This is a genomic window from Bacillus sp. FSL K6-2819 (assembly GCF_038008305.1).
GTDB lineage: Bacteria > Bacillota > Bacilli > Bacillales > Bacillaceae > Bacillus > Bacillus amyloliquefaciens.
On sequence record NZ_JBBOYV010000001.1, the window covers coordinates 1020174 to 1248203 of the forward strand.

A 228030-nucleotide genomic window follows, 5' to 3' on the forward strand; every position below is an offset into this window, starting at 1 on the left:
AAGACGGAGAAACGATATCCGGGCCTAAAAACGGCAAAACGCGCGTCTTCAGCGGACAGACCGCATGGAATATGACGAGAATGCTTCAGCAGGTCGTAAAAGAAGGAACCGCTTCACAAGGAAGCTATCAAGGCGACATGGCGGGGAAAACCGGCACGACGTCATTTACCGGCGTCCCCGGTGCCACGAAGGACGCCTGGTTTGCGGGATACACTCCCGGACTGACGGGAGCCATTTGGATGGGCTATGACAAAACGGATAAAACCCATTACCTGAAAGGCGGAAGCCAGTACCCGGTCCGGCTCTTTAAAGATATCGTCACAAAAGCGGAAGAAAGCGGCAAAACATTCAAAAAGCCTGAAAATGTGAAAGAACTGGGCAGTCCGATTGAGCTTAAGGCGGTGAAGTCCCTGTCGGCCCGTTATACATTTAAGGCGATGGGATTGATTACGATTCAATTAAAATGGGATGCTCAAAAGGATGATCGGGTTGTTTACCGAATATATGAAAAGAAAGACGGAAAAGACAAGCTTCTGGATTCGGTGAAAGGAAAAGGCAGCTTTGACATTCCGTACGCCAATCTGTTCTCAGGGGCTTCATACAAGGTCGTTCCATATAATACACAGACGAATCAAGAAGGAGAGGGAACGGAATACGTTCAGCCGAAGCTTTTTTCTTCTTAAATAATGAATTCGGCGATTTTTTGAACATTAAGCCTCAATTCTATACCATTTTGAAAAAACAAGGTATAGTGTAATGGGCGAAGAACACGAACGTATGGTTGCAGGAGGAAAGGTGGAAATTCAGATGAGTAAACGAGAAGCGTTTAATGATACGTTTTTAAAAGCGGCACGGGGAGAAAAAGCGGGTCACGTCCCTGTCTGGTACATGAGACAGGCGGGGAGGTCGCAGCCGGAATACCGCAAGCTGAAGGAAAAGTACGGCCTGGTTGAAATTACGCATCAGCCCGAGCTGTGCGCGTATGTGACAAGACTCCCGGTCGAGCAGTACGGAGTGGACGCTGCCATTTTATATAAAGATATTATGACGCCGCTTCCTTATATCGGAGTGGATGTTGAAATTAAAAACGGAATCGGGCCGGTGATCGATCAGCCGGTGCGCTCTGCTGCGGATATTGACAAGCTCGGCGAACTGAATCCCGAACAGGATGTTCCTTACGTGCTGGAAACGATCCGATTACTCGTAAACGAACAGCTGAATGTCCCGCTCATCGGTTTTTCGGGAGCGCCTTTTACGCTGGCCAGTTATATGATTGAAGGCGGGCCTTCTAAAAATTACAACAAAACAAAAGCGTTTATGCACAGTATGCCGCAAGCGTGGCAGATGCTGATGGACAAGCTCGCGGACATGATTATCGTTTATGCGAAAGCGCAGATTAACGCCGGCGCGAAAGCCATTCAGATTTTTGATTCATGGGTCGGCGCGCTGAACCGCGAAGATTACCGGATGTATATCAAACCGGTGATGGACAGAATTTTCCGGGAGCTTTCAGCAGAACAAGTTCCGCTGATCATGTTCGGCGTAGGCGCAAGCCATCTGGCCGGAGATTGGCATGACCTTCCTCTTGACGTTGTCGGTCTTGATTGGAGACTCAGCATAGATGACGCCAGAAAACAAGGCATCACAAAAACGGTTCAGGGCAACCTTGATCCGTCGCTTCTTCTTGCGCCTTGGGAAGTCATCGAGGAAAAAGCGAAAGCGATACTTGATCAGGGCATGAAAACGGACCGGTTTATTTTCAATTTAGGACACGGCGTATTCCCTGATGTAAATCCGGATACGCTGAAAAAGCTGACGGCGTTTGTGCATGAATACTCCGCAGCCAAAAAAACGGAACGATCTTCCTGAGCAGATCGTTGGTTATAAGGAGATTTTCCTGTCAAAATCAAGATAGACAGACCATCAAAAGAGGTGTTTAACAAAATGAGCAGCAAAAAGAAAATGGGACTTCTTGTCATGGCTTACGGAACGCCTTACAAAGAAGAGGACATAGAGCGTTATTATACACATATCAGACGCGGAAGAAAGCCGGAGCCGCATATGCTTCAAGACTTAAAAGACAGATATGAGGCGATCGGAGGCATTTCGCCACTCGCAAAAATTACGCAGGAGCAGGCGGAGAAGCTCGGACAGCGTTTAAATGAAATTCAGGATGATGTAACATTCAAAGTGTACATCGGATTAAAACATATTGAACCGTTTATTGAAGATGCGGTGGCGGAGATGCATAAAGACGGCATTACAGAAGCTGTCAGCCTTGTGCTCGCCCCTCATTTTTCAACATTCAGCGTCAAGTCTTACAACAAACGCGCGAAAGAAGAAGCGGACAAGCTCGGCGGCTTGACCATCAAGTCGGTTGAGAGCTGGTATGATGAACCGAAATTCGTTGATTATTGGGTCACCCAAGTGAAGAAAACGTATGACTCCATGCCGAAAGAAGAACGGGATGATGCGATGCTGATCGTCTCAGCGCACAGCCTTCCTGAAAAAATTAAAGAATACGGCGATCCGTATCCTGACCAGCTGGAGGAATCCGCAAAACTGATAGCCGAAGGCGCCGGAATTACCGATTACGCAGTCGGCTGGCAGAGCGAAGGGAACACCCCTGATCCGTGGCTCGGGCCGGATGTGCAGGATCTCACGCGCGAGCTGTATCAAAAGCATCCTTATAAAGCATTTGTATATGTGCCCGCAGGCTTCGTTGCCGATCATTTAGAGGTGCTTTACGATAATGATTACGAATGCAAAGCTGTGACCGATGAAGTCGGCGCAAGCTACTATCGTCCGGCTATGCCGAACGCACAGCCTGAATTTATCGACGCGCTTGCAGCGGTCGTGCTGAAAGAGCTGGACAAGTAGAATTAAACGGTAAAGAAGGCGATAAAAATGAGTGGCGATAAAAAACATCTGGTCATCATCGGCGGCGGCATAACGGGATTAGCCGCCGCCTTCTACATGGAAAAAGAAATCAAGGAAAAACAGCTGCCGCTTGAGATTACTTTGATCGAAGCAGGCCCGCGAGCGGGCGGGAAAATTCAGACGGCCCATAAAGACGGCTACATCATCGAGCGGGGGCCGGATTCTTTTTTGGAAAGGAAAAAAAGCGCTCCGCAGCTCGTGAAGGATCTGGGGCTTGAGCATCTGCTCGTCAACAATGCGACCGGCCAGTCTTACGTGCTTGTCAACGAGACGCTTCATCCGATGCCGAAGGGCGCGGTGATGGGCATCCCGACAAAAATCGCTCCGTTCATCTCCACCGGCTTATTTTCTGTTCCCGGAAAAGCGCGGGCGGCGCTGGATTTTGTCCTGCCTGCGAGCAAACCGAAGGAAGATCAGTCTCTGGGTGAGTTTTTCCGCAGACGCGTCGGTGACGAAGTTGTTGAGAATTTAATAGAACCGCTGTTGTCTGGGATTTATGCCGGAGATATTGATAAGCTGAGCCTTATGTCCACGTTTCCGCAATTCTATCAGACTGAGCAAAAGCACAGAAGTCTGATTCTCGGCATGAAAAAATCGCGTCCGCAGCCTTCGGGACAGCAGCTGACGGCCAAAAAGCAGGGCCAGTTTTTAACACTGACGACAGGCCTTCAAACTTTGGTGGAGGAGCTGGAAAAGCAGCTTACACTGACAAAGGTGATGAAAGGCACGAAAGTTACCCATATCGGCCGCGAGGAGAAGGGATATTCCGTGACGCTTGATAACGGCAGTGTGCTGCATGCGGAAGGATGCATTGTGACAGCGCCGCATAAAGCCGCGGCGAAAATGCTTTCTGATTTGCCGGCGGTGTCATGTCTCAAAGACATGCATTCTACGTCCGTTGCCAACGTCGCCTTAGGTTTTCCGGAGGGAGCCGTCAAGATGGAGCATGAAGGTACGGGATTCGTTATCTCAAGAAACAGCGATTTCTCCATCACGGCCTGCACATGGACGAATAAAAAATGGCCGCACGCGGCGCCGGAGGGCAAAACGCTTCTCAGGGCGTACGTTGGAAAGGCCGGAGATGAATCCATCGTAGATCTTTCAGATAACGAGATCATTAAAATCGTAATGGAAGATTTGAAAAAAGTAATGAAAATCAATGGCGAACCGGAAATGACCTGTGTCACCCGCTGGAACGAAAGCATGCCGCAGTACCATGTCGGCCATAAAGAGCGCATCAAAGAGTTCAGAGATGAGCTGAAAGCTTCCTATCCGGGTGTATACGCGACGGGCGCATCTTTTGAAGGGGTGGGCATCCCCGACTGTATCGACCAGGGAAAAGCCGCAGTATATGATTCACTGGCTTATTTATTTGAAACGTACCAGCCTCCGTTATCTTAAAACGGGGGTTTTTTTTTGCATGTTCCCGTTCTGTAAAGGGAACACCATTATAGAGAAAAAACATTTGAATCTTCTTCGCGACTGTGATAAGTTATCTTATGTACAAAATGACTAAAACGTTCAAACGGTCAATTTAACGAGGTGGGAAACATGTCCGTCGATCGGAAAAAGCTCATTCTGGAAGCGGCAACGAAATCTTTTACGCAATTCGGCTACAAAGCAACGACAATGGATCTGGTGGCAAAGCTTGCAAACGTGGGGAAGGGAACCATCTACACGTTCTTCAAAAACAAAGAAGAGCTGTTTGATGATATTTTCACCACTATTTTAAGAGAAATGAAGGAACACGCTGACGAAGCGATGAAACCGGAGCTTTCATTTCATGAAAATGTCCATCGGGCGCTGGTCGCGATTTTGGAATTCAGAAAAACACACCAGCTGACTATTAAAATTTTTCAGGAGAACGCCGAGATTGGTACAATTGCCGTTCAGGATGTCATTGCGAAAATGGAGCGGGCCATTCTGTCATACATTAAAGAAAAGATAGAATGTGCCATTGAAAACGGGAGCATTAAACCGTGCGATCCGGAGCTCACCGCTTTTGTGATGCTCAAACTCTACATCGCGCTGATATTTGACTGGGAAAAAAACCATCCGCCTCTTGAAAAAGAGACGATCGCCGAATTGCTGGAAATCTATGTCGGTCAAGGATTATCTAAATAGATGATCCTTCACTTTTTAGGTGCCGTGACCGTTTTGTCAAATGAGTCAGTTTGCGGAAGGAGGCAACAGGGTTGAATACAATAAAAAGCCAGTGGAAAGACATTGTAACGAGCAAGAAACTGTTAATCCCCATCATTGCCATATTATTCGTTCCGCTGATCTACAGCGGAGTGTTTTTGAAGGCGTACTGGGATCCGTACGGCACGGTGGATCAGCTGCCGGTTGTCGTTGTCAACCAGGATAAAGGGGCAGACTACGAAGGGAAACATCTTCAGATCGGTGACGATCTTGTAAAAGAGTTAAAGAAAAATGATAATTTTGATTGGCATTTTTCAAGCGATCTTGATCAATCGCTAAAGGACTTATTAAATGCTAAATATTATTTATTGGTCGAGATTCCTGAAGATTTTTCTAAAAACGCCAGCACGGTAATGGATAAAAATCCGAAGAAGCTGGATCTGAAGTATCATACGAATGCCGGTTCCAACTATGTCGGCGCGACAATCGGTGAAAAGGCGATCGATAAATTGAAAGCCTCAGTGTCGAAAGAAGTGACGGAGCAATACGCAAAAGTCATTTTTGACAACTTTAAAGATATTGCCAAAGGACTCGGCAAAGCCAGCAGCGGCGCCAAGAAAATAGACGATGGCACAAAAAGCGCGAAAGACGGCAGCGCCAAGCTGAAGGAAAATTTAGCGAAACTCACTGAAAGCACCGCAACCATCAGCGATAAAACGCAGCAGCTTACAGACGGCGCAGCAAAAGTGACAAGCGGAATTCAAACGCTTGACAGCTCTATCGCAAAACTCCAGAGCGCAAGCGCCGAAATTCAAGACAAATCAGGACAGATTGCTTCAGGCGGAGGCCAAGTGGCCAGCGGGCTGAAAACGAGCCTTGACGGGCATAAGCAGCTCCAGCAAAAGCTTCCGGATTTAACGAATGGTTTAAGCGTGTTAAACAGCAAGGCGCAGGAAGTATCGCAAAAAGCGGCGGCATTTGAAGATGCCATCAATTCCGTCAACCTGTCAGATATAGAAAAAGCCGTTGGGCAGCTCGAACAGACTGAAAAGGAATTGCAGCAGTTTAAGAAGAAGCTTTCTGATCTGAAAAACAGCCTCGATGCCCGGGATAACGCGGTCAAAAAGGTGATTCAGGACAGTGATTTCTTAACGGATGAGCAAAAAGCAAAACTTGTTCAGCTTCTGAATGAGAAGCTTCCGAAAGCTGACCTTCCGGATTTAGACAATATCGTCAGCCAGCTTCCGTCCGGCGGAGATATTCAGCTTCCGGATATGTCAGTCATTAAAAGCGCGCTCCAAGATGTAAAAGCGAAGGCTGATCAGCTGAAAGCACTGCCTCAGTCCACTTCGAAACTGTATAACGGTGCAGCGGCGGTACAAGACGCGATTAACCAGCTGACAGCGGGAACTGATAAATTGTACAGCGGAGCACAGACAGTTTTTGAAAGCCAAAACAAACTGACGGCCGGTATCGGCGAATACAACAGCAAGTTCGGCCAGCTCAAATCAGGATCTGAAGCGCTAGTGTCAGGGAGCGGCCAAGTGTCAGGCGGCTTAACGAAGCTGCTGGATGCGCAAAACAAAATCCATGACGGCTCATCCAAAATTGAGCAGGGTCAAGCGTCTCTCGGCACCGGTTTAAGCAAGCTTTTAGACGGTACCGGACAATTGTCCAGCCAGCTGAAAGATGCGGCCGATCAAACCGGAGACATTAAGACAGATGACAAAACGTACAGCATGATCGCCGATCCGGTAAAAACGGACGATAACGCGATTCATTCCGTGCCTAACTACGGTACCGGACTGACGCCATATATTCTCTCTATGGGCTTATATGTCGGCGGATTGATGCTGACGGTCGTATTCCCTCTGAGTGAAGCTTCAGGGCGTCCGAGAAACGGTTTTGAATGGTTCCTCAGCAAATTCAGCGTCATTCTGCTTGTCGGACTGATTCAATCCGTTATTGTCGCAACGGTTCTGTTAAAAGGAATCGGGCTTGATGTGGAAAGCACTTGGAGATTCTATCTCTTTACGATGATTACCAGCATCGCGTTCTTGTCCATGATTCAATTATTGGCGACAACGATGGGAAATCCGGGACGCTTTATCGCTGTCATCATTCTGGTGCTCCAGCTCGGGGCAAGCGGAGGAACCTTCCCGCTCGAACTCCTGCCGGGATTCTATCAAGTGATTCACGGCGCACTGCCGATGACTTACAGCATCAACGGATTCCGTGCCGTCATTTCAAATGGCGATTACGGCTACATGTGGCAGCAGGCATCGGTTCTATTGGGCATCGCCGTTGTCATGATCACACTGACCATCGTGTACTTTACGGTAAAAAGCAAAAAAGAACACAAAGCGGAAGAAGAAATAACAGCATAAGAAATAGAGGCTCTGAGCAAATGCTCAGAGCCTCTTTTATTCAAAAGAGAAGATACAGAGGTTCAGGCTTCCGAAAGGGCTTTTTACGGTTAAACACGTTAAAGAGGAATGTCCCGAACAGATGAACCCCGTTACAGCGCCTGTCAGCATAGGAGCGGGCAGCATGACATTTACACGTAAACGATGCCCTGGTTTCACTTGCCGGACTTGCGGGTTTTTTATTGATCAATCTGAAAAAAGCATCATTCTCATTATAGAGAGTGATGCTTTTGTTTATTAAAATCCCCATCTTACCAACAGTCCGGTATACGTCAATCCGCCGCCGAACCCGAATAATACCAGGGTCTGGCCTTCCGACAGCTTTTTCGCTTTCACGGCTTCATCCAAAGCGAGAATAATAGAAACAGATGAGGTGTTGCCGTAATATTCAACACTTGTCAGTGTCCGTTCAGCCGGGAAGGGAAGTTTTTCACAGATTGATTCTATCATCCGCATGTTGGCGCTGTGAGGAACGAACCAATCCAGATCGTCTTTTGAAAAGCCGGCTTTTTCTAAAAGGACGTTGAATTCCTCTGGTACAGTTCTGACCGCCCATTTATATACTTCTCGGCCGTTTTGCACCATGTTTCCTCCGCCCTTAAGCGGCTGGCCGTTTAATTCAGCGCTCAGTCCCGTCCGATACAGCACGTCCGCGCCGCTTCCGACCGTTCCTTGCACGGCTGCCAAAAAGCCCGGAGCTGCTTCATCACGTTCCACCAATAGGGCGCCAGCAGCGTCTCCGAACAGGACACAGGTCGACCTGTCAGTATAATCCGTTACTTTTGATAATGTTTCACCGGCAATCACGATCACTTTTTGATGAGTTCCGGCGGTAATTAATGCGTCTGCGAGCTGAAGGCCGTAAGTGAGCCCGGCGCATGTGGCGTTTATATCAAGCGCCCCCGTGTGCGGCCAGCCGAAGTAAGCCTGCACGCGTGCCGCTGTGCTTGGAAACGCATAGTCCGCCGTCGTTGTAGCCACAAGGATCATATCGACATCATTAAGGGTTCCGCTGTATCGTTCTGCAAGGTTTTTCACCGCTTCAATACATAAATCCGATGTGAATTCATGTTCGCCGGCAATGCGTCTTTCCTTCATGCCGGTGCGCTGGACGATCCATTCATCAGATGTATCGACGATGCGCTCCAAATCCGCGTTTGTTAATCGGCGTGCCGGAGCATATGTACCGATTGCTGTAATTTTAGATTTTGACATTATGATTCACTCCTTTATAATCAGATTATAACACCAGATATTATTACTTGGTACTAATTTTAATAAAAAAACCCAAGCAGCATCCGCTGGTTGGGGAGCATGAGACATCTATTTGTGAAACGGGTTTGTGTGAAACATTACCAATGACGGCAGCAGTGACGGCAGTGATGGCGGCATGAATGATGATGCTTTCTTTCTTTTTTCTTTTTACAATGTTCCTCTTCTTTTTTCTTTTTACATGGTTCTTCTTCTTTTTTACAGCACCAGAAGGAGTCTTCATCAAACCAATCATCTTCAAACCAATCCTTAAACCAATCATTACGACACCTTTTCCGCTTGTGCGGTTTACGGCTGATCATACATTTCCCTCCTATTCCCATGCTCCCTTCATCTTATGAAAAAAGAGAAGGAAAAGATTGGACGGGTTGTGGATCAAAAGAGTATATTTTAAGAAGAATAAAATTGATAGGAGGAATGACCTGTGGAAAATATGAAACATACGATGGAACTGATTAAGAAACTGGTGTCGATTCCGAGTCCGACGGGCAATACATACGAGGTTATCGCATATACAGAAAGTCTTTTAAAAGACTGGGGCGTCTCATCTTACAGAAACCGCAAAGGCGGTCTTTTTGTCACAATTCCCGGCCGTGATGACAAGAAACACAGACTGCTGACGGCGCATGTCGATACGCTCGGCGCAATGGTAAAGGAAATAAAGGCGGACGGCAGGCTGAAGATCGACTTGATCGGGGGTTTTAGATACAACTCGATTGAAGGAGAATATTGCGAGATTCAAACTTCTTCCGGCAAAACCTATACAGGCACCATCTTAATGCATCAGACTTCAGTGCACGTCTACAAGGATGCCGGCAAGGCAGAGCGGAATCAGGAGAATATGGAAGTCCGTCTTGATGAGCATGTACGGACGAAAGAAGAGACGTCCGATCTCGGCATCAGAGTCGGCGATTTCATCTCATTTGACCCGCGCGTGCAGATCACGCCGAGCGGTTTTATTAAGTCCCGTCATCTTGATGACAAAGCGAGTGTGGCTCTGCTCCTGGATTTAATCCGCCGCATCACTGAAGAGAAGATCGACCTTCCATATACAACGCATTTTCTGATCTCTAATAATGAAGAAATCGGCTACGGCGGCAATTCCAACATTCCCCCTGAAACTGTCGAATACTTGGCTGTTGATATGGGAGCAATCGGCGACGGCCAGTCTACGGATGAATATACCGTCTCCATTTGCGTGAAGGATGCGAGCGGCCCGTACCATTATCAGCTCAGAAAACATCTGGCCGGGCTTGCGGAGCGCTATGGCATTGACTATCAGCTTGATATTTATCCGTATTACGGCTCTGACGCCTCAGCAGCCATCCGTTCGGGCCATGACATTGTCCACGGACTGATCGGCCCGGGAATTGACGCTTCACACGCCTTTGAACGCACGCACGAATTATCGCTTCTGAATACGGCGAAGCTTTTGCACCGGTATGTTCTGTCTCCGATGGCATAAAAAAACCTGCGCGGAATAATTTCCGTGCAGGTTTTTCGTTTAACCTGAAATGGTGGTGTTTTGTTCTGTTTTGGCGAGGCTCATGACCTTCGCGCCTTTAACGGGATCATACTGGCCTTCCCATTTTGACATTACAACGGATGCCAGCGCGTTTCCGGTCAGATTGACGACCGTACGGGCCATGTCCATAATCCGGTCAACACCGGCGATGAATGCAAGACCTTCTGCAGGAACGCCGATTGTGCCGAGTGTCGCAAGCAGGACGACGAAAGAAGTCCCGGGCACGGCAGCCATTCCTTTGGAAGTGACCATCAAGACGAGCACAAGGGTAAGCTGCTGCCAAATGGACAAGTCAATGTGGTATACCTGAGCGAGGAATAAAGCGGCGATAGATTGGTACAGCACAGAACCGTCTAAGTTAAAGGTATATCCGATCGGCACAACAAAGGAAACAATACCTTTCGGACAGCCGATTTTCTCCATTTTCTCCATAACGCGGGGAAGTACAGTTTCGGAGCTTGACGTACTGAACGCCAATAAAATTTCATCCTTCATATAGGCAAGGAATTTGAAAATGTTAACCCCAGCAAGCTTTCCGACGATTCCGAATACAACAATGAGAAAGAAAGCCAGAGCTACATATACTAAACCGACCAGTTTACCGAGTGAAAGCAGGGAACTGAGTCCAAATTTAGAAACGGTAACACCAATCAATGCAAAAACGCCAAACGGAGCAACTTTCATGACCAGGTTCACAACGTGGAACATTGCATTAGAAACACCTTCAAAGAAGGCCAGTACAGGCTTTCCTTTTTCTCCGATTGCCGAGATGCCGAGTGCAAAAAGCACGGTAAAGCAGATGATGGCAAGCAGATCTCCTTCAGCCAATGACTGGAAGAAGTTTGTCGGTACAATATGCAGGAATGTGTCCGCTACGGATTTACCGCTTTGTTCTTTTTCTGTTTCAACATATTGACTGATATCTGTTTTTTGAGCTTCATGTATATTAACGCCAGCCCCCGGTTGAAAAAGATTCGCCAGAGCGAGTCCGAGAATAATGGCAAAAGTAGTAATGATCTCAAAATACAAAATCGTTCTGAAGCCTAATTTTCCGACCTGTTTTCCGCTTCCCGCGCCGGCAACGCCGATGATTAAGCTGGAGACGACAATTGGAATCACTATCATTTTGATTAAGCGTAAAAACAAATCGCCAATAGGCTGTAAAAAAGTTGGAACAGCGGGATTGCCATACCAGATGACACCGACTACAACCCCTAGTATGAGTCCGACGAAAATTTGCGTCGCTAATCCAAAACGTAATTTTTTCATAGATTACCTCCCGAAGAAAAAAGTGCAATAAGTATCTAAAAAGATAGCTATTAGAACAAATTATAATAGAAAAGAAAACAATCCGTCTATAGAAAAATATAGATTGAAAATACTGAATTGTTCAAAACATACAGATTATTGCTAATAATGGTGAATAACGCCCTATTCAGAAAGTATGATACCGGCCGTAAAAAAAGGCGCCGCACATCTTCGAATGTGCAGCGCCCTTTTGTTACATATCCTTTATTTTCAAGCAATTGTCACAAACATTTCCATAGCATTCATGCTGTTCAGCTATTTCTTTGCCGCATTCCGCACACTTTTTACCGGGTAGATTTCTAAAAAATTCTGTTATTTTATCCAACATACCCATCCCTCTTTCATTGTTTTGTCTTTACATTGTATTATAACAGTTTGTGAAAATCAACGGCTGTTTTGACACAATGTTTAAAACATGCAATTTGTACGAAAAATAGGTATATTGAAGGAAAGAGTCTTTTTATCCTAAACATTCGGAGGACGATATGAAAGTTACAGTTATTGGATGCTGCGGCGGGTTTCCGGCCGCAAATGAAGCAACTTCAGGCTACCTGTTTCAGTCCGGCGGTTATTCTCTTCTGGTCGATTGCGGAAGCGCCGTATTATCAAAGCTGTTTGCCTATGTTCCGGCAGAAGAGCTTGATGCCGTCATTTTGTCTCATTATCATCATGATCACATCGCTGATATCGGGCCGCTTCAATTTGCCAAGCAGGTCGGCTCTTTTCTCGGAAAAGGAACGGATGCGCTGCCGATTTACGGGCATGATGCTGATATAGAACAGTTTGAGCGTCTTACATATAAAACGCATACAAAAGGAGTGGCTTATCAGCCGGACCGCCCGCTTTCTGCCGGGCCGTTCACCATTACCTTTCTGAAAACGGTGCATCCGGTCACTTGTTATGCGATGCGTATTACCGACGGTACAGCAACCGTTGTGTATACGGCTGATTCAAGCTATCAGGACGCGTTCATTCCGTTTGCGGAAAATGCCGATCTGCTGATTTGCGAGTGCAATTTTTACGCGCACCAAGACGGCGCGCCGGCAGGCCATATGAACAGCACGGAAGCCGGACGTATCGCGCGGGAGGCCGGAGCGGGAGAACTGATTCTCACGCATCTGCCGCATTTCGGCGAGCACCTAAAGCTGAAAGAAGAAGCGGAATCCGTATTCGGGGGAAAAGTGACGATCGCGGCTTCCGGATTGAAGTGGGAGAAATAAAGGAGGAGCACCATGTTATTTATTGACAACCAAAACATAACCGACCCGAGGATCAACCTCGCAATCGAAGAATATTGCGTGAAGCATCTCGACCCTGAACAGACATACCTGCTGTTTTATGTCAATCAGCCGTCGATTATCATCGGGAAGAATCAAAATACAATAGAAGAAATTAATACGAAATACGTAGAGGATAACGGAATCATCGTCGTCCGCAGACTGTCAGGAGGCGGCGCGGTTTATCACGATCTCGGGAATCTGAATTTCAGTTTTATCACAAAAGATGACGGAGACAGCTTTCACAATTTTAAAAAATTCACCGAACCCGTCATTCAGGCGCTGCGCCAGCTCGGGGTCGAAGCTGAATTAAGCGGCCGAAACGATATCGTCGCCGATGGCAGAAAAATTTCCGGCAACGCTCAATTTTCGACGAAAGGGCGTATTTTCAGCCACGGAACATTAATGCTGGATTCCGCCATTGACCATGTTGTATCAGCGCTGAAAGTGAAAAAAGACAAAATCGAATCAAAGGGCATTAAATCAATCAGAAGCCGTGTCGCCAACATCAGCGAGTTTCTTGATGACAAAATGACGGCTGATGAATTCAAAAAACACCTGCTTCACCATATTTTTAATACAAATGATCTTTCCGAAGTGCCGGAATATAAGCTGACCGATGAAGACTGGAAAGTGATCCGGAAGATTTCTGAAGAGCGCTATCAAAACTGGGACTGGAATTTCGGCAGGTCGCCGGCATTTAATCTTCAGCATTCCAAACGTTATCCGGTCGGGTCGATTGATCTGCGCCTTGAAGTGAAAAAAGGAATCATTCAAGACTGCAAAATTTTCGGGGACTTCTTCGGTGCGAAAGATGTAAGTGAAATCGAACAGGCGCTGACCGGAAAACAATATGACAGAACCGCTATCAGAGAGGCGCTGGCCGGGATTGATCTGAAACAGTATTTCGGCAAAATAGAGCTGGAAGATTTCCTCGAATTGATTTATTAGAACATTTGCCGATCGCATGATTTGAAAGGGCGGCCGCTCTTGTGAAATGATAGAACCATAATAAATAAGGAGGGATCATGATGAAAGTATTTCTCATCGGAGCGAACGGACAGATCGGACAGCGGCTGACCGGGCTGTTTCAAAAAGACGGTACGCATACCTTGCGGGCAATGGTCCGGAAAGAAGAGCAGAAAGAAGCGCTTCAAGCGGCGGGAACAGAAGCCGTTCTTGCCGATCTGGAAGGAAGTGCGGAAGACATCGCGAAAGCCGCCGAGGGCTGTGACGCGATTGTATTTACCGCCGGATCAGGAGGAAGCACCGGACACGATAAGACGCTTTTGATTGATCTTGACGGAGCGGCGAAAGCGGTAGAAGCTGCAAAGAAAGCCGGCATCAAGCGGTTTATTATGGTGAGCGCCCTTCAGGCTCATAACCGCGCCAATTGGAATGAAGCACTGAAGCCGTATTATGTTGCAAAGCATTATGCGGACAAAATTCTTGAAGCGAGCGGTTTGACGTATACGATTATCCGTCCCGGCGGGTTATTAAATGATCCGGGCACGGGCAATATTAAAGCCGCCGCTGATTTAGAAAGAGGGTCCATTTCAAGAGACGATGTCGCCAATACGGTTATCGCATCCCTTGATGAACCGAATACGTATGAAAAAGCGTTCGATCTGACGGCGGGCAGCACGCCGGTCAGAGAAGCGCTGAAACAATTATAATTTCCGGTTTTACGGCACTCGGGGCTTTTTGCCCTTGAGTGTTTTTCTATATTTTTCTATAATGAAAGTGAACATTTATTCCGGAGAAATGAATGACTATTCATTCATTACATTTTTAAAGGGGTGGGAAAATGAATCTGGTTTCCAAATTGGAAGAAACGGCATCGCAGAAACCGGAAAAACCAGCTTGTCTGTTTCAAGATCAGTACATGACGTATCAGGAGCTGGCAGGTAAAATCGAAGCATTTGCAAACGGATTGGAGGACAGGGGACTGAAAAAAGGGGATCATCTCGCGCTGCTTCTCGGAAATACGCCTGATTTTGTCATTGCGTTTTTCGGTGCGTTGAAAGCGGGAGTCGTCGTCATTCCTGTTAATCCGGCATACACACCTTCAGAAATCGCGTATATGCTGAAAAACGGCGATGTCAAAGCGATCGCCGGCATTGATCTTTTAATTCCCGTATTTGAAAGCCTGCACGGCTCGCTGCCGCTGCTGGAGCATATCATCATCAGTCAGACCGCAGAGAACGCTCCATCGACAGAAGACCCTCAATTGCGCTTAAAAATGACAACGTTTACAAAAATGCTCCGTCCGGCGGAGCGCAGCAGAACCTATCCGGTATTGTCCAAAGATGATACGGCCGTCATTTTATACACCTCAGGGACGACGGGAAAACCGAAAGGCGCCATGCTCACCCATCAGAATCTTTTTTCCAACGCAAATGATGTCGCCGGATACTTAGGAATGAATGAGAAAGATAAAATTGTGGCCGCACTGCCGATGTTTCACGTTTTTTGTTTAACCGTTTGTATGAATGCGCCTCTGATGAGCGGAGCGTGTGTATTAATTGAACCGCAGTTCAGCCCGGCATCTGTCTTTAAACTGATTAAACGCCGGCAGGCAACCATTTTTGCAGGCGTACCGACGATGTATAACTATCTGTATCAATATGAGCACGGCAAGGCGGAGGATTTTGCGTCCGTCAGACTGTGCATTTCAGGCGGCGCTTCCATGCCGGTCGCTCTGTTGCAGACATTTGAACAAACCTTTGACGTCACCATTCTGGAGGGGTACGGACTTTCTGAAGCGTCTCCGGTTACTTGTTTCAATCCGTTTGACCGGGGGAGAAAGCCCGGCTCGATCGGGACGAATATTTTGCATGTCGAAAATAAAGTCGTCGATACGCTCGGTCGCGAACTGCCTGACCATCAAGTGGGGGAATTGATCGTGAAAGGGCCGAATGTGATGAAGGGCTATTACAAGATGCCCGAGGAGACGGAGCACGCGCTGAAGGACGGCTGGCTGTACACGGGTGATTTGGCGAAACGCGATGAAGACGGTTATTTTTATATTGTCGACAGAAAAAAAGATATGATTCTTGTCGGCGGTTACAACGTCTATCCCCGCGAAGTAGAAGAAGTGCTCTACAGCCATGAGGGCATTAAAGAAGCCGTGGTCATCGGCGTTCCCGACGCCAAAACGGGTGAAGCGGTGCATGCTTATATTGTGCCTGCGGACGGTGAACTGACAGAACAGGCCGTTTTTGATTACTGTGAGCAGCATTTGGCAAAATATAAGCGTCCGGCGGAAGTGATTTTTCTTGATGAGATTCCGAAGAATGCGACCGGGAAGCTGCTGAGACGGGCGGTACGGGACATGCTTCCGAAATGACAGACGAAAAGCGAAGCCGGGGGCTTCGCTTTTACATGAACTGATCCGGTCAGCTCTGCGATTCTTCCTTAATGATGCTTTGCACAAGCTTCGTATCATGCCGGGTCAGTTTGTAATACGTGTTTTTATACTTGTACAACATATAATTGCCGCTTTCGAGCCACATGCTGAATGAATCAAAACGGTCTTCATGGTATTTGACCGTTCCGTCGTAATCAGGAGACACGCTTTTGGTCAGTTTGACTTGTTTTCCTTGATTCAAGATATCGAGCATATCTTTTACATTCTGCCTGTCTTTAATTTTAATTTCTTTTTTTCCGTGCTCAGACAGAATAATCAGATCTGCGTTGCTTGATGTAAATACATCGCCGGTCCGGCTGTATACATAGAAGAAAGCAATAACCAAAAGGGCGATAACTACGATAAACGCGATTATTTTTTTCATATTCATCACTCCGTCTTTTAGTCTTTCCCGCTTCCTGTTGTTCCATTCTTTTCTGTTGTGAAAAGATTAACATCTGTTTTGGAGGCTTGGTTCTATTTATTTGCATTTATGCTTACAATAGGAGTAAGTCATAAGGGTAAGGAGGGAGACTTCCATGCGCAAATGGATAGCGGCAGCGGGACTTGCCTATGTGCTGTACGGCCTTTTTTTCTATTGGTATTTCTTTATGACAGGAGACTCCGCCGTCCCGGAGGCCGTAAAGGGAACGAAAGCTGATCCGTCCTCGTTTATGGACCCGGGCCGCCTGGCAGCCGCTGAAAATTATTCAAATGTAAAGGATTTTTTATTTTTTATCGGGGCGCCGTTAGATTGGTTTTTATTTTTTCTGCTGCTGATTACGGGGCTTGCCAAAAAAATAAAGCAATGGCTGGAAGCAGCGGTGCGCTTTCGGGTGCTGCAAATCGTAAGCTTCGTATTTGTGATTTCACTCATCGTTACGGCGGCTTCGCTTCCGCTTGAGTGGATCGGATACCGGGTTTCGCTTGCGTATCATATTTCGACGCAGACAACAGCCAGCTGGATCAGAGATCATGTCATTGATTTCTGGATCAGTTTTCCGCTGTTCGCCGTGTGTGTGCTTGTGTTTTACTGGCTGATCACAAAGCATACAAAAAAATGGTGGTTTTACGCTTGGTGTCTTACGGTGCCGTTTACCCTGTTTTTGTTTTTCCTGCAGCCTGTCGTGATTGATCCTTTATACAATGATTTCTATCCGTTGAAAGACAAGGAGCTTGAAAGCAAAATTTTGTCGCTTGCCGACAAGGCCGATATTCCGGCTAGCCATGTTTATGAAGTAAATATGTCGGAGAAAACGAATGCGCTGAATGCGTATGTGACGGGCATCGGCTCGAATAAGCGCATCGTTTTGTGGGATACGACGCTTAACAAACTGAAGGATCAGGAAATTTTGTTCATTATGGGGCATGAGATGGGGCACTATGTCATGAAGCACGTGTACATCGGACTGGCCGGGTATCTGCTGCTGTCATTGGTTGGGTTCTATATCATTGACAAGCTTTACAGGCGGATGTCCAAATCCTTTGGCCGAATGCTTCATATAAAGGGGCCTGAAGATCTGGCCGCTCTCCCGCTGTTATTGCTGCTTATATCCGTGCTCAGTTTTGCTTCTGATCCGATTACGAATGCCGTCTCCCGGTATCAGGAAAACGCCGCCGACCGTTACGGCATTGAGCTGACCGGAAACCGGGAAGCGGCGATTGAGACGTTTCAGGACTTGGCCGTTACGGGACTGAGCCGGGTCAACCCGCCGTTTCTCGTTAAAATTTTCAGAGGGAGCCATCCGTCGATTATGGAGCGGATTGAACATGCGGAGGAAGAAAAATAATAAAAAACCGGCGGGGCCAAGGCCGACGCCGGTTTTTTATGTTTTACTGAGCTGCCGCCTGTACGTTGATCAGCCCTTTTCCATAGTAGAAAGAATCACCAAGTTTTGTAGTGGTGTTTTCTAAACTGCTGCGGACTTGAGTGTTTGTCCAGTTCGGGTGCTTAGAAAGAATCAAAGCAGCCGCTCCGGCAACGTGCGGAGATGCCATTGACGTACCGTTGTACGCCCCGTATTTGTTTCCAGGAAGCGTGCTTTGGATAGATACGCCAGGTGCCATGACATCAAGCTCAGGTCCTACGCTTGAGAAAGATGCTCTTTGGTTGCTGCTGTCAACAGCGCCTACTGCAATGACAGAAGGGTATTTACCAGGGTAGCCCACTGTGCTTGAGCTGCCGGAAGTGCCTTCGTTACCGGCTGCCGCAACGACTACGACGCCGGATGCAACGGCTTTATCAACTGCCGCTTTTAAAGCAGCAGAACCAGAAGGTCCGCCGAGGCTCATGTTAATAACGTCCATATTGTTTGCGATCGCCCACTCGATTCCGTTAATGATCCAGCTGTATTGGCCGGAACCGTCAGCACCGAGAACTTTTACAGCGTAAAGTGATGCGCTTGGCGCAACGCCTAATACACCGATTGAGTTATTAAGAGCCGCAACTGTGCCGGCAACGTGAGTTCCGTGAGAGTTGTTGTCTTGGAAAGGATTTGTTTCAGAAGGAACCATGCTGGCTCCGCCTGCTACCTTTAAATCAGGATGAGAAGAATCGATACCGCTGTCGATAACCGCTACTTTAACATTTGATCCAGTGTAGCCTTGAGAGTGCAGAGCAGGGGCTTTAATTTGTGATACGCCGTAAGGCACGGACTGCGCGTACGCATGTGCTACGTGATCTTCTTCAACGTAAGCGACGCTCGGGTCTTTTTTCAATTCTTTTACAGCTTTTTCGTTTAATGTAGCTGAAGCTGCGTCTACATATTTGAATTGCTTTTGCACTTTCCCGCCTTTTTCAGAAATGACATCTTTCTTCTTAGCGGCGCTCATCGTGCTCATTGTCTGTTTAAACCCGACAATATATTTCTTTTCCCCGTTTGATTTCCCTGCCGCCTGGGCAGAGGATGTGCTGCCGAACGCCATCGTAAAGATTAACGCTAAAGCAAACAGCAAACTGATCCATACTTTTTTGCCTCTCACTCTTTATCCTCTCCTTTTTTTCATTTGCAGAATAACCAATAGACAGATTATTCTGTGGATTAATTGTATAGTATGGAATAATATTTTAGTAGACCCAATTTTTTTCAGATTGTTTTATTTCTATTTAGGTATATCATCTCTCTTTCGTTTCGTAGGAACTCGAAATATTTAAATTTTAATGGAAAAAACCGATGGATGGACATGAGTAAATGTACACAGGAGCAATCACTCGCTTGTTTCCTGGGTCGAACGGTTTGTTTCCATTTTTGGGGGTTGTTCCAAAAACAGGATAAATGTCATCTTTTGTTGAATACAGAAGACTGATGGAAACGTAAGCGAAATCAGTCTTTGGCTTTCTTGACCGAGAAAAGCTGTGAAACCATTTTATAAAAATAATGATAATGAATATCATTGATGTTGATATTGTCAATGATATAATTGCGGAAAAACGAAAGAGGGGGAACTGATGAAACCGATTTTCAGTATGCTGCTGATCTTATCCGTCCTCTTCATACCGGCATGTTCAGAACCGGAACATGAGACCGCCATCAGACATGATCTCGGGACCGCGCATGTGGCAGCGCACCCGCAGCGCGTCGCCGTATTGAATCCGGGCTTTATTGATACCCTCCATGATCTCGGCATAAAGCCGGCGGCTGCGGCCGATGACCCGTCAAAGTCTGTCGGCACCCGATCACATCCCGACCTGAAAAAGATCGCTTCTTTAAAACCCGATCTCATCATTGCAGATTCTAGCCTGCACAGAGGGATATACAATAAGCTGACGAAGATCGCTCCGACAATCGCTTTGAAAAATGAAGATGCGGATTATCAGGATGCGGTTGACGCTGCCTTGACCATTGAAAAAGCGGTCGGTAAAAAGGACATCATCGAGAAACAATTATCGGCTCAGGAAGAAAACCTGAATGAAATCAAAAGAAAGCTGGATGCAGAAGGCGGCTCGATTTTATTAATCGACGCTGCAAATGGCGGCATTTCCGTAAAGAATGATCAGTTTTTCACGTCCCGGCTTTTGGCGCTCACGGGGTTTACATATGCAATCCAGACAGCTTCCGGGAAGAAAAACGATCATATTAAAATGACGCCCGGGCAGCTTTTGCGTATCGATCCTGATTACATCGTGCTGTTGGGCGGAGAGAAAGAACTCGAAAAACATCTGCTCTGGAAACAGCTGACAGCCGTGAAAAATGGACGCGTCTACCGCGCGGACAGGGCGGTTTGGACGGAGCGGCGGAGTATTGACGGTGCGGACGCCATATTACATGATCTTCAGAAAAAAATGCTCGCCAAAAAGGCCCGACACTGAGTGCGGGCCTTTTTATTATGATTCCGAAAGGTGGCTGCTTACATTGTAATCTTTGACGCGCCACTTATTTTCAATCCGTTCGATATTGCTCAGGCATGCATTGACAAGCTTTGCATTTTGTATGTCGGTGTCACCGTCAGAAATGGCAGACAAGAGGGCGTGGATGGCTGCGCCGTGAGCGACGATCAGTACCTTTTGGTCAGGAAACCGTTCCTGAACTTTTACTAAACCGGCCAGCATTCTGTCTGTCAGTTCCTCTGCGGTCTCCATGTTCGGGTAGTTTTTATCCGGGTAGCACTCTGACCGTTCCGGTAAAGACATTCCTTCCGCATCACCGTAGCTCCGTTCTCTGAAATCTTCCATGACGACAACGGGAAGATTCAAAAATCCGTTAATAATGTCAGCTGTTTTTCTGGCCCGTTTCATCGGGCTTGAGACGATGACATCCCATTCGAAAACCTTTAAGTATTCTCCTGTTTCTTTCGCCTGACGCTCTCCCGTCGCATTTAACGGAATATCCGTTTTGCCTTGAAGCTTTTTTTGGGCGTTCCAATCAGTCTCTCCATGTCTTACTAAACAAACGGCAGTCATAATGTGTTCACTCCGATCATTTTTTATCAATATCATCTATTATACTGCCGTTACGTTAACACTTCAAAGAGAAGCGCCAGTCCGACTCCGCCCCCGCTGCCGATCGCTGCTGCTGCGTAGCGGGCATCCGGCCGTCTTTTTGCTTCATAAAAAAGCCGGGAGACAAGCGCCGCCCCGGAAGCCCCGTACGGATGCCCGACGGCTAGAGCGCCGCCCCGGACATTTATTTTAGAATATGGCACTTGAAGCTGTTGTGAAAAGACGCATATTTTGACGGCAAACGCCTCGTTGATTTCGTATATATCAATATCATCCGGTGACAGGTTCTGCTCCTTCAAAAGCTTTTTGACGGCATAAACCGGAGCTGCTGACGGATAATGCGGATGGACGCCGCTTACCGTGCTTCCGATAAAACGCAATTTCGGTTTTAAACCGAGGGACCGCGCTTTTTGTTCTTCCATTACACAAACCGCCGCCGCCCCGTCAGAAATGCCGCAGCTGTTGGCGGCGGTGACAGAGCCGCCGGACTGAAAGACGGGTTTGGCGCGGGCGATAAGAGGTTCCATGTTCCGCTTTTTCAGCATGTTTTCGTCAGCGGCGAATCCGTGACACGGGAGGATTTCCTGTCGGTACAGGCCGTCTTCGTGCGCTTTGAAGCTCCGTTCATAGCTGAGGAGGGCATATTCGTCCTGCATTTTTCTCGTGACTGCGTAAGCCTGTGCCGTATACTCGGCTGCTATGCCCATATCAGGATCGCCGATATGTTCAGGTGAAAAACGCGCGCGGGAAGAAAAAGGGGAGCGGCTGCTGCTCTCCGCTCCTCCCGCGATGTACGTGCTCCCCGCGCCGGCTTTTACAAAATGGCACGCGATTCTCATGGCGTCCAGCCCGGAACCGCACTGTCTGTCGATGGTCGTCCCAGGCACGCTCAAAGGAAGCCCGGCCGTCAAGGCTGATAGCCGGGCGAGGTTCCCGCCGCGGCCTGTCGCATTTCCGATCAGAACTTCATCAATGTCTTCTGCCATGTTCCGGCTCAAATAGCGGATCAGCGGAGCTGCTAAATTTTCAGGAAGACAATCTTTTAACAGGCCGTTTTCCCGGGCGAAAATCGTTCGTTTCGCATCCGTAATTACAGCTTCCATTCCATCATGTCCTTTGCCTGCTTTTGTATGGCGGCACGGGCGATCTTTCCGCCGGCTGTTTCCGGTATATCTGAAAACAGCCATTTTTTCGGGATTTTATATGCCGCCAGCTGTTTGCGGCACCGTTTCTTCAGGTCCTTTACATTTGCATGCCCATCGATCACCGCAACGGCGATACTGCCCCAATAATCATCGGGAACCCCGGTTACGGCCGCTTTTCTGACACCCGGACAGCCGTTGAGCACACGTTCAATCTCTTCAGGGAACACATTCAGGCCGCCGGATACGATCATCCCGTTTTCACGGCCTTCGATATAAAGATAGCCTTCACTATCGACATACCCCATGTCATCAACCGTCATCCACCCGGAATCATCAGGCTTTGCGCCGTTGATATATCCGGAAAATTTCATCGGGCTGTTCACAAAAATCTTCCCCGTTTCGCCCGGCAGGCAGCGTTCTCCTCCTGGACGGCGGATTTCGATTTTAACATTATCAAACGGCCGGCCCGCCGCGTCAGGCTTTCTCACGCTGTCTTCAGGCGATAAGAATGCCACGAAACTCAGCTCGGACGTTCCGTAAAAATCGTATAATAGCAAATGAGGATAGCGATCTGACAGCGCTTGTTTAGACCAAGCGGGCCAGTCCGCGCCGGAAGAAATTACCTTGAGCGGTTTATCAGGAAACGCCTCGGCCGAGAGCAGGGCGTCCGTCATTGTCGGGACGGTATATAAAACATCAGCTTGTCTCAGCCAGTCTTTTATTCCGGCCGGATTGAATTTTCTTTGAAGGATGACGGTTCCCCCGATAAATAAAGTGCTGACGGCACCGTACAAAAAGTGTGATGAGCGCATCGTGCCCGGTACGAGCACTTTGTCTTTAGGGGAAATACCGAATTCGCGTTTCGTACAAGCAAAGCTCTCCAGCCACGAACGGTGGGAGCGGGTGAAGGCTTTCGGCTTTCCGGTCGATCCCGAGGTGAACCCGGTATAAAAGGGCAGGCCGGCGTTTTTTATAAATGCGCCTTCCGCTTTCTCCGCCTCGATTAAAGGTTTGCATTCATCCCACAGGATAACAGGCGTTTTGACGCCGTCCAGCCTGCCGCTCAGCCGGCGGTCAGCGATGACGACATCGGTGTTGCTGATGTGCAGCTGATCTGCGAATTCCGCCGCTGTCGAGCGGGGGTCTAACGGAATTGCCGTGCAGCCGGCATGCGCCGCGCCTGCGAATAGCTGTAAAAAAGGCATTCCGTTCGGCAGTAAAATCGCAATGTTTTCCGGCTTAACTGAAAGGCTGCCAAGCCAGTTTGCGGTCTGGTTTATAAGTCTATTCCAAGTTTGATAGGTTATCTGTTCTGTTTCTGTCTGAATTGCGATTTTGTCCGGCGTTTGTCCGGCTATATCTGAATATGTTGATGTAATCATGATGTCTCATCAGCTTCCTTTCGTAGGCAAAAGCCGGCTTGCTTGCAGTGTTTTTCTGATTCTTACGGCTGCGAATGAGGCTGCGGCCGCTTTAAGCAGATCTCCGGGCACATAGATGAGGCTGAGCTTTACGGCAGTCATGATGTCAATGTGCATCATAACAGCCTGAACGGGAATGCCGATAGCATACAACAGGAGCACGCCGAACAAAAACTGTCTGATAAACAAATGGGGGACGCTGGCTGAGCGAAGGCCCCGAATACTGAGGCTCAGCAGTAATGCCGCCAGCGGATATGCCACGAGATATCCGGCGCTCGGCCCGAAAAAAACCCCGAACCCGCCTCTTCCCCCTGAAAGGAGAGGCGCTCCGCATGCCACGATCAGCAAAAACAGCAATTGGCTTAAAAACGCCGCTTTCGGTTTTAATATGCTTCCTGATAAAAGCACACCGATCGTCTGGAGCGTAATCGGAACCGGCGTAAAGGATAAGAAAAGTGGCGGAAGCAGCCCCAAAAGTCCCATAATGGCAGCAAACACGGCAATATGCATCATTTCTATTAATTTCATTATGTATTCCTCCAGCTTATCAAAATATGTTTATACAATAAAGCGAGTCTTTATATATGTCAACTTTATTATATTTTAAGTTAACATAAAAAAGACCGGCCCTTTATGAAAAAGGCCGGTCGGTCTAACTTTATTCTTCTGTGAGGATAACAAGTGAATCAACGGATGATGCAACGTGGGAAACGGCGCGGCTGACTTCTTGCAGGCCGCCGAGAAAGGCTTGTAAATCAACGTCGATTTTACCTGTCTGGTCTTTGCTCGTTTTCATGCTTTGGACGATGTCATCAAACAGACGGTTGATCTGCGTCATTTTTTCTTTCGTTTCACCTACGAGTCCGTTTACATCTTTAATATGTTTAGAGACGATGTTGATTTGCGTATTGGTATTGTTCACAAGCTCTGATACGGTGGAAACGGTTTTTTTCGTATCCTCTGAAAGCTTTCTTACCTCTGTCGCGACAACGGCGAAGCCTTTGCCGTGCTCTCCGGCTCTCGCGGATTCTATTGAGGCGTTTAATGACAGGAGATTCGTTTGCTCGGCGATCCCCGTCACGATGCCGAAGATTTTTTCGATCTGCTGGGCAATGTCATTCAGCTTATCCATTTCTTCTTCAATCTGCAGAAGGCTGGCGTCGATTTTATTCATTTGCTTTTGCTGGCTTTCAAGCTCTTTTTTTCCGCCGATTGATTTTTCTTCCACATGGACGGAAGTGACGGTGCCGGCTTTTGACGCCTCGGAAATGTCCTCGGATTTATCGACGAGCTCCTGTACGGCTCTGCTCGTTTCTGAAAACAGATCAGCGAGCGATCCGGATGTTTCCTGAATTTTTTGATGAAGACGGGCTTTCTTTTCCTCTTGTTCGTCACGCTGGCAGTTATATTCGGTCTGGAACGCTTCAAGGACGAGCTGCTGTTCAAGATTCAGTATTTTCGTCGTGGCTTTGATCGCTTTTAACAGCTCATGCAAATCCGGGATTGATGCTTCATATATGTTCATCATCGACAGAAGCAGATCCTGAAACGCTCCCATATACCATTTCGGTTCAAGGCCGATCCGCAAGTGGATGGATGCGATGCGCTGTCTTTTCTCAATGAATTCATCATCAATCGTACCGGCGAACATCTCGTGGATATGGCGCCGTAATGTTTTTTTCAAGCGCTCGACTGTGCTGTGGTCGTTAATAATCGTCATTAACGATTTTTCGTGATCCAGATTTCGGTAAAAGGAATCGACGATTGTGGAGATATGTTCTTTGATTAGAGGCTGCAGCTCTTCAAGCACATGAAGTTCTTCGTTTCCCAGCCTGACCATTTTCAGCTGCTTTTTGACATCTGCATATTGATTTGAAAGCTCGATGCGTTTTTTGCCATCGGCTTCTGAAAAATAAGCTGTTTCTTTTTTGCGGTCTTTTTTAAATAACAATATAAGTTCCCCCAGATATTCTCTTTTTCTTTTTATCGGTTTGGAAGGAACTTGAATGAAGGAATCTGATGAAAATATTTTAATGCGAAAAAAAATAAAACCATTCGTTCAGAATGGTTTCGTCAATCTTGGGTGATGCGTTTCAGCGGCTTGATGGCGGGGCCTTCGGCAACCTTGCCGTTAGGTGTGAACCGGGAACCGTGACAAGGGCAGTCCCACGTCCGTTCACCATCATTCCATTAAACCTCACAGCCTAAATGGGTGCATGTCGTATCAACAAGATGCAGACAGCCTTTTTCGTCTTTGTAGGCGCCGGCCCGTTTGCCGTTGACCGTTACGATTTTTCCTTCTCCGGGCTGAAGAGCCTCAGGCGAAGCGTCCGGCCTCTCAAGTTTGCCCGAGATAAGGTGTTTGGCTACGTCGGCATTATAGGAAATCAGCTTTTTCAGTCCGGGATCTGCGTGGAAGCGGGACGGAATAAACAGGCCGGAAAACGGGTTCTTTTTGTTTTGGATGTGATCAGCCAAAAGCTTCGCCGCGAGCGCTGAGCTTGTCATGCCCCATTTTTTAAAACCGGTCGCCGCCAAAATATGTTCTTCACCGCCTGAGATCGGGCCGATGAACGGAATTTTGTCAATGGTGACGAGGTCTTGTGCAGACCAATGATATGGGATGCTTTCGACTCCGATTGTATCTTCCGCAAATTGTTTCAGCGCTTCATAATGTTCAGACATTTCGTTTCCTTGGCCTGTTTTGTGGCTTTCGCCGCCGACGAGCACCAGTTCTTCACCGTTCAGCTCTGTATAGCGCAGTGATCTGGACGGCTCGTCTATGCTGAGAAACATACCGCCGGGATACGCTTGTTTCGGTTTTACCGCCAGGGCATAGGATCTGCTGGCATACATTCTCGTGGCATAAAGCCCGCCGCCGTCATAAAAAGGAAAGTGGGAGGAGCACACAATGTAGCTGCACTTGATGCCGTGTCTGTTTTTCGTGACCACTTCCGGCCGCGGTTCTTTTTTAATGTCAATTGCCGCCGTCTGTTCAAAAATCTGCGCCCCGTTTTTGACCATCTCTTTCACGAGCGCCGCGCCATATAAAAGCGGATGGAATTGCGCCTGATTCTTCATGGCGAGGCCGAGCCTGCAATCAACGGGGACGGGAAGTTCTTTTACAAGCTCGTGTTCAATGCCGAGCTTAGTGTAAGCTTCCTGCTCGCTGCGGATTTTTTTGACGCCTGATTCCGTATTGGTGTATATATAGGCGTCTTGTTCAGTCAGTCTGCATTCAATTGAAAGATCCTTGATGATCTGCTTCATATCTTCCATAGCGCGAAGATGGGCTTCGAAATACAGCCTTGCGCTGGTCAGTCCGATCTGCTGAATAAGATCGGCATAGATAAAATCATGCTGGGCAGTGATTTTAGCGGTCGTCCCTGCGGTCGTCCCGTTTAATATCCGGTCCGCTTCTATGACAGCGACACGGAACCCCCTTTTCGTCAGTTCGTATGCCGTTGTCAGGCCCGTAATTCCTCCGCCGATAACCGCAACGTCGCATTCCGTATCTTCAGTCAGGGCGGGAAAGGAAGGAATATCAGCTGTTGCTCTCCAATAGGAAGCAGGTTCCTCGTTTGAAAAAGAAGTCAATTCAGATTACCTCCTCTGTTGTATATTCTTAATTTTTCCAATAAGTCTATATTCATACATGAAACTCGTATAAGATGCTCAAATTACTCATAATATAGTAATTAATGTAAAGGAGTGATCAAATTGGCTAATCAGAAGAAGAAAACCTTGCCGCCGCAGCATCAAAACCGGCAGCCGGGCTTTGAATATGTGATGGACCCGCGCCCTGTGTTTGACAAACCGAAAGCGGCGAAAAAACTTGAAGGAAAAACTGCGATTATTACGGGCGGGGACAGCGGAATCGGACGCGCCGTATCCGTTTTGTTCGCGAAGGAAGGCGCAAATGTGGTCATCGTTTACTTTGATGAGCATCAGGATGCCGAAGAGACGAAGCAATATGTAGAAAAAGAGGGAGCAAAGTGTCTGCTGATCGCAGGTGATGTCGGCGACGAAGCCTTTTGCAACGATGTCATCCGCCAGGCGGGCCAAGCCTTTCCTTCCATTGACATCTTAGTCAACAATGCGGGTGAGCAGCACGTACAGCCGGGGATTGAGAAAATCACGAGCCACCAGCTCATCAGAACGTTTCAGACGAATATTTTTTCAATGTTTTACTTAACGAAAGCCGCGCTCCCCCATCTGAAAAAAGGAAGTTCAATCATCAATACGGCCTCCATTACCGCCTACAAGGGCCATAAAACATTGATTGACTACTCAGCGACAAAAGGGGCGATCGTCACGTTTACAAGGTCTCTTTCCCAATCTCTTGTCACTCAGGGCATCCGGGTAAACGCAGTGGCGCCGGGGCCGATATGGACGCCGCTGATTCCGGCGAGCTTCTCGGCAAAGGAAGTGGAAGTCTTTGGCTCAGACGTGCCGATGCAGCGCCCGGGCCAGCCTGTTGAAGTGGCACCGAGCTATTTATACTTAGCAAGCGATGATTCCTCATATGTCACGGGCCAGACGATACATGTGAACGGCGGCACCATCGTAAACGGATAATATAAAAAAGCCAATCCATATGGATTGGCTTATTCACTCTGTTTGAGTGCGGCATATTCTTTGGACAGCGTAAGGAACGCTTCTTTATTTTTATCATCAAGCGCTTTGTTAATCTGCTCTGTCAGCATGGCGATCCGGCGTTTATACAAGGATTCATCAAGCACCATTTGAATGTAAATATCGGCCATTGTCACATCGAATTCATTTGCTTTTTGCGTGTTGCGGGACTTCATGAGCTCAGTGTACGATTTTTTCTCTTTCATAAAGAATCCCCCCAATGCCTTTTTTATAGTATATGGATAACCGCCGGAAAAATCAATTAATTTTTATAATTTTTAGACAACTAATACTTGGAAATATATCGACATATCCTGCAAATTGACGAAAAAACGAAAAATAACCATGTATAAATGATGTGAAATGAAAGAGAAAAATAATATTTAAGTAGTAATTTAAGACTAATTTATAACTTTAAAAGGTGATTTTTAGCTATATTCAAAAAAAACCTGTCGTTTTCCAATGACAGATGATAGATTATTAGTATAAATTTTCAAGAAAAGGATTGGAGGCTGCACATTATGTGCCAGAAAACACACGCACCCTTAGAAAGCTACGAAGTAAATCGTTCAACCATCGCTGTTTTGCCTGAGGAAATAGACGGTAAAATGGGGTCGAAGGTCATTGAAAAAGACTGCATTCTGTATGTCAGCATGAAGCCGATTCACATCATTGACAGAAGCTGCCGCTACTTTGGCTCAAGCTATGCCGGGAGAAAAGCGGGAACGTATGAAGCGATTAAAATTTCTCACAAGCCGCCGATTATGGTGGACCCTTCAAATCACATCTTTTTATTCCCTACACTTTCTTCAGCACGGCCTCAATGCGGCTGGATATCTCACGTGCACGTTAAAGATTTTCAGCCGACCGCATTTGATGACACGGCGGTCACGTTCTCAAACGGCAAAACGATGGAGCTGGAAGTATCCTACCATTCTTTTGAAAACCAAGTCTACAGAACCGCCTATCTCAGAACCACTTTTCAGGACAGGATGGGCAGCCATATCCCGAAGCGGCAGGAATTCATGCTGTACCCGAAAGAAGAGCGGACGAAAATGATCTACGACTTTATTTTGCGGGAGCTGGGGGAGAGATATTAGAGAAAGCTGTGATGTGAAGGGACGGGCCCTTTCCTTTTTGGGAAGGGCTTTTTACGATTGACATGCCCGGGCAGAGTTGTATCGTGTCCGTCTGTTGGCTATGATGATGTAAAGAGTAATTGCATTTTATTTTAGGAGAGATTGCCATGGATGTGTTTGCAAAATATGTATCAGGAATCGACAACCCCGATCATCGCCTGCGAATGGAGGAAATCTTGTCGTGGACGGCTGGTCAATTTCCGATTTTAAAACCGCAGATCAAGTGGAATACGCCGATGTTTACTGATCACGGCACGTTTATTATCGGCTTTGCAGCAGCGAAGCATCATGTAAGTGTTTCCCCCGAAGAAGCGGGTATTGCGCATTTTGCCGACGACATCGCCCGTGCCGGCTACAGCGCCACTTCCCGTTTGTTCAGAATTCAATGGACTGATCCGGTGCAATATGATCTGCTTGAAAGCATGATTCAGTATAATATTAAGGAAAAGGCAGACTGTTCAGGGTTTTGGCGGAAATAAACAAAAAAACAACCCTGATCAGGGCTGTTTTTTTTATTAAAAGTAATCCGAGAAATAAGGGGTTTGCGTCTCCAGCAGATCCTCAATGAATTCCAATGTGTCCGGCGCGCATTCGATCCGGCCTGTGCGGTGAAGGTATTCCGGTTTCCGGTATGCGAATAATAATGCCGTCATCGTCTGAATATCCAGCTTTGCGGCATCCGCATCACCGCCCCGGCTTAAAACGGCTTTTCCTTCAGGCGAAATCTCCGCGGTAAAGACTCCCTGATTCCATTCAAGCAGCGGATCTTCCAGTGTAAAAGACCATGTCCGTTTCTCTTTTTGCGGTTTAAAGGGATACTGATTGATAAATTGTTCAATATCGACAATCCGGGCCATAAAATAAGGAGAAATCGTCTCCTTAATTTCGGCATCTTCTAACAGAAAGGCGATCGGCTCATTAGAATAATTGTCGCCGACGACTTTTGTCACCATGGAGAAATGCGCCGAGATAAAGTTCCACAGGCCTCTGCGCGCTTCTTCATTTACATATACCATTTCTTTAATATGAAAAACTTCATCTGCAATCCAGTAAAGAACATAACCGTTTGCCTGTCTGGATTGATCATAATACACGGCAGCCGTAAGATCTTCTAAATCCCAGCGCCAATATTCATCCCATGCTAGTTCATTTCTGATCATGGCCGCATGGCTTTTATGAGCGAATCGGCTGTATACTTCTTTAATGACCTCATGTTCCGGATCGACGCGTTCCACTTCGCCCAAAACGGTTCTCATTTTCGGGAGCTGAAAGTCTTTTACCTCAAACGTCATTTTGTCACTGATAATTTCCCAGCCTTTTCTTCTGTAGTAAGGGATAGAGTAGGGGAACAGATAGGATACGGACTGACCGCGCTCACGCATGTCAACTAATGCTTTGTATAACAGTTTCGCCATTAATCCCATATTGGCGTATTCGGGATATGTTCCGACCCCCGTCACGCCGCCCATTTCAAATGTTTTATTAAAAATCCGGACTTGGAAAGGGTAAACAGCTGCCTGTGAAACGAGTTTGTCATTGTCAAACCAGCCCAATACATGCGCTTGTTCCAATACGGGGAGTTTCGCGGAAGCGATTTCGGGTTCCTTCCATCCCACTTCATGCAGATTGCTGTTCGTTACTTGGAAAACATATCGGAGCAGCTGATTAAATTGCTGCAAATGTTTCGGTTCGACTTTCTTTAATTCAAGCCTTTTTTCTCTGTTCATAAATGTCACTCCTGTATGAATAATGACTGAACGTCAATCATTTTTATGATTTACATAAAGTGTACATGAAAACCCGCCGTGTTTCCAATTTTTCACCCGCGGCAATATTGACATAACGAAACGCACGATGCAGGAATCGTGCGTTCGGGTTCTTTATTTGACGACAGACATGCTGACGCTGCTGCCTGACACCGTCAATTTGGCAAAATCCTGTGTATCAATCACAGGCGTGACTGCTTTATTGTCGATCGTGATGTTTGTAAAAGCTGTTGAGAAGTTTGATTTGATGTAAGGGCGCTGATCCTCTGATGTGACCGCGACAGTGGCGAGCGCTTTCCATTTTGTGATAGATCCTACATTTGTCTGGGCGAGTTCTGAAATGATGCGGCCGGTGTATCCGTCATTATTCGTGCCCCAATATGTGGCGCGGGTATTGCCGTTCATATTTTTGTAAATGGTCAGCTGTACGGTGCTGCCGGGACGGAAACCTTTCGTATAGGTGAATTGGCTTTCTCCTTCCAGATACCGGACCTGGCTTTGTCCCTTTGAACCGACTTTCATGATCGGTTTCCATACATGATAAGTTTCACTGTACTGAAGCCCGATATCGGCCTCTGTGCCTCCGGTGAATCCTGAGTAAATATAGGCTGTCCCGTTTGACACCTGAATCGAGCTTGGAAGCTGAATTTTCGTGACGAGCACAGAACCCGTACTGTTCAGGTAGGCTCTTCCGCCGATTCCTTTGCTGAGCTGGGACGCCGCTTCCGCCGTATTGGGGCTGATTACCCCGGGAATATCCGCCGCACAAGCCCCGAATAGAACGGCTGAGGTGAGGACACCCGCAAGAATCCCTTTTTTCATCATCATTTCTCCTCCTATCATCATAGTCAGATAGCGCTATCAATTCATATTATAAAAGGTTTTGGAATAAATTCCATAAAAGTAATGTGTCAGGGTGTAAATTAAAACTTTTTTCCTATTTATCTTGAAAATGGAGATTATTTGAACTATGATATGTTCAGCAATACCGCATGACTCAAGAGAGGGGATTGATAGAGAATGAAAAAGACGGCAGCTGTGCTTTTGTCTTTCGGTCTGGTATTCGGATGTTCATACGGAGCTGGGCAGACGGCAGAAGCGAAAACAAAGGTGAAAACCTATCAAAACTGCAAGGCGCTGAATAAGGTGTATAAGGGCGGCGTGGCCCGGTCGTCGAAAGTGAAAAACAAGGGCGGCAGAACGAAGTACAAGCCGTATGTATCAAAAGCGCTTTACGATGCAAATAAAAGACTCGACCGTGATAAAGACTATATTGCCTGTGAAAAATAAAAAAACAAGCCGCTTAAAAGGGCTTGTTTTTTTAAATGGATTCGGCGGTGACGGCGGTTCCGTATCCGATTAATTCGGATGTGTTCTGTCCGGCGGTCAGTTCGAACCGCAGGCCGACGATGGCGTTGGCTCCGAGCTGTTCCGCTTCTCTGATCAGCCGCTCTTTTACCGCTTTTTTGGAGTCTTCCAGCATCTCGGTATAGCTTTTCAATTCGCCGCCGACGACAGATTTTAAGCCTGCGAGCAAGTCTTTTCCGATGTGACGGGACTGGACGATGCTGCTTGTCACTAAGCCTTTTACCTCAGTAATCTGTTTTCCGGCGACGGTTTCAGTCGTTGTCATAATCATACGGCTTTCCCCTTTCATGTGTCTTACCGCTATCTTACCATTTAAGCCGCTTTTTCGGCTGCACTGATTTGTTTTTTTCTGACCGCGGCGCTGACTGCAAACATGACGGCAGTGTTTAAAACGAGCGCGATGATGCCTGTATTCATATCTTTAACGGTCTGCGGAAGAAACGGAAAGAGGGTTCCGATGGTTGAGTCAGTCAGCGTGATGAAGGCCACCGTTCCGACTCCCGCCGTTATGCCGGCAAAAGCGCCGTGGCTTGTGATAAACCGCCGCTTCGGCAGGCTGAATAAAAGCGCGGGGAAAAGCTGGGTGACAAGGCTGTAGCCCATTAAAAGCAGAGTGACGATGGTATTTCCGCCTTTCAGCGTAAAATATACGGAAATCAGAGCGATGACGGGTACGGCGTATTTTGCGAGCCGCGAGACTTTTTCGTCAGGCGTGCCCGGCAGAATGGCTTTGTACACATTTTTGGCGAACAGCGTGCTTGAGGCCATTAATATCATTGAGCCGGGTACGAGCGCCGTCAGAATGCCCGCCGATCCGATCAGTCCGACAAACCATGGATCAAAGGTTTTCACAGACAGCTTTAATAGGGCAAGATCCGTGTCTGCCCCTTTTAAACCGGGCACCTGCAGAATCGCCGCAAATCCGGTAAAGATGACAAACAGCAGGACGAGCTGATAAAGAGGCATGATGATCGCGTTTTTCCGAAACACCCGCGGATGCTCCGCCGAATAAGACGCGGCAAAGGTGTGGGGCCACATATAAAAGCCGAGGGCAGTCAGCAGGACGGTTGAGCTGAACCACGAAACGCTCTGCCCGGTATCAGAAAGCGTGAGGAATCCGGGTTTTGCGGCGTCGATTTGTTTGAACATCTCCGTAAACCCGCCGTAGTAATGAATGGGCAAATAAATGCCTAAATACAGGACGATGCCTAAAATCATAATATCTTTGACGACTGATATCCACGCTGAACCGTGAATGCCTGAAATCATTACATAAATCGTGATGGAGACAGCGCCGATCCAGACTGCGGCTGCTGACGGAATCTGTCCGTATGACGTTGCTGAAACAATTAAACCGAGCCCTTTCAGCTGAAGGACGAGATAGGGGATGAGAGACGCGATGCCGACGAGCGATACGAGAATGCCGAGGAGCGGGCTGTTGTATTTTGAAATAAAAAAATCAGATTGTGACATCAGTTTGTGTTTTTTTGCGTATGTCCATACGGCAGGCAGAAGCCAATATGACAAAATGTAGGCAAGGCAGCCGTAGGCGATAATGTAAAAGGCGGGTCCTCCTTTTCCGTAAGCCCATCCGCTTCCGCCGAGGAATGTGAAGGTCGTGTATATTTCTCCCGCCATTAATAAAAAGACAAACATCGTGCCGAAGCCGCGTCCGCCCACCGTCCATTGTTCTAGGTCCATCTTTTTTCCTTTTCGGGCGCGGATTCCGAGATATACACAAAACAGGAGCACGGCGGCCATTACGGGAAATGCTGCGTTCATTCCGTCTCACCCGCCTTGTTTTCTTTGTCCAATTTGTAAACCGCAGCCATCAGAACCGATGTCAGCACCGCCCAGATGACGACGTATGCAAGAATGAAAGGCATTCCGAAAACATAAGGCGTCACCCGGTTGGCAAATGGAATACCGGCGAGAATTCCGAAAAAGGGCAGGGCAGCGAGAACATGAATCAGTTTCATAACATTCCTCCTTTTCATTGAAAACAGCGTGTCCCGATTATAAAGAAAATAATGTCGAATGTATAGTGTGAATAGTCTGAATTTTACCGGTTGAAAAGGAAAAGCAGTCCCGGCTGCTTTTTTAAATGGTCGCGGCTGACAGGTAATATTCCAATAAAGCGGTTACCTGTTCCCGTATTCTCGGGTTGAAATAACGGTGTTTTTCTTCATAGCCGTCAATGGTGCATATATAAAGTGTAAATGCTTCATCTCTTTCCGCTTCGTAAATTTTGATTTTACGCTTTCTTAACTCTTTTCGAACATCACTCAAATCCTTTTGTGCTAATTTTAAAGAGCAGCTGATAAGCTGTTTATAGGGTTGTTTTAATTTGAACGGGCACGAATCAAGCGCTTCGAGGTCCCGGTTCAGGATGGCAGCCGTCATGGGCAGAAACAGGCCTTTTTCGATGAGATCGCGGGTGTTGTTCCGGATGTCAGGCATAAATACTCCTTCTTTCTTAGGTGCGAACGTTTGTTCTTATTTTATACTCGTTTACACGATATTTCAAGTCGGAAAATCTCGTAAACATTTTCGTTTTTTGGAGATAATGTGTAGAATAAGGATAGACAAACTCGTTAAGGAGTATAAACGTTGGAGGAATTTATATCATATTTGACTGAGGAGCGGCTGACGGAGTGGTTCCAAAGCTATAGAGCTTTCGGACCGGCGGCTGCGGTTTTACTGCCTTTTATTGAAGCGTTTCTTCCGTTTTTGCCGCTTGTTGTATTTGTGGTGGCGAATACGAATGCATTTGGGCTGTGGGAAGGCTTTTTCCTGTCGTGGCTCGGATCTGCGGCGGGATCAATGCTGATGTTTTACGCCGTCCGCCATTTCGGACAGAAAAGAGCTTTCGGTTTCATCCGCAGGCATCAAACCATAAGGCGGTTGATGCTCTGGGTTGAGCGGCACGGTTTCGGTCCGCTGTTTATTTTACTTTGCTTCCCCTTTACGCCGTCCGCTGCGGTTCATGTCGTTGCCGGCCTGTCACGGGTGGGGGCGCTGCAGTTTATATCAGCGGCCGCTATGGGGAAAATGGTCATGATCTTTATGATCAGCTTTATCGGGTATGATCTTCACGCACTCATTACACAGCCTTTCCGGATGGCGGGCGCCCTAACGGTGATCGCGGTGCTGTGGTATGCCGGAAAGCATATCGAACGGCGTTTACAGACGAGAATCAGTCAGCATGAGAAAGACGGAGGGGGACAGGAATCTTGAAAAAACGATTTTGGTTTATAGCCGGCGTGCTTATCGTTGTTTTGGCCATACAATTAAAAAATGCCATTTTTATTGATTATAAAGTCGAAGGAATCAGCATGAATCCGACCTTTAAACAAGGAAATGAGCTGATGGTCAACAAGTTTTCCCATCGTTACAAAACGATCCGCCGTTTCGATATTGTCCTGTTTAAAGGCCCGCACCACAAAGTGCTGATCAAACGTGTCATCGGGCTCCCGGGCGAGTCCATCACTTACAGGGAGGACCAGCTGTTTGTGAATGGAAAACGGGTGGCGGAACCGTTTTTAAAACCGTTAAAGTCATCATTGTCCGCCGGAAGCCATGTGACCGGTGATTATACGTTGAAGGAAACGACCGGTCGCAAGAGGATACCGAAGGGACAATATTTCGTGATTGGCGACAACCGCATATACAGCCTCGACAGCCGTCATTTCGGACCGATTAAGGATAAAGACATTGTCGGTGTTATCAGTGAATCAGACGCCAAGTGAACGGCGTCTTTTTTAGAAATGATTGTCAAAAAGCAAAGGAAAGATTATAATAGAATTGTTACGCACGAAACAAAAATCACGCGTTTTATTTTTAGTTATTTTGTTACGTGTGCAACAAAAAATGCGAAAGAGGGCTGATAAGATGGAAACACAGGCTGCCATTATCGGGGGAGGTCCGGTCGGGCTCATGCTTGCATCAGAGCTTGCGCTTGCCGGAGTGAAAACGACTGTCATTGAACGATTGAAGAAGACGGTGCCATATTCTAAAGCGCTTATTATGCATCCGCGCACACTTGAACTTTTTGCAATGAGAGGCATCTTGGGACGCTTTTTGGATAAAGGAACGAAGGTGTCTTCCGGCCATTTTTCGATGCTGGATACACGGCTGGATTTTTCTCGGCTGGATTCTAAGCAGAATTATTCGTTAATGCTGCCTCAGGCAGAAACGGAGCGGCTTTTGGAGGAGTATGCATCAAGTTTAGGCGCAGATATCATCCGCGGGGCAGAAGCAGTGGCTCTTACCCAGACGGATGACGGGGTGGAGACGGTGTTCCGGGACGAAAGCGGTATCCGCACCCTGCGCAGCTTATATGCCGCGGGTACAGACGGAGCGGGGAGCCTTGTCCGGAAACAGGCGGGCATCGCTTTTTTGGGGACTGATGCCGACTTAATAGGAACCCTTTGTGATGCCGTTTTGAAAAATCCGCCTGAATCCGCCTTTTTTTCAGTGTGCCGTCTGCAGGGATCGGTTGTCATTGTCCCTCTTTCGAACGGACTTTTCCGTGTCCTTATCGTTTCTCCGCACGCTCCGCAAAAGCGGAAAGAAGAGCCGGTTACAGAAAATGAGCTGAAAGAAGATCTGCGGGAAATATGCGGCACTGATTTCGGATTGAGTGATCCGGTGTGGATGTCACGGTTCGGCAATGCCGAACGTCAGGCTGAACAGTACCGCTCCGGCCGGGTTTTTGTGGCCGGGGATGCGGCGCACATTCATTTTCCTGCCGGCGGCCAAGGGCTGAACACGGGGCTTCAGGATGCCTTCAATCTCGGGTGGAAGCTGGCGGCGCAAATAAAGGGAAAAGCGGCGCCTCATCTTCTGGACAGCTACCATCAGGAAAGGCACAGCACGGGAAAAGAAGTGTTGCACAATATAAAAACCCAGATAAAGCTCATGGATTTTACCGAGTCAGGGATGGCGTTAAGAGATACGATGACCGCTTTGCTGGATTTTCAGGAGTCGAACCGTTTATTGGCGGGAAAAGTATCCGCGCTTGATTTGCATTATGAACCGGACCCGGAGCTGCCCCCTCATAGGCTGAACGGAAAACGGCTGCCCGATATAGAGCTGACTCTTCATGACGGCCGGCCGGCCCGGCTGTATGATTTTCTTCACAAAGGAGCCTTTGTGCTGCTGTCATTAAGAGGAAGCATTCCCGCCGGCATTGGCACGGACAGCGTGGAGTTTGTCAGGGCGGAGCTTTCTGAAACACGTGCCGATTGGGATGACGTCCACTCCGTTTTGATTCGGCCGGACGGCCATGCGGCATGGGCAGCCGGCGGCTCAGGACGTGAAGCGGAAGAAACCGTTCTGGCCGGTATGGAGAGATGGGGATTCATCTGATACCCTTTTTTCGCTTGTATGATTGTTTCTTGCGTAACAAAACGTTATAGTAAAAGAAACAATCAATACGGAAGGGTGACCCGCAGTTGGACAGAAGACAGCCAGACCATGCAAAACACATGATTCTTGAAGGATTGACAGATATTTTCCACGAGCAGGAGAGGTGTCAGGAGGACATCAGGGCGTCGTTAGCAGGACGGATGGACGAACTCCGTGAAGAAAACGGGAAAAAACTTCAGCTGACCTTGACGGAAATTCACATTTTATCTTGTATCGGGGATCATGAACCGATCAATGTCACATCAATAGCGGAAAAAATGAAAACGACAAAACCGACCGTATCGAGAAGCTGCGCGAAGTTTTTGGAAGCCGGTTTCCTGCGCAGAACCCGGCTGAGCGACAATAAAAAAGAAGTCTACTTCCGGCTGACCCCTGCCGGGAAAGAGCTGCATTGCCTTCATCACAAATATCATGAGATGATAAAAAAGCGGCTCTTGGCGTTTTTGGATCGCTATACAGACGAAGAACTGTTATTTGCTGAACGGCTGTTCCGCGATCTTTCAGCAAACTGGCGGTCTGTAAATGGCGGCGGAGAGCAGCTGTTAAAATAAAAAAACACGCATATGGATGCGTGTTTTTTTATTCAGCTCAGGTTCCTCTTTCTGCCCGGGCTCTCTCGCCGTGTGCCCGTTTCAGCTGAGAAAGGTGATGCAGCAGGCGATAGAAAGGCGGGAGCATGGCGATCACGAGAACGATCCGGATGACCTGAACCGCAACGACAAAAGTCGAGTCCTCATGCAGAGTGATCGAAGTTGCCGCCATTTCGGCGATCCCGCCGGGAGAGAAGGCGAGAACCGATGTAATCATGGAGATGCCTGTTAATTTAGAAACGGCAACCGCGCTCAGGATCATTGCGGCGATTAACCCGACGGAAGAAATAAACCCGACGGTCAGCACTCTAGTAACACCGCTGAACATGCTTTTATACATTTTTGAACCGATTGTGGCGCCGAGAAAAATTTGTGACAGTTGGTTCGCTTGTGGCGGCCACCAAGCCAGCATGTCTTTCCCCGCCAAGGCGGATATGCCGATTTCCGCACAAGCAACGCCGATCATGCTGCCGAGCAGCCAAGGAGCGGGAAATTTCAGCCGTTTTGCGGCTTTACTTGCAAGCCAGGCAGCCAAAATAAATCCGGCCGTTAACAAGACGGGAATAAGGCCCGGATGTGAGGCTCCTGCTGAAACGGCTCCGGCTGATGTCTGAGCCGTACCGTTTTGTTTGGTAAATAAGAAAATGACGAGAAACGGTATCGTCATAACGACCAAAAGGACGCGCGTCAGCTGAATGAGACTTACAATCGCGGTATTGGCGCCGACTTCCTGGGCGATACCGGGCATGGCGGATAAACCGCCTGGCGCCGTGCCTACAAAGCTTGTCATCATGTCCGTCCGGCTGAACCGAAAGAGCACGTATCCGGAAACAAGCGCCATCACGATAGAGAAAATCAGCATAAAGCCTACCGGCAGCCAATGTTCCCGTAAAACTGAAAGCACGGACAGGTTCAGTTTCTGGCCGAGTTCGATGCCGAGGATCATTTGCCCAGCCGCAAGCCATCTGCGGTTAATGCCTCTTCTGTCAGCCGCCATGAACAGCCAGCGGGGCCGCGTCATGGAGAGGATGCAGCCGGCGGCAAGCGTTCCGAGCATCCAGGCGATCGACATCCCTGTAAGCGAAAGAAGAAACCCCCCTGCCGCACTGATAAGAATAAACCAGATATCCGTAAGGAGATGTTTGTCTTTCTTCAATGAAAACCCTTCTTCCTGAAACATTCATATTAAATTGTTAAGCTCGTTAACCTTACTATTACTATAGTATAGATTTTGAGATAAATAAATAATGATTTATTTCTCGTAATCCATTCATTTTTCTTATCATAAACAAAAAAAGCTCCGGAGAAGAGTGAGTACACTCTACTCCGAAACCTCACTAACCTTTCCTTTCCATACAAGGGTCAGCCCCAGTCCGAGAAATAAGACCACACCTGCGAACAGAAACGGGAAGTGAATATTCATATCAAATAAAATACCGCCCAGAGCCGGGCCGAAAATGGTGCCTAAACTCGTGTATGTTGAGTTCATTCCGGCAACAAATCCCTGCTGATTTCCTGCGATTTTGGATAGAAAAGTAGTCAGTGCGGGGCGCAGTAAATCAAACGCAAGGAATATGATGCAAGTGACAGCAAGCACGGGCAAAAATCCTGACATCACCGTAGATACGAAAGCCAGAACAGCGCCGACGATCAGACAAAGCTGGATGACTTTTTTCTCCCCGAGGGAGTTGACAAGCTTGCCGAATGCGAGCACTTGAATGATGACCGCAACAATGGAGCTGAACGTAATGATAATGGCAATATCTTTTGGCGTAAAGCCGAATTTATGGTTTGTAAATAAACTGAATACCGTTTCGTACGCCGACAGCCCGAATGCCAGCACAAAGACGATGATAAAGGCGATTAGATAGCTTGGATGAATCGACTTTTTCAAATCTTTTAAGAAGGTTGACTCTTTGACGCTTTCCATCTGCTGTGCGCGTTCTTCTTTTGTCAATGGCTCTTTCAGCATAAAGACTGAGGAAATCACTGCGATAAAAGCAATGCCTGCGGCAAAGAAAAACGGCATGCGAACGCCGTGATCGGCAATAAACCCTCCTATGCCGGGCCCGATGATAAACCCTGTGCTGATGGCCGCGGATACATAGCCCATCGCCTTCGATCTTTCCTGCACCGTCGTAATATCTGCGACATACGCTGTAACAGCGGGCATGATAAAAGCGGCGCTGATGCCGCCCAGCACCCTTGCGAAATACAAAATGGAGACATGGGTGCCCAATCCGAAGGTCAGCTCGGATAATGCGAACAGAAACAGCCCGGCGAGAATCATGATTTTTCTGCCGAAGCGGTCAACCCATCTCCCCGCAATGGGGGATGCAATTAATTGAGCGACGGCAAAGGCAGCGACAAGGTACCCCATTGTGCTGCCCGTCAAGTGCATCACGTTCATAAATAGCGGCATAACGGGAATGATCAATCCAATGCCTAAAAACACGATAAATATGTTGCTTAATAAGATGATGAGTACAGCTTTTTGTTCTCGAATCGGTTTTTGCATGTTGTTTCTCCTTTGTCAGCTGTCATTCTGTTTATCAGCGTTGATCGACCCGTGAATAAACACGGAGATGGCTTCCTTCTGCAATTCTTTTCTTTGCTGAATGGAATCGTTTTTATATAACACATCTAAACCGTAAAAGACGGATAGCAGGATTTTTACTTTTGATTCGACATGATGAATGGACCAGCTGCCGTCTTGATTTCCCTCTTCTAAGATCTCTCTCATCACATCGTCATATTCAATATCAATTTTATTGAGCCGCTTGACGACCTCCGCTGACGTGAACGCACTCGCATAAAACTCTTCACTTGCCCTCATCAGCGGATAATTGATGCTCATCCGGCTGAGGAGCTCTGCAAAGCCCGTCAGCTTTTCGGCAGCATCTTTCAGATCAGCTTCCATTTCCCTCCACGTCTCGATCATCACGCGATGATCCTCTTCCATGATATGAAGAAACAGAAACTCTTTTCCTTTAAAATGATGATAAAGGTTGCCTTTACTGATCTCGGCCGCCTCTAAAATGTCTCGAATCGTTGTTTCTGAATAACCTTTTTTTGCAAATAAGTCACGCGAAGCGGATACGAGCCTATTCTTTGTCTTTTCGCTCTTTCCGGCACCGCCTTTTGTATTTGTCACTTCACACAAATCCTTTCCGCCGTATTCATGTTATTGTCCCGGCAAGCAGGGCTCATTTTCTTAAAAACCGACCAGTTGGTTTATTTTATTATAAAGTGTTTTTGCTGATTATACAATGAAGAAGTTATCTGTTTTTAGAGCGGATGAGCATACAACATCAGCCCGAAAAGTAAACCCCATTCTCTCATGTTGAAAGAACGGGGTTTGTCTGCGGTCTGAAGACTTCCGGCGGGAGAGCGTTTATCTATCCGGACCATTATTTACTGTTTTTACCTCAGTATAGCCTTTGTTCGGTGCGTTTGATACCGTTCCCCCTGTGTGGTGGTGGGAAGGGGAATGGATCATATGGTATAAAAACCAGACGGCATGACGCTGCTCGTCAAATGCCGTGCGGGCAAATAATCGCTTCGCTTCCGGGTTTACCGCTCTGTCGGATGCATGCAAATAAAAATCATTCGTTTTCTGTTCATCAAGAAAGGCCGCATTCAGTCCTTCTCTGTATGTGTGCGGACAATGTTCCGTCTGTTTCGGAGTCAACTGTCGTCCGGTAATTGAAGTATACAGTGAAGAGAAAGCGTGCAGGTGGCGCACTTCTTCCTCTCTGATATGTTCGATCCGTCTTCTGATTTCTGCGGTCGGCGCTTTTTCGGCCAATATTGAGTAGCAGATCACGGCGCTGTATTCGCCGTTAATGGATTTTATCAGATCTTTTATAAGAACAGAGTCGTCGCCGCAGACCGCTGTATAATGAAAAAAATGCTCGTGCATTGGACTCACCCCCGGATGTTTATAGGGTATTATACGGCGGCAGCCCGTGACATGTGCGGATGTTATGTTTATTCTTTATCAAGCGGCGATGTAATATGGTCATCATATGTATCGACAAACAGCCGGCCGTTGCTTCCGCGCACCGCATATACGACGTCTTCCGTTTTGAGGTTTCTCCTGTCCAATTCTTTTCTCAGCCATTTTTCCGATACGTGGTTTTCTTCCAGGTTCTTCGCCACCAGCTGGCCGTCCATAATCAGCTCAACGGCGAAGTTCTTTTTATGCCCGGCAAAAATGCCGAGATCCTGTCTTGTAACGGGCGCAAATTCCGGCTTGACCTCCACTGACATGCTGCCGTTTGTTTCAATGATGGCGGTCTGAACCTGAGAAATGTCAAATACGTCATTAACACGCAGCTGCTGGTTCAAATAGTCAATGGTATAACGCATCGTTTTCATATTATGCTCAAGTATTTTGCCGTTTTGAATGATAATGGTCGGCTTGCCCGCAAAGAAACCCCTGGCGGACCTGTTTTTCATCGAAAGATATGCGACCAGGTAAATGATTGCCACGAAAATAATGTAGGCAATGACAGTATAATGAATCGGCAGCTTTGTATTAAACGACAGATTTGCCGTGATGGCGCCGAGCGAGCTGGCCGCAATGAAATCAAAAAGCGTCATCTGTGAAATGGTTTGTTTTCCGAGTATCCGGGCGCCGATAAACAGAATGCTGAACGACAGAATGGTTCGTACAATCACTTCGGGATATTCTGACATCATATTTAGTCCTTTTTTCTTTATTTTGGTCAGAAACGATACTTTTTAAAACAGTCATCCCGTTTTTACCAGCAGATGAGATTGGTCATTTTCGTCAACTTTCGATAAAATGTAGAAAGATAAAAAGAGAGGGGTCTTCTAATTTGGGTGTTGAGTTTTTAGTAGGCAGATCGGGGAGTGGGAAAACGAGGCTGATTATCGACAGCATTCAAGAAGAACTGCGCCGGGAGCCGTTCGGGAAACCGATCATTTTTCTAGTCCCGGATCAAATGACGTTTTTAATGGAATATGAGCTTGCTAAAACGCCGGATATCGGCGGCATGATACGCGCTCAAGTGTTCAGCTTTTCGCGTTTGGCGTGGCGCGTGCTTCAGCACACGGGGGGCATGAACCGTCCGTTTGTGACGACGACGGGTGTGCAGATGCTTTTAAGGAAACTGATTGAAGAACATAAGCACGATTTTAAAGTCTATCAAAAAGCGAGTGACAAAACCGGATTCACTGAGCAGGTGGAACGGATGCTGACAGAGTTTAAGCGGTACTGTATTGAACCTGAAGACGTCCGCCGCATGGCAGAAAGCGGAACGGCGTCAGAATACCGCGGAGAGCGGATGCTGTCTGAAAAACTTCATGACTTAGGCATTTTATATCAGCAGATGGAAAGAAGCCTCGCCGGCCACTATTTGCATTCAGAGGATTATTTGACGCTGCTCGCTCAGCAGATTCCTTTGGCGGATGTTATAAAAGGCGCCCGTGTTTATGTTGACGGCTTCTATCAATTTACGCCGCAGGAATTAAGGGTGCTGGAGCAGCTGATCATGCATGCTGAACATGTCACATTCTCTCTGACGGCGGACAGCCCTTCGGCGGAACAGGCTCCGGATGAGCTCGATCTGTTCAGAATGACCGGCAGCACATACTATAAGCTTTATCAGACGGCAAAGGAGTTGAATGCCGATATTTCCTGCAAGGAATTGCATGGAACGAAGCGGCATCAGCATGTGCCGGAGCTTGCCTGTATAGAATCGCAGTACGATGTGCGTCCCGCGGCTGTGTATACGGGCGGACAGGAAGCTTTTACCGTCATACAGGCACAGAACAGAAGAGCTGAACTCGAGGGTATTGCCCGGGAAATTCAATCACTTGTCCGGGACAGAGGATACCGGTACAGAGATATGGCGATTCTCATCCGTCAGCCGGAAGATTATAAAGACTTGCTGAAGGAAGTGTTTGCAGATTACGGGCTTCCTTATTTTATAGACGGAAAAGCTTCTATGCAGCATCACCCGCTTATTGAATTCATCCGCTCAAGCTTGGATGTCGTGAAGGGCAATTGGAGATATGAAGCGGTGTTCCGCTGTGCGAAAACCGAACTGTTATTCCCCCTTGATCAGCCGGAGCAGAAAATAAGAGAGCAGGTTGATCAGCTTGAAAACTACTGTATCGCCTACGGAATCAAAGGCGAGCGCTGGACGAACGGGGAGCGGTTTGTATACAGGCGGTTCGTATCGCTCGATGAGGATTTCGCGCAGACGGATCAGGAAATAGAGATGGAACACATGCTGAATGAGACGAGAGAGTGGATGGCCGAGCCGCTCATCCGGCTTCAAAACCGGCTGAAAAAAGCGAAAACGGTTCAAAGCATGGCAGAAGCTCTTTATCTCTTTTTGGAAGATACCGATGTTCCCCTGAAGCTGGACCGGAAAAGACAGCAGGCCGAAGAGGCCGGAAACATGATTGAAGCGCAGCAGCACGGCCAGGCGTGGGATGCCGTTATCCAGCTTCTCGAAGAGTTTACGGGCATGATGGGTGAAGATGAAATGTCTTTGGCGCTGTTCCAGCAAATGCTTGAAACGGGAACCGAATCGCTTCATTTTTCTTTAATTCCTCCTGCGCTTGACCAAGTATTTGTAGGGAATATGGATCTGTCCAGAATGTACGGCACATCCTGCACATTTGTCATCGGAGCCAATGACGGCGTTCTTCCGGCGCGCCCGGATGAAAACGGCGTGCTGTCTGATGATGACCGGGAGTGGCTGAAAGCGGTCGGAGTGGAGCTTTCTTCCGCGGGGCGTGAGCGGCTGCTTGATGAGCATTTTCTCATCTATATGGCGCTGTCAAGTCCGTCTGACCGTCTGTATGTGACATATCCGATTGCCGATGCGGAAGGAAAAACGCTCCTGCCGTCAATCGTTGTAAACAGGCTCGGCGAGCTGTTTCCCGATCACCAGGAAAAGCTGTCAGCGGCTGATCCCGAGCAGGTAAGCGAAGAAGAACAGCTTCAGTATCTCGTCAATAAACAGGTGGCACAGACGTATACGGCAAGCCAGCTCAGGCTGTGGACAAGAGAGTACGAGATCAGTGACGTGTGGTGGAGCGCATACAATGTGCTGATGAAAGAGCCTGATCACGAGCGTGCGAAAAAGCTGTTTTCAAGCCTGTTTTTCCGAAATGAGGCAAAGCGTCTTGACCGGCCTGTTTCGCGCCAGCTTTACGGCGAGCACATTAAAGGAAGCGTCTCTCGTATGGAGGCGTTTAATGCCTGCCAGTTTTCTCATTTTGCATCTCACGGGCTGCAATTAAAAGAGCGGCAGTTTTTCAAGCTGGAAGCGCCGGATATCGGACAGCTGTTTCACTCCAGCCTGAAGCTGATTTCAGACCGGCTTCGTGAGCAGAAGCTGGAATGGCGCGATCTGACGAAAGATCAGTGCCGGAATTTTTCCTATGATGCGGTGGAACGGCTTGCGCCAAGGCTGCAAAAAGAGATTCTGCTCAGCTCAAACAGGCACTTTTATGTGAAGGAAAAACTGCAGAAGATCGTCACGCGTGTCTCAGGCATATTAAGCGAGCATGCGAAGGCGAGCGGTTTTGTCCCGATCGGCCTTGAACTCGGTTTCGGCGGAAGCGGACCGCTGCCTCCGCTCACTTTCACGCTGAAAAACGGCTGTACGATGGAACTCGTCGGCCGGATCGACCGCGTGGATAAAGCGGAAAGCTCAAAAGGCCTGCTGCTGAGAATCGTTGATTATAAATCAAGCGACAAGGGGCTTGATCTCGCTGAGGTATATTACGGGCTCGCTCTGCAAATGCTCACATACCTTGACTTATCAATTACACACTCAGCGGATTGGCTCGGCATGAAAGCGACACCGGCAGGCGTTTTGTATTTCCATATTCATGATCCGATGATTCAGGCCAGTCTGCCGATGGACCTTGATGAAATCGAGCAGGAAATTTTTAAGAAATTTAAAATGAAAGGCCTTCTCCTCGGTGACCGGGAGGCGATCAGCCTGATGGACACGACTTTGGAGGAAGGGCGTTCAAATATTATCAATGCCGGTTTGAAAAAGGACGGATCTTTACGGTCCGATTCAGCGGCGGTCAGCGAACGGGATTTTCATCTGCTGACAGACCATGTGAGGCGGACATTTGAGCAGGCGGGCGAAGCGATAACGGACGGGCTTGTGTCCATTACCCCGTATAAGCTGAAAGATAAGACGCCTTGTACGTACTGTGCGTTTAAATCGGTGTGCCAGTTTGATGAGTCGCTTAAAGAAAATGAATACCGCAGCCTGAAAGCGGAAAAAGACGGCACTATACTGGATTGGCTGAAAAAGGAGGCGAATGATGATGCAAATTCCTAAACCGAAAGACAGCATATGGACGGATGACCAATGGAGCGCCATCGTTTCTTCCGGCCGCGATATTCTGGTCGCTGCCGCAGCCGGATCAGGTAAAACGGCCGTGCTTGTAGAGCGGATGATCAGAAAGATAACCGCGGAAGAAGAGCCGGTTGATGTTGACAGGCTCCTTGTGGTGACATTTACAAACGCCTCAGCAGCGGAAATGAAGCATCGGATCGCTGAAGCATTAGAAAAAGAACTCGCCAAAAATCCGGGGTCTTTGCATATCAGACGGCAGCTGTCTCTATTAAATCGGGCGAGCATTTCGACGCTGCACTCTTTCTGTCTGCAGGTGCTTAAAAAATATTATTATATGATTGATCTTGACCCGGGTTTTCGGATGGCTGACCAAACGGAAGGCGAATTGCTCGGAGACGAAGTGCTTGATGAGCTGTTTGAGGATGAATACGCAAAAGGGAATCAGGCGTTTTATGAGCTTGTGGACAGATATACGACGGACAGGCATGATCTGGATCTTCAAGACCTCGTCAAGCGGGTGTATGAGTATTCCCGGTCGCATCCTGACCCTGAAGCGTGGCTGAAAAGCTTTGTCCGCCTATATGATGTGACAGAAGAAAGCAAAATGGAAGAGCTGCCGTTTTACGAGTATGTGAGAGAAGATGCTGAAATGGCGCTCTTCGGGGCAAAACAAAAGCTAGAGAAGGCGCTTGAACTGACAAAAGCGCCCGGCGGGCCGGCGCCGCGTGCTGATAATATTTTGGATGACCTTCAGCAGATAGAAGAGCTGATCAGCTGCCGGCATGACTTTAAGGCGCTGTATGAACGGGTTCCTGCGGTCACATTTAAACGGGCCAAGGCGGTAAAGGGTGATGAATTTGACAAGGTGCTTTTGGACGAAGCGACTGATTTGCGAAACGGCGCGAAGAAACTGATCGAAAAGTTAAAAACCGATTACTTTACAAGAAGCCCGCAAGATCATTTAAAGAGTTTAAAAGACATGAAGCCTGTTATTGAAACCCTCGTTCAGCTCGTAATATCGTACGGAAAACGATTTGAAGCGGCGAAACAGGAAAAATCAATCATTGATTTCTCAGATTTGGAACATTACTGTCTGGCGATTTTAACTGCAAGGGATGAAGAAGGCCGGCGTGTGCCGAGTGAAGCGGCCGTTTATTATCAAGATCAGTTCCATGAAGTTCTGGTTGATGAATATCAAGATACCAATCTTGTGCAGGAATCCATTTTGCAGCTTGTTAAAAGCGGGAATGAAGAGTCGGGAAATCTGTTTATGGTGGGGGACGTCAAGCAATCAATCTACCGTTTCAGACTTGCCGAGCCGCTGCTTTTTCTCGGGAAATACAAAAGGTTTACGGAAGATGGGGAAGGCGCCGGGCAGAAAATCGACCTGAACCAAAACTTCCGAAGCCGCTCCGATATTTTGGACAGTACGAATTTCTTGTTTAAGCAGCTGATGGGCGGCAAAATCGGCGAAGTGGACTACGATGAACAGGCGGCATTAAAGCTTGGCGCATCGTATCCGCCAAATGACGCGGCGAAAACGGAACTGCTGCTGATTGACAGCGCTGATGACGCAGACAGCCCCGAGGATGCTGAAGACTTTGAAACCGTGCATTGGGAAGCGAAAGCGATAGCCGCGGAGATCCGGAAGCTTGTCTCATCTCCGTTTAAGGTATATGACGGCAAAACAAAAACACACCGGAATATCCAGTACCGGGATATCGTGATTTTGCTGCGTTCCATGCCATGGGCTCCGCAATTAATGGAAGAGCTGAAAAACCAGGGCATTCCGGTTTACGCCAATTTGACATCAGGTTACTTTGAAGCCGTTGAGGTGGCTGCGGCGCTTTCAGTCTTAAAGGTGATTGATAATCCGTATCAGGATATTCCGCTTGCTTCCGTGCTGCGCTCGCCTATCGTCGGTTGTGACGAAAATGAACTCGCCCTCATACGCCTTGAAAAGAAAAAAGCGCCGTTTTATGAAGCGCTGAAAGCGTATATAGCGAACGGGGACAGACATGACGACCTGTATCAAAAACTGAGAATATTTTATGACAGTCTGCAAAAGTGGCGGTCATTCTCGACGAATCATTCAGTGTCTGAGCTGATTTGGGAAGTATACCGCGACACCGGATATTTTGATTATGCAGGCGGCATGCCTGGCGGAAAGCAGCGTCAGGCCAATCTGCGCGTCTTGTATGACCGGGCGCGTTCGTATGAAGCGACGGCATTCCGCGGGTTATTCCGCTTTTTGCGGTTCATTGAACGGATGCAGGAGCGCGGCGATGATTTGGGGACGGCGCGGGCGCTCAGCGAGCAGGAGGATGTCGTTCGGCTGATGACGATCCACAGCAGCAAAGGACTTGAATTCCCCGTCGTTTTCACCGCCGGACTCGGCAGAAGTTTTAATATGATGGATCTCAACAAATCATACCTGCTTGATAAAGAACTCGGTTTCGGCACGAAGTATATTCATCCGGAACTTAGAATCAGCTATCCGACTCTGCCGCTTGTGGCAATGAAGAAAAAAATGCGCAGAGAGCTTTTATCAGAAGAATTGCGCGTATTGTATGTGGCGCTGACAAGGGCGAAGGAAAAGCTGTTTCTCGTCGGTTCCTGCAAAAACCGGGAAAAACAGCTGGCCAAATGGCAGGCGCAAGCAGACCGGGCTGATTGGCTCCTTTCTGAATTCGACCGCTATCAGGCGTCATCTTATTTGGACTTTATCGGTCCAGCGCTCATCCGTCACAGTGACATGGAGGCGCACAGGGCGCCGGGGCTTTTGGCGCCGGAGGATATCGCGCACGACCCGGCGCGTTTTCACATCAGGATGCTGCAGCAAAGTGAATTGCTGGAAGATAGTCCTGAAGAACGTGCTGAAGAAAAGAGCAAACGTTTAAAAGCGATACAGCATGGCGAGCCGATTCCTGATTCGTTTTCATTTGATGATCAGGCGCGCCGTCTTCTTGAATGGGAATATCCGTATCGGAAGCTGACCGCCATCAGAACGAAGCAGTCTGTTTCTGAGCTGAAGAGAAAGCAAGAATACGAGGATGAGTACAGCGGACGCTCTCTCATCAAACCGTCAGGGGACACTCTTTTATACAAGCGTCCCGGCTTTATGATGAAAAAAGGGCTGACAGCCGCCGAAAAAGGGACGGCGATGCATACGGTGATGCAGCACATACCGCTGACGCATGTTCCGACTGCCGAAGAAGCGGAGCGGACGGTCAGGATGCTTTACGAAAAAGAGCTGCTGACAGAAGAACAGCAGGACGCAATTGATATTGATGAAGTGATTCAGTTTTTCGGCACTGAAATCGGAAAAGACCTTGTTGGGGCGCTGCGGATTGATCGGGAGGTGCCGTTCAGTATGGCGCTTCCGGCCAGCGAGGTGTACAAGGATGCCGAAACGGCCGGTGAACCGCTGCTCGTCCAGGGAATTATTGACTGCCTCTATGAAACTGCGGACGGACTCTATTTGCTGGACTATAAAACGGATCGAATTGAGGGGAAATTCCGGAACGGATTTGAAGGCGCGGCTCCGATCCTGCAAAAAAGGTATGAAACACAAATCGAATTGTATACAAAAGCGGTTGAACAAATTACAAAAACGAATGTGAAAAGGCGTGCGCTCTATTTCTTCGATGGAGGTCACGTTCTTACACTGTAATAAGATCCGAAGCTCCTTTTTTGGAGCGGATCTTTTTTTCTATCAGAAAAGTGAGGTGAATGCGGTATGCGCATTTTACATACAGCTGACTGGCACCTCGGCAAAACGCTTGAAGGCAGAAGCCGGCTGAGTGAACAGGCCGAGGTATTGGAAGAGCTGAATACCATTGTCAAAGAAGAAAACATTGATGCGGTCATTATGGCAGGGGATGTATTTGATACGGTCAATCCGCCTGCGCTCGCTGAACAGCTGTATTACGAAAGTCTTTCCGCGCTTTCTGACGGCGGAAAACGCCCGGTTGTCGTCATTGCTGGGAACCATGACAATCCTGACAGGCTGGCGGCTGCTTCTCCGTTAACAAATGAGCGCGGCATTCATTTAATCGGCTATCCGCGGACAGAACCCGTCCATATTGAGGTGCCGTCGGCGGACGAGCTGTTAGCCGTTGCCGCGCTGGCCTATCCGTCAGAAGCGAGATTAAACGAGGTGCTGTCTGATACGTTTGAGGAAAAGCTTCTTCGCGATCATTACGATGTGAAAATCAGAGAGGCGTTTGCCCGCATATGCGGTCTGTGCCGGGACGATGCCGTGAAAGTCGCGGCGAGCCACATTTATGTCGCGGGAGGAAATCAGACCGATTCAGAGCGTCCGATTGAAGTCGGGGGCGCTTACACGGTCGCCGCTGAAAGCCTGCCGGCTGATGCGGCTTACGTGGCCCTCGGCCATCTCCACCGTCCGCAAACGATCAAGCGTGCCAAAACGGCTGCCCGCTATTCCGGCTCTCCGCTGGCATACAGCTTTTCAGAAGCCGGTTATGCCAAATCGGTGACGGTGGTAGAAGCGAAGCCGGGCGGAGAAGCGAAGTGGGAAGAGATTTTCCTGTCTTCCGGAAAACCGCTTGTCAAATGGAAAGCGCAGGGGCTGAGCGAGGTTCACGGCTGGCTCGATGAAGGGCGTGACCGGAATGCCTGGATCGATCTTGATATCCATTTGACGGATCAGCTTTCTCTTGAAGAAATCCATCGGCTGAGAAAAGCGCATCCAGGCTTTATCCATATCAGGCCGGTTTTTGAAGAAAAAGAGACAGACATTGACCGGATTGAAGTGAAAAACACATCAATTGAGGACCGGTTTAAGAAATTTTATGAAAAACAAACGGGCGGCGGCGTGCCGGATGAGGAGATGGTCAAGCTGTTTTTAGAGCTTGCGTCAGCGGATGATGAGGAGGATGCGACATGAAGCCGATTCTGTTAACGATAAAAGGGCTCCACAGCTTCAGAGAGGAACAGACCATTGACTTTGACGGACTGTCCGGTGCCGGGGTGTTCGGAATTTTCGGCCCGACGGGAAGCGGAAAGTCGTCGATCCTTGATGCGATGACACTCGCTTTATACGGAAAAGTGGAGCGCGCCGCAAATAATACGCACGGCATTCTGAACCATGCCGAAGATCAGCTCGCCGTCTCTTTTACATTCGCGCTTCAATCCGGCCACAGGGTGTCCTACAAAGTAGAGCGCGTTTTTAAGAGAACGGATGAAACGAAAGTGAAAACCGCCCTTTGCCGCTTGATTGAAATCAAAGAGGAACAAACCGTGCTTGCCGATAAAGCGAATGAAGTGAACAAAAAGGTGGAAGAGCTTCTTGGTCTGACCATTGACGACTTTACAAGAGCCGTCGTGCTCCCGCAAGGAAAGTTTGCCGAGTTTCTGTCACTGAAAGGCGCGGAAAGAAGACATATGCTGCAGCGCCTTTTTAATCTGGAACAGTACGGTGACAGGCTTGTCAAAAAATTGCGGCGGCGGGCGCAGGAAGCGGCCGCGAAAAAAAATGAGATGCTGGCAGAACAATCCGGCCTCGGAGACGCGGGGGAAGACGCGCTGAAGCTGGCTGAACAGCAGTTTCATGAAGCGAATGAACGGCTTGAAGCGGCTGAGAAGAAACGGGTCCAAGCAAAAGAACGTTTTGAGAATCACCAGGAGATTTGGAACTTGCAGACAGAGAGAAACGAATACGAGGTGCGGCAGGAAAAGCTTGAGGAAAAACGCCCGTATATCACGGATTTGACTGACCGTCTTAAAGAAGCGGAAACTGCTCTCGCTCTTGAACCGTATGCAGATCGCTACACGGAAGCCGTCCGCCGGAAGGAGCGCGCCGAGAAGGAGCACGAACTGGCCAAACGGAAATTAGAGGCGGAAACCGCTTCATTTACCCGGCAAAATGAAGCCTATGAAGCGTGGCGGATTCATAAGGCTGAACAAGAGCCGAAGCTTGTCAAGGAAGAAGAGCTGTATCAAAGGCTGTCAGCCATTGAACAAAAGCTGCTTGAAGCAAAAAAAGAAGCGGAAAAAACAAAGGCGGAGCACGGCAAAAAAGAGGAAGAATACGAAGCCGCCTCGAAACAGCTGACCGCAGTGAAAGATCGCCTGACCCGCGGCCAAAACAGGCAGAATGAGCTGAAAGAAGAGCTGAAAGTAGTTCAAGTGACCGCTGATGAACGGAAAAAATGCCAGACCGCCGCACAGCTGGCAGCCGGCTTTCAGCAGACACAGGAACAAATCAAGAAAGAACGGGTCAATCTGACAGCCCAGTTGAAAAACATGGAGAAGCTGAACGGAGAAAGCGAGGCGCTCAGCGCAAAGGCGAAATCGGAAGAAGAGGACATTACGCGCGCTTATCAAACACTTCAAACCGTTTACCATATGGTCTGTGAAACGGAACGTTCACTGAAAGCCGCAGCCGAACGGGCGGACAAAACGCAAACCGACCTGCGCAGGCGCTCAGAGGAAGCGAGAACGGCTGCATTAACAAAAGAATTATCGGAAAAACTAATCGAAGGAAAGCCTTGTCCTGTATGCGGCTCAACGCAGCATGACCGTTCGCGCTCCGCTCATGAAACATATTCGCCCGATACGGCTGTACAGGAACGTTTGCAGCAGGTTGAAGCGCTGCTTTCTGAGGCGGCGGCTCTTTCTCAGGAAGTGCTGACGGTCAAGGTTGCATTAGAAGAGCAGTCGGGGCGTTTTACCGAAGAATGTCCGTTTCTGCAAAACGCCCGGGTCCCGGAGCTGGAAGCCGCTTCTTCTATCAGCGGCCGTCCGCTTGATGAAGCGTTCAGCGCCGTCCGCCTGGAGTGGAAACAAATGAAACAGGATATGCTGTCGGTAAAAGAGAAGGTCACGAGACTGATCAGTACCTATCAAAAGACGGTGAAACAAGCTGAACAGCTGGGCGAACGAATCCGCTATGAGGAAAAAGAAGCAGAGCGCCTCAAACATTCATTAGAAGAGCTCGAATCGCTGTCAGAAAGCCGCTTGAATCAGTACAATGAAGCCTGCGGGGATATTCCGTTAAACCGGATTGACGCCTGGCAGGCTTCGATAGACGAAAAGGACAGGCAGGCAGAGGAATTCGAGAAGCGCATTGAAACAAGCATCGCCTTCCTAAAGGAACATGAAGATGAGAAAGAACGGCTGCAGGAGAAGAAGCATCAGCTTGAACGGGAACGGCTCGAGCTTCACTATGCGTCAGAGCGCCTGCAGCAGGTCATTGACGGATATGAACAAGAGCTCGGAACAGCAGCTGAAGAAACATCCATTTCTGCAAAGCTTGACGCAGTGCGGCAGGAATTACAGCTCTTAAAATCGAAAGAACAGTCGTTATTCGATGCGCTGCAGCAGGCTCAGCAATCACTGAATGACGCAAAAGGCCGGGAATCCGGGAGCCTCATGTCACTGCGGGACGCTGAGTCCGCCCTTGAGAAAGCGCAAAATGACTGGTACGGGAAATCAAAAGACACCGGGTTTGCCGAGCCGGATCAAGTCAAAAAAAGCCTGCTTCCGAAAGAGCGGGCCGAGGAAATGAAAAGAGAAATTGATGAATTTCTGGACAGCTCAAAGCAGCTTTCGGCAAATATCCGCCGTGTCACTGATAAATTAGCCGGCCGCCGGGTAACGGAAGAAGAATGGACAGCATCGGTTTCTCTGCTGGAGCAGGCAGAGGCTGAGTCAGGCGCCGCCAAGGAGGAAAAAGGAGCTCAGGCAAAAGCCTTTGCGGTGATGCAGAAACAGCATAAGCGCTTTAAAGAGATTGAAGCCGAACTGAAAAGCTGGCAGACACAGATTGACAGGCTTGATAAGCTCCAGTCTGTATGTAAAGGCAATACATTCGTCGAATTTTTAGCGGAGGAACAGCTGGAAAGCGTGGCCCGAGACGCCTCTGCACGGCTTGGAGCGCTGACAAGACAGCGGTATGCCATATTAGTCGATTCAGAAGGCGGCTTCGTCATGCGCGATGACGCGAACGGCGGCGTCAAACGCCCCGTATCAAGCCTTTCCGGCGGTGAGACGTTTCTGACATCGCTGTCGCTTGCGCTTGCCTTGTCTGCCCAGATTCAGCTGCGGGGGCAATATCCGCTGCAATTCTTTTTCTTAGATGAAGGATTCGGGACGCTTGACCAAGGGCTTTTAGACACCGTTGTCACAGCGCTGGAAAAGCTGCAATCGGATAATTTGTCCGTCGGGGTGATCAGCCATGTGCAGGAGCTCAGAGCGCGGCTGCCGAAAAAATTAATCGTTCATCCGTCCGAACCGGGCGGAAAAGGCACCCGGGTCACAATGGAGATCATGTAGAAAGGAGAAGGAGCTATGGCCGATTCTGCCGAGGGCACATGTGAATTATGCGGCCGCCATCATGTGCGGCTGACGGAACACCACCTGACGCCTAAGGAAGAAGGCGGGACATTCCTTCCGACCGCAATGCTCTGCATTCCCTGCCATAAACAGGTACACGCGCTTTATACGAATCAGGAGCTTGCGGCAAGGCTCGCGGGAATAGAAGAGCTGCGGCGTGATCCGAAACTTGCGCGGTTTGTGAAATGGATCAGAAAACAGCCGCCGGAAAAGCTTGTGAAAACAAAAAAATCAAACGAACGAAAAAAACACTGAACACAAAAAAGCAGCCCCCTCCTTAAAGAGCGGCTGCTTTTTATGCGTTTCCGGCCACATTCTGATCGCTGACATCGGGGTCTATATAGTTTGTCGCATTGACAACGTTGTTTAATAAAAGGAAATCTCCGGTATTGCCTGCTCCCGAACCGAGCGCAGATTTAGAAGAGCTTTTTGGAGAAAGGTAAAAGGAATCACCAAAGTTTACGACTCCGCCCGATATGGAATTGATAGCTATAGGTCCGGTAATTGCTGGCATAAACGACACCCTTTATAGAAGTCTCACCGTCATTATATGTCAGGTCTGCGGTGATTGTGAGCTCGGTGAGGCGATCTGCCTAATATGTTTCAGCCGTGAATCGCCCAATACGACCGATGACGATCCGATTTGAAGCACGGACGCTGACGATACCCCTTGGACTTTCACATTCCTTACCCGAATCGAAGGATTTTCATGGCAGAATGCACTTTGGACTCCCGTTTCCGGTAACGGCATGACGGCGGGCTGCCGGAAGATCTGGTATTCTTTTCTGTTAAACGAGCCTTCATCGTCTCTGTATACGGCAAGAGTACGCTGATCGGCCAAAACTTTGACCTTCATATTGATTTCATTCGTATCGCCTGCTTGAAAAACACTCCCAATCCCGACTGAATTGACTTTGGCGCTCCTGAGGCGTGAAATCCGCTTTAACATTATTCCGGCGCCAGCGGCACAAGAGGCCCGATAATGAGAGATTCCGGAGGTGTATCAAAGATGGAAGACAGGTAGACGGATTCGGTGTCGCCGATTAATAATAAGGAAGAACTGGAGACACCGGTCGACCGGATATCGCCGACTTCAATGTTCCGGTTAATCACTGTAAAAATCATGACGGATCATCACCTTTCATTTCACCAGGTATGTGTTTAATAAAATGCTCGACGGCCCTGACAATATCACGCTTCACGTGTTCGGCAATCTCCTCGGCGTATTGCGCGGGCGCCGTGTTTTCTTCTTTCGGGACATGGGACATATAATACTTAATCCGGCTGTCCATCTGCTTTCTGATATCTTCAATAATATGATATTTGTTCGTTTCGTCCAGCCTGCTCTCATACTGGGTTTCGAGCTGTTCTAACAGCACGGGGATTTCTTCATTCAGGTACATATCGACGTTTTGACGGATTTGCTGCATTTGCTGGCCCGCCTGTTCCTGCTGCATCATTCCGACCTGCGGAGATGTCTGGCCGACTTCAAAGTTTTGAACGGCATTCGGATCAGTCGGGTTCAATCCGATATTTAACGTTCCTTCCAGCCGTTCAATTTTCAGCTGATCAAATTTATACTCGAGCCGATCGATTCTTGTGGATGGCGGCTGCTGTTTCAGCGTTGAAATTTCGTTCTGAAACTCTTTCAGCTGCCGTTCGAGCTCCTGAATCTGAAGCGCCTGCTGCTGGACGAAGGAATTTAAATTCTGCAGGTAGGATGAAACCGATTGATCATACATGACATTCACCTCGCGTCTCGTTTCCTTCATTGAACTACCGGCTTGGCGGCTGGAGCGGTACAAATGATGAGGTGCCGGGACCTCCCCCTGTTGTTGCAGTCTGCCCCGCGGTGACAGGCGGCGCCGGCTCTACATAACTCCCTGTGTTATACAGGTTGGAAAGAGCTTTAATTGAACCGGCGCTCCCGATTTGCAGTATGGAGGAATTGCTGACAGATTCTACACGCATGTAATTGATATGGATCGACTGATTGACGTAAAAATTCATACGGCGCCTCCTTTATGCGTTACCTGCCATCGGCTGATCGATTACATCATTATCGTACACATTCGTTGAATTCCTGTAATTCGTCAGTGTGAGATTGTCTCCGGTATTGAAGCTGCCCGCTCCGGCAAATGTCTTAACCTCTGCTTTTGGAGAAATGGTGATGCAGTCGCCTATATGAACGACTCCGCTCGTACCGACGGCATTAATTTTAAACGCTCCGACAATTGCGGGCATACGAGCACATCCTTTTCGTAAAGATTTTCATGGAATACACTCCAGGAGCTTATTTGGGCTGCCTGCCTAAAATAGCTTATGACAAACGCACATTTTTGTGAGCGGAAAAATCTCAGACATAAAAAAACACCGGCGCTTTACGCGTGCCGGGTCTTAAAAGCAAATGGTTCAAATCTATATTCATATCGTGTTTATGAGAAAGCCTCTTTTTTCCCTACAGTGTAATCCGGCTGAAGCTGTGCGGCCGGGTTCAGCCCGCTGTCTTTCGTTTGTTGGATGAGCCCGCCCCGGCACCCGTTTAAGAGGCTGTCCAGCTCTTGGCTGCACCTGATGGTCTCCCTCGCATTGATTCCGAATTTTTGCGCTGTCTCGAATAAAGTCAATCTTTTTTCTTCAATTTTACTGTTCATCGTGTGGTCTCCAATTCTCGATTATTTTGGAAAACATAGGATGGTAATAGTATAACCCATTTTGGCTGAGAAGGTTTTATTTCGTCAATATGACTGAAAAAGTGACAATTTTTGATACTCTTTTACGAATATTTTCAGCCTGTTCAAAAGAGGATTTTCCGCCCGGAGAAAGAATACATAAAGGAATGCCAGATTTAAAAATGATGGGGGATTAACATGAAATTTGCGACAGGGGAACTGAACAGCCGGAAATTTGTCGGCCTGATCATGGATGATGACAAAATCTTAGATCTGCAAAAGGCTGAAAAAAAATTGTTTGAACTAAAGACGATTCCGGGTTCGCTGATAGAGTGTATTCAAAAGGGAGAAAAGTTCGTCGCGCATGCCGGACAGCTTGCGGAATGGGCCAAAAAACCGAATGATGAGTCCGGTTCATTTATGTATGCACTGTCTGACGTGAAGCTCTGTGCGCCTATTCCGAGACCTTCAAAGAACGTGATCTGCATCGGGAAAAATTACCGTGATCATGCCGTTGAAATGGGAAGTGAGGCGGATATTCCGGAGCATCCCATGGTTTTTACGAAAGCCCCGACTTCCGTTACAGGCCACGGAGAAACAGTGAAAAGCCACTTGGATGCAACGGAGCAGCTTGATTATGAAGGGGAGCTGGCGGTTATTATATCAAAAAGCGGATCGCACATCTCCAAAGAAAATGCGCTTGACCATATTTTCGGCTATACCATTGTAAATGATATAACGGCGCGCGATCTGCAGAAAAAGCATAAACAGTTTTTTATCGGCAAAAGCCTTGATACGACATGCCCGATGGGCCCGGTCATTGTACATAAGTCGGCCGTCAGTGATCCGCAAAGCCTGAAAGTTGAAACGCGGGTGAACGGGGAACTGCGCCAATCAGGATCAACGGGTGACATGATTTTTCCGATTGCTGAACTGATCGAGACGCTGTCAAAAGGAATGACGCTTGAAGCCGGCGACATAATAGCGACGGGGACGCCGGCCGGTGTCGGAAAAGGGTTTCAGCCGCCGAAATTTTTAAAGCCGGGAGACCGCGTTGACATTACAATTGAACCGATCGGCACGCTGTCGAACCAAATCGGATAATTGTGTGTCTTTATCGCGATTGATAATGCTCACAGCGGCTTGTTGTGGTACCATAAGTGAGGCAGATTGATCTGATAGGGGGGAATTGAACATAATGACACATTGGCATATTACTTCATGGGTCGTTGCGCTTATACTGGTGTTTGTCAGCTACGGGCTGTACGGCTCAGGGAAAGCGAAAGGCGCAAAAATTACGCATATGATTCTGCGCTTATTCTACATTATTATTATTTTGACCGGCGCTGAACTGTTTGTCCGTTTTGCGAATTGGAACGGAGAGTACGCCGGAAAAATGCTGCTCGGCATCATTACCATCGGCCTGATGGAAATGCTCGTCATCCGCAAGAAAAAAGGCAAATCAACCGGAGGACTGTGGATCGGTTTTATTATCGTGCTCGTCCTGACGGTGCTTCTCGGCCTTCACTTGCCGATCGGCTTTCACATATTTTAATCAATCGCTTGAAAACCCGGATACGATCCGGGTTTTTTTATTTGGACATAAATCTTTATATTCGGCGCCTATTTCCATGTATTTTAATTTCAGCTTAAATATTCCTTTTTTAGGTATCTGTTTCTCTTTCAGTATGCTACTCTTCAAGAGAATCAAAAGATAGGGGGATTTGAGATGAGACGAAGGAGATTTGCATCTTTTTGGGCAGCCGTTTTGTCAGCGGTTCTAGTGCTGAGCCTCGCCGCTCCGTTTTCTGAAGTGTCAGCGGAGGAACAAATCGGCCAGACGAAAGCCTTGGCAAAGGGGAAAGAACAGTCCGGCACCATTGATAAGCCGGAACAATCAGTCTGGTATACAATCACGCCCGGAAAAGATGAAGTGAAACAAGATTCGCACATGGCATTAACTGTAAGAAGTCAATCTTTCTTAAATGTATCCGTTTACCCCAGCAAAGAGAAAGCCCTCAGTGATGACACCTTTGATATGTACCGCTCTTACACGGACCAAGGAAAAATTGAAATCAATATTCCGCATGCCTGGGAAGGCCCCTACTATATAAAAGTAGAGTATCTGGGTGAAGAGCCCGAAGATGAAGGCGCTCAGAATGAAAATGCGGAAAAAGCGCAATACACCATCGGCTATGAAGGAACGTCGCTTGGGCCGGCAGATTTGGAAGAAGAGGAGTCCTGCCCTGTTGAAATGAGTGTCAGCCAGAAAAAAGAGGGAGCCGGTATTTTAAAAGATTTGCGGACGATCCGTGATCAAGAGCTCAATCAAACCCCGACTGGCAAAGAGTTGTCAAAATTATATTACAAAACCGCTCCGTTTATGGCGGCAAAGCTCGTATTCAGTAAAAAAGCAAGAGATGAAATGTATCAGGATCTTAAAACACTGAAGCCGATGTTCAGCGATACGGCTGAAAACGGCGCGGATTCCGCATACACGGTGACCGCGCAAGACCAAAAGGCGATTGAACGGTTATACGCCGCCGTACTTCAGTCAGTACCGTCATATATAAAAAAAGAGCTGGAGCAAAAGGCGGATAAACTCGGCATTCACAGCCTGAAAGGCAAAACAGCCGGAGCGTTTTTAACAGAAAACCATCTTGCTGCAAAAAGCAAGCTTCAGACCGGGAAAGTCATTTTTAAATTGAAAAATAACAAAAGCCTTGCCGCGGTCACAAAAGAAGCGGCAGGTCTTAAAGCAAGCGCGCAATCTAAAAAAGACATGTCCCGCATCAAGCAGGCAGAAAAACTGTTTGACAGTATTTATTCCCTAGACATGCCGAAAGACCAGAACGGCGCTTACACGATGAGTGCCAAGCGGGTAAAAGAAACGGCATCGTCACTGTCCAAACTGCCGGCTGTAGAATTTGCAGAACCGGTGCGTGAATACAAAAGCCTCTCGGCCGACATCCAGTATCCTTATCAATGGTCGCTGAAAAACAGCGGAGCGGACGGCGGCGTCAAGGGAGCCGATGTGAAATTTGATCAGGCGTCTGCTCTGCTGTCGAAGCGAAAGCTTACTGACACGCTCATTGCCGTCGTTGATACAGGCGTAGACAGCACGCTTGCCGATTTGAAAGGAAAGGTAAGGACTGATCTCGGCCGCAATTTTGTAGACAGATCAAACAGCGCCTTGGATGATCAAGGGCACGGAACCCATGTTGCCGGAATTATCGCCGCCAAACGAGATAACGGCTATTCAATGGCGGGTTTAAACAGCAATGCGGGCATTATTCCCGTGAAAGTGCTTGATTCAACAGGTTCGGGAGATACAGAGCAAATCGCCCTCGGCATCAAATATGCAGCCGACAAAGGCGCAAAAGTCATTAACCTGAGCCTTGGGGGAGCATACAGCCGAGTGCTTGAATACGCCCTGAAATACGCGGCGTCCAAAAATGTTGTCATCGCCGCGGCCAGCGGAAATGAAGCTCAGAACGAACTTTCCTACCCGGCATCATCAAAGTATGTCATCTCAGTCGGTGCAAGCAACCGGATGGATATGACCTCTGACTTCTCAAACTATGGAAAAGGGCTTGACTTGACGGCGCCCGGCTCTGATATCCCGAGTCTTGTCCCGAACGGAAACGTCACATATATGAGCGGCACGTCAATGGCTGCCCCGCATGTTGCGGCTGCCGCGGGTTTAGTGCTCTCTCAAAATCCGAAGCTTAAACCGAATGAAGTCGAAGCGAAATTAAAGCAGACCGCAGACGATATCTCGTTTAAAAGCGAGGACGGCAAGGAAGAAGAGCTGTATGATGACAATGGCGACCCGATCCCGATTCCCGTCATTCCGGGAGTTGACTGGCATTCCGGCCACGGCCGCCTGAATATTATGAAGGCTGTCAGCGCAGTTGATTTAGGGCTGGAGATCAACAAGCTTGAAAGCACACAGACGGCTGTCAGAGGAAAAGCGAAAGAGGGCACGGTCCTTGAAGTGATGAACGGCAAGAAAAAGATCGGAAGCGCCAAAGCAGGTAAAGACGGCAAGTTTAAAGTAAATATCCCGATGCAGAAAAAAGACACCGTTTTACACGTGAAAGCTTCTAAAGATGACGCAAAAACATCTGTCACGCTTGTCGTAGCCAAAGGGACCCCGTCCGGCACGCCGAAGGTCAGTAAAGTGACAGCAAAAGATACGGCGGTTAAAGGAAAAGCGAACAGCCAAGCAAAAATCACCGTCAAAGATAAAGCGAAAAAAGTGATCGCGACGCAGAAAGCGGATCAAAAAGGCGCGTTCTCCGTCAAAATCAAAAAGCAAAAAGCAGGCACCGTGCTTTATGTGACGGCTGCCGACACGGATAAACAAGAAAGCAAAGCGGTTAAAGTAACGGTTGTAAAATAAAAAACAGGCGGTGCCTTTTAAAGGGCGCCGCCTGTTTTTTACGCTGTTCCGCCGTGCTTTGCCGCTGAATACATAATTGAGCGCCGCCCGTCAGATGCCGTCCATTCAAATCTGTCATGTTTACCCGAGCCGCCGCGGTGATGCTGCAGGGCGCATTGGGCATCATCCGCCGAGAAATGATAAAACGAGACGCCTTCACCGGAAAACAGCGACTGATTGTAGGAAAATACGCAATCATATACAGACAGGCCGAACCCGTGCAGATGGCTGAGAAACAGCAGAAACGTTTCATCGTCCAGCGAATCCAGCAGGGCTAAAAGCGGCCGTTTTACCGCCTTTTCATAACGGATCTCTTCTCCGCCGAAGAGAGCGATGGTGTCTGCGCCGATTTCGGCCGTACCGCCGTGAATCCGGGCCGGCTGCCATCTGCCGTCACGTTTCATCAATACGGCGGCGTTTCCGAGACTGTCTGCAAGCAGGATATCGCCCTCATCGTTTTCGACGAGGCAGATGCCGTCCTCTATCATCAGAGTGCCGCGCCCCCATTTGTTTTTTTCTGAGAAAAGCTGTTTTCGTTTCATAACCACGAGGCTCCTTTGTTTGATCTTCTCTTCCGTTCTTTCCAAATCAGGCTTGTCTCATACAACTCTTAGTGGGACAAATCAACTATCTGCGTTTCTTTGCATAAACTGGGTAAAGTGCTGATAGAAACGAATTTGATACCGACAGAAACGGGATTGGAGCTGATATCACATGTGTGGAATTGCGGGTTGGGTCGATTTTCAAAAGCAGCTCGTCCAAGAGAAACATATTATGAACAATATGATAGACACTCTTTCAAAACGAGGGCCTGATGATTCAAACGTCTGGGGAGAGCCCCATGTTTTATTCGGACATAAAAGACTTTCGGTCGTTGATATTGAAGGCGGCCGCCAGCCGATGGCCTGCACGCATCAAGAGGAAACGTACACCATCATTTATAATGGCGAGCTGTATAACACGGAAGAATTGCGGAAAGAGCTGCAGGCGAGAGGCCACCGTTTTGAACGGACCTCTGACACAGAAGTGCTGCTGCACAGCTATATTGAGTGGCGGGAGGAGTGCGTTCACCGCTTGAACGGTATTTTCGCTTTTGCCATCTGGGATGAAAAGCGGGAGCGCCTGTTTGGGGCGCGAGACCGGCTCGGCGTCAAACCGTTTTTTTATAAAGAACACGGTTCTTCCTTTCTGTTTGGATCAGAATTGAAAGCCATCCTTGCTCATCCTGATGTGAAAGCCCGCACAGACAGCAGCGGACTTTCGGAAGTTTTCGGACTCGGGCCGTCCAGAACACCGGGCTGCGGGGTTTTTAAAGGAATTCACGAAGTGCGTCCCGCTCATGCGTTTACTTTTTCTAAGGACGGTTTGTCCATCTGGCGTTATTGGAATGTAAAGAGCGAAAAGCATACAGACAGCTTCGATGAAACCGCCGCTCATATTCGGTACTTATTTCAGGATGCGGTGACGCGCCAGCTCGTATCTGACGTGCCGGTCTGCACATTTTTGTCAGGGGGGCTTGATTCGAGCGCGATTACCGCGATAGCCGCCGCTCATTTTGAGAAAGAAGGCAGAGATCCCCTCCATACTTATTCAATTGATTATGAGGAGAACAGCAAATTTTTTAAAGCGAGCGCCTTTCAGCCGAATGATGACGGCCCGTGGATCGATAAAATGACAAATGCATTCGGCACACAGCACCATCAGTGCGTAATTACACAGGATCAGCTGGTTGAACATCTGGAGGAATCCGTTCTCGTCAGAGATCTGCCGGGCATGGCTGATGTTGATTCCTCGCTGTTGTGGTTCTGCCGTGAGATAAAAAAAGATTTTGTCGTGAGTCTTTCCGGAGAATGCGCGGACGAAATTTTCGGGGGATATCCGTGGTTTCATACCGCGGCGGAAGAAGACGGATTTCCTTGGATGAGATCCACTGAGGAGAGAATCACCCTCTTGGACGAAAAATGGCAAAAACGCCTGAACTTAAGAGAATACGTGAATGCGAGATATGAAGAAACCATTGCGGAAACACCGCTGTTAGACGGTGAGACGGGAACAGACAAAGCGAGACGGCAGCTGTTCTACTTAAATATGCTTTGGTTTATGACAAATCTGCTGGACCGCAAAGACCGCATGAGTATGGGTGCAAGTCTTGAAGTGCGGGTGCCGTTCGCCGACCACAGACTCGTGGAATACGTTTGGAATATCCCTTGGGAAATGAAAATGCATGGCAGCCGGGAAAAAGGCATTTTGCGGAAGGCGCTTGAAGGATTGCTTCCGGAAGACATTTTGTACCGCAAAAAAAGTCCTTATCCGAAAACGCATCACCCGAAATACACGCAAGGAGTTACAGAGTGGCTGAAAACGATTTTACAACAAAAAGATTCCGTGCTTCACACCCTGCTCGACAGAAAAAAACTGGAGATGCTGCTGGAAACAGAGGGTTCATCTTTTCAGGTTCCATGGTTCGGCCAGCTGATGAAAGGCCCGCAGCTGATCGCCCATCTTGCCCAAATCCATACATGGTTTGAGGCGTACCGCATTGATATAGAAGAATAACAGTGCCGCGACCGGTTTCCGCTGAGGATATCGGTCTTTTTATTGTGAAACATATGGTACACTAAAAAACAGAGGAGTGATACCATGACCGAATACGAAACATGCGCGCAGCTTGCCGAGGCGCATTTTCCTTTATATAAACAAACTTTTTCATCCCTGCCGCCAAAAAACAGGCAGGCCGCATGGGCTGTGCTTGCTTTGTTTCATGAAGCTGAGAAGCTTGCGGATGTTCAGGAATTTGAGGGATTTGAACAGGCGGCACAAGACGTTTTGAACGGGACAAGCCCCGAAGGCTTTTTGTGGGAGGCGCTCGCCGACGTGCGGCAGCAATTTGGGCTGGAAGAAGAGCCGTTCTGTGAGTTTATCGCCGGCCAAAGGTCTGACAGAGAAAAAGAGACCTATCAAGAGTTTGATGACCTGCTGATGTACGCGGGCCAAACAGGCGGAGCGCTCGGTCTGCTTCTGCTGCCGGTTTGCGCGCGCCGAAATCAAGAGAAGCTCCGCCATGCTGCTGTTTCATTAGGAGCCGCCGTTCAGCTGACCCGGGTTCTCACTGGGATTCATACGGATGAGCGGATGAAAAAGCGTCTTCCGCGTCAGGTGATGGAACAATTCGGCTATACGGAAGAAGAGCTGGAGAGACATACCATCAACAAAGCTTTTATGAATGTATGGGAGTATATCACTTTCGAAGCCGAGGCGTATTTCGAAGAGGCGTCTGAAGAGCTGGAGCTGTTTCCGTTATACTCAAGGCCGGCCGTTACCGGTTTGCTGGCACATTACCGGTCAGAGCTCGATGACATGAGAAAGCGGCTTACACAGGCATAAAAAAACGCCCGGCTTCACAACGAAGCTTCGGGCGTTTATGCAATCCCTTTTTGAATCCAAATCCGCGACTTCCATCTTCTGTACATGAGAATGCCTCTGACCCATTCATCCGCGATAAATGAAATCCAGATGCCCATAAGCCCCAATCCGAAATGGATGCCGAACAGATAAGCGAGAGGCAGACCGATGCCCCACATGGAGATCATCGCCATATAGACGGGGAATTTTGCATCTCCGGCGGCCCGGAGCGAGTTGATGATAATGACATTAAATGAACGGCCGGGCTCAAGAATGATCGTCATGGCAATCAGCATGCTCGCCGTCGTAATAATGTCAGGGCTGCTTGTGAAAATTCCGATCAGCTGCTTTGAAAACAAGGTCATGATAACGGATGTCAAAGCGGCAATGCCAAGCGCCCAGTACAGACTTTTCATGCAGCGGTCATAAGCGTCGTCAAACTGTTTGGCGCCGATATATCTGCCGATCAAAATCTGTGTGCCCTGGCTGATCGCCGTTCCGAACAGCAGGATAAACATCGTGATGTTTTGTGTATAAACCTTTGTTGTGAGCGCCTGGGCGCCCATGATGGCGATAAAATAAGTGACAACCATTTGTGAAATGTTATAAGACAGCTGTTCGCCGGCAGACGGAATCCCGATTTTCAATAGTTTCCGCAAGTGCTCTTTATGAACGTGAAAGATCTTTTTCCATGTCAGACCGAGTCCGATGCGTTTTTTGACGATTACAATCATAGCAACTAACCCGATGATCCGCGCGATGGACGTTGACATCGCAACCCCGGCGACGCCTAACACCGGCAGGCCGAGCGGTCCGAAGATGACAAGAAAGTTTCCGGCGATATTTAAAATATTCATCCCGATCGTAACGAACATCGTATCCTTCGTATGACCGTAGCTTTTTAAAATGGCGCTGAACGTCATAATCAGGGCCTGAATGAATGACAGCCCGCCGACCACCTGTAAAAAGACTTTGGCATCGGGCATCAATTCATTGGAAAGACCCATAACATGAAGCATCGGAACGGCCGCGAAAAACACGGCGGCGCTGATGGCGAGACTGATGACAAAGTTCGCTCCTATCGAAACATAAGCCACTTCCTGCGCCTCTTTTTTCTGCTTAGAACCTAAAAACTGCGAAATCACAATTGTCGTGCCCGTTGCGATAAAGCTGAACATCACGATAATTAAATTTAAAATCTGATTGCTGACACCCACGGCCGCCACACTGTTGTCAGAGTATTGGCTAAGCATAAGAGTGTCGGCGTTTCCCATAAACATATATAATGAAACCTCAATAAATATCGGCCAAGTCAGCGCGTATAATGAGAGTTTGTGATCAGAGGATTGTTTGAATGCAGTCCGTTTTAAAATCGCTTGTTTCATTTCTTTTAACCCCTTTCCTGACAAAATCAACGTTTAAAAGTGTACCTCCATTTTCTTATAATAAAAAGGGAGAGAAACGAAACTTCTTGCAAAAATCCGACTTAAAAAGGAGGGCCGAAAATATGTCCTTTCTCGAGTTCACAGTCCCTCCGTTCCCGGTCTTTATCGCTGCGGGAGAAGGGACGTTCAAAAAAGGCGAAACCCATGTGAGACGGGTCTTCCCGGTGTTTGATCTGCTGTATGTGAAAAAAGGCGTCCTCTACATTACAGAAGACGAAAACGCCTTTTCCGTAGAAGCCGGAGAATATATTCTGCTTTCTCCTGGCCTTGAACATTACGGGACAAAAGGAAGTGAAGAAACGACATCCTATTCGTGGCTTCATTTTGAGGGAACGGCATATGAGGTGACGGAAACAACCGGGAATAACTGGGCGGAGCTGAGGCGGAAAAAAGGCAGCTTTGAAGAGCCGGCCCGCTACCGCCTGTCCCTGCCGCAAAAAGGTAAGGTGAGGCGCCCGCAGTTTATGGCCGGGCAATTCAGCGTCCTGACTGATGACAGCGCAGAGAACTCCGATCTGCCGCTCAGAAAGCAGATTCTGTTTGAAGAGCTGCTGCTTCATCTTCAAAAGGAAGCGTTCCAAATACCGTCCGCAAAGGAAAGAGTCGCATGGGAGGCCGCCCGGTATCTGCAGGAGCACTATCAGGAGAAAACCACCATCAAAGCGCTCTCTTCGGCTCTTCATTACAACCAAGACTACGTGACCCGCTGTATGCAGCAGGTGCTCGGCGTTACGCCCGGCCAGTATACGAACAAAGTCAGAATGACGGAGGCGAAGCGTCTTTTGTCCGCCACAAATGACAAAATGGGGGCAATCGCAGACGCCATCGGCATGGAGGACCCGACCTATTTTTCTAAACTGTTCAAACAGATTGAAGGCATTACGCCGCTTGAATACCGCAAATTCGTAAGCAGGAAAACGGACTGACCTAAAACCAGAGAACAGAAGAGGGATTAGTAAGCATGAAAATGACAATTTACGATGTGGCCGAAAAGGCGGGCGTCTCCATTTCGACCGTCTCGCGGGTCATCAACAACACGGGGAGGATCAGTGACAAAACACGGCGGATGGTGCTCCGTGTCATGGAGGAGATGGACTATCATCCGAATGTTCACGCATCCGCTTTGACGGGCAAAAAGACGAATATGATCGGCCTGATCACCCCGGATATTTCAAATCCGTTTTTCGGGGAACTGGCGAAAAGCATTGAAGACAGTGCCGGTGTCCTTGGGTTTCATATCATTATCTGCAGCACGGATTACCAGCCTGAAAAAGAAACGAAGTATTTCTCCATGCTGCGGCAGAAGCAGGCGGACGGCATTATTTTCGCGACGGGGCTTGATCATGATGACAGCGTCACGGCGCTTGATGATATTGTGAAATCAGGCACCCCGCTTGCGATGATCACTCAGGATAAACCGCTCGCGCCGATGGACGTCGTCATTATCGATGATTTTCTCGGCGGCTATACGGCGGCTCAACACCTTATATCTTTAGGCCATAAAAAGATCGCCTGTATCGTCGGCAACGGCTCGACCACGGGTGAAAGAGACAGAATCAAAGGTTTTCAAAAAGCGATGCGTCAAGCGGGGATGACACTCGATGAATCGCTCATCATTCCGACGGAATATTCGCTGGAAAGCGGAAAACAGGCAGCGGCCGAGCTGTTTGACAGAGACCTTCCGACCGCCGTTTTCGCTTTTAATGATGTGTTATCGTGCGCGGCAATACAGGCTGCGCGCTCCCGGGGCATTCGGGTGCCGGAAGACTTGTCCGTCATCGGCTTTGACAATACCATTCTCGCTGAGATGACGGCTCCTCCGCTCACGACGATTTCCCAGCCTATCCGCGAAATGGGGAGGCGCGTCGTTGAACTTCTCATTGATGAGATTCAAGGGAAGAAAAAAGCAAAAAGTAAAATTGTTTTATCTCCGGAACTTGTCATCAGGCAGTCTACGGCACCGGCAAAAACGCGCCCGCAGCAATGAGGCGCGTTTTTTTCTGTGAAAAACATTGTCAAACGAGTGAAAAACATTGTAAAATAAAATCAGCTTTTGGGAAAGCGCTTGCGCAAAACAAAATAAGCAATCAGCTTACATTATAAATAAAGCGCTTTTTCAATGATGATTATGAAAGAATGATAGATGAAAAAAAGCAAGTTTAATAAGAGAAACCGCTTGCTTTAACGCGGCATGCGGCCTCAAGGTAAAAGGAGCGGAGATATATGACAGATCAAATCAGATGTGCGGTGCTGGGATTAGGGCGATTAGGATTTTTTCATGCAAAGCATTTAGTCAGCGAAGTTCGGGGAGCCGAGCTTGCGGCCGTCTGTGACCCAATGAAGGGGAAGGCGGAAGCGTGTGCGAAAGAATTAGGAATCGCCAAATGGACGGAAAATCCGAATGATCTGCTGGAAGATGAGGCGATTGACGCCGTCATCATTGTCACCCCGACAAGCACACATGCGGAAATGATTACCAAGGCCGCTGAAAACGGAAAGCACATCTTTGTTGAAAAGCCGCTGACCCTTAGTCTTGAGGAATCTAAAGAAGTCATGAAAAAAATCGAAGAAACGGGCGTCATCTGCCAGGTCGGGTTTATGAGGCGGTTTGACCCGGCTTACGCCGACGCGAAAAGAAGAATTGACGCCGGAGAAATCGGCAACCCCATTTATTATAAAGGGTTTACGAGAGATCAAGGCGCACCGCCCGCTGAATTTATCAAACATAGCGGAGGGCTTTTCATTGACTGTTCCATTCATGATTACGACATCGCGAGATATCTCATGAATGCCGAGGTTACGTCCGTCAGCGGGCACGGGAGAATTTTAAAGCACCCGTTCATGGAGGAATGCGGCGATGTTGATCAGGCGTTAACGTATCTTGAGTTTGACTCAGGCGCGGCCGGCGATGTGGAGGCAAGCCGAAATTCTCCGTACGGCCATGACATCCGCGCCGAAATTATCGGCACGACGGGAAGCATTTTAGTCGGTACGCTGCGGAAAAGCCATGTTACCGTTTTAACGCAGTCTGGCAGCAGCTACGAAATTATCCCGGATTTTCAAGCCCGCTTTAAAGACGCATATCGTCTGGAGCTTGAGCACTTTGCCGAATGTGTGAAAAAAGGGGAAACTCCGATTGTGACAGACGTTGATGCAGCGATTAACTTAGAAATCGGGATCGCCGCGACGGAATCTTTTAAAACCGGAAGGGCTGTAAAGCTTACCCCGGGCGCTTCCAGCTATGCCGGGTTGTGATAGATTCGAAGAGAAAAAGCAAAGGCTCAGCATGCCTTTGCTTTTTTATGATTCGTCTGAAAAAAAATGTAGTCAGTCGGCACGCCTTTATATCCCATTTGATGAAGCATCGCGCTTATGTTGCCGCGATGGTATGTGCCGTGATTCACAACATGCCGGATCACATCTGCATATGTCGTCTTCAGCGTTCCCAGGCGCGGGTGAGAAATAGAGATCGGACCTTCTGGATTCTCCAGTACTTTTAAAAATCGGCTGTAATCTTCGTACTGCTCTGTCATTCTATGTTCAATCGCCCCCAAATCTCCGCCAAGCTTTTCAAATTGATCAAATCGCGAGACGATTTGTTCGTAAGTTTCTCCGTAAAGCACGTGAAGCCAGATGTAATCGGCCCGGCATATATGCACAAGCACGGCGTTCACGGTCGGGAAAACACTTTTCAGTTCCTGCTGTAAGCTTGCCGCGGGCATGGTCTTCAGGTGCTGAATGACTTGCTCATTCGCCCACCTGTGGTAGTGATGCAGCTTTAGAATCTCTGACATTCCAATTCCCCCTTTTCCCTTCGGTACATTCAACATGACTTGCCGGAACTCCTTTTTATCGGAGCAAAAGCGCCGCAAAATAAACAGCCGCCCCCCACATCACCAATGCCGAGCATTTATTCAGGATGCCGAGCAGCCGGCCGCCCGAATCCGCCGTTTGGACGAGCCGTCCCGCAAATGCCAGTCCGGCGAACCAAACCCAGGAAACCGCAATACAAGCACCGGCAAACAGCCATTTATCAATTCCCGGGTAGGCGGCGGAGCTCGTGCCGATGACACTGACGGTATCCAAGATCGCATGGGGGTTCAAAAGGGACACCACGGCTGCCATGGCTGCCTGTTTTTTTGCCGTGAAAACCGTTTTTTTCGCCTGTTCGGCCTGCGGCTTGCTTCGCCAAGTCTGCCAGCCTAAAAAACTGAGAAACAAAAAGCCGCAAATAAGCATGACAGTCCGGAAGACAGGAATCTCCGCAATAATCACTGACACGCCTGCGACGGCGGCGGTGATGAGAATCGTATCGCATACCGCGGCGGCTATCACTGCGGGGAACGCCTGCCACACATGTTTCTGCCAGGCTCCCTGCTGAAAAATAAATACGTTTTGCGCGCCTAATGGCAAGATAAGGCCGAAAGCGAGCATCACTCCGTGAAAAATGGCATTCATATCATAAATTCCTCCAATCATCAGCTGAATCTCATTGTAGACGGATCGTGTGCTGATGTCTCCGGCCATTTGGTTGGTATCTGAACCAGCCAAATGTATAATAAGTAAAAAAGGAGGGGTGCCGTATGAAGAGCTGGCGTCCGGATCGGGAGTCATACATACCGCTTTATCTCCAGATCGAACAGCATATGAAAGAAAAAATACTTCACGGGGAATGGACGATCGGTACGAAAATCCCCTCACAAAGAAAGCTGGCTGAGGAGCTTCAAGTCAATCGAAGCACAGTGACGGCAGCAATTGATGAGTTGATCGCACAAGGTCTTCTGGAAGGAAAAAGCGGGGGAGGCACAAAAGTCGTCAACAATACGTGGAGCGTCATGGCAGCGGCTAAGCCCCTTGATTGGAGCACATACGTTACATCGGGAAGTCATCAGCCGAATTCAGCCTTGATTCAGGCCATTAATCAAAACGAGCCGCGTCCGGATCTGATTCGGCTGGGAACGGGTGAGCTGAGTTCGGAGCTGCTTCCTGAGCAAGAGATGGCCGAACTGTTCCGTGAAGCGGGGACTGAAATCTTTGCGCTCGGCTATGAGGAACCGAAGGGCAGCTTGAAGCTTCGGCAATGCGTCTCGGAACATTTAAAAACAAAGGGCATTTACGCGTCTCCGGCATCCATCTTAATCGTCTCAGGGGCGCTGCAGGCGCTTCAGCTCATTTCAATCGGGCTGTTAAAACCAAACTCCGTCATGCTGACTGAAAATCCGTCGTATCTTCATTCCCTGCGTGTGTTTCAATCAGCCGGCATCAGGCTTAAGGGGGTGCCGATGGATGAGAACGGAATCAAAACGGATCACCTTCCCGCTTACGGATGGCAATACGAAGCAGGGCTGCTGTACACCATTCCGTCATTTCAAAATCCGACGGGAACGGTGATGTCATATAAGCGGCGGAAAGATCTTATCGCGCTCGCAAGAAATCAACGCCTGCCTGTCATTGAAGATGACGCGTACGGTGATTTATGGATCGATAAAGAACCGCCGCCTCCGTTGAAATCTATGGACGGTGAGGGAAACGTGCTGTATATCGGCACGCTGTCAAAAACCGTAAGCCCGGGTCTGCGCATCGGATGGGCCGTCGCCCCTGAGCCGGTTGCAGACAGGCTTGCCGATATTAAAATGCAGACGGATTACGGCTCCAGCGCGTTATCTCAATGGGCGGCATGCCAATGGCTGTCAAACGGCCGCTATGAAACGCGTCTCTTGCGTCTCAGAAAGGAACTCAAAATCAGGAGAGATGCGGCATTGCATTTTCTTGAGAAATACGCGGGAGATATTGCGGAGTGGCATGTACCGGAGGGAGGCTTTTATATTTGGGTCACCTTTCATAAAGCGTTCGCCGTTCAAACGTTTTTCACCCGTGCACTGGAGGCCGGCGTGCTGATCAATCCGGGAGCTCTTTACCTTCCCGAAGACCGGCAAAGTCTGCGTCTTTCCTATTCGTACGCATCCTTGCCGGACTTGGAAAAAGGCATTCAAACGATAGCGGACATCGCCCGCCGTTTCGTTTTGTAGTTCAGGGGATTACGTCACGATGGCTCCGAGCGCTTCTGCGAATGTAACGGCCTGCGCCGGAGAGATGCGGCATCCTTTCAGCTTATCAAGTGAGACGTGCAGGTGATCAAATGTGCACGTACTGATATCCATGTTAAAAAGGGACGTGCCGATGAAGTTTGCGCCGTTCAGATCACATGCGTTAAGTTCTGTGTGTTCAAGGGCGGCATCATTCCACTCGCTTTCTAAAAGAGCGCACGTGTCAAACCGGACATGCTTCATATTGGAATAGCTGAACGAGCTGTAATTTGCGAGGCAGTCTTCAAACCGCACATTGCGCATAGCGGAATCCGCCAAGTTCAGGCCGAGAAGTTTTGAATGCTGAAAGACCGTTCTATGGATGATGCTTCCGCTGAAATCAGCGTTTGAGAGATCACATTTTTCAAACAGAACATCCGTACATTCCATATGTCTGAAAGAGACATCTGTAAAAACCATGTTTCTGAATATGACTTTTTCAGCGCGCAGGCTGTGCAGTTTTCCGCTTATGATTTCGTTTTCAATTATGACATCTTTGATCTGTTCGTCCTGAAGCGCTTTGGTGAAAGAAAGCACCGGCAATTCTTTCGGGATTTTCGGTTTTTGGATCGTATTCATCTTTTACTCCCTTTTCTTAAAAAATAGCTGAAATCAGCAATTGACAGATATCGTTTCACACCTGCCGTCCTTGCCGAATTGCTTGTTGCTTAATGAACAAAGGGTAATAAAAAAGCGGGAGAGCGTCAATAGCGGCGCTTAAAAAAGCATGGGGAGTGGGACGTGATGTACGGATTCGCTTAACGCTAAAAATAACAAAACAAAGCCCTTATAAGAGACGCCAAGGGCTTTTGTCTGTTTCAAGCGAGTTCTTTATACATGATCACATGCGGGCCGATGCCGGGTATGTCAAAGGGGCTGCCGATGCTTGTCCAGCCGAGCTTTTCGTAATATCCTTTCACGTGATATCTGGCGTTGCACCAGACAAGCGCCGCCCCCATATCGGCCAGTTTCCGTTCTGCATAGGCGATTAATGTGCTTCCCGCTTTTTGTGTCCGGTATTCCTCAAGCGTCGCCATGCCGCGCAGCTGGTAGGCGGGCTCAGCTTTTAATGCCTGCTGAGACTGCGGATAGAAAGAAGCGATGCTGATCAATTGTCCGTCGTAAAAACCTCCGAGATGAAAAGCTCCTTTTACGCTGTCCTGATCATATTTACAATCCTCTATCGTCTGATGGGGGCGCAGCACGCTGTGTCTGATCGCGTACGTGTCTTCTGCGGTGATGGGTTTTACTTCAACCATAAAAAAAATCCTCCTTTGCTTGATTCTTTTTCTGTATCGTACCATGAAAAAGCCGCCTGTCATATCAGGCGGCTTGTTTTCACATCAATGCAAATATACATCAGCCCGTTTTTCATCCTTTTGCTTAATATAAGCTGCGAGTTCTGACGTCAAATCAGAACGGAGAAACGGGGTGATTAAATAGATTCCGTTAAACAGTTCGCACGCCGTGTCAAGAAGCGACTTGGCGATGGCAAGGCCCTCGGCTTTCTGCTTCCGCTTATCTTCACCGGCCTGCGCCATTTTTTCCCGGATGCTGTCTGACAGCTTAATGCCCGGTATTTCATGATGAATGAACTCTGCGTTGCGGCTGCTCGTTAACGGCATAATGCCGATATACACCGGCGTTTTGAGATGCTTCGTTTCATGATGAATGTCAATGAGCTGCTGCTCTGAGTAAACAGGCTGAGACACGAAGTAGTCGGCTCCGCACTCGATTTTTTTCTCCAGCCGTTTTACCGCCTTATCAAGATGGCGGACATTCGGATTGAATGCCCCGGCTACGGAAAAGTTCGTTTTCTTGCCGAGCGGTTTCCCTGATAAAGAAATGCCCTCGTTGAATTGCTTAATCAGCCTGATCAAGTCAAAGGACGTCAAATCATAGACGGAGGTAGCTCCCGGAAAGTCGCCGATTTTTGAAGGATCGCCCGTGATGGCTAAAATGTCGGTGAGCCCGAGCGTATCCAGCCCCATTAAATGTGACTGAAGGCCGATGATATTGCGGTCTCTGCATGTAATGTGGACGAGAGAACGGATATCAAGGCGCTCTTTCAGTAATGAACCGCAGGCTGCATTGCTGATCCTCGGTGTCGCCAATGAATTGTCGGCGAGCGTCAGCGCTTCTATGCCGGTTTCCTTTAATTCAGCCGCCGCTTGCAGAAATTTGCCAAAATTCAATTTTTTCGGCGGATCAAGCTCTACGATGATTGACCGTTTTTGCGCGGCGATTTCGTCTAAACCCGGATCGGTCCGTTCATCCCGGACTGAGATGACTTCTTCTTCCCGTCTGATTTTCACTTCTTTATCAGTAACGGGTGAAAGTCCGTGGACCGCATCAGCCATGGCTCTGATGTGGTTGGGCGTTGTGCCGCAGCAGCCTCCGATAATGCGCGCGCCCTGAGTGCGGAATTGTATGGCGCTCTCCCGGAAATAGGCATCGTCCGTATCATAAACAAGCCGGCCTCCTTCTAAAGACGGAAGGCTGCTGTTCGGATAGACCGATAAATAAGCGTCACGGAAAATAGGCACTTCGGTAAGGGCTTCAATCATGTGGTACGGGCCGAGCCGGCAATTGATTCCCGTTATATCAGCGCCGAGGCCGGCAATTGATCTGAGCGCTTCCCGAAGCGGTGTTCCGTCCTGCAGCACGCCCTGTTCGTGCATGGAAACGTTCAGCATGATCGGGAGTTCCGTTTCTTTTCTGGCGATCTTCAGCACTTCGCGCGCTTCTTCTAAATCATAGTATGTTTCCAAGAGCAGGCCGTCCGGCTCCTCGTGAAGCAGTAAATAAAGCTGCTCCCGAAAGCTGCGTTTAATCTCCTCAAGGCTGTAGGCGTTTTTGTTGAAGGTGCGGATGCCGCCCATCGTTCCCAAAACATAAGCGCCGTCTGAGGAAGCGCGCGCGATTCTGACCGCCTCCTGATTGATTCTTTTCGTGTCATCTTCAAGTCCGTATCTTGAGAGCTTAATAAAATTCGCGCCGTACGTGTTTGTTTGAACGATGTCTGCCCCGGCTTCCACGTAAGCCTTATGTATCCGCTTGATTTCCTCGGGCTTTGAGACGTTCAGTTCCTCAAAACATCTGTCAATGCCGTAGGAATAAAGGAGAGTGCCCATCGCGCCGTCCCCGATTAATATCCGTTCTTCCAAGTCTTGTAATAGTCCCATTGTTTGCCTCCTTCATCACATTCAGCAAGGAAAAAAGAGAAATAAAAAAAGTCTTCTTAAGAAGAAGACTTTGTGATCATTTGTCTCTCTTCTTATCTTCCAAGCTGTTTATTAGCTTGCTGGATTTAGCACCTTGGTCATGGTTTGGGTAAACCATTACACCGGTTGCTGAAGCGTCGTCGGGCCAGTCCCTCGGCTTCTCTTGATAAGAACGTTCATTTAATTGTCATGGGTTTCCAAAACTTAACTGTGAAAATCCCTTTCTCCAAATTTACCGAAAATAGAGACAATAATCAATAGGAATCACATAATTTATCTAAAATTAATAAATTGAACATCAATCGGCAGGTCTGCACCGCGGACGGCTGCAATAATCTGCTGCAGATCATCTTTATTTTTTCCGGTGACGCGCACTTGGTCGTCCTGAATCTGCGACTTTACTTTCAAGCCGGAGTTTTTAATCACTGCATTGATTTTTTTTGCGTTGTCTTTATCAATGCCCTGTACAAGCTTCGCGCGCTGGCGCACTGTGCCTCCCGAGGCATTTTCAATTTTGCCGTATTCAATGTTTTTCGTCGGCACATCCCGTTTGATCAGCTTGCCGCTCAGCACATCTTTGAGCTGATTCAATTTAAACTCGTCATCTGAAATCAGGACAAGTTCTTCCTTTTCTAAACTCACATCGCTTTTAGATCCTTTAAAGTCATAGCGCGTGCCCGATTTCTTTCAGCGTCATCTGAATCGCATTCTGAACTTCGGGAAATTCAACTTTTGATACGATATCAAAAGAACTTTCTTTTGCCATGAGAAAACCTCCTATAACATTTCACTTATGAGTTGATTATAGTAGAATAAAGAGAAATGTCCAACAGCATAAAGCATGAATTTGTGTGAATTGGAAAAAATGAGAAAAACATCAGCCTCATACGGGCGAAGCAGGAAGGACGATAACATGAGACCAGGGCAGCAGCTCACGCTTAGTATAGATCACCAAACCGATTTCGGTTATTTTTTAACTGACGGCGAGGATACGGTTCTTTTACATAACAGTGAAATCACAGAGGATATCGAAGACAGAGATGAAGTGGACGTATTTATTTACGTCGACCATCAGGAAAGGCTCGCGGCGACGATGAAAAAGCCGCTCATCAGCTTTTATGATTACGGATGGGTGGAAGTGACGGATCAAGTGGAGGATATGGGCGTATTCGTCGACGTCGGTCTGTCAAAAGACGCGCTCGTCGCAACGGAGCATCTGCCCCCGTATAAATCCGTCTGGCCGCAAAAAGGCGACAGACTGTATTGCATGCTTAAGGTGACAAACCGCGGGCGCATGTTTGCCAAGCCGGCGCCGGAGGACATCATCAGCGAATTATTTACAGATGCAGGCGAAGAGATGATGAATAAAGAACTGACGGGAACGGTGTACAGGCTGATTGCATCAGGCTCTTTCATTATTACAGATGAAGGCATCCGCGGGTTTATTCACTCTTCGGAAAGAAAAGAAGAGCCGAGACTCGGCAGCCGTGTGACAGGGCGTGTCATCGAGGTGAAGGAAGACGGCTCTGTCAACATGTCGCTGCTGCCGAGAAAGCAGGACGCGCTTTCTGTTGACGCTGAAGAGATTTTGACCTATCTGAGATCAAGAAACGGCGCGATGCCATACGGAGACAAAAGCCATCCTGACGATATTCGCGAACGGTTCAATTTAAGCAAAGCCGCCTTTAAGCGGGCGCTCGGCCACCTGATGAAAAACGGCAAGGTATATCAGGAAGACGGCTGGACATACGAAAAACAATAAATTTTCTGCAAAAACATCGGTGAACAAAACCGATGTTTTTTATTTCCTTCAAAACCACAATATTCCTGATTTTCTTTGTTTTCATGTTTGTTTTCAAAAAAATAAATATTTTATTGAAATAAAATATTCTGACACGCAGACCGATATATAGAAAAAACCGCAAAGGAGAGTTTCAATGAAAAAAATGGTGATATTTGCGGCTGTTCTGCTGATCGCACTCGGTGCGGCCGGATGTGCAAACAGCCAATCAGACGAAACGGCCGGCCGTGAGGCGAAAAAAATCGGGATGATGCTGACGGACAACGGACTTGGCGACCAGTCCTTTAATGATTCTGGTTTTCAAGGCTTAATGAAAGCAAGAGACGAGCTCGGCATCACATTTGACTACAGAGAAATAAAGGATACCGGTACATATGAAAAAGGACTGACTCAACTTGTAAAAGAAGGAAATGATCTTGTTGTGGCACTCGGCTACAGCATGCAGCCGGATTTAGAAAAGGTCGCTAAAAAATATCCGAACCAGCAGTTTGTGCTGATTGATTCAGTGTCAGAACTGAAAAACGTCACCTCCGTTACCTTTAAAGAAGATGAGGGAAGCTATTTAGCAGGAGCACTGGCGGCCCTGACAACAAAAACTGGCACGATCGGATTTATCGGCGGCTCAGATGCCGACGTCATTAAACGGTTTAAAAAAGGCTATGTGGAAGGGGCGAAATCAATCAAACCAAATATTCGTGTACTGTCTGAAATCAGCGGATCGTTTGATAATGACAAGCTTGGGCAGCAGATCGCCAAACGAATGATTCATCAGAAAGCCGATGTCCTGTTTACGGCGGCCGGTTTTACGGGTGTCGGCGCGCTGAAGGAAGCGGAGGCCGAAAAGATATACGCGATCGGTGTGGACAGCGACCAATATTACACTGCCGAACACGCCGTTATCTCCTCTTTAGTGAAAAACGTTGACCATGTGATTTACGAGCTGGCCAAAGATTTAAAAAACGGAAAGCAAATCAAAAACGGCCAAATCGTTTATGGATTAAAGGAAAATGGCATGGACTTAGCCCAGATCAGAATCGTGAAGAATTCAGATGAGCTGACAAAAAAAATCGCTGATATGAAAAGCAAGCTGATCGAAAAGGGAGGGGAATGAGCGTGACATTACGGACCAGACTTCTCGTTAACGCGGCCGTGACGATGATATGCTTTGCCGCTGTCATCGGTTTTACGATCGTAAACATGATGAAGATTCAAGCCTCAAATGAAGATGAGGTCGAAGCGCTGTTAAGCGTTCAGGCGGCGAAAGCTGAACTCAATACATTGAAAGAAAGCATCACAAGCTATTCCTACACACTCGCCGATGCCCAGAAAGAGAGCGTTCGCACCTATATGAAAAACAGCTCCGACCGGCTGAACGCGCTACAAAAAACAATGACTGACCCGGCGGGAAAAGCCGCCTATGAAAAGCTCGCCAAAAAATATGAAACATGGCAGACGGAGGCTGCTGCGGCCCTGAATACAAAGAGTCCGGCCGAAGCGACAAGGACGGCGGCCCGCATCAACGGTCTGCTGAATGACATTTACATGCTCAATCTTGAAAGCCGCAGCCGTTATGAACAGATGCAGAAACAAACGGCCGATCAAATTCAATTTATTGTTTACAGCGCAGCGGTGTTAACAATCGTGCTCCTTGCCGTTACCGTGCTCTCATCCGTCAGGCTGACAAAGAAAATTGCCGGGCCGATCCGCCTGATGGCCGAAAACGCGCGGCAGATCGCCGGCGGAAACCTGGCTGTTGAAAAACTCGACTACAAAGGAAAAGACGAGCTGAAAGAGCTGAATGATTCATTCGGAATCATGACAGAACAGCTCCGCACCTTAATCAAGGCGATCGGAGAGGTCGGCCGCGAAGTGGAAACATTTGCAGAAGGCCTGACGAAAGAAAACCAGACACTCACGGAAATGACCGAGCAGGTGTCCGTATCAACGGAAGAAATGGCAAAGGGCTCACAAACCATTTCAGAAGACTTGCAGCATGCGGTGTTATTTATTGAAAAAATGGATGAGCACGCAAAAGCGAATGCCGAGCGCTCAAAACAGACCACTGCAAGCAGCGAGGACACCATTTCAGCGGTGGCTGCAGGCCGAAGTGCTTTGGCAGAAACAAAACAAGCGATTGACAAAAGCAATGAAACGTCAAAAGAAATCTCAAAAGCCGCTGATCTGTTCATAAAACACGCGGCAGGCATCAGTATGATGGCCCAGACCGTTTCTGACATTGCGGGTCAGACCAATCTGCTGTCATTAAATGCGGCGATCGAAGCGGCCAGAGCAGGAGAGGCCGGGAAAGGATTTGCCGTCGTTGCCGAGGAAATACGGAAGCTGGCAGACGGATCAGCCAAAGCAACCGCGCAGATTTTCGATATGGTAAAGCAAATTGAAGGCGGCATCACATCTATTACCGGCGCTGTTACGACCGGCGTCGCTTTAGGGGACAGACAGCAGGAGCTAATGGAGAAAACGTCAGAATCATTCGCCCATATCGAACAGAAAGCCGCGCACATTAAGGCGGAGCTTTCTCACTTAGACGGGCAGATCCGCGAATCGAAACAGCTTGGTGAGCAAGTGCTGCAGCATGCCGAAAGCATCAGCGCCGTCGTTCAGGAAACTGCCGCCGGAAGCGAAGAAATTTCAGCCTCAGCCTTGGAGCAGCTGTCATCCTTTAAAAACATGACACAAAGTGTCAATGCCTTGCGCAGTCTGACAGAACGGTTAAATGATCAGGTCCGCCGTTTTACATTGTAATAGGCTTTTGCCCCGCCCCTGATTTTTGCAGCCTGACATGAGTAACTTCTGAATGAAACACAAATACTGAATATACAAGTTTTTACATTTATTCTTTTTCGTGAAAGGTGAAAAAAGAAGGGAGGAATCGGGATGACTGAACAAATTCCGCATGAAAAGGGTCTTGATAATAGTCTGGCTTTATTACGCGATGGATATGTATTTGTGAAAAACAGAGCGGAGAATTATCGCTCAGATGTGTTTCGCGCCCGATTATTAGGGAAGACATTCATTTGTATGAGCGGAGCGGAAGCCGCAAAGCTTTTTTATGACACAGAACGATTTCAGCGCCAGCAAGCCCTCCCCAAACGGGTGCAGAAAACGTTATTCGGAACAGGGGCAATCCAGTCAATGGACGGTGAACGGCATAAGCACAGGAAGCTCCTATTTATGTCGCTGATGACACCTCCCCGGCAAAAACGGCTTGCGGAAGCGGTGGCAAAACAGTGGAAAGCATCTGCGGAAAAGTGGGAGGGTGCAGACCGAATTGTCCTTTTTGATGAAGCGAAAAAAGTGCTGTGCCGGGCTGCCTGTGAGTGGGCCGGCGTTCCGCTGAAAGACTCGGAAGTGAAAGAGCGGGCGGAGGATTTCACCGATATGGTAGACGCATTCGGCGCTGTCGGACCGCGTCATTGGAAAGGCAGAAGGGCGAGGCCGAAAACGGAGAAATGGGTAGAGGAGGTCATTGAGGATGTGCGGTCCGGCAAGCTGCAAACGCCGGAGGGCTCAGCCTTGTATGAAATGGCTGTTCATACAGAACTTGACGGGAGCAGGCTCGATTCTCACATGGCTGCTGTTGAGCTTATTAATGTTCTGCGCCCGATTGCCGCCATTTCTTACTTCATTGCGTTTTCAGCTCTGGCATTGCATGACCACCCTGAGTATCGGGACAAGCTGAGGTCGGGAGATGATCAGGAGGCCGAAAGATTTGTACATGAAGTTCGGCGGTATTACCCGTTCGCCCCGTTTTTAGGAGCCGTTGTGAAAAAAGATTTCGTATGGAAGAACTGTGAGTTTAAAAAGGGTGCATCCGTCATGCTTGACCTATATGGAACAAACCATGATTCCCGGCTTTGGGAGAATCCGAATGAATTCCGCCCGGAACGTTTTCAGGGACGGGAGGAAAATAAATTTGATTTCATTCCCCAGGGCGGAGGTGATCCGGCTGACGGCCACCGCTGTCCGGGTGAAGGAATGACCGTGGAAGTCATGAAAGCTTCCCTAGCGTTTCTTACTAATGAAATAGAATACGATGTTCCGCCCCAAGATTTGAGCTTCAGCCTGTCCAGAATGCCGGCATTGCCTGAAAGCGGATTTGTGATAAGTGATGTGAGACGCAAATAGAATACAAAACAGCCCTCTTCCTGAAAAAGAGGGCTGTTTTGTGATTATAGGTGATCGGGTTTTTTCGATTCCTGTTTCTTGCCTGCCTGGCGGTTTTTTTCGGCAAGCCGGTTCTTTTTCTGATTAAGGGCGTTATTATCAAGCGGTTTTTTGTCATCGTCTTTCATGCGGAAAGCCTCCCTTCTTTTCGTTAGGATGCCCGCCGGCATTGGAAATTATGGCTTCAGGAAAAAAATCGCAAGCGTCCCCGGTCCGGAATGAGCGCCGATGGCTGATCCGATTGAATGAAGAATGACCTCTTTCGGATGGAACGCTTCTTCGATCTGCTGTTTCATGCTGAGAGCGGTATCTTCGTTATCGGCATAGCTGATTCCGACAGTTTGATCCGCCCAATCGCCGCCTTCTTCCTTCATCATTTCTAGAATCCGTTTAAACAGTTTCTTCTGTCCGCGCAATTTTTCGAGCGGCACGAGTCTGCCGTCATCCACATGCAGAATCGGTTTGATGTTCAAAAGCCCGCCGACAAAAGCGGACGTTTTAGAAATCCTGCCGCCCCGCGCAAGATAAGCGACATCATCGACCGTAAATATATGTTTCATCCGGGCGCAAAAGCTCTTTACAGATGTTTCGATTTCTTGTATTGTATTTCCGTTAACACAGAGTGTCTGCGCGTACATCACGGCGAGACCGCAGCCTAAAGAAGCGCATTTGGAATCAACAATCCGTAAATCAAAATCGGGAAATTCCTCTTTGATTTCATTGGCGACCATTACGGCCGTCTGATAGGTGCCGGAAAGACCTGATGAAAAGGCGATGTAAATCGCCGGTTCTCCCAGTTCCGCGTAATGTAAAAATACTTTTTTTATCGTGTCCGGCGATGCCTGGGATGTTTTCGGAACTTTCCCATCCCGCATCGCTTGAAATATATGATCCGCCTGAATGGTGACCGTGTCCTCATATTCGTTTCCGTCAAGTGTTACGTGCAGCGGAATGAACCCGATCCGATTTTCTTCAATGAAAGATTTCGGCAGGTCAGAGGCGCTGTCAGCAATAAGGTGAACTGTCATCATAATTCCCTTCTTTCCAATTGGTGAGAGTGATGCCAACTATATCATATAAATTTGGCAAATTAGTGTTCAAAACTTTGTTTTAAGGGAAAAGCTAATAATGAAAATGAGCGGAGGAGCAAGCCATGGTACTTGAACAAGCAAAAAAATTAACAATTGTCGTCATCGGCGCGTTTCTGTATGCGGCGGGACTGAATTTATTCCTGATACCGGCGAATGTATATGCCAGCGGTTTTACCGGTGTCGCCCAGCTGCTGTCAAGCGTCGTTGATCAATACGCCCCTTTTTATATTTCGACAGGAGTTCTCATGTTCCTCTTAAACATTCCCATCGGTGTGTTAGGGTGGCTGAAAGTCGGCAGATCATTCACCGTATACAGCATATTAAGCGTAGCGCTGACGTCCGTCTTTATGGGAATTCTCCCGGAAATGAGACTGTCGCACGATATTCTCCTGAATACCGTATTCGGAGGAGTCATCTCAGCTGTCGGCATCGGTTTAACGCTGAAATTCGGCGCTTCCACAGGCGGCCTTGATATCGTGTCGATGGTGCTGGCCAAATGGAAGGATAAACCGGTCGGTACGTATTTCTTCATTTTGAACGGGATTATCATTTTGACGGCAGGATTATTGCAAGGATGGGAGAAAGCATTATATACCCTTGTCGCTCTGTATGTCACAACAAGGGTGATTGACGCCATTCACACCCGCCACATGAAACTGACCGCCATGATCGTTACGAAAAAAGCCGATGAAATCAAAGAAGCGATTTACGGAAAAATGGTTCGCGGCATTACGACGGTGCCGGCAAAGGGCGCTTACACGAACGAACAGAAAGAAATGATGATCATCGTCATCACGCGGTACGAATTGTATGATCTTGAGAAAATCGTGAAAGAGGTCGACCCGAAAGCCTTCACAAACATCGTGCAAACGACGGGGATCTTTGGTTTCTTCAGAAAAGACTGATAGGAGCGGATAGAATGAAATGGCTGTTTGGCCTGTTATTACCGGTCGTTTTACTGATCGGATGCAGCAGTCAATCCGGGCAGAAGGAGCCCGCTGAGGAGGTATCCGGAGAGATGAATGAACAGCAAGTTGAATTAGCCGTAAATCCTGTGCAGACGGATCAGCAGATCGAATTTCAAATGTCTTTAAAAAACAAAAGCGGCAGCCCGATCGATTTCACATTCAGCTCAGGGCAGAAATTCGAATTGACCGTACATGATCAACATAACAAAGAACTGTACCGCTATTCAAAAGACAGAATGTTTACTCAGGCGTTTCAGACCGTGACATTAATGCCGAATGAAACATATGACTTTTCAGATGTGTGGAAAAACGTGCCCGGCCCGGGAACATATACGGTCACGGTGACGTTTTTAGGAAAGTCCGATCAGATCGGAAAAAGGCTGAAAACGGTAAAAACATTTGAAGTGAAGTAAAAAAAAGGGCGCCCCCGTCTAAACGGGGCGCCGTTTTTTATTGCAATTTCTCCAGCTGATCCTGAAATTGGTGCAGCTGCTGACGTTCTGCATCTGTCGAATTGGCGTACGCGGAAGACACGGCATTTTTGGCGCGTGAGACAGCTTTTTCCCGGTCGCCGTCCTCGAAACCGTTAGCAATCATGACAGCCTGCTGGACGAATGACTTGGCTTGAGAAAACAGTTCGTTTCTCATTAATAAAAAACCTGTCTTTCAGCTTCGTCTTTTGCTGCCTCATGCTGTGCTTCCTCTAATGTAGACCGATATGGAAATCTTGCGTCATGAAGACTGACAGAGTCCTTGCCTTGCTGAATAAACCGTTTTGATTTGTTTCGTTTACCCATTGCAATGTCCCCCTTCCATATTTAGACGAGATGAGTCGTCTGTTTTAGTATGGGCGGAAGGCTTCTGGTTATGAGCGGGAAAACCTCATAGGGAGAAATAGGATGTTAAAAATGCGGCGATACCGTCCGCTTCATTTGAACCCGTGACACGGTCAGCCGCCTGTTTGACTTCATCCGTGCCGTTTTCCATCGCTACGCCGCAGCCGGCGAACCGGAGCATTTCAAGATCGTTGTCTTCATCGCCGAACGCGATGATCCGTTCTCTCGGCACTTGGTAATAGTCGCTGATTTTCTTCAGGCCGACCGCTTTATTCATCCCGTGTTTAATAATTTCAATCACATGCCATGGAGCTGCCCATCTTCTGTGGTCAATGACCTCGGCATGCACCTCGGATAAATGCGCGCGGATGTCCGCGACGTCCTCTTCCTTCGCGTGAATCAATACGGACGTCACATCTTCTTTGACTGTTTCGCGCAGATCGCCGAACGTGACATTCGCCATATTCATATGAAACGCCTCGATTAAATGCTCATCATGATAATGGAAGTACACATCATCGATAACTTCAGCGAGCACATTATGTATTTGATAGGTCTCTGTAAGCTCGGCCAGCTGTCTGACCACATCGACTGATAAAGACGTATGATAGCGTCCCCATGATTCGTCTTTCGGATGGTGGACAAACGCTCCGTTAAAATTAACAATCGGCGTTGTCAGCCCCAGCTCGTCATAATACATCGAACTGGAACGGAAAGGGCGCCCGGTTGAGATACAGATATGATGTCCCGCTTCTGTCAGCAATTGAATCGTCCGTGCCGTTTCGGGGGAAATGGTTTTATCATCTTTTAATAAAGTTCCATCCAGATCTAAGGCGATGAGATAAGGTTTTGTCTCCATAAATAACTCCTTTATGATTTGCTGTTTTTCTCTTATGTACAGTGTAGCTTTTTACCATCTTTATTGTCTACATGTTACACTTATGATTATGGTTATCCTAAGGAGGGAGTCAACGTGATTCTTATTGATCATCAAACCGTATCAGGCATTCCGTTTTTACATATTGTAAAAGAAGAAAATCGGGACCGTCCCGCTCCCCTTGTTTTCTTTATTCACGGTTTTACAAGCGCGAAGGAGCATAATCTTCATTTTGCTTACCTGCTTGCTGAAAAGGGCTTCAGAGCCGTGCTGCCGGAAGCTCTTTACCACGGTGAACGCGCTGAACAGCTGGCAGCGGAAGAGCTCGCCGTCCATTTTTGGGACATTGTATTAAATGAAATCACGGAGCTTGACGTGCTGAAAAAGGATTTTGAAGCGCGCGGTCTGATTGAAGACGGGCGGATCGGCCTCGCCGGCACGTCAATGGGCGGAATTACGACTTTCGGCGCGATGGCTGCGTATGATTGGGTCAAAGCCGGCGTCAGTCTGATGGGAAGCCCGAACTATACGGCGTTTTTTCAGCAGCAGATTGACCACATCCAGAAGCAGGACATCGAAATTGACGTCACAAAAGAACAGGTCGATGAACTGTTTGCGCGGCTCAAACCGTTCGATCTCAGTCTGCACCCGGAAAAACTGCGCAGCCGCCCGCTGTTGTTCTGGCACGGTGTCCAAGACAAAGTTGTTCCGTATGCACCGACCCGCGGTTTTTATGAAACGATTAAACCGCTTTACAGCAGCCGGCCTGAGCATCTTCAGTTTCTGAAAGACGAACGGGCGGATCATAAAGTCCCGCGATACGCCGTTTTAGAAACAGTCGCCTGGTTCGATAAGCATTTATAAAGCACAAAGGTGTTAACAAAAGCCGCATATACGTTATACTGAGGAAAAAGGAGTGATGGAACGTGGAAGAAGCATTAAAAGAAAACATCATGGGCGCCTTGGAGCAGGTCGTTGACCCTGAGCTCGGCGTCGATATCGTCAATCTCGGCCTCGTATACGACGTTGATATGGATGACGACGGCCTGACGCACGTCACGATGACACTGACATCAATGGGGTGCCCGCTCGCTCCGATCATCGTCGACGAGGTGAAAAAAGCGCTCGCCGACATTCCGGACGTAAAAGAGACTGAGGTTCACATTGTCTGGAACCCGCCGTGGACAAGAGACAAAATGTCACGCTACGCGAAAATCGCATTAGGGATTCAGTAATAAGAAAGACAGCTTTTTGAGTGCACCCCGGAATTTAGGATCACCCTAAAATCCGGAGGTGCTTTTCTTTTGGCTGCGGGGGTTGCTTAGGATCGCAAAACGTGTTGGAGTGCACAAAAGTTTACATAAACCATCATATATAAAATTTCATATGGGGTTTATCTTTTTTGTAATAGGCTAGTCTGTCTTGCAGAGTACCTGTGTGGAATTCAAATTTATGTCCATCAGGATCAGTAAAATAAATTGATTTTTGATCTTGCTTATCTCTGGCACGTCCATTTAATATATTTACATTTAGACTTTTTAATTTTTGATGTATTGCATCAAAATCTTTCGCCTCAATTGTAAAAGCCATATGGGTGTAGGATTTATGTATTTCATTTCTTGGAATATCCACCTCTAAGTTAAGCGCAAGCCAAAGCCCATTCAGATCAAGATATGCTGTTTTTTGTCCTTTAACCAGGAGTTGTGCATGAAATACGTTCTCATAAAATTCTATAGATTTTTCCAAATGTGAAACAGAAAAAAGAAGATGATTGATTCCTTTTATGTTCATTTTCCCACCTCATTTAAAATGGTTGTTATTCCTTATATATAACGATTATATACCGACTAAAAAACTTTTTAAGGGTTTCTGTGATTTTTATGATCACCGTTTACCGCGCTGTTTTCCGGCTGGCCTTTAAGCTGTATTAAACCTGATTCGTACTGCCTTCTTTTCGCTGCCGGGATTGTCGTTGCAGGCCGGCGTGCGAAAAAAAGACAAGGAGCTAAAAAGCCCCGAATGTTCCATCATTCGGTGTTTTGCGGTTTAAGGATAAAAAGGAAAAAAGAGGGCTTGAGTCATGATATAATAGACCGGCTGCATGCGAGGGAGGAACCTATGAAGAAAAAAATACTTTTCATTATCCTTAGCATCCTTGTTTATACGGGGCTGTTCGCTGTTTCTGCCTTCCACAAAGAACGGGAGCAGAAGACGGGAACAATGACGGATGTCAGCCGTCTCATGCCCGTGAAAATTAAGCAGACGGTCAAAGGAAAAGAGAAAGAAACATTGGTCGAAACGATTAAGGAAGCAAAGAGAAAGCATCTGAACATCTCAATCGCAGGCGCCCAGCACTCAATGGGCGGCCAGACGTATTATGAAGACGGTATCGTTCTCGACATGACGGGCTACAACAAAATACTCGGTCTCGACCGGAAGAAAAAAATCATCAGAGTGCAGGCCGGAGCGACGTGGAATGATATTCAGCGCTATGTCAATCCGTACGGGCTCGCGGTAAAGGTCATGCAGTCACAAAACATTTTCACGATCGGCGGCTCACTGAGTGCCAATGCCCACGGACGGGATATCCGGTACGGTTCGCTGATAGATACGGTCAAATCATTTCATCTTTTAAAAGCGGACGGCAAAATCATCACCGTCACCCCGAAAGATGACCTGTTTTCAGCCGTCATCGGCGGATACGGCCTGTTCGGCGTCATCCTTGACGCGGATATCGAGCTGACGGATGATGAGCTGTATGAAATGAAAACGAAGCGCATGAACGCTGATACATACAGTCAATATTTTACTCAGCATGTCCGGCGCAACCCTGCAGTGCGCATGCATCTCGCACGGATTGCAACCGGAGATAAAGGCTTTTTGCACGATATGTATGTGACTGATTACACGCTTTCAGACAATCAGAAAGAATTAAAGCAGCACAATGAGCTGAAAGAAGATGAGCATCCTGCGCTGACAAAATTCGCGCTCGGCCTCTCCCGCCGGTATGACTGGGGAAGAAATTGGCTCTGGTCGGCACAGCAGTCTTATTTTCTCAGCCAAAACGGCGTGAAAATCTCAAGGAACAATGTCATGAGGTCAGAATCGAAATTTTTGGAATATGAAAACACGGACAACACCGATGTGCTTCAAGAGTACTTTGTACCCGTCGGCGAATTTGCGCCGTACATTCATGATTTACGCGCGGCGCTGTCACATGAAGACCTCAACCTTGTAAATATTACGATCCGCTACGTGCAAAAAAATGAAAAAGCCGATCTGTCATACGCAAAGGATGACATGTTTTCGCTCGTTCTTTTAATCAATGAAGGGTTTTCAAAAGACAGTCAGGCGGATACGGCCCGCATCGTCAGAAAAATGACGGATACGGCATTGCGCCATCACGGCAGCTATTATCTGCCGTATATGCTGTACCAAACGAAGGAGCAGATGCGCGAGGCATATCCGAAAAGCGATATATTCTTTCAGAAAAAACACAAGTATGATCCGGATGACTTATTTATGAATTATTTTTATCAGAGGTACAAATCATGAAACAAAATCATTTAAAATGGCTGATCCTGTCTCAAAGCAGTGTCTTTTTTGCCGGCAGCCTGATCTTTCCGTTTTATATTTTATTTATTAAAAACATCGGCTCCAGCTACACGCAATTCGGTCTGTCATACGGCTTGTTCGGCCTGAGCGGTGCTTTGATCCATCCGCTGCTCGGCAGGCTGTCGGCAAGACTGGATCCCCGCTGGTTCCTTATGGCGAATTCATGGGGCATGGCGCTGCTTCTTCTGACGCTCCCGCATATTACCGGCGTACAACAGGTTTATGTTGTGCAAGTGCTTTTGGGCCTGTTCGGGGCCATGCAAAAACACGGCGAAAAAATCTTGATCGCCGATTATACCGACGGCGGGGAACGTGGGAAAAAAGTCGGCAGCTACCACTTCTGGACGGCTGTATTTTCAGCCGCCGCCATTATTATCGGCGGCTTTCTTGCTGATTTCTTTACGGTATATATTATTTTTTACGCCAGCTCTGTGCTGTTTTTTATAAGCGGGCTGATGATGCTGAAGAAAACAGGCTGATCCGATCAGCCTGTTTTTTTGTCTCTGAAAACAGATGGAAAAACGGGTGAAAAAATATTAAATATACAATTGAATTAATTTTTATTCATGTTATAATGTTAAATAATTTCACAAAAACCAAGAAGGTGAACCCGTTGAAAATAGGTATTATAGGCGCAACTGGTTATGGAGGCGCTGAGCTTGTCAGGATTCTTAACCATCACCCTTATGCAGATAATTGTATATTATATTCATCGAGTGACGAAGGAAAGGCATATAATGCTTCATATCCGCATCTGAGGAATATAGCGTCCCAATCACTCCAGCCGCTTCATATAGAAACCATCCGAAACGAAATTGATGTCATGTTCATAGCCGCGCCGCCCGGCGTTTCCGGAGAGTGGTCACCTAAGCTGGCGGAAGCGGGCATCCCGGTCATTGACCTTTCCGGCGATCTGCGGATTCATAACCCGGCCGTGTATGAAAAGTGGTATAAGCGGAAGGCTGCCCCTGAAGGAACGATTCAAAACGCGGTTTACGGTTTAGCGGAACTGCAAAAAGAAGAGATTCAGACTGCAAAGCTGATTGCTAATCCGGGCTGTTTTCCGACGGCTGTACTGCTCGGTCTCGCCCCGCTGGCAAAAAATAAGCTTTTACAAGATTCATTTCTGATTGTTGATGCGAAGACCGGCGTATCTGGCGCGGGCCGAAAAGCATCCATGGGCACTCATTATTCTGAGCTGAATGATAATTTCAAAATTTATAAGGTCAATGAGCATCAGCATACCCCCGAAATTGAACAGCAATTGGCGGCATGGCAGCCGGGCACAGGTCCGATTACGTTTTCCGCTCATTTGGCGCCGATGACAAGGGGGATTATGGCGACGATGTATACTGACGCCCCTCCGGGAATGTCTTCTGCACAGATAAGAGAAATGTATTGCGAATTTTACAAAGATTCATATTTTGTCAGAATCAGGCCGGAGGGTGAATACCCGGCGACAAAAGAAGTATACGGCAGCAATTTTTGCGATATCAGTGTCACTGTGGACGAAAGAACAAACCGCGCGACCATCGTTTCTGTCATAGATAATCTGATGAAAGGCGCCGCCGGGCAGGCGGTGCAAAATTTAAATATCATGAATGGCTGGCAGGAAGAAACGGGACTCACGATGACGCCAGTCTATCCATAGAACGAAAGAGGGATTCAGAATATGATTCAGCTGAGTGAGGAAATCACGAAAATAAAAGGCGGCGTATCCTCGCCGAAAGGGTTTGAGGCAAAGGGTGTCCACTGCGGGCTGCGCTATTCAAAAAAAGATCTCGGAGCGATTATCAGCGAGGCGCCGGCAGTCAGTGCAGCGGTATATACGCAGAGCCATTTTCAGGCAGCGCCGCTGAAAGTGACGCAAGACAGCTTGAAAAAAGAAGCTGTGCTTCAGGCGGTAATTGTCAACAGCGCGATTGCCAACGCCTGTACGGGAGACCAAGGCTTAAAGGACGCCTATCAAATGCGGGACAGCTTCGCAAGCCAGCTCGGTATTGAACCAGAGCTTGTGGCGGTTTCGTCAACCGGGGTGATTGGTGAGCTTTTAGACATGAAAAAAATTCAAGCGGGTATTGAACAGCTCGGTCAAGCGCCGTCATTGTCCGGAGCATTTGAAGAAGCCATTTTGACGACGGATACGGTGACGAAACAGACGTGTTATGAACTGGTGATCGGCGGAGACATCATCACGATCGGCGGAGCGGCGAAAGGCTCAGGCATGATCCACCCCAACATGGCGACAATGCTCGGCTTTGTCACAACGGACGCGGCCGTGGAAGAACAGTCGCTCAAAAACGCGCTCAGGGAGATCACGGATGTTTCATTTAATCAAATCACCGTTGACGGAGAAACATCGACGAATGATATGGTGCTCGTAATGGCGAACGGCTGCGCGGGGAATGATCGTCTGACGGAGCAGCATCCCGACTGGCCGGCTTTTAAAAAGGGGTTAAAGCTTGTGTGCGAAGACCTTGCCAAAGAAATTGCCAGAGACGGTGAAGGAGCGACGAAATTAATTGAAGCCAAAGTCGAAGGTGCGAAAAATAATCTTGAAGCGAATATTATCGCCAAAAAAATCGTCGGCTCAAGCCTTGTGAAAACCGCCGTTTACGGCACGGACGCCAATTGGGGGCGCATCATCGGCGCAATCGGGCACAGTGCGGCAAGCGTAACGGCCGAACAAGTGGAAGTTTTCCTCGGCGGACAGTGTCTGTTTAAAAACAACGAACCTCAGCCGTTTTCAGAAACCGATGCCAAGGAGTACTTATCATGTGATGAAATTACGATCGCAGTCCGCCTGAACGAAGGCTCCGGCAGCGGCCGGGCATGGGGCTGTGACTTAACCTATGATTATATCAAAATCAATGCGAGCTATCGCACATAACAAAGGAGAGCGGCATGAGGAAAACCATTGTTTTTAAGTGCGGCGGCAGCGTGATCCGCGAGTTATCCGCCGCTTTTTTTCAAAATGTAAAAGAGCTTATGCAATCGGGCTGGAACATTGCCGTCGTGCATGGGGGCGGCCCGGAAATTTCACAAATGCTGAAAACATTGCAGATAGAAACGGAATTTGTCGATGGGCAGCGGAAAACGACCAAACCGGTGCTTGAGACAGCGGAAATGGTTTTGTCAGGGTCGGTCAATAAATTTTTCGTGGCCGAACTGGCGAAAAACGGGCTGAAAGCAGCGGGAATCTCAGGAAAGGACGGCGGACTCCTTCAAGCATCCTATCTTGATCAAGATAAATACGGAGAAGTGGGCGAAATCAAAAAAACCGATCCGGCCATTATTAAAGCATTAATGAAAGAAGGCATCATTCCCGTTATCGCTCCGCTTTCCATGACAAGTGATTTCAAAACGCTGAACGTAAATGCAGACGCCGCGGCTTCGGCCGTCGCTTCCGCCTTACACGCCGATAAACTTTTATTTGTCACGGATGTCGAAGGAATTATGGACGGAGAGAACCGGCTGGATACTCTGACGCCGCAAGAGATTCAAGCCCTCATCGATGACGGCGTCATTGCGGGAGGGATGATTCCGAAGGTGAAGTCGGCATTATCGGCACTGAGTGAAGATGTGGCGGAAGTGATGATTGTGAACGGAAAAGGAGCGTTTTTCACTGATCAAGCCTTTCAAGGAACAAAAATCGTCAAGGAAAAGGAGAGCGTGTCATGAGCAGCTTATTTCAAACCTACAGCCGCTGGCCTATCGATATCAAAAAAGCGAAAGGGACAATCGCAGAGGATGAAAACGGAAAAACGTATCTGGATTTTATTCAGGGTATCGCCGTTTCCAATCTCGGCCATTGCCATGACGCGGTGACAGAAGCGGTCAAACAACAGCTTGACAGCGTATGGCACGTTTCCAATCTGTTTGAAAATGACCTTCAGGAAAAAGCCGCGGCAAAGCTTGCTGAACATAGCGCGGGGGATCTTGTTTTCTTCTGCAACAGCGGAGCCGAAGCGAATGAAGGCGCCATTAAGCTTGCCCGTAAAGCAACGGGAAAAACAAAAATCGTGACATTCCATCAATCTTTTCACGGACGGACATATGCGGGAATGGCCGCCACCGGACAAGACAAAATCAAAACCGGTTTCGGACCGATGCTTCAAGGTTTTCACTATCTGCCGTTTAATGATCCGTCGGCATTCAGCACGCTTTCAAACGAGGATGACATCGCCGCCGTCATGTTTGAGACGGTGCAGGGTGAAGGGGGAGTTCATCCCGCCGATCCGGAATTCATCAAAGCATTACAGACATTTTGCCAAGACAGAAAGGCGCTGCTTATCGCAGATGAGATTCAAACCGGAATCGGCCGGACGGGCAAGGCATTCGGCTATGAGCATTTCGGCATCTCTCCGGACATTATCACTGTTGCGAAAGGGCTTGGAAACGGTTTTCCCGTCGGAGCCGTGATCGGCAAAAAGAAGCTTGGCGAAGCCTTCACACCGGGTACGCACGGCACGACTTTCGGCGGCAATAAGCTTGCCATGGCAGCTGTGAATGCGACCTTGGACATTGTGTTTCAGCCGGACTTTCTCCAGGCTGCGGCGGACAAAGGTGCTTTTTTAAAAGCGCAGCTGAAACGTGAGCTGACAGTGCCTTTTGTAAAAAACATCCGCGGAAAAGGGTTATTAATCGGCATTGAATGCGCAGGCCCCGTTTCCGGCATCATCGGAGATCTGCAGGAACGCGGACTTCTCGTGCTTCCGGCCGGACCGAATGTCATCAGGCTGCTTCCGCCGCTTACGGTTTCTGAAGAAGAAATACTGTCGGCCGTCAGCATGCTGAAAGCAGCGATCGAAGCGAATTCCGCAGTGAAACGATAATTTTTTTGTTATCAAGGTATAAAAATTCATATTTTTAATTAATTATTCATCAAGAGGTGGGCTTTAGATGAAAGGCTATTTAGTATTGGAAGACGGAACATCATTCGGCGGTGAACTTGAAAAAGAGGCATGCTGCGTTGGCGAAGCGGTTTTTTTCACCGGAATGACGGGCTACCAGGAAGTGCTTACAGACCCGTCATATAAGGGCCAGATCATCGTTTTTACGTATCCGCTGATCGGAAACTACGGAATTAATGAAAAAGATCTTGAAAGTAAGATCCCTCAAGTCAAGGCTGTTGTCGTGTATGAAGCGTGTGAACATTTTTCTCACCATGAAGCAGTCTCAAGCCTGAGAGAGTATTTAAATAAATGGAACATCCCGCTCTTAACCGAAGTGGACACACGGGCCGTCGTCAAAACCATCCGCTCCGGCGGCACGATGAACGCTGCCGTATCAACAACAGGAGAGGTTCCGGCGGCATGCGGAACAGAAAACCCGGCTGAGCTGGCGCAGGCCGAAGAGATCACCTCAATGGGGGACGGAGAACGGCATATTGCGCTGATTGATTTCGGTTTTAAAAAATCAATCGCTTCGTCGCTTGTCAAGCGCGGCTGTAAAGTAACGGTCATTCCGTATCACCAGATGAACGCCGTTTATGACATTCAGCCTGACGGAATCGTGCTTTCAAACGGGCCTGGGGACCCGAAAGCGATTGCTCCGTACATGACCCGGATTAAGGCTTTACTGAATGCTTTCCCCGCACTCGGCATTTGTCTCGGACATCAGCTGATTGCTCTCGCTTTCGGAGGGAATACGTATAAGCTGCCGTTCGGTCACAGGGGTGCCAACCATCCCGTCATTGACCGGAAAACGAAACGGGTGTTTATGACAAGCCAGAACCACAGCTATGTCGTCGATGAATCATCAATTGACGAAAATGAGCTGTCGATCAGGTTCCATCATGTCAATGACACATCAGTGGAAGGGCTCATTCACAAACGCCTTCCCGTATTAAGCGTTCAGTTCCACCCTGAAGCTCATCCCGGACCGGCTGAGAGCGAGTGGATATTTGATGAATTTCTAGAGAAAGTGATACCAGCAAGGAGAGAAATCGCTCATGCCTAAAGATACAACCATTTCCAGCATATTGGTCATCGGCTCCGGCCCGATCATCATCGGCCAGGCGGCTGAATTCGATTATTCAGGAACACAGGGCTGCATGGCTCTGAAAGAAGAAGGATACCGTGTTATTCTCGTCAACAACAACCCGGCAACGATTATGACGGATGAGGCGTTTGCTGATGAAATTTATTTTGAACCGCTTACACCCGAAAGCATCGAGGCCATTATTGAAAAAGAAAAACCGGACGGTCTGCTTGCCAATTTAGGAGGTCAGACCGCGCTGAATTTAGCCGTTAAGCTTGAAGAAGCAGGCGTGCTGAAGAAGCATCACGTCAAGCTTTTAGGAACATCGGTGGAAACCATTCAAAAAGGCGAAGACCGGGAGCAGTTCCGCGCCCTGATGAAAGAGCTTGACCAGCCCGTTCCGGAAAGCGAAATCGTCGACAACGAAGAAGACGCCCTCCGCTTCGCTGAGTCTATCGGGTTTCCGGTCATTCTAAGACCGGCGTATACGTTAGGCGGAAAGGGAGGCGGAATCGCGAAAACGAAAGAAGCGTTTCAGACGCTGATTAAACAGGCGCTGTTAGCAAGCCCGATCAGCCAATGCCTCGTCGAAAAAAGCATCGCCGGTTTTAAAGAAATCGAATACGAGGTCATGCGCGACAAAAATCATACATGCATTACCGTCTGCAACATGGAAAACATCGATCCCGTCGGCGTGCATACAGGAGACTCTATCGTCGTTGCACCGTCCCAGACGTTAACCGATGAGGAATATCAGATGCTTCGTTCGGCAAGCCTGGCGATTATTTCGGCGCTGGATGTGGTCGGCGGCTGCAACATTCAATTTGCGCTGGATCCGTTCAGCAAACAGTACTATGTCATTGAAGTGAACCCGCGTGTCAGCCGCTCATCAGCCCTCGCGTCAAAAGCGACCGGCTATCCGATTGCCAAAATGGCGGCGAAACTTGCCGTCGGCTATACGCTTGATGAACTGAAAAATCCGCTGACAGGCTCTACCTATGCAAGCTTTGAACCGGCGCTTGATTATGTCATCGTCAAATTCCCGCGCTGGCCGTTTGATAAATTTAAATATGCCGACCGCACGCTCGGAACGAAGATGAAAGCCACGGGAGAGGTCATGGCGATCGAAAGAAATATGGAAGCGGCCATTCAAAAAGCGGCGGCCTCCCTTGAGCTGAAAACGATCGGCACCCGCCTGCCTGAACTCGGCGGCTGTACGCTCAATCAGCTGCGGGAATTAGCGGTAACGCCGGATGACCGGAGATTCTTCGTCGTCATGGAACTGTTAAGCCGCGGTGTAACAATAGAAGACATTCATGCCGAAACGAAAATTGACCCGTTTTTTCTCCATGTGTTCCGGAATATCATCACATTGGAAAACAAGCTGATGGAAGAAGGAGATAACCTGTCTGTCCCGCTTTTAAAACAGGCGAAGGTAAAGGGCTTCACGGACGTCATGATCGCATCTCTTACGGGAAAAACGGAAGAAGACATCCGCGCTCTCAGAAAGAAATCGGGCATCGTCCCGTCGTTTAAAATCGTAGATACATGCGCCGCTGAATTTGATGCCAAGACGAATTATTTCTACTCCACCTATCTCGGGGAAAGCGACGGAGATATCAGCCGAAAAGAGAAAAAACGCGCGCTTATCATCGGCTCAGGCCCGATCCGCATCGGGCAGGGAGTGGAATTTGATTACAGTGCCGTTCACGGCGTCCTGACCCTGCAAAAGCTCGGATATGAAACGATTATGATCAATAACAATCCGGAAACAGTAAGCACGGATTACGAAATTGCCGACCGGCTCTATTTTGAACCGCTGACGACAGAGCATATTTTAAACGTGGCGGAACATGAAAACATTGATTTTGCCATCGTCCAGTTTGGGGGACAGACCGCTATCAATGCTGCTGAACCGCTGGAAAAAGCGGGCATTCCGCTGCTCGGAACATCCTTTGAAACCCTTGATGCGCTGGAGGATCGGGATCTGTTTTATAAACTGCTTGATGATCTGGATCTGAAACATGCCAAAGGGGAAACAGCTTATACGAAAGAAGAAGCCGCGGAAAAAGCAAGCCGTATCGGCTATCCCGTGCTGATCCGTCCGTCTTATGTCATCGGAGGGATGGGCATGATAATCGTTGAGTCAGAAGCGCAAATTTCAGAACTGCTTGAAAACGAAGCGGGCATGCCGTACCCGATTTTGATCGACCAGTACATTACAGGAAAAGAAGTGGAGATCGATCTGATTTCTGACGGACATGAAGTATTTGTGCCGACCTGCACAGAGCATATCGAACGGGCAGGCGTCCATTCAGGCGACAGTTTTGCGATTCTTCCGGGGCCTTCTGTCACCCCTGAAATGCAGCGGGAGTTAAAAGAGGCTGCCGAAAAAATTGCGGTAAAACTGGCATTCAAAGGCATCATGAACATCCAGTTTGTAATTGATGAAAAGGGAGATATTCTCGTTCTTGAAGTGAATCCGCGGGCAAGCCGAACGGTTCCTGTAGTGTCTAAGGTTATGGGAGTCCCGATGATTCCGCTTGCCGCCAGACTGCTGGCCGGAGCTTCCCTTAAAGAAATCAAGCCCGTGATACAAAATCAGCACGGAACGGCAGTGAAATTCCCGGTATTTTCTTCTCACGCCATTCAGGACGTGGACGTAAAGCCCGGCCCGGAAATGAAGTCGACCGGAGAAGGCATGTGTGTCGCGTTTGACGCAGAAAGCGCCCTGAAAAAAATCTATGCGCACGTCTGGGAGAAAAAAGGCAGCGTCTATCTGGAAGGCGGAGATGAAAAACTGGCACAGCAGACCCAAGAAGCGGGATTCACCGTATGCCAAGACTCTTTTCAGGCTTGGGCAGACCGAAGGGATAAAGCGGTTCATATCAATTTCAATCACTCAGAAGAAGCGCGCAAACAGCGGATAGAAGCCATGACGCACGGTGTGACGGTCTTTACTGAACTGGAAACCGTCAAAGCATTTTTGGCAAGCGGCTCCGGCACACCTCAGCCTGTATCGCTCAAAGATCTTTATCAAAAGGAAGTGGAATCATGCACACAGTAAAAGCGGAACACACATTAACCCATTTGTACGGCAAAGATTTTCTTTCCTTAAAAGATGTCAGCCCGTCAGACATCAACGCGCTTCTTACAGAAGCTTCATTGTTAAAACAACATCCGATACAGCCGATTTTCCAAGGGAAAACATTGGCGATGATTTTTGAAAAATCTTCGACCCGCACGCGTGTGTCATTTGAAGCGGGAATGGCCCAGCTCGGCGGAACCGGACTTTTTCTTTCAAGCAGTGACCTGCAGCTTGGCCGGGGAGAGACGGTCGCAGATACGGCGAAGGTGCTGTCCGGATTCGTTGATGCCATTATGATCCGCACCTTCGCGCATGAAAAAGTCGAAGAGCTTGCCGAGCATGCAGACATTCCCGTCATAAACGGGCTGACCGACCGGTACCATCCGTGTCAGGCTCTCGCGGATCTGTTGACGATACAAGAAATAAAAGGAAAGCTGAAAGGAGTAAAAGTCGCCTATATCGGTGACGGAAATAATGTGGCGCATTCACTCATGATCGGCTGCGCAAAAATGGGCTGTGACGTTGCGGTTGCTTCGCCGAAAGGCTATGAAGTTGAGGAAGAGGCGGTAAATGCCGCGAAAGAAGCCGCGGCTGTTTCCGGAACGAAGATCACCCTGACCGATAATCCGCAGGAAGCGGTGCGGGATGCCGACGTGATTTACTCCGACGTCTTCACGAGCATGGGGCAGGAGGAAGAGACGCAGCAGCGGCTGAGCGTGTTTGCCCCTTATCAAGTCAACGCCTCACTCGTCAGTCTCGCCAAACCTGACTATACATTTTTGCATTGCCTGCCCGCGCATCGGGAGGAAGAGGTCACGTCCGACATTATCGACGGTCCGAATTCGGCGGTATTCCAGCAGGCGGAAAACCGGCTTCACGCGCAAAAAGCGCTCCTGAAAGCTCTTCTTTACAAACAGGATTAACAAAAAAGCCGCTGAACCTCATTCAGCGGCTTTTTAATATTTTCCTCCATACAAGCGCATACTACATGAAAAAGAAAAAGGAGGAAATGACATGGGACAGCAGCATCAATTCCGCCCGGGACAAAAAGCGCCGAATAACGGTGTGTACGTTGAAATCGGCGAAACGGGAAGCATGGTCAAAAATCCGCAAAAAATCAAGCTCACAACGGGAGAAATGTTTCCCGAGACTTCAAATCACAACAGACTGTGGACGTATCAGCGAAAACCGTGAATACAAAAAAACCTGCTGAAAAGCAGGTTTTTTAGTTCTTTTATGAATGCTGGCTTGCATCCTGTTTGACAGGCATGATCTCCGCAAGAACAAAGACAAGCACCGCAATAACCACTGCAATAACGGATGATTGCTTGAAATTGTATGCCGCGCTGTTCATGGAGGCGATCAAATAACAGGCCATATGTGATAAAAGGAACGTCCAAATAAAACTGATAATAAACCGCACGTTTCCACCTCGTCCTTCATTTTATTCTACGTTGTATCATACCATACATAAAGCGCGGGCGGAAGGTCATTTTCGCATCAAAAAGCGCGCCCGGAGCTGACTTTCTCCCGCAAGTTCGGCTGTCTGATGGAAAATACGGTCCCCGCACTTGGTATAATAGCCAAAACATAGAAGCAAATAGGGGTTTAACTGATCCGTTTTCATTCGTCTTACATATGATAGTCAATAGAGAGACTAGGAGTAAAAGGAGGCGGAAAGGCATGGGGATAACGGAAGGATTTTTCCAACTCGGATCTGAGCTGAACGTCATCCATCTGCCGTATCGGCCGAACGGCTTCTGTATCTTTATTCTTGGAGACAGAACTCACTTTGTCAGCGGGGATTCAAGCTTTTGGCTCGAACATGAAGGGAGAAACCAGCTGTTAAATACGCTGCGTGACAGAGGTTATACGATCTTCAACAGCAATTTATACGGAAGGCACTGGGGATCGGAAAAAGCCGCCGCTTACGCCAGGCAGCTGATTCATTATGTGCTGAAACAAGAAACCCTCAATCCGAAGATACACTTGCTCGCAGAAGGCATGGGCGCCCTCATCGCCGATCAATTGCTGCGATCTTCGCCCGAGCATATCCGTTCAGCCGCAATGTTAGATCCTTGTCTTGATCTTCAAGCCCATTTCGAATCAGAGAAAGAAAATAAGTTTTTTTATAAACAGTTTCTGAGAGAAACGGCTCAAAGCTTCGGTGTTTCTGAAAAAGAGGCAAGCTCACTGAACTATCAGACCATCACCGGATGCAGCACCTGCGCGCCGGTACATATATGGCAAAGAACGACCGGAGCGCCGTACCCGTATACCCTGCATGCGAACGTATATAAAGAAGCCCGGGAAAAGACCGGAAGTAAGACCGCTATCACGTATCACCTGCTTGAGAATCCAGCGCGGATGTACAGAGCCATCTGCCGGTTTTTCCGCAGTCATGAAAAAGACCTGTAATGAATAGAATACAAAAGCCATCTCTTTTCAGAGGGCTGTTTTGCTTGTTTGAATGAAAAACCGGAAAGGCGGCAGATGTGATGAAGACAGCGCTGATCATTGGAGCAGATGAATTTCTAGGCCTTTCATTATGCGAACGGATGATGGATGAGGGTGTGCATGTTGATGTCATTTTGGATGAACCGGAGGACAAAACGAGGCAGCTGTATTTAGAAGAACGTTTAATGTGGCTCGGGAGAAACGGGCTTTTTCAAATAATAGATGAAATCGGCGAAAAGGAATACGATCGAATCTGTGTTCAATATGGGAGCGGGTGTCTGCCTGAAGACAGGAAGGAGCCTTTATATTGGATTGTTTACAGTGAGGATCACGAAGACTGGGAAAAAAACGGTCAGCGGGACACGGCTAAAGCGATTATCCTTCCGCCTCTTTACGGCCCGTGGACGGAAGCGAAAGAAAACGGCGAAAACAGGGTCTTTTTAGAAGACGCGGTCTGCGGTCTGATGAATAAGCTTGAAACTGACGGCACAGAGGATGAAAATCAGATTATTACCCTGGAAATAAAAGAAAAAACGCAAAAAACGGAAGCGGAAAAGAAAATTCAAGAGTGGAAAAGACAATTTTCATCAATATTCGACAATTTTTAAGAAATACCTTCCATGTTATGTGCATTACCGCTACAATAAACGTATGTCAATTAATTATACATGTTATGAGTTTGAAAAGGGGTTGAACACGGCTTGATCACCAGGCTTGTCATGATCTTTTCTGTCCTCCTTTTATTGAGCGGGTGCGCACAAACTCCGTTTAAAGGAAAAATTGAGAAGGTCGGAATGCTTTTTCCCGATACCATCAGTGACCTGGTATGGGGCACAAAAGGTTACAAAGGTTTATTAGCGATACAATCTGAATTTAACGTTGACGTTTATTATAAAGAAAATATCAGATCTGATGAAGATATTTTAAAAGCGATAGATGATTTGCATAAAAAAGGAGTCAATCTTTTATACGGGCACGGAAATGAATACGAGGAAATCTTCAATATGATCAGCAAGGATTATCCCGATATGGAGTTCGTCGTCGCAAACGGAACGGCGAAAAACGATAATGTCACAAGCGTTCATCTCATGGGAGAAGCGATGGGCTTTTTCGGGGGAATGACGGCTGCCCATATGTCAAAAACCAATGAGGTCGGCGTCATCGCCTCGTTCTTATGGCAGCCTGAAGTAGACGGCTTTATCAAAGGGGCGAAATACGAAAATCCCGATATCACCGTCAATACTGAATTTACGGACCACTGGGATAACGGCAATGAAGCGCTGCATCTTTACGAGAAGTTAAAAGCGGAAGGCACGGATGTTGTGTATCCGGCCGGAGACGGGTATAATGTTCCTGTCATTCAGCAAATCAAAAAAGACGGGCTTTACGCCATCGGCTATGTCGCCGAGCAATCGTATCTCGGCAAAAACACGGTGCTGACAAGCACCGTGCAAAATGTAGACAAAGCTTATACATTAATCGCCGAGCAATATAATAAAGGTACGCTCAAGAGCGGAGATCACAACTTCGATTTCAGGGAAGGAGTCGTTGAAATGGGGACGTTCAGCCCTTTGGTGGACAAAGCCTTTCAAGACAAAATCTCAGACCTTGTAAAAACGTATAACCAAACAAATGAACTGCCGTCAAATGAATAGAGGTGGATACACATGCAGCATGAAAAGTCTCTTGAATTTATGCAGATCGCGATGAAATACCTGCCGGAAGCAAAGGCGGAGCTTGAGAAATCAGGCATTGATCTGTCTATGGAAATGATTCAGCCGTTCATGAACCTGTTTACATCGGTCATGGCGGAAGCGTATGAGCTTGGCAGATCTGATGCCGGGGAGCTGAATAAATAAAGAGAGCCACTTTTTCATGAAGTGGCTTTTCACATGATTTTTTTCTTTATGGCGGACACCATCGGCCCGAGGTCTTTAAATACAGGCTTTAATTGATCCAGGGAGTTCATGATGGAGCCCAGCTGATTCATCACGTGGTTGTAATCGATCTGCTCTTCGTTTTCAGCCTGAGGCTGCTCCGGATTTTCTTCCGGTTCTTTATCCCGCTCCTCGGAGTTGCCGAACATCATCTTAGAGAAAATATCCATAGTAAAGCCTCCTTTCGTCTTCCGTTTATTCTATGAGGATCAAGAGCCGATAGTTTAGACGAATATATTGCCAACAGAAAAAAAATAGGGTAGAATTAGTACCTGATACTAATAATTGATCATAACTAATTAGTTATAAATTCATTATAAAAAGGAGTCTTTCCTATGAAAGCTGGAATTCTTGGTGTCGGCCGTTACATTCCGGAAAAAGTGCTGACAAATCATGATCTTGAACAAATGGTAGATACATCGGACGAGTGGATTCGTACGAGAACAGGTATAGAAGAAAGAAGAATCGCCGCTGAAGATATGTACTCATCCGGCATGGCTGCCGAGGCTGCGCAAAAAGCGCTTGATCAGGCGGGCATTTCCGCTGAGGATCTTGATATGATCCTCGTGGCCACGGTCACTCCCGATCAGTCTTTCCCTACCGTTTCCTGTATGATACAAGAAAAGCTCGGGGCTAAAAAAGCGTGCGCGATGGATATCAGCGCCGCATGTGCGGGATTTATGTACGGTATCGTAACCGCCAAACAATTCATTGAATCACAAACATACAAACATGTCCTCGTCGTCGGCGTTGAAAAGCTTTCAAGCATTACAGACTGGGAAGACCGCAATACGGCTGTTCTGTTCGGAGACGGAGCCGGAGCGGCGGTCATCGGACCGGTCAGCGACGACAGAGGCATACTGTCATTTGAGCTCGGAGCAGACGGTACAGGCGGTCAGCACTTGTACTTAGATGAAAAAGGGCATACAATCATGCATGGAAGAGAAGTATTCAAATTCGCCGTCCGGCAAATGGGTGAATCGAGTGTAAATGTAATTGAAAAAGCCGGCCTCTCCAAAGAGGATGTAGACTTTTTGATTCCCCATCAGGCAAACATCCGCATCATGGAAGCGGCACGGGAGCGTTTGGAGCTTCCGGTTGAAAAGATGTCTAAAACAGTTCATAAATATGGAAACACATCCGCAGCATCCATTCCGATTTCATTAGTAGAGGAACTGGAAGCAGGTAAAATTAAAGACGGCGATGTCATCGTCATGGTCGGTTTCGGCGGAGGATTGACATGGGGCGCCATAGCAATGCGCTGGGGACGATAGAAAAAAGGTGAGGTGCACACAAGATGAGTAAAAAAAGAGTAGTCGTTACAGGGCTTGGAGCCCTGTCTCCGCTTGGCAATGATGCCGAAACAAGCTGGAAAAATGCAATCAGCGGCGTATCCGGAATCGGACCGATCACACGTGTGGAATCGGACGAGTATCCGGCGAAAGTAGCTGCTGAGCTGAAAGATTTCAATGTTGAAAACTACATGGATAAAAAAGAAGCGAGAAAAATGGACCGCTTCACTCAATATGCTGTCGTAGCCGCGAAAATGGCCGTTGAAGATGCCGGTCTGAACATTACAGAAGAGATCGCGCCGAGAGTCGGCGTTTGGGTCGGGTCCGGAATCGGCGGCCTTGAAACGCTTGAATCCCAATTCGAAATCTTCCTGACAAAAGGTCCGAGAAGGGTCAGCCCGTTCTTTGTGCCGATGATGATTCCGGATATGGCGACAGGCCAAATCTCAATCGCTCTCGGAGCAAAAGGAGTCAACTCTTGTACGGTGACGGCATGCGCGACGGGAACGAACTCTATCGGTGACGCGTTTAAAGTCATTCAGCGCGGCGATGCCGATGCGATGATTTCGGGCGGAACGGAAGCGCCGCTGACAAGAATGTCATTTGCGGGCTTCAGCGCAAACAAAGCCCTTTCTACAAATCCTGATCCGAAAACGGCAAGCCGCCCGTTTGATAAAAACCGTGACGGCTTTGTCATGGGAGAAGGCGCGGGGATCGTCGTGCTTGAAGAGCTTGAGCATGCGCTTGCCCGCGGTGCGAAAATCTACGGAGAAATTGTCGGCTACGGCTCAACTGGTGATGCTTACCACATTACCGCGCCTGCCCAAGACGGGGAAGGCGGTGCGAGAGCGATGCAGGAAGCAATCAAAGACGCGGGCATCAAGCCTGAAGAAATTGATTACATCAACGCTCACGGAACAAGCACGTACTACAATGACAAATACGAGACAAAAGCCATTAAGACGGTTTTCGGTGATCATGCGTACAAGCTTGCCGTCAGTTCGACAAAATCAATGACAGGTCATTTGTTAGGCGCTGCCGGAGGAATTGAAGCAATCTTCTCCGTCATGGCGATTAAAGACGGGATCATCCCGCCGACAATTAACATCGAAACACCTGATGAAGAGTGTGATTTAGATTATGTACCGGACAAAGCGCGCGAGCAGGATGTAAACATCGTACTCAGCAACTCGCTCGGATTCGGCGGACATAATGCCACTTTGATCTTTAAAAAATATCAATAATACAGTTTTTGACCGGCTGCCTGAAAAAGGTGGCCGGTTTTTTTGTGCGTGCATATGATAACAACAAGAGGAGGCGAACCGGTATGAGCGTCAAGCTGACATATCAATGGATGGAAAAGGCGGCATCCATCAATGATTTGGCCCCGCACCTTTTGCCGCTTTTTTCAGGGGCCGAAAAGAAAGAATGGAAATCGATACTTGCGGTGCTTCAAAACCACGGCATGTTCCGCCATCTGAAGGACGGTGTCGTGACCAGTAAACGGCTGAAAGAAAGGGGATGCTACAGCCATATCCAAAAGGAGGAAGCTTATTTAAAGGAGAAGTGGAGCGGGCCGGACGTGCCGATCGTTGTTTTGCCCGTCGATGAACGGAACCGGAAAATACGTATGGAATTCGGGTCAAAATCAGGTCTTGCCTTCCGGGACAAAATGTTTCTCTTTTTATCGTCGGATATCTCCAATTCAGCTGTCTCCGCCCTTATGACACATGAATATAATCACGTCTGCCGGTTAGAGCATGTGACAATGGACGAAAAAGATGAGACATTACTTGATACAATCATGATGGAGGGGCTGGCAGAATATGCTGTATATGAGCGCTTCGGCTCAAGTCTTACGGCGGAATGGACGTCCTACTATACGCCTGAGCAGCTTGATTTTCTGTTTGAAAAAAGAGTCAAGCCGAACCTCAGATTAACGAGAGACAACAGGATGTTTTCCCAGCTGTTATACGGAAAAGGATACTTCCCCTCAATGCTTGGGTATGCCGTCGGATTCAATATAGTAAAAAAATATTTAACCGACCATCAAAAAACAGTAAAAGAAGCATTGGCCACACCTTCAAAAACCTTTCTGGAAGCAACGCTTTAAAAGATTAAAAGAATGGAAATTATTTAAGGATATTACATTTATCCTAAAAAATTCTTGCTTTTGTAATAATGATGTAATAATATACAACTATAAAATTTTTCGACTATTCTATATTTTGTGATAGCGAAACGTATGTTTCCCTCTGCTGCAGCGGAATGAGAAAGGGGCGTATCATGAGCACACTATTAGAAGTGAATAATTTAAAGACCTATTTTTTCAGAAAGAAACAGCCGATTCCCGCAGTCGACGGGGTTGATTTTCACATTAACAAAGGCGAAACCGTCGCACTTGTAGGAGAATCCGGCTCGGGCAAAAGCATCACCTCGCTTTCTATTATGGGACTTGTCCAAGGATCGGGCGGAAAAATTATGGACGGCTCGATTAAGCTTGAAGGCAGGGACCTGGCCTCCTTCACAGAAAACGAATATTGCAAAATCCGCGGAAATGACGTCTCTATGATCTTTCAGGAACCCATGACTTCCCTGAACCCGGTGCTGACCATCGGGGAACAAATTACCGAAGTGCTTGAATACCATAAAAAGATGAGTAAAAAAGAAGCGGCCAAAAAGGCCGTTGAGCTTCTTGAGCTCGTCGGATTCTCCAGAGCGGAACAAGTGATGAAAGAATATCCGCACCGTCTGTCCGGAGGGATGAGACAGAGGGTGATGATCGCCATTGCGCTCAGCTGCAATCCGAAACTTTTGATCGCCGATGAACCGACAACGGCGCTTGATGTGACGATACAAGCCCAAGTATTGGAGCTGATGAAAGACCTCTGCAATAAATTCGATACTTCCATTCTGCTTATCACTCACGATTTAGGCGTCGTTTCAGAAGCTGCAGACAGGGTGATTGTAATGTACTGCGGACAAGTCGTAGAGAGCGCGAGTGTGGAAGACTTATTTTTAAACCCTCTCCATCCGTACACGGAAGGGCTGTTAAACTCCATACCGGTGATAGACGGAGAGATTGATACATTAAAAGCGATCAAAGGCAGTGTCCCGACACCGGATAATCTTCCGGAAGGCTGCCGATTCGCCCCGAGGTGTTCAAAAGCGATGGACAAATGCAAAACGGGGCAGCCAGAGCTTGTGACACATGAAAGCGGCCGTTCTGTAAGATGTTTTTTATATGAGGAAGAGGGTGCCCAATCAAAATGACAGCTGTGAGCCAAGAAACGATTTTAGAGCTGAAAGACGTAAAAAAATATTTCCCGATCCGCTCCGGTTTTTTTCAAAGAAAAGTCGGAGACATAAAGGCTGTTGACGGCGTTTCATTCTCACTGAAGCGCGGGGAGACGCTCGGCATCGTCGGTGAATCAGGATGCGGCAAATCAACTGCGGGAAGAACGATGATCCGTCTATACAAGCCGACAGACGGCCGGATTCTTTTTAAAGGTCAGGATATCTCCGGCTTATCTGAAGAAAAGCTGAGAAAAAGCGTCCGGAAAAACATCCAGATGGTCTTCCAAGATCCCTTTGCATCGCTTAATCCGAGAAAAACGCTCCGCTCCATTATTAAAGAACCGTTACAGACTCACCATATGTACAGCATGCGCGAGCGGAACGAGAAAGTGGAGGAGCTGCTGGCGAAAGTCGGTCTTCATCCGAGCTTTGCAAACCGCTATCCGCACGAATTTTCCGGAGGGCAGCGTCAGCGGATCGGGATCGCGCGGGCTTTGACATTGAATCCCGAGCTGATTATCGCGGATGAACCCGTTTCCGCGCTCGATGTCTCCATTCAGGCCCAAGTCATCAATCTGATGGAGGAGCTGCAGGAAGAATTCAATCTGACCTATTTGTTTATTTCTCATGATTTGAGTGTTGTCCGCCATATCAGTGACAGAGTCGGCGTCATGTATCTGGGGAAAATGATGGAGCTGACCGATAAACACGAGCTGTACGACAATCCGCTTCATCCTTATACGCAAGCGCTTTTGTCTTCAGTGCCTGTGACGAGAAAAAAAGACGCCGTCAAGCGGGAACGAATTATCCTGAAAGGAGAACTGCCGAGCCCGGCAAACCCGCCGAAAGGATGCGTGTTCCACACGCGATGCCCGATGGCCAAACCGATCTGCAAGGAACAAGTCCCGGCATTTGAGGAAGCCGCTCCCGGCCATTACGTTTCCTGCCATTTATACGCCTGAAAAGGCAAGCATCGAGAGGGGGTATGCCGGATTACATAACCTGTTTGCCGCATATATATCACAAAGGGGGAATTGATATGAAATTACGTAAAACCGCACTGATGATGCTTAGTGTTTTTATGACGCTCGCCATCTTCCTGTCAGCATGCTCCGGTTCAAAATCCACAAGCACCGAATCCAAACCGGCAGGAAAGCCGCAAAAAGGCGGAGATTTGGTTGTCGGGTCAACTGGGGAACCAACACTTTTTAATCCTCTTTACTCCACTGATGTTGCAAGTTCCGATATTGAAGGAATGATTTACAGCACATTATTAGAAACCGATGAAAAATTGAACGTCAAGCCGTCGCTGGCTGAAAAAGTAACAGAAGCTGACGGGGGATTAACGTATAACGTAAAACTTAAAAAAGGCGTTAAATTCCATGATGGAAAAGAGCTCACAGCCGATGATGTAGTTTTCACCTACAGTATTCCTCTTAACAAAGATTACAACGGTGAGCGGGGCTCAGGTTTTGAGTCACTTAAATCCGTAACGAAAAAAGGAAAATATGAAATTCAGTTTAAAATGAAGAAAAAAGATGCCTATTTCTATAATGTCGTTCTCGACAGTTACGGCATTTTACCTAAACATATTTTGGGTAAGGTTCCGGTTGCCGACCTGGGAGAGAATGAATTTAACCGTAAAAATCCAATCGGCTCCGGTCCGTTTAAGTTTGCTGAGTGGAAAAAGGGCGAGTATGTCAAACTGAAAGCAAACGATGATTACTTTGGAGGCAGACCTTATCTCGATACAGTGACAGTGAAAACAATTCCTGATTCTAACGCTGCCGTGGCCCAGTTAAAAGCGGGAGATATTGATTTCTTCGTTGTGCCTGGCACTGATTTTGATTCGGTTAAAACGTTTGGAAATGTGAAGGTCAAATCTGACCTTGGTTTAAACTACAGCTATATCGGCTGGAATGAGAAAAAAGAGCTCTTTAAGGATAAAAAAGTGCGCCAGGCATTGACTTACGCTCTTGACAGGCAGGCAATGGTGGATCAAGTGCTGAATGGAGACGGCAAGGTAGCGAATGTTCCTGAGAGTCCGCTGTCATGGAATTATCCGAAGTCTAAAGTGCCGACATTTGATTATAATCCGAAAAAAGCAAAACAGCTGTTAAAAGAAGCCGGATGGGAAGATCATGACGGTGACGGCTACCTTGACAAAGATGGGAAAAAATTCTCTTTTGAAATTAAAACGAATCAAGGCAATAAAATTCGCGAAGATTTAGCAGTTGTCGTTCAGCAGCAATTAAAAGAAGTGGGAATTGAGGCTAAGCCGCGGATTGTTGAATTCAGTGCGTTAATTGAACAGACCAGTGCCCCTAATTGGGATTATGACGCACTTCTTCTCGGATGGAGTCTTGCAACGTTCCCGGATCAGTTCTCCATCTTCCATTCAAGCCAATCTAAAAACGGGCTGAATAATATCTGGTATAAAAATCCGAAAGTCGATAAGCTTCTTGAAGAGGCGAAGTCAATTACCGACAGAAAAGAATACCAAAAGAAATATGAAGAGATTTACAAATTGATTGCGGAAGATCAGCCGTACAGCTTCTTATTCTATTACAATTATCACAGAGCGATGCCGAATAATTTACAAGGCTATGTATTCCACCCTAAAAATGACTTGTACAATATTGAAAAATGGTGGCTGGACCAAAAATAGCAGAAGCCCTTGAGAGGGAAGGAAGTTCCTTTCCTCTCTTATCCTATTTAAAAAGGGGACAAGAACATGGTTACATATATTTTACGGCGAACATTAATGTCCTTGCCGATTCTCTTAGGCATTACGATTTTATCATTTGCCATCATGAAAGCAGCGCCCGGAGATCCGATGTCACTTATGATGGACCCTACAATCAGTCAAGCGGACAGGGCGAAATTCATTGAAAAATACGGGTTGAACGATCCGGAACCCGTTCAATATGTGAAATGGCTGGGGAATATGCTCCAAGGGGATTTCGGGACTTCTATCGTAAAGAAAGGCACTCCTGTTTCTGAACTTATCTTATCCCGCTTACCGAATACGATTGTGCTTATGCTTTTTTCAACCCTTGTCGCTCTTCTTATCTCTATTCCATTTGGTGTTCTGTCGGCGAAACGGCCTTATTCAAAATTGGATTATGGGATAACTGTTACTTCATTTTTAGGGCTTGCCATTCCGAATTTTTGGTTCGGTTTGATTTTAATCATGGTCTTATCTGTAAATCTGGGATGGTTTCCCACTGGCGGAGTAGGCACTTTAAATGCTGACTTCAACATATTTGACCGTTTGCATCACTTAATTCTGCCTGCTTTTGTGCTCGCCACGGCAGACATGGCTGGAATAACGAGATATACAAGATCCAGTATGCTTGATGTGTTAAAGCAGGATTATATACGTACGGCGCGTGCGAAAGGATTTCGGGATAATAAAGTGATTTTTAAACACGGTTTGAGAAACGGACTTCTTCCGGTTATCACTATTTTTGGTCTGATGATACCGTCATTTATCGGGGGAGCGGTAGTGGTAGAACAGATTTTTACTTGGCCGGGTCTCGGCAAATTGTTTATTGATTCAGCCTTTTCACGAGATTATCCGGTTATCATGGCCATGACGGTCATTTCAGCTGTTTTGGTTGTGGTGGGGAATTTAATTGCAGACATCTTATATGCGTTGGTTGATCCCCGCATTGAATATTAACAAAGAGAGGTGAGAGATCAAATGTTACAGCCAAATACCGGCACACCCCCCAGTGAAATAAAATTAAAGGAAAATATTCAATCCAAACCGGAAACAATGACTAAGATTTTTTTCGAAAAGTTCTTTCAAAATAAACTTGCTGTCATCGGAGCCGTTATATTAACCATCATCATCTTGTCTGCCTTATTCGCTTCGGTAATCGCTCCTTACTCTCCAGAGAGTCAATCTCTTATCAACCGTTTGAAACCGCCGAGTTTAAAACATCTAATGGGAACTGATAAATTCGGAAGAGATATCTTTACGAGGGTTCTGTACGGGGCGCGGGTTTCCTTGCTTGTCGGATTCGCTTCTGTGATCGGTGCGATTACTATCGGGACAGTTGTCGGAGCTGTTGCCGGATATTTTAAGGGGATTGTCGATGCCATTCTCATGAGAACTGTTGATATCGTACTATCTATACCTGATATATTTTTGCTTATTACACTTGTTACGATTTTTCAGCCCGGAATGGATAAATTAATTTTAATTTTCTCCCTTACAGGCTGGACAACAACAGCGCGCCTTGTCCGGGGGGAGTTTTTATCGCTTCGTTCCAGAGAGTTTGTACTGGCTGCAAAGACGATCGGTACAAAAAATCATCATATCATTTTTTCTCATATATTGCCGAATGCGCTGGGACCGATAATTGTCTCAGCCACATTAAAAGTGGGAACGGTTATTTTGGCAGAGTCTACATTAAGTTACCTCGGTTTCGGGATACAGCCTCCGATCGCAAGCTGGGGCAATATGCTTCAGGATGCGCAAAACTTTACGCTTATGATTCAAGCTTGGTGGTACCCGTTATTCCCGGGATTGCTGATCCTTCTTACCGTATTGTGCTTCAACTTTGTCGGAGACGGGCTGCGTGATGCGCTTGATCCGAAAAATGTGAAATGATCTCCCGGACGAAACGGGAGATTTTTTTGTTGCGTTACAGGCAGAAATCCAGTCCTGTATTGCGGAAATCTCATATCGAAATGGAATAATTTATCTTTCCCTTGCCTATACTGTGGACAACAGTTTTTATAAAGTGAGGGGTCGAATATGTTATTTCTTCATGATGTGTGGGTCAATTGGTTTGAAGGGGAAGAGAATGGCTACAATGTCTGCCATTTTCACGAATGGCGGAAGGAAGACACGGTTGAGCTTTTGGATCAGACGCCGCTGCTCAGAGTGCCGTCAGTATTATTTCATTACATAGAAAACGACTTATCAGAGCTTCCGAAAGAGCTGCTTGATCAAGTGCATCAAAAGTCATACGTGCGAAAAAATCATGAGCGGACGAAGCTTGAGTACTGTTTTGTCGTGACAGACGGGATCGGCATCATTGCCGTGGATACGATCGGATATACCATCCCGGTCAGAAAGAGCCGCCTGATTCCGAGACAGGAGCAGCTTGTTTATGAAATGGTCAAGGATGTAGAGCCGGAATCGTTTCAATTTGAGCCGGCGCAATTGGAGTCTTCAAAGGAATATCACATTTTATCACTGGCGCCGGAGCATGTCAGAGGCCTGACGAGAAAAGAACGGCAGATCAAGCAGCTGATGTTTATGGCGCTTGATCAGCTGAAAGGGCTGAAAAACCGCGCGGAGATTGTGTATTGGTATACGGAATGGAATCCGCATATGTACGAGCAGATCAAACGGATGAGCTTTGAGGAGATTTGGGACATGCTTTACAATGAAACAATTGAAGGCTGGTCAGACAAGCATCTCGCGTTCTGTGAGAATTTGATTAAAGGACAGCCGTTTTTCGAAAAGCTTTGGGAAATGGAACAGGAATCAAAAGTGAACTAAAAAAAAGAGGCGGGGGTTATCCCGCCTCTTTTCTTTATCTTCTTTTCCGCCCGAGACCCATGGCGTTTTCCATTTTTTTCACCATTTTGCCGGCCGTTTTGTTAGCGCGCGCCGCTCCTTCGTCGAGAATGCGGTCAAGCTCGTCGCTCTCAATTAATTCACGATAGCGCTCTTGGATCGGTGTCAGTGCGCCGATAACGACTTCGGCTAAATCGCTTTTGAATTCACCGTACCCTTTTCCTTCATATTTGGCCTCTAATTCTTCAATTGATGTGTTTCCTAAAATAGAATAGATCGTCAAAAGATTAGAGACGCCCGGTTTGTTTTCTTTATCATACTTTACAATGCCTTCGGAATCAGTGACAGCGCTCTTGATTTTCTTTTCGAGCTGCTTTGGCTCATCAAGCAGCGTGATGTATGCTTTCTGGTTCGGATCTGATTTGCTCATTTTTTTGAGCGGATCAGCCAGTGACATGATGCGCGCGCCTGATTCAGGGATTTTCACCTCAGGAATCGTGAAGATGTCATTGTATTTTTTATTGAAGCGTTCCGCCAGGTTGCGGGTCAGTTCAAGATGCTGTTTTTGGTCTTCTCCGACGGGAACAAGATCCGTTCCGTACAGTAAAATATCACCGGCCATCAGCGGCGGGTATGTTAGCAGTCCTGATACGACGGCTTCTTTGCCCTTTGACTTATCTTTAAATTGCGTCATCCGCTCAAGCTCGCCGATATATGCGACGCATTGGAGCATCCACCCCGCTTGGGCATGAGCGGGAACCTCTGACTGGATAAAGAGGGTCGCTTTCTCGGGATCAAGCCCGACGGCCACGTATAGAGCCGCGAGATTGCGGATGTTCTTCCGCAGCTCAAGCCGATCCTGCGGAACCGTGATCGCATGCTGATCGACGATACAGAAGTATCCGTTGTAGTCATGCTGCAAATCGACAAATTGCTTCATCGCGCCGATGTAGTTGCCGAGGGTAACGGAACCGCTCGGCTGAATGCCTGAAAAAATCGTTTTCTTCATAGAACTTACCTCATTTCTTAAAACATAATAAAAAAAGCCCATTCTTCCCGTAGAAAAAAGGGACGAATGAACCGTGGTGCCACCCTGATTATTCCATTAAAATGGAATCGCTCGAGACGTTGGTAACGGAGGCTGCTCCGGCTGGGCCTACTTATGTTCGGTCAGCTGCTCAGAAGTCCATTCCGCATGGTCCGTTACCTGCTCCCAGCACCGCAGGCTCTCTTCAAACGGGTTAACATGTGTACTACTCTTCATCATAGCAATCACAATAAAATGTATTTGATTGATCTATTATAAATCAATTATAGCCAAATGTCATCAGGAGAATACAAGCGTATTTCCAATTTGCTTACGGCCTGGAAATACCCGAAAAGAACTGAAAATGCCTAAATGATAACGCATATCAACATTTCGTATAACGAATATTATATGTAAAAAGCAATATGAACTGGAAATTACAATGAAAAAATTTAGTTAGGTTACGCTTTAAACAATAGAAGTGTATCACCTTATTGACAGAAAAACTGACCAAATTTAAATATTTTAAATTGAGAAAATAGTATTGCAATAAATTATTCATTTCATTATAATGAACTTGTTCACTCTATTGTTACAGCTTCTTTACATAAAATAATCAGAAAAGACGGAACACAATTAAAGTTTAGAAAAATATTAAGTTATTTTGTCTGATATTTCTGAGTATTTAGTAGTAAAGGCTGAAAAATTTGATTAGGGGGTTAGTGCATGAAAAAGCGTTGGTCTATTGTAGGTTTGATGCTTATCTTCTCGCTTGTGTTAAGTGCGTGCGGCGGATTCAGCGGCGGATCAGGCGATGGTAAAAAAGACACCAAAGGACAGACTTCACTTAATATCAATATTAAAACCGAGCCGTTCTCACTGCATCCGGGTTTAGCGAATGATTCTGTTTCGGGAGGCGTAATCCGCCAGACCTTTGAAGGGTTGACACGCGTAAACTCCAAAGGTGAGCCTGAAGAAGGAACTGCATCTAAAATTGAAACAAGCAAAGACGGAAAGACCTATACATTTACGATTCGTGACGGTGCGAAATGGTCTAACGGCGATCCCGTGACTGCGCAGGATTTTGAATATGCATGGAAATGGGCGCTTGACCCGAACAACGAATCACAATACGCTTATCAGCTCTACTACATCAAAGGCGCTGAAGCTGCCAATACAGGTAAAGGAAAGCTTGATGACGTAGGCGTAAAAGCCGTAAACGACAAAACATTAAAAGTTGAACTGAATAACCCGACACCTTACTTCCTGCAATTAACTTCATTCTATACGTATATGCCGATCAACAAGAAAATTGCGGAAAAACATAAAAACTGGAACACAAACGCGGGCGACAATTATGTGTCAAACGGGCCGTTCAAAATGACAGCTTGGAAACACAGCGGTTCCATCACGCTCGAAAAGAACGATCAATATTGGGATAAAGATTCTGTGAAATTGAAGAAAATCAACATGGTGATGATTAACAATAACAACACCGAACTGAAAAAATTCCAGGCGGGCGAACTTAACTGGGCAGGAATGCCGCTCGGTCAGCTTCCGACTGAATCTCTGCCGACATTGAAAAAAGACGGATCTCTTCACGTTGAACCGATCGCAGGCGTGTATTGGTACAAATTCAACACAGAAGCGAAGCCGCTTAACAATGTGAACATCCGTAAAGCCCTTGCTTATGCAATCGACCGCTCGTCAATCGTGAAAAATGTGACGCAGGGCGAACAAATCCCGGCCATGGCTGCAGTACCGCCGTCAATGAAGGGATTCAAGGATAACACAAAAGGTTATTTCAAAGACAATGACGTCAAAACAGCAAAAGAATTCTTAAATAAAGGACTGAAGGAATTAGGCGTCAAGAGTGCCTCTGACCTTCCGGCAATCAAACTTTCCTTCAATACGGACGATGCGCATGCGAAAATCGCGCAGGCCGTACAGGAAATGTGGAAAAAGAACTTGGGTGTCAAAGTGGAGCTTGATAACTCAGAATGGAATGTGTACATCGACAAGCTGCACAGCCAGGATTACCAAATCGGACGTATGGGCTGGCTCGGCGATTTCAATGACGCGATCAACTTCCTTGAATTGTTCCGCGATAAAGAAGGCGGAAACAATGATACCGGATGGGAAGACCCTGAGTTTAAAAAGCTGCTGAATCAGTCTCAGCTTGAAACGGATCCGGATAAACGTATCGCAGAGCTGAAAAAAGCAGAAAAAATCTTTATTGACGCAATGCCGGTCGCGCCAGTTTATTTCTATACAGATACTTGGGTGCAGGATAAAAACCTCAAAAATGTGATCATAACCGGAACAGGTGAAGTTTACTTCAGAAACGCTTCTTTTGAATAAAAGGCAGTTCTGAAAACAAAAGACCCAAGGTATATGGGGAGGATGTCCCCATATACCTTTCTTACTGATAAAGTATAAAATTGTAAAAAACATGGAGGTGTTCACCTTGCTGAAATATATCGGTAAACGATTCATTTACATGATCATCACGCTGTTTGTGATTGTGACCGCCACTTTCTTCTTAATGCAGGCAGCGCCGGGCGGACCATTTTCCGGCGAAAGAAAGCTGCCGCCTGAAATTGAGGCAAACTTAAACGAACACTATGGTCTGGACAAGCCTCTTTTCGTTCAATATGTCAGCTACTTAAAATCTGTGGCGCTGTGGGACTTCGGACCTTCTTTTAAATATAAAGGCCAAAGTGTTAATGATTTAATCAACTCAGGCTTCCCCGTCTCATTCACTCTCGGTGCAGAAGCTATTCTCCTCGCTTTAGCGTTTGGTGTGCTTTTCGGGGTGCTGGCTGCCCTGTACCATAATAAATGGCAGGATTATACCATTGCGATCTTAACGATCTTTGGGATCTCAGTTCCGAGCTTTATATTGGCGACGATTTTGCAATATATTTTCTCAATTAAATTAGAACTGTTCCCGGTCGCGGGGTGGGAATCCTGGGCATACACCTTTCTGCCCTCCATTGCGCTCGCTTCCATGCCGATGGCGTTCATTGCCAGACTCTCCCGTTCAAGCATGATTGAAGTGTTAAACAGCGATTACATACGGACTGCAAAAGCAAAAGGACTTTCCCGTCCGTCAGTCACCGTGCGCCATGCGCTTCGAAACGCGCTTTTGCCCGTCGTGACATATATGGGGCCGATGGCGGCATCCATTTTAACTGGAAGTTTCATCATTGAATCTATTTTCGGAATTCCCGGTTTAGGGGCGCATTTTGTAAACAGTATTACAAACCGTGATTATACCGTCATTATGGGAGTTACCGTGTTCTTCAGCGTAATCCTTCTTTTTTGCGTGTTAATTGTAGACGTGCTGTACGGATTAATCGATCCGAGAATCAAGCTTTCTAAAGCAAAGAAAGGAGCCTAGACCATGCAGAACATTCCTAAAAATATGTTTGAACCAGCTTCAGCTAATGCCGGCGATGCCGAAAAAATAAGTAAAAAAAGCCTTTCCCTCTGGAAAGACGCCATGCTCCGCTTCCGCAGCAATAAGCTTGCGATGGTCGGGTTTATACTGATCGTTCTTATTATTCTTATGGCGATTTTTGCACCTGTCTTTTCAAGATATGATTATGCGACTACCAATCTATTAAATGCCGATAAAGCACCGTCGAAAGATCATTGGTTCGGCACAGATGACCTTGGAAGGGACATATTCGTCCGGACATGGGTAGGCGCGCGGATTTCCATCTTTATCGGTGTAGCCGCTGCCGTGCTTGATTTATTAATCGGCGTAATCTGGGGCAGCATTTCCGGATTCCGCGGCGGACGCACAGATGAAGTGATGATGCGCATCGCTGACATTCTGTGGGCTGTTCCTTCATTATTAATGGTTATTTTGCTTATGGTCGTCCTGCCGAAAGGATTGCTGACCATTATCGTCGCGATGACGATCACGGGCTGGATCAACATGGCGAGAATCGTCCGCGGACAGGTGCTGCAATTAAAGAATCAGGAGTATGTGCTTGCTTCACAGACACTCGGCGCTAAAACCGGCCGGCTTTTGTTTAAGCATATCGTCCCGAACGCGATGGGATCTATCCTCGTAACGATGACACTGACGGTTCCGACGGCGATTTTTACAGAAGCGTTTTTAAGTTATTTGGGGCTCGGCGTACCTGCGCCGCTTGCGAGCTGGGGAACGATGGCCTCAGACGGATTGCCTGCATTAACCTATTACCCTTGGCGTCTGTTCTTCCCTGCCGGTTTTATCTGCCTGGCGATGTTCGGCTTTAACGTTGTCGGCGACGGGTTAAGAGACGCGCTGGATCCTAAGTTACGCAAATAAGGAGTGATATGAGTGACACGCTTGCTAGAAGTAAAAGACTTAGCCATTTCATTTAAAACATACGGCGGAGAGGTACAGGCAATCCGCGGCGTGAATTTCCATTTGAATAAAGGAGAGACGCTGGCGATCGTAGGAGAGTCAGGTTCCGGAAAAAGTGTGACCTCCCAAGCAATTATGAAGCTGATCCCGATGCCGCCGGGCTATTTTAAAAGAGGACAGATTCTTTTTGACGGGCGCGATATCGTACCGATGTCCGAAAAAGAAATGCAGGCCATCAGAGGAAAGGAAATCGGAATGATTTTCCAAGACCCGATGACCTCTCTGAACCCGACAATGAAAGTCGGCAAACAAATTACGGAAGTGCTTTTCAAACATGAAAAAATCTCAAAAGAAGCGGCTAAAAAACGCGCCGTAGAACTGCTTGATCTCGTCGGAATTCCGATGCCTGAAAAACGGATCGGCCAATTCCCGCACGAATTTTCAGGCGGTATGAGACAGCGTGTCGTCATCGCGATGGCGCTCGCGGCAAATCCGAAACTGTTAATTGCCGATGAACCGACAACAGCTCTTGATGTGACGATTCAGGCTCAGATCCTTGAGCTGATGAAAGATCTCCAAAAGAAAATTGATACATCCATCATTTTTATTACGCACGATCTCGGCGTTGTCGCCAATGTCGCTGACCGGGTCGCCGTCATGTATGCGGGTCAGGTGGTCGAATCGGGCACGGTGGATGAAATCTTTTATGATCCGCGCCATCCGTATACATGGGGGCTGCTCGCCTCAATGCCGAGCCTGGACAGCACCGACCAGGAAAAACTGACGGCCATTCCAGGTACGCCGCCTGATCTGACGAATCCTCCGAAAGGGGACGCATTTGCGCTTCGCAGTTCATATGCGATGAAGATTGATTTTGAACAGGAACCGCCGATGTATAAAGTGTCTGATACGCATTTTGTGAAATCATGGCTTCTGCATCCTGATGCGCCTAAGGTCGAGCCGCCTGAAGCGGTGAAGGCTAAAATCCGTCAGCTGCCGAATACGTATCAGCAGCCTGTTTTAATGAAGGAAGGTGAAAAAAATGACTGAGAAACTGCTCGAAATCAAACATTTAAAACAGCATTTTTTTACGCCGAAAGGAACAGTAAAAGCCGTAGATGATTTGTCATTTGATATTTATAAAGGTGAAACGCTCGGCCTTGTCGGGGAATCTGGCTGCGGTAAATCAACGACGGGCCGCAGTATTATCCGGCTGTATGAGGCAACCGGCGGTGAAGTTCTCTTTAACGGAGAAAATGTCCACGGAAAAAAATCCCGCAAGAAACTGCTGGAGTTTAACCGGAAAATGCAGATGATTTTCCAGGACCCGTACGCTTCTTTAAATCCGAGAATGACAGTCGCCGACATTATTGCCGAGGGGATAGATATTCACCGTCTGGCAAAAACGAAAAAAGAGCGGATGCAGCGGGTTCACGAACTGCTGGAAACGGTCGGTTTAAATAAAGAACACGCCAACCGCTATCCGCATGAATTTTCGGGCGGACAGCGCCAGCGTATCGGAATCGCCAGAGCTTTGGCGGTTGATCCGGAGTTTATCATTGCGGACGAACCGATTTCGGCGCTTGACGTTTCCATTCAGGCACAGGTCGTCAATTTAATGAAAGAATTGCAGAAAGAAAAAGGACTCACTTACCTGTTTATCGCCCATGATCTATCAATGGTCAAATACATCAGCGACCGCATCGGCGTTATGTATTTCGGGAAACTGGTGGAGCTTGCGCCGGCGGATGAGCTTTACGAAAACCCGCTTCACCCTTACACGAAATCATTGCTGTCCGCCATCCCGCTCCCTGATCCGGACTATGAAAGAAATCGCACGCGAAAGAAGTACGACCCGTCAATCCATCAGCTCCAAAACGGAGAAAAGATGGAATTTCGTGAAGTCAAACCGGGACACTTTGTCATGTGCACTGAAGCTGAATTTAAAACCTATCAATAAAAGTATCATCCTTCAAGACTTAGTCTTGGAGGATTTTTTTTGCGCACATCCAAGTTTATTAAGGCTGCTCCCGTTTTCCTATAATGGAAAAAAAGGGGGAGATCAGTATGAGAACTATTTTATGCGCCATTGCGGCGGGACTGTTTTTCAGTGCAGGCGCTTATCCTGCACAAGCCGCTGTGAAAGAGGAACAGCCGCTTGTGAAAGTGGCGCTGACTGAAAAAGAACTGCCAAAAGCAAATGACAGGTTCGCTTATCCGTCAGGTCTGCATTTTACACATCCTGATAAGGTTCGGGGCATTTACGTTACAGGGCATTCAGCGGGAGGCAGCAAATTTCAGGAGCTGACAGACTTTGTGGACAAAACGGAGCTCAATTCAATGGTGATCGATGTGAAGGATGACCACGGAAATCTTACCTTTAAGCCGGACGGTCATTCTGAGTATGCCAAAATCGCCAAGCCGTACATCAAAGACCCAAAAAAGATGATGAAAAAACTGGAGGAAAAAAAGATCTACCCGATTGCGCGTATTGTCGTATTTAAAGACAGCGAACTCGCGAACGAAAAGCCGGAATGGTCCTTTAAAGAAAAAAACGGAAGTGTCTGGAAAAACGGCCGCGGAGAATCGTTCGTCAATCCGTTTATGAAAGAAGTATGGGATTACAATGTAAAGATTGCAAAACAAGCCGCGAAGATGGGGTTTCAAGAAATTCAGTTTGACTATGTCCGTTTTCCTGAAGGCTTTGAAAAACGTGATGACGAACTGACATACGGACACGGCGATTACGGAAAAACAGCGGACAGCAATGTGCAGAAACGCGTGCACGCCGTCACTGATTTTGTCGGTTATGCGAAAAGAAAACTCAAACCGTACGGTGCGGATGTGTCGGCTGATATTTTCGGTTATTCTGCGACGCTGCCGGAAGCACCGGGGATCGGCCAGAATTTCAGCAAGATTTCAGTACGGGTCGATGTCATCTCATCCATGATTTACCCGAGCCATTGGACAAGCTATTTCGGAATTGATAAACCGGACCTTGAGCCTTACAAAGTCGTCAAAGAATACGCGAAGGTGGAAAATAAAAAACTGTCCAAACTGAAACATCCGCCGGTGTCACGTCCGTGGCTTCAGGACTTCACGGCTTCTTATCTCGGCAGCGGAAATTACCAAGAATACGGGAAAAGCCAGGTGGAAGACCAGATAAAAGCGCTGCATGATGAAGGGATTGACGAATTTTTATTGTGGGACGCGGCAAACCGTTATACAAAAAATGTGGATTACACACCATTTTAAAAAAATTGAAACCATGTCAAAGGATCACACGTCTTAATAGATGTAAGATTGTTTAAACAATCGGAAATGGGGTATATCTAAAAGTGTGAAGACAACGAACCCATAAGGAGCAAATGAATGAACTGGTACGAGAAGCTGAGTGAATATTTTCCGATTGAAGAAATGAAATCAAAAGCGCATATGGAAGCTCTGTTGAAGGAGCAAAGCGATGTTTATCATAAAGAAGAGGGCCAGTACCACGTGCTGATGTATGCGGAATTTGACTCTTTTATCTTTATTGATTACCTGTTTGTGTCAAAGAAATCCAGAGGTCAAGGTCTCGGAAGCAAGCTGATCGGCAGGCTGAAAAAGAAAAACAAGCCGATTCTTCTTGAGGTGGAGCCTGTTGACGAGGATGACACGGATACACAGAAGCGTTTGCGTTTTTATCAAAGAGAGCATTTCAAGCACGCGCAGTCAATCGGGTATCGGCGCCGGTCATTGGCTACGAATGAAGTGAACAAAATGGAGATTCTGTACTGGTCACCTAAGACAGAGTCAGAAGAAGAAATGTTTGAAGCGATGAAACAGACATATGAAACCATTCACACTTATAAAGATGAAAAATGGTACGGAGAATCATACGAAAAAACGGATGAAGTTCTCAAAGTCATTGATGAGAACAAACGAAAAAACATTTTCGATCAGCTGAGCTAATTGAGAATGAAAAAATTCCGCAAAACGTAAATTTGCCGGATTGACACATTTTTTTCTCAGGAGACTGTTCATACTTACTTTTTTATAGTATAATACCTATAAAGATTCCTTTTTTAAAGTCATTTCAATTTGAGAATACAAACATGTTCATCCTACTAATTAGAGGAGTGAAGATTAATGGTTACATTATACACATCACCTAGCTGTACGTCATGCAGAAAAGCAAGAGCTTGGCTTGAAGAGCACGAGATTCCGTTTGAAGAAAGAAACATCTTCTCCGAGCCGTTATCAATTGATGAGATCAAGCAGATTCTGCGTATGACTGAAGACGGTACGGATGAAATTATCTCTACCCGTTCTAAAGTATTCCAGAAACTGAACGTAAACGTTGAATCAATGCCTCTTCAAGACTTGTACACTTTGATCAATGAGCATCCGGGACTGCTCCGCCGTCCGATCATCATTGATGAAAAACGTCTGCAAGTCGGCTATAACGAAGACGAAATCAGACGATTCCTGCCAAGAAAAGTGCGTTCTTTCCAATTAAGAGAAGCACAGCGTCTTGCCAACTGATATAAGCTTACGATAAGCATGGAAAAAGCCCAAAACCATCGCGTTTTGGGCTTTTTGTTATTTTTCAGTCTGTTGATAAATCATACTGGCGAGTATGACAAAAACGACGGTCAAAATCGGCAGCATCATCTGTATTGCGCTGTGTTCTGCCATGAAAAATGACAGTTTGCTGTCTCCGGCAATCATTTCACCGCCGGTAAACGCGAGAAGGCCGCTCCCGGCATACATCAATAAAGGCATTTTGTCCATAGCGGCATGAACGAGCTTGCTGCCCCAGATGATGATCGGCACCGAGATGAAGAGCCCGATCACAACAAGTGTAAGCTCACCGTGAGAAGCGCCGGCTACAGCAATGACATTGTCAAGCGACATAAAGATATCAGCCAGAACGATTGTGCGGATGGCTTTCCAAAGGGAAGAACTGCTTTTCACATGCTGCGCATCTTTCTTCTCGATCAGAAGCTGATAGCCGAGATACAATAAAAACACTCCGCCTGCGCATTGTAAAAAAGGAACATTCAATAAATAGACCGCGGCGCTCGTCAGAACGATTCTTAAGACGACTGCGATAAACGTTCCGAAGATGATCGCTTGCTGTCTTTGCTTATGCGCCAGATTCCGGCTGGCCATCGCGATGACGACGGCATTGTCACCGCCGAGAATGAGGTCAATTCCGATAATGAGCAGAAGGGACAGCAGGTAATCGTGCGGCATAATAACACCTCGCTTATAGATCGGTTGCTTGTACAGCTAATATATGAGGCGGTGCGCTATTTATGATGAGAACCGGGAGAAAGCCTGTTTTTCGGTGTGAAAATGCTTTTTTATTTCTTTTATAACTGTTTTATCATAAAATAGAAATATAAAGAATTTGCGCTGTCTTCTATAAGGTTAAGATGTGGACGGAATGGGTAAAGTGTAGTAAAGTACTATTCATCGGGAGCTTAGATGTCCCTTCAACATCTTATAAAGAAGGGAAGGTTGGCAAAATGGAAATAGAAAGAATTAATGAGCATACAGTAAAATTTTATATGTCTTATGGTGATATTGAAGATCGCGGTTTTGACAGAGAAGAAATCTGGTACAATCGCGAGCGCAGTGAAGAACTGTTCTGGGAAGTCATGGATGAAGTGCATGATGAAGAGGAATTCGCTGTCGAGGGTCCTCTTTGGATTCAGGTTCAGGCATTGGACAAAGGACTGGAAATAATCGTAACAAAAGCCCAGCTTTCCAAGGACGGACAAAAACTCGAACTGCCGATCCCGGAAGATAAAAAACAAGAGCCGGCAGATGAAAATCTCGATGCTCTACTTGATGATTTCCAGAAAGAAGAGCAGGCCGAGAATCGGGAGGATAAGGAGCAAAAGCTTCAGTTCACTTTGCGGTTCGACGATTTTGAGGATCTCATCTCGCTATCAAAATTGAATCTTAACGGAATTAAAACGACCCTGTATTCGTTTGAAGACCGATATTATTTATATGCAGATTTTTATGAGCAAACTGATGAAGAGGTTGAAAATCAGCTAAGCATCCTGTTGGAGTACGCGCAAGAATCATCAGTCAGCATTCACCGTCTTGAAGAATACGGAAAATTGGTGATCGCTGATCATGCGTTATATACGATAAAAAAACACTTTGCATCATAACAAACCGATTTCTCTCAGCAGAAATCGGTTTTTTTTTGTTCTGAATGACTTTATGAACGGCTGAAAATTGCATAACGGCTCTCATCCGCAAAAAGGAGTATGCCTTCTTTCTGCTGAATACATCAAGATTCAGGAAAGGAGAAGATGCAGCATGTTCAGTGCTTTGACTGCCGAGGGACAGCTCATTCAGCTGGCCGGAAGCTATTCAAAAGAAAAAGCGGCGGAGCTGAGAAAGAAACGCTGGTTCTGCCCCGTTTGTGAAAGTGAGCTTGATATTAAATTGGGACGGGAAAAACTGCCGCACTTCGCTCATAAAAAAAGCAGGCTGTGCCCGGGAGAATCCGAACCCGAAAGCGAATATCATCTGGAAGGAAAAAGACAGCTTTTTCTCTGGCTTAAGACACAAGGTTGCGCCGTCAGCCTAGAGCCGTATCTGCCTTCCGCCCGACAGCGGCCTGATCTGACGGCGGAAAGCGGCACAGAGCGGCTGGCTTTTGAATTTCAATGTGCAAACCTTTCGGCAGATTCTTTAAAGAGCCGGACGGCCGGCTTGAAAAACGCCGGGTATCGGCCTGTCTGGATCATCGGAGCAAAACGCTTAAAACGGCTGGCTGCGCATTTTTTCCGGCTTTCTGCTTATCACTGGCAATTATTTGAAGTTAACTCATTTTCCTCCTTGATGTTTTACTGCCCCGATGTCCGCTCCTTTTATAAGCTTCATTCCATCACCCCGTTTTACACCGGCTATTCTTATGCCGGCTTAACCATGATCCCTCTTCATAAAGCAAACCTGAAAGACATTTCTCTCCCGGAGGGCCGGCACAGCGTCAACCTTTCCTCTTGGGGACGCGCCGTAGCAGGCTTCCGCAAAAAAAGCGGCCGGTTTTTATCTGAAGATGCAGGTCTTATCCGGCAACTTTTTTACGAACGGCATCAGATTGCCTTTCCTTTTCTGCCTTCTGAAGTGTTTATCCCCGTTTCAGCGGGCTTTGTGTTTGCAAGTCCCGTTTTTGTGTGGCAGGGCCATTTATACTTGCGGCTTGCGGAGCTTTGTGAAAAAGGCGCACCGATCCGGTTATCCGGCATGGTTCATTATTTGCGGCAAAAAATCCGGCGGCAGGAGATCAGGATGCGGTATGATTCACATGAAGATCTCATCAGAATGGCGATAAAACAATATGCTGATTTCTTATGTTTGCAGGATTTTTTAAGGGAAACTGAGAATGAAGTATATATGCCTTCAACCCAACACAAGCGCCCTCAAACGGCCGAAGAGCTGCACCGCCGGGACCTGCTCTTTTTTAGGGAATGAGAATGCTCCGTTTCGTTCACCCTAACGTCAAGGTGGTGGCTGAATGTGAAGGGCGTACAAGCATTTTGTTTTCGGTTTTTCATTGTATTATTGGTATGCTCGGTCTTATACGCCGCATATGATTTGACAAAAGGCAGTGAAAAGCCGGAAGATAATCACAACACAAGCTTTTGGAGAAACAATCATTTTTTCAATTGGCTTGAAATAAAGAAAACGAGGGGGATCACCATGACTGAGGAAAATAAAGCAGCACAGCTGCCTGACAGAAGTGAAGTAAAGGCAGAGCATACATGGAGACTAGAGGATATTTTTCCTAGTGATGAGGCCTGGAATAAAGAATTTCAAGCAGTTAAAGAATTAATTCCGAATTTATCTTCCTTTAAAGGCACGCTTGCTCATTCAGCCGATAATTTATACGCGGCGCTTACCGCACAGGATGAAGTGACGAGCCGTCTGGGAAAACTTTATGCATACGCGCATATGCGCTCAGATCAGGATACGGGAAATTCTTTCTACCAAGGACTGAACGACAAAGCCGCAAGTCTGTATTCTCAGGCCGCCAGTGCGACTGCTTACATTGAACCGGAAATTCTGGCGATTCAGGAGGACAAGCTGCATCAGTTTATTCTGGAAAAAGAAGAGCTTAAGGTTTACTCCCATGCCATTGAAGAAATTACAAAACAGCGTCCGCACGTGCTGAGCGAAAAAGAAGAGGCCCTGCTTGCGGAAGCGTCAGAAGCGCTGTCTTCGCCTTCCAATACATTCAGTGTTTTAAACAACGCCGATATTACGTTTCCGTCGATAAAAGATGAAAACGGCAAGGAAACTCAAATCACACACGGCAACTTTATTAATTTTCTGGAAAGCAGCGATCGGGAAGTCCGTAAAAACGCCTTTAAAGCCGTATATAAAACATACGGACAGTATAAAAACACGATGGCGACTACACTCAGTGGCACTGTGAAAAAAGATAATTTCTACGCCCGGGTGAAAAAATACAAATCAGCACGGGAAGCGGCTTTATCCAATAACAACATCCCTGAAGAAGTTTATGATAACCTTATCAAAACGATCAATAAACATCTTCCGTTATTACACCGTTACATTGATCTGCGGAAAAAGGTGCTCGGCCTTGATGAAGTCCACAATTATGACCTGTACACACCGCTTGTAAAAGATTCGGGAATGAAGGTCACATATGAGGAAGCAAAAGATTATATGCTCAAAGGGCTTGCTCCGTTAGGCGATGAATACGCGTCTATTTTAAAAGAAGGACTTGAAAACCGCTGGGTCGATGTATACGAAAACAAAGGAAAACGCAGCGGTGCTTATTCGTCCGGTACATACGGCACGAATCCGTACATCTTAATGAACTGGCACGACACTGTCAATAATCTGTTTACGCTCGTTCACGAGTTCGGCCATTCCGTGCACAGCTACTATACGAGAAAATATCAGCCGTATCCGTACGGAAACTACAGCATTTTTGTCGCTGAAGTCGCTTCTACGACCAATGAAGCGCTGCTCGGTGAATATATGCTGAACAGCTTAAAAGATGAAAAACAGCGTCTGTATCTTCTCAACCACATGCTTGAAGGTTTCAGAGGCACAGTCTTCAGACAGACGATGTTCGCTGAATTTGAGCATCTGATTCATACGAAAGCGCAAGAAGGCGAGCCGTTAACGCCTGAACTGCTGAACAAGCTTTATTATGATCTGAATAAAAAGTATTTCGGAGACAACATGGTAATTGATGAAGAAATCAGCCTGGAATGGTCAAGAATTCCGCATTTCTATTACAATTATTATGTGTATCAATATGCGACAGGCTACAGTGCGGCTCAAGCGCTGAGCAGCCAGATCTTAAAAGAAGGCAAGCCTGCGGTTGAGCGTTATACCAACTTCTTAAAAGCCGGAAGCTCAGAATATCCGATCGACATCCTGAAAAAAGCGGGAGTCGATATGACTTCGCCTGAACCGATCGAAGCTGCCTGCAAAATGTTTGAAGAGAAACTGAATGAAATGGAAGAACTCCTTTCGAAAGTGAATCCTTCCTAATACAAAAAAGCCTGTGCATTAGATGCGCAGGCTTTTTAAAATCCTTTAAACGTTTTTCGGTGATTCAGCCGGTACAGGGCAAACAATATGGATAGAAACAGCAGGGGAGATGTAATGTAAATCGGCAGCATATGCATCATAGCCAGCAGATTTAAAAAGAAGAAAAACACAATCATTCCGATGATCAATACGGTGCGGAGCATTTATGTCCCTCCTTGTTTTCATTGATATATTCTATGAAAACAAGCAGTCAGTTATGTTTTGTGACAAAAATATGAACATTAAGCTTATGGCTTGTCAAAACTCGACAAGATTTGATATGATAAGGATGTGAAATTGATCACAAACAAACATTACCCCTTTGTTTGACCGTGAAAAATTTCTCCCATCCCCTTTGTTGTCGTTAAGACATATGAAACCGCGCTTATCCCGGCGCGGTTTCTTTATTTGCACAAAAAAAGCCGGCTCCGTAAGGAATCAGCTTTTTTTAATGATCATAGCAGGTGACATCTTCCTTGGTGCCGGCCAGGGATTTCCAAAACAGACCGTGCTTTGCTTCCACTCTGGCGACCTTTTTGGCGAATGCCAGTTTTTTCATTTCTTTTTCAACTTCTTCAAGACTTAAATCATAAACAAGTGCAATTTCTTTCGATGCGACAAACCGGAAATATTCAATGAAACATTCCAAAGGCGGCGTTTCAGAAGGCTTCGGTTCATCGCCGAGCATTTCGAATAAGATTTCTTCGTATACGTCATAAGAATAGTTGCCTGGCACCTTCAGCCCTTCATCATCATGCAGGCTGTTAAAGAACGTCAATGTCGGATTGACGGTGACGTCCATTTCCGCCGCGATTTTCATATCGCACTGAAGCGCTTTGACTGCGCTTTGTGAATGGAGGTCGCGTTTGAATTCTTCGACATCCAATTTCGTCTTTTTGGCAATCTCTAAAAGAACGTCTTCATCCGTAATATTCTGCTTTGAGACAAACAGGCTTTCCTGCATGTTGCGAAGAAACACGATGCCGGCCTTTCTTCCTTGCAGTTCGGCCGCTTTTAACGCGAGTGCGGCAAGGTAAGGCGATGACAAAGGCTGTTCCTGCTCAAGCCAAAGGCTTCCGTCACAAGGCATCCCGGAACGGTTCGAAATTTTTTCCCAAGCTTCGGCAAGAAGGTGTTTTTTCCGTTTTTGCTTATTCAGCGACGTGATACTCGCGGAGACAATGATCCGCAGCGTAAAAAAACGTCCGTATCTGATTTTTAGTTTTTTTATGGCGGGTTCCAGCGACCAGCATTCAGGACATAAAGGGTCAACAAACATGTAAATTTCCAGCGGTTTTTTTGGATGTCCGTGGCAATGGGCGAAGTATTGCTCATGCTGATAATTCGTCAATATGATCGATCCTCCGCTTCCGACTGGTTTACCATATGTCTGGCCGTTAATTCCAGACGCCCGTACAGAAATTCACGAATATCGCCCTCTAGCCCGACATGATCCATCGCACTGCTCATACAGCTTAACCACGCATCAGCCCTCTCGGCCGTAATCGGAAAGGGAAGATGCCTTGCCCTGAGCATGGGATGTCCGTGCTCTTCTGTGTAAAGGGGAGGCCCGCCTAAATACTGGGTTAAAAATTGCTTTTGTTTTCTGGCCGTTTCAGTCAAATCACTTGGGAATATTGGTTTCAGCAAGGGATGAGACGAGACACGCTCATAAAAAGTATCAACAAGTTGCGATAGAAGTTCCTCTCCAATCGCTTCATATGGTGCGTTAAACGATTGTCCCATGTTGACTACTCCTTTATATGGCTAATAGGAACCATCATTCCTATTGCGAAATTATCTTTCAGTTTTACTATCTTCAGTTACTGTATATTTTAGCAATAACATTTTATTTCTACAAACAAAGTGCCTTTCTGTCAGGCGCTTGTATTTCATATCATATCACATCGCCTTCATTCATGTGTAAGATTTCACTCCGCAAAAAAACCAGAGAAGGAAGCCTCTCTGGTTTACGCGTAATACTGCCGGGTTATGTTTTTGACATATTGCTGTGTTTCCTTAAACGGCGGAACGCCTCCGTACCGATCTACGTTGCCGGGGCCCGCGTTGTAGGCGGCTAACGCCAAGGACACATTCCCGTCGTATTTCGTGAGCATCTGCTTTAAGTACTTCGTGCCGCCGTCAGCGTTCTGGACGGGATCAAGCGGGTTTGACACCCCGAGTGATTCAGCCGTGGAAGGCATAAGCTGCATCAACCCCATTGCCCCCGCGCCGCTGACCGCTTTCGGATTAAAGCCCGATTCCTGTTTAATAACGGCGCGGATCAGCTTTTCGTCCACTCCATATTTCTCGGCCGCTTTTTGAATGGCGCTGTCTATTGAAAAGTTTCCGGTGCTGATGTCAGAAGCCGCATTCGCAGGCTTAATGCTTTGAGAAGCGGTCTGTGATGCGTCCGCTGAACTGGCTGTAACCGGAATTCTCGGTGAATATGAAGTGTGAGCGGTCCGCACCCCGTTTAAAATTCCCGCTTCCGGCTGCTGCCGGACGGCTGTGTCCGTATACTGGCTGAGCAGCGCGCTGAAATCTGAAAGCGGGCTTTGTGAAGATTGTCCGCTTGAAGCCGTGCCTGTATTAGAGATTGATTGCAGCGCCATTGATTGAAGCTGGAGAATGGCCGCCCAATTCGTTATATTCACTCTGTCATTCCACCTTTTTTTGTTTCTGTTCATAAAAACGCTGGATTTTATTTTTAGTGGTCCGCTCCGGGATGCTGAATTGCTTGAGCAATTGTTCAAACGCCCGTTTTCCTTCGTCCCAGTCAGCGGCCTCGAATTCCAATTCAAAGTCTTCTTTCTCTAAATATCGGCTGTGATCTAAAATGATTAAGCCTTTTTCTGATTCTTTTTCCGCGCGTTCAGTTGACAGCGTTCCGAACCAGCAAATGTGTTCTGAATTGATACCGAGACCTTCCAGCTGCCGTTTGACAGGGCCTTCCGGAATCTTAAAGCCGTCAAGGTCAGGTGACGTAAGCTCTTGGTGCGTTTCCAGCAGACCGACCGCGGCAGGCTCTTTTAATGTCAGGACGAACGCGCCGTTTTTTTCACGGATGCGGAGGGCTGATTTTTTTTGTTTCAGAGAAAAATCTTTTGTGTCGAAATAATGATTGATCTGCTGCTTAAAATCATGTTTTTTCATGCCGAGTGCTTCACTTAGTTTCTGAAATTCTGATTTTGTCAGCAGATTTTTGAACTCAATTTCTATTTCTTGGGTCATGACAGTCTTCCTTTCAGGACGAAAAATTGTATAATTCCCATTATCTCTTTAGAGGTTACGTTTATCAATATCGACCTTGATATGATAAAATAAATGCTGTACTTTGTTAAAAAAGGAGAACATTATGCAAAAGAGAATTGAAATCCAAAATGCATCATTAACAGAAGACGCGCTCCGACTGAAGTGCGGAGAAGACTTAAGCGGAGCGGAACGCAAAGCCTCAGGTCAAATGCTTGTTGATTCCGATCACTTTGCTTTTGTATACATACTTGAAACAGCTGACTCTTTTGAATATGTCATTATAAAAGACCATGTATGGCCGGATCTGAAAGAGGCCCTTGACCAAAGAAAACCGGCGGTGCTTGAGGCCGGCGGCAAAACGGTTGAACTTTCAGGGCTGCATGAAGAACTCGATTATCTTATTGAAAATATTAAAGATAATGCAAACTACGGAGATATGGAAGAAAAAGTGAAAAGCGTATTTCTTTAGAACAGGTTCGGAATTGGGGGATGTACGATGGATGACAAACAATGGGAGCAATTTCTAGCGCCATACCGCCAGGCTGTTGAAGAATTAAAGGTGAAGCTGAAAGGTGTCAGAACCCTTTATGAGTATGAAGATGATCACTCACCGATTGAATTTGTGACAGGCCGCGTAAAGCCGGTGGCGAGCATACTTGAAAAAGCGAGACGGAAAAGCATACCGCTTCATCAGATTGAAACGATGCAGGATATCGCGGGGCTTCGTATTATGTGCCAATTTGTAGATGATATCCAGATCGTCAAAAATATGCTGTTTGCCAGAAAAGATTTTACCGTTGTCGACCAGCGGGATTACATAGCAGAGCATAAAGAAAGCGGATATCGGTCTTACCACCTTGTCGTTTTATATCCTTTACAGACAGCGTCCGGAGAAAAGCACCTTCTTGTAGAAATACAGATTCGGACGCTTGCCATGAACTTTTGGGCAACCATTGAGCATTCACTGAATTACAAATACAGCGGGAACATTCCCGAAAAAGTAAAGCTGAGGCTGCAGCGGGCCTCAGAAGCCGCATCCCGGCTCGATGAAGAAATGTCAGAAATCCGCGGAGAGATCCAGGAAGCCCAAGCCGCGTTTTCACGAAAGAAAAAAGCGGGCGGCCACCAGTAGGAAAGGAGGGGAATGGCATGAAATTTGCCGTTTCTTCAAAAGGAGACGAGGTTTCAGATACACTGAAAAGCAAAATACAGGCGTATTTACTCGATTTTGACATGACCTTGGATGAAAAAGAGCCGGAAATCGTTATTTCCGTCGGCGGTGACGGAACGCTTCTTTACGCGTTCCACAGGTACAGCGACCGTCTCGATAAAACTGCTTTTGTCGGGGTTCACACGGGGCATTTGGGTTTTTATGCCGATTGGGTTCCGCAGGAGATAGAGAAGCTTGTTCTGGCCATCGCCAAAACGCCGTATCACACCGTGGAGTATCCCCTTCTTGAGGTGATTGTCACTTATCATGATGAAGAACGTGAGGAGCGGTATCTGGCTTTGAACGAATGTACGATCAAAAGCATAGAAGGCAGTCTCGTCGCTGACGTTGAAATTAAAGGCCAGCTGTTTGAAACGTTCAGGGGAGACGGTTTATGTCTGTCCACGCCTTCCGGAAGCACGGCTTATAATAAAGCGTTAGGCGGCGCGATCATCCACCCTTCCATCAGAGCGATTCAGCTTGCGGAAATGGCATCCATCAATAACAGAGTGTTCAGGACTGTCGGTTCGCCGCTTTTGCTTCCCGATCATCATAACTGTGTCATCAAGCCGAGAAACGAAGTCGACTTCCAAGTCACGATAGATCATTTAACCTTGCTGCATAAGGATGTCAAGTCTATTCTGTGCCGGGTGGCAAAAGAAAAAGTCAGATTTGCAAGATTCCGCCCGTTTCCGTTTTGGAAAAGAGTGCAGGACTCCTTTATCGGAAAAGGCGAATAGAAAGAGGAAACGGATTGAAAAACTTTTTTATCCAAAAGAACATTTCTGCCCCGGAAGCCGGGATGACGGTAAAAGAATATACGGCGCAGCTCGGCATTTCAAAGCGGCTTCTCGCTGATATTAAATTCGGCGGCGGAGACCTTCTTGTAAACGGAGAGCACGTAACCGTCCGCACCGTGTTAGCGGCCGGAGATGTGCTTAAGATTGAATTCCCAAAGGAGCATGTGAGTGAAACGCTTTTGCCTGAGCCGGTTCCGCTTGATATCCTTTATGAAGATGACCATGTGCTTGTGGTCAATAAACAGCCGTATGTTTCCTCAATTCCATCAAGAGAGCACCCGTCCGAAAGCATCGCGAACGGAGTGATCAGCCACTATCGTAAAAACGGCGTGCAGTCAACAGTTCATCTTGTCACCCGTCTTGACAGGGATACATCGGGAGCGATGCTGATCGCCAAGCATCGGCTTGCCCATTCCCTTTTGTCGGCAGCGCAGAAGAAGGGCCTTGTTAACAGGCGGTATCTCGCTGTCGTACACGGCGTCATTCTGCAGAAAGAAGGAACGGTGGACGCGCCCATCGGAAGAAAGCCCGACAGTATTATTGAGCGGATGGTAACGCCGGAGGGACAAAAAGCAGTGACGCATTTTCAAGCGGAAAAAGCGGGACATGCGTCCACGCTTGCAGCGTTACGTCTGGAGACGGGGCGGACGCATCAAATCCGGGTGCACATGAGTTATCTCGGCCATCCGTTAGTCGGCGATACACTGTACGGCGGAAAAAACGAGGGAATTGCACGGCAGGCTCTTCACAGTGAGCTGCTTTCATTTGTACACCCCATGACCGGAGAAACGCTCGTTTTTCATGCCCCCGTTCCTGACGATATGAAAACATTGATTGAACACATATAAAGCCCGAACCGTTAACCGGTCTCGGGCTTTTTTTCATGTCTGCGTGCCGTCATCCTCGCGAAATCGTGATGCATCATACGGCATTGAGCTTGTTACAGAAACGGTTTCGTGCTCCGGAAAACGAAAGCCTGTCAGCTTATTGCCGAAGACACAGACTGTATCAATATTGATCGTACGGTTGACGATCCGGGGGCGTTTTACCGGGGTATGGCCGTAAACCACCCATGCTTTGCCTTCATAAGCGGCAGCCCAGTCTCTTCTGACGGGCCTGCCGTCGGGATAGGTTTCTCCCGTGATATCACCGTACAGAACAAACTCCTTCACCTTACGCGTGTATTTACCGATATCGTCAGCTTTTATGCCAGCGTGGGCGACAACGAGCTCGCCGTTATGTAAAATGTCGTAAAGCGGCGCTGACTCATATAATCGGATAAACTGTCTGGATATTTCCGTTCTGTCAGCGGGAGACAGCTCTTTCAGTTCCGCTGCCGTTGTTTCCAGTCCGTGCATCACTTTTACGGGGTTTCCTTTTAAGTAGCGATACAGTTTGTTGCAATGATTTCCCGGGACATAACGTACGGCTCCTTTTTCATATGCTTTTGTCACAAAACGCATCACCTCAACGGATTTAGGGCCTCTGTCGGTTAAGTCCCCCGCAAAGACAAGCGTTCTGCCTTCAGGATGGACGGGCGTTCCGTCTTTCACTTCATATCCGAGCTTTTGCATTAGAGCGATCATTTCATCATAACATCCGTGTATATCGCTGATGATGTCATAAGCCATTTGTGTCAGCCTCCTTTGAACGGTTTTTTATTTATTATGGGGTTAATTCCTATACCTAATTACGCCGTTTTGGCACAAATTAAAAAAAGAATTAAAGAAATAAAGCCTTATCACTTTTTTTTCGCGGTCAGCCTTGTTAGAATATGCGTTATGTTTTTAAAAAAGTAAGGTTTTGTCCGCATTAAGCGGGCTTTTATAACCCTTGTTTTAAGGAGGTATTTACTAATGGAACACACATCAGTCGCATCTTTAGTCGTCGTTCTGATCGTCGCTTTTTTGACTCCGCTCCTTCTGCATCGGTTTAAGCTCAGCATTCCGGTTGTCGTCGCGGAAATCATCATGGGGCTTATTATCGGAAAAAGCGGCCTGAATCTCGTCGTTCAGGGAGACACATGGCTGGAGACGCTGTCTGTCCTCGGCTTTATCTTTTTAATGTTTTTAAGCGGTTTGGAAATTGATTTTTCGTCATTTGAGAAAGGGAAGAAAAAACAATTCCTTCCGAACGGCAAGGAAGCGCCCAACACGTTTTCTGCCGCACTGATTATATTTTTCGGCATCTTTATTTTATCATTGCTGCTGTCCTACGGCTTTGTCTTAGCCGGTTTTATTCAAAACGCATTTTTAATGACGCTTATTATTTCGACGATATCACTCGGAGTGGTGGTTCCGACCTTAAAAGAAGAAAGGATCATGAACTCCAATATCGGCCAGATCATTTTGCTTGTCGCCGTTATTGCGGACTTGGCGACGATGATTCTGCTCGCTTTCTTCTCTTCTCTTTACGGAGAAGACAGCGGAAATATGTGGCTTCTTTTGATTCTCTTTGCCGCGGGAGTCGTGCTGTATTTCTTCGGCAGGATCTTTAAACACCGCTCATTTGTGCAGTCGATGTCTAAAGGCACCGTCCAGATCGGCACGAGAGCCATTTTCACACTGATTATCGTGCTTGTCGCTTTGTCAGAATCTCTCGGGGCGGAAAATATTCTCGGCGCGTTTTTAGCAGGCGTTTTGGTATCGCTTCTGTCTCCGAATAAAGAGATGGTGGAGCAGCTGGATTCATTCGGATACGGGTTTTTAATTCCGATCTTTTTCGTCATGGTCGGGGTGAAACTGGACATTTGGACGCTCTTCCAAGATCCGAAAATATTGACGATGATTCCGCTGCTTCTGGTTGCGCTGTTTATCAGCAAAATGCTCCCGGTGCTTTATTTAAAGAAATGGTATGACAAAAGAACCGTGTTTGCTTCGGGGTTTTTGCTGACATCTACGCTTTCGCTTGTCATCGCGGCGGCTACGATCGGAGAAAGGCTCCACATTATCAGCGCCAATATGTCCGGCGCGCTGACGTTGGTTGCGGTTATTGCCAGCATTATCACACCGATCGGATTTAAAAAATTATACAAACGGCAAAGTGCGCCGCAGGAGAAAAAGCGCATTACATTTATCGGCGCAAACCAAATGACGCTCCCGGTGACGCTGGAATTGCCTGATGAGGAATATGAAGTTCGGGTCGTTCATGTGGATCAGGAAAATGCCGGAGAAAAGCTTGCGGAATCCGTTTTTTCGGTTGAGACCATTTCTGATTACGAGCCCGGCACGCTTGAGTCCCATGATATTTTCAAAACGGATATCCTTGTAGTGGCGACGGGCAATGAAGACGTGAACGCTGAAATCGCCTTAATTGCGAAAGAGAAAGGGACTGAGCGTATCATTGCAAGCGTCGGCTCGGTTGAACATGAAACAAAACTGAAGGAAGAGGGCATCAGTATTTTTTCTATCCTTCTGTCTACAAAAACGCTGCTGCGCGCGTTAATCGAGGCGCCCGGCGTGATGAGCCTCCTGACAAACGAAGAGTCTTCGCTTTATCAGATCAATCTGGAAAACACGGCGTATAACGGCATCATTCTCCGGGAATTTCCGCTGATGGGCGATGTGATTTTCGTCCGGATTTTCAGAGGTGTGGACAGCATCGTTCCGCACGGAGACACGCGGCTGAAAACAGGAGACCGTCTCATCGTTACAGGCTCGCGCAACTACGTGTCGGAACTGAGAAACATTCTTGAAGCTTGACCAAATTGCAATTCGTGATAAGATAGAAGGCATAACAAGTAAATAATCAATCGTATGACCACTAGGGGTGTCCTTCATAAGGGCTGAGATAAAAGTGAGACTTTTAGACCCTCATAACTTGAACAGGTTCAGACCTGCGTAGGGAAGTGGAGCGGTATTTTTTTGGGTTCCTTTTATCCATATAAATTCCAAACCACTTTTCCGATGCGGGAAAGTGTTTTTTTTATTTTATCAGGGGGGAAGATATAATGACATTTTCTGAAGAATGCAGACTGGCGGCAGCCGAATGGTGGGACGGAAGTTTTGTTCATCCGTTTGTAACGGGAATCGGTGACGGAAGCCTGCCGATCGACCGTTTCAGCTATTACGTGCTGCAGGATTCCTACTACTTGACGCATTTTGCAAAAGTTCAGGCGTTCGGAGCCGCATATGCCAAAGACTTGTTTACGACGGGCAGGATGGCGGGCCACGCTCAGGGTACATATGAAGCAGAAATGGCGCTGCACCGCGAGTTTACGGAGCTTTTAGGAATTACAGAAGAAGAACGTGCGGCCTTTAAACCGGCACCGACGGCTTATTCTTACACGTCTCATATGTACAGATCGGTAATGAGCGGCCAATTTGGAGAAATTTTAGCTGCGCTTCTGCCTTGCTATTGGCTTTATTATGAAGTCGGCGAACACTTAAAGGAATGCAAACCGGAACATCCGATTTATGAAAAATGGATCGGCACATACGGCGGAGACTGGTTCAGACAGCAAGTCGAAGAACAGATCAGCCGTTTTAACGAGATTGCTGAAAGCAGCACAGAGGAAATCCGCGCGAAAATGAAAGAGAATTTTGTGATTTCAAGCTATTATGAATATCAATTTTGGGGAATGGCTTATCAAAAAGAAGGCTGGTCCGGAAAGGGCGGAAAAGAGGTGGAGTCCTTTGGAGCTGCACGCGGTAACCGATAATCGCAAGCCCGTTGCCGAGCTGGCGGAGGATATTCTTTCGATTCAGCATGAAGTGAGCTTTATCCATATCCGTGAGCGGGACAAAACAGCGGGAGAGATCATGCAGCTTTTGGCACTTTTGAAAAAAGGCGGCGCCGATAAGGACAAATTGGTTATTAATGACCGGGCGGATGTCGCGCTTTTTGCCAATATACACCGTGTTCAGCTTCCGGCCCGCAGCTTTTCCGTCAAACAGGTGCGAAACAGATTTCCCCATCTTCATATCGGGCGTTCGGTTCATTCGCTGAAAGAAGCGGTCCAAGCTGAAAAAGAAGATGCGGATTATGTGGTGTTCGGCCATGTATTTGAAACCGAATGTAAACAAGGACTTGAAGCAAGAGGCATCAGCCTGCTCTCAGATATTAAAAGCACGCTTTCTATCCCCGTAATCGCAATCGGCGGAGTGACACTGCAGACAATCGGAAAGGCAAAGCAGGCGAAACCGGACGGAATTGCCGTCATGTCAGGCATTTTCTCAGCTGAAAATCCTGAGGAAGCGGCAAAACGGTATGCACGCGCAATAAGGGAGGCCGATTATGAAGAAGCACTATGAAACGGCGGTTATCGGCGGCGGAATTATCGGGTGCGCCATTTCTTATGAACTGGCGAAGACTCAAAAGAACGTTGTCTTGTTTGAAGACGGTGCGATCGGCCGAAAAACGACAAGCGCTGCTGCGGGAATGCTGGGTGCTCATGCGGAATGTGAAAACCGGGATGCGTTTTTTGATTTCGCCATGTACAGCCAAAGACTGTATGAAGCGGCAGGGCGCGAGCTGGAGGAGGCTTGCGGCATTGACATCAGGCGCCATAACGGCGGAATGCTTAAACTGGCGTATACCGAAGAAGACATTATCCGTTTACGAAAGATGGATGATTTACCTTCCGTCACTTGGCTTTCAGCGGAAGAAGCCCTTGAAAAAGAGCCGTACGCTTCAAAGGACATTCTCGGCGCAAGTTTTATAAAAGACGATGTCCATGTCGAGCCGTATTATGTCTGCAAAGCGTATGCAAAAGGGGCGCGGCGCTATGGCGCTGATATATATGAGCATACACATGTGACCGCCGTTAAACGGGTGAACGGAGCATTCTGTATCACAACATCCGGCGGGGATGTTTATGCTGACCAAGTCGCAGTTGCAAGCGGTGTATGGAGCGGCCGGTTTTTCAGCCAGCTCGGCTTGGGACAGCCTTTTTTCCCTGTGAAAGGAGAATGCCTTTCTGTGTGGAATGACCATATCCCGCTTACCAAAACCCTTTACCATGGTCAAAGTTATGTCGTCCCGAGAAAAAGCGGCCGGCTTGTCATCGGTGCCACAATGAAACAGGGCGACTGGAGCGATACGCCTGACATCGGCGGGATCGAAGCCGTCATCTCAAAAGCGAAAACCATGCTGCCCGCCATCGAACATATGAAAATAGACCGGTTTTGGGCGGGGCTCAGGCCGGGTACAAGAGACGGAAAGCCGTTTATCGGGCGGCATCCTGAAGACAGCGGCATCATATTCGCCGCCGGCCATTTTAGAAACGGCATCTTATTGGCCCCGGCAACGGCTGAAATGGTGCGGGATATGATCCTGGGGAAACAGGTGAAACATGAATGGGAAGAAGCGTTTCGAATTGATCGCAAGGAGGCGGTTCACATATGATCCTTCAGCTGAACGGAAAACAAATTGATTGGGATCGAAAAGAGGGAACGGTTCAGGATTTGCTCGAATCGTATCAGCTTGATCACAGAATCGTAGTTGTAGAGAGAAATAAAGAAATCATTGAAAAAAAGAATTATGAAAATACAAGTTTGTGTGACCGGGATGTCATAGAAATTGTTCATTTTGTAGGAGGCGGATGAGGATGTTAACAATAGGAGGAAAGCAGTTTCAGTCAAGATTGCTGTTAGGAACAGGTAAATATCCGAGTTTTGAGATTCAGAAAGAAGCGGTGGCGGTTTCGGAATCAGATATTTTAACCTTTGCGGTGCGGCGGATGAACATCTTTGAAGAGTCTCAGCCAAACTTTCTCGAACAGCTTGATTTATCTAAGTACACGCTTCTGCCGAATACAGCCGGCGCCGCAACGGCTGAAGAGGCAGTCAGAATTGCAAGGCTTGCCAAAGCTTCCGGACTTTGTGACATGATAAAAGTAGAAGTTATCGGATGCAGCCGGTCACTTTTGCCTGATCCGGTTGAGACATTGAAAGCATCAGAACAGCTGCTCGAAGAGGGATTTATCGTTCTGCCGTATACGTCAGATGATGTCGTGCTCGCAAGGCGTCTTGAGGAGCTCGGAGTTCATGCCATTATGCCGGGCGCTTCACCGATCGGTTCAGGCCAGGGGATTTTAAATCCGCTGAATCTTTCCTTCATCATTGAACAGGCGAAGGTGCCGGTCATTGTCGATGCCGGCGTCGGGTCTTCCAAAGACGCGGCCTACGCGATGGAGCTCGGGGCTGACGGCGTGTTATTAAATACTGCTGTGTCAGGCGCTGATGATCCGGTCAAAATGGCCCGGGCAATGAAGCTTGCCGTAGAAGCGGGCCGCCTTTCTTATGAAGCCGGCAGAATACCGGTGAAAGATTACGGAACTGCAAGCAGTCCGCGTGACGGTCTTCCGGTATGACGGACAGATATTCCAGACAGGAGCTGTTTCAGCCGATCGGTCCCTCAGGCCAGCAGAAGCTCCGTTCGTCTCATGCCATGATTATCGGTGCGGGTGCGCTCGGCACGGCAAGTGCGGAGATGCTTGTCAGAGCAGGAGTCGGGAAGGTAACGATCGCCGACAGAGATTATGTGGAGTGGAGTAATCTCCAGCGCCAGCAGCTTTATACCGAAGACGATGTCAGACAGGAAATGCCGAAAGCCGCGGCAGCAGAAAAGCGGCTGCGATCTATAAACAGTGATGTAGAGGTAGAAGGTTTTGTCATGGATGTCACTGCGGAAAACGCACCCGGATTGATTTGTGACGCATCCCTTATCGTGGATGCCACTGACAACTTTGAAACAAGGATGATTGTGAATGACGCGGCTGTACAGAAAGGAATTCCCTTTCTGTACGGCGCCTGTGTCGGAAGCTACGGACTTTCATTCACCGTCATACCCGGTGTCACGCCGTGTCTTCACTGTCTGCTTGAGACATTGCCTTTAGGCGGAATGACATGCGATACGGCGGGAATTATCAGCCCGGCTGTCCTGCAGACGGCCGTTTTTCAGGCTGCAGACGCGCTGAAGCTGTTAACGGGCGAACCTGTTGAGCATGTTCTCCGTTCGTTTGATTTATGGAAAAATGAACGGTCAGAAATAAACGTCGCCCAGCTTAAGTCGGCTGATTGTCCAAGCTGCGGCACAAATGATTTTCCGTTTTTATCTTATGAAAATCAGACGAAAGCGGCGGTTCTGTGCGGCCGGAACACGGTACAGATCAGAACGGGGATATCCGAACAGTTTGATCTGCAAAGGCTTGCGGAACAGCTCAGGCGGGCGGGGCTTGACGTGTCAGCCAACCCGTATTTAATTTCGTTCCGCGCAGACAATGTCAAGATGGTTTTGTTTCGTGACGGAAGAGCATTAATTCACGGTACAAGTGATATCAGCAGAGCGAAATCCTTTTATCATAAATGGATCGGATAATGTGAAAGGAGAGAAAAACAGCATGAGCATATGCAAAGCATTGACGATTGCCGGGTCAGATTCAGGAGGCGGCGCCGGTATTCAGGCCGATCTCAAAACCTTTCAGGAGCTCGGTGTCTTCGGAATGTCAGCCATTACAGCGGTAACCGCCCAGAACACATTGGGCGTTCACGGCATCTATCCGCTCACCAGGGAAGCGCTGGGCAGCCAGATCGACGCGGTGGCGGAAGATTTACGGCCTGACGCGATAAAAACGGGGATGCTGTGGAGCGCAGAGATGATTGCGGAAATAGCGGAAAAAATAGATCAGTACGGGCTGGATCATCTCATCACCGACCCCGTCATGATTGCCAAAGGAGGCGCTTCCCTGCTGCGGGTGGAATCACAGGCCGCGTTAAAAGAGCTGCTGATTCCGCGCAGCTATGCGGTTACGCCGAATGTTCCGGAAGCTGAGGCATTGACGGGGATGGAAATCCGCACGTTTGAGGACCGGAAAAAAGCGGCTGAATGCCTTTGCAGGCTTGGCGCAAAAAACGTCATCATAAAAGGCGGACATCAGCCGGAACAGGGGAAAATCGTTGATTTATTATTTGACGGTTCGTCTTTTACCCAAATCAGTCACGCCTATATTGACACCAAACATACTCACGGAACAGGCTGCACGTTTGCGGCTGCGCTGACGGCGGAAACCGCAAAGGGAGAACAGATTCAAACCGCGTTTGAGATAGCCGCCAATTTTGTGCGTGAAGCGGTGGAACATACGCTCGGCATCGGAGCGGGACACGGCCCGACCAATCATTTTGCCTTTAAAAGAAACAGTCTGCAGACGAGATAAAAAGAGACCGCTTCGACACCCAGCGGTCTTTTTCCCATGCTTTCAATCTGGACAAGGTTATGATATGATAAAAATTAAGATCAGGTACTAAAACTATGTCTTTAAGACGATTACAGGAGGCTTTATACATATGAATTTTTCACTTGAAGGCCGCAACATCGTTGTGATGGGCGTCGCCAATAAACGCAGTATCGCCTGGGGAATCGCCCGCTCGCTGCATGAAGCCGGAGCGCGCCTCATTTTCACATACGCAGGAGAACGCTTGGAAAAATCAGTTCATGACCTTGCGGCTACATTAGAAAGAAATGATTCTCTCATCCTTCCGTGTGATGTGACAAATGACGCTGAGATCGAAACTTGCTTTGCGAGCATTAAAGAGCAGGTCGGCGTGATTCACGGCATCGCGCACTGCATCGCGTTTGCAAACAAAGAAGAGCTTGTCGGTGAATATTTAAATACGAACCGTGAAGGATTCCTGCTTGCGCATAACATCAGTTCTTACTCTCTGACAGCGGTCGCAAAAGCGGCGCGTCCGATCATGACTGAAGGCGGAAGCATCGTTACACTCACTTACCTCGGCGGAGAGCGCGTCGTTTCAAACTATAACGTAATGGGTGTGGCAAAAGCGTCTCTTGATGCGAGCGTCAGATATTTAGCCGCTGACTTAGGAAAAGAAAACATCCGCGTCAACAGTATTTCAGCAGGCCCGATCCGCACGCTGTCTGCAAAAGGAATCAGTGATTTCAACTCTATCCTGAAAGAAATCGAAGAGCGCGCACCGCTGCGCCGCACGACAACGCCTGAAGAAGTGGGCGACACGGCTGCATTCTTGTTCAGTGACCTCTCAAGAGGCATCACGGGCGAAAATCTTCACGTTGATTCCGGTTTCCATATTACCGCACGTTAATTGACAAGCAGTCCCTTTCAGGGATTGCTTTTTTCTTTCTTCTGATTTTAATCATTCTGTCATATAGATAAAACATGACAGAATCGGAGGGATGAAGATGTCAAAACAAAACAGAAGCGCGGACAAAAAACCGCTCATGTATATTGTTCAGCCGGATTATACAGACACGCAATCATCAATGCAGGACATATTAATCAAAAAAAGGAAAGCACATCAGCCGCCGGAAGAAGAGCCGGCGTTTGGAAAGCAGGAGGAAGAATGTAAGACTCAGCCCGACGGAGCCGCGTCTGCCAAACCGGAAAATCAGACGCCTGTACAGCACAGCCGCGCGGAGGAAGCCTCTCAAGAAGTTCCGGCGCAAGTGCAGGAAGCTGCTGATGAACCTGACACCGCTGAAAAAGAGCCTGAAGCGGTTCACAATGACGCCCCGGAGGAGAAAGTTCCGCCGAAGCGCGTGAAAAAGCCGATGAGCAGAATGTCCATTGTTGAAAAAATTGATTTCTTAACGAAGCTGCCGCATAATATGCCGCGGGCGCTTTGTCTGATAGAAGCCAACGGGAAAACTTACAGAGGCGTGATCGTCGGCAGAAAAAATGATGCCATCTATTTGAGGACGACGAGCAACGGTGCGCCTGCGGAGCTTGCCATTAGCGATATCACCTCGCTGCATCCGCTCGGTTTTTAACCATACAAAAAGCTGCCTGAATTCTTTAATCCGGCAGCTTATTTTTATGCTTTTCGATTAAGAATGTGTGCGGTTCAGCAGTCTCGGGTTCAGGCAATTGATGGCGCAGAAGCTGTGAAGATCGACTTCAATGCAATAGTGTGTTTTTTCTAAACGGAATACATCGCAGACAGAATCTTTATCTGTAAAATCAAGAATGTGCTTATGCTCGTCAAAAGCAATAAGCAGGCTTAATGTGGCACATCCGTCACAGACTCTTTCAACCCTGAAAAAAACGGTATTAAAGCACGGGCCGTTATCCAGCTCGCCGACATTTCCGAACGCGACAAACGGCGCTGATTTAGAAGTGAAAAGCACAAATGGCACTGTATCGCCTAATGAATAACCCGGCGATAAAAGGTTGGAATAGCATCCGGCCGGACATTCTTCCTCAACCGCATTTTGCAGGTCTTCAATATTTTCTACTGCTTCACGCACACAGTATGTTGTATTCTTGCTCATAATATCCCTCCTGACTTCACGTTTTAAATGGTACCGGATTAAACGATATCGGAGAGTCAGCCGCCCGGACGTCCGGGCGGGCTGATGATTGCATCTGTAATAGAAGGTTGGAAGGGGATTCTCCTTTAGAAAAGATGCGAATCAATGACTATCCGTGGTGCTTTTTCTCTTTGTGCGGCGCAGGCCGGTCGACAAGCTCCGGTGAAAGGCATTGAATGGCGCTGAAGCAGCTTAGATCAACTTCAATGCAAAAATCTGTTTTTTCTAAACCGAAGAAATCCGGATCACAAGGATGGCAGACGCTGAGGGTGTCGCCGTGCACATCTACGGGGCGCAGTATTGAAAGCGTCGCGCAGCAATCGCAAACTCTTTCTGCCCGGAAGAAAATAGACTCGAAGCACTGGCTGTCATCCGCAAATCCTCCGACGTTTCCGAATGTGGAGAACAAACCGCCTTTTTTATCAAACAGGAGAAACGGGATGGTATCTTTACCGGTAACCGTCGGGCTTAACAGATTGGAATAGCATCCAGTCGGGCATTGTTCTTCAACAGCCTCTTGCTCTGCTAAAATCTTCTCGACTGCATCGCATACACAATTTTCATCTCGGCCATGGTGTTTTCCGCAGCTCATGGATTTCAGCTCCTTCTTTTAGGGTATTTGACTTTTGTCTTTAACAACATATGTACGCGTGCTTCACTTGGTGTGGGTGAACGTCTATATATTCATCATATGCGGAGAAAATAAGAAAAAGCAGAGCGTTTTTAGCTCTGCTTTTCTTTTTAGAGGACGAGGGTGATGACTAAGACAGCAATCAGTAAATTTGTCGCTGTTGAGATCAGCACTGCGATATCGGCATCTACTGTTGTCACGTTTACGCCGCGGGAGTTTTCGATGAGCAGTTTTTGACGATTGATTTGTTTGTTAGCTGTTAGCTGCAATAAGTCTTGCGCGACCAATTCAGCGATGACTCCGTCAGCGATTGAAGTGAGAGTGGCCGTTACGACTGCTGCATTAATTGCTGTCATGACTGAAGCGACTGCTTGAACGTCTGTTGACGTCACGTTAATATCACAAGAGTCTCTGATAATAATCGCTTCTTCAGAAACTTGTTTGTTGATATTCGCCTGAGCCAGGTCTTGGTCAAGGAAGGCATTATCTTCGCCGAATCCGTTTCCGTTACAGCAAACATTACATCTTCTGCCTTCTTTTTCTTCTTTTTCTTCTCGCGGATGTTCGCATTCAGGATCAAGTGCAACCCAAGAGTATGGTCTGCTTTCCATATCTATTCCTCCTTTTCTTTTACTATTATTAAATGAGCCGGCCCCTTACTTTGACTCAGGCATATATCCTGATAAAAATCACTATTTTTTAGTTATTGACCGGGATTTTGGCGTCTTTGCCGGAGCTGTTCGATTAATTGTTCTCTGCGGGTTTGCGGATTTGTCTGCTGTTCTTGCGCTTTTTCCTGCTCTTTTTTCTGTTTCTGGCTTTCAAGAAAAGCTTCTGATTTCGCCTGCATGTCTTTGACTAATGCGATCAGCATTTCTTTTTCTTCATCAGGTATTTCCCGCATTTTATCCTTTGTCACGCCGTGTTTTTTGAAGACATTGCTGACAAGCACTTTTAAAAGCGGATCCACTTCTGGTAGATTTTCGAGTTCTTTTTTTAATTTTTCGTTATCTGCCATTTGTTCTCACCTCTATTTAAATATTTGAAAAGAAAGGTTAAAGGATGTCTAGTTCAGCAAAAAGTATGTTTAATAATTGAAATAAAATTTGTACAAAGGCCATAATATCGTCTGCTGTCAGTGTGATTTTAATATTGCGGCTGTTCAGGACTTGAATGACGGTCCTTTTTTTTATCTGGCAATCATCCAGGATCAGCAGTTCGGTTACCATTTGGTCGGCTGTGTCTTCATCTGCGATCACGAGCTGTGTCGCGAGGATAATCGCCGTAGTAACTGAGGCTTGTATAGAAAGAGCGGCCGTTATATGTGTTGTATCTATTGTGACATTTTCGCAATCAATCACTTCGATCGTCTGCTCGAATTCGTTGGATAATTGTTCGTATATTTGCGGTTGCAGTGTTTCGACTTTTTCTTCAAACGACATAACCTTCACTCCTTTCTCATTCATACTTTATATAATGCAAATGAAACGCTGAGCGGAATAAGAAAAACAACTAAACCGCACCTATTTTTTTACCGGACAAGGTGCGATTCATGAAGATCAGGGTTTTCGCATATGTATAAAGAGGTCATGTTTTAAAAAGGAGTGAACAGGTGGTTATCAATTGGCTTTCATTTATTCTGTTATCGTTTGCCGTTTTTCGGCTGGCAAGGCTTTTCGTATTTGACACCATTATGGCGCCGCTCCGGAGCCTTTTTCATGAGGAAAAAACAGAAACCGCACCCGACGGTACGACAGAAACCTACATTGTCATAAAAGGGAAAGGCATCAGGGCATTTATCGGTGAACTTCTCAGCTGCTACTGGTGTACGGGCGTATGGTGCGCCGCCTTTTTAATTGCGGCGCAGATTGTGATGCCGCAGGCTGCGCAATGGCTGATTTTACTTTTAGCCATAGCCGGCGCGGCAGGGATCATTGAAGCTGCGGTGTCACGTCTTCTTCAGGAATAAGGCGGTTCCATCAGCAACTTGCCGTCACTTTCTGCATAAAATGGCATATATGACATAAGGAAAGGAAGGATCACCATGAATCAATCAAGCAAACCTTCCCAAAACTCTCCATACAAATCAACTGAGTATCAGCCTTACGGAAAAAAAATTAAAAAGAAAGGCTGCGGCTGCGGCCAAAAGAAAAAACCGAAATAGCCGTTTTCTAAAAGAAACCGGAGATTCCGGTTTTTTTGTTTTTTGGCTGAACACCGGACCCTGTTCCGCATAGATCATAGGAGGGGGGATGTTATGAATATATTTGAATTGTTAATAAACGGAAGATACCGCCGGCACAATCAAAATCAGCGGGAACATAACAAACATATCTTTTCTATTGAAAAGCAGCTGTCTGAGTTTGATGAAGCGGGATTGCGCTTTGAGAAATGGATAGATGTGTTTGCCGCTGAAACCGAAGCAAAACTGAAGAAAAATGAGCATTCTCAATAAAATAAATGAAATCCGCACCGGCCCTATGCATTTATCCAAGCCAAACATGTCTGCTCACATAGAGTATAGAGAGTAAAGGAGGTGCTTAGATATGGGATTCGGATATGGCGGATTCGGTGGCGGCTATGGCGGTTACGGCGGCTGCGGCGGATACGGCGGTGGCTATGTCGGAGGCGGATACGGCTCAACATTTGTTCTTGTTGTCGTATTGTTCATCCTTCTGATCATTGTCGGTGCATCCTTTTTCGGCTAAACCTTAGCAAGACCCAGGATAAGCGCGGGATCGTTCAGTCCCGTGCTTGCCTGATGTATGAAGGAGCATGAAAACGGGTGTGCAGAATTTTTCCGTTGTCTTACGGGCACATGTTCCACGCTTTGTTCATACAATATCGTATTACTCCACAAAAAGGAGGCACAACATGGATAATCAATTTTTCAAAAATATTGAGAAGAAAACAGGCGTCAGCATGAAGGATGTTATGAATCTCGCCGGATCACTGCAAAATGCCAATTTCAAAGATGAAAACACGGTGAGAGGCGTCATTCAGAAGGTATCCCAGCTGGCTAACAAGCGTGTACCGAAAGAATTGGAAGACAAAATCGTTCAATCTATTACAAGCGGAAAAGAGAAACTTGATTTTGGCACCATTTCTAAAATGATGAACAATAAATAGGCGTCAGCCGGCCTTATTGAAAGGCCTTTTTATATGAGAAAAGCCCGGCAGTCATCTGCCGGGTTCTTTATATCTTGAGTGCGCTCCGTCTGTCCATCCGCAGAAGGGGCTCGAGAAACCTTGAACTGCGGGCTGTTTTTCCCCGCCTGTTCGCAGGACATGATACATATAAATGCTGCATGGCCCTTGTCATTGCGACGTACAGAAGCCGTCTTTCTTCCTCGAGCGGAGCGGGATCGCCCTGTCTCGCCGTCTCAAGCGCAAAGTCATGAGGGATCGAGCCGTCAGCCGCGCCTAAAATATAGACCGTATTGAATTCAAGACCTTTCGAGCGGTGAATGGTCAGCAGTTCGACGCCGTTTTCATTGGTTTTCAGATTCTCGGCGGCGCGCATATGATCGACATGCGCAAGAAAATCCGGAATGGTTTTGAATTTTTTGGCGGCCACTTTGACATCACGGAGATCATCAGAGCCTTTTTCCAGTTTATTCCCTTCGTTTCCCCGTTTTTTTAAATACTCGGAAAAGCCCATTTTGCTTTCTGCGAAGGTAATGGCTTCAACGGGTTTCATTGTCCGGATGCTTGCGAAAAACGGAACGATCTGCTTGATCTTCCCGATTTGAAACGGCTTCAGGTCAGGCAGTTTCGTCAGCGCCTTAATCATCGTGCAATCTTCTGTGATGGACAGCGCCTTTAAGGTTTGCAGGGCGGATTGCTTTAAAAATAAGGCGGGCAGCAGATCTTTCACTGCATCCGTATCATCCTCGTTCTGACTCGCATATAAGTAGGCGAGGATCTGCCGGACGATTCGGCGGCTGTAAAACGTCTGTACGCCGCGGTCGGCATGATAAGGAATCGATGATTGATGCAGTCTTTCATAAATGGCCCGTCCGGCGCTGTTCGTCCGGTAAAGAACGGCAAAATCGTCAGGGCTCGCGCCGTTTTGAATTTTCTCTTTCATATCGGAAACGATCATAGTCGCTTCTTCTTCCTCATCGTAAGGAAAAAACATCACGGGGGCATGAACACCGTCTTTGACGGCAGAAAGTGTTTTTTCATACCGTTTTTTATTTTTCTTTACGACGGCATGGGCACTCGAGACGATCGGATGCGGCGAGCGGTAATTTGCCGTTAAGTAAATGGTCTTTGCTGCCGGATAATCCTTCTGAAAATCGAGAATGAAAGACGGGCTGCTGCCGCGGAACGCATAAATGGATTGATCATCATCCCCCACGCCGCACAAGTTATTCTCAGGGCTTGCAATCAATTGCATTATTTTGTACTGTACAGGATTAATATCTTGAAACTCATCAATTAAAATATGAGAAAATCTGTTTTGATACTGTGCGAGAATATCAGGCCGGCTTTGAAACAGTTCATAACAGCCTTGAGCCATGTCATCAAAATCAAATTGCCGTTTTTCCCGCTTCTGCCGTTCGTAATGTTCGTAGAGCCTGTATACTTTTTTCTCCCAGTCATCCGCAAGCGGAATTGTCTCATGAGGGAGATACGTGTTTTTCCAGCAGCCGATCAGCTGAAGCGCTTGGTCGACGGGAAACTCTTTCTCATCCAAGTTTTCTTCATAGAGCGCCTTTTTCACATATTGCTCTCTTTGCCACTCCATTTTTAAGAGCTGGCTGCCGTTCCATTTTGAAGAATCATAATGATAGAGTATTTTATAGAAAAAGCTGTGGAATGTTCCGGTCACGAGGCGGGAGACTCTCCCGGCTGCCAGCCCGTACTCATTTGCCATCCGCTCTTTCATTTCGGCCACGGCTTTTGTCGTAAAGGTCACAAGCAGCATGTTCTCAGGTGAAATGCCGAGATGTTCAATCATATGGGCAGCGCGTGCCGTCAGCACCCTTGTTTTTCCGCTTCCAGCTCCGGCAAGCACGAGCAAAGGCCCGTCCGTTTCTGTGACGGCCCGCATTTGTTCACGGTTCAGTCCGATACCGGGAAACAGCGATGTATCAGCTGCCTCAGATGTCGGTGAAAACGGCTCGGGGGCAGGCACTTTTTTCGGGCTTTTCCATTCTGAGACGATCGGTTTCGAACTCTCGGAAATGGCTTTTCCTTTCGGCAGGCGGAACATGCCGGCTTCCTTATACTCTTCTTTTTCTTTCTCCGCTTTTGGCTCCTTCGCCTCGCATGCTTTTTCACAGGCGGTGAAATCTCCCTTTTGCCGGTGATAAAACGCCGGCTGCTCTAAAATGGAAAGCCGCATCAAGACAGGCTGGTCACAATGTGCGCAAAAAATATTCCCTTTTTGGGCTTCTTCAAAAAGGAATTGGTAATGTTCTCTAGAATATGTATGTAAATGTATCGTTCGGTTATTCAGTCGGGCGCATTTCAAAAAGGGGTCCTCCCATTAAAAGGTGTTCATCCATTTGATAGACAAAGAATATCATAACAAAAGAACCGCGTTTCAAAAAGTAAGATTAAGGGAAATGAAAAGCGAAGGGGAGGGGTACATATGATTTATGCAGGACGGATTCAAAACCAGCAATACACTCAATACGCAAACCGGTCAGCGGGTTATAAGCCTGATTACGCCGGCGTTACGAAAGCGGCCGCCCTCGCCAATGACAGGGTGTACAGAGAGGTGGAGCGCCGTCAGGAAAACACCGCAGCCGCAGCAAAGAAAGTCAATGAGGAAAAACGTAAGCGCTCTCTTTCCCGCCTCCCGCAAATCATGGGAAAAGGCCGATTGATTAATCAATGCGTGTAAAAAAGCCCGGAAATATCCGGGCTTTTTTCGAGTCGTATATATGAAAGAAGAAAGGAATGATTTAATTGAGAAGATTTACATTATTCATCGCAGGGCTGTTTCTATTGGGCCTCTTTACAGCCGGGATGAAACCGGCACACGCGGCAGAGGGCTCCGAATTAAAAGGTGTCACGCTCACACAGCTGGCGCCGCATGTCTGGATGCATACAAGCACAGGTATGGCAGACGGGAGACCCGTCCCTGCGAACGGATTGCTTCTTGATACTTCCAAAGGAATCGTGTTGATCGACACTCCGTGGAATGACAGTCTTACAGAGCAATTAATGACACAAATAAACCAGCAGTTTCCCGGCAAAAGGATGACCGATGCCATTGTGACACACGCCCATGATGATCGGATAGGCGGGCTGAACACCCTGTACAAATACGGTGTAAAGGTGCACAGCACGAAGCTGACAGCCGACTTCGCCCGAAAGCAGGGATATGCCCGGCCGCTCGGAGATTTAAAAAACGTGGCAAAGCTGCAATTTGGCGATATGGAAATGGAAACGTTTTATCCGGGAAAAGGGCATACGGAAGACAATATCACCGTCTGGCTGCCTCAGGATAAGCTCTTATTCGGCGGATGCTTAATCAAGTCTTTAGAAACAAAGGAAATCGTGCCTACTCCGGGTTTTTATCCGGATCAGTGGCCGCGCGCTGTTCAGAAAGTGATGAAAAGATACCAAGACATAAGCATTGTCGTCCCGGGGCATGGCAGCCCGGGGGATGGCCGTCTGCTGCCGCATACGATAAGCCTTCTGAAAGAAAAATAAATAAAGAAGACCGGCGCTCCCGTTACGGAGTGCCGGTTTTTTATCTCTTCCTGATTTTCATCAAACTAAGGAAAGCAAGCGCAAGCGCCAAAACGGCATATCCCCCTATCGGCCAAATATGCTGTTGGAATGAAGAATAATCTCCGGATATGACTTCCTGAGCCAGTTCGATCGAGTGAATAAACGGTAAGGCATAAGCTATATGTTTGAACGTCTCACCAAGCAGACTGACATCCATCCAAGCCCCGCCGAGAAATTGAACAAGGGTAATATAAATAGTACCGATACCTGAAATTTGTTTGTCCGTAAACACAGCTCCTAAACATAAACCGAAGAAAACGGACATCATCGCAATCGGCAGCAGCACGGCGATACCCGCGAGAAGATTGATCCATTCGGCGGATAAGCCGGCAGCAGCAGCTGCGATAAAACAAATGACGATTTGTAATATGGCTAAAGGCAGCATTGGCAAAGCATAACCGATGACATAATCGGCTGTTTTTAAAGGAGAAGCAAACAAACGGGTCAGAAGGGCGGTCTGTTTGTCTTTTGCGATCAGCAATGCAGAGAACATCGTGAGGAAAGCAAAACCGAAAACAATAAGTCCGGGTGCTAAATGCTGAACTTTAAAAGTGTCAAGCGGCGCATTTTTCTCAATCGTAGTAAACAGAAACAATAGAATAACAGGCAGAGCGATTCCAGGATGATAGATAGGGGATCACGAAAAATTTCTTTGCGGTTGCGTATGGCGAAATCAAGCATAAAGCCCCGCCTCCCCGTCACAAATCGCTAAAAAGGCATCTTCAAATGTGGCTGAATGAGTTTGCTTTTTCAGGTCCTCAGCCGTACCCAGTGCTTTTAATGTCCCATTTTCTAAAATGCAAATACGGTCTGCCAGGGCTTCAGCTTCTTCTAGATAGTGTGTCGTTAAAATGATCGTCATGTCTCCCTTTAATGACTCAAGATTTTTCCACAACTCGCGGCGTGAACGGACGTCCAGACCTAATGTCGGCTCATCTAAGAAATAAATATCCGGTTTTGTAATCATTCCCATTGCGATGCTGAGCCGGCGCTGCATTCCGCCTGATAACGTTTTTGTTTTTTCTCTTTCTTTTTCTTTTAATTGAAACAATTCGAGCATCTCATCCGTTCTTTTTTTTCCTTCTTTTTTCGGAATTCCGTAGACTCCGGCTATAAACTCTAAGTTTTCCCGTACGGTTAAATTAGGGGCGATGGCTGTTTCCTGCGGAGACATATTCATTTTCGGTTTTATTTTATCCAAATCAGTCAAAATGCTGTGACCAAGCACTGATGCATCACCTTCATCTGGAGAAAGGAGGCCGCAAAGCATCCGGATTAATGTCGTTTTTCCGGCTCCGTTCTCTCCGAGTAAAGCGAAAAATTCTCCTTTTTCAATTGAAAATTCAAGTCGGTCAACAGCGGCGGTTTCTTTATAATGTTTAGTTAATTGCTTCAGCTCAATCGCGTGCATTTACTCATCCTCGCCATCTGTATTGATTTGCTTTGCGTTTAAGATATCTTTTGCAAATTCGAAAAAGAGTTCTTGTTTAACAAGTGCGATGCCCTGCTGGTCATCCCCGAGCATAAGCAGTGAGTCCCCGGGCTTTATATCAAAAACGTCTCTTGCTTCTTTAGGAATGACAATCTGTCCTTTTGTGCCCACTTTCACAGTCCCGAATATATGCTTCCCTTTTGGTGCTGTCATGTTTAAACATCCCATATGAATTGTATTTTTTGTATGAATTGTAATACTTCGCATACTAAACATACAATTAAATTCCATAAAATTCAATAAAATTCTTGAAAAAGTATAATTTTCATAAAAAAACACTCCTGTCATATCAACAGGAGTGTTTTTGATTTTATAGTTTTTGTTTCTTTACCATTTCCAGATGGGGAATGCCCGCATCTAGAAATTCTTCGCCAGACGTGACTCGGTATCCTTGTTTTTCGTAAAACGGAACCGCCTGTGTCTGCGCATGTAAGATAAAGCTGTCGGCGCCCTTGGCTTCCGCCGCTTTTTCAAGCGCCCGCATAATGATGGCGCCTACACCGAGAGAGCGATGGCTTTTCATCACGCAGATGCGCTCTAATTTTCCATGACCGTCTTTCAAGCGCCATCTGCCGGCTCCGACCGGCTGGCCGCCGTCATATACGACAATATGCTCTGACGTGTCTTCGAATTGATCAATTTCTTCTTCTTCCGGAACGTGCTGCTCTTTAACAAAGACCTCTTTTCTGACGAAAAAAGCGTCGTTCAGCTGTTTTTCCGTTTTTGCAATGATGGCTTCCAAACAGTTATTCTCCCTTGCCTAATAAAAATGTTTCGTACACAGTCCATGAGCCGTTATCCAGCTGGTAGAGCAAGTGAAAACGGTCGATGACTTCTTCGTGGGAAATGTCCAGCATTTTCAGCTGCCCGAGTACGTCGGAATGTTCATCTGACGACAGCTTCTGGCCGACTGTGACATGCGGAACGAAGCTGTATTCCGGCTCTCCGGATAATGCTCCTGAGTAGCATTTCTCACTCAGCGTTTTTAATTCCTCCGTCGGCTCCGCTTTCATGTATATCACATTATTTACAGGAGAAAACGAGCTGTATTTTGTGATTTTCAGAACGAGCGGGTGCGACTCTTTCGCCGTCTGTCTCAGCTGTGATACGACCTGCTCGATTTCCTGTTCTGTCGCTTCAAACGGATCTCTTACCGTCAGGTGCGGCGGTATGAGCGCGTAGCTCGGGTCGTAGCGTTTCCGGTACGAATTTGCGAGATCCTGTAATTTTTTTGATGGAAATAAAACAATACCGTATTTCATGAAAGTTCCCTCCTTAAATGAATGGTTACAGCATTTTTTTCAGCGCCGGCGTTATGAGCGGCTGCCAGTAAGTCCACTTATGATCCCCGTCGAAGGTTTCATACGTGTATTCAGACTGTTTGCTTTCCAGCAGCTGTTTGAGCTCTTCGTTCGGCGCGGTGAAATCAAGAACCTGGCCGTCCGTTGTGTGAACGTCGGTTTCTTTTTCTCCGATTTGATGATAAACGGAAATCTGTTTGAGATCCTCCGACTCCCGGACGGCATCCAGGACGTGCCCGTCAACATACGGAGACTGCATGATGACGTTTCCGAACATGTTCGGATAGTCAATCGCCGTCATGAGCGAAACGGTTCCGCCGAGGGAATCCCCGATCATCGTGCGGCCGTATCCGACTTGATAAGTCGGGTATTCTTTGTCGATAAAAGGAACGAGCTCATTTGCGATAAACCGTTTATATGAGGCGAACTTAGAGCCTTCGGGATGGTATGTGTCTCTTCGCTCCCGCACATTTTTATAGGGGACGCCGATAATGATGCAGCGGTCAATTTCCCCCTTTGACATGAGCTCTTCCGCCTGCCGCCCGATTTTCCCTAATCTGAAGTAATCATGGCCGTCCTGGGCGATGACCGTATGATATTTATACAGGGGGGAGTAGGTGTTTGGCAGGTAGACCAGAACGGTCATTTCTTCTTCAAGCTCACGGGAGAAAAGTTTTTTCTCATGAATGATTCCGTTTTTCGGTGCCACTTCGCATTCCTCCAGGCCGCTTCTTGTCTTAATGGTTTTTCCCTATTGTACCATGAATTATTAGAAATTTCTTTCTTCAGATGCACTTCTTGAGAGAGTTCAGAAAATCAAAAAGTTGTTGAAATTCATTTTATAGTGAGTTAATATAGAACAATCAGAAAATACAAAACAATATTCTTATCACGAGAGGTGGAGGGACTGGCCCTTTGAAACCTCAGCAACCGGTTTGCTTTGCCGCAGGAAGGCAAAGTGCCAAGGTGCTAAATCCAGCAAGCGATTCACATGCTTGGAAGATAAGAGGAAGAGAAAAGCTCCTTCTTCTTATGAAGAGGGAGCTTTTTTATTTTTGAAAAAGGATGGTGCCTGCTGATGATGCAGCATGTTGAAACAAAATTAGCCCAAATCGGAAATAGAAGCGAAGAAGCAACGGGAACGGTCAGTCCGCCGATTTATCTGTCCACCGCTTACCGCCATAGAGGAATAGGAGAATCTACAGGCTTTGATTACGTGCGCACGAAAAACCCGACTCGCCAGCTCGTTGAAGACGCCATCGCCGTGTTGGAGAACGGTGCGAGAGGCTTTGCTTTCAGCTCGGGAATGGCAGCCATTCAAACCATTATGGCTTTATTTAAAAGCGGGGATGAATTGATTGTATCCTCCGATTTATACGGAGGCACTTACCGTTTGTTTGAAAATGAGTGGAGAAAATACGGGTTAAGCTTTATTTATGATGATTTCAGTGATGAAGACTGTTTACGCTCCAAAATAACGGAAAACACGAAAGCTGTATTTGTTGAAACGCCGACAAATCCGTTAATGCAGGAGGCGGACATAGAAAAAATCGCTCGGATTACGAAAGAAGCCGGCCTGCTTTTGATTGTGGATAATACGTTTTACACCCCGGTGCTCCAGCGTCCGCTTGAACTGGGAGCCGACATCGTCATTCACAGCGCCACAAAATATTTAGCCGGGCACAATGATCTCCTTGCCGGTCTGGCTGTCGTAAAGGATGAAGAGCTCGGCGACGTCATGTTTAATCACCAAAATGCGATCGGCGCCGTTCTCCCGCCGTTCGATTCGTGGCTTTTAATGAGAGGGATGAAAACACTCGGACTCAGGATGCGCCGTCATGAAGAAAACGCCCGTGAACTTGCGGAATTTTTAGAAAAAGAAGAGGAAATCGCCGATGTGTTATATCCCGGAAAAGGCGGAATGCTGTCTTTCCGGCTGCAAAAAGAGGAATGGGTCAATCCGTTTTTAAAGGCGCTGAAAACGATCTGTTTTGCAGAAAGTCTCGGAGGGGTGGAAAGCTTTATTACATACCCCGCGACACAGACGCACATGGACATTCCGGAAGATATCCGCATCGCAAACGGCGTCTGCAACCGTCTGCTGAGATTTTCAGTGGGAATTGAATATGCAGAAGATTTGAAGCGGGATGTAAAGCAGGCATTACAGCAAGTAAGAGAGGGGGCCGTGTCGCATGAGTAATCACAATTGGACGCTGGAAACCAAGCTTGTGCACAATCCATTTAAAACAGACGCAGCCACCGGAGCCGTCAGCGTGCCGATCCAGCATGCTTCCACATTCCATCAGTCATCATTTGAGGAGTTCGGGACATATGATTACAGCCGTTCCGGCACACCGACAAGAACAGCGCTTGAAGAAACAATTGCGGGTCTTGAAGGCGGAACGAGAGGTTTTGCTTTCAGCTCCGGAATGGCTGCGATTTCGACGGCATTTCTGCTCTTATCCCAAGGCGACCATGTGCTCGTCACGGAGGATGTTTACGGCGGAACATTCCGAATGGTGACTGAGGTGCTGTCCCGCTTCGGAATCGAACACACCTTTGTCGATATGACGGACACAGAAGCGGTCGCCTGCGCCATCCGGCCGAATACGAAAGCCATCTATATGGAAACACCGTCAAATCCGACGCTCGGCATAACGGATATTAAGGCCGTCGTCCAACTGGCAAAGGATCACGGCTGTCTGACATACCTTGACAATACATTTATGACGCCTGCGCTGCAGCGTCCGCTTGACCTCGGCGTAGACATCGTGCTTCACAGCGCGACGAAATTTTTAAGCGGGCACAGTGACGTCCTGTCAGGGCTTGCCGCCGTAAAGGATGAAGAGCTCGGCAATCAGCTGTATAAGCTGCAAAACTCGTTTGGAGCGGTGCTTGGCGTTCAGGACTGCTGGCTCGTATTGAGAGGATTAAAAACATTACAGGTAAGACTGGAAAAAGCGAGCCGGACGGCTGAACGGCTGGCTGCCTACTTTCACGGGCATCCCGCCGTCAAAAACGTTTACTATCCGGGGCTTGCCGGACACCCGGGAGCCGACACTCATAAACGGCAAGCGAGCGGAGCGGGCGCCGTTCTGTCCTTTGAACTGGAAAGCAAAGAAGCCGTCAAAAAGCTGGTCGAAAACGTATCGCTTCCTGTATTCGCCGTCAGCCTCGGCGCCGTCGAATCCATTCTCTCATACCCTGCTGCCATGTCGCATGCCGCCATGCCGAAAGCAGAGAGGGAGAAACGCGGCATCACAGACGGCCTCCTGCGCCTGAGCGTCGGAGTCGAAAACGCCGAAGATTTGGAACGCGATTTCGAGCAGGCGCTGAAAAAAATCGCCCCCGCCGGAGTGAGATCATAAACGAAAAGGGTGACGCCAAATTTGCGCGGCGCCCTTTTTTTATTTTTGATAAAAAAAGTGTTGACGAACGGATAACCAGGATATATAATTATAAATGTCAGAGAGACAACAACATACCCAGCAACACATACATATCATGATTCCGTAGCTCAGCTGGGAGAGCGCTACCTTGACAGGGTAGAGGTCGCTGGTTCGAGCCCAGTCGGAATCATAGCCGAAACCCTTGCGTAGCAAGGGTTTTTTACTTTGTTTATTTATTGATTTTGTCATCATTCATCGAATTGGGGACGAAATTATTTTTTTGAGCTGAATTTGAATAATTCGCTGTATAATGCAAGGTTCTTTGTCGCCAGCCTGATGTTGATGGGATCTCGGACTGAAGACAGTCTATCCTATTGAAAACATAGATAAAGTCCATCTCTTATGAGAAAGGCCTTAATATCTTGGTCTCTGGGAAATTTAAATACCGGCTCAATAAAGGTTAAGAACCAAATTTCACCGCGTAGAATAATGAATGTACTTAACCTTTAAATATCTCAGGAATTTTGTTTCTCCATATTAATAATAGCTCTTTAAATTGGTCTGTTTCTATTGAGTTTTTATAAGGGTCGTCGATCAAAAAAGGGTTTTCAACATCGGTAACATCTTTTTTTATCAATACACTTATCCCATTTAAATCAATTTCAAAATCCTCATGTATCCCATTTAAAACATTCTGAATGTATTCTATATACTCATCAGTTTGTTCTATTGTTGTAATATTTTCAATGAAGTCAGAGAAAAGACTGATTTCTTCTGGTAAAACTATTTTTATATCACCAAATGGATCTTTATCAAACTTGTATAAATATTTCATGTGCTCTGGTCACCTTTAAGATTATTTTTTATATAACGGATATGCTGTTGCTATTGTTCCGTCATTATTTAAATACATTTCAATTTTAATTCCTGTTGAAGTGATTCCTCTATACTTATTTGAACGTACTTGTTTTCTGGTATGATAAGCTTCGTCAATTGCTTTTAATACGTCAGCGCGGTTCCATTCTCTTGGAAAGAAACTTGAATCCGCTATTTTTTTTACAGACTCGACTTCAACTTTCGCCATATATACTCCATTTTTGTCAGGCTTCTTTTCTGTACCTGGTATAATCTTTCCGCCCATCATACTTTCATGGTGGTAGCCAACTGCTTTACCGCGTTTATTAATTTCTCCATGATAAATATGTTTCATTGTACCTGTGGTATACTTGCTATTTCCTGTACTAAAATTTGAAGTCACAGACTTGCTGAGCACACTCTCTTTTTGACCTTCAATAATATTTTTCAATAAAGGAGTATTCTTCACATTGTGAGTATTTTCAATATCCTGCGCTATTCCGGCAAGTGCGGGTTCATACTTATTTTTCGAATCTTAAAACCCCAGTATTGAAGTCTATATCCTTGAAACGTATACCTAAAATTTCACCTTGTCTAAGCCCGAAAGAAATCGCTAACCAAAATTCAGAGGAGCGGTTGCGGAATATGCCGGCGTAAACAATAATATATACAGTGTCGCTTTTAATAATCCATCTTTTATGCATATCATAAGGCGATTATTAATCCTGATGATATGGTGGATTCAGGGTGATTTTTAGAGTATGAGTGGCCAATACCTAATAACCATTTCTTCAATGTAATTCCTCCAAATTGTTTGTTCTGTCTCTATATCGGACAAACCTTCCTAATTATAAAAAAAAAACCAAATATTATAAATTGAAGTTTGCTCAACATGTTAATATCAAGGAAAAGTCTAATATGTTAAAATTTAACTGACCGTATAGTTGAAAGGAGAATGCAATTTTGCTTGGGATTAAAGTTAAAAAATCTGATGGAAAGTTAATTATCAATTGGCAACTATCTAAAATTGAAATTCCAATCAAAGAAATCAACGGTGTATTTCTGGATCCGAACTATGGAGGACAAGAGAAAAGTGCAGTAAGGATAGGGTTTCCTTATGGCTCTACGGATAGGATAGTAATTAAAACAGCAAAAAACACTTATATTTTGTTTACTTCTAATGCTGCTTCAATTATGAATAAAATTGTTACTGATTAACAAATTCGTATTCTCGGTGTTTTATTCTGAAAATATGGGGGCGATTTTATTGACTAACTTTGTCCATAAGACTATAAACGGTTTGAAAAGTCTTTTAGATGAAAAAGGAGCCATTAAATTGTTTTGTTCTGAAGGATATATTATAGAGGGCCTTGTGACTTTTTCTCCGACCAAAGCCTCTCTTAATGAAATCCAAAACTTTCAGTCGAATCATAAATTCACACTTCCTGAGGATTATCTGAAGTTTATTTCTCAGCATAATGGTGCGAAAATTTTCGAAATTCTTGCAGAGGGTGAGAATATTGGTGGAGGACTTCATCTATTCAGCCTTGAAGATATAGAAGAAGAACTAAAGTATGAGGATTTGTTTGAAGGTATCAATGGAATACCTATTGGCTATTTGTTGGAAGAATGTCATTTAATGATCGACAAGGATAGAGTGAATCATGGTGACCCTAACTATCTATTTATATTTGAAAGTGGTTCAGAATATAATCCATTAAATTTAAACTTTGAAATATTTTTAGACCGATATATTATGTCGAACGGGGATGCTTTTTGGGACTGGAAATACTATACAGCTAAAAATTATTACAGAACGAGATAAAACCATTTTCTGTTAATCAGTTAATAAGGCTATGGTGAAATTTAGATGAGAATAAGTGGAAAGGGGACGGAGATGAAAGTATTGGTTTATGGTGCTGGTGTTTTGGGAAGTTATCTTGCCCACTCATTATTACGAGGAGGAAACAATGTTTCCATTTTAGCTAGAGGGAGGCGGTATGAACAATTGAAAGAAGATGGAATTGTTATTCGACATCGTTTCCAACGAAAAAATACTGTCGATGCAGTAAATGTAATTGATAAACTACAACCTGAAGAACACTACGATCTCATATTTGTGGTGATGAAATACAATCAATTTTCATCGGTTCTCCCGATTCTAGCTGAAAATATAAGTAACAATATTGTGATTGTTGGGAATAACGCTGATGCTGCAAATATGCAAACATTCCTAAATAAAAATAGCAAAGTTAAAAAAAATATTGCGTTTGGTTTTCAAATTAGTGGGGGGAGGAGGGAAGAAAATGGTCGTGTTATTTTTATTCGGGGGGGAGGACAAATGGTAATCGGTAGCTTAGACGGTGACTTATCATTTAAATCTATATTAGAGAAGGCTTTTAAGGAAGCGAAACATAAACTAAGTTTTAATGAAAATATTGATGGTTGGCTTAAAAGTCACTTCATACCGATTATTGCTATGAACTCAATCCATTATATCAATAACTTTGACTTTAAAAAAATAGCGAAGGATAAGAATGCATTAATGCAGATGATTTCTGTAATGGATGAGGGGTTTATGGTTTTAGAAAAACTGGGATATCGAATTGACCCAGCATTTCAACTGAATATGGTTCGTAACCATCGAAATTTTGTCTACCACGGTTTGAGAATATTTCACAAACTTCAGATGGCTAAATTTTTTGAGTGCTCCTTTAGCGAGATTATAGCCTTATATGAAACATTTGATGAATTGAAAAAGGAAGCGAATATATCAACTCCAAATTTGGACGACCTTCAAAAACGATCAACTTCTAAGTATAGAGATGAGGTCAATCGTTAGTAATTCTCTTATAAAATGTATATCTACCAAATTACTCTTATAAATTCAATATAATATCACGATTGTGAAATAAAACGTAAACCCCCGTCCTGTTTTGGATGGGCAACGCTTCAAGCAATGAATCAGAAAGCAAAAGAAAAATTTAAGCATTTGAAAACGAATTAAACATAAACCTTGATGAGGTGTACAAAGATTTTGTAATAAGATATGGTGGAAGCACGATACAAGCTGACAATGTGTTATTCCCACTCTTAAAATCCTTTAGCCAGCAATAATCTTTTAAGACTGGGGTTGTTTTACGGATTTGGCGTGGATGATAAAGACTTTGATGTTAAATCAATGACAGTAGCTTATGAAGAACAAATGCCAGACTGGATTATTCCGATTGCTGATGCTGACGGAGGAGATCAAATTTGTCTGGGTGTGAAAGAAGAAGCAACAGGAAAGGTTTATTTTTTGGATCATGAAATGACAGATGGAGTGAAAGACACATTTTTGGTCGCTAATTCTTTTTCTGACTTCATGGTTTGATTATTGAAGAAGATGATGGGATATTTAGATGATGATTACTAAACAGTTAAACAAAAGTATTGCAAAGGTAAGCTCTCAGAAAGAGAGCTTTTTTCTTAAATAATTTTAAAAAGGGAGAGAGGCTATGGATTCGTACCAAATAAAGAAATTAAAACCCGAAGACTACAATAAGTGTGGCAATATTTGGGATGTGGAAAAGAAAAAGAAAATGGCTAAGATGTTTTACGACGAATTAGTAAGCGGAAACAGAATTACTTTTATTTATTCAGTGAATGACGAGTTTATAGGAGAAGGATCATTAGTTTTTCAAAAAAATGACCCAGATTATACTATTCCAGATAAACGCATTTATCTATCTCGTATGATTGTTAAAGAAGGATATCGAAATCGTGGGATAGGCGGTATTATTGTTGATTATTTGATTGATTATGCAAAACACCTTGGATATGAGGAAATAACACTCGGTGTAGATACAGATAACTTAAACGCAAGACATCTATATGAAAAGAAGGGCTTTACAACCGTTTTATTTCTTGGCGAAGACGAATATGGTGAATATGTAAAACTCCTAAAAAAATTAAAATAGAATTCCCGTGAATGTATGAGAGGTTACTCTCGCAAACGGTGATTGACGGTAAACTTATGCTAATCTATTTAGATCGTTTTTAAGATACGGATTAGCATTTATCCTCTCAAAACCAACCCGTAATGAATAAGATACTGTTGGTAAGGAATTATTTTTCCATTTATTGTATTTTGTGGTAATCTTGAAATGAAAAGGAGGAGACAATGAAAAAGAAATTAATTGGAGTCTTGGTTATTGTTTGTTCTGTGATCATGTATAGCATAGTTTCACATCCTCTTAAAAATCAAAGATCCACTGAGGAAGTATTAGAAAGTGCATGGGATGAATTTGGCTTATTTAGCTTTGGAATTGGAGAAACAGACCCAGTCATATCAATTGGGATGGATAAAACAAAAAGTGAAGAAGAATTACGGCGCTATTTAAACGACAACTTATCCGATGAAGATAAAGAAAAATATGAAGTTAAGATTATTAAAGAGGATATTAATGTTTTAGAAAGACAACATGAAAAGTATTTGGAAAGTAATAAAGCACATTGATACATTAAAGATACTTATCGAGTCCAAATAAAATAATAGTTTTATCCATAAAACAAAAGTTTTGCAAATTATTTCAATGGTTTCGCTTAATGTGTTATAATCAGAACTGTAAGACATTTGATTGGTTGCGTATTTCTTTCTTAAAAAATGCATAAAATAAAAGAAGACCAGGGGTGCGCCAACACCCACAGGTCATTGTTTGTACTAAAGCTGCCCACAAAAGGGCTTGCTCAGATCTACCGAATAGACCATCCCTTAAACTTTTCCAGGGCTCAAGGGAGGTCTATTTTTTTATATAGGTCAACAATGCAATTATAAATGACCCAAATCCAAGCATGAGTACTAATACTTGAAAAGTTGACATTGGCCTCACCTCCTCTGTTTGAGACATGGAGGTGAGCAAGACTCCCTTGAGTGAGCATGCTTTAATGTACAGGAAATATTATACTATACATAAAATGCCCTTGTCGTTAAAAATTCACAATAAATTGACAATAAAAAAAGAACCTGCATTTTGCAAGTTCTTTTTTTATGTTAATGGTCATTTTAAGAGACTTAATTTTTAAGATGGTTTAAACTCAAAGAGAGATTTAATTACATACTTAATTAAACACATATTTTGCCTCTCATGTTACAATTTAAAATATGAAAGTCAATTGTAGAGATAGAACTAAGGTCAGTTAAAGATACCATGTAATTAATTTTCATCTCGACTGGCATTTGCAACTTGCTAATTTAATAATCTAAAAATTGCATAGAAAGGAAATATTTTTTTGGGGAAATTCAAACAAAAAATTATGAACTGGTTACAGAAACTTCAGATTAAATTAGATGAATCCAATGTTAAGGCAGAGAGTCTCTTTGAAGATCTTACTCCTAGCAATGATGTTGATACTGATGGGAAATATTCAGAAGCACTAAGTTGGGGGTTAAAAAATAAAAAAGTGAAAAATATCGCACTGACTGGCCCTTATGGATCTGGAAAAAGTAGCATATTAAATACCTATCAGGAACAACATAGTAAGGAATATAGTTTCTTAAATATATCCTTAGCTACATTCCACACAGATAACAATGATGTGGAAAATAAATTAGAGAAAAGCATCCTGCAACAAATGATATACCGGGTACAAGACCGAACCCTTCCTTTCTCAAGGTTTAAAAGAATTAAGCATATAAGAACGAAGAGTATAATCCTAAAATTGATTTCCTTTTTTACATTCATTATAGTTGGTACATACCTTATTAATCCTGATGTACTTAAAGACATATATGCTGAGACATTAATTTCAAGGAGTCTTGGTGGTGGAGATCGGCAACAAATAATACTAACTACATTATTAACACTTTTTTTTATAATATATCCTTTATTTGTATGTAAAAGAATTTATCATTTTGTTCACGCTAACTTAAAACTAAATAAGGTGACAATTGCTAACGCAACGTTAGAAAAGAATTCAGGAGAAGAGAGCTCCTCAATATTTGATAAATATTTAGATGAAATATTGTATTTTTTTGAAGCCTCCAAATATAATGTTGTAATTTTTGAAGATTTAGATCGCTTTGATATTATCGATATTTTTGAAAAACTGAGGGAATTGAATGAACTTATAAATAATTCAGAACAAATAGATAGACGTGTGGTTTTTATATATGCGATAAAAGATGATATTTTTGGAGATGTAGATTCAGATAAGTTAACTAAAGACCGTACGAAATTTTTTGATTTTATAATCCCAGTAATACCTATTATTAATGCATCTAATTCAGGAGATTTGCTTAAAAAGAAAATAAAATATTCACCTTACTCGGAATTGGTAAACGATTATTTTCTAGAAGATGTAACAATTTACATTGATGACATGAGAGTATTAAAGAATATTTTTAATGAATTTGTAATATACCAACAAAAATTAAGTGCTATTGATCTTGATGCTAACAAATTGTTGGCAATGATAATCTACAAGAATATTTATCCCGTGGATTTTTCTAAATTACAATATAATAAAGGGTTGGTATATGAACTCTTTCAAAAAAACAACGCATAATTAAGGAACAAATTAACTTAATTGATGCAAAAATACAACAAATAGAGATGACAATAGCGAGTGCAGAAGTTGAACCATTAAAATCAATTGCTGAATTAAATTTTATATACTTGGGCGAATTAGGGATATCAAATTTGAATTCACCTAATAGTTATTATATTCAGATAGATGGCGAGCGATTTAGAAGCAACACAGCTAATACAGATCAATTTTTTGAAAAGTTGAAAAATGCCGATACTGTCCATTGTTATTTAAGAGACAAGAATGGTACAGCGACAATTAAAGATATTGCAACCGTTTTCAATAGGAAACCAAACTATTTTGAAAGAGAAGAAGCCGTTAGAGTTATAGAGCAAAATAAAATCCAAGAGCTAAAAAAAGAACTATCACAATTAAAAAAAGAAAAACAAGAAATAAGTGTACAATCTTTACAAACACTAATTGCTAAAAGCGAATCGAAAACCGTTTTTTCGGATGAAATCTACGAGAAAAAGTTACTTGTTTACTTGTTGCGCCATGGATATATTGATGAATTGTATAACCATTATATTACTTATTTTTATCCGGAAAATTTGAGCCTATCCGATATTCAATTTGTATTTAGTATTAAAAACCATGAATCACTACCTTTTGAATATCCATTAGAGAATAAAACTAAAATTATGAAGAAGCTTGCTGGTGATGAATTTAAGCAAGTAGAGGTACTCAACTATGATCTTTTGAATTATATAATGGAACATCCTGATTATCAAAGTTGTTATGACCATATAATTGAACAATTGGTAAATGGAAGAGGAGCATCTCTTACCTTCATAGATGGTTTTAAAGAAAGAGCGACAATAAAAGCTACATTTATTCAATCGATATCTAATAAGTGGGATGATTTTTGGAATTATATTGAACATAAATCCGATTATACAGAACAGAAAAAAAATGAATACTTGGCAGATATACTCGCATATGTTGATACTGATGATATTATCCGAATGGATAAAGAGTCAGCTATATCTTGTAAATTATCAAAGCACTCCGATTTTCTTGCGCTAGTACCTGAAGAAAGGAAAACGAAAGAACTACTTATAAAACTTTCAGTTAAATTTAAACGTTTGGAGCATATACTAAACTCAGAAACAATATACGACTTTGTTGTTCAACATAATCTGTACGAAATCAATACCAATAATTTATCGGTTATTTTAAATAATACTCCCAGTGTAACGTATGCTGCAGTTAAAAATTCTGGTCAACAGGCTGTCATTGATTACGTAAATGAAAATATTGCAGTATTTGTTAAAAAAGTTCTACTTACTGAGGAAACTGAGGAACCAGAGGAAAGTGTACTGGAACTATTAAATTGGGAAGGGCTAGATGTGGAAGTTAAACATTCAATTATCATGAAAAAAAGTTTTACCATCTCGAATATCGGTGAATTACCTAAAGAATTGTGGCCTATAGTGATTCAAGAAAATAAAATGATTGCAGACTGGTCAAATGTTATTACATCTTATATCGAGTACAACAAAACAATTCCGAACTTCCTGACAGATTTCCTAAATGATCCAGATAATTGGCGTGTGCTTTCTGAGAGTAATATAGAGGCACTTAATGATAGATTTGACGAAGTGATTTTAGAAGATATTTCAGAAGAAATCGTTAATAGTAGAGATATAACAGACAAAACATTCGAGATGTTGATTCCTAGCATCCACTCTTGGGATCACTTTCCGTTCGGAAATGTCACTGAAACAAGAGCAAAATTAATGATTGAGAATGATTTGTTATCTCTAACATTCGAAAATTTTAAAGAGTTAAAATTAAATTTCGATGCACTTCATACTCGACTTGTTGTAAGAAATTCTGATGAGTTTATTAAAAAACAAGGAGATTTTCCGCTTGATGCAAATGATGTAAAGCAACTCATAGATAGCAAAGACTTTTCTCAATTTAACAAAGAATACTTTGTACAGCAGTTAAAATCTAACTTTATGACAGATGGAAATAAAGACATCCTTGAAGATACAATTTATTTCATTAATGAGCATAACCTGAAAATAACCAATGATCTACTTGACTTTTTACTTGAATCACCCGCAACAATGGATACTAGGTTATCATTGCTAACGGGACAAATAAAGTATATCGATAATGATTTAATTACTGAATATTTAACTAAAATGGGGAAACCTTACTCCGAAATAGTTGAAAAAGGTAGGCGAATAAAGATCTTAAATAATAGAACTAATAAAGCGTTGGCAACTGCATTAAAGTCGAAAAACTATGTATCCTCTGTTAAAGAAGAAAGCGGAAAGAAATTACGCGTGAATACTAAAAAAAAATAAAGAATAATTAATGTTCATTAGGAGTAATCTATATATCCATCGAAGCATTTTTAAAAATTACCCTATAATTTAATACATTATAGGGTAGCTTTGAAATAGGAGCGAATTAACGTCCAGTTTAATTGCTGGGCGTTTTCACTTATCAAATTTGTTTTTTTGAAAATATTTTCGATGATCTTCTCTGAACAAATGATCCTCCTCATCTGTGAATATATAAATCTTATATTTTTCCTTTGCTTCTCTAGACAGATTTTCTTTTAAATATTCATGGAGCTTTGCTTCATTCACCTTCATATTCTCTTTGTACGAAAAGAAATTCTCCTATGTAATATTACATATATCATTGAACTTTATACTTTATTTCCAACAACTACATCGAACTATTGTTCTTATTTATATTGAATAAAGAACGTTTGTTCTGTTAATGTTAGATCGATAAAGGAGTGATTCAAAATGCTTAGAGATCGAGGAACAATCAATTGGACTTCCATGATGCTTCCAGAATATTTAACGCAACTAAAACATGACTTGTTGGATGTTTCGAAAATGGAGCCATCTTTAGATGAACAACAAATTGAGGAGATTGACATCTTGGTTTCTGAAGCAATGGCACTGAATAAAGAACTAAAGTTTAAGCTCTTTAAAGAAGGGGTTGCTGAGGATTTAATCGGTACAGTTCAATATCTCAATTACGAACAACACAAATTACACATAAAAGATCATCACGATCAAATCGTATACATCACCATGAATGACATCATAGGAGTTGCTTACAATGATTGATTACTCACAGTTTCCACGTAAAAATATACTTTGTGTAGATATGAAATCCTTTTATGCTTCGGTTTCAGCTGTAACAATGGGATTGAATCCAATGACATGTTATCTCGCTGTAGTCGGAAACACGGATAGACAGGGAAGTGTTGTCTTAGCAGCGTCTCCTGCACTTAAAAAAGATTATGGAATCAAGACTGGCTCCCGGTTATTTGAGATTCCAGATGATCCAAGAATTCACATAGTAAATCCGCAAATGAAACTTTTCATCAGAGTTTCAACTGATGTTGGTTGGAGTAGGGGTAGGAATCGTGACAGATTTCCAGTTAGAATTTTAGAAGCGTCTTGCACAAATCGAACCCAATCTGATGGATTGTTAGTGAAGTATCTATGACAATCTTTCCACCCAACAACCTGATGGTGAGTCCAAAGGTTTTCGTGTGTCAGGCCGTATTTTTTCAAGAGGGAGCAAGCTAGCTCTAATGTTTTTTCATATGTTGCGCCTGAGGCTTACCTGTCATATCGTTTTGGCCCATTTCAATCCCGATAGTACAGTTATTCGAATACGAGCTAAGATTTCGTAGCGCACTTTGAGAATAAACATTTGAACCAACATGATAAGCCATTTCATTGTTTGGCGCAGAATTTAAATGTTGAATTAAAGAATGTTATTAAGATATTTAGTTAGTCAGAAGGGAGAAGACAAGTGAATCCATTTACTTCAAGATCAGAGCAGAAGGAATACGAGTAAGCCTATTACGGGGGCTATTGTAATAAGGTCAGAATCCTTGGTTTAAATCCAATTCCATTTCACTTGTTTCAGGACATTTTGAAAAAATGCAACGATTTCACCAAAACAAAGAAGGAAAGAATGAGATTTTTAATTAAGGCAACAGAATCACAATAAAAGGATTTTTTTATTCAGAGAGGACTGGGCAAAATAATCAATAATAAAACGCTATAGTAAGTTCATATTTTAATATTACTCGAAGAAGTGGTTTTTGAAGTTAAAAAAGGGAGCTAGAAGCCCCCAATTGCAATCTTTATAATCGTACACCTTCGTAATGACCAATCCAATGGCCTTCCGAGACTTTTGTAATACCTTTTAAATACCAGCGGATTCCGTCTCGATCAAATGTGTTGGCAAAAATACCTGTAGTGCTAGGTAGATCCCAAGTGATAGCTTGAGCTTTAAAATCATCACTTGCAACATTTGCTATTTCTTGATCCGTGCTTGCGCTTGCAGCGAACGCAGGAGATCCTGAAACAAGTAAACCAACCGATAATGCAACACCTGTTAATACTTTTTTGTAACTCATGTAAATCCCCCATTTCATATATTTTTTCTTGCAATTCCATTATATGGTTTAAGTTATTAGAGAAATAGCGAAGTTATTACCATATATATGGAATTTTTGTGTCAACTAATGTCATTTGAATGCGAATATTAAGATGTTTTAAGAATTATTACTTTTGAAATTTGTAAGGGGAGTTATGGTAGTTGCAATATATAATAAGAATCTATAGAAATTTTTGATTTTCACTTTAGATCACATGGTAAACAGATAGAGGAAATGCTTTGCCTTAAAGACAATCTTCTTATTTCAGCTGAGCAATTATAGTGAATTTATTGAGAATTGAAAGAAGGCGAAATCAAAAAGGTTGTGATAGACCCGGAAACTGTACTAGAGATGGATTAGAGTGTGGCTGAAGATGGAATAAATATAAACAAATAGAGAATAAAAATACAATAAATGGAGGTTATTTAGATGATTAAGACAAATCTACTTAGCAACCACGTTGATGAGGTTATTGGTGAATATTACGCTGCCAAAGGATATTCAGTTCATAGCGTTGACCGCCAGGCAAATGGACAACTGATTGTTGTTACGGAACGAGTAGCAAAAGAGCAGGAACCGGTAAAAGTTGATATCGCATTTGAACATAAAAGATCGCATAGAAAGAAGCATTTAGCATAAAAAAGCCAAAGAGTTATAACCCTTTACCATTAGGTGATTTCCTTAACCGATTCGCAATGTACTTCATTACGTTTACTGCAATCGTTACCAATGCAATAATTAATGCTATTTCAAATAAGAGGATATATCTAAAATTCACATTAAGCTTTTCAAAGTAATCGCTGGTAAAAGAGAGAAGTTGATAAATTCCTAGCATAAAAAGAATAAAGGTAACTCCTAAAATTACAAGTGACTTTTTAGAATAATCTTTAGCATGTTCAAAGTTATAAATCATTATTGATACAAATAACAAAGCCGTAGCAATCTTGTGGGATAGCGATTCATCAGCCGAAAATGATTGCACTGCTAGGCTAATGATTAATCCAGTAATTCCGATTGTTTTATTCAAGGCAACACCCACTCGTATGTAAGTTAGGTACGAGTTTACCAATTAAAGGGGATTTTCTCAAGATGAAACACATTAAAATTAAATTAAAATCGTGATTTTAAATAGATGAATAGGAGGAACGAATGAATTAAGATATTCAGTTTTTAAAAGAACTTCAGCAAGAGTTGAAAACACAAAATACTGACTCTTAAGCTGCACCGCGGTTTTGGTTTGTAGGGGATTATAAATGGATCCGGATTTCAGAGGATGATGCGGAACGTTATTCTGTTTACATTCCTGAAGATTGAGAATCGTATGAACTGGAAAGTTTTCTAACTCCCTATAGATGGGAGGATTATTACATACTGTTTATTATGCTGTAAACCAATGCAACAACAAACAATGGATAAGAGATAATGGCAATTAATTTTGAGGATTTACTCTTATTTTTTTCAAATGTGTATATTAGTGCAAATCCTAAAAAGAATATCGTGACAAACCAAGAGGAATAGGCCGGGAACAATGCTATAAGTAAGACAATAAGAGTGGATAACGCGAAAGAAGAGTTTAGCGTTATTTTCTGATTATTTTCCAAATAAACCACCTCCTAACACGTATTCCCCCATATAAAAACACTTAAACATTATACTTAAGGGAGCATGATTTAATGATTAACATTTTAAATAAAGAGCAAGATGAGGCAATCCGGTATTTTAAAAACAAATTGAATATATTTTGATGTATACCTGCTCACCGTTTGCATTTTTTTGAACACTCAGATTACTTTTCCATCATGCAACATCAATAATCGGTCCGTCTACATAATGATTTGGTGTTAAAGTTAAGGTTTTATTGTTCTCAGAAGATCTGAAACTTCTAACAACATGGGCATAGGTAATGTCAAACAAGGTGATAGTACGCCTCTGGCACCCGGCGGTGGATTAGCTGCTCATGAAGCAAAAGACGGGCATCTAATTGATAGACATATCGGTAAGACTGATGAAGAGTTATTACAGAGGGTACAGATAAAACAAGAAGATACGTGCCTTGTGTCAGACGGTTCCTAATTAGTTCTTCAGATTATATTTATGGATCGAAAACAAAGCGAAACTTGAAGCGGTATTGAAGTAATAAAAAGATCCCTTAAATTTCAAGGAACCTAAAGTTTCAATCATCACTCTTATACCTTTGTGGGATCTTGTCTCTCCAGACGAGCATAAGTTCTTTGAATTTTTCTGTTTCCATGGAGCTTTTATCGTTTTCACTTTCTGAATAAAGGTGTTCTATGACTGTTTGATCTTCTTTTATATATGCTATGGGGTGGTGTTTAATTGAATCTTATATTCTTCAATAGAACCATCCAATACTTCTTAAATCAATTTCAAGTATTCATTGGCTACAATGTCTTCAATGAAATCAGAAGGTGGAAATGTCCCATAAAAACGGAAAATTCCGTTTGGAAAGTTTCAGGTTTATAAATAGGTTGGTAGCAGAACTAATACTTTACAAAGTGAAGAACATTATTTATAAACAAGTTTAAAAATTAACCGATAATAGTATTGTTCTTTTCTAGATTAACTTTTTGGAGAGTGATTTCTTTGAATAAAAACCTAATTATAGTTTTATTTCTCATTTTTTCAAGCCTGTTACTCACTACTACTGTACCAGTGAAAGCTCAAGATGCAGATCAAACTGGAGTGAAAACTTGGGAAGATAAAGAAGATTTACCGAAAGGACTATCTCTTTTTAGTACAGCGGTTATTGACGGTAAAATCTATGTAATTGGTGGTAATAATAACGGCAAAGTTCAAAACCAAATTTATGTATATGATCCTAAACAAAATAAATGGATTGAAAAAGTTTCTATGAATGAAGGGAGAGAAGGTGCTGCTATTGCAGTTATTGAACATAAAATCTATGTAATCGGAGGTTATGGCGAGGATAATTCTGGTTCGAAGACCTATTTAAAAACTGTTGAAATATATGACATTAACACAGATTCATGGACAAAAGGTGTAGAAATACCTAAACCTCTAACGGGATCATCTGCAACAGTTATAGGGAAGGATATTTATTTAATAGGTGGATTTAATCCTAGTGAAGGTCCAACTTCCAATACTTATATTTACAATACTGAGACTAAAACCTGGTCTGAAAAAAGTTCCCTGCCGATTCCATTAAGAGCTTTAAGCACAGCAACAGTAAAAGAAAAAATCTATGCCATTGGTGGCGAAAATAAAAGTGGTTTGAGTAATAGCATTTTTGAGTATGATCCCAAAACTGATAATTGGACCTTTAAATACTCTTTGATGAATAAATTAAGCTATATAGCTTCTACGGTATACAATAATAAAATATATTTAATGGGAGGATCAGATTCAAGTAAAAAAGCATCAAATGGTTCAGTAATTTATGACCCGATTGCAAATACAGTTAACAATTTTCAAAATCTAACCAGTTCTCGAATAGCTGCAGGTGCGGCAACTATTAATAATAATATTTTTATTATCGGGGGAACTAATAAAGGTGGCTCTATTGGTGTAGATACTTCAGGTATGATGAAAACAGTACAGGTGTATTCAGAGAAAAACCCAGATGATAACTTGGGAGATCCGAGTTCTGGTGGCAATATTCCTGAGGAAGGGCACGATGATCGAGCTATCCTTACTATAACAATGACAACAGGACTTGAAAAAGAATTTGATCTTTCGATGAAAGAGGTAAATGATTTCATTAACTGGTACGATCAAAAAGATTCAGGAACAGGCCCTTCGAGATACGAGATTGACAAGCACGGTAATAACATTGGACCGTTTGAGAGCAGAAAAGATCATGTTATCTTTAAGAATATCCTTACTTTTGAAATAAATGAGTACTCAACAAATAAAAGCAGTAATCAAAGTGACAAAACCTCTTAACAAAAAACAGATTTCGGTTAAATGATTCCAGTCCACGTATAGATAAAGCCCTTCTCTTATGAGAGGGGCTTTCTTTTACCTAGAGAGTTTCTTTTATTTGAGTTATTACTTTTTCTAACCATTGTATGGGGGTTAATTCAATCGCTGGAAAATAAATCTCCGAGTTTGATTTTATAAAGCTTTCTTTTTCTTGTTCAGATATGTCACTATTTAAAAATGCTTCACAAAATTTTATTGTGAAAACTAGGCATTCTTTGCTGGATTCAGTTATGAAGTTTTCAAGGGCTTGTTTTGGTGAACCCATGTCCTGGTGAAATGTTCCGTCTGGGAAATCACTTAATTCTTCCAAACTATCATAATTATCGTAAATAGTGAATTAGAACTCCTTTATTTTATAGGATAACCAGTTAAAATAAACTCCCCATTTATACTTTTTTTCAACACTATTTTTGCGTTGGTGACATCCTCAGCAACATTTGACCCTTGTTCTACGTTTCTTCCGAGAATTTCTCCCTTCCCTTTATATCCCAAAGGGAGGGTGGGTTAATAGCTTATCGCAAGCATTGATCACCGGACATTCTACCGAAGTCAAAGGATCGCATAGCGTCTTTATGATTTAAGAAAACTGTTCTTCGTTGATGATTCACGAGGGCTGACGTTTACCCATATGAATTAGCGGCTTTTCGCATGGAGGTAACATGTGGAAACTGGTCAACAGCTTTAGAAACTTCATCATAACAGGGAATGCGGCGAGCTGAGGGATTATAAAGAAATATGGGCTTACAGCTATGAAGGATGTATGAAAATCCGTTAGAAGGAGGAAATCAGTTTCATTGAAAGCGTTGATTACGCATACAGCTTTGATGAATGGGCGAAGCAGTTCCGTATATCCAATACGGAAAAATGACAAAACGCAGTGTGACGGTTCGAATGCGGGAGTATGGAACTTCCCATTCATCCGGAGTTATGTCAGAGGGACAAAAAGACATTTTTTAAGGAGGAAGCGGCATGATTGAATTTACACGGCCATCACCTATGAAGAAAACATGCGCGATGCATCCGGAAAAGGAATCTGTCAGATCAGTTTCGTTTACTGATTTTAACGGCAATTCTGTAACAGTAACCCTTTGTCAAATGTGTCTGGCTGAATTAAAAATGAAAGCCGCAACTGAATACAGGAGCATGACGGAGGAGCAGGCCAAACTGAATCGTTTCAAGATTGGTGATTATGTGTATTTAGAGCATTTGGGAGTAGTCGGTGAGATAAAAAACATGGAAGGCGCTCAAGTGGCAAACAGGACAGACGCAGACGGAGTCCGGAAGGCTACCCCTAAGGAAATCGCAGAATACAAAAAGCAGGAGGAGCAATAGGGAAAGGACACAGCTTTCTTTCCTTTCCCTATTATTGGATTATGGTAAATCTGTAATTGTAGCTGTTGTGGATGCATTTGAAGGAGGATAGGGTCCAAGAACTGCTTTCATGCCATACACACATCGATATACGTTGAAAAGAAAAGGGACATTCATGAAAAAATTATTCTTCTGTTCTGCACCCATCCAAGAGTGAATTCAATATCACTATCATGCTACTGGATAAACTTTTTATCGTTTATCTGTTCAGCCGTTAGATTGACTTCAACTGTATTTTATTAGTAGTCACTGCAAAAGCATCGCCTGTTGAAACACTTCATCGCAGCATAACCACTGTACCCCTTACCAGAGGCTGCAGATACAGTTAGTTGGTTTGAGTCAGTAATAGGGGTTTTAATTTCGTCTATAAACTCTTTCAAATTTACAGCTTCATTATTATCTGGGCTTTCCTATCAGAGTATTATCAATGATCTATTTTTAAAGTGCGGACCTTGACCACCTTCGTAGGGGCAGGACGCATTTCTACTCGATTGATTGACTCTGATTGTTTTAACGTGAGGACGTTTTAAATTAACCTTTTCAGCTGATTTCCTAACTGTCACGGAAAACATTCTCCAGGAAATATATTGACTGTTTTCCTGTTTGTGATGTTAATTAGAAGGGGTATACAAAATCATTGAAGTAGGAGGTCTGATGAATGTGAAAAGGAAAGCGACATTAAAATTTGGAATATGTATTGGGCTTTTATGTGTCAGTTTTACCGGTTTCAATTCTTTATTCGGCTCAACGCATGCTGAAGCAAAATCCATAGAAAACACAAAAATGACAAGCTGTATAACGAATCAAAAATTTGTTCAGCTTGAGAAAAAATTTGATGCCAGGCTTGGAGTTTATGCGATTGATACGGGGTCAAACAAGACAATCGCCTACCGGCCAAATGAACGATTCGCTTACGCATCAACCTATAAAGTCCTGGCCGCAGCGGCTGTCCTGAAGCAAAAACCGATTGAAAAACTTAATGACGTCATCCGATACACCAAAGAAGATCTTGTTACATATTCTCCGATCACAGAAAAACACCTGGATACAGGCATGAGCCTGAAAGAAATCTCAGAAGCCGCTATCCGTTACAGCGATAATACCGCCGGGAACATATTGCTGCAGCAGCTTGGCGGTCCTAAAGGTTTCGAAAAATCACTGAAACAGATCGGGGATCATGTAACGAAAGCTGATCGATTCGAGACGGATCTGAACTCTGCAATCCCTGGGGATATTCGTGACACAAGCACCGCAAAAGCGCTGGCAACCGACCTTAAAGCTTTCACTTTGGGTAACACTCTCACGACTGACAAGCGGACGATCTTAACTGATTGGATGCGGGGCAACGCTACCGGAGACGAACTGATTCGGGCAGGCGCTCCTGCGGGATGGGAAGTCGGCGATAAATCCGGAGCCGGAAGTTACGGAACACGAAACGACATTGCTATTGTTTGGCCGCCTGACAGAGCTCCTATTGTTTTGGCCATCCTGTCAAAACGGTTTACGAAAGATGCCGAGTATGATAATGCTCTTATCGCCGAGGCTGCAAAAGTCGCCCTTGATGACCTCAAATAAACTTTTTACACACGGCCGTTCATTTTTTATGAACGGTTTTTTATATGTTGAGAATGCGGTATGCCGGTTTCGATGTTATAATGAAAAACCATAAAATGATGGGAAGAGGGGGAATTTCAATGCATTACATAACGGCATGCTTAAAAATCATCAGCGATAAAGACCTTAATGAAATAATGAAGGAATTTAAAAAACTTGAGGAAGAAACGAACAAAGAAGAAGGCTGTATTCAATTCCATGCTTATCCGCTCGAACCATCAGAACGCAAAATCATGCTTTGGGAGATTTGGGAAAACGAAGAAGCTGTTAAAGTCCATTTCACGAAAAAACACACAAAAGACGTTCAAAAACAAGAATTAACGGAAGTAGAATGGATACTGAAAAGCAATGTGAGTGAGTAAAAGGCTTTTATATTGTGGCCGACTCTGTCAACAACAATCTCAGTTTCATTCACTAAAACCCTTGCTGAGCAAGGGTTTTTTACTTTAAAGTTCATTTCTCTTAGTTCTCAGGGAGACGATAAAAAGTTCTTTATATCGCAGTCTTTTTATGGGTAAGGAACAGACTTGGAATGAAGATGACCGCAAGGATGATGACGGAGACTAAAAATCCGGCATGGTAGCCCTTTAAACTGTTTTCAATCGTTGGCTGCAATCCTTGTATGACGGTTGCGGTAACGGTGGCGATCACAGCTGATCCAAAGCTGGACCCAAGATTTTCAATCATATTAATACCGACACCCGCTTCCGGAAGCTGTTTGCCGTCAAGTCCTGTATAAGCGTCGCTCGTTAACGGAAGCATAATTCCTCCAAAACTGGCGCCCCGGATGAACAATACGACGGAAATCCAAATCAAACTTGTTTTATCGGTGATATAGATCAGCGGGACAGACCCGATAAGAGAAAGAACAAGACTGACCATAACCACGTATTTCGCACCGATCTTATCGATCATTTTTCCGATCAGCGGCCTGGTAACGAGCATCCCGACTCCTTGGGGAATTAAGGAAAGCGCTGCTTCGATTGCCGTGAAATGACGAAAGTTTTGAAAGAACAGCGGAAGAATTAACATCGGTCCCATGATGGCAATATTCGCTAAAAACAAACCGATCGCAGATGCTGTGAAGCTCTTGTGTGCAAACAAATTCATCGGCAGCACGGTTTGATTTTTTCTGATCAGATTATATACGAGGTAAATGGCTGCTGATACAAGACCAATGCCCGCCCATAAAATTGTATCGATATTATTAAATGATGCATGATCCGCTGCTTTCGTAATACCGTAAATCAATGCCGCGCTCATTAAGGACAAATTGATAATCCCGAAAATATCGAGTTTACGATCTTTGTTGAATGGTTCAAAGTCTGGAATGGTTTTCATCATAAGCGGTGCAGCAATCAAAACGATGAACACGTTGATGAAGAAAATCCAATGCCACGAAGCGCCTTGAACGATGAAGCCTCCGATGACAGGTCCTAAAATCGGGCCGAAGATCATAGGGGTGCTGACGATTGCCATCACTTTTCCCAGGTTTTCCGGACCTGCTGTTTTAACCAGGAGTGTTGACATTAGCGGAGTAATAATGCCAGCGCTGAATCCTTGAAGCAAACGGAAGAAGATGAAGCTGGAAACGTCACGGCTCATTCCCGCAAATACAGAAATGACACCAAAGGCGATGACTGAGCCGACGAAGATTTTCTTACCGTTATATTGATTCATAAGCCAGCCGGATACGGGTACTGCAATCGCAAGTGCTAACACATAGCCTGTAACGGACCATTGAACGGTAGCCAATGTCGTGTTGAAATCTTTAGTCAATTTGTCGATGGCGATGTTCACCATCGTTGAGTCAAGCATTGGAGCGATTGCTCCCAGTGCAATAGCCCAGGCGGCTGTGAGAACTTCTTTTGGCAGCCGGGGTTCCTTTCTTTTATGTTTTGACATATTATTCTCCTCTCAAAATCGCTAACTTTGTTTCCTTGTCAACAAAATAATAGAGTTATTTTGTTTCTTTGTCAACAATAAGAGGAGGATGAAAAGGCAGCCCGTTCTCAAAAAGGGGCTGCCTATGGTTTCATTTAAATTTATTCTGTCTTAATGTCTGCACCAAGTTTCTTTATTTCTGAATCCAAATGCCTGCTGTAAGTTTCCACGAAGCTCAGCATCGTGTCAAATTGTTCATCAGTTACTTGTTCAAACACGATTTTGTCCCGTTCTCGAAACTCTGTGTGCAATTCCTCATGAATTTTATAAATGACTTTCCCTTGCTCAGTAAGCCTAAAATAGATTTCTTTCTTGTTAACCGGCTTCTGATAGCTTTCGATAAGGCCTTTATTTATAAGCTTCTTAGTTAACTTACTTATGGCGCCTTTTGTCATATAAAGGGATTCCGCAAGTTTAGTGACATTGGCGTCTTCAATTTTTTCGATGAATTCGATGCAATGCACTTCAGAAGGCTTATACTCCTTAAGGCTTTCTTCCATCTTCAGCCTATTAAGCCACACCATCTTGTTAAAAAAGTCCCTGAAATTCGTGAGGAGCTGTTCTTTTTTGTCCATGGCCTGTCCTCCTGCTCAGTGGTGCTTACACAATATTATAAAATTTTTGTTTCTATTACAACAATCGTAAAGTTATTATTTGGGGGCTGAGCGATAGGCCGCAGAGATATTGACTGCAATCGGTAAGGAGGGAGGCGCTGTCATTAAGAAGGATTCTGTTATAAAAGCGGCTTTTTAACAGAAACGTCTTCCGTATTCGTCACTTGCTCTGTTTCAAAAATTATAACAGGCTGCCTCTACAGCGCAATGTCCGCTTGCTGTTTTACTTTGAATAGCGTATGAGTCCTTACTAAAAAGCAGGCTGGACAAAGAGCCTGCTTTTTTTGTCTTGCTATGAAAGTTTAAATAACTCGAATTGGTAAAACAAGATTCGCATCAATTATGTTTTCCTGTTGCGGCGTCACGAAAAGCGTCGATTGCGGTTGTGTATTTTAAGACGTTTTTAGACACTTTGGCGGTTGCGCCTAATGGATACGCGTCTGACAGAACGCTGGAGTGAGCTTCGGGCTCCCAGTAAAACACGCCGATTCCTTTGCCGTTCGGAACGGCTTTCACCAGTTTTATGGTGTCTTTTATAGTCCAGTAGGAATCTTTCGGGTTATTTTCATCTCCGCCCAGTTCAACCACCATGACTTCCTTGTTGTAGCGTGAGGCGATGTCATTTAAATTAGAGGATAAATGGCCGGTGAGCTCCCAATATGGCTTACCCTCCCAATAGGGGTAGAACGAAACGCCGATGATGTCGGTTTTGCCGCCATTTTTAAAGAATTGATCAAACCACCATCTGAATAGACTGTTGTCCGTGCCGTGCGCCAAATGGCTGATTACTTTGGTGGCCGGGCTGACGGATTTCACGGCGTCATAGCCTTTGTTCAGTAATCCGGTCAATTTGCTGAAATCGTTCGTGCTGCCGTCGGGCAGTAAAATTCCTGAATTCATTTCATTTCCTACTTGCACCCAATCAGGTGAGATGCCGTGATTTTTAAGTTCTTTCATAACGTCGTACGTATGGTTATACACGGCTGCTTGCAGCTGGCCGGTGGAGTAGCCGGTCCATTGGTTCGGCTTGATCTGATGGCCGGGATCGGCGAACACATCACTGTAATGGAAGTCAACCATTACTTTCATCCCTAACGCTTTTGCCCTTTTGGCCGCAGCAAGTACGCCTGCTTTGTCACTATAGCCGAGCATGGTCCATGTTGTGCCGTCTTTCTGCCAATAATAGCTGCTGGGCGGATTCACAAAGACTCTCAGTCTCACTGCATTTATCCCGTGATCTTTAAGAATCTGCAAAGCATCCTTCTGTTTCCCGCCGTCATCCAGCCAGCGCACACCTTCGTCCTCTAATTGTTTCAGCCATCCTATATCAGCGCCATAGGCAAACGGGGCGTCCGCTTTTGCTTTAGGAGACTTCTCAATGAATGTAAAAGCGGTGAAAATGAGAGAAAGACAGATTGCGTTTACAAATACACGTTTCACCCGGTTTTTGAACATCAACAATACCTCCTGGTTTTTCATCTATTGATTTCACCCATCCGGCTTCGCTGAATAATTTCAGCTGCCATTCTCTAGTACCTTCTTAAAACGCTGAGACGCCTGCATTCCTTCGGCTGTCATTTTAAAAACACCTGCATCGGTCAGCGCGCGTAAACATACATTTGCGGTTTTTCTTTGTAAAACAGCGGCTGTATTTTCCGGTGTCACGTCATTATCCGCTTCGATGTCATGAGGTTCATCAGCAAATACCTTTTGACTTCTGTCAGCTCATCTTTAAGGCGGGGGGATAAAACTCAATGATGGACGTCTTTGCGGGTGAAAAATGCCATCCGGATATTCTTCAGAGGTGCGGTTTCTGAGGGCGAGATCCATTTCGAAATCTGTGCCCCTTTTATTTTGAGGTATGTTCCAATATGAACTGAATGGCTTTTTGTGAATTTCTGGTGAGGCTGATATATTCCGCTCCTTTCGTTGCAATGAGTTTCACATGAAGGCGGTCTGCATCTTCTTTAATGTCATCATAATAAGAGCCGACTTGCGGCGCCAAAATGATCATATCGAAATCTTTCATGATGTCGTAATGGGATCCGTAGGCGCCTGCTGAAGCGGTAATCGGCACGTTATATTCCTCGGCGCCCTCTGTCAGTGCGTTCGCAAGCATGGCGCTCGTTCCCGCTCCGGCGCACAGCACTAATACATTGGTGCTGTGTTCCAAGGCGGATGAGGATTCCTGAAGGTTTGTGCTGATGACGGAGGCCGCGTCTTCTGAGGCGCCGGCTATTGCGGGCTGTATCTCCCGGGATTTTTGCAGCGCGGTTTCAGATTCGGTGTTTTTGGCTTCTTTCGCCGCTAATACATTGTCATAAGCTTTACAGAATGGCAGGTATATCAGGAAATCGACAATGATTAACACAGCTGTGAGAACAACAGCCGAGAGACTCATGCCGGTTCCCAGAATCAGCCCGACAGGAGCCGGTGTAGCCCACGGAAGAACATACATAAAACTGTTCATTCCGATGACATCAACGAAAAATTTAAACAGACAGACATTAATCATCGGCGTTAAAATAAACGGAATGAAAAAATAAGGATTTAAAATCATCGGCGCAGCAAAGAGAAGAGGTTCGTTTACAGCGAAAGACACCGGCACTGCGGATGCTTTTCCGACTGCTTTCAATTGCTTGGATTTCGCGAAAAGAAGAAAGATGAACGGAACAACAAGGGTTGCCCCGGTTCCTCCCATTGTGCCGACGAAATTCCCGAGTCCGACGGTCAGCACGTTGGACGCCTGCTCACCGGCATTATGAAGCTGAAGGTTCGCCTCCACATTTGCGTAAATAATAGCTGCGATGGCCGGCTCCACAATAGAAGGCCCGTGAACGCCGACAAACCAGAACAGCGCCATCATTCCCCAAATGACACAGATCCCCAGGTACCCGTCTGCTGCGGTGAACAGCGGCGATAAGAGAGAGGAGAGAGCCTCCGCGAAGGATACGTTCAGCATGTTCCTGATCAATAAATCAATGATTACCATTGCCAAAACGGAAAAGGCGAACGGAAAAACATCTTTGAATGTTTGTGAAATGGTTCCCGGTACTTCTTTAGGCATTTGAATCGTAATATTTTTCAGCACGCAGAATCTGTAAACGTTCACCGTTATGAAAGCGGATACAAAAGCGGCTAAAAGACCTTTCGTGCCGAGGTATTCCGTCGAGAACCCGCCGTCGATTTGTGTGACGCTTAAAATAAGAAACCCGACGACTGAAGCAAGCATCGCTGAAACGGGATTGATCCCTTTGTTTTTCGGCATCTTTCGGTTCATTGATTCACTCAGGCATTTCGCACTTGTTGCCGCAACAATCAGACCAAGGGCGCCCATTGAATAGTTATACACTTTCCAAAGCCATTCAGAAACACTTTTGGGCCAAGTGAAACCCAACACTTCCGGCACAGCGGCGGTGAGGATGAAAATGCTGGCGAATAAAATAACAGGCATTGCAGTTAAGAAGCCGTCGCGGATCGCGCCTAAATAAATGTTTCTTGAGATTTTTTCAAAAAACGGTTTTCCCTTTTCGATTTGCTTGATGATACCGTTCATTTTTCCACTCCTTATCGGCGGCTTCGGTAAAGTGCTATAAAATCCTGAATAAGATCACGGAGCAAAAGGGTTGTCATTAAATGGTCCTGACCGTGAACGAAAATAAACCCTAATTCCATGTCCTTGCCGTCAGCTTCTTCAGCTAACATTTTCGTTTGCGCATTGTGGGCGAGGGTTAAATTTTCATCGGCGCTTTTTAATGCTGCTTCCGTGTTTTCGAAGTTTCCGGCACGGACTTCTTTCAGGACTTTCAATAAAGTGCTTCTGGCGTCGCCGGCATAGGCGACAATTTCAAAGCCGAGCATCTGCAATTCTTCCTTTGTCATGAAAAAACCTCCTGAGACGTACACGATGAAAAGACACTATTTCACCATGTGTGATCGTTAAATGATTGTTTTTGTTTCACTTACAAGTTTGTACCAGTAGGCCGATTCTTTCGGATACCGTTTTTGGGTGTCGAAATCGACGTAAAAAAGACCGTAACGTTTGTTGTAGCCGTTGGTCCATGAAAATAAATCCATTAAGGACCATAAGAAATATCCCTTTACGTTGACTCCGTCGCTAATCGCTTTACTGATGGCTTCCAGATATACCTTTAAATAGTCAATTCTTGCTTTATCCATAATGATGCCGTCTTCAAACTCATCTTTATAGCCCATGCCGTTTTCGGTAATGTACATTTTGTTATATTGCGGATAGTCCCGTTTGATGCGCATCAGCATGTCATACATGCCTTCAGGGTAAATGAGCCAGTCCCAATCGGTCCGTTTCAGGCCTTCTTTGTAAATTCTCTCGCCGATTCCTTTTACTTTATAGACCGAAGTGCCCTTATCGCCTGTTCCGTTATGGTGTATAACGGTTTCTCCGTCGTACGCTTTGACGAAATGGCATTGATAATGATTGATGCCGAGATAATCATTGCGCGTTGACGCTTTTTTCATCACGTCAAAATCGCTGTCTGCAAACTCGTATGAAGCGCCGTTTGCCTCACAGATTTCATCCAGAGCACGCATAGTTTCCTCAGAATAATAGCCGAGGTAGGTGGCATCCAGGAGGAATCTCACTGATAATGCGTCATCCAGAAAGCAGGCGTGGCGGTCTTCTTCCGAGTCACTGGCGGGGTATTTTGTTTCCAGTGAGTGGACGACACCGATTTCTCCCGGATAGCCGCTGTCTTTAAAGAGGTTGACTGTCATCGCATGCGCCACCATCATGTGATGAAGACACTGAATGACTTTTGTGATATCGCTTTTAATAGATGGCGGAAAAACCCCCAGTAAATACTGGTTGGTGGCTGTGGGATAAATTTCATTAAACGTGCTCCAATATCGGATTTCGCTGAACTCTTTAAAGCAAAATTCCGCATAGCTGACGAACGCATCTATTGAGGCGCGGTTGAGAAAATCTCCCTGATCAAATAATCCTTTCGGCGTATCGAAATGATGAAGCGTGACAAAAGGGGTGACGTTGCGTTTTTGGCACTCTGAGAAAATACGATGATAGTAATCAACGCCTTCCTGATTGATTTCGCCCGTGCCGTCAGGGAAAATTCTCGTCCAGGCTATAGAAAGGCGGATGCCGTTTATGCCGAATTTTTCACATAGTTTTATATCTTCCGGAAACTGCCGGTAAAAATCACTTGCCGGATCAGGGCTGAATCTCCCCTGTTTTTCAAGAAATTCATCCCAGGCTACAGTCCCTTTGCCGCCTTCTTTTGTGGCGCCTTCCGCTTGATATGCCGCAGTCGCCCCGCCGAAAATAAAGCCATGAGGTAATTTGAGCATTACTGAATCCTCCTTCGCCAATGTGTGAATTGGAGTTTTTTAATGTTTGTAATTGTTATCTTTTGTTTAATAGTAAACGCATACATTTTTGCTGTCAATAGCTTCTTAAGGAAACAATATCTGTATTTACAAGGATATAATGAGTTTTTCAATGTTTTATATTTTGATAGCGTTGTTTGTAATTGTTTGTTTTTGTTGACCGGGTTGCTGCGGTGTGTTAGATTGTGTGTAAAGTTGAGGGGATGATTGAACATGTTAAAAAAGGAGCGTCTTTTAAAAATCATCGATTTTGTAAACGCGCGGGGATTTATTACGGTGAGTGATATTATCGATGAATTGGAAGTTTCTGATATGACGGTGAGAAGAGATCTGGATGAGCTGGATAAGGCCGGAAAAATCGTGCGCATTCACGGAGGCGCACAGAGCATATCTTATTCCATTGATCACGAATTATCGCATAATGAAAAACTGGGTGTTCAAATGGAGGAGAAGGGGAAAATCGCGGAACTCGCAGCTTCATATGTAAATGACGGCGATACCGTTTTTTTAGGGCCGGGCACGACAATTGAACTTTTAGCCCAACATCTGCTGCATAAGCGGATCCGGATTATCACCAACAACTATCCCGTGTTTGATATTTTAAAGCATGGCGACACGCCGGATACCATCCTGATTGGCGGTGACTTCCGAAAAAATACCGGTGCATTCGTCGGGCCCATTGTGAACGGTAATCTGCAAAAATTCAATTTTACGAAAGCCTTCATCAGCGCAAACGGCATACATAATGATGAAATTTCTTCTTACAGCATTGAAGAAGGAGAAGCCCACCAAATCGCGCTGAATAATTCGCGGACGAAATTTTTGCTGGCGGACAATAAAAAGTTTAACCGGGAAGATTTTTACGTGTTCTACAACTTACACGATATGGATTATCTGATTACGGATGATAAAGTGATGAAAGATGTTCAGATTCATTATGAGCAATATGTGGATGTCAAAATCGCAAAAAAATAAAAGGGGGGCGGTTCGATGAAAGGGGTTATTTTTGATTTCAACGGCACTATGTTTCAAGATTCGCATCTCCACGAAAAAGCATGGTTTTACATGGTGAAAAAATACTCTCCAAAAGCGATTTCTGATGAAGACATTTTCGTTCACATTCACGGCCGAACAAACAGTGAAATCCTGACGTATTTTATTTCTGGCGATTTAACAAATGAAGAAATCAAGAGAATGTCTTTTGAAAAAGAAGCCTATTACAGGGAATTATGCCTTGAAAACAAAGATGAGCTAAAGCTGACGAAGGGGCTCATCGGCGTCTTGAACCATCTGAAAAAGTCAGAAATGCCGATGACCATCGCCACGGCTACGGTAAAGGAAAATGTCGAGTTTTACTTTGATGTCTTTCATTTGGGGCAGTGGTTTGATTTTGACAAAGTCACGTTTGATGACGGAAGCTTCCCCGGAAAGCCGGCGCCGGATATTTTTATCATCGCATCAGAGAAATTAGGCCTTAGACCTGAAGAATGTGTAGTCATTGAAGATGCCTTTTCGGGGCTCACAGCGGCGAAAAAAGCAGGTGCAGGCAAGATTATTGCCATTGACCCGTTCGGAAAAAACCGCGCGTTATTTGAAGAAAAACAGCTGGCGGATGGCGGGATACTGACAGATTTCACCTCGTTTTTTGAGGTGATTGCCGGACATTCTGTTTGAGGGATCAGACGGTTTTTCATGCCGGTATGGCCATACAGATACGGACACCGTTCATAACACAAGATGTTTTTGTGTACGGGCGGTGTCTTTTTCTGTTGAGGCTGTGTAATCTGAATCGGTCTTCAGACAGGGGGAATCCCTGTCTTCTTTTTATTACTCGTATGTTCAATCAAGCGCTTGCGTGTATTCGGGTCCTATTACTGACTGTTGATATGTTTTACGATAAAATCCTGAGCATATAAGAATAGCAGCCATCCTGTTAGTCCAAGTCCTGATGCGGCAATGAAAGACAGTGAATGACGAAGGGCGATGCCGATAATGACCAGCATAATGACTGTGGAGGGGAGGCCGGAAGCCACACTGAATGCAAAATGACTTAATGTCTCCTTCGTTTCTCCTTGGATGTACAGCCAAACCATGCTCAGCATACTGACAATTGGCAAAGCGGCTATAATGCCTCCATAACTCGGGCTTCTTCTTGATATTTCAGTGATAATCCCAATAATAGCAGCAGAGACAATGATTTTAATGATCGTAAACATCTTCAGCCCGCTCCTTCATCAAACTAAATGCTTTTAAGACAAGTGTCCTTTCTTCATTGTTCATGTTGTCAAAAAGAAGCTGTTTAAGCTTTTCTTCATCAAGACCGGAATGACGGTAAAGGACATCCGCCCCCAAACTGGTAAGTTTTAAAATGACTTTCCGCTCATCCTCAACACTTCTGGTTTTATAAACGTACTTTTTCTTGAGTAAACGCTTTATATGTTCCGAAGCGGTATTATGTGATACTTGAATCGCTTCGGCAATGTCTTTTATTCCGACTGCCTTCTCTTTTTGAATGACTTGCAGAATCCGTACACCTTGGTGAGTGATTTTTTCATGATGCTGATAACGGAGCCGATAATAAATATCTGTCCAGAGGCCATTTAATTGCAGTATTTCGTTTGCCATAGTCATCAATCCTTGTCGTTTATTAAGATTATATCTTATAATACGATATAATTTAACGGATTGAAAGAAGTTTTTAAACACGAGTAAATTGAACTGCGTTTTGTTTTGGGAGATGGAAGAGAAAGGAGCCACAGGCTACAAAGCTTTTTAGCATATAAAAACGGTGCTGACAATAAGTTGAAGAACTAAAGAATATATTAAAATACAGTCTCCTTCAGCCGAGCAGATGTGCTGATTGAAAAAGATACATGGAATAAAAAGCGGGTAAAAAGATAAGGAAAGGGGAGAGACGATGGAACTTGATTTTGTGATTCGTCTGGCGGTTGCGGGTCTGCTTGGTGCCCTGATTGGGTTGGAGAGAGAATTCAGGGCGAAGGAAGCGGGTTTGAGGACACACTTTCTGGTGGCCGTGGGCAGCGCCTTAATGATGATTGTTTCCAAGTACGGATTTTTTGATTTGTTATCCAACAGCCATACGTCTTTTGATCCGAGCCGGGTGGCGGCGCAGGTCGTAAGCGGCGTCGGATTTTTAGGAGCCGGCACGATTATTTTGCAGCGGCATGTCGTGCGGGGGCTTACGACGGCCGCGGGGATTTGGGCTACGTCAGGAATCGGGCTGACGATCGGGGCAGGGATGTATGTCATCGGCATCAGCGGCACGGTTTTGGCGTTAATCGGGCTAGAACTTTTAAATTTTCTGTTTAAACCTGCGGCGCACTCTTTGTCTGTCAGTTTCCAAATTGAGGAGAAAGCGGTCATGCATGAACTTTTAACTTCACTTGAAGCAAAGGGAATTCTCATTACGTCCTATGAATTGAATAAAGCGGTGCTTGAAGTGAAAGGAAGGGTGAAAAGCAAAAGCGGAAAAGCGGCAGTAATGGAGAAAGTTCAATCCCTCCCGTATATCCTGTCGGTCAAAGTGGAATAGCAGAAAGGGGGGCTCCCCTGTCTGCGGGTCTTTTTCTTTCTCGAGTTCAAACATTAATACCAAGGATAGAATGGGATATACGGCCGCGGAACATAAGGATATGGCCGCGGATAGTACGGAAATGGTCTGGGGAAATAAAAAGGCGGTCGCGGATAATGATATGGCACCCGTTCTTGGCTCTCGGCTGTGTATTCATGATAGAAAGGATCGTACAAGAGGAAAACCTCCCTTGAGTAATATTGATTCCGTTTACCATATTCCTGTATGCCCGGTATAGTGTACGTACATCAGGCAAAAAAAGATGCCGGTTATCATCCGGCATCTTTTTTACACCTTCACGTCAATTACATGGCCGGCAGTCGGGTGCTGGGACGGCAGCATTTTTACTGTTTCTTCCGCAGCGGCCTGGGCATTCTGCATGACCGTTTTTGTTAACGCGATATTTACATTCTGCACAAGAGATGCTTGGTGCATTGCGATTGATAACGCAGGGATATCCATAGCTTCCACACCTCCTTATATTCCTTCATATCGGCGGCTTGCTCCGATTATGAAGAGAGCCGGCGGTTTCTTTTCACGGCCCATTCTAAAAGTGCGGCCGCGCATACTCCGACGGTATAGGCGAAAATGTCACTCCACACAAATTGCCAGCCAAGGATCAGCCCGCCGAGCGTGCTGCTTCTGATCGCGTCAATCCACGGCGCGTGATATAACTGGCTGCATTCAATCAGATAGCAGAACGAGAGGCTGAGGATGGCGGATGTTTCTGTCCGGATGTTTCGAAATAAAAATCCGAATCCGGTAAAAATCATGGCCGCCCACAGGGCATCCCCTAAATAAGCGTTTATGATGCCGGGCAGCAGGGCGGTTATGTATGCCGTTCTGGATAGTAAACCGAGGGCGACGATAAAAACGGTCAATGCCCCGTATGTCAATGGATGTCTATTCACTTCACATGTTCCCCTTTTTTTGTACTCCCATGTATTGTAAGGAATGTCGGAGAAGCTGTCTATGAAAAAAACGGCCCGGAAGGCCGCTTTTTTCGCGTTATCTTGCTTTTAAATTGACGTGGTCTGCTTTTTGATCACTGCCGATGACGAAGTGGAGCTCATATTGCCCCGTATGATAGACGTAATCTGTTTCGCCCGTTTTCGGCACCGTCAGAATTTTGTCAGCGCTGCCGATTTGTTTGCTTAAGATGTCAGGGGTGACGCTGCCGAGGTTTAAGCGCCGTTCAACCCCTGTTCCGAAATAGCGGATTTCTGAGATTTTTCCGTTTTTATGATAGGAAAATCCATAACCGGGGTTTCCCATGTTCCAGCTGTATAAATCAAAAGGATTGCGGCTGTCTGCTTTTTGTTCCGGCTCTCCGATTTTATCGTAAACGTCCTGTCTTGTGCTTTCATTGATTTTCAGGCCCTTCACATTTTGGGGCATTTCACCATTGAACGCCGATTGATAAAGGCTGTTCACCAGTTTTTTTGCACTTTGATTTTCCGATTTTGAAGCGGCTGCGGCATGGACGGACTGTGTATCTGAAAATGCTTCCGCCCCGAACGCGCCTCCCGTAAGCATCACTGCCGACAATCCCGTGATGAGTGTTTTTTTCTTCAACATATGTGAATGCCTCCTTTCTACCGCTCATACCCGTATGTTTCCGCAGCTAAACGAGATGTTTTACTGAAAGGCCGGCTGGGAATCATAGAGGATGTAGAGAGGGGTATAGAAAGGGGAAAGGAAAATGGCTGATACAAAGAAGGTTACAATCAATGGGGTTGAAATGGAAGCGGCAGACGGTCAAACCGTTTTGCAGCTTTTGAACAATAGTTCAATCGACGTACCGCACGTGTGCTATCATCCGAGTCTCGGGCCGATTGAAACATGCGATACCTGTATCGTTGATGTAAACGGGGAACTGGTGCGTTCGTGTTCCGCGCAAATAAAGGACGGAGATATCATTGATACGCTGTCGTCCGATGTAAAAAAAGCGCAGATTATCGGCATGGACAACATTTTGCATAACCATGAATTGTACTGCACGGTTTGTGATTACAACAATGGAAGCTGCGAAGTACATAATACCGTAAAGGAAATGAAAATCAATCATCAAAGCATTCCGTTTGATCAAAAACCGTATCCTAAAGATGAATCAAACCCGTTTTACCGGTATGATCCCGATCAGTGCATTTTATGCGGGCGCTGTGTCGAAGCCTGTCAGGACGTACAGGTAACCGAAACCTTAAGCATCGATTGGGATCGGAAACACCCGCGGGTCATTTGGGATCAGGATGTGCCGATCAATGAATCATCATGCGTCTCCTGCGGACATTGTTCGACGGTATGTCCGTGCAATGCCATGATGGAAAAAGGCATGGAAGGCGAAGCGGGGTATTTAACAGGCATCAGCCAAGAGACGCTTCGGCCGATGATTGACATCACAAAAGGCGTCGAAACCGGATACGGGTCGATTTTAGCCATTTCGGATATGGAATCGGCGATGCGCGATGAAAGAATCAAAAAGACAAAAACCGTATGCACCTACTGCGGTGTCGGCTGCAGTTTTGATATATGGACGAAAGGAAGAGACATTTTAAAGGTGGAACCTCAGGCTGAGGCGCCGGCAAACGGAATTTCGACGTGTGTGAAAGGGAAATTCGGCTGGGATTTCGTCAATAGTGAAAAGCGTCTTACCAAACCGCTTATCCGGGAAGGAGACTCGTTTCGGGAAGCGGAATGGGATGAAGCACTGCAGCTGATCGCCGATAAATTTACGGATATAAAAGAACATTTCGGGCCGGACGCGCTTGCTTTCATCACATCTTCCAAATGCACGAATGAAGAATCATACGTGATGCAGAAACTTGCAAGAGCCGTGATCGGCACGAATAATGTCGACAACTGCTCACGCTACTGTCAGTCTCCCGCCACGGCCGGATTGTTCAGGACTGTCGGCTACGGCGGCGACTCAGGATCAATTACAGATATAGAAAAAGCAGAACTCGTGCTGATTATCGGCTCGAATACGTCTGAGTCTCACCCCGTTCTGTCTACACGCATTAAACGTTCTCATAAGCTGCACGGACAGAAGCTCGTCGTGGCTGACTTGCGAAAACATGAAATGGCCGAGCGCTCTGATGTGTTTTTCCAGCCGCGTGCGGGATCAGATATTGTCTGGCTGAATGCCGTATCGAAATATTTGCTTGATCACGATTTGGCGGATACTGCATTTCTGAATGAGAGAGTGAACGGACTGGATGAATTCGTGAAAAGCCTTGAACCTTACACGATGGAATATGCTGAAAAACATACCGGTGTGGACAAGGACACCTTAATCAAAGTAGCCCGGATGATTCATGAAGCCGGCAGTGTGTGCGCACTGTGGGCAATGGGGGTCACCCAGCATATCGGAGGAAGTGATACGAGCACGGCCATTTCCAACCTGCTTCTTGTGACCGGAAATTACGGCAAGCCCGGGGCAGGCTCATATCCGCTTCGGGGCCATAATAACGTGCAGGGTGCCAGTGATTTCGGCAGTATGCCTGACAGCTTCCCCGGCTATGAAAAAGTAACGGATGAAAAAGCCCGCAAAAAGTATGAACAGGGCTGGGGAACAGACCTGCCGCAAGAAATCGGAATGACAAATCATGAAATGATCGAGGGCATCCACTCAGGAAAACTGAAGTCTATGTACTTAAAAGGAGAAGAAATGGGACTTGTCGACTCCAATATCAACCATGTTCATGCCGCCTTTGAAAAGCTTGATTTCTTCGTGGTGCAGGATATCTTTCTTTCGCGTACGGCTGAGTTCGCCGATGTGGTGCTTCCGGCAAGCCCGAGTCTGGAAAAAGAAGGAACGTTTACGAATACGGAACGGAGGGTGCAGCGTCTTTACAAAGCGTTTGAACCGCTGGGCGATTCAAAGCCCGATTGGCAGGTCATTACGGACATCGCCAACCGGCTCGGGGCTGATTGGCGCTATGAACACCCGGCAGACATTATGGAAGAAGCTGCGATGCTTTCGCCGCTCTACGCAGGCGTCACTTATGAACGGCTCGAAGGCTACAATTCACTGCAATGGCCGGTTGCAGCGGACGGAACCGATTCACCGCTTTTATTTACGGACAAGTTTCCGTTTTCAGACGGCAAAGCGGTTCTCTATCCCGTTCAGTGGACGGAGCCGAAGGAATTTGATGAAGAATATGATCTTCATGTGAATAACGGGCGGCTGCTTGAGCATTTTCATGAAGGAAATCTGACTTACCGATCAAAAGGGATATCCGAAAAAACACCGAGTGTATTTCTGGAGGTCTCACCCGAACTCGCTGAAGAAAGAGGGCTTGAAGACGGAACGCTTGTCCGTCTGACATCGCCATACGGGAATGTGAAAGTCAAATGCGTTATCACAGACCGGGTAAAAGGCAAGCAGGTATATCTGCCGATGAACGATTCAAAAGACGCCGCTATTAACCTTTTAACGAGCAGCTATGCGGATAAGGATACCGATACACCGGCCTATAAAGAAACTTCAGCGAAGATGGAGATATTGAAAAAAGAAGGCATTAACCCGCTTCCGAAAATCAATTTCCGATACGGAAACCCGCAGCCGCAGATCGGTGTCCGGGTTGAGCGGAAATGGGCGCGTAAAGATTATGTATTTCCGGGAGACGCCGTAAAAAGGGGGAAACAGCAAAATGGCTAAAGCAATCAGCAACATCCGAAAACAGACCGTCACAGAAGAAGACAAACGAAGAAAGGACTTAGAAGAGATCGAGACGGCTCTTTTAAAAAATAAGGACGCGATTTTGGAGTCACTCCATATTCTTGAGCACATGAACGAGCGCGGTGTTTTGGCGCTGCTGCGCGGACTCTTCGGCCAGGGCGACAAAGTAATGGATATCCTGGTGAAAAAAGCGAATACTCCGGAAACGGCCAATATGCTGAAAAATCTCCTGCTGCTGACCGGAGTCCTCGGCATGCTTGATGTAAAACAGCTTGAACCGTTTATCGTCAAACTCAATGCGGGGGTCACAAAGGCTGTCGAGGAGAAAGACAGCGGCAAAAAGACGGGTTATTTTGATATCGTCCGCGCTTTAAAAGACCCGGAAATCAACAAAGCCGTCACTCTGCTGTTTTCTTTCCTTAAGGGCATGGGTGCTGATACGGGCGGTATGGAGAGAAATACGCAGCCTCCTGAAGACCAAAAGCATCATCAAAAACCGCAGACTGATGAGTGAACATCATCTCCCGAGCCTGTCCTATGGCTCGGGTTTTTTGTGCGCTCCCGCTGCTTTCTTGGGAAAAATTTCACTTCCGGATTCATGACTATTGTTGTGTTATGTTAATAGTTAAGGTTATGAATAGAAATAAATTGAAAATATGTGCTAGGATAAAATTCAAGATACATCAACTATTCAAATATGAAGTAATCAGGAGTGATAACTGTGAGTAACCTGAGGAGCCCGAGACAAGCCATCCAAAGAACCCTGATGAAAGGAAAAGACGGCCTGGACGTATACAACCCTTTTCCTTGGTACGAAAAAATGAGACGCGAAAGTCCCATTCAATTTGATGAAGAAACGAAGGTTTGGAGTGTGTTTTTATACGATGATGCCAAAAAAGTCATCAGTGATAAAGAGACTTTCTCAAGCCTTATGTCTGACATGAAAAGCTCAATTGCAAAGTCCATGCTGAATATGGACCCGCCGAAGCATACCCAAATCAGATCTGCCGTCAATCGCGCTTTTACTCCCCGCGTACTGAAGGAATGGGAGCCGAGAATTGAAGAGATTACCGATAATCTGCTGAAACAGGCAAAAAACAAAGGGCGGATTGATATTGTGAAAGATCTCTCCTATCCTTTGCCGGTCATTGTGATTTCTGAATTGTTAGGTGTTCCGTCCGAACATATGGATCAGTTTAAAAAATGGTCGGACATACTCGTCAGCATGCCGAAAGATGCGAGTCCTGAAGAGGCGGAGAAAAATCAGAAGGAACGTGATCAATGTGAGACAGAGCTGGCGGCATTTTTTGCGGAAATAATAGACAGCAAACGAAAACAGCCCGGCCAAGACATTATTTCAATTTTGATAAAAGAGGAAGAAGAGGGAGAGAAGCTCTCGGCCGAAGACCTGATCCCGTTTTGCAACCTGCTTTTAGTGGCGGGAAATGAAACAACGACTAATCTCATTTCAAATGCGGTTTACAGCATATTGGAGACGCCGGGCCTTTATGAAGAACTGAGGCATGATCCTTCTCTCATTGCGCAAACGGTGGAGGAAACGCTTCGTTTTCGGGCTCCCGCTCCATTTGTCAGAAGGACGGTCCGGCACGACACTGAATTGTGCGGACGCCGTTTAAAAAGCGGAGATATCGTTCTCTGCTACATTGCGTCTGCCAACCGTGATGAAAACAAATTTGAGCAGGCAGACGTATTTGATATTCATCGCCAATCAAATCCGCACCTTTCCTTCGGGTTCGGCGTACACTTCTGCTTAGGCGCTCCGCTTGCCAGACTTGAAGCGGAAGTCGCGCTGAGAGGCATTGTAAAGGCCTTTTCACACTTGGAGCCCGTCCGGGTTGAGCCGATCCAAAACAGTGTCATGTACGGGCTGGACTCTTTAGAAGCGGAGATAAACGAAAACAGGGGAGAAGAAAAAAGATGAAACAAACACATATCGCCATTATTAATGTAGCCGCTCACGGCCATGTCAATCCCACGCTGCCCGTCGCCGAAGAACTTGTCAATCGCGGGCACAGAGTGACATTCGCTACAACTGAGGACTTCGAGGCCTCCGTTGCCAAAACGGGTGCCATTCCCGTTTTATACCGCACAAGCTTTAAGGCAGATCCGGAGACGATAAAAGAACGGGTGAATAAAAATGACGCGTTTGTGATGTTTCTGGAAGAAGCGGCAGAAGTGCTTCCGCAGCTGGAAGAGCTGTACAAAGACGACCTTCCTGATATCGTCCTGTTTGATTTTTTAGCTCTTGCCGGGAAATTGTTTGCGGACAGTTGCGGCATCCCGGCCGTGAAGTTCTGCCCGAGCTATGCAATGAATGAGTATTTTCAATTAGGAAGAGACGAAGAAACACTGGAAGCGGCAAAACAGGCGATAGAAGAATACCAGGAGCAAATTGAAAATGAACAGCTCAAACGGATGACAATGGAAGAATTTTTCATGCCTGAAAAACTGAATATTGTCTTTATGCCAAGGGCCTTTCAGCCGAAACAGGAAACCTTTGATGAACGGTTCTGTTTTGCCGGTCCGTCCCTGGGGGAACGCACAAATACGGGAAGTCTGGAAATTGATGCAGCCGATGACCGTCCGCTTATGCTCATCTCACTGGGAACGGCGTTTAACGCCTGGCCCGAATTTTACCAGATGTGTATCGATGCGTTTCGGGACTCAGATTGGCGGGTCATTATGTCAGTCGGCACAACAATTGATCCGGAAAGTTTTTCGGATGTGCCTGATCACTTTATCATCCGCCAGCACGTTCCGCAGCTTGATGTGCTGGAGAAAGCAAAGCTGTTCATATCTCACGGCGGGATGAACAGTACAATGGAGGCGATGAATGCGGGTGTCCCGCTCGTTGTCGTTCCGCAAATGCACGAACAAGAGGTCACCGCAAAACGTGTCGATGAATTGGGGCTTGGCGTGCATCTGCCGCCGAAGGAAGTCACTGCGGCGCGTCTGCAAAAAGACGTTCAGAAAGTATACGGCGATAAAAACATCCTCAGCCGCGTGAAAAGCATGCAGCAGAAAATAGAAGAAACAGGCGGCGCCAAACAGGCTGTTTGTGCCATTGAAGAATTTTTGAAAGAGGCGGCCGTCGAACATTGATTGAGAAACAGGCAGCGTGCCGGACGGCTGCCTGTTTTGTTATATGTTTTTCTTCATGCCGCATCTCCGGCATTCCCGCAAAAATTTTCCGCCCTTTACCGAACTTTTAAACAGCGTATAGTCGCAATTATCACATCGGCCGCTGTGAACATCAGGATATTCATTGAACTCATAAATGACTGAAGTATCGTAGCCTTTTGTCTCGAACTCTTTTTTTGTTTCCATGATTGAAAGTCCCTCCGCGAATCAAATCGGTTTTCCCGGTTAATGATACAGCAACTGCACGGGGGATTCAACGGAGCCTATCTTGATTTTCCGGTCTGATTGCGTAACAATAATAGAAATAAATGACGGCCTGCCATGGGGCGCCCGGCATCTGAAGGGAAGAAAAAAACAGCGATGGGAAAAGGATTGAACGGAAAACGGATTGCGATCGGCGGTTCGCGGAAAACAGAAGAGATCACGAGATTAATAGAAAAGCAGGGCGGAACGGCAGTTGTCCGTTCCCTCCAAGGAACCGTATACCTGGCGGAGGAACAGATTGAACCCGACGTAAGAACATTTGCTGAGCAAAAAGCCGACTGGGTGATATTCACCACCGGCATCGGTACGGAAACGTTATTGTCAGTATCGGAAAAAATCGGTCTGAAAGAAGAATTTTTAGCGGCCGTTCATGAAGCGAATATCGGCTGCAGGGGCTATAAAACATATGCGGCCTTAAAAAAGCTCGGCGTCACGCCGCATGCTTCAGATGAAGACGGTACGACAAGAGGCCTGATCCGCTCCTTGGAACGGTTTGAATTGAAAGACAAAAAAGTCATGATCCAGCTTCACGGGGAAAAAGCGCCCGTCTTAACGGAATTCCTTGAGAAAAACGGAGCGGAGGTATTCCCTGTTCTGCCTTATCAGCATATTCCGCCTGAAAGGGAGACGGTCGATAAAATGCTGGGAGAGCTGTTAAACGGCGAGGTCGACGCCGTATGTTTTACGACTGCCATTCAAGTGCGTTCTCTCTTTGATTATGCAAAAGAAAAAGGGTCTGCAAAAGAATTGCAGCAAGCATTCGAAACACATGTACTTGCCGCCGCAGTCGGCAAAGTGACGGCTGAAGCGATCCGGGATGAAGGGGTGAATAGAGTCCTTGCTCCGGACATCGAGCGGATGGGAGCGATGATTATCGAGTTATCCCGTTACTATGAATCTCTGACCTTATCATAAACAATCATTCAGCAGGGAGAAAGCCTACGCTTCCCTGCTGAATTTTTTTAATTGCCAATGTTCCGTGAAAAGGGATGGATATGTCAAGGCGCTGAGTATGATACATGTAAGAAGAGCGGAGGCCATCGTTGTAAAAACAATCAACAGCTGAAAGCGCACCGCCTGTATCGGATCAGCTCCAGCTAAAATCTGCCCAGTCATCATGCCGGGAAGCTGAACGAGACCTAATGTTTTCTGGCTTTCAAGCGTCGGTATCATACTGAGCTTCATACTCGACGTTAACATATGCCTGACCGCCTGCTTTGGCGTTCCGCCGAGAGAGAGAATCAGCTGAATTTCTTCTTTCCGCAGCTCCGCTTCCGAACTGAGCCGGTTTAAAAACAGGCTTGAGAGCACCATGGAGTTTCCGATGACCATGCCGCTTATCGGAATCATATATCTTGAAGTAAACGGAATGATGTGAAGGGTCAGTAAAATTCCCTGCGTCACGATTTCCACAATAGCCAGTGTCAAAAAAACGCGCCAAAATGAGCCGATGCGCATTTTTTTCCGTTTGGCGACATTGTGCGAAGCGGCCGTGAGCATGAGAAGCACCATTAATATGATAAACACCGGATGATCACCGTGAAAAATCAGCGACAGCACATAGCCGATGATGAGAAGCTGAATGACGGCTCTGACAGTTGCCACGATCATATCTTTTTCTACGCCGGCTTTAAAAGATTTAGATAGGAATAAAGCGATAATGACAAATACACTTGTCAATAACAGAGAAAGATAATCCATATCAGCACCCGCTCCTTTGTAAAAGCGCCCGGGCCTTTTCGTGTTTCGGTTCTTTAAAGAACGTTTTCGTTTCCGCGGTCTCTAACAGCCGACCCTCAGCCATAAACCATATCGTATCGGATATCCGTTCCGCTTGTTCAAGATTATGGGTGATCCACAGAACCGTCAGCTGCTTTTGCCGATGGAGTTTCATAATCAGTTTCTCAATGATGAGCACAGATGAGGGGTCCAGAGCAGATGTGATTTCATCGAGCAGCAGGATGGACGGCAGGTTGGCGAGGGTTCTCGCTAATGAGAGCTTCTGCCGCTGCCCGCCGGATAATTCTTTTGCATTCCGATCCAGAAGCTCCTGCGGCAGATCTGTAAAATCTGCGAGCTCTTCGGGCGTATAGTGCTGTGTCCCGTGGAGTTTTTCTCCGAGCAGAAGGTTGTCCCGCACCGTGCCCTCAATAACGGGAGCTGATTGAAATGCAAGTCCCGCGGTTTTTCTGAGCTCTCTGATGTCCCAGTGCCTTATGTCTTTTCCGAATACAAGCACTTCGCCTTCATCAGGGGTATTCATCAGATTGCACAGTGACAGCAGTGTGCTCTTTCCCGCGCCGGAAGGCCCTATCAACGCCGTAATAGAGCCTTTTTGTATATGTCCGGTTACTCCGCTGAGGACATCAAAGGCTGTATTGTTTTGTTCAAAGCGTTTGCCGGCTGACAGAAAAGATATTGCCGGAATTTTTTCTTTCATACAGAATAACACCTTTCGTAAAAAAATCAGGAACCGGTGAGATCGGCTGATGTTTGATCCGCCGTTTTCGGGTCAGCCTGCCGGGAAGCGAATGTATGCATGACCATTCCCGCAATAATAATGAACAGTCCGGCAAACGAAAGAAGTGACGGAAACGCTGCGGATAAAAAGACGATCTCGCCGATCAGTGCAAAAAGAACCTCTCCGGATTGTGTCGCTTCTACAGCAGCGAGCTTCTGCGGCTCATTCCTCACCATATCGGTGGCGCGGAAAAATAATACTGTTGCTATAACGCCTGAGCTGAGTGCAACGATAAAGGATTGGAATGTCTGTCCCATTGACGGAAGACCGTCTCTGTGCCAGCCGAAAGCGGCAATCAAAAGCCAAAACGGTAAGCTGGCGAGCGTCATGCCGAGCACGCGCTGAAACGTATCGAGTTTTCCGCCGTATTGTTCCAGCATTTTACGGTTGCCGAGCGGATAGGCAAAAGCGGCGATGACCACCGGCACAACACTGAGTATTATCGTGCGGCCGGACAGGGAGCCTGCATGCTGAAGCTGTATCAGGCCGGCTCCTATCAGGATGATGACGGAAGTAACCAGCGAAATAAGCGGAATCTTTTGTCTGACGAGAACCGGACCCGCCGGGGAATCTTTTGTTTCGCAGAAAAACGGCGACAGAAGCACGCCCGCGACAATTGTAATCTGCCATGTGCCGGCGATCAGCCAGCCCGGCCCGTATGCCGCCGCAAAGGTAATCGGAGCATAAAAAAGCACGAAGCCGGTAAAACTCCATTTCAGCCAAAAAAACGGTTTTTTCCGGATTTCATGCCAGAGCGGCCCCCACTTTCCTTTCGCATAAACGATCACAAATAAAAACGGAACCATAAAAAGAAAACGCAGGGAAGAGCTCCATATCCAGCTTCCGCCAGAGAGCTCCATCGCCCTGTTTAAAATAAATGTGACTGCAAAAAACAGAGACGCCAATATTCCGATTAAGATGGCTTTCATTAAATCCCTCATTTTGACACATATTTTTTTATACTATACTATTCACCGGCAGGCTCCGCAATGGAATATGAGAAAATAGCGTTTTAATAAATGATGAATGGGAAACAGACATATACGGAGGTGAACACAATGCAGAAAGAGGATATTCAAGTTCTTTATTTTGAAGATGACGGCTGCATTCCGAATAACCCGAATCTTCCGCTTGTCATTTATAAAGCGGTATTTAATGAAGAAACGGTGCGGAAAGCAGAGACGGTTCTCCGCCGGCATGATTGGTCGAACAGCTGGACGGGCGGGGTGTTTCCGTATCACCATTTTCACAGCACCACGCACGAAGTTCTTGTCGCGGTAAAAGGAAAGGCGGTATTGAGGTTCGGCGGAGAACAAGGGGCGGACGCCGTTCTTGAAACGGGAGACGCAGCGGTCATTCCGGCCGGCACCGGACATAAAAAACTGTCAGGCAGTTCTGATTTTACCGTGATCGGCGCTTATCCGGGCGGCCGGCAGTACGATACAAAAACGGAGAAAAATGATAGAACTTTAAAAGAAATCAGCCGTGTCCCGCTCCCGGAATATGACCCCTTTACGGGAAAAACGGGACCGCTTTTAAAAATGTGGGGAAAATGACAGGGGATAAGCGGATGGTCTGTAAAAAAATAGTCTGAAAGAAACGTTATTACACCCCCGCCATATAAATAATTTCATAAACGAAACAATTCACGTTCAAATTTTGTTCAAAAAGTGTTATTATATAAGAGTAAATCAAATTGGGGTTTTTTATGTTTGCTATTTTCAGAGAGGAAAAAAGAAATTTTGACTTATTCAATTGTTTTTGTTGATATAAAAATAATACTGAATATGGCAAAGTGAAAAACTGGGTAGTAAACATTTATTTTTGTAAATGATTGTGCATGAATTCACAATCTTGCTTTTTCATGCTTTTCTGCATGAAAGGGGAAAGGCTACCCTTTCCAAAAAAATCAGCATACTGCTTATAGTAAAGGAGAATCGGATATGCCAGAAACAATCGATCAAACAAATGCATCTGTCAGCCAAGGCCAACGCGATCTTATCGATCAGCTGCTAAAACCTGAAGTTCAAGAATCACTGACTGTTTTAGTGGATCAGCTTCCAAAACTGACTGAGTTAGTAAATATTTTAACGAAGTCTTATGATTTTGCACAGTCTGTAGCGACAGACGAAGTATTGAAGAGCGATACAGTGGGTGCGCTTACAGAAATTCTTGAGCCGGTGAAAGAAACAGCGAAAGAAGTCGCAGCTACTGCGATCGAAGCAAAAGACCGCGCGGATGCAAGCAATGAGACAATCGGACTTTTCGGCCTGCTGCGCATGCTGAAAGATCCTCAAGCTCAAAAGCTGTTCCGTTTTGCTAACAGCTATCTTGAAATCATGAACGAAAAACAAAAATAATCTCAGATTCAAATTGATATAAAGGACGGAGGATATACGATGTCAAAACATATTGTCATTTTAGGCGCTGGTTACGGCGGAATTCTTTCTGCTTTAACCGTTCGCAAACATTACAGTAAAGATGAAGCACGCGTAACCGTTGTGAACAAATTCCCGACTCACCAAATTATTACGGAACTGCACCGCCTTGCAGCCGGCAACGTGTCTGAACAGGCTGTTGCTATGCCGCTTGAAAAACTCCTGAAAGGAAAAGACGTTGACATTAAAATCGCAGAAGTCAATTCTTTCTCAGTTGATAAGAAAGAAGTTGCCCTTTCTGACGGTTCTAAGCTGACTTATGACGCGCTTGTTGTCGGTCTTGGTTCAGTTACTGCTTATTTCGGCATTCCTGGACTCGAAGAAAACAGCATGGTGCTGAAATCTGCTGCTGATGCCAACAAAGTATACAAACACGTGGAAGACCGTGTGCGTGAATACTCTAAAACGAAAAACGAAGCTGATGCAACGATTCTTATCGGCGGCGGCGGCTTAACAGGTGTTGAGCTTGTCGGTGAACTTGCTGACATCATGCCGAACCTTACGAAAAAATACGGCGTAGATCCGACAGAAATCAAACTGAAATTAGTTGAAGCAGGTCCGAAAATTCTTCCTGTTCTTCCTGATGATCTTATCGAACGCGCGACAAAAAGTCTTGAAAAACGCGGTGTTGAGTTCTTAACAGGTCTTCCTGTTACAAACGTGGAAGGAAACGTCATTGATCTGAAAGACGGTTCAAAAGTCGTTGCCAACACATTTGTATGGACAGGCGGCGTACAAGGCAACCCGTTAGTCGGTGAATCTGGCCTTGAAGTGAACCGCGGCCGCGCGACTGTGAACGATTTCTTACAATCTACTTCTCATGAAGATGTATTTGTTGTCGGAGACAGCGCTGTATACTTTGCGCCGGACGGCCGTCCGTACCCGCCGACAGCTCAAATCGCTTGGCAGATGGGTGAACTTGTCGGTTACAACCTGTTCGCTTACTTAGAAGGAAAAACGCTTGAAACATTCAAGCCTGTAAACTCTGGTACGCTTGCAAGCCTCGGACGTAAAGACGCGGTTGCCATCATCGGAGCGAACTCTACTCCGCTGAAAGGTCTTCCTGCATCATTAATGAAAGAAGCAAGTAACGTACGTTATTTAACACATATCAAAGGATTATTCAGCCTCGCTTACTAATCCTTCAGATGACAATGAAGACATTGCCGGACTTTCTCGGCAATGTCTTTTTTTTGTGTATCAGTTAATACAATATTTTGAAAAATAAAATAAAAATGATTGATATGTGAGAAAGAGGAAGCTAAAATAAAAAAGAACGAAAATTGTTAACGTTAACATTTTATAAGGGAGGATGAGAGTGTGAAAGCTTTTATGGGCGATGATTTTTTACTTGATAGTAAAACTGCCGTAAAGCTGTATCGGGAATACGCTGAAAAAATGCCGATTATTGATTATCACTGTCACTTGAGCCCGAAGGAAATCTATGAAAATAAAACCTTCGCAACCATTACGGAGGCATGGCTTTACGGTGATCACTATAAGTGGCGGATCATGAGAGCCAACGGCATCGAAGAGCGCTGCATTACCGGAAACGCATCAGATGAAGAGAAGTTTTTCGCCTGGGCTAAAACAGTGCCGATGGCGATAGGCAACCCGCTGTACAGCTGGACGCATTTAGAGCTGCAGCGCTGGTTCGGTATTTATGACGTATTGAATGAAAAAACCGCACCGGAAATTTGGGAAAAAACGAATGAGCTCTTGCAGGGAGAAGGGTTTGGCGCGAGGGATCGGCAGCATGCCGAGCTCATTCAGGACTTACATCATACAAAACCTCAACTTTAGTGATTTTATGGACTGCCCGTTAATGGTACAATAGAAATAAATGACAGTATACAGAAAGAAAGGAAAACCGAATGGTAACCATAAAAGATATCGCAAAACTCGCCAACGTATCCCACACAACCGTATCCCGGGCACTTAACGGCAGCCCCTACATTAAAGAGCATACAAAACAGAAAATATTAGAGCTCGCTTCACAGCTGAATTACACACCGAATGTAAATGCAAAAAGTCTTGCCATGCAAAAGTCCCATACGATCGGACTGTTTTTTACAAGCATCACAAACGGAACCTCACACAGCTTTTTTTCCGATACCATCAAAGGTGTAAACCGCACAATCAGTGAGGAATACAATTTGTTCGTGCGCGCGATTGACGATCTGAAAAGCTTTGAAACCATTACGCCCATGAGGTACGACGGAATCATCTTAATGAGCCAAAGCGACAGCGATAACTCCTTTATTTATCATATCCGCGAGAAAAACATCCCGCTCGTTGTGCTAAACCGGGACATTGACGACCGGAGCATCACCAATATTTTATCAAACGATAAAGAAGGTTCCAGACAAGCGGTCGACTGTCTGATTGCAAACGGACACAGAGATATCGCGATTATTGAGGGGAAGGAAGGATTCAGGTCAACCGCACAGCGGAAAGAAGGCTATTTGACGGCTTTAATTGATCATTCAATTCCGATTAAGCATGAATACAGTGTAAAAGGCCGCTATGATATGGAAAGCGGCAGTCAGGCGATGGAAAAACTATTAGCGCTTCAATCACCGCCCACGGCTGTTTTCTGTTCAAATGATGATATGGCGATCGGTGCGATGAATGCTATTTTCGCCAAAGGCCTGAACGTTCCGGAAGACATATCCGTTATCGGATTTGATGACATCGGCATTTCCCAATACATGACGCCGAGGCTTTCGACAGTAAAACGCCCGGTTGAAAAAATCAGCATACTCGGCGCAGAGAAGATTTTAGCGCTTATCGCCGACCCGAATACAGCGGCGGAAAAAATGTATGAAAACACCGAGGTGATGATCAGAGATTCAATCAAAAAACTCACATAACGGCCCGTCTGAATAACCGGGTTTTCGCGCGAAAAAATGTTAACGTGTGCAAAATGCAGAAGGAGGCGGACAGCTTGCGGCAGCTGAATAAAAAAATGTGCGGCGAATACATTCAATATCCTGAAAAAGTCCTTCAGTTCGGCAAAGGCAGCATCAATACGGATGCTCGCAGCTGGGCGATGATCATGAGAATACGAAACAAATACTGATAAATGCCATCCGCCATCCGAATGCGGGCGGTGTGCTTGTGTTAGGGCTCGGCTGTGAAAATAATGAGCTGGCAGCGATAAAGGAAACGCTCTCTGAAGTGAACGAGGATCGGGTGAAATTTCTCGAATCACAGGCTGTCACAGATGAAATTGAAGCAGGGACTGCGCTTCTTAAAGACATACACTTTGCGGCAAGGGGAGATAAACGTGAAGAAATTCCGCTGTCAGAATTGAACATCGGATTGAAATGCGGCGGCTCTGACGGATTTTCCGGCATTACTGCAAACCCTTTATTAGGGAGATTTTCAGATTACTTGATTGCACAAGGCGGGAGCATGGTCTTAACAGAAGTTCCTGAGATGTTCGGGGCTGAGACAATTCTCATGCAGCGCGCGGCGAGCGAGGAAGTGTTTCATAAAACAGTCCGATTGATCAATGATTTCAAGCAATATTTTAAAAAGCACGAGCAGCCGATTTATGAAAATCCGTCACCCGGGAATAAGGAGGGCGGCATTTCAACGCTCGAAGACAAGTCGCTCGGCTACACACAAAAGGCCGGAACGGCACCTGTTTCGGATGTTCTGGCATACGGCGACACATTGAAAACAAAGGGACTGACACTGCTCAGTGCACCCGGCAATGATTTAATCGCTTCCTCAGCGCTCGCCGCAGCCGGATGCCACATCGTTCTGTTTACAACCGGAAGAGGCACGCCGTTCGGCACAGTTGTCCCGACTGTGAAAGTATCAACAAACACCGATTTATTTCAATCAAAGCCTCATTGGATTGATTATAACGCTGGCAGATTGGCGGAAGAACAAACAACAGAAGATCACATTGTAAGAGAATTCATTCAATACAACATCAAAGTTGCAAGCGGAGAATTCGTCAATAACGAAAAAAATGATTTTCGGGAGCTTGCGATTTTTAAGTCCGGTGTGACGTTATAAGGGAAAAGGCGATCCGTGATAGGGTCGTCTTTTTGCATTGCATGGGTGCACGGAACGGAATGGCGCCTTAAATTAAAGGAGATTTTTATAATATATATAATTATTATGGAAGATTGATTTTCAGATCACGAAATTTCAGAGGAGATCCAAATGAATACTATTTTATATATTGAAGATGACCAAGAAATTGGACAATTTGTAAAGGATGATTTAGAAGAACGGGGTTATATGATTATCTGGCTCACTTCTTCCTATAATTACGAAAAATACATAGAAAAGGCAGACCTTATCGTACTTGATATTATGATGCCTGGTTTAGATGGATTTACAATCGGCCAAAGGATGAAAAAAACACATCCGCAGATCCCTATCTTGCTGTTAACAGCAAGAACAGGTTTAGAAGATAAACTGAAAGGCTTAGAATTTTCGGATGATTATGTGACTAAGCCCTTTCATCCCGATGAACTGGCCGCACGAGTTGAAGTATTGTTAAGAAGGTTTGATAAGACTGCTATTCATGAATTGAAGTTAAAACACTTAAGTATTTACTTGAAAGAAAAAAGGATTTTAAATAATCAAAGTCATGAGGAAATATTTTTAACTGACAAGCAGTTAAGGATTTTTTTGCTTTTGCTTAGACATCCCAATCAAATATTAACAAAGGAACAAATTTATGAAAATATTTGGGGACAGCCTTATATCGAAGGGGATAAAACGTTAATGGTACATATTCGGCATTTACGGCAAAAAATCGAGATAAACCCAAACGAGCCGGAGATTCTTGAAACAATCAGAGGAATTGGATACAGGATTAAACAATGAAATTATCGACAAAGTACCTTATTAATATCATTGCCTCAATTTTGTTTTTTCCGATAGCGTTTTTAGGCGTTAATTTTCTATATTATGTTACGTTAACATATATTATTGATCATCAGGGACAAGTACATTATGAACCAAATAAACTTGAAAGTGATTGGAAATCCGATGTCGAAAACTTATCAGGAAAGTCTAATCGGGAAATTACGGCTGCTTTCCAGCACATGAAGCAATATAAACACTCTGATATCATTTGGATAAATGATAAGGGAAAGGTGATTTTTTCGACATCAGATCGGTTCGCCAAAAAAGGTGAGCTGATTCATGTAAGCGAATTGACCAAATTCATGGAACAAAACCAACCGAAATATTTATTGCTGAGTGCTTATTTAAGTGGAGATGAAGACAGCGGGTATGCATTTTTAGAAACTCCGCGATCAATTATAGGATCTCAATGGGAAGTTATGAGGGCTAAGTATTCCTATATATGGTTTATCGCTTTGATTTTTGTCTGTTCACTGTTTGTGTTCAATTCGTGGATGTTTTTTGCAAAAATACAAAAAAGGTTAATTTCTCTGGGGAATCATATGAAAAAACAAGATAATGACGGCATACCGGAATTTGTAACAGTTAAACAGAATGATGAATTGGGACAAGTGGAATATTCATTCAATCAGATGGTTGAAGAACTGAGGAACAGCAGACTAAAAGAGCGTGAAGAAGGAGAAATCCGAAAAAACTTAATTGCTGATTTATCTCATGACTTAAGGACACCTCTTACGGTTATCAGAGGACATACATTTACGTTAAAGAATGAAATAAACAGCGAAAAGGGAAAGCGTTCACTAGGCATTATAAATGATAAAATAACTTTTATGGGCGAACTGATTGACAATTTGTCATCATTTTCTCTTCTTGCCGCAGGTAAATTGCCTCTTCATAAAAAGAGCTGTGACATCTTAAAGATTATACGTTCCTCGTTAACAGCTTGGTATCCGATTTTTGAGAAAGAGCACTTTACAATAGATATTGACCTGCAAGAAAACATTGTGTGGGAAATAGACGAGACTTGGCTGAAAAGAATTCTTGATAACATTTTTCAGAATGTTTTGCGCCATGCAAATTCAGGAAAATACGTCTCAGTACAGACAAAGTTAATTGAAAACAAACCCGTTATCATAATTGAGGATATGGGCCCGGGAATGAATTATAAATCCGAAAGAAAAGGCGCTGGAATTGGATTATCTATCATTAATATGATGCTCAGCCAGATGAGGCTTGAACATAAAATAAAGAGCAATCAAAATGGAACGGTTTTTATTATTAACCAAAACAGCAGTGAAGAAACGTGAAGCCATAGCGGTTTCACGTATTTTTATGTTGAGAAATTTAAACTTAAATTAACCTTGATTATATCTTCTTTTTAACCTCGTAAGTTTATATTATAAACAGAACAAGACGGAAAGGGATGATGAGAAGCGGGAAAGGCTGATCCAGCTTTAATATCCAAGAATATCAATGTTTCTATAAAAAAGAAAGAAATTTTACATGATATAAATTTAACACTGGAAAAAGGGAAAATATACGGTTTATTAGGTCCTAATGGGGCAGGAAAAGCACATTGCTTAAAGTGCTTTTAGGGATATTTCCTTCCGCTGCAGCTTATTAAGATTAGCAGCGGCATTTTTTTCTACTATGAGCCTTCTAACGATTTCGGTTGTTCTCATGTTTGTACGTATATTTGAAAATAACAGAATGTAAATGGAGGATGATATGACATGGAGCAGGTTATTTTCGTAGTTTCAATGCTCGCTTTAGGAGTTACGCTGGTTATATTTTTCGGAATGATTTTGAATAACGGATTAAAAGGAGTATTAAACTTCTCAAGAAAACCTGTAAAATTTATGACTGGATCATTTTTGATATACATTATTGCGTTTGCTGTTTATATTTTAATAAGTGTAAAGTAATATTTAACTTCGATATTGGAAATCTGACGCGGATGTGAATTAGGAAATACCGGACAATTAGTTTGAACTCCCTGAGATTAGTTGATAAAGAGATGCCCACCTCATTGGCTTTGGATTAGGGGGATTTATCCTAAATAAAAAAAGCGATCCTGTAAAGGACGCTTTTTTTATATTAATTTTATTCCGCTGATCAAAATAATCGCCGCCATCACAAACTGCAGCGGGCGCGGTGAGAATTTCGGCGAAAAGAAACTGCCGAGGAGGACACCCGGCACAGAGCCGATCAACAGATTCAATACGAGCAGGTAATCGACGCTGCCGAAGCTTGCGTTTAAGAGACCGGCAGCCGTTACAAGTAAAAAGGCATGTGCGATATCTGTTCCCACCACTTCTGCCGTTTTCATTCTGAATAGGTACAGCATGGCGATCGCAAATAATGAGCCGGACCCAATTGATGTCAGGCCGACGATGAAGCCGAAAATGACGCCGATCAGTATCATGAGTCCCCGCTTTTCTTCAAGCGTTTTTTGCTGCCAGCGGTTCGGCCGCAGTTTTTTATCGAAAAAAAGACGGGCGATAATGGAAATGGCGACAAGTGTCAGCACGTAGCCTAGCGCATGTTTGATAATCTGCTCCTGATGCTGGTGAAAAGCGGGGAACAAGTGAAGAACGCCGATGGCGGCTGATGCGCTGGGAATGCTTCCGAGCGCCAAGTAGCCGACAAGTTTAAAATGAACGGTACGCTGCTTCCAATGAGAAACGACACCGAACAGTTTCGTGATGGAATTATATAAAAGGTCAGTGCCGACGGCGATAGACGGGTTGATTCCTAAAACGATCAGCAAAGGAGTCAAAAGCGCCGCTCCTCCCACACCCGTCAATCCGACCAGCGTCCCGACGATGAAACCCATGAACACAATGCTTACAGTCATCTGTGTGCCTCCTGAATAATCCTACTATTTTTATCAGATTATATATGATTAAGGGGCAGTAATCAATCGAATTTTCGGAAAATTTTATATGGAACAAAAAATCCGCCAGTCTGCTTTATATCGCAGACCGGCGGATCATCGGTTTATGATTTTTGCTGATAAAACGGAAGTTCCGTGTGGCCCATTTCTCTTACATAAACGAAAAGATTGCCCTTATGATGAATTTCATGTTCCATGGCAAGCTGAAGGAGAGCGGCGCCGGTAATTTTTCTGCCGAAAGAGGCGGTCAGGTCAATTTCGCGGTTCAGCTGCTCTTCAGTCAGCTGTGACAGGATGATTGCCGTTTTTTCAGTACACGTTTCAGCCAGTTTGACGAGGTCTGTTTCTGATTCTTCATTCGGTTTGTTCTGGATGGCTGATCCGTTTCCGTCGTTAATGACGTTTGCAAACATGAGAAAAGAATAAACCATGTGTTTTACAAGTTCCTGAGCGGACATTGAAGTCTCTGCCGGTTTGTAATCGTAATGCTCGCGGCCGATTTTTTGCGCCAGCTCAATCGTCACGTTTCGATGTGACAGAAAGTGGCTGACCAATTGATTTTGTGCTGTCATGTGAAAACCCCCATTTATCAAGAATATAAAGATGCAAAGATATGCTATATCAACGGCGCGGAAGAAACAAGCAATAAGCTCTTGATGGTGATATTTCGTTGCGGATATCCGAAATTCGACAATTGCGGTCTTTTTGCGTTCTTCTTTTTCTAGCAATTATGATAAAATATGACATATCTCGGTCATTCCAAAAGGGGGGATTTATTGAGGATGAAGCAGACTATTCCGTCCTCTTTTGTCGGGCTCAAAATTAATGAATGGTACACCCATATCCGGCAGTTTCACGTCCTTGAGGCGGAGCGCGTCAAACGTGAAGTAGAGAGAGAGATCGAGGATATGGAAGAAGATCAGGATCTGCTCTTGTATTATTCATTAATGGAATTCAGACACCGTGTCATGCTGGATTACATTAAGCCCTTAAAGGAGGACCCTTCTCAGCCTGAGTTTTCAGAATTATTGGAAGACATTGAAGGCAACCAGTATAAACTGACAGGACTGCTTGATTACTATTTTAATTTTTTTCGAGGAATGTATGAATTTAAACAGAAAATGTTCCTAAACGCCATGATGTATTACAAACGGGCTGAAAAAAACCTCGCACTCGTTTCTGATGACATCGAGAAAGCTGAGTTTGCTTTTAAAATGGCCGAGATTTTTTACAACTTGAAACAAACCTACGTCTCCATGAGCTATGCGGTACAAGCCCTTGAAACGTACCAATCGTATGAGACGTACAACGTCCGCAGAATCCAATGTGAATTCGTTATTGCAGGGAATTATGATGACATGCAGTATCCAGAAAGAGCATTGCCCCACTTAGAACTTGCTTTAGATCTTGCAAAACAAGAAGGCAATCCACGTCTTATCAGTTCAGCCTTATATAATCTCGGAAACTGTTACGAAAAAATGGGAGACCTCTCTAAAGCAGCTGAATATTTTGAGACATCCGTTTCCATTTGCAAGTCAGAAAAGTTCGATAATCTTCCGCATTCTATTTACTCATTAACACAGGTTCTTTATAAACAGAACACCACCGCCGAAGCAGAGAAGCAATACCGCCTCGGGCTGAGTATCGCCCGCGAATACAATGATGAATTGTTTGTAAATCTCTTTCAATTTTTACATGCGTTATACGGCAAGAAAATGGATAACGCATCCGTCAGGCACACGTTTGATTTTCTGGAGGAACACATGCTGTATCCGTATGTGGAAGAATTGGCGCATGATGCTGCCAAATTTTACATGAAACACGGACAGCCTGAAAAAGCACTTACGTTTTATGAAAAAATGGTGCACGCCCAAAAACAAATCCAGAGAGGAGATTGTCTATATGAAATCTAAACTGTTGTCAGGATTGCTGCTTGTTGCTGTCGGGTTCAGCTTTACACAGGTGATCGGCCATGAAAGCCATTTGGAAAACCAAGCGGACGGCACATTCCATATTGCCGCGCGAAACCAAACATAACATAAAGACCCTTCTTTGGAAGGGTCTTGTTTTTTGCTGTGCGTAACCATTCCATTTTTATCCGATTGAAGGGTCTATGTACTCAAGATATCTGTCCTACGAATGCCACCTATTTATGAAAAAGGCATAAGGAGAGATGAAGAGTGGGGATTGAAGTGAAAAAGCGGCTCGTATCGGCTGATAAATATGCGTTAAAATGTCCGAACCCGATGACGCCGGAGTATATTACCATCCATAACACGGCAAATGACGCATCCGCCGCTAATGAGATCAGCTATATGACGGGGAACAGCGAATCAACGAGCTATCATTTTGCAGTTGATGACAAAGAAGTGATCCAGGGAATTCCGTTGGACCGGAATGCCTGGCATTCGGGGGACGGCACGAACGGTACCGGAAACCGGAAGTCGATTGCTATTGAAATCTGTTACAGTAAGTCAGGCGGCGAACGGTACAGAGCCGCAGAGAAATTGGCGATTGAATTTGCGGCGCAGCTTTTGAAGGAGCGGGGCTGGGGGATTGACAGAATCAGAAAGCACCAGGACTGGAACGGAAAGTACTGCCCGCACCGCATTTTGTCTGAAGGACGCTGGGATGAAGTGAAGGCGGATATTGAGAAGCAATTAAACGGAAGTATGCCGCTGAAAAAGGCGTCCGTTTCTTCTTCCGTGTCTGAATACCATGTAAAAAAAGGCGACACCTTATCGGAAATCGCCGCATCGCACGGTGTCAGTATAAAATCGCTGCAAAGCATGAATCATATCACTGATCCGAACCGCATTACAGTCGGACAGGTGATCAAGCTCCCTCAGACGGGTTCTTCTTCAAAAAGTCAGGCTGCGTCATCCTATCCGCTCCCATCCGGGGTGATCAAAGTGACGAAACCGCTGACGAAAGGGACAAACGTGAAACAAGTGCAGACCGCTTTATCCGCCCTTTATTTTTATCCTGATAAAGGAGCAAAAAATCACGGGGCGGACGGTGTTTACGGCCCGAAAACGGCAAATGCCGTAAAACGTTTTCAATCTGTCAGCGGATTAACGGCAGACGGAATTTACGGCCCGAAAACGAAGGCGAAAATCGAAGAAAAACTGTAATCAATAAAACGGAAGCACCCCGGGCTTCCGTTTCTTCTTACATACAAACTGCGGCAAGGGCCTTTTGAATATCATAAATGCTTTCATCTTTTTTAAATTGCTTTGAGACAGCGGGAACCTCCGCGCCGGAAATCCAAATTTTCAGCTCTGAATCCAAGTCAAAGCGGCCGGCGGTTTCTACACTGAATCTGGAAATGCTTTTGTACGGAATGGATTGAACCTCCGTTTTCTTACCCGTAAGTCCCTGTTTATCAACAAGAATAAGACGCTTATCCGTAAACACAATGATATCGCGGACGAGCTTAAACGCGGCATTGACATTTTCACCTTCCAGCAAAATACGGGCCAGTTCTTCTCTTGCTTCAGCCGTTGATATTGTCGACGCGTTACCAAGCAATCCATTGATGAACCCCATGATATATCCCCCCTGATACGTATTCTATCAAATCATACTATAAAAAGGTTTTCATTCCTAGATGAGTAGAGTAAACTGGTGCTGACTGGTAAAGGAGAGCATGTTAAACATGAAAGATCGATATGACAGCTTCGCAGCTCTTTCTGCTGCTGAATCGGAATACCGGATTATTTATGAAGAAAAAAAGGGAAGTGAATGTATCGTCCTCGCTCCCCACGGCGGCAGAATTGAACCCGGTGTCAGTGAGCTGGTGCGGGCATTTTCTGACCAAAGTTCAATTTACTTATTTGAAGGCACGAAGCAGTGCAACAACCGTTTTCTCCACTTGACAAGCACACGTTTTGACGAACCGCTGGCTGTAGAAAAAGTAACTGCTCACCATTATGCACTGGCTTTTCATGGGTATCATGATCTGAAAACGGCAAATACACTCGTCGGGGGCGCGGATCTGGAAAAAGCCAGACGTATTTGTGATCTGCTGCGTGAAGCGGGGTTTTGCGCCGAACTAACGGATATGAACGATCGGCTGGCAGGTGTGAATCCCGGGAATATTGTCAATCGGACAAAAAGGAAAATGGGGCTGCAATTGGAAGTAAGCACGGCACAGAGAAGCGCGCTGTTCAGCAATTTCGGCTGCCGGAGAGAAACGTACACGCCGACCGATCTGTTTTTTCGGTATGTAGAAGCCGTAAAGCTCGGTTTTTATGAGTAAATGAACCGGATTCGCACCGCCTGCCCATTCTTTCTGCACCGGGGCTGTGTGAAAGAGCTTAAATATCACGCAGGAAGCGCTTGGCGGGCAGTACGGTGGGAACAGCGTCTGATACAGGCTTCACAATACCTTTCTTCTGATGTCAGCTTTCAATAAAATACGGCGCTTTTTCTTCAGCGGCATGCAAGTGTTTTTGCCTGCCTTCGTAATACACATTTGGACGCTTGTCGGATAGAAGACAAGCGAGCCGCTTCTGAAATTGAATACCTGCTTTACGCCGTTCAAACAGCTCAAGCCTTTTTTCCGCAAATGATGCCGTCACCCGGAAAGCGGCTGCGATTAAAATGACGGCATGGCTTCTCCGCTGGGGAAGCTCCATGTTTAACAGCATAAAGGTCGGTACACAGAAGTGGTACATAAAATGGTTGGCTTGGAATTCCTGCAGTTCCCTGAACAGCTTGTTCATGTGAAAATGATTACCGGTATGCTTCAGCACATGGCACAGTTCGTGTGCAAAATCCTCCCATTGCTCCTCAGGTGACTTTTTTTGATTCAGGACGATGCTGTACATGCCGTCCCGCTTCAGCATCATGCTGTGCGTATCTTCAAAATGAATCCAAATATCAAGCTCCTTGGCAATTGTTTGCATATCAATATGGAGAGGGGCGGTCATTCCCATGCGGCAATATAAGTTTTTGACGTATTCCTCCAGATGTGTTAAAAAATCGCCCAATTGAAAACACCCTTTCGAACATATGTTCTTTTTAAGTGAGAAAGAAAAGCCCTGATCGGACTTTGAATCAATTCCCTTTTCTTTTAAAAATAAACATTCAGCTTTTATATCGGCTGAACTTTAATCGATTTAAAGGAAAAGAGCGGATTATTTATGTTTTGGCCTGCGGTTTTTCTCTTTTTCTTTTAAATAATTAATGAATTCAATGGCCTGCTGTTTGCTTTCCGGCGAAAAGTCCTGCATGTCCCGATACGCGATCTGCAGGTCGGGATCAGCAAACAGATCTTCATCTGAAGGTTCTTTTCCGGTTAACAAATAATCCGTTGACACATTGAAATAATCCGCAAGCTTTTGCAGCGTTTCATAATCGGGTTCAGATCGGCCGTTTTCATAATGAGAATATCTGGCGCGCGAGACACCGATATGATTAGCGACTTCTTCCTGCGTTTTCTTTCCTCTGAGACTTTTTAATCTTCCGCCTATCATCCGAATGACCTCTCTTTTTTCAACACCCTAAGTTACTTATGATTATAGATACAAAATGTATCAAAATAAAGGGATGATAAAAAAAGTATCAAAAAGGTCTTGATGATACGAAATGTATCGTATATAATCAACATCATAGAGATACAAAATGTATCAAATAACGATAAGAAATTGATCAGGAGGGTGAGAGATGCAGCCGATAATCATCTGTTTCAGCAGCAATCCGGCTGACCAGAAATGTTTAGGAAAAGCAGGCGGTTCGATTTCTTTTACCGCTTGCGGACTTCCGGTGTTCCGATTTGATAACCGATTGCAGTATGAACGTTATATAAGGTTGAAGAAAAACGGAGATGTTCATGATGAATCGTAAAAGCTACCCGTTTTTCACCTATTCCGGATTATTGAATTCAGAACATTATGACAAAATGGGTTCCGCCATATGGCTGTTTTTATGGTTCGTCAGCTCAACGACAAAGGAACAAATAAAAGACGGCATCAAGTGGGGGCTCGTTCTCGGGCATAAGCCCGTTAAAGCAAGAGAAATGGCCGATGTATTTACAGTCAGCGAAAAAACCGTCAGACGGTGGCTTGAGATCTTGGAACAGCACGAATATATCAAAACCGTCCGCGCACCTTACGGACTTATCATCTCCGTAAAACACTCGAAAAGATTCACGCCGAAAGGGACATTGACCCGCCCGGAAGTCACTGACCGGACAATAACGGCAGATCACCGGGACAAAAATGTCCAGAGAGAAATAGATATAACAAAAAATCATACTGCTGAAGAAGCGATTAACGAAATTGCCGCCCATTTTATCAGGTTAAGGTCTGCACAGGAGGGGCGGAGCGTATACCCATCGCCAAGAGATTACCAGGCCATCGCCCGTATTGTTTCGCTAGGTGCATCAGTACAAGAAGCAATCAAATGGCTTGGCGAATGCTTTGCCGCTTTTGAACAGCGGCGCACTTCATCAGCTGAAACGATCAAGGCCTTCAGCTATTGCGCCAAGTTTATCGAAGACCGCTTGAATGCACGAATTGCGGGAAGGACAATCACAACAAAAAAAGAGAGGAATACGATACATGACAACACGAACGATCGAGCAGATTCTTGCCGACCTGAAAAACGGAAAACGTCCATTACTGGCGGCCAGACCGGAAGAATCAGACGAAAGCCGCTTTGACTGTCCGCTTTGTAAAGATCAGGGCGGTTATCTCAAAAAACAGCTGGGAATGGATGTGTGGGTCAAGTGCCGCTGCGCAGCTGAACGAAAAGTAGAGCGTATCCTCGGCGCAAGTGAGATTACAGGCGCCTTTCGGAAGCTGGATTTCAAAGGATTTATTACGCGGGGCAAGCCTCAGGCAGTCATCGACGCATATGAGTGCGCCCTTGAATTTGTTGAAAACTTCGACACGATTAAAAACTGCCGGAAAAACAGCATTGCCCTTTTAGGGCGTCCGGGATCGGGAAAAACCCATCTTTTGACCGCTCTCAGCAATTATGTCATGAGGCAGAAGCAGACACCGGTGCTGTATTTTCCTTTTGTGGAGGGCTTTACGGATTTAAAAAATGATTTTGATCTGCTCGACGCAAAGCTTGCCCGTATGAAGCAGGCGGATGTGCTCTTTATTGACGATTTGTTTAAACCGCTGAACGGAAAACCCCGGGCGACCGACTGGCAGATTGAACAAATGTACGCCGTCGTGAATTACCGCTATTTAAATCATAAGCCGGTTCTTCTGTCGAGCGAGCTGGCCTGTGACGAACTGGTTCAGGTTGATGAAGCCTTGGGCACAAGATTATATGAGATGTGCAGCGATTATTTAGTCATCATTCATGGAAACCCATATGAAGTCAACCACAGATTAGAGGGGGCGAGATAATGTGTAAACTGTGCGGGCCGAAGAAGGTTATTGTGACGGAAACAGGTTTCGGCGCTGTCTTTCACCCTTGCCCGAACTGCAAAACAGGGACCGATTTAACGCCGGTCATTAAACGTCTTGAGCGAATGGTTCAAGACGCAAAAGCGAGGCTTGATGCACGTGTATAAATATATCAAATGGCTTTTTTGCCTGCTGTTCAGGGCGAAACGGATAGAAAAGCAAATTGAAGCATGGCATGAGGCTGATGGAAAGTGAGGATAAACATTGCAAGTAAAAAACAGCCCCGCCCCGTGGCGGGCCGTACACAGCGGCGAAGAAAAACCCATTTACATTTATTCAGCATACAGCGAATCGGATAAAGAGAAATTTCCTTATTCAAACGGAAGGCTCATCGCAGCCGTTTTCAACTTAAGTTCATACTCGCAGCAAGTCAACGCGGCATTGATGGCTAAAGCCCCGGAACTTTTTGAAGCGGCCGAAACGGCTCTCCGCCTGCTTCGGGGAGAAAGCGCTGAAGATAAAGAAGCGTTCATTAATGAACTCGGAAGCCTCATACATGAAGTAAACATCCTGAAAAAGACGGAGGACATAAAACATGAATCCTAAAAAACTGTCAGACATTGAACATACAACATTAAAAAGCCAGCTGGAAGAAGGAAAGGTGCGGGTCATCATTGTAGACGGGCTGAAGAAGGAAGTATGGCTCGCCGAAGCGCCGGAGCACGGCAAAACGCTTATCGAAACGAGAAAAGGGGATCTCGCCCGGGTTGAATACGAAATCGGCTTTAAATTGAATTGATTTTTAAAAAAGAATACGTCCAAGACGGAAAGCCTGCGGACACTGATCAATCGCGCACATTTTGCGCATTGGTTGGTGTCTTTTTTTGTTCCGAAAAAGAGGAGGATTTATTATGGAAGACTTACTATTTGAATATAAACGCACGCTGAAACAGACGAAAAAATGGTACAAGCATCTTGAGGAAGCTGATGAAACGGCGCTGACTTCAGAAGAACTGAAAGATAAAAAAATCATCAGAACGATCATTACAGATTTGGAATATGTCACTGAATGGCTTGAAAAAGGCCGGCAGCCCGGCATAAGAAGAGCGATAGACCGCAGAGACGCTTATCAGAGAATGCTGATTAAAGATCCGAGAATCATAGAAACCTATTCACAGGCGCTGATGTTCGTACCTTCCGGAAATGTGACTGAAGAAGACAGAATCAGACTGCGGGACGCATTAGCCGTCTTAACGGATAGAGAAAAAGAAATGCTTCTCCTCCACAAAGCGGAATGCTTTTCGTATGAACGGATCGCCGCATTGCTGAACGTAAAGAAATCAACCGTACAGACGACGGTCAAACGGGCGCTTCTAAAAATTCAAAAACAGCAGGAACAAAGAAATCAATCGCCTGCTTAATAAGTTGTCATACGTTTGCCACCTAGAAGTGAACAGACGATCCCAAAAAGCGGCCCGAAAGAAGCCGCTTTTTATTATAGACATCCATGTCGGAGGTGGCGGTGATGCCGTAGCATGAAAAACGCAAAAAAAGAACAGGCATTTACAATCTATCAGTCTCATCAGGGCCGCATCACAAACCGCGCCCTTGCCGGAAAATCAGGCGTATCCGCAAGAACGATCGGCAGATGGAAAAAAGAAGGGCGCTGGGACGAAGCGCTCAATCAAAATGTAAAAAGCGGCGGAAAAAACGCCCCGGCCGAAGATGAATTAAACGAACGACAGCGGCTGTTTTGTCTTTATTATGTGAAAAGCTTTAACGCCACCCAATCCGCGATAAAAGCCGGGTATTCACCGGAAAGCGCGCATGTGACGGGAAGCAGGCTGTTAAAAAATGAAAAAGTCGCAAAAGAAATCAGCCGCATGAAAAAGGAAATGGTCAATAAAGTGTTTGTCGAAGCAATGGACGTTCTGCAAGTCTATGTGAAAATCGCTTTCGCCGACATTACCGATTATGTAACCTTCGGAAAAAGGGAGGTTCAGGCCTTCGGAAAATCAGGACCGCTCTTTGACGAAAATGATAATCCGATTATGCAGGAGATCAGCTACGTTGATGTTAAAGATTCGAATCTTCTGGACGGAACCATCGTCACCGAAGCGAAACTCGGGAAAGAAGGCATTGCAATAAAGCTTGCCGATAAGATGAAAGCACTGGAAAAGCTGTCCTTGTACTTTGACCTTTTCCCTGATCAATTTAAGAAAAAAATTGAACGAGAAAAATTAAAGCTGGCGCAGCAGAAGCTGGAAAAAACAGAAGAGAGCCAAAAGCCGATTGACATAGTCATTACGCGGAAAGAGGAACGGCCATGATTGAAAAAGCGGTCAACCCGCGCTTTGAAGATTATTTGTTCAATTGGAATGAAACGTACCAATTTCTCGTCGGAGGCTACGGCTCGTCAAAAAGCTATCATACCGCGCTGAAAATCATCCTGAAGCTGCTTTGTGAAAAACGGACGGCGCTTGTCGTTCGGGAAGTATTCGATACGCACAGGGATTCTACCTTTGCACTGTTTGAGGACATTATCGAGGAGCTTGAGCTGGGACATGCTGTAAAGGCCGTTTCTTCACCGATGCAGCTGAGATTCGCAAACGGAAGCCGGATTATGTTTAAAGGAATGGACAACCCGGCCAAATTGAAATCCATTCACCATATTTCTTTGATTTGGATTGAGGAATGCTCAGAAGTGAAGTATGAAGGCTTTAAGGAGCTGATCGGCCGTCTGCGCCATCCCGAGCTTTCGCTTCACATGATATGCACCACAAATCCCGTCGGCACCTCCAATTGGACGTACCGGCATTTTTTTCGTGATGAGCAAAAAAAACGGTTCGTATTGGATGATCATACGCTGTATGAAAAAGGCACCGTCGTTAAGGGGGATACGTATTACCACCATTCCACCGCGTGCGACAATCTGTTTTTGCTAAAAAGCTATATTAAGCAGCTTGACAGCTTACGGCAATACGATCCCGATTTGTACCGGATCGCCCGCAAAGGACAGTTCGGCGTCAACGGCATCCGCGTATTTCCGCAGTTTCAGGTCATGGAGCACACCGAAGTAACAGAGCGGATTGCCGCTATCAGACGCCCGCTGTTTCGGACGGGCATGGATTTCGGTTTTGAAGAGTCATATAATGCGGTCATCCGGCTTGCCGTCGATCCGGATAAAAAAGAGCTTTATATTTTCTGGGAGTATTACAAAAACAAAATGACCGATGATCAGACAGCTGAGGAGCTTCAGGAATTGGCGGATAAAAAAGAGCTGATCAAGGCGGATTCAGCCGAGCCGAAAAGCATCCAATATTTCCGCAGGCAGGGCTTTTGCATGGTCGCGGCCAAAAAGTTTCCCGGCTCAAGGCTTCAGTATACGAAAAAACTGAAACGGTTCAAACACATCTATTGCTCAGACAGCTGTCAAAATACAATCCGCGAATTGCAAAACTTAACATACGCGAAAAACAAAAACGGCGTTCTGTCGGAAGATGAGTTTTCAATTGATCCCCACACACTTTCAGCGATTTGGTACGCGCTGGATGATTATGACGCGGCGGATCTGAAAGATTCATCACAAAAACGGACACGTCCGAATCGGGAAAGGGGGAGGTAACCGTTGGCGAAAAACCAAAACGTCAGAGCCACCGTCATTAAATCAAAGATGGCCGCGCCGCAGGCAAGACAGATGCAAGAAGATCAATTTGCCGATTTGTACGGCGAAGACATCATCTCTCCGCCCTATAATCTCATTGAGCTGAAAACGATCGCCGAATATTCGACCATTCTTCAGCAGTGCATTGACGCGTATCGGGTCAATATTACGGGCTTCGGTTTCGATGTCGAATATACCTTTGACGTAAATAGCTCAGACTGCTCCCCGGATAAAAAAGCGCGGGCTGAAAAGAACTGGATGAAGCTGGAGAGCTTTTACAAATGCCTTCATTTTGATGAATCGGCTGAGACGATCCTCGGTTATGCGATAGAAGACCGCGAAAAAACGGGCAACGGTTTTCTCGAGGTGCTTCGTGACGGAGCGGGAAAACCGGCTGGGATTGAATATCTGGATGTGAAACATATGCGGGTGTGCGGTGTGACTGATCCCGTTGAAGTCACGTTTTCATATGAAGAAAACGGCTCATCCAAAACGATTAAAAGGCAAAAACGGTTCCGTAAATATGTTCAGATGCTGAACGGGCATAAAGTATTTTTCAAGGAATACGGCGACCCCCGGATGATGGACATGAGAACCGGCGAATACGTAAAGACCTTGCCTGAAGAATACCGGGCAAATGAAGCCATTCACTTAAAAATCGGCAGCGGCACTTACGGTATCCCGCGCTGGGTCGGCAATATCGTCAATCTGTACGGCGCCCGGAAAGCGGAAGAACTGAATTTTATGTATTTCAAGCAGGGCCGTCACGTGCCGGCCGCCATTACGGTTGAAAACGGCATGCTGTCAGAAACCTCGTACAAAGAGCTCCAGGATTATATGAATGACCTGGAAGGGGTGGAAAACGCCCACAAATTTCTGCTGATTGAGGCGGAAGGCATTGCGAAGGAAAAGGACCTTCACGGAGGCGAAGACATTACGCCTGTGTCTGTGGAAATTAAATCACTTGCGGAAATTCTGCAGGATGATGCGCTGTTTCTTGAATATGACGACAAAAGCAGAAATAAACTCCGCTCCGCTTTTCGTCTCCCGCCGCTTTATACGGGCGAGGCGCAGGAATACAACAAAGCTACAGCCGATACGGCACGGAAAATAACGGAGGAGCAGGTGTTCCAGCCGGAGCGGAAAACGCTGATTAATAAGCTCAATACGTTATTTTTGCCTGAACTGGGGCTTCACGATGTACAGCTCGCACTAAAAGGGCCTGATTTTCGCGATCCGCTTGAAATTGCGAAGGTGCTTACGCCATTTATCTCCGCCGGCGCCGTCTCTCCTAATGATCTCCGTGATCTGGCCGGAAGAGTGCTCGGCAAAACGCTTGAAGAATGGCCTGAAGAGTACTACAGCCGGCCGGTGCTGCAACGGAAAAAGGAGCAATCCTGAAAGGGGGTGAAAACATCTCGTGCCGAGAGAATTAAGAAATGCCGTCATCAGTTTTGTAAGCTATGTCGATAAGGCGGCGAACCAAACGGAATTCTTTTTCACAAAAGCGGCCGGCATTCCGTCATTTGAAAAAAAGGTGCAGGTGTTTACAAAAAGCGAACCGGATGAGCAGAAGCTTGTTTACGGCATTGTATACGAGCCGGATGTCCCGGATGCCCATGGCGATTATATGACGGCCGAAGAGATTGAAAAGGCCGCTCACGGTTTTTTGGCGGACGCCCGCAACATTGATACAAATCATAATTTTGAAGGCGGAACCGGCGAGGTGGTGGAGTCGTACGTCGCCCCGGATGACTTTGAAATCGGGAATGCTGTGATCCGGAAAGGCTCTTGGGTGCTTGTCACCAAAGCCTCCGATGAAGTATGGGATCAGATTAAAGCCGGTGTCATTACTGGCTACAGCATGGCGGGAACCGCTGACGTTTACGAAGAGCCGGAGGAAAAGCAAGCAGGCTTATTCGGCGCGGTCAAGCAATTTCTCGACCGTGACCGCAAATCAAGATACCGCAAGGGAGAGGACTTGAACAAGATGAGAAAAGAAGACGTAAGAGAATCGATTGAACACGCGCTGCACCCGCTCTTAAAGCGGCTTGACAGTTTGGACCAAAATACGGATGACAAAGACGGGGCGGCTGCGCCGTCCGATGAAGAAAAGCTGAAAACGCTTGTCGAGGACATGCTCGCGCCGATTATTAAACGCATCGAAGCGCTTGAAAAAGTAAGAGGCGCATCAAAGCAGCCGGAAGAAGAGACGAGCGGCCAAGAGCCTGTTAAAAAATCCATTTGGAGCGGACTGCTTTAAGCCCAGTCAGAAGGAGGAACTGTAGAGTGAGAAATCAAGATATCATCAGAAAGGCGGAAATGTCACTTTCCGCTTTAAAAAGCGGCGGTTTAATGAATCCCGCACAAGCTTCAGCATTTATCCGCATGGTGCAGAACACGCCGACTATTTTCAGCGAATCGCGAGTGATTCAAATGGAAAACGACTCGCAGAAATTTGAAAAAATCGGTTTCGGCCAGCGTATTCTGCGTGCCGCTGAGGAAGGAAAAGCCTTAACGGACGATCAGCTGACCGTCCCGGCAACAAGCACGGTGCAGCTGAATACGAAAGAAGTCATTGCGGAAATTAACATTACCTATGACACGCTTGAAAACAACATTGAAAAAGACGGTCTGCAGCAGACGATCATGCAGATTTTAGCGGAGCGGGCGGCAGTCGATATTGAAGAGCTTGTCGTAAACGGCGATACATCTTCATCTGATCCGTATTTGGCGCAGCTTGACGGAATCCGTAAGCAGACCGTCTCTCACGTCATTGACGGAAACGGGGAAGAGCTGTCCAGAGCCACATTTAAAAAAGGCTTAAAAGCAATTCCGGCAAAATATTTGCGTCTGCCTCAAGAATTCAGATTTTACACATCTCAAGGCATGGAGATTGAATGGAAGGACCGTGTGGCTGACCGTCAGACCAATCTGGGGGATCTTGCGGTGCAGGGCGGTTTGTCTTCAGCATTCGGCGTTCCGGTTAAAGGGGTTTCCAACCTGCAGCCGTACTCAGTCGGAGAAGGTGATTCTCAGTACGAGGCATCAGACATTATTTTGACTCACCCGAAAAATATCATTCTCGGTTTTTCACGGAATATCAGAATCGAAGTAGATAAAGATATTCGCAGCCGCAAATTTATTATCGTACTGACGGCTAAGCTTGACAGCAAATTTGAAGAAGAAGATGCAAGCGCCAAAATCGTAAACGTTAAAGAATAAGACGGGGGTGGCAGTTATGTTAATTCAGCCGTCTGACGTTGTTTCATATTCAGTTTATGATCAAGTCAAAAACAGGCCGGAGCAGCTTCTTATCCAAGACATTCTGGAGGCGGAGGCGGAAGCGGCCAGGCTGGCGGGGCATCCGTTCACTGATCCTGTATACTCACCGCTTCCCGAAAAGATTAAGCTTGCGTTATTAAAGCTTTCTCAATATTTTGCGCTGATCAACCAGAACGAAGCAGCCGCTTCAGCCTATCAATCTGAAAAGATAGGCGACTACTCCTATACGGTGGCCGGTGAAGGCGGAATCCGAAAACCGGCGGTGTACCACCTGCTTTGTGAATATATCGCGCCGGGCTGTACCCCGGCTTCTGCAAGCGCAAAGGTGAGGCCGTTATGAGCTACGAACGGCTGCTTACTGACAGATGCGATATTTATCATGAGAGGGTGTCAGCTCCGAAGGCCGGACGTTTCGGCATTCCCGCTGAAAAGCTCCGGCCTGACTTTTCTTATCCGGAAGTTCCCGATGCTGAAAGAGTGCCGTGCCTGTTTGTTGAAAAACAGCAGCAGCTTATTCAGCTTGAGCCTGATCATAAGGTATATCAGCGGTATCTCGTTCATTTTCCGAAAGAGACAGTTTTGCGCGTCAATGACAAAATCGTTTGGGAAGATCAGGCGTATATTCTGGAAATGCCGAAGAAAGCAAGACAGCACCATTGGGAGGCCATCGCTGTGAGAGATGACAGACTATGAGCATAAAAAGCCTTGAAAAATGGAATCGGTCGCTGCTGAAGGCATCATCCGGCGAGTTTACCCGTCAGGCCAGCGGATGGCTGGAACAATCAGGAGAGGATTTTCTCGATCTGGTACGGGAGGAGCTTATTCATTCGGGAGGGATCGATACAGAAAACCTGCTGTCTTCTTTCCGAAAAGGAGCGCGGGATCATGTGTGGATCATTGAAAACGGGGGACTGACTCTTGAAATCGGCACCAATGTAGAGTATGCCTCATTCATAAATGACGGACATTGGACCGTCTCAGAAGAAAATGTCAGATGGGTGCCGGGGTATTTTCAAGGCTCCCGGTTCATATATGATCCGTCAGCTTCAACCGGAATGGCGCTCAAAAAACAGTGGATCAGCGGGAATGGGTTTTGGGACAAAGCCCTTCTTTTATATGAAACAATCTTCGCAAGGTCGCTGGACAAGCGCTTCAGCAAGTGGCTTAACACGTTGGGGGGAGATATCGGATGAATCGCGAAACCGGTTCAATCGCCGCATTTTTATATCATCAGTGCGGCGTGCCCGTATATGAAAATGAACTGCCTGAACAATTTCAGGTGCCGTCACTTTACATCCCGCCCCCTTTTGTTTTTGACGAGAATGACACAGTCACTACCTTTAAGAAAACATACAGTCTGAATGTGAAGCTGTTCCATGCCGACTCGGTGCAGGCGCTCGATGAAGCAGACCGGATTGCTGATGCGGTGAGAGAATCTAGACAGATGATTCCGCTGCTTACTGAATCAGGGGAGGATACCGGTGATTTCATCCGCATCAGCCGTATCGAAACGAGAGTCGGAGACAAAGGCGAGGCAGTGATTACAATCCGCTGGACGAGCCGCTACTATTATAAGAAACAAACATTTCCCGCACTTCGGGGTGTGGACATTAACAGCGGGGTGAAACAAAAGTGAAACAACATAAAAAGAAGAACGCCGCCACGGCAGAAAGAGCGGTTCTTTATGACACGGCGGATTTAACAAAGCACGCAAAGGAGCTTTTCGGCGTAAAACCTGAAATTCTCCAGGGTGCTTTATTCGGCGTGAAGCAGAAACAAATGACAAAAGCGCAAGCCCAGACATACATTCAAGCATTTTTAACCAAGGAGGTCATGCAATAATGAACGGCGGAACATTTACGCAAGGAAAAGAAAAAGAACGTGCCGGGATCTATTTTAACTTTAAAACAACCGCTCAGGAGCGGGTATCGATCGGTGAGCGGGGGATTGTCGCCCTTCCCGTCGCATCCAACTGGGGTGAAGCGAAAACATTCGTCTCCATTTCAAGCATTGAAGATTTGAATAAAAAAGTGGGGCTCAGTATTGAAGACCCGTCACTGATTCTGCTGCGCGAGGCGAAGAAGAAAGCAAAAACCGTTTTGATGTACCGTCTGACAGAGGGACTCAGAGCGAGCGCCGATCTTTCGCAAGGTGTAAAAGCAACCGCTCTGTACGGCGGTTCAAAAGGAAATGACATCATCATCCGCATCAGTGAAAACGTCCTTGATCAGACCGCTTTCGATGTGACCACATACATGGATGAAGCGGAAGTTGACAAACAAACGGTGAAAAAAGCCGAAGAATTAAAAGCAAACGGCTATGTCACATTCACGGGAACAGGCGAGCTGTCGGTTTCCATCCCGCTGACAGGCACTGAGGAAGAGTCCGGGGTAACATTAAACCCGCAGGCGGGCATCCGACTTGCAGGCGGAACCGATAAAGCGCCAGCCAACTCAGACTATATTGATTTTTTAGCTGCGGCTGAAACGGAGAATTTCGATGTGATCGCTCTTCCTGTCGCGGATAACGAGCAGCTGAAAGCGACATTTGCCGCATTCATTAAACGCCTTCGCGATGCGCAGGGACAAAAAGTGCAAGGGGTGACCGCCCATTACAGCGGGGATTATGAAGGCATTATCAATGTTACTGAGGGCGTCCTGCTGGAAGACGGAACCGAGATTAAAGCTGAAGAAGCGACCGCTTGGGTGGCAGGTGCTAGTGCCGCCGCTGCATTTAATCAGTCCCTCACATTTGTTGAATACGAAGGCGCAGTCGACGTGCTGCATCGCCTGACTCATGATGAAGTGATCGAACGTCTTGCCAAAGGTGAATTCCTTTTCTCCTATGACGCCCGTGATAAATCAGTCAGCGTTGAAAAAGATATCAACTCATTGGTGACATTTACGGCAGAGAAAAACAAAAAGTTCGCGAAAAACAAAATCGTCCGCGTGCTTGATGCGGTGAATAACGATTTGACACGTGAACTGAAAGCCTTAATTAAATCGAAAAAAGGCACGGGCAGCGATCTGCCTGCGACAAACGATGGCCTTCAATTCGTCAAAACGATGATCATTCAATATTTGACAACACTTCAGGATGCGGGCGGCATTGCAAACTTTGATTCAGATACTGATATCACAATCGGCCTGAATGAAGACCGCGACGGTTTTTTAATTGATCTCGCCGTACAGCCTGTGGATGCAGCGGAAAAATTCTACTTTAACGTGGAGGTAAACTAAGATGGCATTAAAAGCGCAAAACACCATTTCAGGAAAAGAAGGCCGTTTATTTCTCGATGGGGAAGAGATGGCGCATATTAAAACCTTTGAAGCAAACGTGGAAAAAAACAAATCGGAAGTAAACATCATGGGCCGCCGCATGACGGGACATAAAACGACAGGCGCCAACGGAACGGGCACGGCAACGTTCTATAAAGTCACATCCAAATTTGCCGTGCTTATGATGGATTACGTCAAAAAAGGCAGCGACCCGTATTTTACGCTTCAAGCCGTTCTTGACGACAAATCATCAGGCCGCGGAACAGAACGCGTCACCCTGTATGACGTCAACTTTGATTCCGCTAAAATCGCCGGACTGGACGTAGACTCAGAGGCGCTCGAAGAAGAAGTGCCGTTTACCTTTGAAGATTTCGATGTGCCGGAAAAGCTTTCTGAAACGTTTTAATCAAGATCGTTATGAGTGACACAGGCCTTTTACAGGCCTGTTTTTAATAAAAAAAGAGTAA

Annotated in this window: 239 protein-coding genes, 1 tRNA gene, 14 pseudogenes, 3 riboswitches and 1 other annotated feature (1 of these 258 cut by a window edge); of the genes and pseudogenes, 158 read left to right on the forward strand and 96 right to left on the reverse strand. The window is 45.8% G+C overall.

Annotation, left to right across the window (positions count from 1 at the left end; genetic code table 11):
* The 6 genes from MHH91_RS05340 to MHH91_RS05365 all read left to right on the forward strand — a co-directional run.
* Window positions 1-683: the final stretch of a transglycosylase domain-containing protein gene (locus tag MHH91_RS05340; RefSeq protein ID WP_013351718.1), read on the forward strand. The gene continues 1459 nt to the left of window position 1, outside the view; 683 of the gene's 2142 nt are visible here — the last part of the coding sequence; the start codon falls outside the window, past its left edge; it ends in the stop codon at window positions 681-683.
* Window positions 684-807: 124 nt separating this feature from the next.
* Window positions 808-1869, forward strand: a complete 1062-nt coding sequence (gene hemE / locus MHH91_RS05345; RefSeq protein ID WP_013351719.1) for a uroporphyrinogen decarboxylase — start codon at window positions 808-810, stop codon at window positions 1867-1869.
* A 75-nt stretch (window positions 1870-1944) separates the two neighbouring features.
* Complete coding sequence (hemH, locus tag MHH91_RS05350; RefSeq protein WP_013351720.1) at window positions 1945-2880, forward strand: ferrochelatase; 936 nt, start codon at window positions 1945-1947, stop codon at window positions 2878-2880.
* Between the two features lie 27 nt (window positions 2881-2907).
* The gene (gene hemY, locus MHH91_RS05355) at window positions 2908-4341 is read left to right on the forward strand and encodes a protoporphyrinogen oxidase (protein ID WP_013351721.1); all 1434 of its coding nucleotides are present in this window, start codon (window positions 2908-2910) and stop codon (window positions 4339-4341) included.
* A gap of 150 nt (window positions 4342-4491) precedes the next feature.
* The gene (locus MHH91_RS05360) at window positions 4492-5064 is read left to right on the forward strand and encodes a TetR/AcrR family transcriptional regulator (protein WP_013351722.1); all 573 of its coding nucleotides are present in this window, start codon (window positions 4492-4494) and stop codon (window positions 5062-5064) included.
* A 71-nt stretch (window positions 5065-5135) separates the two neighbouring features.
* Window positions 5136-7469, forward strand: coding sequence for a YhgE/Pip domain-containing protein (locus MHH91_RS05365; protein WP_013351723.1), 2334 nt, complete (start codon window positions 5136-5138; stop codon window positions 7467-7469).
* A 276-nt stretch (window positions 7470-7745) separates the two neighbouring features.
* Here MHH91_RS05365 and fabHB read toward each other — a convergent pair whose 3' ends face one another.
* Window positions 7746-8723: a beta-ketoacyl-ACP synthase III FabHB gene (fabHB, locus tag MHH91_RS05370; RefSeq protein WP_013351724.1), complete on the reverse strand. Its 978-nt coding sequence runs from the start codon at window positions 8721-8723 to the stop codon at window positions 7746-7748.
* A gap of 43 nt (window positions 8724-8766) precedes the next feature.
* Entirely contained in the window at window positions 8767-9042 is a 276-nt protein-coding gene (locus tag MHH91_RS05375; protein WP_155758769.1) for a hypothetical protein, read from the reverse strand.
* A 171-nt stretch (window positions 9043-9213) separates the two neighbouring features.
* On the opposite strand from MHH91_RS05375, the gene MHH91_RS05380 reads away from it, so the two are divergent.
* Window positions 9214-10245 carry a M42 family metallopeptidase gene (locus MHH91_RS05380; RefSeq protein WP_014469999.1) on the forward strand — a complete coding sequence of 344 codons (1032 nt, stop codon included), beginning with the start codon at window positions 9214-9216 and terminating at the stop codon, window positions 10243-10245.
* A gap of 39 nt (window positions 10246-10284) precedes the next feature.
* On the opposite strand, the gene MHH91_RS05385 is transcribed toward MHH91_RS05380, so the two are convergent.
* Window positions 10285-11574 (reverse strand): cation:dicarboxylate symporter family transporter, encoded by a 1290-nt coding sequence (locus MHH91_RS05385; RefSeq protein WP_013351726.1) that lies wholly within the window; start codon window positions 11572-11574, stop codon window positions 10285-10287.
* Between the two features lie 232 nt (window positions 11575-11806).
* Window positions 11807-11941, reverse strand: coding sequence for a protein YhfH (yhfH, locus tag MHH91_RS05390; RefSeq protein ID WP_014470000.1), 135 nt, complete (start codon window positions 11939-11941; stop codon window positions 11807-11809).
* A gap of 157 nt (window positions 11942-12098) precedes the next feature.
* On the opposite strand from yhfH, the gene MHH91_RS05395 reads away from it, so the two are divergent.
* The 4 genes from MHH91_RS05395 to MHH91_RS05410 all read left to right on the forward strand — a co-directional run bounded on the left by MHH91_RS05395 (window position 12099) and on the right by MHH91_RS05410 (window position 16239).
* The gene (locus tag MHH91_RS05395; protein WP_013351727.1) at window positions 12099-12833 is read left to right on the forward strand and encodes an MBL fold metallo-hydrolase; all 735 of its coding nucleotides are present in this window, start codon (window positions 12099-12101) and stop codon (window positions 12831-12833) included.
* Between the two features lie 12 nt (window positions 12834-12845).
* Window positions 12846-13841, forward strand: coding sequence for a lipoate--protein ligase LplJ (gene lplJ / locus MHH91_RS05400; protein WP_013351728.1), 996 nt, complete (start codon window positions 12846-12848; stop codon window positions 13839-13841).
* 80 nt (window positions 13842-13921) lie between these two features.
* Window positions 13922-14566, forward strand: a complete 645-nt coding sequence (locus MHH91_RS05405; RefSeq protein ID WP_014470001.1) for an SDR family oxidoreductase — start codon at window positions 13922-13924, stop codon at window positions 14564-14566.
* A 131-nt stretch (window positions 14567-14697) separates the two neighbouring features.
* Window positions 14698-16239 carry a fatty acid--CoA ligase family protein gene (locus MHH91_RS05410; protein ID WP_013351730.1) on the forward strand — a complete coding sequence of 514 codons (1542 nt, stop codon included), beginning with the start codon at window positions 14698-14700 and terminating at the stop codon, window positions 16237-16239.
* A gap of 49 nt (window positions 16240-16288) precedes the next feature.
* On the opposite strand, the gene MHH91_RS05415 is transcribed toward MHH91_RS05410, so the two are convergent.
* A complete protein-coding gene (locus MHH91_RS05415; RefSeq protein ID WP_013351731.1) occupies window positions 16289-16684 on the reverse strand; it encodes a hypothetical protein in 396 nt (131 codons plus the stop codon).
* A gap of 154 nt (window positions 16685-16838) precedes the next feature.
* Here MHH91_RS05415 and MHH91_RS05420 point away from each other — a divergent pair, with 154 nt between their 5' ends.
* Entirely contained in the window at window positions 16839-18089 is a 1251-nt protein-coding gene (locus tag MHH91_RS05420) for a M48 family metallopeptidase (RefSeq protein WP_013351732.1), read from the forward strand.
* Between the two features lie 43 nt (window positions 18090-18132).
* On the opposite strand, the gene MHH91_RS05425 is transcribed toward MHH91_RS05420, so the two are convergent.
* Window positions 18133-19281: a S8 family peptidase gene (locus tag MHH91_RS05425; protein ID WP_013351733.1), complete on the reverse strand. Its 1149-nt coding sequence runs from the start codon at window positions 19279-19281 to the stop codon at window positions 18133-18135.
* 466 nt (window positions 19282-19747) lie between these two features.
* Between MHH91_RS05425 and MHH91_RS05430 the strand changes: the two genes are divergently transcribed.
* Complete coding sequence (locus MHH91_RS05430; RefSeq protein WP_013351734.1) at window positions 19748-20608, forward strand: ABC transporter substrate-binding protein; 861 nt, start codon at window positions 19748-19750, stop codon at window positions 20606-20608.
* Window positions 20609-20623: 15 nt separating this feature from the next.
* Here the strand turns inward: MHH91_RS05430 and MHH91_RS05435 are convergent, their stop codons facing one another.
* From MHH91_RS05435 to MHH91_RS05460, 7 genes and pseudogenes are all read right to left on the reverse strand, one after another.
* The gene (locus MHH91_RS05435; protein ID WP_014470003.1) at window positions 20624-21199 is read right to left on the reverse strand and encodes a histidine phosphatase family protein; all 576 of its coding nucleotides are present in this window, start codon (window positions 21197-21199) and stop codon (window positions 20624-20626) included.
* A gap of 50 nt (window positions 21200-21249) precedes the next feature.
* Entirely contained in the window at window positions 21250-22341 is a 1092-nt protein-coding gene (locus tag MHH91_RS05440; protein ID WP_013351736.1) for an acetyl-CoA C-acyltransferase, read from the reverse strand.
* Window positions 22329-23765, reverse strand: a complete 1437-nt coding sequence (locus tag MHH91_RS05445) for an acyl-CoA synthetase (RefSeq protein WP_014470004.1) — start codon at window positions 23763-23765, stop codon at window positions 22329-22331. The genes MHH91_RS05440 and MHH91_RS05445 overlap by 13 nt, the downstream gene beginning before the upstream one ends.
* A gap of 9 nt (window positions 23766-23774) precedes the next feature.
* Window positions 23775-24332, reverse strand: coding sequence for a biotin transporter BioY (locus tag MHH91_RS05450; protein ID WP_013351738.1), 558 nt, complete (start codon window positions 24330-24332; stop codon window positions 23775-23777).
* 130 nt (window positions 24333-24462) lie between these two features.
* A complete protein-coding gene (locus MHH91_RS20780) occupies window positions 24463-24978 on the reverse strand; it encodes a methyl-accepting chemotaxis protein (RefSeq protein WP_373418731.1) in 516 nt (171 codons plus the stop codon).
* A gap of 243 nt (window positions 24979-25221) precedes the next feature.
* Window positions 25222-25755 (reverse strand): annotated as a pseudogene (locus MHH91_RS20785) (protoglobin domain-containing protein); the annotation flags it as partial.
* Window positions 25756-25877: 122 nt separating this feature from the next.
* Window positions 25878-27401: pseudogene (locus MHH91_RS05460) on the reverse strand (FAD-dependent oxidoreductase).
* A gap of 123 nt (window positions 27402-27524) precedes the next feature.
* Between MHH91_RS05460 and MHH91_RS05465 the strand changes: the two are divergent.
* On the forward strand, window positions 27525-28382 hold the full coding sequence (locus MHH91_RS05465) for an SDR family oxidoreductase (protein WP_013351742.1): 858 nt from the start codon (window positions 27525-27527) through the stop codon (window positions 28380-28382).
* 29 nt (window positions 28383-28411) lie between these two features.
* Here the strand turns inward: MHH91_RS05465 and MHH91_RS05470 are convergent, their stop codons facing one another.
* On the reverse strand, window positions 28412-28645 hold the full coding sequence (locus tag MHH91_RS05470; protein ID WP_013351743.1) for an IDEAL domain-containing protein: 234 nt from the start codon (window positions 28643-28645) through the stop codon (window positions 28412-28414).
* A 315-nt stretch (window positions 28646-28960) separates the two neighbouring features.
* Here MHH91_RS05470 and MHH91_RS05475 point away from each other — a divergent pair, with 315 nt between their 5' ends.
* Window positions 28961-29539, forward strand: a complete 579-nt coding sequence (locus MHH91_RS05475) for a competence protein ComK (RefSeq protein WP_013351744.1) — start codon at window positions 28961-28963, stop codon at window positions 29537-29539.
* A gap of 146 nt (window positions 29540-29685) precedes the next feature.
* Entirely contained in the window at window positions 29686-30057 is a 372-nt protein-coding gene (locus tag MHH91_RS05480; RefSeq protein ID WP_013351745.1) for an iron chaperone, read from the forward strand.
* 36 nt (window positions 30058-30093) lie between these two features.
* Here MHH91_RS05480 and MHH91_RS05485 read toward each other — a convergent pair whose 3' ends face one another.
* Together MHH91_RS05485 and MHH91_RS05490 are read right to left on the reverse strand one after the other, a co-directional pair.
* Window positions 30094-31305, reverse strand: a complete 1212-nt coding sequence (locus MHH91_RS05485) for a GNAT family N-acetyltransferase (protein ID WP_013351746.1) — start codon at window positions 31303-31305, stop codon at window positions 30094-30096.
* A gap of 153 nt (window positions 31306-31458) precedes the next feature.
* Window positions 31459-32169, reverse strand: coding sequence for a YrpD family protein (locus tag MHH91_RS05490; RefSeq protein WP_014470007.1), 711 nt, complete (start codon window positions 32167-32169; stop codon window positions 31459-31461).
* Between the two features lie 195 nt (window positions 32170-32364).
* On the opposite strand from MHH91_RS05490, the gene MHH91_RS05495 reads away from it, so the two are divergent.
* Window positions 32365-32634 (forward strand): excalibur calcium-binding domain-containing protein, encoded by a 270-nt coding sequence (locus MHH91_RS05495; RefSeq protein ID WP_013351748.1) that lies wholly within the window; start codon window positions 32365-32367, stop codon window positions 32632-32634.
* A gap of 31 nt (window positions 32635-32665) precedes the next feature.
* Here MHH91_RS05495 and MHH91_RS05500 read toward each other — a convergent pair whose 3' ends face one another.
* The 4 genes from MHH91_RS05500 to MHH91_RS05515 form a co-directional block, all read right to left on the reverse strand.
* Window positions 32666-32983 (reverse strand): YbjQ family protein, encoded by a 318-nt coding sequence (locus MHH91_RS05500; protein ID WP_003155166.1) that lies wholly within the window; start codon window positions 32981-32983, stop codon window positions 32666-32668.
* Window positions 32984-33024: 41 nt separating this feature from the next.
* Window positions 33025-34494 (reverse strand): sodium:solute symporter family protein, encoded by a 1470-nt coding sequence (locus MHH91_RS05505; RefSeq protein WP_013351749.1) that lies wholly within the window; start codon window positions 34492-34494, stop codon window positions 33025-33027.
* Window positions 34491-34691, reverse strand: coding sequence for a DUF3311 domain-containing protein (locus MHH91_RS05510; RefSeq protein ID WP_003155162.1), 201 nt, complete (start codon window positions 34689-34691; stop codon window positions 34491-34493). Before MHH91_RS05510 ends, MHH91_RS05505 begins: the two co-directional genes overlap by 4 nt.
* Before the next feature lie 121 nt (window positions 34692-34812).
* On the reverse strand, window positions 34813-35172 hold the full coding sequence (locus tag MHH91_RS05515; RefSeq protein WP_013351750.1) for a hypothetical protein: 360 nt from the start codon (window positions 35170-35172) through the stop codon (window positions 34813-34815).
* 150 nt (window positions 35173-35322) lie between these two features.
* Here MHH91_RS05515 and MHH91_RS05520 point away from each other — a divergent pair, with 150 nt between their 5' ends.
* From MHH91_RS05520 to MHH91_RS05535, 4 genes are all read left to right on the forward strand, one after another.
* Window positions 35323-35949 (forward strand): TVP38/TMEM64 family protein, encoded by a 627-nt coding sequence (locus MHH91_RS05520; RefSeq protein WP_013351751.1) that lies wholly within the window; start codon window positions 35323-35325, stop codon window positions 35947-35949.
* Complete coding sequence (gene lepB, locus MHH91_RS05525; RefSeq protein ID WP_013351752.1) at window positions 35946-36461, forward strand: signal peptidase I; 516 nt, start codon at window positions 35946-35948, stop codon at window positions 36459-36461. Before MHH91_RS05520 ends, lepB begins: the two co-directional genes overlap by 4 nt.
* 142 nt (window positions 36462-36603) lie before the next feature.
* A complete protein-coding gene (locus tag MHH91_RS05530; RefSeq protein WP_013351753.1) occupies window positions 36604-38082 on the forward strand; it encodes a monooxygenase in 1479 nt (492 codons plus the stop codon).
* Window positions 38083-38168: 86 nt separating this feature from the next.
* Window positions 38169-38693: a MarR family transcriptional regulator gene (locus MHH91_RS05535; RefSeq protein ID WP_013351754.1), complete on the forward strand. Its 525-nt coding sequence runs from the start codon at window positions 38169-38171 to the stop codon at window positions 38691-38693.
* A 37-nt stretch (window positions 38694-38730) separates the two neighbouring features.
* On the opposite strand, the gene MHH91_RS05540 is transcribed toward MHH91_RS05535, so the two are convergent.
* The 5 genes from MHH91_RS05540 to MHH91_RS05560 form a co-directional block, all read right to left on the reverse strand.
* Window positions 38731-39888, reverse strand: coding sequence for an AbrB family transcriptional regulator (locus tag MHH91_RS05540; protein ID WP_013351755.1), 1158 nt, complete (start codon window positions 39886-39888; stop codon window positions 38731-38733).
* Between the two features lie 165 nt (window positions 39889-40053).
* Window positions 40054-41250, reverse strand: coding sequence for an MFS transporter (locus MHH91_RS05545; protein WP_013351756.1), 1197 nt, complete (start codon window positions 41248-41250; stop codon window positions 40054-40056).
* Window positions 41251-41265: 15 nt separating this feature from the next.
* Window positions 41266-41886 carry a TetR/AcrR family transcriptional regulator gene (locus MHH91_RS05550; RefSeq protein ID WP_013351757.1) on the reverse strand — a complete coding sequence of 207 codons (621 nt, stop codon included), beginning with the start codon at window positions 41884-41886 and terminating at the stop codon, window positions 41266-41268.
* Window positions 41887-42126: 240 nt separating this feature from the next.
* Complete coding sequence (locus tag MHH91_RS05555; RefSeq protein ID WP_013351758.1) at window positions 42127-42654, reverse strand: ferritin-like domain-containing protein; 528 nt, start codon at window positions 42652-42654, stop codon at window positions 42127-42129.
* 68 nt (window positions 42655-42722) lie between these two features.
* A complete protein-coding gene (locus MHH91_RS05560) occupies window positions 42723-43436 on the reverse strand; it encodes a DUF421 domain-containing protein (protein WP_013351759.1) in 714 nt (237 codons plus the stop codon).
* Between the two features lie 140 nt (window positions 43437-43576).
* Here MHH91_RS05560 and addB point away from each other — a divergent pair, with 140 nt between their 5' ends.
* The 5 genes from addB (at window position 43577) to MHH91_RS05585 (ending at window position 55711) form a co-directional block, all read left to right on the forward strand.
* On the forward strand, window positions 43577-47077 hold the full coding sequence (gene addB, locus MHH91_RS05565) for a helicase-exonuclease AddAB subunit AddB (protein ID WP_014471677.1): 3501 nt from the start codon (window positions 43577-43579) through the stop codon (window positions 47075-47077).
* Window positions 47064-50768: a helicase-exonuclease AddAB subunit AddA gene (gene addA / locus MHH91_RS05570; protein WP_014471678.1), complete on the forward strand. Its 3705-nt coding sequence runs from the start codon at window positions 47064-47066 to the stop codon at window positions 50766-50768. The genes addB and addA overlap by 14 nt, the downstream gene beginning before the upstream one ends.
* A gap of 66 nt (window positions 50769-50834) precedes the next feature.
* Complete coding sequence (gene sbcD, locus MHH91_RS05575) at window positions 50835-52007, forward strand: exonuclease subunit SbcD (RefSeq protein WP_014471679.1); 1173 nt, start codon at window positions 50835-50837, stop codon at window positions 52005-52007.
* Window positions 52004-55396 carry an exonuclease subunit SbcC gene (gene sbcC, locus MHH91_RS05580; protein ID WP_014471680.1) on the forward strand — a complete coding sequence of 1131 codons (3393 nt, stop codon included), beginning with the start codon at window positions 52004-52006 and terminating at the stop codon, window positions 55394-55396. Before sbcD ends, sbcC begins: the two co-directional genes overlap by 4 nt.
* Before the next feature lie 15 nt (window positions 55397-55411).
* Window positions 55412-55711, forward strand: a complete 300-nt coding sequence (locus tag MHH91_RS05585) for a hypothetical protein (protein ID WP_013351764.1) — start codon at window positions 55412-55414, stop codon at window positions 55709-55711.
* Between the two features lie 40 nt (window positions 55712-55751).
* Here the strand turns inward: MHH91_RS05585 and MHH91_RS05590 are convergent, their stop codons facing one another.
* The 7 genes and pseudogenes from MHH91_RS05590 to MHH91_RS20790 all read right to left on the reverse strand — a co-directional run.
* Window positions 55752-55970: a spore germination protein gene (locus MHH91_RS05590; RefSeq protein ID WP_013351765.1), complete on the reverse strand. Its 219-nt coding sequence runs from the start codon at window positions 55968-55970 to the stop codon at window positions 55752-55754.
* 39 nt (window positions 55971-56009) lie between these two features.
* A complete protein-coding gene (locus MHH91_RS05595; RefSeq protein WP_014470012.1) occupies window positions 56010-56405 on the reverse strand; it encodes a spore germination protein GerPE in 396 nt (131 codons plus the stop codon).
* A complete protein-coding gene (locus tag MHH91_RS05600; RefSeq protein WP_013351767.1) occupies window positions 56405-56581 on the reverse strand; it encodes a hypothetical protein in 177 nt (58 codons plus the stop codon). The genes MHH91_RS05595 and MHH91_RS05600 overlap by 1 nt, the downstream gene beginning before the upstream one ends.
* Window positions 56578-57198, reverse strand: coding sequence for a spore germination protein GerPC (locus MHH91_RS05605; protein ID WP_013351768.1), 621 nt, complete (start codon window positions 57196-57198; stop codon window positions 56578-56580). The genes MHH91_RS05600 and MHH91_RS05605 overlap by 4 nt, the downstream gene beginning before the upstream one ends.
* A gap of 34 nt (window positions 57199-57232) precedes the next feature.
* Window positions 57233-57466: a spore germination protein GerPB gene (locus MHH91_RS05610; protein ID WP_014470013.1), complete on the reverse strand. Its 234-nt coding sequence runs from the start codon at window positions 57464-57466 to the stop codon at window positions 57233-57235.
* A gap of 12 nt (window positions 57467-57478) precedes the next feature.
* Window positions 57479-57700: a spore germination protein gene (locus tag MHH91_RS05615; protein WP_003155135.1), complete on the reverse strand. Its 222-nt coding sequence runs from the start codon at window positions 57698-57700 to the stop codon at window positions 57479-57481.
* Window positions 57701-57996: 296 nt separating this feature from the next.
* Window positions 57997-58110: pseudogene (locus MHH91_RS20790) on the reverse strand (aspartyl-phosphate phosphatase Spo0E family protein); the annotation flags it as partial.
* Window positions 58111-58326: 216 nt separating this feature from the next.
* On the opposite strand from MHH91_RS20790, the gene MHH91_RS05625 reads away from it, so the two are divergent.
* The 3 genes from MHH91_RS05625 (at window position 58327) to MHH91_RS05635 (ending at window position 62533) form a co-directional block, all read left to right on the forward strand.
* Entirely contained in the window at window positions 58327-59232 is a 906-nt protein-coding gene (locus MHH91_RS05625; RefSeq protein WP_340977171.1) for a fumarylacetoacetate hydrolase family protein, read from the forward strand.
* 94 nt (window positions 59233-59326) lie between these two features.
* Window positions 59327-59683 carry a YisL family protein gene (locus tag MHH91_RS05630; protein ID WP_013351772.1) on the forward strand — a complete coding sequence of 119 codons (357 nt, stop codon included), beginning with the start codon at window positions 59327-59329 and terminating at the stop codon, window positions 59681-59683.
* Between the two features lie 174 nt (window positions 59684-59857).
* The gene (locus MHH91_RS05635) at window positions 59858-62533 is read left to right on the forward strand and encodes a peptidase S8 (protein WP_013351773.1); all 2676 of its coding nucleotides are present in this window, start codon (window positions 59858-59860) and stop codon (window positions 62531-62533) included.
* Window positions 62534-62571: 38 nt separating this feature from the next.
* Here the strand turns inward: MHH91_RS05635 and MHH91_RS05640 are convergent, their stop codons facing one another.
* Complete coding sequence (locus MHH91_RS05640; RefSeq protein WP_013351774.1) at window positions 62572-63114, reverse strand: DUF2777 family protein; 543 nt, start codon at window positions 63112-63114, stop codon at window positions 62572-62574.
* 172 nt (window positions 63115-63286) lie between these two features.
* Here MHH91_RS05640 and asnB point away from each other — a divergent pair, with 172 nt between their 5' ends.
* Window positions 63287-65128 carry an asparagine synthase (glutamine-hydrolyzing) gene (gene asnB, locus MHH91_RS05645; protein WP_013351775.1) on the forward strand — a complete coding sequence of 614 codons (1842 nt, stop codon included), beginning with the start codon at window positions 63287-63289 and terminating at the stop codon, window positions 65126-65128.
* An 84-nt stretch (window positions 65129-65212) separates the two neighbouring features.
* The gene (locus tag MHH91_RS05650) at window positions 65213-65956 is read left to right on the forward strand and encodes a squalene/phytoene synthase family protein (RefSeq protein ID WP_013351776.1); all 744 of its coding nucleotides are present in this window, start codon (window positions 65213-65215) and stop codon (window positions 65954-65956) included.
* A 35-nt stretch (window positions 65957-65991) separates the two neighbouring features.
* On the opposite strand, the gene MHH91_RS05655 is transcribed toward MHH91_RS05650, so the two are convergent.
* On the reverse strand, window positions 65992-67359 hold the full coding sequence (locus tag MHH91_RS05655; RefSeq protein ID WP_013351777.1) for an MATE family efflux transporter: 1368 nt from the start codon (window positions 67357-67359) through the stop codon (window positions 65992-65994).
* 122 nt (window positions 67360-67481) lie between these two features.
* On the opposite strand from MHH91_RS05655, the gene MHH91_RS05660 reads away from it, so the two are divergent.
* From MHH91_RS05660 to iolG, 3 genes are all read left to right on the forward strand, one after another.
* On the forward strand, window positions 67482-68345 hold the full coding sequence (locus MHH91_RS05660; RefSeq protein WP_013351778.1) for an AraC family transcriptional regulator: 864 nt from the start codon (window positions 67482-67484) through the stop codon (window positions 68343-68345).
* Window positions 68346-68380: 35 nt separating this feature from the next.
* Window positions 68381-69406 (forward strand): LacI family DNA-binding transcriptional regulator, encoded by a 1026-nt coding sequence (locus MHH91_RS05665; protein ID WP_013351779.1) that lies wholly within the window; start codon window positions 68381-68383, stop codon window positions 69404-69406.
* Window positions 69407-69642: 236 nt separating this feature from the next.
* The gene (gene iolG / locus MHH91_RS05670) at window positions 69643-70674 is read left to right on the forward strand and encodes an inositol 2-dehydrogenase (RefSeq protein ID WP_013351780.1); all 1032 of its coding nucleotides are present in this window, start codon (window positions 69643-69645) and stop codon (window positions 70672-70674) included.
* 26 nt (window positions 70675-70700) lie between these two features.
* On the opposite strand, the gene MHH91_RS05675 is transcribed toward iolG, so the two are convergent.
* Complete coding sequence (locus tag MHH91_RS05675; protein ID WP_038462705.1) at window positions 70701-71213, reverse strand: DinB family protein; 513 nt, start codon at window positions 71211-71213, stop codon at window positions 70701-70703.
* Window positions 71214-71268: 55 nt separating this feature from the next.
* Window positions 71269-71877, reverse strand: a complete 609-nt coding sequence (locus MHH91_RS05680; protein WP_038463202.1) for a LysE/ArgO family amino acid transporter — start codon at window positions 71875-71877, stop codon at window positions 71269-71271.
* A 125-nt stretch (window positions 71878-72002) separates the two neighbouring features.
* On the opposite strand from MHH91_RS05680, the gene pdxR reads away from it, so the two are divergent.
* A complete protein-coding gene (gene pdxR, locus MHH91_RS05685) occupies window positions 72003-73448 on the forward strand; it encodes a MocR-like pyridoxine biosynthesis transcription factor PdxR (protein ID WP_014470017.1) in 1446 nt (481 codons plus the stop codon).
* A 9-nt stretch (window positions 73449-73457) separates the two neighbouring features.
* Here pdxR and MHH91_RS05690 read toward each other — a convergent pair whose 3' ends face one another.
* The 4 genes and pseudogenes from MHH91_RS05690 to MHH91_RS05705 all read right to left on the reverse strand — a co-directional run bounded on the left by MHH91_RS05690 (window position 73458) and on the right by MHH91_RS05705 (window position 77495).
* Window positions 73458-74084: a pentapeptide repeat-containing protein gene (locus MHH91_RS05690; RefSeq protein ID WP_013351784.1), complete on the reverse strand. Its 627-nt coding sequence runs from the start codon at window positions 74082-74084 to the stop codon at window positions 73458-73460.
* Between the two features lie 239 nt (window positions 74085-74323).
* Window positions 74324-74764 (reverse strand): GNAT family N-acetyltransferase, encoded by a 441-nt coding sequence (locus tag MHH91_RS05695; RefSeq protein WP_013351785.1) that lies wholly within the window; start codon window positions 74762-74764, stop codon window positions 74324-74326.
* Window positions 74765-74848: 84 nt separating this feature from the next.
* Window positions 74849-76690 (reverse strand): bifunctional homocysteine S-methyltransferase/methylenetetrahydrofolate reductase, encoded by a 1842-nt coding sequence (locus tag MHH91_RS05700; protein WP_014470019.1) that lies wholly within the window; start codon window positions 76688-76690, stop codon window positions 74849-74851.
* Window positions 76691-76779: 89 nt separating this feature from the next.
* Window positions 76780-76902: riboswitch (SAM riboswitch) on the reverse strand.
* A gap of 100 nt (window positions 76903-77002) precedes the next feature.
* Window positions 77003-77495, reverse strand: a pseudogene (locus MHH91_RS05705) (YajQ family cyclic di-GMP-binding protein).
* A gap of 99 nt (window positions 77496-77594) precedes the next feature.
* On the opposite strand from MHH91_RS05705, the gene MHH91_RS05710 reads away from it, so the two are divergent.
* From MHH91_RS05710 to MHH91_RS05725, 4 genes are all read left to right on the forward strand, one after another.
* Window positions 77595-78491 carry a CvfB family protein gene (locus MHH91_RS05710; RefSeq protein ID WP_172800825.1) on the forward strand — a complete coding sequence of 299 codons (897 nt, stop codon included), beginning with the start codon at window positions 77595-77597 and terminating at the stop codon, window positions 78489-78491.
* A gap of 175 nt (window positions 78492-78666) precedes the next feature.
* Window positions 78667-79641, forward strand: a complete 975-nt coding sequence (locus tag MHH91_RS05715) for a BMP family lipoprotein (RefSeq protein ID WP_013351789.1) — start codon at window positions 78667-78669, stop codon at window positions 79639-79641.
* A gap of 2 nt (window positions 79642-79643) precedes the next feature.
* Window positions 79644-81293, forward strand: a complete 1650-nt coding sequence (locus tag MHH91_RS05720) for a methyl-accepting chemotaxis protein (RefSeq protein ID WP_038462709.1) — start codon at window positions 79644-79646, stop codon at window positions 81291-81293.
* Window positions 81294-81425: 132 nt separating this feature from the next.
* Window positions 81426-82676, forward strand: a complete 1251-nt coding sequence (locus MHH91_RS05725) for a cytochrome P450 (RefSeq protein ID WP_014470020.1) — start codon at window positions 81426-81428, stop codon at window positions 82674-82676.
* Window positions 82677-82720: 44 nt separating this feature from the next.
* On the opposite strand, the gene MHH91_RS05730 is transcribed toward MHH91_RS05725, so the two are convergent.
* Window positions 82721-82843 carry a hypothetical protein gene (locus tag MHH91_RS05730; protein ID WP_014470021.1) on the reverse strand — a complete coding sequence of 41 codons (123 nt, stop codon included), beginning with the start codon at window positions 82841-82843 and terminating at the stop codon, window positions 82721-82723.
* 48 nt (window positions 82844-82891) lie between these two features.
* Window positions 82892-83743, reverse strand: a complete 852-nt coding sequence (locus MHH91_RS05735; protein ID WP_014470022.1) for a DegV family protein — start codon at window positions 83741-83743, stop codon at window positions 82892-82894.
* A 125-nt stretch (window positions 83744-83868) separates the two neighbouring features.
* Between MHH91_RS05735 and MHH91_RS05740 the strand changes: the two genes are divergently transcribed.
* On the forward strand, window positions 83869-84711 hold the full coding sequence (locus MHH91_RS05740) for a YitT family protein (protein WP_013351793.1): 843 nt from the start codon (window positions 83869-83871) through the stop codon (window positions 84709-84711).
* A gap of 14 nt (window positions 84712-84725) precedes the next feature.
* Window positions 84726-85187 carry a BsuPI-related putative proteinase inhibitor gene (locus MHH91_RS05745; protein WP_013351794.1) on the forward strand — a complete coding sequence of 154 codons (462 nt, stop codon included), beginning with the start codon at window positions 84726-84728 and terminating at the stop codon, window positions 85185-85187.
* A 37-nt stretch (window positions 85188-85224) separates the two neighbouring features.
* Here the strand turns inward: MHH91_RS05745 and MHH91_RS05750 are convergent, their stop codons facing one another.
* From MHH91_RS05750 to MHH91_RS05760, 3 genes are all read right to left on the reverse strand, one after another.
* Window positions 85225-85422, reverse strand: coding sequence for a DUF3813 domain-containing protein (locus tag MHH91_RS05750; RefSeq protein WP_013351795.1), 198 nt, complete (start codon window positions 85420-85422; stop codon window positions 85225-85227).
* Window positions 85422-85571: a hypothetical protein gene (locus MHH91_RS05755; RefSeq protein WP_013351796.1), complete on the reverse strand. Its 150-nt coding sequence runs from the start codon at window positions 85569-85571 to the stop codon at window positions 85422-85424. Before MHH91_RS05755 ends, MHH91_RS05750 begins: the two co-directional genes overlap by 1 nt.
* An 85-nt stretch (window positions 85572-85656) precedes the next feature.
* Window positions 85657-86469, reverse strand: coding sequence for a Cof-type HAD-IIB family hydrolase (locus tag MHH91_RS05760; protein ID WP_013351797.1), 813 nt, complete (start codon window positions 86467-86469; stop codon window positions 85657-85659).
* A 114-nt stretch (window positions 86470-86583) separates the two neighbouring features.
* On the opposite strand from MHH91_RS05760, the gene MHH91_RS05765 reads away from it, so the two are divergent.
* The gene (locus MHH91_RS05765) at window positions 86584-87351 is read left to right on the forward strand and encodes a prolyl oligopeptidase family serine peptidase (RefSeq protein ID WP_013351798.1); all 768 of its coding nucleotides are present in this window, start codon (window positions 86584-86586) and stop codon (window positions 87349-87351) included.
* A gap of 62 nt (window positions 87352-87413) precedes the next feature.
* Window positions 87414-87722 (forward strand): metal-sulfur cluster assembly factor, encoded by a 309-nt coding sequence (locus MHH91_RS05770; RefSeq protein ID WP_003155088.1) that lies wholly within the window; start codon window positions 87414-87416, stop codon window positions 87720-87722.
* 133 nt (window positions 87723-87855) lie between these two features.
* Here MHH91_RS05770 and fosB read toward each other — a convergent pair whose 3' ends face one another.
* Window positions 87856-88278 carry a metallothiol transferase FosB gene (gene fosB / locus MHH91_RS05775; protein WP_013351799.1) on the reverse strand — a complete coding sequence of 141 codons (423 nt, stop codon included), beginning with the start codon at window positions 88276-88278 and terminating at the stop codon, window positions 87856-87858.
* A 327-nt stretch (window positions 88279-88605) separates the two neighbouring features.
* Here fosB and MHH91_RS05780 point away from each other — a divergent pair, with 327 nt between their 5' ends.
* From MHH91_RS05780 to MHH91_RS05825, 10 genes are all read left to right on the forward strand, one after another.
* Complete coding sequence (locus tag MHH91_RS05780) at window positions 88606-90042, forward strand: FAD-binding oxidoreductase (RefSeq protein WP_013351800.1); 1437 nt, start codon at window positions 88606-88608, stop codon at window positions 90040-90042.
* On the forward strand, window positions 90039-90581 hold the full coding sequence (locus tag MHH91_RS05785) for an MFS transporter (protein ID WP_013351801.1): 543 nt from the start codon (window positions 90039-90041) through the stop codon (window positions 90579-90581). The genes MHH91_RS05780 and MHH91_RS05785 overlap by 4 nt, the downstream gene beginning before the upstream one ends.
* A 134-nt stretch (window positions 90582-90715) precedes the next feature.
* Entirely contained in the window at window positions 90716-91753 is a 1038-nt protein-coding gene (gene argC / locus MHH91_RS05790; protein ID WP_014470618.1) for an N-acetyl-gamma-glutamyl-phosphate reductase, read from the forward strand.
* A 21-nt stretch (window positions 91754-91774) separates the two neighbouring features.
* Window positions 91775-92992, forward strand: a complete 1218-nt coding sequence (argJ, locus tag MHH91_RS05795; RefSeq protein WP_013351803.1) for a bifunctional ornithine acetyltransferase/N-acetylglutamate synthase — start codon at window positions 91775-91777, stop codon at window positions 92990-92992.
* Between the two features lie 14 nt (window positions 92993-93006).
* Window positions 93007-93783, forward strand: a complete 777-nt coding sequence (gene argB, locus MHH91_RS05800) for an acetylglutamate kinase (protein WP_013351804.1) — start codon at window positions 93007-93009, stop codon at window positions 93781-93783.
* Window positions 93780-94937: an acetylornithine transaminase gene (locus MHH91_RS05805; RefSeq protein WP_013351805.1), complete on the forward strand. Its 1158-nt coding sequence runs from the start codon at window positions 93780-93782 to the stop codon at window positions 94935-94937. The genes argB and MHH91_RS05805 overlap by 4 nt, the downstream gene beginning before the upstream one ends.
* A 67-nt stretch (window positions 94938-95004) precedes the next feature.
* The gene (locus tag MHH91_RS05810; RefSeq protein ID WP_013351806.1) at window positions 95005-96063 is read left to right on the forward strand and encodes a carbamoyl phosphate synthase small subunit; all 1059 of its coding nucleotides are present in this window, start codon (window positions 95005-95007) and stop codon (window positions 96061-96063) included.
* On the forward strand, window positions 96056-99151 hold the full coding sequence (locus MHH91_RS05815; protein ID WP_013351807.1) for a carbamoyl phosphate synthase large subunit: 3096 nt from the start codon (window positions 96056-96058) through the stop codon (window positions 99149-99151). Before MHH91_RS05810 ends, MHH91_RS05815 begins: the two co-directional genes overlap by 8 nt.
* Window positions 99139-100095 (forward strand): ornithine carbamoyltransferase, encoded by a 957-nt coding sequence (gene argF / locus MHH91_RS05820; protein ID WP_013351808.1) that lies wholly within the window; start codon window positions 99139-99141, stop codon window positions 100093-100095. Before MHH91_RS05815 ends, argF begins: the two co-directional genes overlap by 13 nt.
* A 91-nt stretch (window positions 100096-100186) precedes the next feature.
* Window positions 100187-100366, forward strand: a complete 180-nt coding sequence (locus MHH91_RS05825) for a YjzC family protein (RefSeq protein WP_013351809.1) — start codon at window positions 100187-100189, stop codon at window positions 100364-100366.
* Window positions 100367-100406: 40 nt separating this feature from the next.
* Here the strand turns inward: MHH91_RS05825 and MHH91_RS05830 are convergent, their stop codons facing one another.
* Window positions 100407-100595 carry a YjzD family protein gene (locus tag MHH91_RS05830; RefSeq protein ID WP_013351810.1) on the reverse strand — a complete coding sequence of 63 codons (189 nt, stop codon included), beginning with the start codon at window positions 100593-100595 and terminating at the stop codon, window positions 100407-100409.
* Between the two features lie 260 nt (window positions 100596-100855).
* Between MHH91_RS05830 and MHH91_RS05835 the strand changes: the two genes are divergently transcribed.
* The 4 genes from MHH91_RS05835 (at window position 100856) to MHH91_RS05850 (ending at window position 103488) form a co-directional block, all read left to right on the forward strand.
* Window positions 100856-101590, forward strand: a complete 735-nt coding sequence (locus tag MHH91_RS05835; protein ID WP_014471691.1) for a hypothetical protein — start codon at window positions 100856-100858, stop codon at window positions 101588-101590.
* An 80-nt stretch (window positions 101591-101670) separates the two neighbouring features.
* Window positions 101671-102237, forward strand: a complete 567-nt coding sequence (locus MHH91_RS05840) for a hypothetical protein (RefSeq protein ID WP_013351812.1) — start codon at window positions 101671-101673, stop codon at window positions 102235-102237.
* Window positions 102238-102330: 93 nt separating this feature from the next.
* The gene (locus tag MHH91_RS05845; protein ID WP_013351813.1) at window positions 102331-103284 is read left to right on the forward strand and encodes a BMP family ABC transporter substrate-binding protein; all 954 of its coding nucleotides are present in this window, start codon (window positions 102331-102333) and stop codon (window positions 103282-103284) included.
* 12 nt (window positions 103285-103296) lie between these two features.
* A complete protein-coding gene (locus tag MHH91_RS05850) occupies window positions 103297-103488 on the forward strand; it encodes a ComZ family protein (RefSeq protein WP_013351814.1) in 192 nt (63 codons plus the stop codon).
* A gap of 29 nt (window positions 103489-103517) precedes the next feature.
* Here MHH91_RS05850 and MHH91_RS05855 read toward each other — a convergent pair whose 3' ends face one another.
* Entirely contained in the window at window positions 103518-103736 is a 219-nt protein-coding gene (locus MHH91_RS05855) for a hypothetical protein (protein ID WP_013351815.1), read from the reverse strand.
* Between the two features lie 165 nt (window positions 103737-103901).
* On the opposite strand from MHH91_RS05855, the gene MHH91_RS05860 reads away from it, so the two are divergent.
* The 9 genes from MHH91_RS05860 (at window position 103902) to MHH91_RS05900 (ending at window position 113676) form a co-directional block, all read left to right on the forward strand.
* Window positions 103902-104840, forward strand: a complete 939-nt coding sequence (locus MHH91_RS05860) for a beta-ketoacyl-ACP synthase III (protein ID WP_013351816.1) — start codon at window positions 103902-103904, stop codon at window positions 104838-104840.
* Between the two features lie 23 nt (window positions 104841-104863).
* On the forward strand, window positions 104864-106102 hold the full coding sequence (gene fabF, locus MHH91_RS05865) for a beta-ketoacyl-ACP synthase II (RefSeq protein ID WP_013351817.1): 1239 nt from the start codon (window positions 104864-104866) through the stop codon (window positions 106100-106102).
* A gap of 83 nt (window positions 106103-106185) precedes the next feature.
* A complete protein-coding gene (locus MHH91_RS05870; RefSeq protein WP_014470617.1) occupies window positions 106186-106971 on the forward strand; it encodes a DUF2268 domain-containing protein in 786 nt (261 codons plus the stop codon).
* A 173-nt stretch (window positions 106972-107144) separates the two neighbouring features.
* Entirely contained in the window at window positions 107145-108131 is a 987-nt protein-coding gene (locus tag MHH91_RS05875; protein ID WP_014470616.1) for an ABC transporter ATP-binding protein, read from the forward strand.
* On the forward strand, window positions 108128-109117 hold the full coding sequence (locus MHH91_RS05880) for an ABC transporter ATP-binding protein (RefSeq protein ID WP_014470615.1): 990 nt from the start codon (window positions 108128-108130) through the stop codon (window positions 109115-109117). Before MHH91_RS05875 ends, MHH91_RS05880 begins: the two co-directional genes overlap by 4 nt.
* Window positions 109118-109194: 77 nt before the next feature.
* Complete coding sequence (locus tag MHH91_RS05885) at window positions 109195-110823, forward strand: peptide-binding protein (protein ID WP_014470614.1); 1629 nt, start codon at window positions 109195-109197, stop codon at window positions 110821-110823.
* A gap of 66 nt (window positions 110824-110889) precedes the next feature.
* Entirely contained in the window at window positions 110890-111840 is a 951-nt protein-coding gene (locus MHH91_RS05890) for an ABC transporter permease (protein WP_013351822.1), read from the forward strand.
* Between the two features lie 21 nt (window positions 111841-111861).
* Window positions 111862-112776: an oligopeptide ABC transporter permease gene (opp4C, locus tag MHH91_RS05895; protein WP_013351823.1), complete on the forward strand. Its 915-nt coding sequence runs from the start codon at window positions 111862-111864 to the stop codon at window positions 112774-112776.
* Between the two features lie 147 nt (window positions 112777-112923).
* The gene (locus tag MHH91_RS05900; RefSeq protein WP_007409116.1) at window positions 112924-113676 is read left to right on the forward strand and encodes a YjbA family protein; all 753 of its coding nucleotides are present in this window, start codon (window positions 112924-112926) and stop codon (window positions 113674-113676) included.
* 34 nt (window positions 113677-113710) lie between these two features.
* Here the strand turns inward: MHH91_RS05900 and trpS are convergent, their stop codons facing one another.
* Window positions 113711-114703 carry a tryptophan--tRNA ligase gene (gene trpS / locus MHH91_RS05905; protein ID WP_012117281.1) on the reverse strand — a complete coding sequence of 331 codons (993 nt, stop codon included), beginning with the start codon at window positions 114701-114703 and terminating at the stop codon, window positions 113711-113713.
* A 55-nt stretch (window positions 114704-114758) separates the two neighbouring features.
* Window positions 114759-114970 (reverse strand) — a binding site (T-box leader).
* A 477-nt stretch (window positions 114971-115447) separates the two neighbouring features.
* Here trpS and MHH91_RS05910 point away from each other — a divergent pair.
* From MHH91_RS05910 to spx, 8 genes are all read left to right on the forward strand, one after another.
* On the forward strand, window positions 115448-117082 hold the full coding sequence (locus MHH91_RS05910) for a peptide ABC transporter substrate-binding protein (RefSeq protein ID WP_013351824.1): 1635 nt from the start codon (window positions 115448-115450) through the stop codon (window positions 117080-117082).
* A gap of 106 nt (window positions 117083-117188) precedes the next feature.
* Window positions 117189-118124 carry an ABC transporter permease gene (locus MHH91_RS05915; RefSeq protein WP_013351825.1) on the forward strand — a complete coding sequence of 312 codons (936 nt, stop codon included), beginning with the start codon at window positions 117189-117191 and terminating at the stop codon, window positions 118122-118124.
* A 3-nt stretch (window positions 118125-118127) separates the two neighbouring features.
* A complete protein-coding gene (oppC, locus tag MHH91_RS05920; protein ID WP_013351826.1) occupies window positions 118128-119045 on the forward strand; it encodes an oligopeptide ABC transporter permease OppC in 918 nt (305 codons plus the stop codon).
* A gap of 12 nt (window positions 119046-119057) precedes the next feature.
* The gene (locus MHH91_RS05925) at window positions 119058-120134 is read left to right on the forward strand and encodes an ABC transporter ATP-binding protein (protein WP_013351827.1); all 1077 of its coding nucleotides are present in this window, start codon (window positions 119058-119060) and stop codon (window positions 120132-120134) included.
* Window positions 120127-121044: an oligopeptide ABC transporter ATP-binding protein OppF gene (gene oppF, locus MHH91_RS05930; protein WP_014470613.1), complete on the forward strand. Its 918-nt coding sequence runs from the start codon at window positions 120127-120129 to the stop codon at window positions 121042-121044. Before MHH91_RS05925 ends, oppF begins: the two co-directional genes overlap by 8 nt.
* Before the next feature lie 107 nt (window positions 121045-121151).
* Window positions 121152-122339, forward strand: coding sequence for a putative glycoside hydrolase (locus MHH91_RS05935; RefSeq protein ID WP_013351829.1), 1188 nt, complete (start codon window positions 121152-121154; stop codon window positions 122337-122339).
* A gap of 117 nt (window positions 122340-122456) precedes the next feature.
* Window positions 122457-123035: a GNAT family N-acetyltransferase gene (locus MHH91_RS05940; RefSeq protein ID WP_013351830.1), complete on the forward strand. Its 579-nt coding sequence runs from the start codon at window positions 122457-122459 to the stop codon at window positions 123033-123035.
* A gap of 177 nt (window positions 123036-123212) precedes the next feature.
* Window positions 123213-123608 carry a transcriptional regulator Spx gene (gene spx / locus MHH91_RS05945; RefSeq protein WP_003327578.1) on the forward strand — a complete coding sequence of 132 codons (396 nt, stop codon included), beginning with the start codon at window positions 123213-123215 and terminating at the stop codon, window positions 123606-123608.
* A gap of 57 nt (window positions 123609-123665) precedes the next feature.
* Here spx and MHH91_RS05950 read toward each other — a convergent pair whose 3' ends face one another.
* Window positions 123666-124322, reverse strand: coding sequence for a TerC family protein (locus MHH91_RS05950; protein WP_013351831.1), 657 nt, complete (start codon window positions 124320-124322; stop codon window positions 123666-123668).
* Between the two features lie 275 nt (window positions 124323-124597).
* On the opposite strand from MHH91_RS05950, the gene mecA reads away from it, so the two are divergent.
* The 3 genes from mecA (at window position 124598) to pepF (ending at window position 128624) form a co-directional block, all read left to right on the forward strand.
* Entirely contained in the window at window positions 124598-125254 is a 657-nt protein-coding gene (gene mecA / locus MHH91_RS05960) for an adaptor protein MecA (protein WP_014470612.1), read from the forward strand.
* A 151-nt stretch (window positions 125255-125405) separates the two neighbouring features.
* The gene (locus MHH91_RS05965; protein WP_013351833.1) at window positions 125406-126566 is read left to right on the forward strand and encodes a competence protein CoiA family protein; all 1161 of its coding nucleotides are present in this window, start codon (window positions 125406-125408) and stop codon (window positions 126564-126566) included.
* 228 nt (window positions 126567-126794) lie between these two features.
* Window positions 126795-128624, forward strand: coding sequence for an oligoendopeptidase F (pepF, locus tag MHH91_RS05970; protein WP_013351834.1), 1830 nt, complete (start codon window positions 126795-126797; stop codon window positions 128622-128624).
* A gap of 35 nt (window positions 128625-128659) precedes the next feature.
* On the opposite strand, the gene MHH91_RS05975 is transcribed toward pepF, so the two are convergent.
* The 5 genes from MHH91_RS05975 to MHH91_RS05995 all read right to left on the reverse strand — a co-directional run bounded on the left by MHH91_RS05975 (window position 128660) and on the right by MHH91_RS05995 (window position 131897).
* Window positions 128660-128827: a hypothetical protein gene (locus MHH91_RS05975; RefSeq protein ID WP_003155026.1), complete on the reverse strand. Its 168-nt coding sequence runs from the start codon at window positions 128825-128827 to the stop codon at window positions 128660-128662.
* Window positions 128828-129111: 284 nt separating this feature from the next.
* Complete coding sequence (gene spxH / locus MHH91_RS05980; protein WP_013351835.1) at window positions 129112-130014, reverse strand: protease adaptor protein SpxH; 903 nt, start codon at window positions 130012-130014, stop codon at window positions 129112-129114.
* Entirely contained in the window at window positions 130011-130409 is a 399-nt protein-coding gene (locus tag MHH91_RS05985) for a globin domain-containing protein (RefSeq protein ID WP_013351836.1), read from the reverse strand. The genes spxH and MHH91_RS05985 overlap by 4 nt, the downstream gene beginning before the upstream one ends.
* Before the next feature lie 224 nt (window positions 130410-130633).
* Complete coding sequence (locus MHH91_RS05990; protein WP_013351837.1) at window positions 130634-131320, reverse strand: lytic transglycosylase domain-containing protein; 687 nt, start codon at window positions 131318-131320, stop codon at window positions 130634-130636.
* A 4-nt stretch (window positions 131321-131324) separates the two neighbouring features.
* Window positions 131325-131897, reverse strand: a complete 573-nt coding sequence (locus MHH91_RS05995) for a CYTH domain-containing protein (protein WP_013351838.1) — start codon at window positions 131895-131897, stop codon at window positions 131325-131327.
* 124 nt (window positions 131898-132021) lie between these two features.
* Here MHH91_RS05995 and MHH91_RS06000 point away from each other — a divergent pair, with 124 nt between their 5' ends.
* Genes MHH91_RS06000 through MHH91_RS06015 form a run of 4 tightly spaced genes read left to right on the forward strand, consistent with a single transcriptional unit; the run spans window position 132022 to window position 134776 of the window.
* Window positions 132022-132387, forward strand: coding sequence for a UPF0738 family protein (locus tag MHH91_RS06000; protein ID WP_013351839.1), 366 nt, complete (start codon window positions 132022-132024; stop codon window positions 132385-132387).
* 27 nt (window positions 132388-132414) lie between these two features.
* Window positions 132415-133050, forward strand: a complete 636-nt coding sequence (gene yjbM, locus MHH91_RS06005; protein ID WP_013351840.1) for a GTP diphosphokinase — start codon at window positions 132415-132417, stop codon at window positions 133048-133050.
* A 17-nt stretch (window positions 133051-133067) separates the two neighbouring features.
* Window positions 133068-133868 carry an NAD kinase gene (locus tag MHH91_RS06010; RefSeq protein ID WP_013351841.1) on the forward strand — a complete coding sequence of 267 codons (801 nt, stop codon included), beginning with the start codon at window positions 133068-133070 and terminating at the stop codon, window positions 133866-133868.
* A gap of 14 nt (window positions 133869-133882) precedes the next feature.
* Window positions 133883-134776: an RluA family pseudouridine synthase gene (locus MHH91_RS06015; protein ID WP_013351842.1), complete on the forward strand. Its 894-nt coding sequence runs from the start codon at window positions 133883-133885 to the stop codon at window positions 134774-134776.
* A gap of 33 nt (window positions 134777-134809) precedes the next feature.
* On the opposite strand, the gene prpE is transcribed toward MHH91_RS06015, so the two are convergent.
* Window positions 134810-135559 carry a bis(5'-nucleosyl)-tetraphosphatase PrpE gene (prpE, locus tag MHH91_RS06020; protein WP_014471693.1) on the reverse strand — a complete coding sequence of 250 codons (750 nt, stop codon included), beginning with the start codon at window positions 135557-135559 and terminating at the stop codon, window positions 134810-134812.
* A gap of 225 nt (window positions 135560-135784) precedes the next feature.
* On the opposite strand from prpE, the gene MHH91_RS06025 reads away from it, so the two are divergent.
* The 10 genes from MHH91_RS06025 (at window position 135785) to MHH91_RS06070 (ending at window position 144674) form a co-directional block, all read left to right on the forward strand.
* Window positions 135785-137629 carry a monovalent cation:proton antiporter family protein gene (locus MHH91_RS06025; RefSeq protein ID WP_014470611.1) on the forward strand — a complete coding sequence of 615 codons (1845 nt, stop codon included), beginning with the start codon at window positions 135785-135787 and terminating at the stop codon, window positions 137627-137629.
* Between the two features lie 53 nt (window positions 137630-137682).
* Window positions 137683-137791: riboswitch (TPP riboswitch) on the forward strand.
* Window positions 137792-137877: 86 nt separating this feature from the next.
* Window positions 137878-138588, forward strand: coding sequence for a thiaminase II (gene tenA / locus MHH91_RS06030; protein WP_013351845.1), 711 nt, complete (start codon window positions 137878-137880; stop codon window positions 138586-138588).
* On the forward strand, window positions 138563-139180 hold the full coding sequence (gene tenI, locus MHH91_RS06035; RefSeq protein ID WP_014470610.1) for a thiazole tautomerase TenI: 618 nt from the start codon (window positions 138563-138565) through the stop codon (window positions 139178-139180). Before tenA ends, tenI begins: the two co-directional genes overlap by 26 nt.
* Window positions 139164-140273, forward strand: coding sequence for a glycine oxidase ThiO (gene thiO / locus MHH91_RS06040; RefSeq protein ID WP_013351847.1), 1110 nt, complete (start codon window positions 139164-139166; stop codon window positions 140271-140273). The genes tenI and thiO overlap by 17 nt, the downstream gene beginning before the upstream one ends.
* Window positions 140270-140473, forward strand: coding sequence for a sulfur carrier protein ThiS (thiS, locus tag MHH91_RS06045; protein WP_013351848.1), 204 nt, complete (start codon window positions 140270-140272; stop codon window positions 140471-140473). Before thiO ends, thiS begins: the two co-directional genes overlap by 4 nt.
* Window positions 140470-141240, forward strand: a complete 771-nt coding sequence (gene thiG / locus MHH91_RS06050; protein ID WP_007610655.1) for a thiazole synthase — start codon at window positions 140470-140472, stop codon at window positions 141238-141240. Before thiS ends, thiG begins: the two co-directional genes overlap by 4 nt.
* Entirely contained in the window at window positions 141237-142247 is a 1011-nt protein-coding gene (gene thiF / locus MHH91_RS06055; RefSeq protein WP_013351849.1) for a thiazole biosynthesis adenylyltransferase ThiF, read from the forward strand. Before thiG ends, thiF begins: the two co-directional genes overlap by 4 nt.
* A 22-nt stretch (window positions 142248-142269) precedes the next feature.
* A complete protein-coding gene (gene thiD, locus MHH91_RS06060) occupies window positions 142270-143082 on the forward strand; it encodes a bifunctional hydroxymethylpyrimidine kinase/phosphomethylpyrimidine kinase (protein WP_013351850.1) in 813 nt (270 codons plus the stop codon).
* Between the two features lie 130 nt (window positions 143083-143212).
* Window positions 143213-143989: an enoyl-ACP reductase FabI gene (fabI, locus tag MHH91_RS06065; RefSeq protein WP_013351851.1), complete on the forward strand. Its 777-nt coding sequence runs from the start codon at window positions 143213-143215 to the stop codon at window positions 143987-143989.
* 97 nt (window positions 143990-144086) lie between these two features.
* The gene (locus MHH91_RS06070) at window positions 144087-144674 is read left to right on the forward strand and encodes a CotO family spore coat protein (protein WP_013351852.1); all 588 of its coding nucleotides are present in this window, start codon (window positions 144087-144089) and stop codon (window positions 144672-144674) included.
* Between the two features lie 57 nt (window positions 144675-144731).
* Here MHH91_RS06070 and cotZ read toward each other — a convergent pair whose 3' ends face one another.
* The 5 genes from cotZ to MHH91_RS06095 form a co-directional block, all read right to left on the reverse strand.
* Window positions 144732-145175, reverse strand: coding sequence for a spore coat protein CotZ (gene cotZ, locus MHH91_RS06075; RefSeq protein WP_013351853.1), 444 nt, complete (start codon window positions 145173-145175; stop codon window positions 144732-144734).
* A 148-nt stretch (window positions 145176-145323) separates the two neighbouring features.
* The gene (locus MHH91_RS06080; protein ID WP_013351854.1) at window positions 145324-145806 is read right to left on the reverse strand and encodes a CotY/CotZ family spore coat protein; all 483 of its coding nucleotides are present in this window, start codon (window positions 145804-145806) and stop codon (window positions 145324-145326) included.
* Between the two features lie 149 nt (window positions 145807-145955).
* A complete protein-coding gene (locus MHH91_RS06085; RefSeq protein ID WP_013351855.1) occupies window positions 145956-146456 on the reverse strand; it encodes a spore coat protein in 501 nt (166 codons plus the stop codon).
* Window positions 146457-146548: 92 nt separating this feature from the next.
* The gene (locus MHH91_RS06090) at window positions 146549-146863 is read right to left on the reverse strand and encodes a hypothetical protein (protein ID WP_013351856.1); all 315 of its coding nucleotides are present in this window, start codon (window positions 146861-146863) and stop codon (window positions 146549-146551) included.
* A gap of 37 nt (window positions 146864-146900) precedes the next feature.
* Window positions 146901-147287 carry a spore coat protein gene (locus MHH91_RS06095; RefSeq protein WP_014470608.1) on the reverse strand — a complete coding sequence of 129 codons (387 nt, stop codon included), beginning with the start codon at window positions 147285-147287 and terminating at the stop codon, window positions 146901-146903.
* 170 nt (window positions 147288-147457) lie between these two features.
* On the opposite strand from MHH91_RS06095, the gene MHH91_RS06100 reads away from it, so the two are divergent.
* From MHH91_RS06100 to MHH91_RS06115, 4 genes are all read left to right on the forward strand, one after another.
* Window positions 147458-147814: a DUF1360 domain-containing protein gene (locus MHH91_RS06100; protein WP_013351858.1), complete on the forward strand. Its 357-nt coding sequence runs from the start codon at window positions 147458-147460 to the stop codon at window positions 147812-147814.
* A 288-nt stretch (window positions 147815-148102) separates the two neighbouring features.
* Window positions 148103-148300: a hypothetical protein gene (locus MHH91_RS06105; protein WP_013351859.1), complete on the forward strand. Its 198-nt coding sequence runs from the start codon at window positions 148103-148105 to the stop codon at window positions 148298-148300.
* Between the two features lie 91 nt (window positions 148301-148391).
* Entirely contained in the window at window positions 148392-148553 is a 162-nt protein-coding gene (locus MHH91_RS06110; RefSeq protein WP_007610678.1) for a YjcZ family sporulation protein, read from the forward strand.
* A 166-nt stretch (window positions 148554-148719) separates the two neighbouring features.
* Entirely contained in the window at window positions 148720-148974 is a 255-nt protein-coding gene (locus tag MHH91_RS06115; RefSeq protein WP_013351860.1) for a stage VI sporulation protein F, read from the forward strand.
* Window positions 148975-149041: 67 nt separating this feature from the next.
* On the opposite strand, the gene MHH91_RS06120 is transcribed toward MHH91_RS06115, so the two are convergent.
* Complete coding sequence (locus MHH91_RS06120; RefSeq protein WP_013351861.1) at window positions 149042-151327, reverse strand: ATP-dependent helicase; 2286 nt, start codon at window positions 151325-151327, stop codon at window positions 149042-149044.
* 120 nt (window positions 151328-151447) lie between these two features.
* Between MHH91_RS06120 and MHH91_RS06125 the strand changes: the two genes are divergently transcribed.
* Together MHH91_RS06125 and bla (MHH91_RS06130) are read left to right on the forward strand one after the other, a co-directional pair.
* The gene (locus MHH91_RS06125) at window positions 151448-151702 is read left to right on the forward strand and encodes a hypothetical protein (RefSeq protein WP_013351862.1); all 255 of its coding nucleotides are present in this window, start codon (window positions 151448-151450) and stop codon (window positions 151700-151702) included.
* A gap of 125 nt (window positions 151703-151827) precedes the next feature.
* The gene (gene bla / locus MHH91_RS06130) at window positions 151828-152517 is read left to right on the forward strand and encodes a subclass B1 metallo-beta-lactamase (protein ID WP_373419138.1); all 690 of its coding nucleotides are present in this window, start codon (window positions 151828-151830) and stop codon (window positions 152515-152517) included.
* A gap of 40 nt (window positions 152518-152557) precedes the next feature.
* Here bla (MHH91_RS06130) and MHH91_RS06135 read toward each other — a convergent pair.
* From MHH91_RS06135 to MHH91_RS06160, 6 genes and pseudogenes are all read right to left on the reverse strand, one after another.
* A pseudogene (locus tag MHH91_RS06135) lies at window positions 152558-153279 on the reverse strand (ABC transporter permease).
* Window positions 153272-154009: an ABC transporter ATP-binding protein gene (locus MHH91_RS06140; protein ID WP_013351865.1), complete on the reverse strand. Its 738-nt coding sequence runs from the start codon at window positions 154007-154009 to the stop codon at window positions 153272-153274. Before MHH91_RS06140 ends, MHH91_RS06135 begins: the two are co-directional and overlap by 8 nt.
* Window positions 154010-154243: an AbrB/MazE/SpoVT family DNA-binding domain-containing protein gene (locus MHH91_RS06145; protein ID WP_013351866.1), complete on the reverse strand. Its 234-nt coding sequence runs from the start codon at window positions 154241-154243 to the stop codon at window positions 154010-154012.
* 157 nt (window positions 154244-154400) lie between these two features.
* Window positions 154401-154832: a GNAT family N-acetyltransferase gene (locus MHH91_RS06150; RefSeq protein WP_013351867.1), complete on the reverse strand. Its 432-nt coding sequence runs from the start codon at window positions 154830-154832 to the stop codon at window positions 154401-154403.
* Between the two features lie 4 nt (window positions 154833-154836).
* A complete protein-coding gene (locus tag MHH91_RS06155; RefSeq protein ID WP_013351868.1) occupies window positions 154837-155352 on the reverse strand; it encodes a YjcG family protein in 516 nt (171 codons plus the stop codon).
* A gap of 25 nt (window positions 155353-155377) precedes the next feature.
* Window positions 155378-156100, reverse strand: a complete 723-nt coding sequence (locus tag MHH91_RS06160; protein WP_013351869.1) for an esterase family protein — start codon at window positions 156098-156100, stop codon at window positions 155378-155380.
* Window positions 156101-156274: 174 nt separating this feature from the next.
* Window positions 156275-156400, forward strand: a riboswitch (SAM riboswitch).
* Window positions 156401-156469: 69 nt separating this feature from the next.
* On the opposite strand from MHH91_RS06160, the gene MHH91_RS06165 reads away from it, so the two are divergent.
* The 3 genes from MHH91_RS06165 to MHH91_RS06175 all read left to right on the forward strand — a co-directional run bounded on the left by MHH91_RS06165 (window position 156470) and on the right by MHH91_RS06175 (window position 158970).
* Entirely contained in the window at window positions 156470-157591 is a 1122-nt protein-coding gene (locus tag MHH91_RS06165) for a methionine biosynthesis PLP-dependent protein (RefSeq protein ID WP_014470603.1), read from the forward strand.
* Window positions 157584-158759 (forward strand): cystathionine beta-lyase, encoded by a 1176-nt coding sequence (gene metC, locus MHH91_RS06170; RefSeq protein ID WP_013351871.1) that lies wholly within the window; start codon window positions 157584-157586, stop codon window positions 158757-158759. The genes MHH91_RS06165 and metC overlap by 8 nt, the downstream gene beginning before the upstream one ends.
* Before the next feature lie 138 nt (window positions 158760-158897).
* Window positions 158898-158970: transfer RNA gene (locus MHH91_RS06175), tRNA-Val, on the forward strand.
* A 309-nt stretch (window positions 158971-159279) separates the two neighbouring features.
* On the opposite strand, the gene MHH91_RS06180 is transcribed toward MHH91_RS06175, so the two are convergent.
* Window positions 159280-159615: a hypothetical protein gene (locus MHH91_RS06180; protein WP_013351872.1), complete on the reverse strand. Its 336-nt coding sequence runs from the start codon at window positions 159613-159615 to the stop codon at window positions 159280-159282.
* 21 nt (window positions 159616-159636) lie between these two features.
* Window positions 159637-160167, reverse strand: a pseudogene (locus tag MHH91_RS06185) (EndoU domain-containing protein); the annotation flags it as partial.
* A gap of 97 nt (window positions 160168-160264) precedes the next feature.
* On the opposite strand from MHH91_RS06185, the pseudogene MHH91_RS20795 reads away from it, so the two are divergent.
* The 7 genes and pseudogenes from MHH91_RS20795 to MHH91_RS06215 all read left to right on the forward strand — a co-directional run.
* A pseudogene (locus tag MHH91_RS20795) lies at window positions 160265-160383 on the forward strand (lipase family protein); the annotation flags it as partial.
* A gap of 215 nt (window positions 160384-160598) precedes the next feature.
* The gene (locus MHH91_RS06190) at window positions 160599-160853 is read left to right on the forward strand and encodes a SunI/YnzG family protein (RefSeq protein ID WP_014470527.1); all 255 of its coding nucleotides are present in this window, start codon (window positions 160599-160601) and stop codon (window positions 160851-160853) included.
* A gap of 49 nt (window positions 160854-160902) precedes the next feature.
* Window positions 160903-161460 carry an SMI1/KNR4 family protein gene (locus tag MHH91_RS06195; RefSeq protein ID WP_014470526.1) on the forward strand — a complete coding sequence of 186 codons (558 nt, stop codon included), beginning with the start codon at window positions 160903-160905 and terminating at the stop codon, window positions 161458-161460.
* Between the two features lie 72 nt (window positions 161461-161532).
* Window positions 161533-162477 carry a ketopantoate reductase family protein gene (locus MHH91_RS06200; RefSeq protein WP_014470525.1) on the forward strand — a complete coding sequence of 315 codons (945 nt, stop codon included), beginning with the start codon at window positions 161533-161535 and terminating at the stop codon, window positions 162475-162477.
* Window positions 162478-162786: 309 nt separating this feature from the next.
* Window positions 162787-163008: an SMI1/KNR4 family protein gene (locus MHH91_RS06205; RefSeq protein ID WP_014470524.1), complete on the forward strand. Its 222-nt coding sequence runs from the start codon at window positions 162787-162789 to the stop codon at window positions 163006-163008.
* A 124-nt stretch (window positions 163009-163132) separates the two neighbouring features.
* Entirely contained in the window at window positions 163133-163594 is a 462-nt protein-coding gene (locus MHH91_RS06210; protein ID WP_013351877.1) for a GNAT family N-acetyltransferase, read from the forward strand.
* A gap of 203 nt (window positions 163595-163797) precedes the next feature.
* The gene (locus MHH91_RS06215) at window positions 163798-164133 is read left to right on the forward strand and encodes a hypothetical protein (RefSeq protein ID WP_013351878.1); all 336 of its coding nucleotides are present in this window, start codon (window positions 163798-163800) and stop codon (window positions 164131-164133) included.
* Window positions 164134-164416: 283 nt separating this feature from the next.
* Here the strand turns inward: MHH91_RS06215 and MHH91_RS06220 are convergent, their stop codons facing one another.
* Window positions 164417-164497, reverse strand: a complete 81-nt coding sequence (locus MHH91_RS06220; RefSeq protein ID WP_127721184.1) for a putative holin-like toxin — start codon at window positions 164495-164497, stop codon at window positions 164417-164419.
* Between the two features lie 433 nt (window positions 164498-164930).
* Here MHH91_RS06220 and MHH91_RS06225 point away from each other — a divergent pair.
* Window positions 164931-168520, forward strand: a pseudogene (locus MHH91_RS06225) (YobI family P-loop NTPase).
* 135 nt (window positions 168521-168655) lie between these two features.
* Here MHH91_RS06225 and MHH91_RS06230 read toward each other — a convergent pair.
* A pseudogene (locus MHH91_RS06230) lies at window positions 168656-168805 on the reverse strand (phage coat protein); the annotation flags it as partial.
* 168 nt (window positions 168806-168973) lie between these two features.
* Between MHH91_RS06230 and MHH91_RS06235 the strand changes: the two are divergent.
* Both MHH91_RS06235 and MHH91_RS06240 read left to right on the forward strand, forming a co-directional pair.
* On the forward strand, window positions 168974-169303 hold the full coding sequence (locus MHH91_RS06235; protein WP_013351883.1) for a YolD-like family protein: 330 nt from the start codon (window positions 168974-168976) through the stop codon (window positions 169301-169303).
* A pseudogene (locus MHH91_RS06240) lies at window positions 169296-169583 on the forward strand (Y-family DNA polymerase); the annotation flags it as partial. The gene MHH91_RS06235 and the pseudogene MHH91_RS06240, both read left to right, overlap by 8 nt.
* 754 nt (window positions 169584-170337) lie before the next feature.
* On the opposite strand, the gene MHH91_RS06245 reads toward MHH91_RS06240, so the two are convergent.
* Window positions 170338-170613 carry an LCI fold-containing protein gene (locus MHH91_RS06245; protein WP_013351885.1) on the reverse strand — a complete coding sequence of 92 codons (276 nt, stop codon included), beginning with the start codon at window positions 170611-170613 and terminating at the stop codon, window positions 170338-170340.
* A gap of 450 nt (window positions 170614-171063) precedes the next feature.
* Between MHH91_RS06245 and MHH91_RS06250 the strand changes: the two genes are divergently transcribed.
* Window positions 171064-171273: a hypothetical protein gene (locus MHH91_RS06250; RefSeq protein ID WP_014470521.1), complete on the forward strand. Its 210-nt coding sequence runs from the start codon at window positions 171064-171066 to the stop codon at window positions 171271-171273.
* 13 nt (window positions 171274-171286) lie between these two features.
* Here MHH91_RS06250 and MHH91_RS06255 read toward each other — a convergent pair whose 3' ends face one another.
* Together MHH91_RS06255 and MHH91_RS06260 are read right to left on the reverse strand one after the other, a co-directional pair.
* The gene (locus MHH91_RS06255) at window positions 171287-171661 is read right to left on the reverse strand and encodes a YoqO family protein (RefSeq protein ID WP_013351886.1); all 375 of its coding nucleotides are present in this window, start codon (window positions 171659-171661) and stop codon (window positions 171287-171289) included.
* A 337-nt stretch (window positions 171662-171998) separates the two neighbouring features.
* Entirely contained in the window at window positions 171999-172235 is a 237-nt protein-coding gene (locus tag MHH91_RS06260; RefSeq protein ID WP_014470520.1) for a hypothetical protein, read from the reverse strand.
* A 994-nt stretch (window positions 172236-173229) separates the two neighbouring features.
* On the opposite strand from MHH91_RS06260, the gene MHH91_RS06270 reads away from it, so the two are divergent.
* A complete protein-coding gene (locus tag MHH91_RS06270; protein ID WP_250539902.1) occupies window positions 173230-174558 on the forward strand; it encodes a Kelch repeat-containing protein in 1329 nt (442 codons plus the stop codon).
* A gap of 79 nt (window positions 174559-174637) precedes the next feature.
* On the opposite strand, the gene MHH91_RS06275 is transcribed toward MHH91_RS06270, so the two are convergent.
* Window positions 174638-174928 carry a contact-dependent growth inhibition system immunity protein gene (locus MHH91_RS06275; RefSeq protein WP_038462758.1) on the reverse strand — a complete coding sequence of 97 codons (291 nt, stop codon included), beginning with the start codon at window positions 174926-174928 and terminating at the stop codon, window positions 174638-174640.
* Between the two features lie 183 nt (window positions 174929-175111).
* On the opposite strand from MHH91_RS06275, the pseudogene MHH91_RS06280 reads away from it, so the two are divergent.
* The 4 genes and pseudogenes from MHH91_RS06280 to MHH91_RS06295 all read left to right on the forward strand — a co-directional run.
* Window positions 175112-175369: pseudogene (locus MHH91_RS06280) on the forward strand (hypothetical protein); the annotation flags it as partial.
* A gap of 197 nt (window positions 175370-175566) precedes the next feature.
* Window positions 175567-175929 (forward strand): hypothetical protein, encoded by a 363-nt coding sequence (locus MHH91_RS06285; RefSeq protein ID WP_013351891.1) that lies wholly within the window; start codon window positions 175567-175569, stop codon window positions 175927-175929.
* Between the two features lie 693 nt (window positions 175930-176622).
* Window positions 176623-177543 (forward strand): class A beta-lactamase, encoded by a 921-nt coding sequence (gene bla, locus MHH91_RS06290; RefSeq protein WP_014471707.1) that lies wholly within the window; start codon window positions 176623-176625, stop codon window positions 177541-177543.
* Window positions 177544-177623: 80 nt separating this feature from the next.
* Window positions 177624-177944 (forward strand): putative quinol monooxygenase, encoded by a 321-nt coding sequence (locus tag MHH91_RS06295; protein WP_118977614.1) that lies wholly within the window; start codon window positions 177624-177626, stop codon window positions 177942-177944.
* 130 nt (window positions 177945-178074) lie between these two features.
* On the opposite strand, the gene MHH91_RS06300 is transcribed toward MHH91_RS06295, so the two are convergent.
* From MHH91_RS06300 to lacG, 6 genes are all read right to left on the reverse strand, one after another.
* A complete protein-coding gene (locus MHH91_RS06300) occupies window positions 178075-179487 on the reverse strand; it encodes an MDR family MFS transporter (protein ID WP_014470515.1) in 1413 nt (470 codons plus the stop codon).
* Between the two features lie 140 nt (window positions 179488-179627).
* The gene (locus tag MHH91_RS06305; RefSeq protein ID WP_013351895.1) at window positions 179628-180101 is read right to left on the reverse strand and encodes a MarR family transcriptional regulator; all 474 of its coding nucleotides are present in this window, start codon (window positions 180099-180101) and stop codon (window positions 179628-179630) included.
* 375 nt (window positions 180102-180476) lie between these two features.
* A complete protein-coding gene (locus tag MHH91_RS06310; RefSeq protein ID WP_013351896.1) occupies window positions 180477-181595 on the reverse strand; it encodes a glycoside hydrolase family 53 protein in 1119 nt (372 codons plus the stop codon).
* A gap of 394 nt (window positions 181596-181989) precedes the next feature.
* Window positions 181990-183696 carry a PTS lactose transporter subunit IIBC gene (locus MHH91_RS06320; RefSeq protein ID WP_014471708.1) on the reverse strand — a complete coding sequence of 569 codons (1707 nt, stop codon included), beginning with the start codon at window positions 183694-183696 and terminating at the stop codon, window positions 181990-181992.
* Window positions 183697-183707: 11 nt separating this feature from the next.
* Entirely contained in the window at window positions 183708-184022 is a 315-nt protein-coding gene (locus MHH91_RS06325) for a PTS lactose/cellobiose transporter subunit IIA (RefSeq protein ID WP_013351899.1), read from the reverse strand.
* Window positions 184023-184079: 57 nt separating this feature from the next.
* On the reverse strand, window positions 184080-185480 hold the full coding sequence (lacG, locus tag MHH91_RS06330; protein WP_013351900.1) for a 6-phospho-beta-galactosidase: 1401 nt from the start codon (window positions 185478-185480) through the stop codon (window positions 184080-184082).
* A gap of 252 nt (window positions 185481-185732) precedes the next feature.
* On the opposite strand from lacG, the gene MHH91_RS06335 reads away from it, so the two are divergent.
* Both MHH91_RS06335 and MHH91_RS06340 read left to right on the forward strand, forming a co-directional pair.
* Entirely contained in the window at window positions 185733-186494 is a 762-nt protein-coding gene (locus MHH91_RS06335) for a DeoR/GlpR family DNA-binding transcription regulator (protein WP_014471709.1), read from the forward strand.
* A 15-nt stretch (window positions 186495-186509) separates the two neighbouring features.
* Window positions 186510-187193: an HAD family hydrolase gene (locus MHH91_RS06340; protein ID WP_013351902.1), complete on the forward strand. Its 684-nt coding sequence runs from the start codon at window positions 186510-186512 to the stop codon at window positions 187191-187193.
* 197 nt (window positions 187194-187390) lie between these two features.
* On the opposite strand, the gene MHH91_RS06345 is transcribed toward MHH91_RS06340, so the two are convergent.
* Both MHH91_RS06345 and MHH91_RS06350 read right to left on the reverse strand, forming a co-directional pair.
* Complete coding sequence (locus tag MHH91_RS06345) at window positions 187391-187735, reverse strand: DUF3147 family protein (protein WP_013351903.1); 345 nt, start codon at window positions 187733-187735, stop codon at window positions 187391-187393.
* Window positions 187719-188144, reverse strand: coding sequence for a MarR family winged helix-turn-helix transcriptional regulator (locus tag MHH91_RS06350; protein ID WP_013351904.1), 426 nt, complete (start codon window positions 188142-188144; stop codon window positions 187719-187721). The genes MHH91_RS06345 and MHH91_RS06350 overlap by 17 nt, the downstream gene beginning before the upstream one ends.
* A 292-nt stretch (window positions 188145-188436) precedes the next feature.
* Between MHH91_RS06350 and MHH91_RS20800 the strand changes: the two are divergent.
* Window positions 188437-188833: pseudogene (locus tag MHH91_RS20800) on the forward strand (MgtC/SapB family protein); the annotation flags it as partial.
* A 566-nt stretch (window positions 188834-189399) separates the two neighbouring features.
* Here the strand turns inward: MHH91_RS20800 and MHH91_RS06360 are convergent.
* The 3 genes from MHH91_RS06360 to MHH91_RS06370 form a co-directional block, all read right to left on the reverse strand.
* Window positions 189400-189573 carry a YjfB family protein gene (locus MHH91_RS06360; protein ID WP_013351906.1) on the reverse strand — a complete coding sequence of 58 codons (174 nt, stop codon included), beginning with the start codon at window positions 189571-189573 and terminating at the stop codon, window positions 189400-189402.
* Between the two features lie 47 nt (window positions 189574-189620).
* A complete protein-coding gene (locus tag MHH91_RS06365; RefSeq protein WP_013351907.1) occupies window positions 189621-190022 on the reverse strand; it encodes a ribosomal maturation YjgA family protein in 402 nt (133 codons plus the stop codon).
* Between the two features lie 97 nt (window positions 190023-190119).
* Window positions 190120-190689, reverse strand: coding sequence for a YjgB family protein (locus MHH91_RS06370; RefSeq protein WP_013351908.1), 570 nt, complete (start codon window positions 190687-190689; stop codon window positions 190120-190122).
* Between the two features lie 124 nt (window positions 190690-190813).
* Here MHH91_RS06370 and fdhF point away from each other — a divergent pair, with 124 nt between their 5' ends.
* The 4 genes from fdhF (at window position 190814) to MHH91_RS06390 (ending at window position 196915) form a co-directional block, all read left to right on the forward strand.
* Complete coding sequence (gene fdhF / locus MHH91_RS06375; protein ID WP_014470513.1) at window positions 190814-193771, forward strand: formate dehydrogenase subunit alpha; 2958 nt, start codon at window positions 190814-190816, stop codon at window positions 193769-193771.
* Window positions 193764-194306, forward strand: a complete 543-nt coding sequence (locus MHH91_RS06380) for a DUF1641 domain-containing protein (protein ID WP_013351914.1) — start codon at window positions 193764-193766, stop codon at window positions 194304-194306. The genes fdhF and MHH91_RS06380 overlap by 8 nt, the downstream gene beginning before the upstream one ends.
* 207 nt (window positions 194307-194513) lie before the next feature.
* On the forward strand, window positions 194514-195734 hold the full coding sequence (locus MHH91_RS06385; protein WP_013351913.1) for a cytochrome P450: 1221 nt from the start codon (window positions 194514-194516) through the stop codon (window positions 195732-195734).
* Window positions 195731-196915, forward strand: coding sequence for a macrolide family glycosyltransferase (locus MHH91_RS06390; protein WP_013351912.1), 1185 nt, complete (start codon window positions 195731-195733; stop codon window positions 196913-196915). The genes MHH91_RS06385 and MHH91_RS06390 overlap by 4 nt, the downstream gene beginning before the upstream one ends.
* A gap of 39 nt (window positions 196916-196954) precedes the next feature.
* Here MHH91_RS06390 and MHH91_RS06395 read toward each other — a convergent pair whose 3' ends face one another.
* Window positions 196955-197140: a hypothetical protein gene (locus tag MHH91_RS06395; RefSeq protein WP_003154919.1), complete on the reverse strand. Its 186-nt coding sequence runs from the start codon at window positions 197138-197140 to the stop codon at window positions 196955-196957.
* A gap of 174 nt (window positions 197141-197314) precedes the next feature.
* Here MHH91_RS06395 and MHH91_RS06400 point away from each other — a divergent pair, with 174 nt between their 5' ends.
* A complete protein-coding gene (locus MHH91_RS06400) occupies window positions 197315-198133 on the forward strand; it encodes a uroporphyrinogen-III synthase (protein ID WP_038463212.1) in 819 nt (272 codons plus the stop codon).
* Window positions 198134-198157: 24 nt separating this feature from the next.
* Here the strand turns inward: MHH91_RS06400 and MHH91_RS06405 are convergent, their stop codons facing one another.
* The 3 genes from MHH91_RS06405 to MHH91_RS06415 are packed head-to-tail and all read right to left on the reverse strand — an operon-like array spanning window position 198158 to window position 200668.
* The gene (locus MHH91_RS06405; protein ID WP_013351910.1) at window positions 198158-198919 is read right to left on the reverse strand and encodes an ABC transporter permease; all 762 of its coding nucleotides are present in this window, start codon (window positions 198917-198919) and stop codon (window positions 198158-198160) included.
* A 1-nt stretch (window position 198920) separates the two neighbouring features.
* Complete coding sequence (locus tag MHH91_RS06410) at window positions 198921-199658, reverse strand: ABC transporter ATP-binding protein (RefSeq protein WP_014470512.1); 738 nt, start codon at window positions 199656-199658, stop codon at window positions 198921-198923.
* A gap of 26 nt (window positions 199659-199684) precedes the next feature.
* Window positions 199685-200668, reverse strand: coding sequence for a DMT family transporter (locus MHH91_RS06415; RefSeq protein ID WP_013351918.1), 984 nt, complete (start codon window positions 200666-200668; stop codon window positions 199685-199687).
* Between the two features lie 129 nt (window positions 200669-200797).
* On the opposite strand from MHH91_RS06415, the gene MHH91_RS06420 reads away from it, so the two are divergent.
* From MHH91_RS06420 to MHH91_RS06470, 11 genes and pseudogenes are all read left to right on the forward strand, one after another.
* Window positions 200798-201295 carry a cupin domain-containing protein gene (locus MHH91_RS06420; protein ID WP_013351919.1) on the forward strand — a complete coding sequence of 166 codons (498 nt, stop codon included), beginning with the start codon at window positions 200798-200800 and terminating at the stop codon, window positions 201293-201295.
* 387 nt (window positions 201296-201682) lie between these two features.
* Window positions 201683-202099, forward strand: coding sequence for a DUF1641 domain-containing protein (locus MHH91_RS06425; RefSeq protein ID WP_003154908.1), 417 nt, complete (start codon window positions 201683-201685; stop codon window positions 202097-202099).
* A 39-nt stretch (window positions 202100-202138) separates the two neighbouring features.
* The gene (locus MHH91_RS06430) at window positions 202139-203317 is read left to right on the forward strand and encodes an NAD(P)/FAD-dependent oxidoreductase (RefSeq protein WP_013351920.1); all 1179 of its coding nucleotides are present in this window, start codon (window positions 202139-202141) and stop codon (window positions 203315-203317) included.
* Between the two features lie 180 nt (window positions 203318-203497).
* A pseudogene (locus tag MHH91_RS06435) lies at window positions 203498-203926 on the forward strand (glucuronate isomerase); the annotation flags it as partial.
* Window positions 203927-204051: 125 nt separating this feature from the next.
* Window positions 204052-205050 (forward strand): LacI family DNA-binding transcriptional regulator, encoded by a 999-nt coding sequence (locus MHH91_RS06440; protein WP_014471712.1) that lies wholly within the window; start codon window positions 204052-204054, stop codon window positions 205048-205050.
* A gap of 74 nt (window positions 205051-205124) precedes the next feature.
* Window positions 205125-205259 carry a hypothetical protein gene (locus MHH91_RS06445; protein ID WP_013351923.1) on the forward strand — a complete coding sequence of 45 codons (135 nt, stop codon included), beginning with the start codon at window positions 205125-205127 and terminating at the stop codon, window positions 205257-205259.
* Window positions 205199-206209: pseudogene (locus MHH91_RS06450) on the forward strand (UxaA family hydrolase); the annotation flags it as partial. The gene MHH91_RS06445 and the pseudogene MHH91_RS06450, both read left to right, overlap by 61 nt.
* A 150-nt stretch (window positions 206210-206359) precedes the next feature.
* Complete coding sequence (locus MHH91_RS06455) at window positions 206360-207031, forward strand: response regulator transcription factor (RefSeq protein WP_013351925.1); 672 nt, start codon at window positions 206360-206362, stop codon at window positions 207029-207031.
* Window positions 207028-208380 carry a sensor histidine kinase gene (locus MHH91_RS06460; protein WP_014470508.1) on the forward strand — a complete coding sequence of 451 codons (1353 nt, stop codon included), beginning with the start codon at window positions 207028-207030 and terminating at the stop codon, window positions 208378-208380. Before MHH91_RS06455 ends, MHH91_RS06460 begins: the two co-directional genes overlap by 4 nt.
* 228 nt (window positions 208381-208608) lie before the next feature.
* Window positions 208609-208668: a hypothetical protein gene (locus MHH91_RS20805; RefSeq protein WP_232469732.1), complete on the forward strand. Its 60-nt coding sequence runs from the start codon at window positions 208609-208611 to the stop codon at window positions 208666-208668.
* A 138-nt stretch (window positions 208669-208806) separates the two neighbouring features.
* Entirely contained in the window at window positions 208807-208998 is a 192-nt protein-coding gene (locus tag MHH91_RS06470) for a hypothetical protein (RefSeq protein WP_014470507.1), read from the forward strand.
* A gap of 167 nt (window positions 208999-209165) precedes the next feature.
* On the opposite strand, the gene MHH91_RS06475 is transcribed toward MHH91_RS06470, so the two are convergent.
* On the reverse strand, window positions 209166-209930 hold the full coding sequence (locus MHH91_RS06475) for a sulfite exporter TauE/SafE family protein (RefSeq protein WP_013351927.1): 765 nt from the start codon (window positions 209928-209930) through the stop codon (window positions 209166-209168).
* Between the two features lie 143 nt (window positions 209931-210073).
* Window positions 210074-210541 (reverse strand): DinB family protein, encoded by a 468-nt coding sequence (locus MHH91_RS06480; RefSeq protein ID WP_013351928.1) that lies wholly within the window; start codon window positions 210539-210541, stop codon window positions 210074-210076.
* Between the two features lie 204 nt (window positions 210542-210745).
* On the opposite strand from MHH91_RS06480, the gene MHH91_RS06485 reads away from it, so the two are divergent.
* The 3 genes from MHH91_RS06485 (at window position 210746) to MHH91_RS06495 (ending at window position 213103) form a co-directional block, all read left to right on the forward strand.
* Window positions 210746-211882 carry a response regulator aspartate phosphatase gene (locus MHH91_RS06485; protein WP_088030497.1) on the forward strand — a complete coding sequence of 379 codons (1137 nt, stop codon included), beginning with the start codon at window positions 210746-210748 and terminating at the stop codon, window positions 211880-211882.
* Window positions 211872-212006: a PhrA family phosphatase inhibitor gene (locus MHH91_RS06490; RefSeq protein WP_003154881.1), complete on the forward strand. Its 135-nt coding sequence runs from the start codon at window positions 211872-211874 to the stop codon at window positions 212004-212006. Before MHH91_RS06485 ends, MHH91_RS06490 begins: the two co-directional genes overlap by 11 nt.
* Before the next feature lie 143 nt (window positions 212007-212149).
* A complete protein-coding gene (locus MHH91_RS06495) occupies window positions 212150-213103 on the forward strand; it encodes an N-acetylmuramoyl-L-alanine amidase (protein ID WP_013351930.1) in 954 nt (317 codons plus the stop codon).
* Between the two features lie 37 nt (window positions 213104-213140).
* On the opposite strand, the gene MHH91_RS06500 is transcribed toward MHH91_RS06495, so the two are convergent.
* Complete coding sequence (locus MHH91_RS06500) at window positions 213141-213518, reverse strand: PH domain-containing protein (RefSeq protein ID WP_013351931.1); 378 nt, start codon at window positions 213516-213518, stop codon at window positions 213141-213143.
* Between the two features lie 109 nt (window positions 213519-213627).
* Between MHH91_RS06500 and MHH91_RS06505 the strand changes: the two genes are divergently transcribed.
* Window positions 213628-214230: a poly-gamma-glutamate hydrolase family protein gene (locus MHH91_RS06505; RefSeq protein ID WP_013351932.1), complete on the forward strand. Its 603-nt coding sequence runs from the start codon at window positions 213628-213630 to the stop codon at window positions 214228-214230.
* A gap of 142 nt (window positions 214231-214372) precedes the next feature.
* Here the strand turns inward: MHH91_RS06505 and MHH91_RS06510 are convergent, their stop codons facing one another.
* Together MHH91_RS06510 and xre are read right to left on the reverse strand one after the other, a co-directional pair.
* A complete protein-coding gene (locus tag MHH91_RS06510) occupies window positions 214373-214963 on the reverse strand; it encodes an ImmA/IrrE family metallo-endopeptidase (RefSeq protein ID WP_013351933.1) in 591 nt (196 codons plus the stop codon).
* 147 nt (window positions 214964-215110) lie between these two features.
* A complete protein-coding gene (gene xre / locus MHH91_RS06515) occupies window positions 215111-215449 on the reverse strand; it encodes an HTH-type transcriptional regulator Xre (RefSeq protein WP_013351934.1) in 339 nt (112 codons plus the stop codon).
* Window positions 215450-215639: 190 nt separating this feature from the next.
* Between xre and MHH91_RS06520 the strand changes: the two genes are divergently transcribed.
* From MHH91_RS06520 to MHH91_RS06610, 19 genes are all read left to right on the forward strand, one after another.
* Window positions 215640-215819 carry a hypothetical protein gene (locus MHH91_RS06520; RefSeq protein ID WP_013351935.1) on the forward strand — a complete coding sequence of 60 codons (180 nt, stop codon included), beginning with the start codon at window positions 215640-215642 and terminating at the stop codon, window positions 215817-215819.
* Complete coding sequence (locus tag MHH91_RS06525) at window positions 215809-216636, forward strand: hypothetical protein (protein WP_014470504.1); 828 nt, start codon at window positions 215809-215811, stop codon at window positions 216634-216636. The genes MHH91_RS06520 and MHH91_RS06525 overlap by 11 nt, the downstream gene beginning before the upstream one ends.
* The gene (locus tag MHH91_RS06530) at window positions 216536-217336 is read left to right on the forward strand and encodes an ATP-binding protein (protein ID WP_013351937.1); all 801 of its coding nucleotides are present in this window, start codon (window positions 216536-216538) and stop codon (window positions 217334-217336) included. The genes MHH91_RS06525 and MHH91_RS06530 overlap by 101 nt, the downstream gene beginning before the upstream one ends.
* On the forward strand, window positions 217336-217503 hold the full coding sequence (locus tag MHH91_RS06535; protein WP_003154863.1) for a hypothetical protein: 168 nt from the start codon (window positions 217336-217338) through the stop codon (window positions 217501-217503). The genes MHH91_RS06530 and MHH91_RS06535 overlap by 1 nt, the downstream gene beginning before the upstream one ends.
* Before the next feature lie 97 nt (window positions 217504-217600).
* Window positions 217601-217942, forward strand: a complete 342-nt coding sequence (locus MHH91_RS06540) for a hypothetical protein (RefSeq protein ID WP_013351938.1) — start codon at window positions 217601-217603, stop codon at window positions 217940-217942.
* The gene (locus tag MHH91_RS06545) at window positions 217932-218135 is read left to right on the forward strand and encodes an XtrA/YqaO family protein (protein WP_013351939.1); all 204 of its coding nucleotides are present in this window, start codon (window positions 217932-217934) and stop codon (window positions 218133-218135) included. The genes MHH91_RS06540 and MHH91_RS06545 overlap by 11 nt, the downstream gene beginning before the upstream one ends.
* Window positions 218136-218247: 112 nt before the next feature.
* Window positions 218248-218757 carry a sigma-70 family RNA polymerase sigma factor gene (locus tag MHH91_RS06550; protein WP_013351940.1) on the forward strand — a complete coding sequence of 170 codons (510 nt, stop codon included), beginning with the start codon at window positions 218248-218250 and terminating at the stop codon, window positions 218755-218757.
* A gap of 114 nt (window positions 218758-218871) precedes the next feature.
* Entirely contained in the window at window positions 218872-219666 is a 795-nt protein-coding gene (locus MHH91_RS06555; RefSeq protein WP_014470502.1) for a terminase small subunit, read from the forward strand.
* Window positions 219663-220961 (forward strand): PBSX family phage terminase large subunit, encoded by a 1299-nt coding sequence (locus MHH91_RS06560; RefSeq protein ID WP_013351942.1) that lies wholly within the window; start codon window positions 219663-219665, stop codon window positions 220959-220961. Before MHH91_RS06555 ends, MHH91_RS06560 begins: the two co-directional genes overlap by 4 nt.
* A gap of 48 nt (window positions 220962-221009) precedes the next feature.
* Complete coding sequence (locus MHH91_RS06565; protein ID WP_044051899.1) at window positions 221010-222401, forward strand: phage portal protein; 1392 nt, start codon at window positions 221010-221012, stop codon at window positions 222399-222401.
* 19 nt (window positions 222402-222420) lie between these two features.
* Window positions 222421-223263, forward strand: coding sequence for an XkdF-like putative serine protease domain-containing protein (locus tag MHH91_RS06570; RefSeq protein ID WP_013351944.1), 843 nt, complete (start codon window positions 222421-222423; stop codon window positions 223261-223263).
* Window positions 223264-223289: 26 nt separating this feature from the next.
* Window positions 223290-224225, forward strand: coding sequence for a phage major capsid protein (locus tag MHH91_RS06575; protein WP_013351945.1), 936 nt, complete (start codon window positions 223290-223292; stop codon window positions 224223-224225).
* Between the two features lie 16 nt (window positions 224226-224241).
* Complete coding sequence (gene yqbG / locus MHH91_RS06580; RefSeq protein WP_014470501.1) at window positions 224242-224625, forward strand: protein YqbG; 384 nt, start codon at window positions 224242-224244, stop codon at window positions 224623-224625.
* Window positions 224622-224978 (forward strand): DUF3599 family protein, encoded by a 357-nt coding sequence (locus MHH91_RS06585; protein WP_013351946.1) that lies wholly within the window; start codon window positions 224622-224624, stop codon window positions 224976-224978. The genes yqbG and MHH91_RS06585 overlap by 4 nt, the downstream gene beginning before the upstream one ends.
* Entirely contained in the window at window positions 224975-225478 is a 504-nt protein-coding gene (locus MHH91_RS06590; protein WP_013351947.1) for an HK97 gp10 family phage protein, read from the forward strand. Before MHH91_RS06585 ends, MHH91_RS06590 begins: the two co-directional genes overlap by 4 nt.
* Window positions 225475-225921, forward strand: coding sequence for a hypothetical protein (locus MHH91_RS06595; protein ID WP_013351948.1), 447 nt, complete (start codon window positions 225475-225477; stop codon window positions 225919-225921). Before MHH91_RS06590 ends, MHH91_RS06595 begins: the two co-directional genes overlap by 4 nt.
* Window positions 225918-226127 carry a hypothetical protein gene (locus MHH91_RS06600; protein ID WP_013351949.1) on the forward strand — a complete coding sequence of 70 codons (210 nt, stop codon included), beginning with the start codon at window positions 225918-225920 and terminating at the stop codon, window positions 226125-226127. Before MHH91_RS06595 ends, MHH91_RS06600 begins: the two co-directional genes overlap by 4 nt.
* Window positions 226127-227524, forward strand: coding sequence for a phage tail sheath family protein (locus MHH91_RS06605; RefSeq protein WP_013351950.1), 1398 nt, complete (start codon window positions 226127-226129; stop codon window positions 227522-227524). Before MHH91_RS06600 ends, MHH91_RS06605 begins: the two co-directional genes overlap by 1 nt.
* Window position 227525: 1 nt before the next feature.
* Entirely contained in the window at window positions 227526-227969 is a 444-nt protein-coding gene (locus MHH91_RS06610; protein ID WP_003154837.1) for a phage tail tube protein, read from the forward strand.
* Window positions 227970-228030: the final 61 nt, after the last annotated feature.

Excerpts from the sequence above, each read along its gene's own strand:
- MHH91_RS06560 (WP_013351942.1), top strand. The coding sequence starts at position 219,663 with ATGATTGAAAAAGCGGTCAACCCGCGCTTTGAAGATTATTTGTTCAAT.
- MHH91_RS05780 (WP_013351800.1), top strand. The coding sequence starts at position 88,606 with ATGAAGAAAAAAATACTTTTCATTATCCTTAGCATCCTTGTTTATACG.
- MHH91_RS06000 (WP_013351839.1), top strand. The coding sequence starts at position 132,022 with ATGCAAAAGAGAATTGAAATCCAAAATGCATCATTAACAGAAGACGCG.
- MHH91_RS05825 (WP_013351809.1), top strand. The coding sequence starts at position 100,187 with ATGGGACAGCAGCATCAATTCCGCCCGGGACAAAAAGCGCCGAATAAC.
- MHH91_RS05590 (WP_013351765.1), bottom strand. The coding sequence starts at position 55,970 with ATGCCAGCAATTACCGGACCTATAGCTATCAATTCCATATCGGGCGGA.
- MHH91_RS05405 (WP_014470001.1), top strand. The coding sequence starts at position 13,922 with ATGAAAGTATTTCTCATCGGAGCGAACGGACAGATCGGACAGCGGCTG.
- MHH91_RS05615 (WP_003155135.1), bottom strand. The coding sequence starts at position 57,700 with ATGCCCGCAATTGTCGGAGCGTTTAAAATTAATGCCGTCGGTACGAGC.
- fabI (WP_013351851.1), top strand. The coding sequence starts at position 143,213 with ATGAATTTTTCACTTGAAGGCCGCAACATCGTTGTGATGGGCGTCGCC.
- MHH91_RS05870 (WP_014470617.1), top strand. The coding sequence starts at position 106,186 with ATGAGCGTCAAGCTGACATATCAATGGATGGAAAAGGCGGCATCCATC.
- MHH91_RS05835 (WP_014471691.1), top strand. The coding sequence starts at position 100,856 with ATGGGGATAACGGAAGGATTTTTCCAACTCGGATCTGAGCTGAACGTC.
- MHH91_RS05440 (WP_013351736.1), bottom strand. The coding sequence starts at position 22,341 with ATGGAAGCTGTAATTACGGATGCGAAACGAACGATTTTCGCCCGGGAA.
- MHH91_RS06250 (WP_014470521.1), top strand. The coding sequence starts at position 171,064 with ATGATTAAGACAAATCTACTTAGCAACCACGTTGATGAGGTTATTGGT.
- MHH91_RS06245 (WP_013351885.1), bottom strand. The coding sequence starts at position 170,613 with ATGAGTTACAAAAAAGTATTAACAGGTGTTGCATTATCGGTTGGTTTA.
- MHH91_RS05660 (WP_013351778.1), top strand. The coding sequence starts at position 67,482 with ATGTCCTTTCTCGAGTTCACAGTCCCTCCGTTCCCGGTCTTTATCGCT.
- MHH91_RS06210 (WP_013351877.1), top strand. The coding sequence starts at position 163,133 with ATGGATTCGTACCAAATAAAGAAATTAAAACCCGAAGACTACAATAAG.
- MHH91_RS06070 (WP_013351852.1), top strand. The coding sequence starts at position 144,087 with ATGTCAAAACAAAACAGAAGCGCGGACAAAAAACCGCTCATGTATATT.
- MHH91_RS05395 (WP_013351727.1), top strand. The coding sequence starts at position 12,099 with ATGAAAGTTACAGTTATTGGATGCTGCGGCGGGTTTCCGGCCGCAAAT.
- argJ (WP_013351803.1), top strand. The coding sequence starts at position 91,775 with ATGATTCAGCTGAGTGAGGAAATCACGAAAATAAAAGGCGGCGTATCC.
- MHH91_RS06595 (WP_013351948.1), top strand. The coding sequence starts at position 225,475 with ATGAATCGCGAAACCGGTTCAATCGCCGCATTTTTATATCATCAGTGC.
- MHH91_RS05700 (WP_014470019.1), bottom strand. The coding sequence starts at position 76,690 with ATGGGACTATTACAAGACTTGGAAGAACGGATATTAATCGGGGACGGC.
- MHH91_RS06345 (WP_013351903.1), bottom strand. The coding sequence starts at position 187,735 with ATGTTTACGATCATTAAAATCATTGTCTCTGCTGCTATTATTGGGATT.
- MHH91_RS06110 (WP_007610678.1), top strand. The coding sequence starts at position 148,392 with ATGGGATTCGGATATGGCGGATTCGGTGGCGGCTATGGCGGTTACGGC.
- MHH91_RS05900 (WP_007409116.1), top strand. The coding sequence starts at position 112,924 with ATGTTATTTCTTCATGATGTGTGGGTCAATTGGTTTGAAGGGGAAGAG.
- MHH91_RS05680 (WP_038463202.1), bottom strand. The coding sequence starts at position 71,877 with ATGAATGCCATTTTTCACGGAGTGATGCTCGCTTTCGGCCTTATCTTG.
- MHH91_RS05625 (WP_340977171.1), top strand. The coding sequence starts at position 58,327 with ATGAAATTTGCGACAGGGGAACTGAACAGCCGGAAATTTGTCGGCCTG.
- lplJ (WP_013351728.1), top strand. The coding sequence starts at position 12,846 with ATGTTATTTATTGACAACCAAAACATAACCGACCCGAGGATCAACCTC.
- MHH91_RS05555 (WP_013351758.1), bottom strand. The coding sequence starts at position 42,654 with ATGCACGAGCATTTTTTTCATTATACAGCGGTCTGCGGCGACGACTCT.
- MHH91_RS06415 (WP_013351918.1), bottom strand. The coding sequence starts at position 200,668 with ATGAAAGCCATCTTAATCGGAATATTGGCGTCTCTGTTTTTTGCAGTC.
- MHH91_RS06155 (WP_013351868.1), bottom strand. The coding sequence starts at position 155,352 with ATGAAATACGGTATTGTTTTATTTCCATCAAAAAAATTACAGGATCTC.
- MHH91_RS05950 (WP_013351831.1), bottom strand. The coding sequence starts at position 124,322 with ATGCCGCACGATTACCTGCTGTCCCTTCTGCTCATTATCGGAATTGAC.
- MHH91_RS05610 (WP_014470013.1), bottom strand. The coding sequence starts at position 57,466 with ATGAATTTTTACGTCAATCAGTCGATCCATATCAATTACATGCGTGTA.
- MHH91_RS06520 (WP_013351935.1), top strand. The coding sequence starts at position 215,640 with ATGCAGCCGATAATCATCTGTTTCAGCAGCAATCCGGCTGACCAGAAA.
- MHH91_RS05635 (WP_013351773.1), top strand. The coding sequence starts at position 59,858 with ATGAGACGAAGGAGATTTGCATCTTTTTGGGCAGCCGTTTTGTCAGCG.
- MHH91_RS05665 (WP_013351779.1), top strand. The coding sequence starts at position 68,381 with ATGAAAATGACAATTTACGATGTGGCCGAAAAGGCGGGCGTCTCCATT.
- MHH91_RS06105 (WP_013351859.1), top strand. The coding sequence starts at position 148,103 with ATGAATATATTTGAATTGTTAATAAACGGAAGATACCGCCGGCACAAT.
- MHH91_RS05430 (WP_013351734.1), top strand. The coding sequence starts at position 19,748 with ATGAAACCGATTTTCAGTATGCTGCTGATCTTATCCGTCCTCTTCATA.
- tenA (WP_013351845.1), top strand. The coding sequence starts at position 137,878 with ATGACATTTTCTGAAGAATGCAGACTGGCGGCAGCCGAATGGTGGGAC.
- thiG (WP_007610655.1), top strand. The coding sequence starts at position 140,470 with ATGAGGATGTTAACAATAGGAGGAAAGCAGTTTCAGTCAAGATTGCTG.
- MHH91_RS05815 (WP_013351807.1), top strand. The coding sequence starts at position 96,056 with ATGCCTAAAGATACAACCATTTCCAGCATATTGGTCATCGGCTCCGGC.
- MHH91_RS05880 (WP_014470615.1), top strand. The coding sequence starts at position 108,128 with ATGACAGCTGTGAGCCAAGAAACGATTTTAGAGCTGAAAGACGTAAAA.
- MHH91_RS06285 (WP_013351891.1), top strand. The coding sequence starts at position 175,567 with ATGATTGAATTTACACGGCCATCACCTATGAAGAAAACATGCGCGATG.
- MHH91_RS06475 (WP_013351927.1), bottom strand. The coding sequence starts at position 209,930 with ATGACTGTAAGCATTGTGTTCATGGGTTTCATCGTCGGGACGCTGGTC.
- MHH91_RS06085 (WP_013351855.1), bottom strand. The coding sequence starts at position 146,456 with ATGGAAAGCAGACCATACTCTTGGGTTGCACTTGATCCTGAATGCGAA.
- MHH91_RS05745 (WP_013351794.1), top strand. The coding sequence starts at position 84,726 with ATGAAATGGCTGTTTGGCCTGTTATTACCGGTCGTTTTACTGATCGGA.
- MHH91_RS05740 (WP_013351793.1), top strand. The coding sequence starts at position 83,869 with ATGGTACTTGAACAAGCAAAAAAATTAACAATTGTCGTCATCGGCGCG.
- thiF (WP_013351849.1), top strand. The coding sequence starts at position 141,237 with ATGACGGACAGATATTCCAGACAGGAGCTGTTTCAGCCGATCGGTCCC.
- MHH91_RS06215 (WP_013351878.1), top strand. The coding sequence starts at position 163,798 with ATGAAAAAGAAATTAATTGGAGTCTTGGTTATTGTTTGTTCTGTGATC.
- yjbM (WP_013351840.1), top strand. The coding sequence starts at position 132,415 with ATGGATGACAAACAATGGGAGCAATTTCTAGCGCCATACCGCCAGGCT.
- MHH91_RS06010 (WP_013351841.1), top strand. The coding sequence starts at position 133,068 with ATGAAATTTGCCGTTTCTTCAAAAGGAGACGAGGTTTCAGATACACTG.
- hemY (WP_013351721.1), top strand. The coding sequence starts at position 2,908 with ATGAGTGGCGATAAAAAACATCTGGTCATCATCGGCGGCGGCATAACG.
- pdxR (WP_014470017.1), top strand. The coding sequence starts at position 72,003 with ATGAAGAGCTGGCGTCCGGATCGGGAGTCATACATACCGCTTTATCTC.
- MHH91_RS06550 (WP_013351940.1), top strand. The coding sequence starts at position 218,248 with ATGGAAGACTTACTATTTGAATATAAACGCACGCTGAAACAGACGAAA.
- fabF (WP_013351817.1), top strand. The coding sequence starts at position 104,864 with ATGAGTAAAAAAAGAGTAGTCGTTACAGGGCTTGGAGCCCTGTCTCCG.
- MHH91_RS05480 (WP_013351745.1), top strand. The coding sequence starts at position 29,686 with ATGGATGTGTTTGCAAAATATGTATCAGGAATCGACAACCCCGATCAT.
- MHH91_RS06405 (WP_013351910.1), bottom strand. The coding sequence starts at position 198,919 with ATGGATTATCTTTCTCTGTTATTGACAAGTGTATTTGTCATTATCGCT.
- MHH91_RS05985 (WP_013351836.1), bottom strand. The coding sequence starts at position 130,409 with ATGGGACAATCGTTTAACGCACCATATGAAGCGATTGGAGAGGAACTT.
- MHH91_RS06610 (WP_003154837.1), top strand. The coding sequence starts at position 227,526 with ATGGCATTAAAAGCGCAAAACACCATTTCAGGAAAAGAAGGCCGTTTA.
- MHH91_RS05595 (WP_014470012.1), bottom strand. The coding sequence starts at position 56,405 with ATGTTAAAGCGGATTTCACGCCTCAGGAGCGCCAAAGTCAATTCAGTC.
- MHH91_RS05910 (WP_013351824.1), top strand. The coding sequence starts at position 115,448 with ATGAAAAAGCGTTGGTCTATTGTAGGTTTGATGCTTATCTTCTCGCTT.
- thiO (WP_013351847.1), top strand. The coding sequence starts at position 139,164 with ATGAAGAAGCACTATGAAACGGCGGTTATCGGCGGCGGAATTATCGGG.
- MHH91_RS05515 (WP_013351750.1), bottom strand. The coding sequence starts at position 35,172 with ATGCCTGACATCCGGAACAACACCCGCGATCTCATCGAAAAAGGCCTG.
- MHH91_RS05810 (WP_013351806.1), top strand. The coding sequence starts at position 95,005 with ATGAAAGGCTATTTAGTATTGGAAGACGGAACATCATTCGGCGGTGAA.
- MHH91_RS05585 (WP_013351764.1), top strand. The coding sequence starts at position 55,412 with ATGGCCGATTCTGCCGAGGGCACATGTGAATTATGCGGCCGCCATCAT.
- MHH91_RS06350 (WP_013351904.1), bottom strand. The coding sequence starts at position 188,144 with ATGGCAAACGAAATACTGCAATTAAATGGCCTCTGGACAGATATTTAT.
- MHH91_RS06605 (WP_013351950.1), top strand. The coding sequence starts at position 226,127 with ATGAACGGCGGAACATTTACGCAAGGAAAAGAAAAAGAACGTGCCGGG.
- thiD (WP_013351850.1), top strand. The coding sequence starts at position 142,270 with ATGAGCATATGCAAAGCATTGACGATTGCCGGGTCAGATTCAGGAGGC.
- MHH91_RS06425 (WP_003154908.1), top strand. The coding sequence starts at position 201,683 with ATGCCAGAAACAATCGATCAAACAAATGCATCTGTCAGCCAAGGCCAA.
- MHH91_RS06300 (WP_014470515.1), bottom strand. The coding sequence starts at position 179,487 with ATGTCAAAACATAAAAGAAAGGAACCCCGGCTGCCAAAAGAAGTTCTC.
- MHH91_RS05470 (WP_013351743.1), bottom strand. The coding sequence starts at position 28,645 with ATGAAAGAGAAAAAATCGTACACTGAGCTCATGAAGTCCCGCAACACG.
- MHH91_RS06235 (WP_013351883.1), top strand. The coding sequence starts at position 168,974 with ATGCTTAGAGATCGAGGAACAATCAATTGGACTTCCATGATGCTTCCA.
- MHH91_RS06115 (WP_013351860.1), top strand. The coding sequence starts at position 148,720 with ATGGATAATCAATTTTTCAAAAATATTGAGAAGAAAACAGGCGTCAGC.
- MHH91_RS05485 (WP_013351746.1), bottom strand. The coding sequence starts at position 31,305 with ATGAACAGAGAAAAAAGGCTTGAATTAAAGAAAGTCGAACCGAAACAT.
- sbcD (WP_014471679.1), top strand. The coding sequence starts at position 50,835 with ATGCGCATTTTACATACAGCTGACTGGCACCTCGGCAAAACGCTTGAA.
- MHH91_RS05380 (WP_014469999.1), top strand. The coding sequence starts at position 9,214 with ATGAAACATACGATGGAACTGATTAAGAAACTGGTGTCGATTCCGAGT.
- MHH91_RS06545 (WP_013351939.1), top strand. The coding sequence starts at position 217,932 with ATGAATCCTAAAAAACTGTCAGACATTGAACATACAACATTAAAAAGC.
- MHH91_RS06080 (WP_013351854.1), bottom strand. The coding sequence starts at position 145,806 with ATGAGCTGCGGAAAACACCATGGCCGAGATGAAAATTGTGTATGCGAT.
- mecA (WP_014470612.1), top strand. The coding sequence starts at position 124,598 with ATGGAAATAGAAAGAATTAATGAGCATACAGTAAAATTTTATATGTCT.
- MHH91_RS05695 (WP_013351785.1), bottom strand. The coding sequence starts at position 74,764 with ATGGTTGAAGTAAAACCCATCACCGCAGAAGACACGTACGCGATCAGA.
- MHH91_RS05755 (WP_013351796.1), bottom strand. The coding sequence starts at position 85,571 with ATGGGTAAACGAAACAAATCAAAACGGTTTATTCAGCAAGGCAAGGAC.
- MHH91_RS06505 (WP_013351932.1), top strand. The coding sequence starts at position 213,628 with ATGAAAGATCGATATGACAGCTTCGCAGCTCTTTCTGCTGCTGAATCG.
- MHH91_RS05490 (WP_014470007.1), bottom strand. The coding sequence starts at position 32,169 with ATGATGAAAAAAGGGATTCTTGCGGGTGTCCTCACCTCAGCCGTTCTA.
- addA (WP_014471678.1), top strand. The coding sequence starts at position 47,064 with ATGCAAATTCCTAAACCGAAAGACAGCATATGGACGGATGACCAATGG.
- MHH91_RS06430 (WP_013351920.1), top strand. The coding sequence starts at position 202,139 with ATGTCAAAACATATTGTCATTTTAGGCGCTGGTTACGGCGGAATTCTT.
- bla (WP_014471707.1), top strand. The coding sequence starts at position 176,623 with ATGAATGTGAAAAGGAAAGCGACATTAAAATTTGGAATATGTATTGGG.
- fdhF (WP_014470513.1), top strand. The coding sequence starts at position 190,814 with ATGGCTGATACAAAGAAGGTTACAATCAATGGGGTTGAAATGGAAGCG.
- MHH91_RS06480 (WP_013351928.1), bottom strand. The coding sequence starts at position 210,541 with ATGACAGCACAAAATCAATTGGTCAGCCACTTTCTGTCACATCGAAAC.
- MHH91_RS05420 (WP_013351732.1), top strand. The coding sequence starts at position 16,839 with ATGCGCAAATGGATAGCGGCAGCGGGACTTGCCTATGTGCTGTACGGC.
- MHH91_RS06460 (WP_014470508.1), top strand. The coding sequence starts at position 207,028 with ATGAAATTATCGACAAAGTACCTTATTAATATCATTGCCTCAATTTTG.
- fosB (WP_013351799.1), bottom strand. The coding sequence starts at position 88,278 with ATGAACATAAAAGGAATCAATCATCTTCTTTTTTCTGTTTCACATTTG.
- MHH91_RS05875 (WP_014470616.1), top strand. The coding sequence starts at position 107,145 with ATGAGCACACTATTAGAAGTGAATAATTTAAAGACCTATTTTTTCAGA.
- MHH91_RS06360 (WP_013351906.1), bottom strand. The coding sequence starts at position 189,573 with ATGGATATCCCTGCGTTATCAATCGCAATGCACCAAGCATCTCTTGTG.
- MHH91_RS05545 (WP_013351756.1), bottom strand. The coding sequence starts at position 41,250 with ATGCAAAAACCGATTCGAGAACAAAAAGCTGTACTCATCATCTTATTA.
- metC (WP_013351871.1), top strand. The coding sequence starts at position 157,584 with ATGAGTAATCACAATTGGACGCTGGAAACCAAGCTTGTGCACAATCCA.
- sbcC (WP_014471680.1), top strand. The coding sequence starts at position 52,004 with ATGAAGCCGATTCTGTTAACGATAAAAGGGCTCCACAGCTTCAGAGAG.
- MHH91_RS05730 (WP_014470021.1), bottom strand. The coding sequence starts at position 82,843 with ATGAAAGACGATGACAAAAAACCGCTTGATAATAACGCCCTTAATCAG.
- MHH91_RS06090 (WP_013351856.1), bottom strand. The coding sequence starts at position 146,863 with ATGGCAGATAACGAAAAATTAAAAAAAGAACTCGAAAATCTACCAGAA.
- MHH91_RS06390 (WP_013351912.1), top strand. The coding sequence starts at position 195,731 with ATGAAACAAACACATATCGCCATTATTAATGTAGCCGCTCACGGCCAT.
- MHH91_RS05965 (WP_013351833.1), top strand. The coding sequence starts at position 125,406 with ATGTTCAGTGCTTTGACTGCCGAGGGACAGCTCATTCAGCTGGCCGGA.
- MHH91_RS05600 (WP_013351767.1), bottom strand. The coding sequence starts at position 56,581 with ATGATTTTTACAGTGATTAACCGGAACATTGAAGTCGGCGATATCCGG.
- MHH91_RS05560 (WP_013351759.1), bottom strand. The coding sequence starts at position 43,436 with ATGATGTCAGAATATCCCGAAGTGATTGTACGAACCATTCTGTCGTTC.
- MHH91_RS05890 (WP_013351822.1), top strand. The coding sequence starts at position 110,890 with ATGGTTACATATATTTTACGGCGAACATTAATGTCCTTGCCGATTCTC.
- MHH91_RS05650 (WP_013351776.1), top strand. The coding sequence starts at position 65,213 with ATGACCGAATACGAAACATGCGCGCAGCTTGCCGAGGCGCATTTTCCT.
- MHH91_RS05495 (WP_013351748.1), top strand. The coding sequence starts at position 32,365 with ATGAAAAAGACGGCAGCTGTGCTTTTGTCTTTCGGTCTGGTATTCGGA.
- MHH91_RS05710 (WP_172800825.1), top strand. The coding sequence starts at position 77,595 with ATGAGAAAAACATCAGCCTCATACGGGCGAAGCAGGAAGGACGATAAC.
- MHH91_RS05500 (WP_003155166.1), bottom strand. The coding sequence starts at position 32,983 with ATGATTATGACAACGACTGAAACCGTCGCCGGAAAACAGATTACTGAG.
- iolG (WP_013351780.1), top strand. The coding sequence starts at position 69,643 with ATGACAGATCAAATCAGATGTGCGGTGCTGGGATTAGGGCGATTAGGA.
- thiS (WP_013351848.1), top strand. The coding sequence starts at position 140,270 with ATGATCCTTCAGCTGAACGGAAAACAAATTGATTGGGATCGAAAAGAG.
- MHH91_RS05475 (WP_013351744.1), top strand. The coding sequence starts at position 28,961 with ATGTGCCAGAAAACACACGCACCCTTAGAAAGCTACGAAGTAAATCGT.
- MHH91_RS05850 (WP_013351814.1), top strand. The coding sequence starts at position 103,297 with ATGCAGCATGAAAAGTCTCTTGAATTTATGCAGATCGCGATGAAATAC.
- MHH91_RS06490 (WP_003154881.1), top strand. The coding sequence starts at position 211,872 with ATGAAATCTAAACTGTTGTCAGGATTGCTGCTTGTTGCTGTCGGGTTC.
- MHH91_RS06420 (WP_013351919.1), top strand. The coding sequence starts at position 200,798 with ATGCAGAAAGAGGATATTCAAGTTCTTTATTTTGAAGATGACGGCTGC.
- MHH91_RS05840 (WP_013351812.1), top strand. The coding sequence starts at position 101,671 with ATGAAGACAGCGCTGATCATTGGAGCAGATGAATTTCTAGGCCTTTCA.
- hemE (WP_013351719.1), top strand. The coding sequence starts at position 808 with ATGAGTAAACGAGAAGCGTTTAATGATACGTTTTTAAAAGCGGCACGG.
- MHH91_RS06200 (WP_014470525.1), top strand. The coding sequence starts at position 161,533 with ATGAAAGTATTGGTTTATGGTGCTGGTGTTTTGGGAAGTTATCTTGCC.
- cotZ (WP_013351853.1), bottom strand. The coding sequence starts at position 145,175 with ATGAGCAAGAATACAACATACTGTGTGCGTGAAGCAGTAGAAAATATT.
- MHH91_RS06400 (WP_038463212.1), top strand. The coding sequence starts at position 197,315 with ATGGGAAAAGGATTGAACGGAAAACGGATTGCGATCGGCGGTTCGCGG.
- spx (WP_003327578.1), top strand. The coding sequence starts at position 123,213 with ATGGTTACATTATACACATCACCTAGCTGTACGTCATGCAGAAAAGCA.
- MHH91_RS05640 (WP_013351774.1), bottom strand. The coding sequence starts at position 63,114 with ATGAAACGAAAACAGCTTTTCTCAGAAAAAAACAAATGGGGGCGCGGC.
- MHH91_RS06455 (WP_013351925.1), top strand. The coding sequence starts at position 206,360 with ATGAATACTATTTTATATATTGAAGATGACCAAGAAATTGGACAATTT.
- argF (WP_013351808.1), top strand. The coding sequence starts at position 99,139 with ATGCACACAGTAAAAGCGGAACACACATTAACCCATTTGTACGGCAAA.
- MHH91_RS06470 (WP_014470507.1), top strand. The coding sequence starts at position 208,807 with ATGGAGCAGGTTATTTTCGTAGTTTCAATGCTCGCTTTAGGAGTTACG.
- MHH91_RS05855 (WP_013351815.1), bottom strand. The coding sequence starts at position 103,736 with ATGGATATTTTCTCTAAGATGATGTTCGGCAACTCCGAGGAGCGGGAT.
- MHH91_RS06535 (WP_003154863.1), top strand. The coding sequence starts at position 217,336 with ATGTGTAAACTGTGCGGGCCGAAGAAGGTTATTGTGACGGAAACAGGT.
- MHH91_RS06500 (WP_013351931.1), bottom strand. The coding sequence starts at position 213,518 with ATGGGGTTCATCAATGGATTGCTTGGTAACGCGTCGACAATATCAACG.
- MHH91_RS05445 (WP_014470004.1), bottom strand. The coding sequence starts at position 23,765 with ATGATTACATCAACATATTCAGATATAGCCGGACAAACGCCGGACAAA.
- MHH91_RS05805 (WP_013351805.1), top strand. The coding sequence starts at position 93,780 with ATGAGCAGCTTATTTCAAACCTACAGCCGCTGGCCTATCGATATCAAA.
- MHH91_RS05675 (WP_038462705.1), bottom strand. The coding sequence starts at position 71,213 with ATGTCAGAGATTCTAAAGCTGCATCACTACCACAGGTGGGCGAATGAG.
- MHH91_RS05995 (WP_013351838.1), bottom strand. The coding sequence starts at position 131,897 with ATGACCCAAGAAATAGAAATTGAGTTCAAAAATCTGCTGACAAAATCA.
- MHH91_RS06565 (WP_044051899.1), top strand. The coding sequence starts at position 221,010 with ATGGCCGCGCCGCAGGCAAGACAGATGCAAGAAGATCAATTTGCCGAT.
- MHH91_RS05530 (WP_013351753.1), top strand. The coding sequence starts at position 36,604 with ATGGAAACACAGGCTGCCATTATCGGGGGAGGTCCGGTCGGGCTCATG.
- MHH91_RS06140 (WP_013351865.1), bottom strand. The coding sequence starts at position 154,009 with ATGCACGCGATTGAGCTGAAGCAATTAACTAAACATTATAAAGAAACC.
- argB (WP_013351804.1), top strand. The coding sequence starts at position 93,007 with ATGAGGAAAACCATTGTTTTTAAGTGCGGCGGCAGCGTGATCCGCGAG.
- MHH91_RS05375 (WP_155758769.1), bottom strand. The coding sequence starts at position 9,042 with ATGATTGGTTTAAGGATTGGTTTGAAGATGATTGGTTTGATGAAGACT.
- MHH91_RS06525 (WP_014470504.1), top strand. The coding sequence starts at position 215,809 with ATGAATCGTAAAAGCTACCCGTTTTTCACCTATTCCGGATTATTGAAT.
- yqbG (WP_014470501.1), top strand. The coding sequence starts at position 224,242 with ATGTTAATTCAGCCGTCTGACGTTGTTTCATATTCAGTTTATGATCAA.
- asnB (WP_013351775.1), top strand. The coding sequence starts at position 63,287 with ATGTGTGGAATTGCGGGTTGGGTCGATTTTCAAAAGCAGCTCGTCCAA.
- MHH91_RS06295 (WP_118977614.1), top strand. The coding sequence starts at position 177,624 with ATGAAAAACCATAAAATGATGGGAAGAGGGGGAATTTCAATGCATTAC.
- MHH91_RS06395 (WP_003154919.1), bottom strand. The coding sequence starts at position 197,140 with ATGGAAACAAAAAAAGAGTTCGAGACAAAAGGCTACGATACTTCAGTC.
- MHH91_RS05725 (WP_014470020.1), top strand. The coding sequence starts at position 81,426 with ATGACTGAACAAATTCCGCATGAAAAGGGTCTTGATAATAGTCTGGCT.
- MHH91_RS06555 (WP_014470502.1), top strand. The coding sequence starts at position 218,872 with ATGAAAAACGCAAAAAAAGAACAGGCATTTACAATCTATCAGTCTCAT.
- fabHB (WP_013351724.1), bottom strand. The coding sequence starts at position 8,723 with ATGTCAAAATCTAAAATTACAGCAATCGGTACATATGCTCCGGCACGC.
- MHH91_RS05360 (WP_013351722.1), top strand. The coding sequence starts at position 4,492 with ATGTCCGTCGATCGGAAAAAGCTCATTCTGGAAGCGGCAACGAAATCT.
- MHH91_RS05415 (WP_013351731.1), bottom strand. The coding sequence starts at position 16,684 with ATGAAAAAAATAATCGCGTTTATCGTAGTTATCGCCCTTTTGGTTATT.
- MHH91_RS06440 (WP_014471712.1), top strand. The coding sequence starts at position 204,052 with ATGGTAACCATAAAAGATATCGCAAAACTCGCCAACGTATCCCACACA.
- MHH91_RS06095 (WP_014470608.1), bottom strand. The coding sequence starts at position 147,287 with ATGTCGTTTGAAGAAAAAGTCGAAACACTGCAACCGCAAATATACGAA.
- yhfH (WP_014470000.1), bottom strand. The coding sequence starts at position 11,941 with ATGTTGGATAAAATAACAGAATTTTTTAGAAATCTACCCGGTAAAAAG.
- MHH91_RS05885 (WP_014470614.1), top strand. The coding sequence starts at position 109,195 with ATGAAATTACGTAAAACCGCACTGATGATGCTTAGTGTTTTTATGACG.
- MHH91_RS05630 (WP_013351772.1), top strand. The coding sequence starts at position 59,327 with ATGACACATTGGCATATTACTTCATGGGTCGTTGCGCTTATACTGGTG.
- trpS (WP_012117281.1), bottom strand. The coding sequence starts at position 114,703 with ATGAAGAAAACGATTTTTTCAGGCATTCAGCCGAGCGGTTCCGTTACC.
- MHH91_RS06180 (WP_013351872.1), bottom strand. The coding sequence starts at position 159,615 with ATGAAATATTTATACAAGTTTGATAAAGATCCATTTGGTGATATAAAA.
- MHH91_RS06380 (WP_013351914.1), top strand. The coding sequence starts at position 193,764 with ATGGCTAAAGCAATCAGCAACATCCGAAAACAGACCGTCACAGAAGAA.
- MHH91_RS06125 (WP_013351862.1), top strand. The coding sequence starts at position 151,448 with ATGATTTATGCAGGACGGATTCAAAACCAGCAATACACTCAATACGCA.
- MHH91_RS06165 (WP_014470603.1), top strand. The coding sequence starts at position 156,470 with ATGATGCAGCATGTTGAAACAAAATTAGCCCAAATCGGAAATAGAAGC.
- MHH91_RS05785 (WP_013351801.1), top strand. The coding sequence starts at position 90,039 with ATGAAACAAAATCATTTAAAATGGCTGATCCTGTCTCAAAGCAGTGTC.
- MHH91_RS05435 (WP_014470003.1), bottom strand. The coding sequence starts at position 21,199 with ATGACTGCCGTTTGTTTAGTAAGACATGGAGAGACTGATTGGAACGCC.
- MHH91_RS05940 (WP_013351830.1), top strand. The coding sequence starts at position 122,457 with ATGAACTGGTACGAGAAGCTGAGTGAATATTTTCCGATTGAAGAAATG.
- MHH91_RS06145 (WP_013351866.1), bottom strand. The coding sequence starts at position 154,243 with ATGACAGCACCAAAAGGGAAGCATATATTCGGGACTGTGAAAGTGGGC.
- MHH91_RS05750 (WP_013351795.1), bottom strand. The coding sequence starts at position 85,422 with ATGAGAAACGAACTGTTTTCTCAAGCCAAGTCATTCGTCCAGCAGGCT.
- pepF (WP_013351834.1), top strand. The coding sequence starts at position 126,795 with ATGACTGAGGAAAATAAAGCAGCACAGCTGCCTGACAGAAGTGAAGTA.
- MHH91_RS06310 (WP_013351896.1), bottom strand. The coding sequence starts at position 181,595 with ATGTTCAAAAACCGGGTGAAACGTGTATTTGTAAACGCAATCTGTCTT.
- MHH91_RS06410 (WP_014470512.1), bottom strand. The coding sequence starts at position 199,658 with ATGAAAGAAAAAATTCCGGCAATATCTTTTCTGTCAGCCGGCAAACGC.
- hemH (WP_013351720.1), top strand. The coding sequence starts at position 1,945 with ATGAGCAGCAAAAAGAAAATGGGACTTCTTGTCATGGCTTACGGAACG.
- MHH91_RS05410 (WP_013351730.1), top strand. The coding sequence starts at position 14,698 with ATGAATCTGGTTTCCAAATTGGAAGAAACGGCATCGCAGAAACCGGAA.
- MHH91_RS05450 (WP_013351738.1), bottom strand. The coding sequence starts at position 24,332 with ATGAAATTAATAGAAATGATGCATATTGCCGTGTTTGCTGCCATTATG.
- oppC (WP_013351826.1), top strand. The coding sequence starts at position 118,128 with ATGCAGAACATTCCTAAAAATATGTTTGAACCAGCTTCAGCTAATGCC.
- MHH91_RS20780 (WP_373418731.1), bottom strand. The coding sequence starts at position 24,978 with ATGAATAAAATCGACGCCAGCCTTCTGCAGATTGAAGAAGAAATGGAT.
- MHH91_RS06585 (WP_013351946.1), top strand. The coding sequence starts at position 224,622 with ATGAGCTACGAACGGCTGCTTACTGACAGATGCGATATTTATCATGAG.
- prpE (WP_014471693.1), bottom strand. The coding sequence starts at position 135,559 with ATGGCTTATGACATCATCAGCGATATACACGGATGTTATGATGAAATG.
- MHH91_RS06220 (WP_127721184.1), bottom strand. The coding sequence starts at position 164,497 with ATGTCAACTTTTCAAGTATTAGTACTCATGCTTGGATTTGGGTCATTT.
- MHH91_RS05385 (WP_013351726.1), bottom strand. The coding sequence starts at position 11,574 with ATGAAAAAATTACGTTTTGGATTAGCGACGCAAATTTTCGTCGGACTC.
- MHH91_RS05605 (WP_013351768.1), bottom strand. The coding sequence starts at position 57,198 with ATGTATGATCAATCGGTTTCATCCTACCTGCAGAATTTAAATTCCTTC.
- MHH91_RS05760 (WP_013351797.1), bottom strand. The coding sequence starts at position 86,469 with ATGGAGACAAAACCTTATCTCATCGCCTTAGATCTGGATGGAACTTTA.
- MHH91_RS05690 (WP_013351784.1), bottom strand. The coding sequence starts at position 74,084 with ATGAATACGATCCAAAAACCGAAAATCCCGAAAGAATTGCCGGTGCTT.
- MHH91_RS05715 (WP_013351789.1), top strand. The coding sequence starts at position 78,667 with ATGAAAAAAATGGTGATATTTGCGGCTGTTCTGCTGATCGCACTCGGT.
- MHH91_RS06370 (WP_013351908.1), bottom strand. The coding sequence starts at position 190,689 with ATGTTGAAGAAAAAAACACTCATCACGGGATTGTCGGCAGTGATGCTT.
- MHH91_RS05655 (WP_013351777.1), bottom strand. The coding sequence starts at position 67,359 with ATGAAACAAGCGATTTTAAAACGGACTGCATTCAAACAATCCTCTGAT.
- MHH91_RS06305 (WP_013351895.1), bottom strand. The coding sequence starts at position 180,101 with ATGGACAAAAAAGAACAGCTCCTCACGAATTTCAGGGACTTTTTTAAC.
- xre (WP_013351934.1), bottom strand. The coding sequence starts at position 215,449 with ATGATAGGCGGAAGATTAAAAAGTCTCAGAGGAAAGAAAACGCAGGAA.
- MHH91_RS06530 (WP_013351937.1), top strand. The coding sequence starts at position 216,536 with ATGACAACACGAACGATCGAGCAGATTCTTGCCGACCTGAAAAACGGA.
- MHH91_RS06335 (WP_014471709.1), top strand. The coding sequence starts at position 185,733 with ATGTTAAAAAAGGAGCGTCTTTTAAAAATCATCGATTTTGTAAACGCG.
- bla (WP_373419138.1), top strand. The coding sequence starts at position 151,828 with ATGAAACCGGCACACGCGGCAGAGGGCTCCGAATTAAAAGGTGTCACG.
- oppF (WP_014470613.1), top strand. The coding sequence starts at position 120,127 with ATGACTGAGAAACTGCTCGAAATCAAACATTTAAAACAGCATTTTTTT.
- MHH91_RS06325 (WP_013351899.1), bottom strand. The coding sequence starts at position 184,022 with ATGACAAAGGAAGAATTGCAGATGCTCGGCTTTGAAATTGTCGCCTAT.
- MHH91_RS06025 (WP_014470611.1), top strand. The coding sequence starts at position 135,785 with ATGGAACACACATCAGTCGCATCTTTAGTCGTCGTTCTGATCGTCGCT.
- MHH91_RS06320 (WP_014471708.1), bottom strand. The coding sequence starts at position 183,696 with ATGAACGGTATCATCAAGCAAATCGAAAAGGGAAAACCGTTTTTTGAA.
- MHH91_RS05505 (WP_013351749.1), bottom strand. The coding sequence starts at position 34,494 with ATGAACGCAGCATTTCCCGTAATGGCCGCCGTGCTCCTGTTTTGTGTA.
- MHH91_RS05510 (WP_003155162.1), bottom strand. The coding sequence starts at position 34,691 with ATGAAACTGATTCATGTTCTCGCTGCCCTGCCCTTTTTCGGAATTCTC.
- MHH91_RS06590 (WP_013351947.1), top strand. The coding sequence starts at position 224,975 with ATGAGCATAAAAAGCCTTGAAAAATGGAATCGGTCGCTGCTGAAGGCA.
- MHH91_RS06340 (WP_013351902.1), top strand. The coding sequence starts at position 186,510 with ATGAAAGGGGTTATTTTTGATTTCAACGGCACTATGTTTCAAGATTCG.
- MHH91_RS05735 (WP_014470022.1), bottom strand. The coding sequence starts at position 83,743 with ATGACAGTTCACCTTATTGCTGACAGCGCCTCTGACCTGCCGAAATCT.
- MHH91_RS05860 (WP_013351816.1), top strand. The coding sequence starts at position 103,902 with ATGAAAGCTGGAATTCTTGGTGTCGGCCGTTACATTCCGGAAAAAGTG.
- opp4C (WP_013351823.1), top strand. The coding sequence starts at position 111,862 with ATGTTACAGCCAAATACCGGCACACCCCCCAGTGAAATAAAATTAAAG.
- lacG (WP_013351900.1), bottom strand. The coding sequence starts at position 185,480 with ATGCTCAAATTACCTCATGGCTTTATTTTCGGCGGGGCGACTGCGGCA.
- MHH91_RS05975 (WP_003155026.1), bottom strand. The coding sequence starts at position 128,827 with ATGCTCCGCACCGTATTGATCATCGGAATGATTGTGTTTTTCTTCTTT.
- MHH91_RS05935 (WP_013351829.1), top strand. The coding sequence starts at position 121,152 with ATGAGAACTATTTTATGCGCCATTGCGGCGGGACTGTTTTTCAGTGCA.